This window comes from Geminocystis sp. NIES-3708, assembly GCF_001548095.1.
Lineage (GTDB): Bacteria > Cyanobacteriota > Cyanobacteriia > Cyanobacteriales > Cyanobacteriaceae > Geminocystis.
The window spans coordinates 1,095,757-1,326,442 of record NZ_AP014815.1 but is presented as its reverse complement, the minus strand read 5'-3'; the positions used below and the strand labels follow the sequence as shown (position 1 = coordinate 1,326,442).

Here is a 230,686-nt window from a genome sequence, read left to right as displayed (position 1 = left end):
CGCAGGGAACGTAAATAAGGCTGTACCACCTTTAAAATTCTGAATAGTTTCCCATGTATAAGGGGCAGTTTCTTTAGTATAGTTGGTTGTAACGCCATCTTTACCTAAATATTCTCTTAAACCTTTGATTTTATCCCAATCAATAGTAATTCCTGGACAAACAACGAGATATTGATAATCATAAATTTTACCTGCTTTGGTTGTTACTTGATTATGATCAGGATCAATATTTTCTGCATAATCTTTAATCCATGTTACGCCATGAGGAATTAAATTTTGTTCATGTTTTACTGTGTCTTCTAATAAATATTCTCCCCCCCCAACTAATGTCCATGCAGGTTGATAATAATGATTTTCAGAAGGTTCAATAATAGCCATTGTTAGGTTAGAATTTTGCTGTTTCAATTGAGCCGCAACAGTAATTCCCGCCGCACCACCACCAATAATTAATATTTGAAAAGATTGATTATTACCCATATTCACACTTGAATTAAACTTAATTGTTCTGATAATTTACTCTCAGTTTAATTTAATTATTATTAATACTATTACTTTTTTAATATTTCTTTAATTTAGAGCAATTTGTCTTATATATAAAAACTATAATTTTTCAATATTTTTCTTACTTATATTTTTAAACACTGGCATCACAAATAATTTTGTTCAAGAATACTTATTCTCTTCAAATCGGAGCGGCGGGATTTGAACCCACGACCCCCACTACCCCAAAGTGGTGCGCTACCAAGCTGCGCTACGCCCCGTTAGTCAACAGTTATCGATTATAACAATAATTAGTGTAATTGTCAAGTTAAAAAAGTTTTAAAGATTGAGTGGCTTGAATCAGATCTTGCGTTACATTTTCTGACCAAGTACCTTCACAACCTCGATGATGATGGAGGATAATACGCAGAGAATAATTATGAGGGTATCCTTCTGCACCTAACCACATTAAATCACTTTCTGCCTCACAGATGATTATTTCTTCCTCCATGAGGTGTTTAGTCATATCTGCCATACCTTGATGAATTTGTAAAAGAAGACGACAAAAATCTTGCATTTCTGCCGTGGTTAATTCCATTGCCCAATCTTCAGCTCCAATTAAGCCTTGATAAGTGCTTATTTTTTCTTGCCATCCGATACGCCAACCTTTACCTTTTTTGATCAAGATATTTTTCCTCCATCAACCCTAAATTTAGGCTTCTACACCTGCAACTTCTTCTGTTGCGGCTTCAGCTTCAATCACTGGGGCATCCTCAAGACTTACTTCTTCTGTTTCCACAACGGCAGTTGTTGTTTCTACTGGGGTGGCGACAGGTGTTGATTGTAATTCAGGAATATCTTTTTCCTCAAATTCAAACCCTTTATCTAATTTAATGGTGAGATAGCGAATTACTGTTTCACTTAAGCGCATATCTCTTTCAATCAAGGCTACTTGAGAACCATCTCCAGTATAATGAGTCAAAATATAAATTCCGTCTAAGAATTTCTGAATTGGATATGCTAAACGACGCTTACCCCAAACATCCACGGATACTTTTTCTGCTCCATTTTGTTTGAGTAAATCACGATATTTATGTAATTGTTTGTTTACTTGCTCATGGGTTAAATCTGGGCGCAAAATAAACATCATTTCGTAAGTATTAGACATTTGTGCTTTTCTCCTTTTGGACTAAAATGGCTTCCCACAACCTGAGAAGCAAGGTTTTTCATGCTTTATGGTATCTTTCCAAACAAATTGATTGACACTTTTAGGCAATAGTTCCTATATATTTATAACAGAAAAGGAAATTATTGCAAAATTTTTTACAATTAACCTCAAATTCAAAATTTGTTATTATGGCACAACGTTATGTGAGGGTAAAAACTACCACTGGTCACATTTACTATGGTAAATTACAACTTAATCGCACGGTTGAAGTGTTGGATGCTCCTCCGTGGTTGAATGGAAAAGTGACAGATCAAGTTTTATCAGAGTCTGACTATCATTTATTAGCTCCTTGTGCGCCCTCTAAGATTGTAGCAGTAGGAAAAAACTATGCAGATCATGCGGCGGAAATGGGTTCAGAAGTACCAAAAGAACCTTTAATTTTTCTCAAACCTTCTTCGGCGGTGATTGCTCATTTACAAAATATTGTCTATCCTCAACAATCTCAGCGAGTAGATTTTGAAGGAGAATTAGCTCTGGTTATTGGCGATCGCACTAAAAATTGTACGGTGGAAGAAGCAAAAAGTAAAATTTGGGGCTACACGATTGCTAATGATGTAACCGCAAGAGATTTGCAGAAAAAAGATGGACAATGGACTAGGGCGAAGGGATTTGACACATTTTGCCCTTTAGGTCCTTGGATAGTACGAGAATTAACTTCAGGAGCGAGATTAACGACAATTGTCAATGAGGAACAACCACCAAAACAATCTACATTATTATCAAATATGGTATTTTCTCCTGAAAAATTGGTAGCCTATATTTCTCAGATTATGACTCTGTTGCCAGGAGATGTAATTTTAACTGGCACTCCTGAAGGTATTGCACCTTTAACGGTGGGGGATACCGTCAGTATTGAAATTGAGAGTATTGGCACTTTAACCAATCAAATTGAAGCCAATCATGGAATATAGAAATTATTAATTGTTAAGATTACCATGGTACTTGACCTGAAGCAGCTTCGGAAATCAAAGGTATTTCGGGGTATTTTCCTGATGCAGATTGTATCATTCCGTAGCCACAAGCCGCTAGAGTACCAATAAAAATAGTGTTAAAGATTGTTTCAGTAATTAGTGTTCCTGCTAATGCTCCTAGTAATACATTAAAAATTAGACTAACTAAAATTAATAAAATTTCCATTAGAATGGCTTGCATAGTGTTAAAACGAATAAAATGACTAATATTCTGATTTCTGACGACGGCACTAAATAAAATAAAAAAGATAATTAAACCACCAAAAGGAATTTGATTAATAATTGCCAAGGGAATTAAGGGGATTTTGATGATGTTTAAGATGGGAAACTGTTGAAACAAAAAAACGCCGAAATTCAAGGCAGTGTAAAGAGGAAAAAAATAAACAAGGGCTGCGAATAATTTATCTTTCCAATCTGTCGTGTTACGCCAATTCATAGAATTAAATTTATTTAGTTAAACAACTTTACTTATTCGATATTAGCAAGACGAAACCCCATCTGACATTGATATAACTTTGTTTGTTTAAATTCACTGGTGTTTAAACAATATCCACAACCCAGTTTTCCTTGATGCCATCGAGGATTACCATTTTGATTTGCCCATACACAATTTTGACAAATACTTTGAGTTGATAATATTTGTTCTTTTTGGAGAATTACTAGCATGATCTCCTCCTTTAAATATCTAATAATGTTTTTTGTCCTATTATCCATTCTAATGTTTATTGAGCATTTTATGGTTATTTTTAATACAATTTATTAAAATCTTTTAATTTCTTTATTTCTATCCATAATTATTTTTTTTACTATATTTCCTATGTTTATACTCGCACCTGATGAGCCTCTCACGGTACTCAAATTATATTTGATATCTTCTATTTTTTTCTGATTTTCTAATAAATCTAAAACTAAATTTCCTACTTCTTCTACTGTTAAATAACCAATTAATTCTGGTACTATTTCTCGTTTAGCCCAAATATTAGGCCACGCATATAATTTTTTATTCTTAACAGTATATTGAACTATAATCCAGTTAATTAATTTGGCACAAATATTGCCTATTATAGGTAAATTAGCAAATAATCCTAATAAGCCATCCCATGATTTCATGGCTTCTAATTGATAAGTAGGTAATAAAACAATCATCGGTATTGCTAATGCACCTAATTGAGCTGTATTTGCACCTACTGTCGTTAAACAAAGATCACAATTTATTAATTCTTTATAACAAGGAAATTCTTGAATTAATTTAATATTTATTCCTCCTGATGTTTGTAAATAAAGTTGATTTTCTAATATTATTAATTCTCCAGTTACTCCTCCTAAATTATTAATTAAAGAGTTATTTTTTCTATTTCCATAACTAGCTAAATAATCAGGAGAAATTGTAGGGGCAACAGGTATTATAAATTCAACATTAGATTTTTTTTTGAGAATATATTCTGCGATCGCCATTAAAAAAGGTACACCCTGAGTTAATTTACTAGATTTTGATCCCGGTAATAAACCAATTGTTAAAGTAGTTTTATGATCATTATTTTTTTCTTGATTTAAAATGCTAACATCTGTCATTAAATCTCCCACAATAGTGCATTTATTTTTAAATTGAGTGGGTATTTTATCGATAACAGATTGATTCATGACAGCAAAATAATCAATGTAACGATACCAACGGGCTTCCCATTCAGCATAAATTAAACTTTGATAACCTAATCTTTTGGCAATAACTAAAGTAAAAAATTGATCTCCTCCTAAAAAAATGACTAATCCTTGAGAATACCAATCCCAATTATCTTTAGTTTTACCTAATAGTAAAAAAGCAGAAAAATCTTTCGCTGATTGAATACGATTAATTTCCTGCCATTGACTAGCAATTTTAACTTCATTACCTGTAGCGTGAGGACAAGGTGATAAAATTAAAGAAATCCGAACTTGCTCCTGTCGTATATTTAAGTTTGTCCGAATTTGCTTAATTACAGGTAAAACCCATGTAGTGATTTCTCCTGGACCATTAGATAATATTATGATGTCAAAATTATTCATTTTTGTTAAATTTATTAATCTAATTTTATATTTATTATCCTCAAAAAATATTAATAACTATATAACTAAAAAAAATATTATCTATTTTTATTACTTCAAAAATTGGTTTTTTCTATTAAATTTTAAACCTAAATTAATCTTAAATCATTAATGAAGAATAAAGAATAAAGTCGTAAATTTTACTATAGCTGAAAAATTGATAGCTAATACCCTTAAAAATATCACAACTTCTTTTCTTGGATTACTATAATCAGGGCATTTTTTTTTATCAACTTTTTATATAAAATTTTAGATCAATATCTAATTACATTTCTTAAATCACGTTATTATAGTTAAAGTTAAAAAATTAGGCTTATTTTAAGTTATGTTGGCTGAAGAATTATTAGAACTAACTCTCAAAAAAGGTATTTCTGATGTAGAAGTATATCAAGTTCAATCCCATTCTCGTCCAATTTCTTTTGAAGCTAATCGTTTAAAACAAATTGAAAGCTCACAGGCTACTGGTTTTGCACTTCGATTATGGCACAATGGTTGCCCCGGATTAGCTGTAGCTTATGGTGATTTTAATCCTGATGATTTGATTAATAAAGCCTTAGCAATTTCTGAACTTAATGATTTTGAACAGCCATTATTAAACGACAATAATAGATTAATATATCCTAATTCCATTACTGAACCTAATATTCATCAGTTAATTGCTCAAGGAAAAGATGCGATCGCAATTATTACAGACAAATATCCTGAAATAATCACTAATTTGGATATAGAATGGGAAACCGAAACAACGACACTTGTCAATTCCCATGGTTTATACTGCTTACAAACAGATAATAGTTATAGTGCTTCTTTAGGAATTGAATTAGTAAGAGAAGAAGACTTTTTAGGTATTTATGACGGTGAATATAGCCATGACAAAATTGATTTAAAGAGGATGATTAATTCCGTTTTAAAAAGAGTACAATGGGCTGACAAAAATACATCAATAAAAAACGGTAAAATACCCGTATTATTTACCGCTAATGGAGCAATAACTTTATGGGAAACTATTAGTGAGGCATTAAATGGTAAAAGAATTCTCGATAAATCTTCTCCTTGGAGTGAATCTCTAGGAAAAAAAGTTATTTCCTCTTCTTTAACCTTAAATCAACAACCAAATTTACAACCCTATAATTGTCCTTTTGATGATGAAGGTACAATAACTCAAAATCTCAATTTAATCAATGAAGGAGTTTTAAATAGTTTTTTCAGTGATAAAAAGACTGCCCAAGAATTAGGCATAATGAATACAGGAAATGGTTTTCGCCCCAGTTTAAGTAGTTATCCCACTCCTGATTTAGTTAATTTAGTGATTGAAAAAGGTAGCTTATCCCTAGAAGAAATAATTAAAAACATTGAAGATGGTATTATTATCGATCAAATTTTAGGAGAAGGTGCAGATATTTCTGGAGATTTTTCTTTCAATATTGATTTAGGTTATCGCATCAGAAAAGGAGAAATTATCGGTAGAATCAAAGACACAATGTTAGCTGGAAATGTTTATCAAGCCTTAAATAAAGTTGAATGTGTTGGAAATGATCTCACTTGGAGCGGTTCTTGTTATACTCCTTCTATCTTGATTAATGAGCTTTCTTTAGTTTCAGGTTAAATAATCGAGCATAATTTCATTAGTATTTTGGTAAGGGCAAAAGTCAGAAAATAAAAGAAATAGTTACTCATCAAAGTTTTTACTATAGTAATACAGTTGAAAAAATACTTTACTTAGGTATTCAATTAAAAATGTTTAGTTTTTGGATAAAAAATGTTAAAAATAAATAAATTTAACTAGCATTGACGATGAAATATTTTTTTCTTGCTGAGGGATGGACTTATAATCGTATATGGGAAAGAGGAGGTATTTGGGATGAAAATTCTTGGCGCCGAAAGCCTCATATTCAATCTTTACCTCTCGGTATGATTGAAAATAATCAAGTATTATGGCTTAATGAGGTAGAAGATAATATTATTATGGTGGAAGTTATCCCCGTAAATGAGAATGCTAAACTTTCCAATAATATCGGTCAGGTAGTTTTAAAAAGATTAATAGATTCAGATCAAGTAATTAAAACACTTACTAATGCACAACAGATTTTTAAGTCGTGATAGAAAAACAAAAATTTGATCAAAATTAGCCATAAAATAAAGATATTAGAAAATAATTTCTGATTCTTCATTGTTTATTTTGAATTGATAAACTTGTTCGATTACCTTTACCCACCCTTGGGCTAAAGATGTTAAAATAAGCTCACCTTTTTCTTTTGACGCAACAGTCGCATCACCCATAACACCAGTTTTACTAACTTCTCTAGTTAACCACGCAAAAGGTAAATCACCCTCCATCGATAATAAACTATTAGGAGCTAAATTGCGTGGATATTCTTTAACCGCTAAATCCATTTTTACTTGATTAGGCAACAAAGCTAACATTAAACTGGTTTCTGCATCTCCAGCGTGAATACCTAACTCTTTCTCTTGTGGGGTTAATAAATCATTTGTAATATTTGGTACTTTCCAAGTAAAAAGAGGAAAAATTGCTAAATCGGGAAATTTTTGGTGTAAATCCCGTGCGACAATTTCCATTATTTGAGGTTGCCCACCATGGGAATTCATAAGAATTAATTTACGAAAACCAGCTTTATATATACTTGTTGCCGTTTCTTCAATCAAAGTATATAAAGTAGTTGCAGATAAGCTGATTGTACCAGCAAAGCCTTCATGTTCATTAGATTTTCCATAATAAATAGTTGGTAAACCATAGGCAGAAATTTCCGACTTCAACAAACTGAAGGCTTTTCCTAATACTCCTTGACTAATCGCTGAATCTACAATTAAGGGTAAATGATAACCATGTTGTTCAACTGCTCCAATAGGTTGGATAATCACGGTATTCTCTTTCTGTGTCATCATTTTAATTTCTTGCCATGTTAAATAAGCAAAAAATCTTTCTGGGGGAATAAAGCCATGAATCATAATTATTTACTAGAATATAAAAGAAAAAAAATCTAATGATAACGTAAGTATTTTTATTTACATATTCTAAATGATTGACTGTTTTAATAAAAGGGGCACAAATTAGTGGCATTATCACATCAACTCATTGGCGATGGTAGTCAACTACAAAAACAAACAAGTAAAGTTGCACAAGATGTTTTAAGAATGGGTGCATTAGTGGAGGAATCCTTTCGATATTGTCATAAAGCTTTATTTGAGGGCGAATTAGAAGCAGTATCAATTATTAAAGCTCAAGAGCGAGAAATTGATCGCTATTATCGAGAAATAGAAATGCACTGTGCTAGTATTTTAACCTTACAAGCACCCGTAGCTCAAGATTTGAGAATATTAAGTGCTTTTATGCAACTTGTGCGAGATTTAGAAAGAATAGGAGATTATGCTGAAGATTTAGCAGAAATAGCACTGAAATTAGCAATTTATACTCCTCATTCTTGTATGCCAGAATTAGCCATCATGTCGAAACAAGCACAAGTAATGTTAGCAAAGACAATGGTAGCATTAAGTGAATTAGATAGTGAGGCGGGAGAAAAAATTAAGCTGTTAGATGATACAGTAGATTATGCTTATGAAAGTCTTTATAAAACTTTAGCTTATCAAAAGGATATAAAAGGAGTTGTTGAACCGATTATCTTACTTGCTTTAGCAATTCGTCATTTAGAAAGAATGGCAGATCATGCGACTAATATAGCTCAAAGAGTATCATATATTGTCACAGGACAACGCAACTAAATAATTAATAATGAGTCATAAAGATTTATTTGATAATCCTTATGTTGTGGAAAAAGTAACTAGCAATTCCGAAAAAGTTTATACTTCTTTGAAAAATTATTCTCAATTAAAACTGAATTATTTTTTATTTTAATTATTCGTCCAAAAAATCAGATAACTATATAATTGTTACTTGTTTAAGTAGATAGACAATCATAAAACACTAATTCTTGTCAGTATATATACTGATTATTTTTGCAATTTTATCAAATCTTTAAGTAAAAAATGGTAAATAAATATACTGCTATGGGTAAAATGAGAGCAGGATTTAAAGATTAAATTATTAAGTTTATGTACGAACAAACATCACAAAAATTAGAACTATTACCAATTGTTTTTCATGCTTTATCAGATCCTATTAGATTGAACATATTAGATATATTAAATAATCAAGAAATGTGTGTTGGGAATATTTGTGATTTACTGAGTATTAAACAATCAAAAGTATCTTTTCACCTCAAAATTTTAAAAGAATCTGGCTTTGTTGAAACTAGACAACAAGGACGTTGTATTTATTACCGATTAAATCAAAGTCAATTCAATATACTCAGAGAATATGTAGATAAATGCCAAAAACCATCTTTGATAAATAATTATCATCTTCAATATGTTAGTGCCTAAAATTTGATGAACTATCTGAGGAAATTGTCATATCATCAAAAAAACTATTTTTAAAATTAATACACAATGAAACATAAACTAGCTTTTCTCGGTTTAGGGGTTATGGGTAAAGCCATGTATGTTAATTTGCATAAAAGTGGTCAATCTATTAAAGCATGGAACCGAACTAAAAATAGTCCTCATGTTCAATCATTACCCTCTGAATTTCAGCTCAATGTCGTAGATAGCATCTCGGAAGCAGTAAAAGATGCTAATATAATTTTTACGTGTTTAGGAGATGTTGCAGATGTAGAAGACGTATTTTTTAACTCTGAAGGAGTGATGAAATTTGCTCAGTCCAATAGTATTATCGTTGATTTTAGCACTATTGGCTCACAATCAGCTCAAAAAATATCTCACAAATTACAACAAAAAAATATTCGTTTTTTAGATGCACCTGTTTCTGGCGGTGATATTGGTGCCAGACAAGGCACTTTAACTATTATGGTGGGAGGAAGTTTAACCGATTTTCAAGAATGTGAGCCTTATTTTAATATTCTAGGAAAAAATATTACTTATTGTGGTTCAGCAGGTAGTGGTCAAGCAGTCAAATTATGTAATCAAGTTTTAGCTTCTTTACACATGATTGGGGTTTGTGAAGCCTTAAAATTAGCAGAAAAACAAGGTATTGATCCTCATTTAGTAGTTGATGTTTGTAGTACAGGAGCGGCTAGTTCATGGGCATTAAGTAATTTAGCCCCAAAAATTATCGATTCTGACTATAATCCCGGTTTTATGATTAAACATATTTTAAAAGATTTGCGATTAGTAAAAGAAACCTTAGGAGAAAATAGTGATTTACCCGGTGTGGAATTAGCTCAAAAATTATTTGAGATAGCCGCACAATTAAATCAAGGTGAAGGTTATAATCTTGGTACTCAAGCCATGATGAAAAGTTATATTAATCAGTAATTAAGAATATTATTATTAACTATTTACTTAGCTTCCATCCAATTATTTCCAGTATGAATATCTACAATTAAAGGAATTCTTAAAGGAATAATATTTTCCATAATTTCTTTAATTTTAATAGTTAATTCTTCTATTTCTTCTAAAGGCAATTCAAACACTAATTCATCATGAACTTGTAATAATAATCTAGCTTGATAATTACTTAACATTTTATCTAAATTGATCATCGCTAATTTAATAATATCTGCACTTGAGCCTTGAATAGGCGCATTTGCCGCCGCTCTTAATTGTTGTGCTGTATAATTATTAAGTTTTAAATTTGATAAATCTATGGTATTAATATCTTTTCCTTTTAGATTATCTAATGCTCGATCATTAAAGTGAAAATATCTTCTTCTACCTAAAATTGTCGTGACATAACCATTCGCTAAGGCTTCTTTTTTCATGGTTTCTAAATAGTTAAAAACTTGATTGTATTTTTCTCGGTAAATACTAATAAATTTCTGAGCTTCAGCAACACTAACATTACTTTCTCTAGCAAATTTTTGAGCTCCCATACCATAAATAACACCAAAATTAATAGTTTTTCCTAAATTTCTTTCTTCCTTAGTAATGCTTTCTTTTTCTAATAATAATTGAGCTGTGACAGTATGAATATCTAAATTATTTTGATACGCTGATATTAATATAGGCTCATTACTTAAATGGGCTAAAATTCTTAACTCTATTTGTGAATAATCTGCACTTAAAAATTGCCAGTTTTTTTTAGGAATAAAACCTTTTCTAATTTGTCGAGAAAAAGCTGTGCGAATGGGTATATTTTGTAAATTAGGATTAGAGGAAGAAAGTCGTCCTGTTGCCGTTACAGTTTGATTATAATTAGTATGAACTCTGTTAGTTTTAGGATTAATTAATGTGGGTAAAGAATCGACATAAGTTGACTTTAATTTTGCTAAAATTCGATGTTGTAAAATATACTCAATGATGGGATGATCACCTTTCAATTTTTCTAAGATAGCTTGATTGGTAGAATAGCCTGTTTTTGTTTTCGTTGACTTACGTTTATCTAATCCTAATTCATCAAATAATAATTCACTTAATTGTTTTGGTGAGGCTAAATTAAATGAGCCAACTTCTTCGTAAGTTTTTGCTTCAATTTTAAGTAATTCTTGGTTAATTTCCTGAGATAATTCCTGTAAATATTCTTGATCAATTGTTACTCCTTCTTGTTCCATTTTTGCTAAAATTGGTTCTAACTTTAGCTCTAATTGAAATACAGATTGTAAATCAGCAAATTTAGATAATTCTTTAGTTAAAATCTCTGTTAATTTGAAAGTAGCTAAAGCATCTAATCCACAATAATCACCAGTTTTTTCAATACTTAAATCAGCAATAGTCTCGTTTTTACCTAAGTTTAAACTATCATAATCTTGAGCAATTACATCTAAAGAATATTGTTGGCATAAACTGCTTAATTTGTGGCTAGATTCAGGCTGTAAAACATAACTGGCTAACATAGTATCAAAGACAACTCCTTGAAGATTTATGCCATGATTAAGCAATATAAGGCGATCGAATTTAGCATTTTGCAGTGTTTTAGGATATTGAGAATCTTCTAAAAAACGTTGTAATTTTGCTTTAATTTCTTCTAAGATTAACTGTTTTCCTTGACTATGATTAATGGGAATATAAGCTACATTATCAAAAGAATTTCCCCAACAGCAACCAATACCAATTAAATTAGATTGCTGAGTATTTAAACCATCAGTTTCCGTATCCCAAGCAGTTAATTGTGCTTGTTTAAGAGTAATAATTAATTTTTCTAATTTATCAAGATCATCAACGATAATAGTATTAGTTTCATAGCTAACTTCTGCTGTCGAAATAGTACTAAATAAAGATAATTGATCTTCTTTTTTATCTTCAGTGATAGTTAATAGCTTTCCTCCTAATTTTTCTTGAATATTATTAATTTGTTTTATAAAACTATTCAATTCTAATTCTTGTAAAAGAGGAATAATTGTTTGATTATCAAAACCTGTTAATCTAAAATCTACCAAAGATAAATTAAGGTCAATATTCGTTACTATTTGGGCTAAATATTGAGAATGTAAAGCGTCTTTTTCCCCATTAATTAACTTAGTTTTAACTGCCCCTTTGATATTTTCTAAGTTATTATAAATGTTAGTTAAATTATCGTATTCAGCTAATAAATTACTAGCAATTTTTTCACCAATTCCCAACACTCCGGGGATACTATCAGATTTATCACCACATAAGGCTTTATAATCGACAATTTGACGAGGGGTTACTTTCATTTTTGCAAACACTGCTTCCTCGTCATAAATTTCATATTTACCTAAACTTCTCTCTAAATATAAAACGCTAATTTGTTTCTCATCATTGACAAGTTGAAATAAATCTCTATCTCCACTTAAAATCTTAATTTGACAATCTTCATCCATTGCTTGAGTTGCTAATGTACCAATAACGTCATCAGCTTCAAATCCTGCTGCGGTAACAATTTTAATATTTAAACTGATAAGTAACTGCTGTAAATTCTTAATATCTTCAGTAAAATCAGCAGGAGTTTCTTGGCGATCGGCTTTATAATTAACATCAGCAGTGTGGCGAAAAGTTGCTTCTCTCAAGTCAAAAGCAATGGCGATAAACTGAGGTTGATAATCACTGATAATTTGGAATAAAGAGTTAAGAAAACCGAAACAAACTCCCGTAGGAATACCAGTAGAAGTACGAAGAGGACCTTTTTTGGCTTTTGCTAAGGCATAATAGGCACGATAGGCTAAAGAATGCCCATCAACAATTAAAAATAAAGGATTAGTCATATTTTAATTTCTCATTCCCCATTAATCCAGTGGTAGGATCAAAAATGTATAATTTATCTAAGTCTAATTGTATCTTTAGATGATCGCCTTTTTTTCCAGCCCATTGAATAGGTAATTGTAAATTAATACTTATATTTGAGTCTAAAATAGTTGCAGTAATGAGAATTTCTTTGCCTAGGGGCTCAATAACTTCTACTTTTACTAATATTGAATTGTCAGATTTTTCTTGATTATCCTTAATTAAGGTGATACATTCTGGGCGAATCCCTAAATCCCAACCCTGCCCATTATTTAAAGGAAATTTATCTGAAAAAGAAGTGTCTAAAGAGATAGATTGTTGTTCATTGATCCAAAATGCACCATCATGATAGGTAACGGGAATAATATTCATGGCTGGTGTACCTAAAAAAGTGGCTACCATCTTATTAGCTGGATGATTATAGATTTCTGCTGGTGTGCCTATTTGTTGTATCTTTCCTTGATCTAAAACTACAATGCGATCACCTAAAGTCATGGCTTCTACTTGATCATGAGTTACATAAATAGTGGTAATGCCAACTTTATCATGTAGTTTTTTTAGTTCTGTGCGTGTTTGATCTCGTAATTGTGCATCTAAATTAGATAATGGCTCATCTAATAAGAATACTTTAGGTTGCCTAATAATCGCTCTACCCAATGCTACTCGTTGTTGCTGTCCACCTGACAACTGTTTTGGTTTACGAGTTAATAAGTGATTAATATCGAGAATTTGGGAAACAAACTCAACCTTTTCGGTGATGAATGCTTTTTTTTCTCCCCGCATTTTCAAACCAAAACTAAGATTTTCCGCTACCGTGAGATGAGGATATAAAGCATAATTTTGGAAAACCATTGCTACATCTCTTTCCCTTGCAGGAATAGCATTCATTAAAAGATCATCAAAAAATAAATTACCTTCAGTGATAGATTCAAGTCCAGCAATGGATCTTAGTATAGTCGATTTGCCACACCCTGAAGGTCCAACCAATACCCAAAATTCACCGTCAGGCACTTGAAAACTAATATCAGAAACAACTTTAACCTTATTAAAAGAACGAGATATATTTTCGAGGGTAACAGTTGCCATACAAGTAAAGATAATTAACAATAGATAGTCGCTATTTTAACCTTCTTACTCTATCCTTGAAAATTAGTTGTTAATTGTTAATTGTCAATTGCTAATTTAATTAAGGTTCGATGAGTGAACGTTTACCCCAACGAGGATCTGCGTTAGTTTGAATTAAGATATAACCAGCAACAGCTTTAATATCTTCTTCGGTATAGTTGCGGATTTCAGGCCAAAGATCAGGGCGTTCCGTGCTTAAATGAAATAAAGAAAGATCTTCTTCTCCGTCATAGGAAGTAGGATTTTTAATATAATCTACCATCCCAAGTAAATTATCTCTAGCGGGAATTGCATTAGCTAATGCTTCTTTACTTAAACCCACGTTAGGATTTGTTTTTGTTTTACCTTGAAGGTGACATTGAGCACAATTATCAATAAAGAGTCTCGAACCAATTTGAGCTTCTTGATTAGATAATGTAATTTGAGCACCATCTTCATTTAAAGGCACAGTACGAATATTTTCATTTAAACTAAGGGCATTTGCTGTACCAGTAAAAGACTGCCACGTTAAAATAATCCCTGCAAGTAACATTAAAAAAACTTTTTTGAACATAATTCTCAAACAAATATTTTCTATCGGTATTTTCTTTGAGTTTCAGATTATACCCTAATTATTTTCTCTTAAAATTGGTTAATGTTCGATGAATTATTGTAACGTTTTGTTAATTTTTCTCATTTGCACAATCATAAGCAATAAATATTTTCGCTCAACTATAATCAATATCGTCTTTACTTAATAGTTATTATGACTGAAACTATTGACAAAGTTATTTAGACGATCGCCGATTTAGAGATATTCCCTGATTCGGAAGAGAAATACTCTGAAATTATTGAAGAAAGTTTGTAAGTGACTCGTAGTCTTGATCTAAGACATCAACAAATTATCGGTGAAATCGCGTTTCAACTGAAAATTTGATCACAAAAAACTGGTTTAGGAGATACGATTATTGCACTAAGAGTCATTTTTTCGCAAACTGATAGTATTATTCCTGATTTAGTGTGGATTAGTGAAACAAGATTAGCACAATGAGAAGATTCCGCAGGACACTTAACAGATGCACCAGAATTGGTAGTAGAAGTAATTTTCCTTCTTATGAATTAAGAAAAACGAGATCGAGAAATTAAACTTAAATTATATTCACCACAAGAAGTCAGAGAAAATAGGATAGTTGATCATTTTTTTAAGCAAGTATATAGAAGATAAAAAGCAAAATTGGTATTATCAGAAACATTATTTGATAATGATAAGTTAAATTCTCTTTTATTACCAGATTTTGAGGCAAAAATCGCCTTTTTCTTCCCCTAAATTTAAAAAAAAGTTTGTAAAGTTTGTAGTGAGAGAAAAGCCTGAATTTATTTATTTTTAACCGCAGTAAATTTTAATAAAGGTGCCATTCTTGCTCGATTGAGACTTAAAACATTATCTTTGATGGTGTAATTATCAACCTGCTGTAATGTTTGCATAAAATTCGCTTCCATTTCCATATTTTCACAAGCCATCATCGTTGAAGCCATTTGCTCAAACTTAATTCTATTACCTTCTTTCATTTCAAAACCACCCATAAAATTATTACAACCACCGAAGCCATTGACTCTATTTTTTTCACCATCAAAAGTAATAAAAATTGCCTGTCTTTGAGTTTCAGTTTTCGTCACAGGTTTACCCATAATTTCTACTAATTCCCAACGAGTATTTTCCATGGTTGCTTCAGTATCATTAACTTTACTCAACATATATTTATCAGCTAAATTTCCAGTAATTCTATTACCTGTCATATCCAGTTGAATTAAAGTATTTTCTCCTACCAAAAACTGATTTGGAGCGTCTTTTATTCCATCTAAAGTGATTGTATTTCCCGCTTTATTCCATTGAAAAGTGCCTTTCACCTCAAATACTTCCTCACTTTTACCTAAATATTGAGTTGATAATACATAGGAAAGATCTTGATTAAGGGTTAAAGTAGTTTTAATTCCCTCACAACTAGCACAAGGGATAATTCCCTGATATTTGCCATTCCAATCTAAAGCATTAGCACTATTATCACCGACACTTTCTAGCATAAGAGGCTTATTCGTGATATTTTCAGATGAAGAAACAGGAGGAGTACATTCGCCATTCATTTCAGCTTTACTAGGTTGAGTGTACGTCATCACCGAGATTGTTAATAATGATAAAGAAATTATTAATAATGGATTTTTCATGGTGCTAATTTTATTCAAAGTATATTCACCCATGACGTTTTTCTGACTCAAAAAAGTTCCCTTTCATCTTTAACTGTAATTCTTAATTCTTCATTTTCAATTTTGATTTCGTCTTTTGTTACTATATAATCTTGACATAAATTTTACATCATTTAATCTTAGATCTGAGTAAACGCAATCTATGAAGGCTAATAATCTACTAAATTTGAATACTCTACCGTTAATATCTCCACAACAATGGTTAACTTTACCCTTATTAATAGGGATGTTATTTTTTCCCAATTTTTCAGTTTTAGCCGTAGATTTAAAAGTGGGTATTGTACAAAGATTTGGGGATGAATTAGAGGATGAAATTACCCTTAAAAGTACTCAGGGAGACTCTTTAACCGTTAAATTTACTAATTTATCTACTCAGGAAGAAAAAACTTTAACCACCGATGAATTAAAATTATCTATCACATCTAAATCTCTACCAAATAAAATTATTGAAGAAAGATTAATTTTAGGGGATCATGGTACATTTGAAACTGCGGAAGATGATGCTAAACGTTGGCAATCTTTAGGTATTGATGTCGAAATCACCCAGCCTGGGCGTTGGCAAGTGTGGGCTAAACGTAGCACTTATTCAACGCCTTTATTAAAAAGATTATTACTTAAAGGGATTGAAGAAAAAGGCTATAAAGATGTTTATATTGAAACAGCAATATTGTTAGAAAAACCAGTGGTTTCTTTTAAGGTAGGCGACAATATTTATCAAGCTAGTTATTTAGAGATAAATAGCAGTCGAGATGTGGTGCAAATTAAAGATGGCATTAAAGGCACTTGGCGTAATTATGGCGGCACTTTCACTTTGCAACCTAATTCCTATGGTGATTATACTCTCGTTAATAAAGTTAATATTGAGACTTATTTGCGAGGTGTCGTACCTCATGAAATTGGTAGTAATGTTCCCTTAGCCGCCGCCGAGGCACAAACTATCATTGCTCGGACTTATGCTCTTCGTAATACTCGCAGATTTCAAGCTGATAATTATGAGATGTGTGCGACAACTCATTGTCAGGTTTATTATGGTTTAACCGGCACTTCTCCCATTTCTGATAAAGCGATCGCCAAAACAAAAGGATTAGTGTTAACCTATAATAATGAGCTAGTAGATGCTTTATATTCTTCTACCACTGGGGGGGTAACATCTTATTTTGAAGATGTCTGGAATGGAGAAAATCGCCCTTATCTTAAATCCGTGATTGATTCACCCCAACAGGTGTGGAATTTAGGACAAAATAGCCTTGAATCGGAAGCAAATTTTCGCAACTTTATTGCTTTACAAAAAGGGTTTAATGAGACAGGAAGAAGTCTATTTCGTTGGAATCGTAAAAGTAGCTTGGAAAACTTAACCAAAGATTTACAAAAATATTTAAAAAGAACAAAACATCCTCTTCAGGATTTTAACACCATTAAGGAGATGAAGATTATAGAGCGATCTCCTTCAGGTAGAGTGATTAAACTAGATATAACCACAGACTTAGGGGTGGTATCCCTTGCTAAAAATGAAGTGAGAAGTGCTTTTACGCCTCCTAGAAGCACATTATTTTACTTAGAGCCTTTTTATGATCAAAATAAAAAACTCGCTGGATATGCCTTTATCGGTGGCGGATTTGGGCATGGAGTAGGATTGAGCCAATTTGGTAGTTATAACTTAGCTTATTTAGGTTGGTCAGCACAAAAGATATTAGAGTTCTATTATCCTGGTACTAAACTTGAGCCTTTAAATAAGTCTATTATATTTTGGCAACCGAGTAAATAACTGAATAGTTGATAAGTGAGAGGAAGACTGGGAGACTAGAAAGATTTTTGTTTTCTCATTCTCATTCTCATTTTTCATTTTTCATTTTTTATTGATAAATTCTAAATATTATGTTTAACAAATTAAGAGAAGAAGATGATTTATTAACAACAGTTAATTATACTTCTTTATTAAGATTAATTTTACGGCAATTTGACCAATATAATCCTTTTTAATTTTCACCTGATAACAAAAGATTAAAGATTAATGTTGATACTATAGCGAGAAATATTGCCTTATCTGACGAAATATTTTTACCAGCTAGTATTAATAAAAGAGATCGCTGTGTTAGTATTAATTCTAGTGATGAGAGTGAAGACAGTTTTCCTCAAGAAATTAGAAATATTAGAGATAAATTAAGAGATTTATTAGTTAAAATAACTCCTAATAATCAGTCTTTAGAAAAGAGTATTAGCAAATTATTAATCGATTTAAATAAATGGAAAAACTATTAAAATAAAGGTTTTGAATATGCTTTTAGTTATATAAATGGTATTAAAAAGCAAAGATTAACTACTCTATTTCAAATCCTGAAAAAATTATTCCTAGCAATTCTAGTTTAAAGTTATATAAGTTAATGATAAAAGTTAAAAATATAAAAGAATTTGAGCAAGAATTGAAAGATAGTTTAAGGCAGTATTTAGCGACAAATTTTAGTGATGTTGACTCAGAAATATACGAAGATTTAGAGTTAACTTTACATGAATTTATTAATTATAGTGATTATCGTAAAAATAAACAAAAATCAGAAATAGAAAATTTGGTTGACTTAGTTAAAAATGAGGCACTAGGAAGACTAAAAAAAGAAGCAAAAATTATTCATTTAGAATATATTTTTAATCAGATTGACGTGAATAAAAATTCAGATGTTATTTATTTATAAGACTTAATTAGGCACTTAAGGTTATTAGAAAATTATCTAAATGATAAAAATAAAGGAGAAGGGGATTATATAGTTAATTATGAGGGATTAGAAGTTAATTATCGAGATTTATTTTCTAGGGGAGAAGCCCACGATATGTTGCCAATAATTCTCTTAGTTGAAGGGTATTTAGGGGAAGACACTAACGAAAGTAAAGGGGAAAAAGGGTTTATTTTTGGGTTGAAATTGAAGTTGAATGGGGGAGTAAAAAATCAAGGAGAAAAAGGGGAATCTTCCTCAAGTTTAAATTATTATTTGAATTTACTTAATCCTGAAAGTAAACAACATCAAGAAGAATTAGGGAGGGGAGAAAGTGGTAAACGTAAAATTTTAAAAGTTGCCTTATTATTTACCTTTATTTTTTCTTCTCTACAGGATATTGATGGTGACGGATACGATATTAATTCAGAATTGTCATATAATCCGATAGAATCATGGGAAAAAAATGTTTTACCAATTTTGCAATCAGGTGATGACGAGAAGAAAAAGAATATTTTGCAGGGAATAAGACAAAGAATTGAAAAATATAAAATTCAGACAACAGTTGCGAGGTTGGAGAAGGTATTAAAAAGTTTTTTACAGCAAAAGTAAAAGTATATCCTTTACAAATAGGCATCAGAAAAAATATTTTGAAAACTTCAGCGGATAAAATTAATGAAGATGGTAATTTCTTTCAATCCACAATTAAGACGAAAGACTGTCGCTACTATTTCTATTCAATCCTTGAACAAGTTAAATGAAAAAAATGATACTCTTAAATATCTTGAGAAAATTTTTGATTCTGCCTACAACCGAAGAGAAAATCAAGTTATCCCTTCCAAAATGTCAGCAATTGCTAGTCGCTTTAAACACTTTTTTATCATGATTGATGAAATAACGGAAGATAGTAGTGGTGTCGAATTTTTATCTGGTGTCTAACTTTTTTCGTCAATATAATCTTTTTCATAATCCCTATGGCTTCAATGCTAAAATTATCATTGCTGATGCTTCCATTGTTGATAAAAAAGTTATTAGTCAACATTTGGAAAAAAGTTCGATCGAGCCTGATCAAATATACTATCGTGGAGTTAACTCAGAAATTTTACCTCTATCCGCTACTAATTTTGAATTTAATCAAAAACCAGCCAAAATTATTAACACTAACTCCTATCCTTCTAAAAATTTAACCGTTAAGTACCAAATTTTTCTTGAAACTAAAAAATTTACGGAATCTCTCTACAAGGAAAAAACTAATAATCTAACTTCCCGTTTACAACAAGCCATTATCAGTGATATAAATAGAATTCTTGCTTATCCTGAAAATAAACAAGTTATCGTTTATATCCAAGATAAAAGTCATCTTCAAGATTTAATCACTCAACCAGAAGAAACTAACACAGAATTTACTGAAAATAAAGACTATTTACAAATTCATAGTAACAATTCCGAAGCTGATAAACAGAAAATTAAAGAATATGAAAATCACGTCAAAATTATCTTTATGACTGCTTCGGGAAGTCGAGGTTTATCTTTCCCAAAAGCTAGGCATATTTTAGTAGATATACCTCGTTTTAATATTGAAGCAAACTTGATGGAAATTATCCGAGTTATTTATCGTGGCAGAAGTGAATTTTTTGAAAATGGCGAAAAAATAACTAATGATGATAAAGATAAATTTTTAACTTTTTATCTTTGGGAAGAAGTAATTTTTGATGATGAGAAAGAAGCCGAATTATCCCTACAAGAAAAAATTTTAAATGTAGTCAATCTTCTCCTCCTGCTGAAGGCCGCTATCATGACTACAATTAAAGGTTACGGTAACATTAACATTGGTAATCATCGTTATCTAATTATCCCTATCGGCGGTAAATCAGTATCTTCTGTCGGTGAAACCTTTAGCGGTAAAATGAAAAATTTAATTACTCTGTTAGATAAGGAGTATAAAATTAACTATAAATCGAAAATTTTACTAGAAGTTTCTGACAAATTAAAATCTCTTTTAGGTAAGACAGACTTTTTATTAAAGTGGATAGACAAAAATCCTAAAAATAACCCTGTTTCTTATCTTAATATTTGAGAATCTTTTAGCGATAAATTTCTTAAATCTGTCAATAAAAATCTTGCAGAATTATTAAATATCGGCATAATTAAGCCTAGTTTTGTTAGTGGAAATATGTTAATTATTCCTTTACTAAATCGTCAATTAAAAGAAACTTATGAGCTAAATTTACAACAAGAAATAAATCAAAATTTACTTTTAAAATTAAAATATATTAGCCAAAGTGATAGTTATAATCATCATTTAAAAATGTCTTGTTATAATGCGATCAAATTATTAGAAAAGATGAATAAAGATGATCTAATGACGAAATAGTTTCAACAAAATAGCCAACAATTTGATCAATATTATGCATTTCCTTTTCTACTATTAATTAATCCACAAATTATCAAAGAATATTTAGCTACAGAAGTTGAAGAAAAATTAGGAGAAGAAAGCAGTTTTAGGACAATTTTACAATCTTATTTAAGATACATATTTCCTTTACAAAATATTTTACCCATTGGCTCATATTATCATGAGTTTCCTTTTATATTATTTAATAGCTTCAGCTTCAAATTATTGCGATATAAACTATTTACGGATAAACAAATTCTTTCTTGTTGTAACTTGAATATTTTAAATCTTATCTTATCTCAAGAAAACTAATTCAAGACAGAGAAGAATAGATAAGGGAATAAGCTAAACCTATTTTACTTACAACTTACATTTTTTATTAATTCCTAACAAAGAGTTTAAACCATTTCAACAGACAATTTAGATGTCTTCCTAGCTTAGGGAGAAGAAAAGAAGACATTTTACATTCCCGACTAAATTCTAATAAACTTGATCCTAAAAAGGAAATTAATGATAATTTAAGTTAAGAAATGTTAATTTATCAAGATATATTCCAAAATAGCAATACATGAATAGTTTTCTCTCCCGTCGCACTCTTCTTAAACTATTTACCGTTACTGGTATTCTCGGTATTCTCGGTTATTCAAGAGTGGTTAAACCTCAACCAACAATTCATCAATGGGATACTTTAACCCTACCTCGAAAACTAAATAAACCGAAAAAAGTCGTTGTTATTGGTGGCGGATTGGCTGGTTTAGCTTCTGCTTATGAATTAAGTAATCGAGGATTTGAGGTGACGTTATTAGAAAAATCACCGCAATTAGGGGGAAAAATAGCTAGTTGGGATATTCAAGTAGGAGAAGATTCCTTTAAAATGGAACATGGTTTTCATGGTTTTTTCCCTCAATACTATAACCTCAAAAGCATTGTTAACGAAATTAAGATTAAGGATAATTTTCAATCTTTAGATTATTATTCGGTGGTGTTTAAAGATAATAAATATGCACCTGAAAATTTTCGCCCTAGTCATTCCTCTTTTCCGTGGAATATTGTCGATTTAGCTATATCCTCCCGAAATTCTCTTCATTGGGGCATAAATCTCGCTAATCCTGCCCATTGGCGAGTTTTTCATGCTATTACTAGCTTTAAAATTCCCAATAGTTATGATAATTTAGATGCAATTTCTGTCTCTGATTGGGCAAAAAAAGGTATTCCTCAAGGCTTATTCGACTTATATTTTCTTCCCTTCGCTAAGTCTTCTCTTAACGCTCCCGATGTATTGAGTACTGGTGAACTGATGCAGTTTTTTCATTTTTATTTTTTTGGTAATCCTGAAGGGTTGGCTTTTAATGGTACGGTGGATGATATGGGTACAAGTTTAGTTAATCCTATTGCCAATAATATCACTAAAAATGGTGGTAAAATCATTACGGAAGCCAATATTAGTAAAATTAATTATGGTGGCGATCGCATTATATCAATAGAATATTATGAAGGTGAAAATGTTAGTAACGTGCCTTTTTGGGTTGACGTTAATCCTTTATTAAAAGATAGCCATTATGACTATTATGGAGCAGGAGATCAATTATTTGCAGTAGTGAAAAATACGGATAAAGCCTTTTCTTTGAGTTGCACCCATCAAGGATGTATCGTAAATAAGCAAGAAGACGGTAAATTTTTATGTCCTTGTCATGGAGCAATGTATGATCAAGATGGTAAAGTTGTCAACCCTCCTGCAAAAAGAAATCTTAATACTTACAAAGTTATCGCTGTTGAAGACAATAGGGTGAAATTAGTGGCGGATAATGCCAACATAGTTAGTAAACCGAAAAAAATTGAAGGGGATTATTTTGTGATGGCAACGGATGTTAATGGCTTAAAACATCTATTTAATTTGATAGAAGGTGAAGGAGAAAATTTTGCCCACATTAAAACTCAGGTTGCTAGTTTAGCATTAGCTGATCCTTTTGCTGTCGGGCGTTTTTGGTTAGATAAAGATTTTGATTGGCAACATAGTAATTTCGCTTCTCTTTCAGGCTACAAATTAACGGATAGTATAACCCTTTATCATCGCATTCAAAGAGAATATAAAGCGTGGGCACAGAAAACAGGAGGAAGCGTTGTCGAGTTACACGCTTATTGTTATAAAGAAAAAGAATTTCCTACCCAAGAATCAATTTTAGCCACTTTTGTGCAAGAATTATACGAAATTGTACCAGAATTAGCTGATGCCAATATTTTACATCAACAATTAGTTAATCAGAAGAATTTTTCCGGTTATCCGCCCAATAGTTTTAAAATGCGCCCTGAAACGGAAACTCACATTAAAAACCTGATGTTTGCTGGAGATTGGGTAAAAATGCCTTTTCCTTGTGGTTTGATGGAAAGGGCAATTAGCACTGGATTAATGTCTGCCAATGCTATTCTTCATCAAGAAGGATTACAAAGAAGAGACTTACTTTCGGTAAATCCTTCGGGTTTATTAACTATTTAATAAGTAATAATTAATAATTAACAATTGATATAAAAGTGTTTATTTATAAGTATTTCTCCTAACTCATATCTTTACGAAAGAACTTTTTTAATAACCCTTGATTAACTATATATCTGTGCTTCTCCAACTAAGTTTTAAGTTTAACCAAAAATTCCAAATAGTCACAACAGCGATGGCTAAAAAATTGGCAAGATAACGATTTAAACTAAAGATATTAAAGAAAAAATTTAATAGTAAAACATTAATAATTAACCCTCCTAAACAAACAATATTAAACTTAATTAACCGTTTTAATTTTTGTCTTTTACTTGGTTGTTTCTGAGCAATATCTTTGAATGTCCATGTATCATTCCAGAAAAAATTATTTAGAATAGCTAATTCTGCCGCTATAATTTTACTACGAGTTAAAGGTAAAGCTAAAGTTGAAGGATCACTTAATAAATATAAAACAGTCATATCTACAAATACGCCACTAAATCCCACTATTCCAAAACGTATAAAGCGAGTAAATTGCCATAAAGATAAGCGCAAACGAATTAAATGACGGATATAGTCAATATACTGTGTTTTTGTGACTTTACTTTCACCTTCTTGACGCTCTTGAAATACATAGCCAACTTCCCCAATCCAACCTATTTTTCCTCTACCTAATACTTCTATTAAGATTTTGTATCCTAAAGGGCTAAGGGTGCAACCAATTAAACATCGACGACGCACCAAAAAATAACCACTCATGGGATCAGATACCTTTCCTATTACATTTGGTAATATAATTAATCCTAAAGTCTGTGCCCCACGAGATAAAAAACGACGAATAACACTCCAATCACTTACTCCTCCCCCTTCTACATGACGACTAGCTACGGCTAAATCTGCTCCTTTTTCAATTTCTGCCCAAAGATTAATTAATGTTTCTGGTGGATGTTGTAAATCGGCATCTATTACTCCTAAAATTTCCCCTCTTGCCACTTGCCAACCTCTAATCACAGCAGTGGATAATCCTTTTTCTTCTGTGCGCCGTATTACTTTTAATTGAGGGTAATCTGCGGTTAAGGCTAAAGCTATTTTCCATGTAAAATCAGGACTATCATCATCAACGACAATTAATTCATATTTATGAGGCATAATATCATCTAATAATGCCGTTAATTTGTTGAGCAAACTGCTAATATTGCCACTTTCCTTATAGGTAGGAATAATTAAAGATAATAATATACTGTCGTGATGAGGATAAATGCTTAAATTATCAGTAGGGGTGGAAGTTAAACCGTCTAAAGTCATGAAAATAAGAAGGGAATTAATAGCACATCAAATTATAAAACTTTTAGAGTCAATTATTATGAATAGTGGGTTTAATGACTAAGAATTAGCTGACAACGTCAGTAAAAAACTCAAGTTTGTATGGGCATGAAGGCTATGAGGTGCGTTACTTGGTATAACTGCGAATATTCCCTGTATTAGAGTAATTTTTTTTTCTTCAAGGATTAATAACCCCTCTCCTTCTAAAACATTAATAATAGCGTTACGATTAGCTGTATGCTCAGAAATTTTCGTTCCTTCGGCTAAACAAAAAAGTGTATATTGACAGTTACAATCTTTGAGTAAAACCTTACTTAAAATACCTAAAGACGGATATTCTATATAGTCTCTTATCTGAATAAAACTCGATTCAATGGATAAAATGGACATAAAGTATTGCCGTATTTAATTACGATATTGAGACAAATATATTTATAAGTATTTTCTTCCATCTCCTACCCTCACCAAAAAAACTTTTCATCACACTCGAATTAGGATTAAGACTATGCCGCTTGTAATTCTTTTGTTGGTAAAAAGCAAAACAAATTAGATAATATTCTTAATTCTTCTGGATAACAAGGCTTAGGATAATTTTTTAACCAAATAGGTGGTACTAACATGGGATCATATTCTTGTATAAAATAAATTTGCCCTTCTTGTTTCTTTAATACCACTGGCGTACCCTGTTTATATATCTGTGCTTCTTCTTCTTCCCATGTTAAATAATCCATAATCCTTCTCCTAGTTGCTACATATTCAGAATTATTCTGTATAAAATTATACTAATCATCTAAAAGAATATGAGGAAAACTTCATATATCGTAAAACTTAGTTAATTTTACGGCACAGGCTTTTAATTCTGGTTGCTTAGAAATAGGACAGGCTTGTGGATGTGTTAGACTATTAGCCTCGGCATTATCTGCCCATAAAAAACCCCAGTGCATGGGGACAAATACTGTTTTAGGTGCGATCGCCTTAGTAACTTTGACCTTAAATTTAGCTTCTCCTCGCAAGGATGTTACCGTAACAAAATCATCATCTTCTAAATTAAGTTGATGTGCGTCTTTAGGGTGAATTTCTAAAAACGGCTCAGGGTGCATTTTTACTATTTTGTCAATTCTACCAGTCCGTGTCATCGTGTGCCAATGGCCATATAATCGCCCGATAGTTAACACAAAAGGATAATCAGGGTTGGGTGGTTCGGCTAAACCTTGACTATGATATGCTGAAAAGTTAGCTTTATTGTTATCAGTATAAAATTTAAAATCAGTGTACAGTCTTCTACCATAACGATTTTCTGGATTACTTCCATGGGGAAAAGGCCATTGTATAGCTCCATATTCTAATAATAGTTCGTGGGTTATACCAGATACATCACAAGGGCGATTAGCCGTTAAACGAGAAAATTCTTGATAAACTTGTGAAGAATCAGTAAAATTAAAGTACTTTTCAAAGCCTAACCTTCTACCAACTTCAGCAAAAATTTCCCAATCGGCTTTTGCTTCTCCTGGTGGCTTACTAAATTGTGGACAATAAGTCACAACCCGTTCAGAATTAGTCATTGTACCAGCTTTTTCGCTCCATTGAGCCGCAGGTAAAACTAAATGGGCATAATAGGCGGTTTCGGTGGGATAATAGGCATCTTGATAAACCGTAAAAGGCGACTTCAATAATGCTTTTTTAGTACGTTCTAAATCAGGCATACTAACAACGGGATTTGTAGCCGCAACCCAAAATATTCCAACTTCTTCTGTTTCTAAACCAGTAATCATTTCCCATACAGTTTTACCTACTCTATCATCCACTGAGCCTTGAGGTAAACTCCAGAATCCCTCGATTTCTGCTCGATGGTAAGGGTTTAAAACACTACGATACCCCGGTAAAAGTTGAGCTAAACCTCCCGCTTCTCTGCCTCCCATGGCATTAGGTTGCCCTGTTAAAGAAAATGCACCACTGCCTTCAACACCCATTTTACCCGTCATCAGGTGCAAATTAATCAAGCCTCTAACTTTTGCAGTGCCTTCAGAAGACTGATTTAAACCCATAGAAAATAAGGATAATACTTTTTTTGACTCTGCCCAATAATTAGCACAAGTTTTCAAGTCTTCCACGGTAATACCGCATTTTTTGGCAACTAATTCGGGGGGATATTGTAAAATAACGTCTTTAAAGTCATTAAAATAATTAGTATGTTGCTCAATAAAATCATAATCAAGGGCATTGCGTTGTAAAAGTAAATAGGCGATACCGTTAAATAAATCAATATCTGTACCCAGATTAATAGCTAAATGGAGATCAGCAACATCAGCGGTAGCAGTACCACGAGGATCAACTACAATTATTTTAACATGGTCATTTTTCTTGTGATATGCTCTTAAACGGTTAAAAACGATGGGATGACATTCGGCAGTATTTGTACCAACTAAAAAAGCACAGTCTGTCAATTCTAAGTCTTCATAGATACAAGGTGGACCATCAGCACCAAAACTACCAATATAACCTGAAACGGCGGAAGACATACATAAACGAGAGTTAGCATCAAAATTATTTGTGCCTAAACACCCTTTTATCAATTTTTGAGCGATATAGTAGTCTTCTGTTTGAAATTGTCCTGAACCATAAATACAAATACCGTCAACGCCCATAGTTTCTCTTACGGTATTGATACGATTAACAATCAAATTATAGGCTTCTTCCCATGTTATTTGATGAAACTCTTGCTCTAATGTTTCTCTATATAAAGGATATTCAAGGCGATTTTTGTGCATTGCTTCGGTGACAGTCGCCCCTTTTACGCAGACTTTTCCTAAACTTGAAGGATGATTGCGATCGCCCATTACCTTCCAGATAGGATTACCGAGGGAGTCACCATTAGTAGTTTTACCCGATGAGGGTGGTTGAACTTCCAACCCACAACCAACGCCACAATAAGGGCAAACCGTAGTAATTTTTTTACTCATTATCGGGGAAATATTGTAATGAACAATGCAGAATCAGAATAATTTATGTTTAATTCAAAATTATATTGTCATCAGAGTTTCTAGGTAAAGGTATGTTTTTATACAGATTTATCGATTAAAATTATTATTCGCATTATTTTAATGCTTTTTTTACATCTAAATCTCTAAAGTAATAACTATAGAAATCATGATTTATAAGTATTTCTCTTAAATCCTCACTCTTACCCTCACCAAAAAACTTTTTCATCATACCCTAATTATCTTTTATTGACTCCGATAACGCTACCTCTAAAATTATAATTAGTACCATCGAGTTCTAATACTGTACCAATTTTAATTTTTTGATTAGCTAATATTGCACCATCTTTTGTCATTTGTCCTTTTCCTGTCATTAATAACATCATATCAATACTAAAAGTTTCAGGACGAGGATCTAGTAATGCTTTTACACTACCATCAGGTTGAGGAACAATGACATAGTTTGGTAATCTTTCAGCAGAATCAATAGTTAATTGACCAGCAGGTTCATTTCGTACAATAATATTTATATTCGCTTTTTGATTAAATTCATTGAGTAAACTGTCAGGATCTTTAACACTTAAACCTCTTACTAATAAGTTTAATTCAATAGTATCGGTGGCAGTATTTCCCACTTGGGCGATCGAACCTTGAGGACCAGGTATAATAAAAATACCAATTAAGACTAATAAAATAACCGTGATCGCACCTAAATCTAAAATGTTTACTTTACCGAATAAACGACCTTTAGAGTCAATAATTTTCATAAAAATTTAGTTATACAAATAGACTTTTCAAAATATAGCATCTAATAATTGATAATTAACAATGGATTATATTTTTAAAAATGTGCAATAAATAAGAATTGAAGATTTATACAGTGAATATCAACTATAGTTTTTCGAGGCTTTTTTGCTCTATAGCATTTAATTCTCGCCATTGTCCAGGAGCTAATCCTGTTAAAGTTAATTGATGGTGAGAATCAATACCTATTTTTACTCTAATTAATCTTAAGGTAGGATGTCCTACTGCTGCTGTCATTTTTCTTACTTGACGATTACGCCCCTCCGTTAAGGTTAATTCTATCCATGAAGTAGAAATTTCTCGCCGATAACGGATAGGGGGATTACGAGGGGGTAATTTTGGCTCTTCTATTATTATATTTACCATTGCTTTTTTTGTTTTTTTGCCTTGAATAATAACCCCTTGTTGTAAGTCATGTAAGGCTTTAGAGTTAGGAATATTCTCTACTTGACTCCAATAGGTGCGTGGATGAGCAAAACTAGGCTCACACAATCGATGTTTTACTCTTGGATTATCAGTTAATAATAATAACCCTTCACTATCAAGATCTAAACGTCCTACAGAATAAATATTAGGTATATTAATATAATTTTTTAAAGTTTCTCGACTAAGATTATGAGGACTATCATCAGTAAATTGACATAGTACGTTATAAGGTTTATTAAATAAAATATAAGTATATTTCATAATGACTAATTGATAATCAATAATTAATAATTAATATTTTAAAATTAGTACCATTAAATAACCATGCTAAATCTTAAATATAATTTGTCTCTTTATCACTAATTAATGTTATTTTAAAATTGTAAATCACAAATGATAAATTGAAAATTATCTAAATATCATAGTATAAGTATGAAAGAATTTATATTACGTTTTAATAACATCAAATTTTTTATTATTATTAGTTTTATTATTCTTTTAGTTACTAGTAGTATTCGTCATATTTTATTTAATTCTAGTGCCTTTGATTTAGGTATTTTCGATAATGGTATTTATTTAATTTCCCAAGGAAAAAATCCTTATGTTAGTTTTCGAGATTTACATATTTTAGGTGATCATGCGGCTTGGATTCTATATTTAATTGCACCTTTATACTTTATTTTTCCTTCAGTTTATTGGTTATTTATTTTACAAGCCTTCGCTTTATCCATATCAATTTTACCTATTTGGCATTTAGCAAAATTGATGGGTTTAAAAGATACAAAAGCAAAAACTGTTTGTTTAATGTATATCTTATATCCATTAATTTTTAATGTTAATTTATTTGATTTTCATCCAGAAGTAATCGCTATACCTTTATTTTTTACTGCTATTTTAGCTGTGAAATTAAATAAAATTTATTGGTTTATTCCTTCGATCATTTTAATTTTAGGATGTAAAGCAGTACTAGCTTTAAATATTATCATGATGGGTATATGGTTAATCATTTTCTACCAGAAAAAAAACTACGGAATAATAGCAATATTTAGCGGTATTTTTTGGTTTATTATTGCTACTCAATTAATTATTCCTGCATTCAGTGGACAAGAAGCAGCTGCAGTAAGTCGTTACGCTTTTCTAGGAGATTCTGTTACAGAAATTGCTCTTAATTTAGTCTTTAAACCTCAAATTATTTTATCTCATTTATTTACTGGTGCAAATGCTGAATATTTATTATTATTATTTATTCCTTTTATTCCTGCTTTAGCATGGCAAGAGTTAATAAATTTAATTCCCGCAATTCCCACATTATTTCTTAATTTATTAACAGATTATCAACCTCAAAAAGATTTAGTTCATCAATATTCATTGCCTATTATTCCCTTTTTAATTCTAACTATAATAAGTAGTTTAGCTAATTATAAAACATGGTTTAATCAAAGCTTACAATTAAAGATTTGGTCTATCATTACTTTTTTAATTTTCGCTAAATATGTTTATTTTTTACCTAATGCTTTATATTTCAAGAATTTACATACATGGCAATCAACCAATGAAGCAATAGCCTTAGTAAATAATCAAGAATCCGTTTTTACAGCTCCACAAATTGCTCCTCATTTAACCCATAGAGAAATAATTGGTTTAGCTATTGATCATCTTAATTATGAAAAAATTACTACTTTTAATCAAGTTTTATTAAACTTAGATAATCCCACAGGATATAGTTCTCCAGAAGATATACAAGGTTTAATAAATTTTTTAAAAACAAATAAAAATTTTAAATTAAGTTACGAAAAAAATAACATATTTTTATTTACTAAATTAAGTTAATCATATTTTTATTGATATTTTAATTATTCAATCACTTTCAAAACTTTGTACTTTTTCTGATCTAGAAGAGAATATCAAAAGGTTTATAATAGTTAATATAGCTTAACAAAAAGTAATAATATATTATGACTATCACCAGCAACTCTATTCATCATGTATCCGCCGTAGAAGGTAGCTATTGGCAATGGCGAGGACAAAAAATATACTATGTACAAGCTGGAAATTATAACCCTAATAAACCACCTTTATTATTAGTACATGGATTTGGAGCTTCAACGGATCACTGGCGTAAAAATATTTATCAATTACAAGAAAAATTTTCTGTATGGGCGATCGATATGTTAGGATTTGGCAGATCTAGCAAACCAGCGTGGGAATATACAGGTAATCTGTGGCGAGAACAATTAAATGATTTTATCACGGAAGTAATTAAGCAACCCACCGTCATCGCAGGTAACTCCTTAGGAGGTTATGCTTGTTTATGTACCGCCGCCGAGTATCATCATAATGTAGCAGGGGTGATTTTACTCAATAGTGCTGGTCCTTTTTCTGATAATGTAACAAAAAAGCCCACTATCATGCAAAAAATTAGTGGTTGGGTGTTAAAACAAAATTGGATTACTTATATTTTATTTCAAAGACTACGCAATAAAAAAAACATCCGCAAAACTCTCGAAAAAGTCTATTTAGATTCTAGTGCTATTACAGATCAATTAATTGAAGATATTTATCGCCCTTCTTGTGATGAGGGAGCGTTACAAGTGTTTGGTTCTGTATTTAAAAGTCCTCAAGGAGAAAAAATAGATCAATTATTACAGAAAATGACCTGTCCTTTACTTAATATTTGGGGTGAAGCTGATCCTTGGATGCGATCGCAAGAAAGAGGAGCAAAATTTCAGAAACATTATGAGAACTTAACTGAATTTTACCTCAAAGCTGGTCATTGTCCCCATGACGAAGTACCAGAAGAAGTTAACCAGTTAATTACTGCTTGGGTAACAGAAAAAGTATAAATTTTTCTCAAATAATGTAAGGGCGAATGGTATTCGCCCAAATAAGGAAATATATTTCTTTAATTATTAATTGCTAAAGATGGCTTTTTTGTGAAAAAAGATTCTAAAATCTGCTCAGAAATTTGTCGGCTAGTTAATCCTAAATCAGCTATTGATTCATCAGGTGTAGCATGATCTACTAAAATATCAGGAACACCCATACGTTTTAATTTTGCGGTGAGACCATTATCTAATAAGGCTTCGGCAACGGCTGAACCAAATCCACCAATTAAAGAGCCTTCTTCTAAAGTTACAACTTTACCGATTTTTTCCGCTAAAGGTAAAATTAATTCCGTATCAAGAGGTTTAACGAAACGAGCATTGATTACGGTAGCTTCAATACCATGTTCGCTGAGAATTTCTGCGGTTTGCATGGCAGTATTAACCATTGTGCCGTAACCTACCAATAATAAATCATCACCGTTGCGTAAAATTTCTCCTTTGCCAATTTCTAAGGCTTCCCAACCTTCTTCCGCTAAAGGTACACCTAAACCATTTCCACGAGGATAACGCATAGCGATCGCACCATCAGTATAATTAATACCTGTTACCATCATACGCTGTAATTCTGCTTCATCTTTAGGTGCCATCATCACAAGATTAGGGATACAACGAAGATAAGATATATCATACATCCCTTGATGAGTAGGACCATCAGCACCAACAATTCCAGCTCTATCTAAACAGAAAAATACAGGTAATTTTTGAATACAGACATCATGGATAATTTGATCATAAGCTCGTTGTAAAAATGTAGAATAAATAGCTACAACAGGACGCATACCTTCACAAGCTAAACCAGCGGCTAAAGTGACAGCGTGTTGTTCCGCAATACCGACATCAATATATTGCTTAGGTAATTTTTGTTGTAACTTATCTAATCCCGTACCTGTTGCCATAGCTGCAGTGATACCGATAATTTTGGGATTATTTTGGGCTAAAGTCGTAAGAGTATGAGCAAAAACCTTAGAATAGCTAGGGGGCTTAGGTTTACTCGAAGGAATTGGTTTACCTGTGGTTAAGTTAAATGGACTTTGGGCATGATAACCGACTTGATCTTTTTCAGCAAGACTATAACCTTTTCCTTTTACAGTCACAACATGAACTAAAACAGGTCCTTTTATCTTATGTGCTTTATTAAAAGTATCAATTAATTCTTTGAGATTATGACCATCAATAGGACCAAAATAAGTAAAACCTAATTCTTCAATTACCGCACCTACTTTGGGCATTCCTAAGCGTTTCATGGCTTCTTTGAGGTTGCTCATTTCCGGGGATAAATGTTCACCGTCACCAAAGAAGGGTAAATGTTTAAATTGTTCTTCTATATTATCAGTGATAAATTGAATAGGATCTGATAAACGAACTTTATTGAGATAACGAGAAATCGCTCCTACATTAGGAGAAATAGACATTTCATTATCATTTAGCACTACCATCATATTCGTATTTGGTAAATGCCCTGCGTGGTTAATAGCCTCTAAAGCCATACCACCAGTTAATGCACCATCACCGATGATAGATACTACTTTGAAATTTTCGCCCTTTGCATCCCGTGCTAAAGCCATACCTAAACCAGCTGAGATGCTTGTGGAAGCGTGTCCTGCACCAAAATGGTCAAATTTGTTCTCAGAGCGTTTTAAGTATCCAGCAACGCCGTCTTTTTGACGTAAAGTATGAAACTTGCTGTATCTACCTGTTAACAATTTATGAGGGTAAGCCTGATGTCCTACATCCCAGAGGACTTTATCATGGTCTAAATCGAGGGTATTGTATAAGCCAATGGTTAACTCTACCACACCTAAACCAGGACCTAAATGTCCTCCTGTAGCGGCAATGGTTTCTAAGTGTTTCTCTCGTATTTGTTTCGCTATATCTTCTAACTCTCGTATGGATAAACCATGCAATTGATTCGGGTGATTAATGTCACTTAATTTCATTATCTTCAATTCCCTATACTATTAGTTAACCTAATTTTAATACTTTCGATCCCAACTTCTTTATTTTCTCTTAGGGTTATTGAATCAAGCTATGAATTAAAATATCTGAACAGAAGAATTTTGAACCATTCTGTTCATTTTTAATAACCATTGCAAGAGTGCCTGACTTGTGCAAGAAGTCTAATCTGTGGAATTGTCAAATCGTTCAATTAAAATAACAGCAACAATATCATCCACAGGACGAGGAGGAATTCTTAAACCTTTAGGAATGAATTTAGTTAATCCTTGAGGAGGATACATTTCCCAATATTTTTCTCTAGCTTCAACAGTGCTATTTTTTTCATCAACTAAAACTATGTCAATAGATAAGTTTAACTTATCTTGTAGTTTTTGTTTCCATTGTTTAGACGTAGTTTGATTACCCATTACTAGCTTTGAAGGCTTATATTCCTGTATTAAATTAACTATAGTGGTGATGGCTTCCTCACTGCTGACCACTTGATTATATAAAATTTGATTATTATTAACAATAGCCAAACCACATTTATCTCTACCGGGATCAAATCCAAGAATCATAAATATACTAAAGAGATACTTTATCAATATAATAGAAATAGATTTATTAGGAGTATTGGTATAAGAGAATACATTGTTATGGAAAATAAAGCTAAAAACTATTGAAACAACAATTATAACTGATGAAAATTAATAACCTAAAACACATCAGATATACCCAATAAATTATTAAACCCATAGTAATATAAATTGAACAAGGTACAAAATCTGAATGCTTGACCAAATTTTACACCCTTCTATTGACTTTGGTATTGAGACAGTTTTTATTTTAATTATTCTCGTGGCTTTAGAAGCGGTTTTATCCGCTGATAATGCCATTGCTTTAGCCTCTATCGCTCAAGGATTAAAAGATGAAAAAGAACAAAATTATGCTTTGAACATTGGTTTATTAATGGCTTATGTTTTAAGAGTCTTATTAATTGTAACGGCTACTTGGGTAATTAAATATTGGCAATTTTCCTTATTGGGAGGTTTGTATTTATTATGGTTAACCTTTCAGTATTTTGCTAACAATGATGAAGATGGTGATAATCAGAATCCAAAACTAAATTTTAATAGTTTATGGCAGGCTATTCCCATGATTGCATTTACAGACTTAGCTTTTTCGTTGGATAGTGTCACCACTGCTATTGCTGTAGCGGATGAAATTTGGTTAATTATTGCTGGTGGTACTATAGGCGTAATTGCATTACGGTTTCTTGCTCAATTATTTATTCGCTGGATTGAAGAATTTACTCATTTACAAGATGCAGGATTTATCACTGTAGGTTTAGTGGGTTTAAGATTAATTGTTAAAGTCATTGAGCCGAATATTGTTCCCCCCGAATGGTTAATGATTAGTGTGATTATTGCCATGTTTGTTTGGGGATTTTCAAAGAAAAATGATCTAGAAGTGACTGATTCTTCTGAATCTTAATTGTTAGAAAATAACGATTAAAGTCTTAAAATTAGAATTGCTTAACTTTTTTTTTTGCATCAAATCTGATGAATAAATCCAGAGGATTAACCTCTATTTCTTTTAGTACTATTGCCTTAGTAACTGTTACAGTTTTATCAATGATTCTGTTATGGCAACTAAGAGGCTTATTGGTTATTTTTATGATTTCTGCGGTGTTAGCGGCAACTTTAGCTCCTATAGTCGATTCTGCAGAAAAAATACGCATTCCTCGTTGGTTAGCAGTTATTTTAGCCTACTTACTAATTATTTTGATTTTTACTGGGGCAGGATTAATTATCGGACCTACGGTAATCACTCAAATTCAAAGATTATTACAAAAACTTCCTACTTATTTAGACGTTATTACTAATCTTACTCAGTCTTTAATTATTCGTTTTGGTATTACTGAACCAAAAGCCTTAAACTTGATCGATCAATGGCTAGATTTACAAGGATTGACTGCATGGGCTGTAAGATGGAGTCAAAAGTTAATTGTTAGTTCTTTAGGTGTAACTAAAGGTATTGTGGGAGCAGTTTTTAATATTCTACTTTCTATTATTCTTTCTGGTTATATGTTGGCAGGTTCAACTAAATTAATTCAAGATTTTGTTAGTCTTTTTCCTTCCTCTTGGGAGCAAAAAATCGAAGCTCAATTTCCTTTTATCAGCGATCGCATGGGAAGATATATTCAAGGTAGGCTATTAGTTTCATTGATTTTAGGTATTGCTATTAGCATTGGCTTGAAAATTATTGGTATTAGCGAGTTTGCTTTAGGTTTAGGAGTAATAGCAGGTTTTACCAATTTAATTCCCTTTTTTGGTCCTGTTTTTGGTTCGATTCCTGCTTTAATTGTGGCGATCGCCCAAGGAGGTTGGACTTTTTGGTGGGTATTTTTATTATTTGTCATCATCCAAAATGTTGAGACATATGTATTAGATCCTTTATTAGTGGGATCTAGTGTGAAAATACAGCCACTATATCAATTATTAGCAGTATTAGGAGGAGTTCAAGTAATCGGTATTTTAGGAGCTTTAATAGTGCCTCCATGGGTTGCTGGAGCTGGAGTTGTATTAGAAAATCTATATTTACAACCAAAAAAAAAACTAACAATTAACAATTAAAAGCTTTTTATTCGGAAGGGGTAATGAGTTCACCAAAAGCTATATCTGGTAATTAATTTAACTTTTTATCTTATTATATAAATCAACATTCTCTTAAAATTTTATAAACAATAGAGTTTTAAAATTATTTTTTATTGTGTTGATAAATAACGTTTTTCATGAGGAATATTATCATCTAAAACAACTTCAGGTTCAATAACTAATTGTTGACTTTCCCAGTTTTTTTGTTCAATTTTTTTCAACTCTAATTCTGGATCAAAATTTAATCCCAAAGCTACAAGAATTTTTTCTTTATTAGCATATAAATCGACAAAAGCAGTGAGCCAATATTGAGCTAAAAGAGGTTCTAATGCGGTAATGACTCCTATAATTAATTCACTGGGAGGATGAACTTCAGAAAAGCGTTTATCATCTAAACTACGCTCCCCTGTTCCCCATGTTTCACCTTCTAAAGATCCTTGCACGGATACAAAACAATTCTCTTGACAATATTTATTAATCCACTTCCGATTATGTTTATAGTATTGCAACCATTTTTTCCTTAATCGAGTTTTAATTTCCTCAAAATTTTCCATAATTATTAATACTTTAATACTTTTAAAATTATTACTTATTAGTCAAGATTTTTTTATCTATTGATGGGGTTTAACATCTCGCTTAACCCTTCACCGAGTAAAGATAAACCAGTTACCATCGTTGTCATCGCTAAACCCGGAAATAATGCTGTCCACCAAATACCTGTGGGTAAAGCATCTAAAGCTAGTTTCAAGTCATATCCCCATTCTGGTACATCTTCAGGTAATCCTAACCCTAAAAATCCTAAACCCCCTAAAATGAGAATGGCATCAGCGGCATTTAGAGTAAATAAAACAGGTACACTTTGAATTACGTTAAAGAATAAGTATTTTGATAAAATTCTAGTTGGAGATGCCCCCATGGCTTTAGCCGCTTCAATATACAATTCTGTTTTGACACTAGTAGTATGATTTCTGACGACTCGATAATATTGGGGAATATAAGAAATTGACAATGCTAAAGCGGCATTAATAACTCCCCTACCCACAACAAATGCTAATGTAACAGATAATAATAAACCGGGTAAAGTATAAATAGTATCCATTAAAAATAGTAAACATTTGTCAATTTTTCCTCCAAAATACCCGCTAATTAAACCCAAAGGTACTCCTATAATTAAACTAAAAGATGTTGCTAATAAAACAACTTTTAATGCAGCCTGAGAACCAAAAATTGTGCGAGAAAAAACATCATAACCTTGACCACTTGTACCAAAAAAGTGTTGAATATTTGGTGCTTGATGAATAGGATTTTTTAAAGATTCTAAAGGATCTTTAATTAAACCAATATTTTGTAAAATAGGTGCAGTGAAAGCAAGAAAAATAAAAATAATTGTAATAGACAATCCTACTAACATTAAGATATTAGAAAGAGATTTAAAGTTATTCTTTTTTAGATAAAAATTATTAGCAATCATAAATTTATTATCAAAATTAAATTAAACGAGAAATAATCGAATTAGGAGGCATTTGGGCGATAATTTCATTCATAATTGTGTCAACACCAGAATTACCCCATGTACAACCATTCTCCAGATAAACTTGGGCTGTTTTTCCCACTAAATATGAACCATAACCAGCTATTGAACCTTGTGCTAAAGCTGTAGAGGCTAAAGTCGTAAAACCAGAAGGATTTTCCCATAAACTGCTGATAGCTGAGGTAGTTTTTGCCCATCCTAATATCATTGTTGTCGCAATTTCTGCTAATAATAATCCCCCTAAACTCTTAACAATAGTTTGCCATAAATTTCCTGCTTGATAGCTAGTTATGGGTAAGCCATATAATCTCGCTAAAGCTCTAATCATTGTCAAATCAGTAATTAATCCTCCTATTATATCAATAATTGCAATGGGATTTACTGCGACAATTAAGGCTTTATATTTAGCATATTTCCAAATAATTTCTTCTGCTTCTTTATTTCTAATTTCAATGGTTTTACGGGCAATATTTTTCTGAGCAATTTTTGCTTGATTTAGAGAATTTAATGCTAATAATGCTTTTCCTTCTTGATTAAGAATATTCAGTATTTTCTTTTGTAATAATTCAATATTCGGTGATGGATATTCCCACTCTTCTTTGATTGTACCATCAGCTAATTCTATTCTTAAATTAATAGGTTGAGGTTCAGCAGAAATTAGTACAATTTCATCAGGAGAAAATAAAGGTTTTTTCATCTCATTACTTAGTTGTTGTAATTGTTGATAAATAGAATTTAAGTCTGTTTCTGGATATAAATCTATTTTATTAAACACTAAAATTAAAGGTTTTTTAGACTTTCTTAATTCTAATAATGCTAAATATTCTGTGCGAGTAATATCTCCTGCAATCACAAATAAAATTAAGTCTGATTGTTGACTAATTTCTTTTGCCATATTTGCTCTTATTTCCCCATTAATTTCATCTAATCCAGGAGTATCAATTAATTCTATTTGTATTTTTCCTGTGGAGGGAATCCATGTAATCGATTTTGGCCATTTTGTCACTCCATTGATAGGGCCAGTAATTAAAATTTTTTGTCCTAATAAGGCATTAATAACAGAAGATTTACCCCTACTGACTAAGCCAAAAGCAGCTATTTTTATCACTTGTTGCTCTAATTTCTCTGCTGCGGCTTTTAATATTCTTAAATCATCTTTAACGGCTACTTGTAACTCTAAATTGGGAGGATAATTCCAGTGACGACGATTACTTGAATACCATGTGATGGACTGCTGTAAACTGTTACGAGCTAAAGAATATAAAGAAGAAGTTGGAGATTTAGATGTCATCTTAACAATTGATTGTTGATCATTAATATACACTATTCCTTATTATCTGATCTTTTATCTCCTATTTTCTCCCCTCACACGTATATTTTATGGTTGGTGTGAAATTTGATTTTGTGCAAATTGTGCGTGATGACTGAGAGTAGGGTATAATAAAACATCGAAACTTGATGATAAAATAAGAATGCTTAAAAAAAATAGCTTTGATTCCAGTCAAATAATGTTTCGCAGTGATGAATTAATGAATGCCGCATCAAATCGTTATAAAATAACTGTAGCTGTTGCTAAAAGAGCGAAACAAAGAAGAAAAGAAGACTTTGAGAATATAGAAGAGGTGATGAAACCTGTACTCAGAGCTATTATAGAAATGTCCGATGAACTTACGCAACCAGAAATTATTAGTGATGACTAGCATATATAAAGTATGGCGAGTTAAAAGTTTGAAAAACTTCATATTTTTCCTTGCCATACTCACTTTTAGCTATTTAAGTCAATATCTCAGTTTTTTGCCTGGGCAGTTATTCGAGAATAACTATTCCTATTTTTCTCCTGTTTTTGCACAAACTATTACTCCTGAAAAAGTAGCAGAGGAAGTTTATCAACAAATTCCTGATTTTCCCCTAGAAAATAACTATATCAGTCGAGAAACTAATCAAATTGCCATTGAAAATACTTTAATTAGTCGTCTTGTTCGTTATCATCAATATACCAAAAGTCGTCCTACTACTTTCCGCTTAGATTGGAAGTTAACTTTAGCTGATTATTTAGGTAAAAATGAAACTATCAATGATGAACGTTATCCCGGTTCTAGTACTTTAACACAAAATCCTTTCATCAGCGATCGTAAAATAATTCAAAGTTTAACCATGCAACAAAGGAATGATTTGGTAAATGTGTTAGTCAGTATCTATAATCCTAACGTTGAGAATAAACCACAAGAAACACCAACACAAAATCCTCAAAATAATAACTCTTCTCCCACTTTTGTCTTACCTCAACCCGGAGGCGCAGATTTACTGTTACCTTGATTCAATTTATTGTCGGTTAGTTTGAGCAAACAAAACCTAATTTTTAGATGATTTTGATTTGTTGCTTACACTTTGTTTAATTTACTTTAAATACAAATGTTAATTATTTATTATTAACTATTCATTATTAACTATTTATTATTCATTATTCATTGTTAATTATAAAACATGGGTAAGTTAATTCTTTTTAAACTAGAATCAGGTAGTTTCGCTAAAGGTTTTGATGTCAGTGTACAAATTTGTGAAGATAATCCCGATGGTATAACTCATCCTTTTACGACAATCACGGGAAAACTTCCCCCTTGTCAACCCATTATTCAACATTATCAGCAATGGCAAGAAAGTTATCGCAGTTTACATCAAAAAGTAAGATTAGGATCTCCTAAACAACAAGTTACTCACATCACAAATAATTGTCAAGTATCCGCCTCTCAACTTAAACAAACTTTAAAAAATTGGTATCATTGTCAAGTAGAATCTTTTGGTAAAATTAGGGAAAAATTATTAACAGAATTAGACACTCAAGAGTCTATCAGACTTTTGATTCAAACTAATATTCAAGAGTTACGTTTTTTACCATGGCATTTGTTTTTTGATTCTTTTCTTCATCAATATATTAAATCAGAATTAGCCATTGCACCTGTTGAATACACTACTTTAAATTCAACCATAAGAAAAAATTCTCAAATTAAAATATTAGCTATTTTTGGTAACAGTCAAGGTATTGATTTAAAACCAGATCAAGAAGTTTTAACTAATTTACAAAAAGCAGAAATAATTACATTAAAAAATCCTAGTCGTGAAGAATTATTTTATCATCTTTATGAACACGAATGGGATTTACTTTTTTTTGCTGGGCATAGTGGTAAAAATGAAGAAAATTGGCAAGGCAAATTATATCTAAATGAAGAAGATATTATCACCATTGAAGAATTTAATAATGCTTTAAAACAAGCCATTCAAAAAGGTTTAAAATTAGCTATTTTTAACTCCTGTGACGGTTTAGGATTAGCACAAGATTTAGTAGCGTTACATTTATCTCAAGTTATAGTCATGGGAGAAATGATACCTGATGTTGTTGCCCACATTTTTATTAAAGAATTTTTGCAAAGTTTTGCTAATAATCAACCTTTATATTTAGCAGTCAGACAAGCTAGAGAAAAATTGCAACCTCTTGAAAATAAATTTCCTTGTGCCACTTGGTTGCCCATTATTTGTCAAAACCCCGCCAGTCTACCATTAACTTGGCAAAATTTGCAAGGTTTAGACATTAATGCTGATTTTTTTCCTAGTAAACTTCTTAAAACCCCCGAAAATTTTACTAATCTCGTCTTTGAAACTGTTATCGCTAATACTCAACTCACCTTAGAATATAATTCTTTAATCAATTGCAATGTTGAAGTTTTAGTCAACTATACTGACATCGATTTATCGATGAGTGAAGATATTGCCAGAATTTTACTCACAAAAGGCGGTAAAACTATTAGTAAAGAGTTAGAAAAAAGGAAAATAAAACAATTAGGGCAAATTTTAACAACTAGGGGAGGAAGATTAAAAGTAGAAGCTATTTTTCACAGTATTATTTATGACTATCAACAACTAAATTTAACTGATTTAAACTTGATTAAAACCATCATTAATCGTTGTTTAACTTTAGCTGATAGTAGTGGTTTTAATTCTATTGCTTTTCCTGTTTTTCTTCCTCTTAACTTTTTATTATCCATTGAAAAAATTGCTGTTATTTTTGCTAACGAAATAACTAATTATTTACGTGGCTCAACTAATTTAAAACAAGTTAAAGTAATTTTAGAAAATACCTCAAATTCCTCAAAAAATATCTTACATCAAGGTTTAAGTAGATTTTATAGACAATTTAAGCAATTTTTAGAGTTAAGTACAGATCTTAATAATCGTCAAGATTTATTAGCAGAATTGAGACAAATATATCAACAAAGAAAAATGGAATCATCGGTTAATATCTTAAATCTTTATCAAGAATATTTAGATAAGTTGAAAGAAGATTGGATTCATAGCACTTTACAAGAAAATCAAGATTTATACACACGAGATTATCATGAATCCTTAGAAAAAATTGGTGAACAAATTAATCAGAATCATGAAGATAAAATTGATCCTATTATGTCTTCTTTACATCAAAATTATCATGAAAAAGGAGGCGAAATTTGGCAAGAATTAATTAATCTTGATGATGAGGAAGAAATTATTTCTGTGTTAGAAAAATTAGAAATCGATATAGATGGTTTTGCATGGATAAATGATCAATATGAATTAGCTATTATTAGTGCTATGGCGAGACAAAAAAAAGTAAACGAAATGTTGCAAAATCAGCTAGAAGAATTAAAAAAAGGACACAGTTTGTTACAGCAAAGATTATTAGAATTATATCGACAAAAAATATTAAATAAAAAAGAGGAAGGATATGAAAGAAATCTGATTTTTAGGGAATATCCAAGGATAAATATAAAAGTTAAACCCGAAGAATTACCTCCAGAATATCGTACAGAAAAAATTAGTTATGTTGCTGATAAAAAAGCGTTAAAAGAAGCAAATAATAAAGGAGTTGATATTAGCAAAATAGCCGAAGTTGATCCTAATTTTAAAATTAAATTCGGCTTTAAAATAATTGAAAATAAATGATTTCAGTTGTTTTTGCTAATAGTTAATCCGTAACTTATTGATTTACTTCTTTGACTCTTGCCCATTTAGTCATTTGCCATGTAATAATAAACAAAACTCCAGAAATTAATGCTCCTAAATTCCATTTTACTGAACGTTTTAACAAAGATTTTTTTGTTTGGTTAATAGCCATTTTTGTTTGATTATTAAGTTGCTTACGAGAAGTTTTAATAAATTCATTTAAGTTGGTTTTTACTTGAGTTAATTGTTGATCATTTTCAATAATAGGTGCATTTCCAATGTTAAGTTGAGTAATTAAAACCTGCATATCTTGTTTATTTTGTACCTTTTTTAATCTGGTTTCTACTTCTTGTAAAAGCTCTAATCTTTGATTTGTAGCATCCGTAATTTTTGTGGTACTTAGCTTATCAATACGAATAGTATTTATTATCCCTAAGGGCACAGATAATAAAAATAAAATTCCTACTAATAAACTTAACCACGATAAACTGGTTAAAGCAACAAATTCCCAACCTTTTCGTAAATAATTACCCCCCTGAAATATTAACAATAAAGCAATAAAAGGTATCGCTATTCTTTCCACAATGTTACCTAATGTTTGAAATTCCCATTCTGGATTAAGCAATTGAGGGGGAATAAATATCTCGGCTAAATCTAAAGCGAATAAAATTAAAAAACCATAGCCCACTAATCGCCATAAACCTAATGAGCGCAAGATATTTAAGCTGAAAATACCCAACTTGTCAACTTTTTGATTTAATTTTGTTTGAATATCAAGGGTTTCTGTATTAGGGTTTAAACTCTCTTGGTTCGATTGAATCATGATATTTATCATTATATTGTAGAAGAATTTAAAGTTTAAAAATTATAGAAAAGAAAATTAACTCTTAACTATTTATGTTCGTAATAATACTTAGAATAACATTGTTATAAAAAAATGACACCTAAGTAAGATTAAGATTTTTATAGTTTTACCTAAGTGTTAAAAAAAATCGCTATTAAAAAAATTTTGCTCCCTAGGTAAACACTCTAGTTTTTTTTCGGTTTGATTCATCAAATACCAGTAAAATAAACCGAAGGTCATTACTGCAATCATCCCAAAAACTAATGAGCCCTCTCCCTCATGCCAATAGACAAAAGCCTTTTTTTCACCTATTGCTACTAAAATTGACATCAAAACTACTCGCACTGCATTGACAAAAAATCCTGTCAGAATGGCGACAAAAGGGACAAAATATCGATATTTTTTAGAAATAGGAAACATAATTAAGCAGATGACAGATAAACCTAGTACATAAGTAATTGATTCAATACCCGAACAACCTTCATAAACTTTAACGCTACCTTTTTCTAAATGAATAAAAACACCATCTAAAATGACATTAAAACCTAAATAATGGAGGAAAAAAGAAGATACTTTTGCAGTTAGAGGAGAAATATTTAAAAAAGATTGTAAAATTACCCTAGGAATACCTAAGAAAAAAATAATTAATAATTCTGCTTTAAATTGTTTTAATCCATAAAAACCCGCCGCAATTAAACTTACACCTACAGAAAAAATAAAAGGTGCAATACTTAAAAGATTATTTTCTTTTTCTGTGGGAATAGATTTACTAACAAATAAAGTCCATCCAATCAATAAAATGCCTAAAATACTAGGTATAAGTTGTTTTTTGAAGATTAATTCTTGCCGTTTATCCCATAACATTGAATAAATTGCTAACCAAAATAAAGCACTCATTCCCGCATGGGCAACATTCCCCATTTTCCAGAAAATGGTCAAATTTATGATCACTAAGGTTGACAAAATTACCCACATCCAAAAACCGTAACTTCTTGTCAATGATAATTTATTCAATTTTTCTATATTCATCTTAAATCACAATTTTACGTAATTATTTATGCTTAAGTGTATTTTAGCTTTTAAAAATACTTACGTGTCATTTTCCTTGAAAATTAATCCCCTTTTATTGCCTAAAACTAAGATAAAATACTTAACAAAAGAGTAAACACAAGGAAATCACGGTTAATGAGAGAAAAAATTACCATCCTCAAAGAAAATTTAGCTCGTACAATTGTAGGAAAAGAAGATGCAATTAAATTAGTCTTAGTTGCTTTATTGAGTGGTGGTCATGCGTTGCTAGAAGATGTTCCGGGGGTAGGAAAAACTTTATTAGCTAAATCTCTCGCCCGTTCTATTCATGGAAAATTCCAACGTATTCAATGTACTCCTGATTTATTACCCAGTGATGTTACAGGGACAAATATATGGAATCCTAGTACCAGAGAATTTGAGTTTTTATCTGGTCCTGCTTTTGCGAATATACTACTGACAGATGAAATTAATCGAGCTACACCCAGGACTCAATCATCTTTATTAGAAGTGATGGAAGAAAAACAAATTACCGTTGATGGTGTCGCTCGTTTTGTGCCTTCCCCCTTCTTCGTCATTGCCACCCAAAACCCTATTGAATATCAAGGAACATTTCCTCTACCAGAAGCACAAATGGATCGTTTTGCTATCTCTTTGAGTTTGGGTTATCCTTCTTTTGAAGAAGAATTATATATGTTAGAAAAACAATTAAATCCTACTTCTGTTAATGAACTTTCTCCTTGTATCTCCTTAGATAATGTTTTAGAACTGCAAAAAGAAGTTACTAAAATTAGAGTAGCCCCAGAAATACAAAAATATATTATTAACCTGATTACCGCTTCCCGAAATGATGATGAAATTACCTTAGGAGTTAGTCCTCGTGGCACTGTTTCTCTACAAAAAGCCAGTCAAGCATTAGCATTTTTAGAAGGAAGAGATTATGTGATTCCCGATGACATTAAATTTTTAGCACCCAATGTATTGTCTCATCGCTTGATCCCCGCCGGTGGAAGAAATGCTAAGGTAATAGTAGCTCGTTTACTAAATACTGTGACAGTAGAAATGTAGAGTTAAAAATCATCAAAATTCTTGGGTCTGAAACCCCGTCTTTCTAGGACGGCTTTATATTTAGTGGTTTTAGGTTAAAATCAAGGTAGCCACTAAGATCTTAATTGTATGGTGCAACTCTCAGTGCTGGGACACCTGTTGAAAAGATGAGTTACCGAAATGGTACTCGGTGCAATGCACTACAGACTCAGCCCCCACAAGCAAAGATATTAAGGGAGTGAAAAGCATAAACCTAAAAGTAAACTGAAGGCATTAGCCAAGAGTGTACAGGCAATTGACACCGCCTTTTGAACTGCTTTTTGGATTAGTGTTTTGGCACTTTGAACAAATGTAGTTGTTCGAGCAATGACTAGCATTGTGTTAGTTATCTCCTCTAAAGAATCCTCGTGGCTTTAGCCCGATGGAGTGTCAATATCAGCTAATACCCAAGTTTGTTTAATAATTTGAGATAGTAAAGGTTAAAAATGTCAAAAAAACGCTTAATAACGGTAATTATAGGCTTTATTATTAGCTGTAGTGTTATTTTAGGATGGGGTGCATCCCATAATATTTATTCCATGGCACAAAATACAAAATCTGTAGATAAAGCCACAGGTAATTTTAAAATAGGAAAAGACTTATATTTAGAAAACTGTGCCGCTTGTCATATTCCCATTCCTCCAGCCGTGCTACCACAGGAAACATGGCAAACAATTTTAGAAAATCCCGGTAATCACTATGGCGTAAAAGTAGAAGGATTAACAGGTTTTACTCAACGATTAATGTGGTTATATTTACAGGGCTATTCAAGGCAGTTATTAAAAGATGAAGTTAAGCCAAAATTTATTGCCCAATCTCGTTATTTTTTCGCACTTCATCCTCAGGTAGATTTACCTTCTCCTATTACAATTAATACTTGCATTCAGTGTCATTCTCAAGCTACAAAGTTTGATTATCGTGAATAGTTGACAATGACCATAATTTATAGCTTGATGAACCAATGGTATTTATGTGTTTATAATCTTACAAGTTAATAGATGAGTGAGTAGAAATCGTTAAAATCCCTGAAAAACTTTTAGACTCCCCCAATTCATCAAAAATAGTCAAATCTCTAGGCTTACACCGTTTTACCACCACAACAATAGTTTTAGCACCTTCTTGGGTTAAATCTTCAATATAACCATCTTGTTCTAAAATAGCTTCTTTTGGAGTAAGAAAAGGACCAAAATAATAAGTACACCTAGGGTTGTCTGTGTTAATTTCTAACCAACAAGCAAGTCCAAATACATCTAAAATTCTGATTAATAATTCCTTCATCTGTTTTTCCTACGATTTGATTATTTTTTCGTTTTTTGAATGATAGCCTATGATTCGACTAACTGAAGTCCAATAGTGTAATATTTTTTCTATCCAGGCTTAATTTTCACTTTAGTGTTTTATCTAAGACATTGACAAGGGGTGATTCAACCCAATTATTTTTACTTGGAATTATTTAACAATTGCTGACGAGATACTTCATAAAGACAAATCGCCGTTGCCACTGAAGCATTCAGACTGGGGGTTTTTCCTTTCATGGGAATCGACATCAAGAAATCACAGGATTTTGCCGTTGATTGACTAATCCCTTTTTCTTCCGAGCCTATCACTAATCCTATTGCACCTTCCAATTTAGTTTTGTGTAAAACATTACCGCTATCGGCTATTGTGCCATAAATCCAAAAACCCGCTTCTTTTAATTCTGCGATCGCATTTTGTAAATTAACAACTCTTGCTACAGAGAAATATTCCAAAGCCCCCGCTGCAACTTTTTTTACCGTTGAAGTAATACCAACAGCTCTACGTTGAGGTATAATTAAACCTTGCATACCTAAAGCCTCGGCTGTACGAATAATGGCGCCTAAGTTATGGGGATCATTGATCCCATCAGCAATAATGATTACAGGATTATCACTATCCGCTTTTGCTTGAGTAATTAATGCAGGTAATTCTAAATATTCATAAGGGGCGACAGTAGCCGCAACTCCTTGATGATTAGCCGAATTAGTGATTTGATTTAGACGATTATTGTCAACTACATCAATAACTGTACCATTAGCTTTTACTTGAGGTAAAAATGTTTCAAAGCGTGGATCATAAAGAAGTTTACTGATAATATAAAGGCGATTTAATTGATGGTTATTTTCTAATGCGGCTAAAACAGGATAACAACCATAAATTAAATCTGGAGAATCATTTTCTATCTCATTTTCTGATGCGATAAATTCTTTTTTTGGAGAGATGTGACGATGGGGATTGTTTTCTTTCTTGTTGAAGGGTTTGGAAAAAGTTTTGGATTTCATAGAAAAATCAGGAATGAGGAATGAGGAATAAGGATTGAGTAAGATTATTTCCACACTCTAAACCAACATCCTACAGCTTACTTCTCTTATTATATTTTAAACTAGGTGCAAGATTTGAGTAATAATTAAGATATTGTAATTGTGAATCGATAAATGACTATTATTGCTGTAATTGATTATGATATGGGAAACTTACACTCAGCTTGTAAGGGTTTAGAAAAAGCAGGTGCAACCCCAAAAATTACCGATTCTCCGATGGAAATAGCCAAAGCAGATGGAGTAGTTTTACCCGGGGTAGGTTCATTTGATCCTGCAATGCAACATCTGAAAGAAAGAGATTTAGTTGAGTCTATCAAATTAGCGGTAAAAAGTGGCAAACCTTTTTTGGGAATTTGTTTAGGATTACAAATTTTATTTGAGGCTTCTGAGGAAGGAAAAGAAGAAGGTTTAGGCATTATTCAAGGCAAAGTCAAGCGTTTTCAATCTGAGCCTAATTTAACTATTCCTCACATGGGTTGGAATGCCCTGAATTTTATCCAAAATAATCACCCTCTGTGGAAAAATCTTCCTGCGTCTCCTTATCTTTATTTTGTTCATTCTTATTATGTCGCTCCCATAGATTCTAATATAATTTCTGCACAAGTTACCCATGGCTCACAAAAAGTAACTGCAGCCATTGCTCAAAATAATTTAATGGCAGTACAATTTCACCCGGAAAAATCATCAGATTATGGTTTACAAATCTTAACTAACTTTGTTGAATTAGTCTCAACCTGAAAACAATAAATAGACATCTCGAAAAAGTGAAACAATGGGGAATAGTGAGAATAATCGATAATTTCTAAACTAGAATTGACTTTAATTTTTTTCCCAGATGTTTAATGATAAACTTGACCATCAGGCATAATAGCACTGTCAAAATTAACCCCAGTAATATTAGCACTGGTTAAATCAGCACCAATTAAATTAGCATTGGTAAAATCAGCGGAGGTTAAATTAGTACGAGCAAAAAACACTTCCATCAAAGAAGCATTGCGCAAAATAGCACCATATAAATTAGCACGACTCAAATCTACACGATTAAGACGAGCAAAGCTCATATTAGCTTGAATCAGATTAGCTCGAATTAATTTTACATCGGGCATAGTCGCATTTTCTAAATTAGCATTACTTAAGTCGGCATCGGTTAAATTAGCCCTTTCTAACTTAGCATTAGAGAGATTTGCCCCAATTAATTTTGCTCCTGTTAAATCGACATCCGTCAAAGAAGCACCTTTTAAATTAGCTTGAGTTAAATCTGCACCAGCTAACATTCCATTACGTAAATTAGCATCTGAAAGATTTGCCCCCACTAAACTTGCACCTTTTAAATTAATACCCTGAAGATCTACATATTTTAAATCGGTTTTATCTAAATTTGCCCCTTGTAAATTAGTAGGTTTACCCCGTTTTTGTTGACGCATATTAGAGCCTCTTAAACAAGCTCCTTTTAAATTAGCATTGCTTAAGTCCGCAGAACGAAAATCTACTTCAATTAAATTAGCATCTAATAAATTAGCTAAACTTAATTGAGCCCCTCTCATATCTGCTTTTTGTAAAATAGCCCCATGAAATTCACAACGATGAAGATTTGCATCCACTAAACTAGCTTGATTCAGATTTGCACCACTAAAATTGCTTTCCACCAAGTTTGCACCACTAAAATCTGCACGACTCAAATAACAAAAAGTAAAATTAGCTTTCTGTAAATTTGCTTGACGAAGAACAATACCAATCAAGTCTCCTCCGACTACATCAATTCCTGCCAACATTGCACCAGTAAAGTCATTTTCTCCGGCGGTATAACGTTGAATAAATTCGTTAACTTCCATAGATTGATAAATAATAAATTATTGATAATTTTTTTAATAACTATAGCTTCTTATAAAATCGTTTAATGGATTCTACAATCGCACCAACCGTTTGAGCATTATCTTCGGGATCTAATCCTTCTATGTTAGAATGAGCTACTTGTAATAATTGAGCTTCAATGGTTTTGATATCTTTATCATTTTGTTGAAACATTTTAACTAAAAGATCATCCATGCTACAAGTTCTGACAATAAACCAATGTTGTTCACAAGGATCAATTTGATATACCGCATAAAACAAAATAATTTTAGCTCTTAAAGGATTGGTATATTGCATAATCTCTTGTTTCAGATCAAAAAGACTATCAATTTTTAGCCAAGGTACAATTTGCCCTTCAGGAACACTACTAGGAGAAACAAAAGAATCAGGCTCAGAAGTAGGATTTTCTTGTGATGTAGAAGATTGAATATTAGTAGAAACTTCTGAAGTATTCGCCTTTTGGGAGTTTTGTGACGATGTATTTTTAGCTTTAGCTTTTATTAATTTCGTTTCTTCTTCTTCTTGCCCTGTATTAGCTTCTGGTATTATCTCAGGGGTTTCATGTTTGTACAAATAAGTTAATTCTCCGACAATGGTATCGGCAATAAAAGAATAAAAATTTTGACGATTGATGGTAGAAACTATATTATCAAAGGCTTTTTTTAATCTCTTGGGATTAGGATAGAGTTCATGTAATTCTAATAACAACTCTCTGAGATCGTACATCTCAATCACTGTAATATCATTCTCCCAATATTGTTTACAGGCAGCAAAAATTAATTTTTTAATTCTGGGAGATTCTTCATGATATTCAATATTTTCAACAATGCGATCGATTAATTCGTTTTCATTAGTTTGACTGGCATTTTGGATGTCAGAATTTATTTCAGGGTTATTATACAACTCTGACATTCTTTGAAATATATATTTGCCAATTTTATTATAAACTTCTTTTCGATTTAAGGTATTAACAGCATGGTATAGCAAAGCTTTGAGGTCATCAATGGTAGGATTATTATCATAAAGACTTTGTAACAAAGATTCAAAAGAGTAACTATTAATAATGGAAAAATCAGATTCCCAATATCTTTGACTTACATAAAAAATTAATTTTTTAGCTCTTTTGGCTTCTTGTGAACGACTTAAATCATGGGCTATACTAGCGATTATATCTGACGATACGATCATAGAACTTCGTCGGGGATAATTTATTTAACATTTTGAAATCATAACCAATTTTATTATACCTCTGACTCTCCCATACTTGAGCTTATCGTTAAATTTTATTCGTTTTCAATTCCTAATTCGTCATTTTTAGTTAATCTTCTAATTCACTGATCATCATAGCAGGATCAATTAAAGTAATATCAAAAGGATCATCAGGAGGTAAAGAAGGAAAAATATCCCGTTGAGTATGTTGATAGATAATGAAAACCTGTGGACCAAAAACCACTTTATCACCATTCTTTAAGTGTTGATTATTGACTTTTCTACCGTTAACGAGAATGCCATTAGCACTACAGTTTTTATTACCATCACCATCTACAATTTCATAATAAGTATAGCCTTGATCATCAAATTGTCGAATCATAGTAGCATGATGACGAGAAACAAAAGGTGAATGAATTCTAATATCTGATTGTTGAGCTCTGCCAATAGAATATTTACTTTTTCTCAAAAGCATTTCTCGTCTGCCTTTATCATCTTCGACGATAAGAATGTGAGCTTTATGGGGTTGGGCTGGAAATTTTGGCATTACTGACGCTCAAGTAAATATAAATGTAAAATTCTTATAAACTTAAATAAATCTTCCTTCAGTTTAATAAAAACACTTAAGTATTGGATTTTTCTTTTATATATCATGAAGGTTTTTTCATCGATCTGCTAAACATTATTAAATTTCTTAACTTTATGTAAATTTTTGTTTTTGGTATTGTTGAAATTGAGATTTTAGTAAAAGAGAATTACTAACAACGAAAATAGAACTTAATGCCATTAAAGCCCCAGCGATGGCAGGGTTTAATAAAATATGATAGTTAACTAATAAACATCCCCCAGCAATAGGAATAGCAATAAAATTATAACTGAAAGCCCAAAATAGATTTTGTTTAATTTTCCTCAACGTCATTTGACTTAAATTAATGGCAGTGATGACATCCGTTAATTTATCTCTAGTAAGGATAATTCCAGCCGTTTTAATGGCGACTTGTGCTCCTTTAGGCATAGCTATAGAAAATTGGGCAGTTGTCATAGCCGGTGCATCGTTAATTCCATCACCGATCATAGCAACTATTTTATCAGGATTTTTTTCTTGAATTTGTTTAATTAAATCACTTTTTTTGGTGGGAGTCACTTCTCCATAATAAGTATCGATGCCTAGTTGAAGGGCAACATTTTTCGCAATTTCTGATTGATCTCCGCTTATCATAATTATTTGTAACCCCATTTTTTGTAATTTATCCACAGTTTCTTTGGCTTCTTTTCTTAAAGCATCCATTAAAGCAATTAAACCGATAATTTGTTGATTCTTGGCTAAATAAACGACAGTTTTACCTTCTTTTTGCAAATTTTCCACTTTGTTGGTCACTTTATCGTTTATTATCGTTTCATGCTCTAATAACCATGACTGATTACCTAAATAAAACCAATCTTCTGATTTTAAGATGGTGACGATTCCTTTAACACCTTTGCCAACACAATTAGTTAATTCTTTGGTTATAAGAGTATTTAATTCTAATTGTTGAGCTTTTTTAAGAATACTTTGGGCAAGAGGATGATTAGCTACTATTTCTAAACTTCCAGCAATTTCCAAAATTTGATTTTTAGTAAAATTATTTTCATCAAAACTTATTATATCAGTGATTTCAGGGTATCCTTGAGTCAAAGTTCCTGTTTTATCAAAAACAATCGTTTTCAGATTTTTAACTTGTTCTAAAATATCACCTCCTTTAATTAATAAACCATTTTCAGCCCCAATAGTTGTACCGACTAAAATTGCGGTGGGCGTTGCTAAACCTAAAGCACAAGGACAAGCTATAACTAAAACATTAATAGCTAATTTGATGCTAAGAATAGTCTTCGTTGTATCTAATTGTATTAAAATTTGTGACCAGATTTCTGTTCCCCAAAAGTACCAAAAATTAAAAGTAAATAAAGCGATTGCTATGATAGTATAAGTAAAATAACCTGAAACTGTGTCCGCTAATTTTTGCACAGGAGCTTTACGAGTTTGGGCTTCTTCTACCGTAGCAATAATCTGATTAAGAATCGTATTTCTACCGGCATTTACCGCCTCAATAATCACCATACCAGAATGGTTAATTGTACCAGCACAAACTTTTTCTCCTTGAGTTTTGAAAATAGGCAAAGATTCCCCCGTCAATAAAGATTCATCAACGGTAGTTTCTCCCTCGACAATCACACCATCAACAGGAAATTGCTCCCCAGCCAAGACTCTCACCCATTCTTGAAGTTTAATTTGCATAGCCGGAATTTGTAAACCTTGATCTTGAAAAGGATTATTTTTTGAGACTAAACGGGCAAATTGAGGGCGTAAATTCAGTAAACTTTCTAAAGAATCAAGTGCTCTATTTCTTACCCTAGACTCCAAAACTTTACCTAAAAAGATAAATCCTAGTAGCATAACAGGCTCATCAAAAAAACACTCCCAACCTAATTCCGGAAAAATCAAAGCCACACAACTGGTGAGATAAGCCGCCGTTACTCCCATACCTACTAAACTATTCATATTGGGTTTTCTTTGCCACAAACCCTGCCAACCGTTAAGTAAAATTTCCTTTCCCGGAATCAATAAACTAGCAGTAGCTAAACCCCAATGAAACCAGATATTAGTTAACCAATGCCAAGGATGTAAACCGAGATGATGTAAATGCCCAACAGTAGAAAAAATAAGTAGAAAAGCGGCAGTAATTAGTTGATATTGTTGAGTTTTTTCTTGAGATAATCTTTTTTGCTGAATAATTAGTTGTTGATTTTGTAACCTCTCATCAGTTAACCTAACTTGAGTAGGAAATCCTAAATTAGTAAGTTTTTCAGCTAAAGTTTCTGGTTTAACTATCCCTAACTCATATTCTATAGAAGCTACTGCTGTAATCAGATTAACATTAGCGGAAATAATTCCTTCGTGTTGAGTTAATTGTTTTTCTACTGATTTAACACACCCTGCACATTTCATCCCACTTATATCTAATGTGATATTATCTACATAAGTGTTCTCAGTTTTGGAAATAGAAGTGAAATTTAAAGAAACCATAAAAACAATTAACAAAACTAATACATATTTAAACTATATTCATTGAGAGTATATTTGATAAGCTAAAACGCATCTAACTCATATTTTTAAAATTAGTAAAAAATTTAAACAACTCTTACCCATTGAAAGAGTGTCCATTACCTACTCCTACCCAGATAAATTTGTTTCCGACAAGAGTATAGCTATTTAGACTCATAATTGGAAGCATGAGACTGCAATAATTGAGTTACTTGATGAAATACACTGTTAGCATCTGAACTTTTAGTAATTGCTTGTCTTTCGGGATAAAATTCAGGGCGATCTAGATATAATGAAATAGATCTTTCTACTTGTTCATTGATTAAATTTTTTAATTCTTCTTTTGCTTTTTCCCTTTGAAAATTAGCACCTTCTTCTGTCGTTGCATAAAGGGGAGGTAGGCGATTTAAAGCATAAGCAGAAATATCTCCAACATCTAGTAATCGATTACTGGTGCTTTCAATTTCGGCAACTCTGGAAATTACTTCACTAACCACCAATTCTTCCATCACATTAATAAATTGTTTTCGAGGCATCGCTATCACTTCACCAGTTAATAATGCACCCATAAGTTTATCTAACGCCATGTATTCCTCCATAGAAAGTTCGGAAGAAGTCTCACATAATTTCCCTACTTCAGCTTCCATTATCGGAGTCAGATAACCAGTTTCTAATGCTTGATCAACAATTTTATTTATTCCCATTATATTCCTTTTTAGATCAAAATATCCATATTATTTTAGTTTATTATCAACGCACAATCAAAATATCATTGGATGGTGTAGAGTTGGAATTATTTTGAGCAGAAAAATTAGTAATCAAGAATATTGGCAGGGCAAGAGTCGTTAATGCGATAGCTGTACCAAAAATTTCTATTGTTATTTGTCTAGTGGTTTTCTTGTTCCTAGACGGTTCACCGGCTTCCATAGTTTTACGAAATTGAATTAAATGTTTGAAAAAAAGTAATAAACATATATTTTATATTCAATCAATATCATAGCAATTATTTTTGATTTAATTGTTATCAATGTAACTGGAAAAACATTTATTTCTATTCAAGCTCTAAATAATTCTGACATTGGCGATCGCAACTAATGAACAAAATTTATGAGTAGTCAGTAATTTTTAAAAAATCAAACTTTAAATTATCACTAATACATATTAAGGATTGAAACATTCTCGTATAAAATATAACTAAGTTTAAAAGATTTTCAAACTTAAAATCAGAAAGTTTAGCATTGCCCACCCTATCATTATTTTAGCGCTTGGTTAGCCTCGTTAACACTTTGTTTGATTCAGCTACAAAATCCGTCAATTTTTCTAATGTTTAATTTCTTATCATTAAAGATAAATGCTGCCCTTGAGGTGTTAAGAAGATAATACTGGGATCATAACTGGTTTCACTAGATTTAAAACCACCCACATTAATTAATGTTTTATTGTCACTTATCACAATAATATTGATATCCCTATTTATTCTCGCATAGGATACAGAAATTTGTAATTTTCCACCATTAAACAAAATAATTTCCTGTGAATTTAAAGTTAATATTTCGTGTTCAACAATGGGAGTAAAATCTCGATTAATAAATAAATTAAGTTCAAATTCTCCTACTTTTTTCCATTGATTAGATGCTTGATTCCCATAAATAACGTATAGTTTCATTCAAAGAAGTATATTAAATTTTATGGAATGTTAATTCTTAAAATAAAAAAGGTAAGCATTGCCCACTCTACAGTTAAGTTTAGCACTTGGTTAATTTCGTTAATACTTTATTTATAAGTGTCATCCTTAGAGGCAATTGTTATAATTACATATACACTATTATTAGTATCTTCTAAAAATAAAAGACGATATTTTCCGACTCTCAAAGGAAATTCTAAACGCTCTTTCAATTTCTTAATATCAAGATTTGTGGGGTTATTAAGTAAATTATCTAAGGCTTTAATAATTCTTATTTGTTCATTTTTTGGTAATTTTAATAAAAATTTTTCTGCTTTTTTTATTTTAACAGAATATAATCAAATATCATCAGTATCTTGATTTAATAATAACTTCCTTTTTAATTCACTCGAGCTAATTCCCTTGTCTTTACCAGTTAAATAATTCTGCCATGCTTCTTGACTTTCGGCAATTTCTAACTCCGATATTATATCGTCCGTTTCCCCTAATTCTTTGTATTTTTTAAGGGATTGTTTTAAAGTATTTAATAGTTGAAATTGATCAGTAATGGGCATTTTTCAACTTATTTTAAGATTTCAAAATAAGTAGTCATAACTTTATGATAAAAACTAAAATTATTATTCTCTAAATTGTAGCTAAATTGAAGATATTTTTATATTGAATAAAAAAGGTGAGCATTGCCCACCCTGTCACTATTTTAGCGCTTAGTTAGCTTCGTTAACACTTTGTTCGATCGCTCTACGAAAGCCGTCATTCCTTCCGCATCGAATGCCCGTTGTGCCATCAAGGCTAAATCATAGACATATTGACACATGAGGTTAACCATTTCTTGAGTAGGCGATTCACCGCTACCTTGAATAATTGCACCCTTGTTAAGTTGATAGATATTTTCAATCAAAGGATGAGCAGTGTTAATTACTAACATATGCTCTTCAGGAAACTTCATCTCTCGTTGTTGCATCATTGCCGTCATCTCTTGGAAACGACGCATCGCTTCGGGTAACAATACCATAGCTGGAGGAGTTTCTTCCTGAGTTTCGCTTTTTAGGGATTGAGTCTTGATGTTAACTTTAGGCTTGTTAATGGCTTTCTCAAAAATTTCCTTGATAACTTCTGCACGGGTTTTATTACTATTGGCATCAACAATTTCATTCGCTTTGTCTTCTTCCACCAAACTAGAGTCTAATTCTGAGTCAACCCTTGAGAATTTCACATCAGTATATTCTCTTTCAAGGAAAGGGATAAAGTAGTTAGTGTCAATGAAAGAATCCATGAATAACACTTCGATGTCTTGATTTTTATACAAGTCAACGTAAGTGCTTTGAGTTTGAGCATTATTACAGTAGAATACTCGTTTTTCGTGTTTTTCTTTATTTCTATCTAAATATTCGTTTAAGGTGGTGTAAGGTTGGTTATTGTCAGGGGTGACATCCTTCCAAGCATCGTCTCCAGAGTCAACTTCAACTTTAGGAGTTTCGGCTACTTTATCAGCTTGATAAGTGGTGCGATAGATGATTAAATCTTCGACTTGTTTCTTAAATTTTTCATCTCTTAATGCACCATATTTAACGAATGTGCCGACATCTTCCCAACTGCTGATATATTTTGCTTTATCATCATTATATAAAGATTTGAGTCGATCGCCTATTTTTTTACTGATAAAGTCTGCAATGCGTCTGACTGTGCGATGGTTAGTTAAAGCACTACGAGAAACGTTCAAAGGAATGTCAGGACTATCAATAACACCTCTGAGGGGCATCAAAAATTCAGGGATAATCTCTTCACAATGATCACTTACAAATACTTGGTTACAGAATAACTTAATTTGTCCTTTAGAAACATCAACATCAGGACGTAATTTAGGAAAATATAAGATACCGTTGAGTAAAAAGGGATAATCTGTGCTTAAATGTACCCATAATAAAGGATCTTCTTGGAAAGGATACAAGTAACGGTAAAATTCTAAATAATCTTCATCGGTGAGATTTTGGGGAGATTCTTTCCATAAGGCTTTTTGACGGTTAACCGCTTCACCGCCCATTTTAATGGCAACGGGTACAAAGTCAGAATATTTCTTGACAAGATTTTTAATGCGAGATTCTTCTAAATATTCAGTTTCCTCATCCATGATAGTGAGGGTGATAGTTGTGCCAGGAGTGGTGCGAGTAGAGTCACTTATTTGAAACTCAGGTGAACCATCACAACTCCAGTGAATCGCCGTTGCCCCTTCACGATATGATAAAGTGTCGATTTCTACCTGCTTAGACACCATAAAAGCAGAATAGAAACCTAAACCGAAATGCCCGATTAAATCATTGGCGGTTTTACCATATCTAGTAATAAAATCTTCAGCGCTAGAAAAGGCAACTTGGTTGATATATTTTTTTATCTCATCAACTGTCATGCCGATACCGTTATCGCTGATAGAAAGAGTTTTCTTTTCTTTATCAATACTAACAGTAATTTCAGGCTCAGGTAACTCGTTAGTAATTTCTCCCGCTAAAGATGCCATTTTTGCTTTAGAAATAGCGTCAACGGAGTTAGATATTAATTCTCTTAAAAAGATTTCATGATCAGTATAGAGGGATTTTTTAATAATGGGAAAGATATTCTCGGTATGGATGGAGATATTACCTTTTTCTAGTACAGTCGTCATAGTTTCTATTTTATTTTAAATGTAATTAATAACAATAAATAAAGATTTATCCTTCTTTTCCCAGATAAATTAGACAACAGTAAAGATTATATTTTGCGAACTTTCTTTGCGTCTTTGCGCCTTTGCGAGAGACACAAAATCTAATTTATTCATAGACGAAGGCTTACTTACTTGTCATGATGTCATAGATAATCCCACTATATCAAGATGTGGTTTACCGAATTAAAGATACTAAAAGATTTTTATATCAATAATAATCAATCGGCAATTCAAAATTAGGCAATATATTTTCCCCTAATAACAAACAAGGCATTTTTATCAGTTTTTCCCATTGATAAATTTCTACTTCTTTATCTTGAGGATTGAGTAAGTAACCTTGTCTTAATCGACTGTTTAAATACTCTTCTATTTTTAGCTGTAATGGTTTTAATCTATCACTTTGAGATCTCAATTCTATGATAGAATCTTGACAAATTGGTAGAAATTTTCGCTTTTCTTCTTCTGTTAATTTATTCCATTTTTCTGATAACACCCAAGTAACATCTGGTGGTGATTACCTCTTCGTAGTAACTTAAATATAGTAGATGAACTAAAAACAAATCCTAACTTACTTTTTTCATTTCAGATACTATAGTCATTTTAAATAAGAATGAAACAGTTTAATAATATTAAAAATTCTCAAAAACCTTGATTTGTGGGCATTGTTCATCCTACATAATTTTCCCGACTGTCTCAGTGTTATTTTAATTAACTATAACTTTAAAAATTAAATTAACTTATCTTCTCGATTGCCACTTTCTCTATCTACTGGCGACACGATAATTAACTCTCCTTAAAGACTTCTTTTCATTGGTATGTAAAGATTAGCAATACATAGTTCAGAAAATGCTTCACTTGTTAAAGTTGTGAGAGATTTAACATTGATTATAGTTACGATAAAGAGTCAAGTAGATAAAACAATTGCTTTAATATAACATTCTTTTTTTTAATTTTTGGAGGGTTAATGGGATTAACCCACACTTCTTTGATTATTGATTGAGGTTTTCTGTATCGATAATTGAGCCAATACCCTGTAAAGTTGAAACAATAGCATTCGGACTCATAAAGAGAACTTTACTACTTTCACTGCTACCGATAGTTTTGCTAGTGTCTAAATATTGTTGAGTTAAAAGAAATTGTAATGCTTTTTCTGAACCTTTATCACTGTTAAGTTGATTCATGATAATTGCCAAAGATTCGGCGGTAGCTTGTGCTTGAAGAAGTTGCTGTTGTTTTTTGGCTTCAGCTTCCAAAATAGCTGCTTTTTTCAGAGATTCTGCTTCTAACAGTTTAGCTTCTGCTCTACCTTGAGCGGAATTAATAGCTGAATCTCTATCCCCTTCGGAGTTTAAAATTACTGCCCGTTTTTTTCTTTCTGCCGTCATTTGTTGCTCCATCGCTTGTTGTACAGCAGTTGACGGTGTAATATCTTTCAATTCTACTCTCAACACTTTCACTCCCCAAGGATCTGTAGCAATATCTAATTCTCTTAGTAATATGTTGTTGATTTCAGTCCGTGCGACAAAAGTTTCATCTAATTCTAACTTGCCGATTTCTGAGCGAATTTGGGTTAAAACTAGCTTCTCCATGCCTAATTCTAAATTCTCAATTTTATAATAGGCTTTTTCCATGTCCACAATGCGCCAATAAACCACAGCATCAACAGTAATAGATACATTGTCTTTAGTGATACATGACTGAGGAGTTACATCTAAAATTTTATCTCTGATGGTGTCTTTATAAACCACTTTATCGAGAAATGGGACAACAAAATTTAACCCTGGTTCTAATTTTTTATTATAACTACCAAGACGCTCTACCAAAAACTCATTTTTTTCATTAACAATTTTGACGCTACCAAATAATGCTGAACCACCTAATGCGATAATTAAAAACAAGAATGATTCCATAATTTTTCACCTAAAAACTTGAATTTTTCAAAAATCTTGTGGGTAAAACCGATAAAGTATTCCCATTTCTACTAACAATATAAACTTTTTCATCAGGAAAAATCTTGATATTTTCATCTTCACAAATAGCACTCCATGAATTACCTTCATACATAACTTGTCCTGTTTTTCCTGCTTCAATTGCCGTAATAGTTATGCCTTCTTGTGCTTCTTCTAAAATAGGATCTTTCTTTTTGGGCATAATAAACTTTTTAGCCATGATTACTAGCACCACTGAAATAATCATCCATAAAATAATTAAAACATTATTATAAGGAATTAATAAAGCTAAACCCGCTACAATAATTGCACTTAATCCCATGGCAAATTCTACAAAAGCTGTAGGAAAAATTAATTCCATTAAGCATAAAATAGAGCCAATTATAAGCCATAAAAATACAGGAGAAGACATAATTAAATAATAAGTAATAATTAAAAAACTCAATTAATAAAATTAATTATTAATTCATAATTGCTGATAACTGATAGCTAAAAAAGTCCTAATTGTTATTCAAAATTCATTTGGATTATTTGCTAAAAATTCCTTGAGGACGAACTAATAAAATTACTATCATTATAACTAAGGCTACTGCTAGTTTATATTCTGAGCCGAAGAATGGTACACTTAATTCCTGTGCGATACCAATAATTAAACCCCCAGCGATCGCACCATAGGGATTACCAATACCTCCTAAACTGATAGCCGCAAACATTGGTAAAATTAAAAACCATCCCATGTTCGGGCGTACGGCAGTAATTAAGCCATATAAACCCCCTCCCATCGCCGTTAACACTGCTGTAATGACCCACGTGAATAAGACTACCTGTTCAACATTAATACCCGAAACTCTTGCTAAATCAATGTTATCTGCTACCGCACGCATGGCTTTTCCGATTTTGGTATTTTTAAGAATAAAATGAAGTGCGACGATCGCAATTAAAGTTAAAACAATGACAATAACTCGATAATAAGCAATTTTTACCCCACCAATATCAATAGCTTCTAATAAAGGTAAATCATAGTTTTGGTTACTTCCTCCCCAAATAAATAAAATCCCATTCCGTAAGAATAATGCTAAACCAATAGAAAGAATAATCAAAGATGTACTATTAGAACGCTTATCTCGCATAGGCTTCCATAATAACTGTTCACTGATTAACATTAAAATTATTGTCCCTACTGCCGCTACGATCATTGATAGCCAAATGTTAACACCATTATTATTAACCAACCACGTTAAATAAGCACCTACCGTCAAAAAATCACCATGGGCAAAATTTGATAATCTCAAAATACCCAAGGTGAGAGTTAAACCCACCGCAGCCAAGGCGATAATACTACCTACTGCCACACCATTAAAAAGTGATTGTATTGTTTCCATGAAGATTTAAACTTGTTAATTTTTTTTAATATTATGATTGAATAAGCATTACTTAAGGTATTCAGCAAGAATCTTCGATAAAAAAATCATACAGATTCGCAATCAGCAATTATAATATTGACTATGAAGAAAAAATATTATTTACACAATCAACCGTTTTCATTAAACCATTTGATCGCATATTGGAGAAGTTAATCAAAACCTGTGACCTATAGCAACAACAAAAGAACCAATCAAAGAGATCTACCGAAAATCAACAACAATATTCGTTTTCCCCAAGTACGAGTAATTGGTACAGAAGGAGAACAACTAGGCATCCTTGACACCAGAGACGCAAATCGTATGGCTGAGGAGCAAGAATTAGATTTAGTATTAGTCAGTGAAACCTCAGATCCTCCTGTTTGTCGTATCATGGATTACGGTAAATTTAAGTTTGAGCAAGAGAAAAAAGCCCGTGCTATCCGTAAAAAGCAACATACTGCGGATATAAAAGAGGTGAAAATGCGTTACAAAATTGATGAGCATGATTATCAAGTGCGTGTGAGTCAGGCAAAACGTTTTCTCAATGCTGGAGATAAAGTTAAAGCTACCATTAACTTTAGAGGTAGAGAAGCTCAACACGTTCACTTAGGGCAGGAATTGCTCGAACGCATGGCTCAAGATTTGACTGAGTTAGCAGAAATTCAGCAAAAACCGAAAAAAGAAGGACGTAATATGATTATGTTTTTATCACCCAAAAAGTAAGAGAAGAGGACATTAGGAGACTAGAAGGCTAGAAGATTGGGAGACAGGTAGATTGTTTTTCTTAGGAATGAATAAAATTCTCTCAAAAATGTACAAATATTGATAATTTTCTCTCATTCTAACTGTCCACCTATCAATTTGTTTAATTCTCCTTCTGTCTAACGAAGGTTTTCTCTTTCCTAATTGTTCATTTTTAACTATTTACTATTCATTATTCTCTTTTAATTATTAATTAGCTGTTCATTTTTAATTGCTTATGTTTGACTGGAAAGTAATTGAGGGGGGTTTAACTGCTCCTAAAGGCTTTAAATCTTCAGGGATCACCGCCGGGTTAAAAGCTTCTAAAAGTCCTGATTTAGCCCTTATTTACTCAGAAACTGATGCCATCGCCGCTGGGGTTTTTACTACTTCTGAAGTTCGTGCTGCTTGTGTTGATTATTGTCGGCAAAAGTTACAAAAAAAATCTAGTGCTAGAGCAATTTTATGTAACTCAGGTCAGGCTAACGCAGCTACAGGAGAGCAGGGTTGGCAAGATGCTTTAGATAGTGCTTCGGCTCTGGCTAAGGAGTTGAATATTGATGCTGATGCCATTTTATTAGCTTCTACTGGGGTAATCGGGCAGCGTATCAAGATGGACATCATGATCAATGCTTTCCCTCAATTAGTAGCGGAATTATCGGATAATGGTGGAGAATCTACAGCAAAAGCCATTATTACCACTGATTTAGTTACCAAATCCATCGCCCTTGAAACTATGATTGATGGTCGCCCTGTGCGTATTGGTGGTATTTCTAAAGGTTCAGGCATGATTCACCCTAATATGGCTACTATGTTAGGTTTTATTACCTGTGATGCGGCGGTTTCTACCCAACTATGGCAACAAATGTTAAAACGGGCGGCAGATAAGAGTTTTAATCAAATTACCGTTGATGGCGACACTAGCACTAACGATAGTTTAATCGCCCTTGCTAATGGTCAATCTCGCACTCCTGCTATCACTACCTTAGACGAAAATGGACAAAAATTAGAAGCTATGCTGACAGAAGTTTGTCAATATTTAGCTAAGGCTATCGCCCGTGATGGTGAAGGTGCTACTTGTTTGATTGAAGTAGAAGTACAGGGAGCGACTGATGAAACTTCTGCTCGTCAAATAGCCAAAACCATTGTGGGATCATCTTTAGTCAAATCTGCTATTTTTGGGCGTGATCCTAATTGGGGAAGAATAGCCGCAGCAGCAGGTAGAGCAGGAGTACAATTTAATCAAGATGATTTAATGATTAAACTTGGGGACTTTTTATTGATGGAAAGAGGACAACCTCAAGTGTTCGATCGCCAAGCTGCCAGTAACTATCTGAAACAAGCGGCACTAGGGGAATATTTAAAAAATGATACTGTTGTAATTTCTGTATCTGTAGGAAATGGTTCAGGAGTGGGTAAGGCTTGGGGTTGTGATCTTAGCTATGATTATGTGAAGATTAACGCTGAATATACAACCTAACCATTTTTGATTAATCTCAGTTCAACAAAATAAAAATGATCAAAAAAAGATTACTTATTTTAGGTGGAACTACTGAAGCTCTACAATTACATTCTCTGGTTACAAACATTCCTAACCTAGAAGTAATCACTTCTTTAGCTGGTAGAACCAGTCAACCAATTAGCCGAAGTTCTCGTATAGGTGGTTTTGGCGGTGTTTCTGGCTTGATTGAATATTTGCAGCGAGAAAAAATTGATTTTCTCATTGATGCTACTCATCCCTTTGCTAGTCAAATGTCATGGAATGCTTTTAAAGCCACTAAAATTGTTAATATTCCTAGTTTACAATTGTTGCGATCGCCTTGGGAACAACAAGAGGGAGATAATTGGATTGAGGTAGATAGTAATGAGTCAGCAGCCCAAATTTTATCAGATTTAGCTGAAAGAATTTTTCTTACCATTGGTAGGCAGGAGTTAGCTACTTATGCTCATCTGCATACTCTCTGGTTTTTAATGCGCATGATTGAATCACCTTCTCCCCCCTTACCATCAGGTCATTTACTGTTGGCTAGAGGTCCTTTTTCTTTAGTTGGTGAAGAGTTTTTGTTACAAAAATATAATATTCAAGCAGTTGTAACTAAAAATAGTGGAGGAAGTGCGACATATCCCAAGATTATCGCCGCTAGGAAATTGGGTTTACCCGTGGTGATGATTCAACGTCCATGTGTACCGGAAGGTGATCGAGTTTTTGATATTCAAGGGGCTTTTGATTGGTTAATTAAATTAATCTCCTTTAATAGCAATATATTGAGTAACAGGAGACAGGGCTTTCCATCCTAAAAATTTACCGATAGGTTCGGCTCGTTGAATGGCAATGCGACTTAAGTTTCCTCCCCACTGTTTTTGCCATTGAAATAGTAATTGTTCCCCTTCAATGGTGACGGCATTGGCTACAAGTTTTCCCCCTTGTGGAAGGGCATTCCAACAAGTTTGGAGGAGATTTTTGCTGGTGACACCTCCACCGATAAAGATGGTATCTGGTTGAGGTAAATTGACAAGGGCTTGTGGTGCTTTTCCCTCAATAATTTGTAAGTGGGGAGTGCCGAGAGCGATCGCATTATCAGCAATATATTGAAGACGTTGAGGATGTTTTTCGATAGCAATAGCTTGACAACGATGATCACTGCGCATCCATTCAATGGAGATCGAACCACAACCGGCTCCCACATCCCATAATAGTTGTCCGGGTAAGGGGGAAAGAGTAGAAAGGGTAATGGCTCTAATTTCTTTTTTAGTTAATTGTCCGTCGTGGTGATAGGCTTCGTCGGGAAGTCCTGGAAGATGGGGATTTAAAATAGGGATCTTAGTTGAATCGGGAATACAGGTAAGGGCTATCGAGTTCAAGTCAGCTACATTATGAATATCCCATCTACTTGCTATCCCTTCCATTAGGCGTTCTTTTTTACCTCCTAAATGTTCTAAAACAGTAATTGCACTCTTACCAAAACCTTTTTCAGTGAGAATTTGGGCGACTTGGGAAGGAGTATTTTTATCAGCACTTAAAATCAATAACCGAGCATTAGGATATAGAAAACGATGTAATAAAGCAGGATTTCGACCGCACAGACTCAGGGTTTCCACCTCAGTTAACGACCATCCTAAACGGGAACAGATTAAACTGAAACTAGAAGGAGCAGGAATAATAGTCATTTCGGTGAGGGGAAAACGACGGCTTAAAGTCACCCCAATCCCGTAACACATAGGATCTCCACTGGCTAAAATACAAATCCTTTTACCTCGACGTTGAGATATGTCTGAGAGAGATTTTTCGAGGGGGGAAGACCAAAGGATTTGTTCTCGTGGATCATTAGCAGATAACATAGCTAAATGACGTTGACCACCGAATAGCACTTCAGCTTGATTAATCAGCGATCGTCCTACAGGGGAAACACCATTCAAACCGTCTTCACCGACACCCACAATAGATAACCATTTAGTATTTTGAGTCATTATCTATTAAATTATTACTTTTTAGACTTTTACCATACCATCTTAGATTAGGTGAAAAATTATGTTATACTTTTGTGACTTAAGATAGGGAAAGTCCAGTCAAATTCTGGTACTGTGCCGCAGCTGTAAAATCAATTTTTGTCAAATTGAATGAGTCAGAATGCCAACCTTAAGTGGTTTAATCATCTAATCTCTGCGTTGCACAGAGGAGGAAAATAATTTGAATTGGTTATCTAAAGCTAATACTTGTCCGGGTTTATATTATGGTACCTTGGCACAAGATGGTTTTTTAATTCGTTTGCGCATACCAGGAGGGTTAATAAATTTACCACAGGGAAAAGCAGTTGTCCAGATCCTAGAAAAATGTGGTAAAAATAGTATTCAAGTCACAAATCGAGGTAATTTACAAATTAGAGCTGTAGAAACTGCTCCATCTATAGAGATTTATCAACAATTGCAAGAAGTAGGTTTAGCAAGTCAAAATATTCAACTAGATCACTTTCGCAATGTAATGATCAGTCCTACGGCTGGAATTGATACACAGGAATTATTTGATACTCGTTCCCTCATGAAAGCAATTTTAAACTATATTGAGGAACATCCCGAATTAGGGCAACTTTCCCCCAAATTCAGTATCGGTATTGACGGAGGAGGGCAAATCGCTATTGGTATTCGTTCCTCGGCAGTCTGGGAACATCGCTATAATGAGATACAATTCTCGGCTATGACTCACAATAGTGAAACTTACCTGCATTTAGCTTTAGGTGGAGATAAACAATTATGGGATACAGAAATTATTATTAAGCCGGAAAAATGTCTTTTTCTTATTGACGCTTTAACCAGTGTTTATGTGGATTATGTGAAGAAAAATCGGCAGGAAAAACCCCTCCGTCTCAAACATCTTCTACAGGATTGGGGATTGTCCACTTATCTTCAGAAAGTAATCCGTAAATTGAATTTTGCCTATAACTTGACAAAAATTAAGTTAATTCCATCTTTACCCTATCGTCATCTAGGAATTTATCCACAGAAACAAGGTGGATTATCTTATATTGGTTTAAGTTTACCTTTAGGTCATGTCACTCTGAAACAATGGCAAGGTTTACTCAAACTAGCTACGGAATTTGGTAGGGATGAAATTCGTCTTACACCTTGGCAATCAATAATCTTACCGAATATGCCCACTGAAAAATTAGGAGAAGTTTTATCCCAATTACAAAAGTTAAATTTATGCCACGATAAAAATCAACCCCAAGGAGCGATTATTGCCTGTGCAGGAAAACCGAGTTGTAAATCAGCCATAACCGAAACTCAAAATCATGGAATGCTTTTAATTAAGCACCTTCAAGAGAGATTAAACCTCAAACATCCCGTTAATATTCATCTAACAGGTTGTTCAAAGTCCTGTGCACAACCAAGTCCTGCGGAAATTACCCTAGTTGGTACTATGATAGAACAGGAAGGAAAAATGGTTGAGGGATATAATATTTATCTTGGTGATGAAAAACATTCCTATAGAGAGAAAATTACCGAATTACCCTTTGTAGAAGTTCTTCCTATGATGGAAAAATTAATTAAAAACCGTAAATTAAACATTAAAGATGATTGACTATATTCGTAATGGAGATGAGATTTACCGACAGTCATTTGCCATTATTCGTCAAGAAGCTAAATTCAATAATTTAGCACCTGATTTAGCCCATGTAGCCGTACGACTAATTCATTCTTGTGGGATGACAGATATTGTACAAGATTTAGAAGCTTCTCCTGATGCAATAGAAAAAGGACGTTCTGCCTTAAATAATGGTGCTAAAATTCTTTGTGACTCGCAAATGGTGGCTAATGGTATTACTCGTCGGCGACTACCTGCTAATAATGAGATTATTTGTACTCTTCATGATGCTCAAGTACCAGAAATTGCTCGTTCTATTGATAATACAAGGTCTGCAGCCGCCCTTGATCTGTGGAAACCTCATTTAGCCAATTCCGTGGTAGTAATTGGCAATGCACCAACGGCTTTGTTCCGTTTATTGGAATTATTAGATGAAAATGTAGCTAAACCTGCCTTAATTTTAGGCTTTCCTGTTGGGTTTGTGGGGGCGATGGAATCTAAGCGGGAATTAGCTCATAATTCTCGTTGTGTCGCTTTTATTACTCTCCATGGAAGAAGAGGAGGAAGTGCGATCGCTGCTGCCGCTGTCAATGCCTTAGCTAAGGAGAGTGAATTATGAAGCAAGGACGTTTATATGGCTTAGGAATAGGACCAGGTGATCCAGAATTATTAACCCTGAAAGCGTACAGGATTTTAACTTCATCTCCTGTAATTGCTTATCCTACTATGGAGAGTGGTAAAGTCCTAGCCAGAGGTTTTGTTGCTGATTTTATCACCCCTAAGCAAATTGAAATTCCCATCCCTTTACCTTTTAGTGTCGAACGTTCATCCCAACCTTATTATGATGTGGCGGCGGAAAAAATTGCTCTTCATTTACAAGATGGTCGAGATGTAGCAGTATTGTGTTTGGGGGATCCCATGTTATATGGTACATTTATGTATATTTTTAATCGCCTTTCTCCACAGTTTCAGGTGGAAGTTGTGCCGGGTATTTCTTCGATGATGGCTGGTGCGGCGATGTTGGGTACACCTTTAACCTATCGTAATGATATATTTACGATTATACCTGCTACTTTGGAAGCTGATATTATTGGCGATCACCTGAAAAAATGCGATGCGGCAGCTATTATTAAATTGGGAAGACATTTTCCGAAAGTAAGGGAAATTCTTGATCAATTAGATCTATTAGAGCGTGCTCTGTATATTGAACGAGCGACCTGTCCAAATCAACGCATTGTGCCAATTAGGGAAGTTGAACTATCTGATATTACCTATTGGTCATTAATTATTATTCCTAGCCAAACTAAACCCCTATAACTTTATCTGAGGTTTTCTTTAACCTGAAAATAATTTAATGTTTCATGAAAAGTAATTCATTTGATTGTTGTATTTCTTCTCATTCTCCCATTTTATCTTTAGTAACTTATGAAAGCTCCTGCCATTGTCATTTTAGGTGAAAACAGTATTCATGTTGCTCGTAAGGTTCAAAATGCTTTACCTGAAGCGGTTATTTATGGATTGGCTAATCGCACTCAATCTGCTGATGTCAGTTATGACAATTTTGGTGAATTGATAACAAAGCTGTTTCAACATGGTACTCCTATTATTGGAGTTTGTGCTACTGGTATTTTAATTAGAACTATAGCCCCTTTGTTGCAAAATAAATGGCAAGAAGCTCCACTTTTAGCGATCGCGGAAGATGGCAGTGCTGTAGTACCATTATTGGGAGGAATAACAGGAGTAAATGAACTTGCACGCCAAATTGGTTCTATTTTAGAGGTATCTCCAGCTATCACAACCACAGGAGAAATTCGCTTTCGTACTACGTTATTATCTCCGCCTCAAGGTTATCGTTTAATAAATCCTGATGATGGGAAGGTTTTTATTGCCGATTTGTTGGCTGGAAAATCTGTTAAGTTGTTAGGTGAAGCTCCTTGGTTGATGGATAGTCAATTACCTTTCTCCCCCGAAGGTGATTTAACTATTGCTATTAATCAACAAAATGTTATCCCCTCTCCCACTTGTTTAGTTTATGAAGGGCAAAAAAACGAGCTTAATCAAGGTAAATTGACTATTGTGGGAACAGGACCTGGTAGTCAAGAATGGCTCTCTCCTCAAGTACGTCAAGTGTTGCTGTGTGCAACGGATTGGGTTGGTTATAAAACTTATTTGGATTTGGTGGAATATCTTAGGAAACCTTATATTAACCGCCATGAATCTGATAATAGGGTGGAATTGGATCGAGCAGAAATGGCTTTAAATCTCGCTAGTGAAGGAAAATCCGTGGTTTTGGTTTCTTCAGGAGATCCTGGTATTTATGCTATGGCGGCGGCAGTTTTTGAAGTTTTAGAACGAAAACCTCAAGACAAGTGGAATAAGGTGAAAATCAAAGTTTGTCCGGGGATTTCGGCAATGCAGGCGGCGGCTTCTATGGTTGGAGCACCTTTAGGTCATGATTTTTGCGTTATTTCTCTTTCTAATATCCTTAAACCTTGGGAGGTGATTGCCCATCGTATTAGTTTGGCGGCTCAAGCTGATTTGGCGATGGCTTTTTATAATCCTATTTCCAAGGAGCGCACTTGGCAACTAACCAAGGCAAAAGAAATTCTTTTACAGTGGCGTAAACCTGAAACTCCTATTGTTTTAGCTAGAAACTTAGGTCGTCTTGGGCAACAGGTTATAATTAAATCACTCACTGATTTAGCCGCAGAAGATGCGGATATGCGTACTATAATTTTAATTGGTTCAAGTCAAACCCGTATTATTAAACAAGGAAATAATATTCAATGGCTTTATACTCCACGTTATTATGATACTTAAAGTTTCGTTCCCTGCCTGAAAGAGTTTTTAATTTCAGAAATTCCTCTTTAAGATTAATCAATATTTATTCATGAGAAAAAAATGTGAAATTCTTTTATAATTCTGTTATCTAAATTTAAAATCGGTAAAAGATTAAGTGATGGTGAATACATTTAATATTAGTAAAGCAGACGGTTCAACCAAAGATGTAAGAGGTTATCGTTACGCACCTCCGAAAGCAGGGGTTAAATATTTTTCTGCCACACAAATAAGTAATCTTCCGCCGAGAGTAGATTTGAGAAAGTATATGACAACAGTAGAAAATCAAGGAGGCATTGGGAGTTGTACCGCTAATGCTGTAGCTGGAGCTTATGAATATTTAGTAAAACGTCACAAAGGTATTGAAGATTATGATGTGAGCCGACTGTTTATTTATTACAACGGTCGATACATTGATGGTACTCAAGATGAAGATGCTGGTTGTGTTATTTCCTCTGCTATTGAAAGTTTAAAAGAATATGGTGCTTGTTCTGAAACAACTTGGCCTTATCAACCAAAAAGATTTAATCATGAACCTTCAGAGGAAGCCTACGAAGAAGCATCATATTTTATTGTTGAAGATATGCAAATGGTATCATTAGATCTTAATCTATGGAAAAAAGTACTATCTAATGGTTATCCGATTATTTTTGGATTACGACTTTATAACTCCTTTGATGCTCATCGAAAACCCGGATTAGTTCCCATCCCCACTCAAAGTGAAGTATCAAGGCAAAAACATGGAGGACACGCTATGTTATGCGTAGGTTACTCAGATCCTGATCGTATTTTTATTGTTAGAAATTCTTGGGGAAATGATTGGGGAGACAATGGTTATTGTTATATTCCCTATGATTATTTAATGAATTCTACATACAATTTTAATGATTCTTGGATTGTTAAACAACTTACTAATTTTGAGGTTGATGAATCTACATGGGGAGATGATTCTTCGATTACAGGGGATTTTGAGACAGAATTGGCAGAAATGACAGATGAAGATTATCAGCAGATGTTAGAAGCTATGGGAGATTATCCTTTAGAATTTCGCATTGCCTTAATTATTTTAAATGCCGCATCTGCTGATGGAGAGGTTAGTGATGATGAAATAGAAGAAATTTCAACCTATATGGAAGAAACTTTAGACAAATTAGGTATAAATCTTTCTGCGGTTAAAATCATAAAAAATTGTCAAAAAGAATTAAAAAATAAAAGACTTTTAGAAGAATCTATTGAATTATTAGGAGAATATCTTTCTTTTGGTTTACTGGCAAAAATTTTAAATGATATTCAAGATATTATTGGAGTAGATAATCTTAGTGAAGAAGAAGAAAATTTCATAGGAATATTAACGGAAAAATGGCAAATCCAAGATGATGAAGACTATCAAGATGATGAAGATAATGAAGATAATGAAGACTATCAAGATGATGAAGACGACGAAGATGATGAAGACGACGAAGATGATGAAGATGATGAAGATGATGAAGACGACGAAGATGATGAAGATGATGAAGACGACGAAGATGATGAAGACTATGAAGATGACGAAGATGAGTAAGCCCAAACTTATTAGACATTTCTAAAAAGGAAATTTTAAAATTAATTCTTGTTTAGAAATCATCAATTATTTTCTATTTGCTATTTATTGCTTGACTTTTTTAGAAGTCTATTTTATTGGCATTTTTTTATTTTCAAATCGGTTATTGATTTTTGCTACCAAAATTATTAATCAATTAATAATTTATAAAACAAAATTTAGCTAAACTGAATTACGAAGAAAATCAATTTTGATAGAATTAATATCAATTGTTACACTTATTAGTTAATTTACTATTTCCTATTCATGAGTAATCAATCAGAATCTTTCAGTCGTATTCAAATTCTAATATTCATGGGTGTTACTGCCCTAATTCTATTGATTATTGCCCAATTTTGGCGTGAATTAGGAGCAATCAATTTAATACCGATTAGGTTTAATTTAGAAGACTTTTTTCTAGGAGTTATGATTGCTATTGGTATAGTTGGTGCTAGTTCAATTTTGAGTCAAATTTGGGAAGATTATCGCCGTAGTGCAGAAGCCTATTTAGAGTTAATTGTAACTCCCTTAGTATTTTCTGATTTAATTTGGCTAGGTTTATTACCCGGATTAAGTGAAGAATTATTATTTAGAGGAGTAATGATTCCTGCTTTAGGTTATGATTTATTTGCTGTGATTGTTTCTAGTATTCTTTTTGGTGTCTTACATTTAAGTAATGTTCAGAATTGGCATTATGTAGTGTGGGCAATTATTGTTGGTTTTGTTTTGGGTTATAGTGTTTATATAACCAATAATTTATTTGTTCCAATTATTGCTCATAGTTTGACTAATTTTTTCTCTAGTTTAATGTGGAAAATAAAAAAAAGAACGACAGAAGCAAAATAATTGTTATGTTAACTTATAATCTTTTTTACTTATCAAAAAAAATTTATTAATTATGTTTAAAGATTGGGATTTTGATGACTGGATGAATCATATTCTATTTGTTGGAACTATTCTATTATTGTTATACTCATTTTTTTTTATTTAGCTTAAATAGTCTTTAGTATTCAGGAGAAAATAACAATGAATATAAAAATGATGATCTTTTCAGGAATAGTCAATGCGGCAATTCTAGCAATGATTGCCTTAGCTGTAAATCATATTTCAGGCAGAGAACATAGAAGAGTAATTGTTGTAACTGGAGGTGCTATTTTGGGTTTTGTCATCGGTTGTGCTTATCAAGGAATTGCACAGCAAAAAAGAGATAGTGATGATGATTTTCCTGAAGAGAATTTAAAACAATAAACTCAAATTGATGATAAAATTTATCAGTAAATAAGTCAAATAATTTCTATATTTTATTAACTACAAGAAATTTATTTGCTTTAAAAAATGTGTAAATTAATGATGTTAAAAAGAGAATATTTTTCATTTTAATCCAAATTATTTATTGTTAATTGTTAATTCTTAATCCTTAAATAAGCCAACCTTTTAAGCGTCTAGCTACTTGTGGTCTTCTGAGCTTACGCATTGCTTTAGTTTGAATCTGGCGAACTCTTTCTCTAGATAATTCAAAAATTTTGCCAACTTCTTCTAAAGTATGAGCTTTAGAACTAGCTAAACCATAGCGCAAAACAATAACTTCTTTTTCTCTTTCACTCAAAACATCACTTAGTACTGATACAATTTCTTGGTGCATCATTACTTCACTCATTTTTTCTTCAGGTAAAAGTAAGTTAGTATCTTCTAGTAATTCCATCAATTCTGTATCTTCTCCTTTACCCACTCGGTGATTAAGAGAAAGAGATTGTCTTCTTAACTGTAACAATTGATGTAAACCTTGGCTATTGATGCCCATTTCGTCAGCTAATTCTGTTTCTGTGGGATGACGTTGAAGATTCTGTTTTAATACTCTTTGAGCTTTTTTGAGTTTATTAAGTTTTTCAACAATGTGAATCGGAAGGCGAATAGTACGAGAGTCATTAGCAATAGTACGAGTGATGGCTTGTCGAATCCACCAATAAGCATAAGTAGAGAATTTATAACCTTTATTGGGATCAAATTTTTCTGCGGCACGATTTAATCCAATCGCACCTTCTTGAATTAAATCTAAAAATGGTACACCACGATTAAGATAACGTTTGGCAATAGATACTACTAAACGTAAATTGGAGCGAATCATTTTTCGTTTAGCTACTCTACCTTTATATAAACGATTATCTAATTGACGCTCATTTTCTAGCCCCATAGCTTGAGCTAATTCTATTTTACCCGGAGTTCTTTCTAATTGACGATGTAATTCTTGTTGTTTTTCCTCACAGTCACTTAAAAATTTTACGGCATAAGCTAAATCAATTTCTTCTTCTGCACTTAATAGCGGATAACGTGCCATTTCTTTAAAAAAAGCACCTACAGAATCATCTAATTTTGGCTTATTTCCTCTAGTTTTTTTGAGGTTACTCTCCTCGCTGATAGAAAATTGAGCAACTACTTGATTTAATTCTTCGTCAATTTCAGCTTTGATTAAGTCATTATGATAATCGATTTGATCGCTTAATTGATTCATTTTATAACTCCTCTTTTTTGGCACATTTTTAATTTGTTATTCTCATGGTGTTAAATAAATCACTTTTAATTACTAAATTTTGTGATGATTAATACCAAAAATATTTCCTCAGAAACCGTAACAAATCTACAGATTCTAATGTAGCTAATAAAAGTGGTTTTTGACTATAAATTCTACCTGTTTATATATTTTCTTAAGATTTTCTTTTAAAAGTCACCAGGAAAATCTTGAGGGCTCACTTCTAAAGTTAGAGCTTTTCCTTGGCGATCAATTTCTATTAATAAAGTTTCATCAATCATACTTAAGTCCACTTGCTCTTGAACATCTAAAGCACTTACTACAATTTGATTATCTACTTTTAAAATGACATCACCAGCCAAAAAACCTGCTTTTTCTGCTGGGGAATTACTGATAACTTTTACGACTAATATTCCTTTTTCTGTATCGATGTTAAAGCCTAAATTTTGAGGTATATGACCATTTTTAATGGTATCTTGATTAAGAGTAATCATTTGAATTCCTATATAGGGATGAGATGCTTTTCCCTTTGTCAAAAGTTCATTGGCAATACGAGAAGCTGTTTCAACAGGAATTGCAAAACCTAATCCTTGGGCATCGGCACGAATAGCCGTATTTATTCCTATTACCTCTCCTTTGGCATTTAAAAGAGGGCCTCCAGAATTACCTGGATTGATAGCGGCATCAGTTTGAATAAATTTTACTCGTTTATCTGGTACTCCTACCTCCGTACTTGATCGTCCTAAGGCACTTATAATACCTACCGTAACAGTATTATCTAACCCTAACGGATTACCAATGGCGATCGCCCATTCTCCCGGAATTAATTTTTTGGAATTACCTAAAGTAACAGTTGGTAAATTTTGAGCTGTAATTTTAACAATAGCAACATCAGTCATTGGATCAACTCCTAAGACTTTTCCTTCATAGCTTTGACCATTTTTAAGCACCACGGAAACAACTTTTGCACCTTCAACGACATGGGCATTAGTGACAATTAATCCATCTTCTTTGAGTATAAAACCTGAACCAGTACCTTTTTCTGTGTGCTCTTCAGGAATTTGTTCTGAAAAAAAGTGACGAAAGAGAGGATGATCAAAATTAGTAGGAATATCTAAACTTACCTGACGAGTGGCATCAATTCTCACCACTGAAACTCCCACTGTTTCAGCCGCTTGAGTAATAAAATTATGGTTATTTTGTGTAGGTTTTATCTTACTTTCTTTGACAGAAGCAATAGGATTAGCAATCGGAAGTAAAGGGGTTTCAGAGTTAATAGAAGACTTTAAAGGAGCTTGAGAAGAAATAAACATCCGACTACCCCACATTCCAAAAACGATACCTATAATTAAAAAGCTAGTGGAAACAACAATTTTAGTCACTAATTTAGTCATTATATTTAATTCAATGCCAAAATCTGACAAATGATAGTGAAGATAAGAGCTTTTTTAAATCTAACATAACTAAACAATTAACAATTATTTTTTTCGACATTTATGCTGTAGATTCGAGATCTTAGTATAATTTGAGTATTGATATAATATTTAAGAGGCTATACTTTAATGGATTTATCTACTCATGATGTTATTGGTTATGGACTATTTTTTGCTCAAATAATTAAAGATCCCGATATTATCGGTCAAATTACTGATGCTTGGAAAAATTTTATAGAATCAGGACAGGTTTGGGCTTTGTTAATTGGTGTCTTTTTTGGTTATACTTTTGCTAATTTTACTAGATTTTAAGTTAGATTTGTTACAAAACTACGATTAATAAAATGATCTTAACAAAGTGGAGAAACTATCAATTTTTCTCTGTTTTTCATTTGTTTTAGTTGAAAAAACTAATTTAAAACTAAATAGAACATCTGAGTTAAATGTAATTAATAATACTATCTGCTAATCACTTTCGAGAAAATATATAGATAATTAATACAGATTATTCACCGTGACTAAAAAACAAACTTGGAGCGATCGCTTTGAAACTTCTTTACATCCTGTCATTGCCGTTTTTAATGCTAGTATTGGTTTTGACATTGAATTAATAGAATATGATCTAACAGGCTCAATCGCACACGCTAAAATGCTTGGTTATACAGGTATTATCACTCCTGAAGAAGCCCAAACTCTGATTAAAGGTTTAGAGGAAATTCGCCAAGAATATCGAGATGGAAATTTTAACCCCGGAGTTGATCAAGAAGATGTACATTTTGCGGTAGAAAGACGTTTGACAGAAATAGTAGGAGATGTAGGGAAAAAGTTACATACTGGTCGTTCTCGTAATGATCAAGTTGGTACTGATATAAGGTTATATTTACGGGATCAAATTCAACAAATCCAAGGATTATTAAGAAATTGGCAACAAGCATTATTAAATCATGCTGAAAATCACATCGAAACTTTAATTCCGGGCTATACTCATCTACAACGAGCTCAGCCTATTAGTTTGGCTCATCATCTCATGGCATACTGTCAAATGGCACAACGAGACTGGGAAAGATTATCACAAATTTATGATCGCACGAATATTTCTCCCCTAGGTTGTGGTGCATTAGCTGGAACTACATTTCCTATTGATCGTCATTTTAGTGCTAAAGAATTAGGATTTGCTTCAGTTTATGAGAATAGTTTAGACGGTGTTAGTGACCGAGATTTTGCCATTGAATTTTTGTGTGCATCTAGTTTAATCATGGTACACCTGAGTCGTATTAGTGAAGAACTTATTTTATGGGCATCCCAAGAATTTAGCTTTATTACCCTTAAAGACAATTGTTCTACAGGTTCAAGTATCATGCCTCAAAAGAAAAATCCTGATATTCCCGAATTAGTTAGAGGAAAAACAGGACGAGTTTTCGGTCATTTACAAGGGTTATTAACTATAATGAAAGGTTTACCCCTTGCCTATAATAAAGATTTACAGGAAGATAAAGAAGGTATTTTCGATACTGTTGATACCGTTAAAGGTTGTCTGACGGCTATGACAATTTTATTATCAGAAGGATTAGAATTTCGTATTTCTCGCTTAGAAGAAGCCGTTAACGAAGATTTTTCTAATGCCACTGATGTCGCTGATTATCTGGCTTCTAAAGGTGTTCCTTTTCGTGAAGCCTATAACTTAGTCGGAAAGGTTGTTAAAACAAGTTTAGGGGCGGGAAAACTACTTAAAGATTTAACCATTGAAGAATGGCAACAATTACACCCTGCTTTTGAAACTGACATTTATCAGGCTATTGCACCTAAACAAGTTGTATCAGCTAGAAATAGTTATGGTGGTACTGGTTTTGAACAAATTAAACAGGCGATCACTAATCTTAAAAATAAAATGTAATCTGTGGAGGGAAATAGTAAGAGAAAATGCTTTTAAATTATATCTTTTAAAATTAGTTAAAAATTATCGCCTATTGCGCTAAAAAATCTTATTCCCAATAAAATTAATTATGAAGTTATAATGACAACGAAATTAATTAAAATCCAAGATAGTGTGGCGTAACTGGCAGTTTATATCGGGAGTATTAAAAATTATTTTCCGCCATCCTGTGTTAGGTATAACCCTTATACCTATATTACCTGATGGAAGGATAGTCTTAGTTTATCGTCGAGATTGCCATCAATGGAGTTTACCCGGTGGCATGATTGACTGGGGAGAAAATATTCCGAATACTATCCATCGAGAATTAAAAGAAGAAACAGGATTAAATTTAATCAAAATAGGTCGTTTAGTCGGAGTTTATTCCTCTCCTGACCGAGATCCTCGTCTTCACTCTATCTCAATACTCATAGAAATAAAAGTTGCAGGAGAAATGATAGTTAAAGATACATGGGAAATTTTAGAAGTAAAAGCCTTTGCCATTGATGATCTTCCCCTTGGTAATTTAGCCCATGATCATGATCGCCAAATACAAGATTATTTAGACGAAAAAACAACTATCGCTTAAATTATTTCCAGTATTATTATAACTTTTTGTAAAAACACATCAAATTCTCCTCAAAATAAGTTAATATATCAATACTTATGTACCAAAAAAATCTTGTTACATCAAAGTTCATTAAATTATTATTGTTTATAAAGTTAATCTAAAAATCAGCTTATGGCTACTAATACAATGGCTCAAAATCCAGACAAAGAAAAAGCCCTAAATCTGGTACTAACACAAATTGAACGTAATTTTGGTAAAGGTTCAATTATGCGTCTGGGAGATGCCACAAAAATGAAGGTGGAAACCATCTCTAGTGGTGCTTTAACCCTCGATCTCGCCCTAGGTGGTGGACTTCCCAAAGGACGTATTATTGAAATTTATGGACCTGAAAGCTCTGGAAAAACAACTTTAGCACTTCATGCCATAGCCGAAGTACAAAAATCGGGAGGTGTTGCCGCTTTTGTAGATGCTGAACACGCTTTAGATCCTAATTATTCTGCGGCTTTGGGAGTTGATATTGATAACTTATTGGTAGCTCAACCTGACAACGGAGAATCAGCCCTTGAAATAGTGGATCAATTAGTACGTAGCTCTGCTGTTGATATAGTTGTAGTCGATTCTGTTGCCGCTTTAGTACCTCGTGCGGAAATTGAAGGAGAAATGGGAGATTTACAAGTAGGCTTACAAGCCCGTTTAATGAGTAAAGCACTGCGAAAAATTGCTGGTAACATTGGTAAATCAGGCTCAACAGTCATTTTTCTTAACCAATTACGTCAAAAAATAGGTATTAGCTATGGTAGCCCAGAAGTAACTACTGGTGGTACTGCATTAAAATTCTATGCTTCTGTGCGTCTGGATATTCGTCGTATTCAAACCCTGAAAAAAGGCACTGAAGGAGAATATGGTATTAGAGCAAAAGTAAAAGTAGCTAAAAATAAAGTAGCTCCACCATTTCGTATTGCTGAATTTGATATTATTTTCGGCTCAGGTATTTCTAGTGTTGGTTGTTTGTTAGATTTAGCGGAAAAAACGAATACGGTTAGTCGTAAGGGTGCATGGTATAGTTACGATGGTGAAAATATTGCTCAAGGTAGAGATAACGCCGTCAAATATCTTGAAGAAAAACCTGAAATTGCCGCTATCATTGAACAAAAAGTAAAAGCAGAATTAGAAATTAATAATGTTAGTTTTGCTACTTCCACTGAAGATTCTGAAGATGCTGATTTTAGTGCAGAAGAATAAATAATAAGTTTTTGATGAATTATCTTTCTTTTTCGTCTTTATACCATTTTTTATCGAACTTAAATTTTGTTAATTAAAGTTTGCTGAAAAAGTATTTTTTTTTGATGGAGGTAGCTATCAGCTTTTGTCTCCATCATTTTTTTCTGTCGAACTGAGGTTAACTAGGGTTTGTTGTTATCTTAATTTTTCAACAAAAAAAGAGCCTTAATAAGACTCTTTATTTCTTTTTTTTAATACCCCCAAGGGAATTCGAATCCCTGTCGCCTCCGTGAAAGGGAGGTGTCCTAGGCCTCTAGACGATGGGGGCTTAGGCTCAATTAAGATTGAGTTTTTGTTTTCTCTCACTTAACGCACATTTATTAATATAACCAATATTTTTATTCGTGTCAACTATTTTCTCATTTTTTTTCCAACAACTCAAAAATTTTCAACTAAACCATCAAAGCAGACTTTTGTTCTACTAATGCTCGAATTGATTGTAAGAATTTTTGTTCAATATAAGGTTTAGTGAAATAAGCATTTGCACCTAAATGAGTCGCCAATTTTCGATGCTTATCATTACTACGGGAAGTAAGCATCGCCACAGGAATTTTATTCAAATCAGGATAGCGTCTTCTTTGTCCTAAAAATTCAAAACCGTTCATATTAGGCATTTCAATATCACAAATTATTAAACTAACATTAGAACTTTGTTGTAATTGTTCGATTGCATCTTTTCCATCTTTAGCTTGAAGCACTCTATATCCTGATTTTTCTAAGGAAAGAGCTAAAGTTCTTCTCATAGCTGCACTATCATCAACCACTAATACCGAAGCAGCCTGAAAAGCATTAATTGGTTTACTCTCATTTTTATCAATGTTTATACTGCTAAATCCTCCACGTCGTAAAGATGCCTTGGGTTGAGTCGCATCCAAAAAGTTGGCTAATAAAGTAGCTGTATTGATAACTGGAATTAATGTTCCATCACCTAAAATAGTACAACCATAAGTATAACTAGGGGCAGTTAAAGCACTACCAAAAGGTTTAATAACTAATTCTTGTTCACTAAGAAGATGATCTACTTCAATAGCAAATAATTCTTGCCCTAAACGCATTAATAGTAAAGGATTACCCCATTCTTCCGGGCTTGGTAAAACTTCTAAGGCAAGACTCGTATTAGGGTTATCAGCAACATAACAGCGATATTCCAATAAATCGATCATTGGATAAATGGGTATAACTTTATTCTCGTAGTGCAAGAATCGCTTATTTCCTGATGTTTTTAATTGATATTCTTCAGGGACGATAATTTCTTCAATATTGTCCGAAGGAAGAGCATAGAAGTGATTCTCGGCGGATAAAACTAATAATTTATCAATGGTTAGAGTCAAAGGCAATCGTAATATAAATGTCGTACCTAATCCCGCTTCAGAATCGACAGATATTGTACCTTTGAGCGATCGCAATTGAGAACGAACAATATCCAAACCAACACCACGCCCAGAAATTTCAGTAACGGAGGCGGCGGTAGAAAATCCGGGTTCAAAAATGAGATCTAATAGGTTATCTTTAGTTGTAACAGCTAATTGTTCAGGAGTCAACATTTGACGTTCGATAGCTTTTTGTCCAATTTTATTGAGGTTTAAACCACCCCCATCGTCTTTGATTTCGATAATGGTTTGATTTCCTTGATGATAAGCTTTAACTTCAATAATGCCTGTTTCTGATTTACCCCTTTGTTTGCGGATTTCTGGGGTTTCAATACCATGATCGAAACCATTACGAATCAAATGTACTAAAGGATCATATAATTTTTCTAAAGCCGCTTTATCTACCAGCACACTTGTACCGCTTAATTTGAGATTAACCTTTTTATTATATTTCACTGATAAATCTCGAAGAACACGGGGGAAACGGTTTAAAACTTCTCCTAAAGGTAACATTCTCGCCCACATCAGCTCATCTCGGAGACGATTTAACATTTGACGCTGATTTTCGACAGTTTGCCCTGATTGCCCCGCAAATAAAGCAATATCATCCACTGCTTCTTCTAATTGAATCATTTGCTCAATTAGCCCTTGAATAACATAGTACATATTGTCATAACTATCCATTTCAAGAGAGTCAAAGGCAGAGGTTAAGTTAAACTCTCCATCTTCACTGACAGAAAAAGGTAAATTAGAAGACTTATTCATCTTCCCGTTACGAGCGCGGAATTTATCGGGAGAGGCTACCATTTTATCGGATAAATCTCGCAAATTATTCGCCATTTGTTGAAAACGAATAAATCTTTCTAATAACTCTTTTACAGAAGTTTGTAATTTATTGTTTTGTAGAGATAAACCATTACGGTTAATAGACAACTCCCCAATTAAATTATTCATTCTTTCGAGACGTTCTAAATCAACTCTAACTGTTAAATTAGTTTTAGCCGTCGATGTGCTGGTAATTTTTGTTTCTGAGGCTTGTTTTTCGGGGACTTTTTTAAATTTTTTATTATAGTTACCTTGGATTTCTTCTGGAGTTTTCAATCCGGGCAATTTTTGATAAACATCGCCAATGGATTTGATGACTTCGTCAAGATTTTCAGAAGGGGTTACTGAATTGATAATTATTTCTTCCGCTTCTTTCTCTAATGCTAAAGATTCTGATGGAAAAACAGATTCTAAAGAAGGAGTATTTTCTTGATTTTTTTCCTCTTCTATCCCATTAATTACTGACATATCAACATTAGAAAAAACTTGACTTAAGGAAGGTAAAACAATATCTTCTTCTTCTTGATTTTCTTCCTCTTCCATCTCGTTAATTACCGACATATCAACATTAGAAAAAACTTGACTTAAGGAAGGTAAAACAATATCTTCTTCTTCTTGATTTTCTTCCTCTTCCATCTCGTTAATTACCGACATATCAACATTAGAGAAAACTTGACTTAAGGAAGGCAAAATAATATCTTCTTCTTCTTGATTTTCTTCCTCTTCCATCCCATTAATTACCGACATATCAACATTGGAGAAAACTTGACTTAAGGAAGGTAAAACAATATCTTCTTCTTCTATGTCGTCAACTACTGACATATCAAGACTCGAAAAAACTTCACTGACAGAAGGAATTGTATTATTTTTGTCGTCCTCTAAAGCTAACTCGGAAGCTTTGGCTAAAAGCTCGATTTCTTCTTCCGTGAATTCAGACTCAAAAATGTCTTCTAGGTTAGGAATATTATCATCATCTTCTTCTAACATCGCTTGATGAATTGCTTCTATTTGATCATCGTTAATGTTAAAGTCAAACACATCCTCTAAGGAAGGATTATTAGTTTGTGTCTCCTTATCATCATTGGTGATGGTGAAAACTTCCTCTGTAGTTGATTCTAATTCTCCGAAAACATCGAATAGATAGGGTTGTTGCTCAATATTATCATCTTCTGTGTCTAATAAATAGTTTTCTTCTTCCTCATTATCACTAATATAATTTTCTGCAAATCTTTTTAATTCTTCACTGGGTTTTCCGCCTGTAGTGCGATCGCCACTTAAAACTAAATCTCTAGCATTATCAGCATCTCGAATAATAATTTGAATAATTTTTAAAGGATGAGAAGGATTTTTTTCGATGGCGATTAAACCTAACTTGGCGATTTCTGCAAATCCGGGTAAAGCTAACATTTCACCGAATCCTGAAAATACCTCTAAAGTTGCTCTTAATTCTCCTGCAAGAGGTTGAGAAGAAGGATTTTTTACCACTTCTTTTAAACGACGCAACTCTTCTTCTACGTCAACTTCAAACATTGATTGGACAATATCGACACCTAAATCACTAGAAGAAGGAATATAATCATTGACTCTACTCAATGCTGAACCCAATTTACTATTGATTTTTTCCCAAATTTCATTAGCAATTGTTAATGCTTCTTGAGGGTTATAGCTTCCCGTTTCGATTTGTTGAGTTAAAGCATTTCTTAAGCAGTCAAAACCCTCTAATAACCAGCCTTCAAGTTCTGTATCTAGTTCGATGTTAGGATCATAAAGTACTTTAAAAACATCTTCTAATTGGTGAGAAATCGTCTTAATTGCTTCTAAACCTACACTAGCCGAGCCACCTTTGAGGGAATGAGCTGCTCTCATAATCTCATGAATTTTGGCAGTATTACGTTCTTCCCTTAAGGTTAATAAACCATGCTCAATAATTTCTAATAACTCTGGTGCTTCTTCCACAAAGAAACTATAGGATTGATCAGTAGTGTCTATGGGAGCTTCTATATATTCTCTGATAGAAATTTCAGGGGGATTTTCTGTTATGACTTCTCCTGCAAGTCTTAATAATTCTATACTAGGTTCGCCACCAGAATCTCGATCACCTTCCATAACTAAGTTTTGGGCAATTTCTAAGTTATAAATAAAGGCTTGAGTAACATTAGTAATTTGAGAACAATTATTCTCAAGGGCTTTTTTTGCTGTTTCACAAATAGCGACAAATCCGGGTAAAGCCAACATTTCACCAAAGCCAGAAAAGATGTCAATTTGCATGGACACCAAATCTTGCATTTCAGTTTCATTTCCCTGATTTAAGGCTTCTTTTAAAGCATTGATTCCCTCTACTACATCCACCTCAAAAATAGATGTGGCAATATCAATACCTAAATCACTAGAAGATGGTAAAAATTCTTCAGATTTAGCAATTTCTTCTTCATATTTGTCTTCAAACTCTGCCCAAAGTTCGTTTGCTGATTCTAAGGCAAATTTTTCATCAAAATCTTGTTCTTCTAGTCTTGCTACAAGAGGTTGACGTAATAATTGATAAACTTGACGAATATAGACTTTTGTTTCATCATCAAGGGGAATATTTTCGTTAAATAAGGCTTTTAAACTCTTTTCTACCCGTAAAGCAATGTTACCCAAATCTTCTAAACCTGCACTTCTTGCACCACCTTTTAGAGAATGAGCCGCTCTTGCTACTTCGTTGACTTCATTTATATCTCTTGTTTCTAAAGCATTTTCTAAACCATTATCAATAAGTGCAATTAAATCCACTGCTTCTTCAAGATAAAAGATATAGGCTTGAGCTTGTAATTCTTGTTGCTGTGTTAGAGTGTTATCCCCTTCTGAATTAATACCCTCATTTTCTATAGGGAAATTATCTATAAATGGTTCTAAATTATCAAATTCTGAAGCCATTTCACCATTTTGCACAATTTCTTCTGAATCCTCTATAAAAGAAACAAAATCTGTTAAATCATCAAAATTATTTGTATTTGAAGTTTTTTCTTGATAATCTTCAGCTAAAGAGGAAAAATCTAGTTGATTATCTTCTTCGATAGGTGCATCATTTAAGGCTGTGAAATCATCATTTAGGTCAAAATTCTCATTTTCATCAATTAAATCGCCAAATTCAATGTTTTCAGCCCATATCTGAGAATTTTCGGGGTTATTAATTTCTGAATTATCAAAATTTGTTGACTCATTTCCTTGATTATTGTTGTTTAAGGCTATGAAATCATCATTGAGGTCAAAATTCTCATTTTCATTAATTAAATCACTAAATTCAATATTTTCAGCCCATATCTGAGCGTTTTCTGAAGGTGTTTCTATTCCTTCATTTAAAGTATTGGACCTATTGAATTTTTCTTCTTCTGGTAAAATTCTGTTATTCAGAGTTTCATCATGGTTATACTCTTGAGCTAAATCACCAAAATCAAGAGTTGATTCTTTCGATTCATTTATGTCTAATATCCCCGCTAATTCTTGGAGTATAGTACAGGGTTTACCTCCTTGTTCTCTATCACCTGATAAGACTTGTTGTCTAGCTTCTGTTAAATCATTGATTAGATAAGAAGTAATTTGTTGAATACGATGGGGATAATTTTGGATAGCTAAAGAAACTGTATCCGCAATATTTTTTAAACCAAATAAATTGGTCATTTCGCTGAAACCAACTAACATTTCTAACTGTAAAATCACATCTTCTTGTAACTCGATAATGGGTAATTGATTGAGATTTTCTTTGAGATGTTCAATAGTTTGTAGAATATCAACTTCAAATAAAGATTGTACTAAATCGATGCCTAAATCTGCTGATGAGGGTAAATAATCATTAACTTGAATGTGTCCTAATTTTTGTCCTAGTTTATCCCAAATCATAGAAGCATTTTCTTCCCATTCTCTTTGATAATTTCCTGTTTCTATTTGTTCATTCAAGGCATTTTTTAAACAATCAAATCCTTCTAATAAATAGGTTTCTAGTTCATCATCCACTATCACACTTTCATCAAATAAGGCTTTTAAATAATCTTCTAATTTATGGGAAATATTTTTTATGCTTTCTAAACCCACACTAGCCGCACCACCTTTAATGGAGTGTGCCGATCGCATCATATCATTAACTTTAGAAATACTTTTATCTTCCTTGACGGTGAGTAATCCACTTTCAAGGTTATGTAATAAATCAGGTACTTCAGCAATAAAAAATTGATAACTTGGATCTTCTATGCTAAATGTAACTTGATAGTTATGAGTTAATTCTTCGATGAGATTAAGTTCAACTTCTGCACTGGTGTCTTGTGCTAAAGTAAGTAATGCTGAACAAGGATTGCCTCCCTCTGTGCGATCGCCTAATAATACTACATCCCTACTTTTCTCTAAATCTTGAACAAATAATTTAGCAATGGTAATAGCTTTTTCAGGATGTTTTTGTAAGGCTTGTTGAGTAATATTCGTAAGTAAAGAAAAACCCGAAAGATTGACTAATTCACTAAAACCAATGAGAATATCAAGGGATTCTTGTAATTCTTGGGGGGGATTAAAACTTTCAGGAGAAGCAACTAAACCTTTTAAACGGCGAATTTCTTGGGCAACATCCACTTCAAAAATAGAAGCAATAATATCAATACCTAAATCTTCGGAAGAAGGAAGATAGTTTTCGACTTGTTTAAGGGTATTCCCTAATTTTAATTCTAATTTTTGCCATACCTCATTGGCTCTACTTTGTGCCTCTTGACGATCAAAATTACCTGTTTCTAATTGTTGTCGTAAAGGTAATGCTAAACAATCATAACCCTCTAAAAATAAATCTTCTAACTCTGTATCAATGACAAGCTCATCATTATAAAGGGCTTTAATATAATCTTCTAACCTATGAGCAATATCTTTAATGCCTTTTAAACCAACACTAGCTGAACCGCTCTTAATGGAGTGTGCCGACCTCATCATAGCATGAACACTAGAAGTAGTCTTATTTTCTCGTAAATTAAGTAAACCGTTTTCAATGGCTTGTAAATGTTCAGGTACTTCGTCAATAAATAATTGATATGCTTGATTTAGTGGATTCATGATCGTAAATTACAAGAGAGGTTGACAAGGTTATTAGAAGATTAGGAAGAGAGAAAATTGTTAATTATTAATTAATTGTTTGTTTTAGCTGACTTTAAACTGAGAAACGTTAGATTCTAACGTACGGGCTACTTGTTGTAATTCTACAAAAGAATCCGATAGTTGAGTTACTGAAAGAGTCGTTTTTTGTGCAACCCTCGCTACATCCCCCATTTTCAATTTTACATTTTCTGAATTTTCTGATTGTTCAAACGCCGCTGCGGCAATGGCTTCAACTAATTCGTTAATTTGGATAGTAGCTGCTGCAATTTGGTTTAAACTTTGGCGAGTTTCTTCCACCAGTTTACTACCTTCAATTACTTGGTCACTACCTTCTTCCATAGCAGTAACAACGATTTTAGTTTCAGAGAGAATCTCATTAACCAGTTTATCAATATCAGCAGTTGCTTGAGCTGATTGAGTGGCTAAAGATCTTACTTCTTCAGCAATTACCGCAAAACCAGTTCCTTGTTCCCCTGCACGAGCGGCTTCAATGGATGCTTTTAAAGCTAGAAGGTGAGTTTGAGCGGCAAATCGTCCGATTAATCCGACTACAGTAGAAATATTTTGGGTAGTGTCTCCTAATTTTTTGACTTGTTCCGATGCTTGTTGTACAGTTGATCTAATTTCGATGATAGATCTTACCGTACGATTCATCGCCGAGTCTCCTATTTCGAGACTTTCTTGAGCTTTTTGGAGAGCTTCTTCTGCTTGTTCTGCATTTTCAGCGACTAAGTTACTTGAGCGACTCATTTGATTGATAGTTTGTAAGGCTTCAGAAATATTTGTTACCTGTTCTTCAATTTCATCCCGCAACATCCGTACATCATTTTCATTATTAATAGTCGTTTGTGCTACTTCTACCGCCGCCATTTGTACCTGAGATACAATTTTTCTTAAACTCTCGATAGTGGCATTATAAGAATCTGCAATAGTTCCAATTTCATCTTCCGTTACACTAGCACGAATGGTTAAGTCTCCTTGAGAAACAGGATCAACTTGCATTAATAATTCTAATGCTCGTTTTTGTAATAATTCTTTTCCTTCCCGTTGAATTTTTTCGGAGTTTAATTGTAATTCAAGAAGTTTTACTCGTTCTAAACTTAAACCAACTTGAGTGGCTAGTTGACTGAATAATTCAATGTCGTTAGTATCCCAGTTACGCACATCAGAACATTGATGACAGATTAATAAACCAATTAATTTACGATTGACTAAAATGGGAGCAACTAAATTTGCTCTGACGGCAAAAGGCTCTAATTGCTGGAGGTGACATTGAGTTAAACCAGCTCTATAAATATCAGAAGTTGCTTTAACTCTACCTTGTTGATATTTTTCTACATATTTGTCTGCAAAACAAGGATCTGCAATAGTTGCACCTAAAGCAGAAGGGAAATTTAACCCGACAGCTTCAGCTGTAATTGTACCTTTCCAACTCTCATCGAATTCATAAACGATAGTACGGTCAGTTTTTAAAGCATTACGAACTTGTCTCACTGCAGTGTCTAATACTTGGTTACGATTTAAACTAGCGGCTAAAGCAAGAGTAATTTCTTTTAATTGTTCTGCCCTTGTGGCTGCTGCCATTTGATCTTTCAAAATATTGATCCGATCTAAAATTACTCCAAATCGTAAAGCAATCTGACCTAAAAAGGCGATCTCTCTTTCTTCCCATTCGTGATGTTGTCGGCAATGATGGGCGATTAATAAACCAAATAATTGTCCTTGAGTTACAATGGGAACTACTAGGTTGGACTTAATTTGTAAACGATACATTAAATCTTCGTGTTCAGGAGCAAATCCTGCGGTATAAACATTCTGTGTGGCTACAACTCGACCGTTAATATAAGCCTGTCTTAGTTCTGGTGGAATACAAGGATCATTAATTTTTTCATCTAGTGCACTAGGTAAATCCAAATCTCCAGCTTCGTTGCTAATATAACCACTCCAATCAGGTTTAAAACGGTAAATAACAAGGCGATCAATTTCTAAAATTTCTTTTGCTTTAGGTAATGCACGATCGAAAACTTTATTAACATCATCTTCATCAAGGGTTGTCGTTCCTGTAATTTCTTGGAATAAACTAACTTTAGTAGAATCTAACATAAGGATAGATTCGCTTTGTTCAATGTTATCAGCTAAATCATTAAAGGTACTTGCCAATTTGCCAATTTCATCTTTTCCTAAAACATTCGCACGAAGACGATAATTTCCTTCTGCAAATTTTTCGGCGGTTAATTGTAATGACTCAATGGGTTTTGCAATTACTCGTCCTAAAATTAAAATTAATAATACGTTAATAATTAATACTGTTGCAGCAGTTTGTCCTTGGGCACTTAAACTATTGGATATAATTTGGTTCAATGCAGTTTCAGGAGTTCCTCTTACTAAGACTCCGACGGGCTGATTCTCAAAATTTCTCAAGATTTGAGCAGTAAAAGTATAAGTAGTATTTCCTATCTGATCTCGAAGGGAAACAATATCCTCAAGATTTTCTAACGAAAGATTAAGTATTTTTTCTGAGGCGATGGTTTGTCCTTTATTCGTATCATTTTCTGTTAAAGCACTAGATAAATCAAATTTTTGGTTTTCGATGATTTTATAAATACCACTATAACCGCCATTAAATTCTTTAATAGTGTCTTCTACGATGGAAAATTTACCATCTACTACATCTCCTGAAACTAATACCCCAATCACTTGAGATGTATTTGGACGAAAGACGGGAGTAAAGGTATAACGGATTAATACATCTTGATTTTGTGGCAGAATAGGTAATATTGGTGGTGATTCTTTTACGAGATCTTTCCAAGAGGCAATTTCTGTGGTTTTAATTTGTTCAGGATTATTAATAACTTCAGAGACTAAACCATTAGGATTAAAAATTTGGTCTGTGCGATCGCTATTAGCATTGACAATAATTTTTTGATCTATCCCCACCAGAGTCGCATATTCAATATTTCGGGCTTTGATTTCGTTTTGAAGAATTTGTTTAATAACAGATTTTTGTTGTGGAGTTAAATTACCACCATTAACATCAGTTAAAGCGGCATTAATAATTGCTACGTTATCAGATTGTCCACGAAAACCAAAACCCATTTGATTAATTTTGATACCGTAATTAATTTTAGTGGCTTCTAATTCAGAGGTTGATTGATTGACAAGTTGTTCTCTTCCCCCTTCAATAATCTGAGTTACTCCAACCCCCAATAACGCCAAAATGGATATAGTTTGAGCGGTGAATAATACTAATAATTGTTTTTTTCGAATAGAGAGGTCATAAAACCAATTTACTATGGGATTTGATTTTTTTTTCTTCGGGGTGACGTTAACAGAAGAAGGTATTTCTACGGCTGGATTGGTTTTCGTTGTGGAGGATAGGCTTAATTTTGGTCTTTCTGGTGCTTGAGTCATGATGGTGAATAGTTGATAGTGAATAGTGAATAAGTTGTTAATTATTCGTATCAATTAAATATTTCTAAAATAGTTAAGTTTAGTTCGGGAAAGATTGAAGAAATGATGCGATCGCCACTTGATCGAGTAATTGATTGATAAATTTACAAAAAGATAATTTTGGTTTTGGAATAATAGATGTCATAACTCTTTCCTTAATAGTGTTAAAAAAGATTTTGCTACTTCTAAATCCCTTGTTAATTTACTCCCCAAAATGGGGAAGGGAGATTTATTTGACTTTAAATTTACTAACACTTTGCTCTAAGTTTTGAGATACTTTTAACAGTTTTTTGAAACTTCGAGATACTTTTTTAACCGTATTAGAAGTATCGTTAGAAATTCCCGCTACATCTGCCATGGTTTCTGTAATGTCATCGGAAGTTTGAGACTGTTCTGCCGCTGCCGTGGCGATCGCCGTGACTAATTGGTTAATTTGAGCCGAAGCGGCGGTAATATTAGTCAATGAAGCACGGGTTTCTTCCACCAATCTTGTACCTTCTACTACTTGCTCAGTACCAGACTCCATCGCTTTTACCACCTCGTTGGTTTCTTCTTGAATTTCAGCCACCACTTTTTCAATTTCCGCCGTTGCAGAGGCTGATTGACGAGCGAGAGACCGAACTTCTTCCGCAACCACCGCAAAACCTCTTCCTTCTTCTCCGGCGTGGGCTGCCTCAATAGAAGCATTTAACGCTAAAAGGTTCGTTTGATCTGCAAAGCTACTGATGAGGTTAACTACCTTAGAAATTTTCTGAGTTGATTCCCCTAATCTTTTAACTTTTTTGGCAGTTTCCGCTACGGTTTCACGAATGGCAAGAATACCATCTACGGTACGATTCATCGCAACTTCCCCTTCTTCTACACTGTGGTTAGCTTGTTTAACAGCTTCTTCTGCTTGTTCAGCATTATCAAGTACCATACGGGCACTAAAGGATAAAGTCTGGATTTTTTCAAGGGCGATATTGATGTCATCAGCTTGACGAACAACTTCTGTAGCTAAATTATCAACAAAACTTTCTTGCTCGATAATAACTTCACTAACGGCTTTTGTACCGCCTTGTACTTGAGTTACAATTTTTCTCAAACTCTCGATAGTAGCATTATAAGAGTCAGCAATAGTTCCAATTTCATCTTCGGTTACACTAGCACGAATAGTCAAATCTCCTTGAGACACAGGATCAACCTGCATCAATAGTTCTAACGCTCGTTGTTGGATGGTTTCTTTTGCTTTTCTTTGTTCCAACTCTGATTGTTGTTGTTTAGCTAATAGCTGTATTCTTTCTAATGCAGGACCGATTTGGGTAGCCAATTGAGAGAGAAAGGTTGATTCAGAGTCTGTCCATTGACGAGGTGCATCACATTGGTGAGCAATAAGTAATCCTAATAATTTTCCATCTACAAGAATGGGAGTAACAAGGTTTGCTTTAACGGCAAAGGGTTCTAATTGTTGAATATGACAGCTAGTTAATCCTGCGGTATAAATATTGTTGGTCGCTTGTACTCTACCTTGTCTATATTTATCTACATATTTTTCGGCAAAACAAGGATCTTTTATATTTGCACCCAAGGCTTGAGGATAATTTGGATCAACAGATTCGACGATAACCGTACCTTTCCAATCATCATCAAAAGTATAAATAATAACCCGATCTGTTCTTAAGGCTTCTCTACCCATATTGGTAGCGACTTCAAAAATTTTCTCTTTGGTTAAAGATTCAGTAATTTTGAAACCAATATCTTTTAATTTGCCCGATAAGAAACTATCTAATTGCTGGTTTTGTAACAACATTACCCTTTCTAAGGCAGGGCCCATTTGGGTGGCAGTTTGCATGAAAAAGTCGATTTCCCCACTTTCCCAGTTACGGGCTGAAGAACATTGATGGGCGATTAATAAACCTAATAATTTTCCTTCAACGATAATAGGTGCAACGAGATTGGCTTTTACAGCAAACGGTTCTAATTGTTGGAGGTGACACTGGGTTAAACCTGCTTTATAAATATCTGGGGTTACTTGTACTCTTCCTTGTTTATATTTATCTACATAATTATCTGCAAAACAGGGATCATGAATTTGTGCACCTAAGGCTTTGGGATAGTTTCGATCAACGGATTCGGCGATAACTGTACCTTTCCAACTCTCATCAAAACTATAGACTATTACTCGATCAGATTGTAAGGCTTGACGAATTTCCGTTACAGCAATTTGGAAAACCTCATTAACGTTAAACGCTTTTGTCATTTCTAGGGTAATATTTTTAAGTAAACTAGACTGACTGGCAAATAATTGTTGTTCTACCAAGAGTTGCTTTAACTGTGTAGTCATTTCATTTATGCTTTTACCTAGATCAGCAATTTCATCTTTCCCTTCTACTTCGATTTGTATATCAAAATCTCCAGCAGTAATTTTTTTAATGGTAGAGGATGTTTTTGTAATGGGAGCAATCAACTTTTCTGCTAAAACAAAGGCAATATAACCAACAAGAGCCGAAGATAAAACTACTCCTAAGAAAATTGAGTTTAAAATACGATTAGCAGGGGCTAAAATAACGTTTGTATCTCCTGCAATTACCGCAGACCAATTTAATTTGAGGACATCTTGTTCGGGATTAAATTTTTGATAAGCAAGAATTTGTTTAGTTTTTGTTAGGGTGTTATTATCCGTCATGGTTAAAGGTTCTTTTTGATCTTCAGCCCATTTGAGTTTCGGAAAAACATCATTTATTTTTACAGGTTTTATATTTTTGTCTGTTGTCATCGTACCGACACTGGTCATACCTGTCAAAAATTCACCAGTAGAGGAAAGAAATAATTGATTATCTTTATCTGCTAAATAAACCACTTCTCCTTTTGTTTCTTCACCATTGGAGATGATTTTTTGAAGCTCAGAAACAGGTAAGCGAGTGCGAATAAAACCTTCATTTTGTCCTGTCACAGGATTTTTTAAAACAGAAGCAAAATAAATGCTAAAAATTCCGTCTGTGCTAGAAATTTCAGGTTGACTTACCACAGCTCCATTTATGGCTTTAGCGTTTTTTATATAAGTTCGATTGAGATGGTTTCCTAAAGGTTTTCCGTTACTTTGAGCTATAACATTACCTTGATTATCAAAAATGGCGATACTATCATAATATCCGTAAATTTTTTGATATTTATTTAATTCGTTAGCTAATTCTGCTTTATTTCTAGTTTGAAAAGCAGGAAAATGAGGAAATTTTTCGGCTAAAGTTTTTATATCGATATAGCGATCATTTAAAAGTAAGCTAACTTCCCTAGAAATACTTTCCACTTCATGAATTTCGTTTTCTTCAATGGTATTACGAAATGCTGTATGAACCGAACCAGAAATGATTGTTCCCACAACCACGATAGGTAAGATTCCTAAAGCGATAGCGACGAAAGTACTTTTAAACCTAAGATTTTTATTTTGCCACCAAGTAACAATACTTTGAGATTCTTGTTGTTGTTTTGTATTGTTCGTGTTTCCTTTATTTTTAATACTATCAGCAGAAGATGTCGTTTTATCGTTGTTGGATAATTGATTAGTAGGGGAAGAAACGTTATTTTCAGTTTCAATATTTTTTTCTTGATTAGGTTGCTGTGGAGAAGTTTGGGTCATTGAATCTTTCCTCTAATGATTTAGGCTTAAATTTAATATACGTATTTTTACTTAGTCTTAAGACTTATTAGTTAGCTAAATATATGCTCTTAATTCTAACTCAATTCAAGGAAATTCAATCTTTTAATTTTGTTTAATAGTTCGATAATTATCTATAGCAATCCTAAATCATTTGTGAATAATAAAAAATTAAAAAATAAATTTATAAACTTTAGTATAATTGAATGCTAATTGAAATCTGAACAATGATAACTGATAGATAACACCGATAAAAAATATCATAACTCCATACTTAAGGTTGTTATAGATGTCTAAATTGTTCCATGAATGTGTGGTCTAGGTATTTTTTCCATTGCCAAACTAGGGGTGATTCCCAAACTAAATTACCCCAAATCGCTACGGCGCTTTGATTACCTATACCAATTATATTTAGATAATATTTTTGAGGATGATAAGATTTTAAAGGTTTTTTATTTAACCAATTACAAATATTTTCATATAATGGTTTGCCTTGTTTGACTGCAAAAACTCCTGCTTTTGGATAAGAATAATTAATCATAGTTGCAATATCTCCTGTGGCAAAAATATAATCATAATTGATGGATTGTAAAGTATTTTTGATGAGAATAAAACCTTCTTTATCCGTAGCAATGGTGCCATTTTTTAACCATAAAGGTGCGGAGGCTTGAGTAACTAAAAAATGATAATTACCTTTAATTATTAATCCTGATTTAGTGATAAGATGATCTTGATAAACTTTTTTAACAATACTATTCAAATAAATATTAATATTCTTACTTTTGAGTATATTTGTTATTCTTTTACTAGCTAATTTATGATAATTTGATAATAATTTTTCTTGTTTATGAATCAAATTAATTTTAAAGTTCTCATTTGTCAAAATAGTACTTAATTTTTGATGAATATTCATTGCTAATTCAACACCACCAGCACCACCACCGATGATATTCAATATTAACATTTTATTTTTTTCACTTTTATTAATAATGTCTTCCCACTTTTTTATTAATAAATTGACTGGTTTTACTGGAATTGTATATAATTTTGCTCCTTCAATATCATTATTTTTTGGAGTGCTACCTATATCAACACTAAGTAAATCAAAATCAATAATATTTTTAGAATCACAAATAATTTTTTTATTTTCAGTATCTATATCAATGACTGAATCGATAATTAATTTTATCTTAGCAAATTTAGCTAATATTTCTAAGTCGATATGACTTTGATCATAGTTATAATAACCAGCTAAATAACCGGGTAACATTCCTGAATAGGGAGTTTTTTTGACATTACTAATCATGGTAAAATTTACTCCTGATACTGGCTGTTCTCCCCATAATTTTAGAGCAATAACATGACTATGTCCACCGCCAATAAATACTAAATTTAACATAAAAAACAATTAGTAAAAAATGGTAAAATTAAACAAAAAATATTTCTATATTATTTCTTTTTTTAACTTGTTTTGTCCGAAATTGTTTTTGGTATTTTCCAATTAAGCTACAAAACATTTAACTTGCTTTTGTTAAATTAATAAAAATCTAAAAAACTATTGTCTATTGTTTCACTTATCATTTCACTTAGATGTATTTGAGCTAATCGAACAGACACGTCTTCAATTATGTTAACATTAGTTGCTCAAAGATAATTGTATCTTTATTGTCTTTTTTTGTCAATATTATAAAATAAGTGTTAATAGATAATGTAAAATTAAATAAAAAAAATTTTTTTAAATATTAATAAAGATAAAGTTTAAATAATTTTCATGTTTAATGAGTTTATTTGAAAGAAATTTATTAAAAAAAAATATATAATAATTTAAACCAAAGTTCTTTAAAAAAAATTTAGCCATTAATATAATATGGTTAATTATTAATAAGTTGAGAGTTGTTGTGGAGAAAAGTTGATGATTATTAATGAAATACTTAAAAGATATAAAGACGGAGATAGAGATTTTCGTAATGTTAATCTAAGTAAAATTAATTTAAGTGGCATGAAACTGAGTCACTCAAATTTATCCAATTCTAAACTTATTGAAGCACATTTAGCATGGTCTAATTTAGAGCGTTGTTTTCTTTTGGAAGCTGATTTGAGAGGTGCTTTTTTATATGGTGCAAATTTAAGTTTTGTTAAGCTAAAAGAAGCTTTATTAATTGAGGCGGATTTGACTAAAGCTGATTTACATGGTGCCCAATTAAATAAAGTTAATCTTGAAGGAGCAACTTTAAGTGGTGCAGTGTTAACATGGGTGAATCTTTACATGGCAAATCTACCCGGTGTTAATCTTTGCGGTGCTAATTTAGACGGTATTAACTTAAGAGGGGCAAATTTACAAGGTGCAAATTTAAACTGGAGTAATTTAAACCATGCAAGGTTGAGTGGTGCAAATTTAAGAGGTGCAAGTTTGTACGGAATTAAGCTCAAAGGCTCATTTCTTAATGGTTTAGACTTACATGGGGTTAATTTTAGTGCTATGGATTTAACGGAAACAAAAATGAGTGGGGCGAAGTTATACGGAAGTAATTTATCTGGTAGTAACTTAACCAATTCTGTATTGCGTCGTAGTGTGTTAAATAAGGCAAACTTGAAAGATGTTAATCTACAAAATGGACAATTAAGAGGTGCAGAGATTATTCAAGCTAATTTAATGAAAAGTAATCTGAGTGAAACTGATTTGCGATCATCTGATTTAAGTTTTGCTAATTTGAATATGGCTAATCTGATGGGTGCAGACTTAACGGATGCTAACCTACAGGGTGCTTATCTTTGGGGTGCTTGTCTTAATGGTGCAATCTTAAAAAATACGAACTTAAGCGGTGCAAATCTTCGAGATGCAGATTTATCAGGAGTAGATTTATCGGAGACAATTTTGGAAGGAGTAACTATGCCAGACGGTAAAATTCATTTTTAGAAAAACCTTGAGGGGAATGACTTGGGAGAGGAAAGACGAGGAAAAATTTATATCGTTAATTGTTAATTGTTAATTGTTAATTATAAACTTATCCTCCAAAGGCAACAGGGAAAGCCAATTTTAAGGCGGCAGTTAGTAATAAGTTAACTAAAGATACTGGCAACAAAAATTTCCAGCCTAAGTCTAATAATTGATCAATTCTGACACGAGGTACAGTCCAACGTAATAAAATCGCAATAAAGATCAAAAAATAGGATTTTAATAACATCATACTAATACCTAAAGATGCAGTAATGACTTGTAACCAAGGGGTATTTTCACTTACTCCTATCCAATTCGCAAGGTTATTTAAGGGAATCGGAAAATCCCAACCACCAAGAAATAACACGGCGAAAACTAGAGCAGATAATACTAGGTTAACATAAGAACCTACATAAAATAAACCGAATTTCATCCCTGTATATTCTGTTTGATAACCAGCGACTAATTCTTCTTCTGCTTCGGGTAAGTCGAAGGGTAAACGCTCACATTCTGCTAAGGCTGCTATCCAAAATACTAGAAAACCAACGGGTTGCCTCCAAATATTCCATCCTAAAATACCATAACCTGATTGTTGCTCTACAATATCAATTGTACTTAAACTATTGGACATCATGGCGATCGCCAATACCGATAGAGCAAGAGGTATTTCATAACTAATAGATTGTGCAGCGGCTCTTAACCCTCCTAACAAAGCATACTTATTGTTAGAAGCATAACCAGACATTAATAAGCCGATAGGTGCAATACTAGAAAGAGAAATCCAAAGAAAAATGCCCACATTTAAGTCGGTGATGACTAAATTTTGTCCAAAAGGCACGATAAGATAAGAAAGAAAAACTGGTATTACTACAATAGCAGGACCGAAAGTAAATAAGATACTATCAGCTTTTGCCGGTATAATGTCTTCTTTGAAAACTAATTTGATACCGTCAGCCACAGGTTGAAGTACACCCAAAGGACCTGCATATTCAGGACCAATTCTTTGTTGTGCTGCCGCAGAAATTTTTCTTTCTAGCCAAACGCTAACTAAGACTCCTACGGTTGCACCGATAATCATTAACCCTAAGGGTAAAGGTATCCAAAGGGTTTTTGCCAATTCTGGAGATAAACCAAAATCTGTGAGGGAGGTGATAAAACTACCTTGTAAATCAATTCCTGAATTCATTGTCAGTTACTTTATAGATCTCAATGTTATTTTACTTAGATCTTGCACCAAATTTAAAATATACTTATAAAAGTCAATAATTCTTTCTTTAATAAGATTATTCTGAATTAGTAATTAATTCTTAAACTATAATCACCAAACAATATTGTCAATTATCCGTTATCAATTGTCAATCTTAAAAAAATGTCTATTTATCGACCTAATTTTTTTCCTCAAAATATGATTTTCCGTCGTCAATATTGGAGATGTGTCAATAATCGTCAATTTTATTTATTTTTCTTAGGATTAACTTTGAGTGTTGGCGATATAAAACTTATTTTAGCCACCTCAATTTTTGTTGGCACAATGTTATTTTCTTATCAAATAAAAAACATTCCTTGGAAAAATTATCATCGATATTTAACTAAACTTTTAACTTATCAAAATAAGCAATTAATTTTATCTGTTACTACGGCTGGAACTTTGGCAATAGCTAGTTATATAATTTTGAATATTTGGACAGAAATAGATAATAAGTGGTTAGCATGGGGAATTATTTGGCAAACAATGTTCTCCACCGCAAGTATTGCATTTATGAGTGATAAGTTATGGAAAAAAAAGTCTATTCAAAATCACGAAAATATTTCCTCTTTTGATGAATTAATAAAATTACTTAATAGCCATGAACCTTTACAGCGTTTATGGGCTATTAATCAAATTATGGAATTATGCCATCATAATCAATTGACTTCTTCTGAAATTAATCAGATTAAAGAATATTTTATCTTATTAAAAGATCTTGAAATTGAACCAGTTATAATCAATAGACTTCAAAAAAGCCTTGAAAAAATATCTTTGACATCTATTCAATCATTAAAAACTAATACTAAAATTTATCAGCATCTGAAAGAAAAAACTCCAGTTATTATTGATAGTTAATCGTAAAAAAAATATATAGTTAAAAAAAAGGTAAATTTTTTTTTATTTAATTGTGCATAAACAATTATGAACAAGTTAATTTATTTTTGAAATATTGAGTTAAGATAGTAACATGAAATCTAATCTTAACACTTTCTTATGACAAAAATTCCTCCTCAGTGCGAAAATCTAGCATCTCAAGTTAATCAAATTCTTGAATTAATCAAGAAAAATTCTGAATTACGAGTTCATCAAGAAACCTCTAAGTTAGAAATATCACTACAAAAAGCCATTGCCCCAAAATTTGAAATAGTATTTGCTGGTGCATTTAGTGCTGGTAAATCAATGTTAATCAACGGTTTATTAGGTCGTGAATTACTTTATAGTGCAGAAGGTCACGCAACAGGTATTGAATGTTACATAGAATATTCAGAACCAGATCAAGAAAGAGTCGTATTAACCTTTTTAAGTGAAGAGGAAATTTTAGAACAGATTTTAACCCTCGCTAGACATCTCAATATAAATTTGACGGATATTTTCGTGAATCAGTCTCATGTTATTATTCAAATTAAAGAGCAATGTGAGCAAATTATCAATCAAGAAGGTGGGGTTAATAAATCGGAAAAGGCAAAACAAGCTAACGCTTTAAAATTATTATTAGAGGGTTTTGAAGAGAATAAAGAGAAAATTCACCCTAAAAATAACGCTACTTATTCAATGGCACAATTTAACTTTAATAATCTTACTGAAGCGGCTACTTATGCGCGTAGAGGGAAAAATTCTGCGGTGTTGAAACGTCTTGATTATTATTGTAATCATCCTTTACTCGAAGATGGTAACGTTTTAGTTGACTTGCCCGGTATTGATGCACCTATCAAAAAAGATGCAGATTTAGCTTTCAATAAAATCGAAGATCCTGATACTTCAGTTGTAGTTTCTGTTTTGAAACCTGCTGCGGCAGGAGATTTAACTCAAGCTGAAACGGATTTGTTGGAGAAAATTAAGTCTAATTCTGCTATCAGAGATCGAGTTTTTTATGTATTTAATCGCATTGATCAAACATGGTATAATAGCCAATTAAGAGAGAGATTAGATAGTTTAATTAACACTGATTTTCATCACACTAATCGATTATATAAAACAAGTGGTTTACTGGGATTTTATGGTACTCAAATTAAACAGACTTCTTTCAGTGATCGTTTTGGTTTAGATAGCATTTTTGCTGATAGTATAAAAGGTTTAGGTGGGGAAGAAGAAACTCCTCAATTTGTTAGTGAATTTAATAATTATTGTGCTAATTCAGGTAAATTAATTACTACTAATTTTAAAGTTTCAGTCAATGGTTATGAAACGCCCAATCAAAACTATTTAAGGATTTTAAGCGAATGGGGAATGCCTTTAATTGATCAGTTAATTAAAGATAGTGGCATAGATAATTTTAAACAAGAAATTACCCGTTACTTAACTGAGGAAAAACGTCCACAACTTTTTACAAATTTAGCTGACGATTTACATCCTATTTGTATAGAATTAAAGAAATTTTATCAAAAATCACAGCAAGATTTGAACAGTCAACCTCAAGAAATTGAGGCAATGAAACAACAACAATTAAATTTTGTCAATATTGAGTTACAAGAAATTGGCAAAAGTTTTTATGACTATGTAAACGAAGCAGTTAACCAAATTATTAACAGCGAAAATCCAGCATTTGATCAAGGTTTTCAAAAGTTACAAAGTCGTTTTGTCAATCACCTTGATGAATTGTTGCAAACTTTTTCTGTCAGTGACACCTATAGTCGTGCAGTAAAAGCTCATCCTCGTAACCAAACAGCTCCTTTAATTGCCGTTTTAGTAGAAGCTTTGTACTATCTTTCTAACTCCCTTGAAGATGTATTGATTGAGGAGTTAGAAATTTTAGTATCTAATTTTGTCACAAACTTAATTTTTGATGTTAGACAACAAGAATTCTACCGTCAACTTGATCGTTTATTAGGTAATGATGGTGGTATTGAAAACGATTTATCAGAGTTAGGAAATAAACTCTTTTATGCGTTAAAAACGTCAGCCCAAATTGAATGTGATCGGTATGTAAGAGAAACCTCTCAGTTTTATAGTGAAGGTACATTTTCTATTTATCAATTCAGAGAAACCTTAAAACAGACATCACAAGCCTTTGATGTTACTGCCATGATAGAAGCTGAACCAGCTATTCGTCAACTATTAAAACTCGATTTTGAGCCAAAAGTTTATAAAACAATTCGCCAAGTTTTTCGACAAACAATTAATAACACCATCAAAACCAATTTGCTACCTTTAGCAGAAAAAATGAAAGAAAATATCTTAGAAAAACACGACTTAGCCAGAGAAAATTTAGAACAAACTCTTGAAGAAGAAGCTGTAGAAAAAATCGCTTATAATCAACAATTATTAAAGGAAATTATACAAGATGCTCAAAGTTATAATGAAGCAATTTATAATATTAATAACTGTTTAGAAGCAATGCAAGTTTATGAACGTAAATTACCTTTAATTACTGTTTATGAATAAGTCTAAAAATCACCTTATTTTAATCGAAAATTATTGGTGAGAATAAGCAGTTATGCAAGAGACAAGAGGCAAAAGTAAAAATTATAGAGTTAAAAAGTATTACCATTCATTCTAATTAATTATTTACTAATCTTGTCTTCGTCATTTTTCTTCTGTTTAACTGACTTAAATTTAATATAAAAGACCTTTATAAATAAGAGTTTAATACTAATTAAATGCTGAATTTTACTAACTGAAAATAATTATATTTAAGAAAGAATTGTCGAAAATTAATTTTAATAATTTTAAGTTAATTCCCTCCTAATCTCCTAATTTCCAACAAATTTATTTATATCGAACTCATTTTAACTGAGATTTTACTTAGGAGTAATCAGAGAATTTAATGCACTAGCACCCACAGCTAATAAAGCCAAAATAATTAAAACTACCCTTAAACCAAAATAAGTTTCAGCAACACCAGCTAAAGCTAAAGGTAAAGATAAGGCTATATTGACAGCATTATTTTGTAATCCGAAAACTTTGCCTCGCATTTCTGGAGGAGTTTCAGCTTGAATGGTTGTTTGCATCGGCACACCAACTAAGGCGGCAAAAAATCCCAAAATAACTGTCATCATTAACGCAAAAACTAAGCTATGAGTCGATACTGATAAGCCACTTAATGCACTAGCCATACCAATCGAGCCCCAGAAACCAAGTTTGGCATGGGATGTCATTTTTCCTTGATGGGTGACAAATGTTCCACCAATACCGATACCTAAACCTGCGGAAGCTAAAAGATAGCCAAATTGTGAAGCCTCCATTCCGGGAATTGTTTCGGCTAAACGTACGGCTAATACTGCTAAAGCGGCAAAAATTGAAAATAAAATTACTAATTGAAATAAGGCGTTACGTACTCGATGATTTTTCTTTAAGTAACGTAATCCTTCTTTTATATCTTCAAAAGGATGTTTTTCTTGTGTTTGTTTATGATGATTTTTTTCTTGAGTATTAAGAATAATTAAAATTAATCCTGCCACTCCATAGGAAACACCGACTAATAATTCTTGTCCATAATTAAAGGCAAATTTTTCTCCCCATTTTTCTACTAATACTAACAAAGGATCTCCGATAGCAAAGCCAACTATTAGCATTGCCATCATCGTAGTGGTATAAAGGGAATTAGCCGCTAATAAATCTTGTTTTTTGACAATTAAAGGGATTGTTGATTGTTCGGCAGGAGCAAAAAATTGGGTTAATGTTGAAACTGAAAATGTAATTAATAATAGTAACCAAAATGCAAAAGGAAAAGAAAAAATTTGTTTGTTTATACTATCTATTGATAAGCAAAAAGGAATCATTAAAACCAGTATTCCCCTGAGTAAATTTGAAATTACTAAAACTGCTTTTTTTGACCAACGATCAACATATACTCCAGCTAATGAACCAAATAATACAGCAGGGATAGTAAAAGCAATCATTACCATGGAAACCCAACCACTAATACTTTGACCTTCTGATTGAAAATTGGCGCTAATAATAGCAATAATTAAAACTAGATAAACCTTATCCGCTAATTGAGAAAAAATCTGTCCTAGCCAGAGTATTAAAAAACTTGTATTTCTCAATACATTCATAAATCCTGTGCTAGAGTGTTCTTGATTAAAGGTTGATTCTAGGTTGTCAAAATTAAAAGATTCTATAGAAGATTTTTCTTCTTTTTCAGTGTCTGATACTTGCATTTTTAGTAACTTTTATTCAGTTTTAATTATTCATAATAAATTAAATTAATTTCATGAATCAAATATTATTATTGATTTTATCTTAATATAAAATTGTTACAGGAATGTAAGTTTTTTTATAAATATGTATCACTTTATTATAACTTAGAGAATTTTGAAAATTGTAAACTATACCAGATAATTATAGAAAATGTTTAATCATAAAAAAATTTAATTTGTCTGATCAATTAAAGATTATTAATCGTCAACTATGTTTTTCATTTAATTATTGATAGTTAATGATTTAGTATTAATAACCTGTGCTGATTTTAGCGCATGACCTAAGTAAAATTCTATGTAACCCTTAAGTATTTTTTCTACTCGAATCCATCCATTTTCGATCACAGAATCTGGGTAAACACAGGGGAGAATTTCGTTGATTGGTAATAAAATTTTATGGGCTAAACTCTGCAATAATGCTAATTCAAGAGCATTTAGTTGACTATTGATTGGTATCTGACTTGATTGAGGGTTAATTTTACAAGTATTAAGAGTTTTCAGTAAACCACCAGCTTGAAAACTAAATCCTATTTTCCAGTGTTTTTGTTCAAAGTTAGGAATAATTGCCTCCTGAGTCTGAACACAACTATAAACATTGGGAGCTATTCCTGTTATGGCTAAAAAATGAAAAACACTTTGGGAGATATAAGGAAAAAGATTTTCACTGGGAGATAATTGCTCAATACGCTGTAAATGTTCATTCAAGATCACATATAATTCTGATTGTGGTTCTTGTGTTATGGCTAAATTTAAAACTAATTCGGCTAAATATTGACTGGCAGTTAATTTACCTAAACTTTGGCTCAATTTACGATAGGTTTTTTCTGTTTCTACCTGTGAAATACGATCAAGATTTTTTCCCTTAATCATGAGAAATTTATTTACTACAAATAATTCTGTTCTTCCTCTTAAGGTTGATTGATGTTTTCTGGCGTTAGGAGCGATCGCCTTTACTAATCCATTTTCAGGAGAAAGAAGAGTAATCAATAAATCATTTTCCCCAAAACCCTGTTTTCTGACGATAATTCCAGTAGTCTGATATGTAAGGCTCATGGAGGATAAGTAATAAGTAATTATAGTTTGCTGAAAAAGTTTTTTGGTGAGGTTAGAAGACTAGGAGATTAAGAGAAATATTATCAATAAAGATGTTTATTTCAATATTGTGACTCAATATGAGAATACTTTATTTATAGAATCAGATTTTAAATGTTGGGTTGTTGAATAAAAGTAACCAAAATCTTGCATTTTTTTGTTAATGTAACGATTATTATTAATTACTCATTGTTTTCTGTTGCTTAACTAATTCTACTCCTTGAGATGTACCAAGTCGAGTTGCCCCAGCATTGATTAAGTCTATCGCTTGTTGTAAATCTTTGATACCCCCAGAGGCTTTAATTTGCACTTTGCCTTTGGTAATATTATGTAAAAACTTTACATCATCAACGGTAGCACCACCAAACCATCCTGTAGAGGTTTTTAAAAAACTTGCACCGGCATCCATACAAATTTCAGCCGCAAAGCGTTTTTCTGTATCTGTTAAACGATTAGTTTCTAAAATAGCTTTAACGATTTGTCCTGTTTCTTCACAAATAGAAGCTATTTCTTGATAAATTAATTCTGATTTTCCTTCTTTTAACCAACCCAAGTTTATTACCACATCAAGCTCTGATGCACCATTCTCGACTGCTTCGGCGGCTTCGTAAACTTTACAACGAGTTGTGGTTGCACCCGTAGGAAATCCGATTACCGTTGCCACTTTTATTTTCTGATTGTGTAGTAATTTTGATGCTTTTCTGACAGCACTAGGATAAACGCACACTGCGGGAAAATTATATTGAATAGCTTGATGACAACATTGCTCAATATCTTTTGTTGTTGCCATAGGATTAAGTATTGCTTGATCAATATAATGAGCTATATCAATATCCGTAACTGAAATTACCATTTTTTAAAACCTGTTACTATACTCATATAAATCATAATCTGATGCCAAGAAGTAACTCGACAATCTTAAAATTTTCTTGTCTTTCCTTTATCAATATTTAATATCAAATTATTTTTTATAAATTATATTTAAACTTCGTCTTCAGTTTGTCTGGTTTGACTAGGAGAAGATTCATAAATTGAATCTAATTTTTGACGGGCATCTTCTACTGATACAGAACGAATTACTAACAAAGGTTCATTGATAGGGTTGCCTTGATTATCAAATAATTCAGGGTGAGTAGGTCTATAATTATTTTTATAAGGGGATTTTATCGGTCTAGGAGTATCTGTCCATGAACCACGTTGAGATTCACCACTAATAGTAATCAGACTACGAATTAAATTACTAATAGCAAAAAAAGCAATAACGGTAAAAGCTAGGATATAAATTAAATGTAACATTCGAGCCTCCAAAAAAAGGTAATAAACAGGGTAAAAAATTAAAAAGAAAATAAATCAAGGTAAAGAACAAACAAAGACCGCTACGATTGTCGTACTCATAAATTTTTTAATAGAGCAAATATTAAGTTGATTGTCCATTTTCTAATCGGAATCTTTGAGCAATTCCCCAACATTCAGATACTAATTGATGCCATGGAATTAATACTTTTGTATCAATTCCTGCTTGACCATTGGTGACTTGAAAAAGCATCATAGCAGTTTTAACTTCACCTTGAGCTTGTTCGATTCTTTGTAATAATTTTGTTTGATCTTCTAAAGATAAAAAAGAAATCTTCTCTGATTGTAACAAAGAATGGGATCGAGAAAACCAATACTCAAAGTCTTGTAATAAAGGTTCTAATATTTGTTTTAAAAGTTCTTTTTCTGTAGGTTGAGATGGATTCATTTTTGATATTTTTATTTATTCTTTTATTCTATTCGTTATCTTAACTAACTTTACAATAATTTACATTTCTCTCAGTAAAGTTTTTCCCTCAAAGATAGTTACTCATTAACAATTCTTAACTGTTATGATCTAAAAATCTTAGAAAATTGAGTTTAAAAATCCTCTGATGACTAATTGGTTAGAACATAGCGTACAAGTAGAAGTAGATGCACCTATTGATTTGGTGTGGAATTTGTGGTCAGATTTAGAACAAATGCCTCGTTGGATGAAATGGATTGACTCGGTGAAAGTTTTAGTTGATGATCCAGATTTGTCTCGTTGGAAATTAGCTAGTGGTGGTTTTCAATTTACATGGTTATCTCGTATTGTCAAGTTAGAAAAACATCAAATTATTCAATGGGAATCTGTGGATGGTTTACCTAATCGTGGTGCTGTACGTTTTTATGATCGCCATCAGGGTAGTATCGTTAAATTAACAATCGCCTATGCAATTCCGGGGGTTTTAGGTCAACTAATGGATAATTTATTTTTAGGACAAATTGTCGAATCAACTATTCAAGCAGATTTGAATCGTTTTAAAATTTATGTAGATCAAATACAGTTGAAATCTTAATTTTTTGTTACATTAAAACTAATCAGTAAAAAAATAATTGCAATATTAAAGAGGAAAATAATGAATTTTAATATTAGATTTTTAAATGGTTTTTGGGGTTTATTAGGACGTTTCAGTTCAATATTCGGTAAATTTATCCCTGTCTATATCATCGTATTTATTGCTTATGGCGATCGCTTTTTACCTTCCCCTTTAAGTGATTTTAGTTTTCAAATCCGAACCAGTATTAATCAGACTCTAGTAGGCTCTCTTAACAAAGATACTTTCAAAAATGACAAATATAATAATAAAAAAAGTGATGAAGTTATTAAACAAATTGAGAAGTAAAATAGTTCAAAATAATTTTAAAAATATTAATTAATCTTCAGGATTGATATGTACGGCTAACCAAATACAATAAGGGTTAGTAGAAGTTTTTGTTACCTGATGACAAGTATTAGCGGGAATAAAAAGATAATCTCCTGAAGTCAAATTTATGATGTTATTTTCTAGTTGTAAAGTGGCTTTTCCTTGCAACAAAATGACCCATTCATCTTGAGGTTGATTATATATAATATGATCAGGTTTATCACTACTAACTATTTTTTGAATCACGACATTTCGACACTTCAATAACTCCGAGAAAATTTCCCCTGTAATCAAAGAAGGTGTGTTACTAAAAATGTTATCTTTCATAAATTAGGGTTGAATCGGCTGTAATCTCGTAAACTTAAGGGTAAAATTACCACTTCCTGTTACTCCAAAAGCCTTAATTCTGATGAAGTATCTTCCAGCTTCAGCAATGCGAGTGAATAATAGAGAATTGCTGTCACTATCTGGGCTATCATCATTTTCGGCGATAGTTGCACCATCTTCACTAATCAGCATGAGAATAGTGTCAAAATTTTCAGAGGTTAAATCGATAGCAATTTGATCACCTTTTTCGAGATTGATGACGTAATCCCTAGCAAAACCTCCTTCTCCTGTGGGTATATCTTCATTGGTAAGGTTATCACTAATAAGTTGATTTTCTTGTATCGGTATAGGATTATATACTTTTGATTGTGCTAAAGCGGAAAAAGTTAACCAATGAAAGGGGATAATCAAAAAACAAAAATAACAAAAACTGACCGTATATTTATTCATTATTAGCTAAGTATTGCCACCTATTATAATCTTAATAATTTACAGGAAAAAAATCAAATATAATTAATAATTATTTAATGGAATGAATATTACTTTGATTATTAATTGGATGAATAGTAATATTGTGATTAATTGGATAAATATTATCTATCTCTACATTGGTTATTATTTGATTAAAAATCCCAATCTTCATCTTCATCATCAAAATTGCTATTAATTTTTTCTTCTTTTTCATCATTATAAGCAGGAGTAATAACTCGATAGGGTGCATCATATATTCCACCTTGATAATTATTTACCCGTTTATTAGGTAATGATGGTTTTTGTCGATTGGGTTGTGAAGTTGATAATGGAGGTTTAATGTCTGTTTTTTCTCTGGATTGATAAGAATAAATTGAGGCTTCACGAGGTTTTAAAATTCTATCTAAAGCTATATCTTCTGAGGGAGAAGAAGTTAATTCTTTTTCTGATTCTTTGTCATCATTGGCTATGGATTCTTTTTCTAAAGGAGGATTAATATCAATATTATTTATAGTTATATTTTCTTCTAAATTTTGGTTATATTCATCAATATTTTCTGGAATTTCTTCAAAATCAGAATCAATATCATCAGATATATTATTGGAAACTATACTTTTTTGATAAATAGGGGGAGAAGAAAAGACTTTTTTTTCAGGTTGACTTTTATTTTTAAAAGATGATTGTACAGAAGGTGAATTGTATGATGGTGGAGTATTATTACTAGAAAAAGATTGATTAGATTTTATTGTTTCCGTAGAATTATTACTCAAAACTTGAATTATTAAACTTGATAAAATTCCCGCAAATAATGCTAAAATAATCCAAAAAGATAATGGCAAACTAAGAGAATTAAATCCTAAAAATACTAATGATATAGATTCTAAATTTTGAACAAAAAATAAGCCCATTATTATAATACTTATCAAAAACACTAAGGTTTTAAATCCCATTATTATTTACTCCTTTTTTCCTATATTAATAACGTTTTTAATAAATTTAAGTTTAGATTTTTATATATTGTAGATAATTTTGATTTTTAATATTCCAATAGTGACTCAGAGTAATTTGATTATTTTCTTAATAAATATTTCCTTATCCATTATCTAAATAATTTTAAAATTATAAAGTTTTTATAAAAAATCTCTGATTTTGAAAAGAGGTGATAAAATTGGACAATAATATATTCTAATTTTATAACATCAATGTCTTTTTTACCTAAATACCGACCTGAAAAATTATCATTAGGGTTTTTAGAACAAGAAGTAGTCGAGATTATTTGGGATTTAGGTTGTGCTAGTGCTAAAGATATTCATGAAAAAATTTTAGCAGATCCCGAACGAGAATTAGCCTATGCTTCGGTGATGACCGTTTTACAACGATTGACTAAAAAAGGTTGGTTAAAATATGTAAAAAAAAGTCGTGCCTTTTACTGGTATCCTCTCATTTCTCGTGAACAAGCACAAGCGATTCAATCTTATGAGCAATTAAACAGTTTTCTAGCAGTTAGTAATCCTGATGTTGTCGCTTCTTTTGCTGATAGTTTAGATACTGCTAGTGTAGAACAAATACAAGCTATTGCTGATCGTTTAACTAGAATTCGTCAACAAAGAGAGGAAAATAACTAAAATGCACTTTATCTTAATTTTTTCGGCTTTATTAATTGCTTATGGAATTCGATTAATTAGTCAATTAAAAGGGATAAAATATCAGAAAAAGTGGGGTTTATCTTTATTTTTATTTGGTTTTCCTCCCTTACTTTTATTTATGACTTGTTTTACGGTTTTTTTAATGGGTTATCATGGGGAAATGTGGGGGATAAAAGCGAGTAAATTTAGTTATTATTTATCAGTTTCTTTTTTAATTTTTTCTGTTTTTACTTTCATTAAAATAACATGGGATCTTCATCAATTATCGAAATTAGTCCATGAATACCCCTCAAAAAATCTGCATGGAAAAAATATTAAAATTTTAGAAACTTCTTTTCCTTATGCGGCTCAAGTTGGCTTTTGGCGATCGCAATTGGTTATCAGTAAAGGATTAATAAAACTTTTATCTGAAGAACATTTAAATGCTGTCATTGCCCATGAATCAGCCCATGAAATTCACAAAGATCCATTCTTTTTCTTTTGGTTGTCTTATTTAGAAAGATTAACATTCTGGCTACCAAATAATGAAAAATTATGGAATAATTTACTTCTACTAAGAGAATTAAGAGCCGATAATACGGCATCAAAAACTGTAGATTATTTATTAATTGCCGAAGCATTATTAATGGTAACAAAGGCAGCGATAAATGTACCAAAACCATTAATATTTAAATTAGAATGTCCTTTTACTAACTGTCGTTTAGAGGAAAGAATTGAAAATTTATTAAATGATTCTACTAATTTTTCTACATTTAATTGGCAACAAATAATCTGGTTAATTTTAATTTTTATTCCTTGGATATTTTTCCCTTTCCATAACCCCTGTACATAAAAAATCTCTAATCATAGTATCAAAACCTAAAGCATGATAGGGAAAAGATAAAAAGTGACTATTTCCCATGGGCTATTCATTTAAATGAGTGAGTAAAATTAATTTTGTATTTTATTTTTCTTAAAGCTTTAGTAAAAATGGTTAACAAGAGGTTTAAACCCCTTGCCTTTTATTGCCCATATATTTAGATCTTGTATAAGTATATTTGTGCTTGAAAACGAAAAAAGAATATCAATTTTTTCCACTATTGCTTATTAGCTACCTTAGCCGACAATTTCTGTCTCAGGTGCAAGATCTCACTGTACAATTAATTAATTTTGTATAAGTACTGACAAAAAAAATCCCCCCTATCAAAAAACTGAGATAGAGAGGATTTTTAGTTAATTATTTAATCAGGTATAAACTTCATTCACCTTTAGACGAAAAAGTTTGAATTGCCAAATCCAGTTAAATCTGATAATGCACCAAATTTGATGACGGCATCAGTGGAAGAAGAGAAACCAGCCACGTTATTATTGATGGCTAAATAAGTTTCACCATTAAATGTGAAAGTTGCGGCACTGTCTGCAGTAAAGACACCAGATGTTAATACCGCTCCAATAGCAGTTTGAGTTAGACTGGTAACAGGGCCTAAAGCATTAAATGCACTTATAGCCGTAGAAACACGAATATCATCATCCACAGCACTAAAATCAGTAATGATATCAAGGTTAGTTAAACGGGAATCTGTAAGCGTTGTGTAGTCAAGAATATCCGTACCAGTACCACCAGTAAGAATATCTATACCTGCACCACCGATTAAGGTATCATTTCCTGCACTACCCACTAGATTATCGTTACCAGTACCCCCAACTAAGCTATCATCATTATCGCCACCATCAAGGTTATCGTTACCAGTACCACCAATTAAGGTATCAGCACCTATATCACCCGACAGAGTGTCGTTACCAGTACCACCATCGATAGAATCAGCACCACCATCACCAGAAAGAATATTATTACTGGAACTACCTATAATTGTATCATCAACCGTGCTACCAGTTACATTAACAAAATTACGAACGGTAAAAGTACCTACTGTGTCAACACTTAAGTTATTAGTAGTCGTAGCCAAATTAACATTAATACTTGCAGTAGAACCAGTAGCATCAATGACATTAATTTTACCTGTAGGACCGATAATTGTTTCTACACTGACGGTATCTGTACCTAAAGCACCTTTATTAATTGCTCCTTGAGATTCAACGGTAATAGCATTGCTTAAAGTAGAGTAATCAACGGTATCATTACCAGTGCCACCAGTAATCGTATCGTCACCTTGACCACCAATAAATAAGTTATTACCGCTTACGGCACTTAAACTATCATTACCAGCTCCACCAATAATAGTATCATTACCACCAGTACCACCGTCAATAGTATCATTTCCTGCACCACCTTGTAAGTTATTATTAGCGGCACTACCAATAATAGTATCATCAGCACTTGTGCCGAAGACATTGACAAAGTTGCGAACGGTGAATGTATCCGAAAAAGGACCGGCAACGACTAAGTTATCTGGATTTGTTGTACCTAAGTCAACATTAATGCTAATACCTGAACCTGCGGAAGCAACATCGAGTACGTTAACTCGGTTATTGGCACCAATAATGGTTTCGATGTCAATAAGGGTATCTGTACCTAAAGTTCCTTTTAGGAGTACTCCTTGAGGTCTTAAGGTTACTGCTTGAGTAAGACTAGAATAATTAGCGGTATCACTATCATCACCACCATCAATTATATCATTACCAGCACTACCAGTAATCGTATCATCGCCAACACCACCTAATAAGCTATCAGTACCCGCACCACCGTTGATAGCGTCATTTTCTGCACCGCCGTTGATAGTGTCATCTCCTGCACCGCCTTGTAAATCGTTAGCCGCTGTGCTACCTGTAATAGAATCATTACCACTTGTGCCAATAACATCAACGAAGTTAGTTACGGTGAAAGTACTAGAGAAAGGACCAGATACGATTAAATTATCAGAAGACGAACTCAGATTCACATCAATTGTAATACCAGTACCAGCACTAGAAACATCGATGAGGTTATCTTGTCCTGTTGCACCCACAATAGTTTCGATACTATCAAGGACATCTGTCCCGAAACCACCGTCTTTGGCAAGAACTCCTTGGGGTCTTAATGTAACACGCTGCAAGAGACTAGAATAATCGGCGATATCATTATCATCACCACCAATCAATGTATCATTCCCACGACTACCAATAAAGGCATCAGGTGCCGCATTACCGATAAGGGAATCATTACCATCAGCACCGTCTAAAATATCAGGACTACTACCACCGATAAGGGTATCGCTTCCTGCACCACCATTAAGATTTCCGGGAGCATTACTACCAACAAGGCTATCGCTTCCTGCACCGCCGATCAAAGTACTAGGACCAGATCCTGAAGTCACCACTAATATATCATTGCCAATACCACCGTCAAGGATATTCGTTCCACCTGAAGAAGTTAAAGTATCATTACCACTGCCACCATTAAGAGTATTCGTTCCACCAGATGTGACCGTTAAACTATCATTACCGTCTTCACCATTAAGGGTATTCGTTCCACCTGAAGAAGTTAACGTGTCATTGCCAGTACCACCATTAAGGGTATTCGTTCCACCAGAAGAAGTTAAAATATCGTTATTGTCTTCACCATTAAGAGTATTCGTTCCACCAGATGTGACCGTTAAAGTGTCATTGCCAGTACCACCACTAAGAGTATTCGTTGTACCAGAAGAAGTTAAAGTATCATCTCCAGTACCACCAGCAAGAGTATTTGTATTGCCATTTGCGTTCAAAGTATCATTGCCAGTACCACCATCAAGACTATTTATATCACCACTAGCAAATAAGCTATCATTACCAATGCCACCGACTAAAATACTTGCATTACCACTGGTAGAAGAATTAATGGTATCATCACCACTACCACCGTCAAGATAATTCCCGATGGTGATTGTACCTGTACCGAATAAGCTATCATTTCCTGCACCTCCAAGAAGAGTATCATTGTTATTACCAGAGAGAGTATCATTACCGTCGCCACCGTCAATGGCATCAGTTCCGATCGAACCTTGTATAGAATCGTCTCCCAGTAAACCGAAGATGAGTAAGTCATCACTGAAAGATCCCGGATTTATGGTATCTGGACCGTTAGTACCGTTGATTGTTATTGCCATTTTAATTCCCTATTATGAGTATAAGTGTGATTTGTAATAAGTTAAATTTTTAAGAATTGATAAAGTTAAGAAAAAATACGAAGAAAACAAAGAGATAATCTCAATTTTTTCCCTTATCTTTGTCAATCTGAACAAGAAAATTTTTCCATATATTTACTGAATTTTATTATATTTTTAACATTTGTCAATAAAACATATATCAATTATTAATATTATTAATTATTGACTAAGTTTATAATTTTCAGTCCTGATTAGGGGAAAATACATCAATTTTTTTTGATATATTCTCAATTTATGGTTTCAACTTTTGTAAATTTCAGATTAATAAAAATTCTCTTTTAAAATTATATTTGATCTTATTAGTATTAATTAAATAAAAGTTGTTTTTTTGTAACATAATTTAACATTCTCAAAAAAACTTTTATGTTATTAAAGCAATACTACATGGTTAATGATATTTATGAACTTTTAAAATTAGTGTGCGTCTAATTATTGACGTTAGAATTAATTTTATTTTTCATAACTATGTTTTGTTTAACTCGTTATTGTTTGATTATTTCTACTTCTATTACTTTAATTTTGAATCCTTTAACGAAGGCGATGGCGGCGGATACTGTTGTCCTTAAATATGGAATATTACGACAGTCTATTCCTGTGGCAGATTTCAGTATTTTTTGTGAAACAGGAGAAACTTCTTCGGCATTAAGTTATTTTTTGAGGTTAGCTAATCAAAAACCTGATAATGTCAAAAATACTCTTTGCCGTAAAATTCCCGTCAATGGAGTTATGCTCTCACAAATTCTTAATAGTCCTTTTGGAGGGGTTATTTTAGATGGTTTTTCTGAGGTGATTACTACTCCGAGTCAAAGAGCTAGTCGTGAATCTTTGCGTGGTGCGGTGGTTACATCGGCATTGAAAAATAATGATCTTAGTATTATGGAAATAACTGAAAATTATCCCACGAGCGAAGTTCATCTTGATGGCGATCGCTTAATGGAAATTTATCAAAAACTGGAGGGAGTTTTGGGTAGCCTGAAAAATATTCCGTTTCCTCAATCCATAAAATAATTGTTTCTGTAATTAGTTACATTCATAATTCTATTGCCTTGAGCTATAATTGTGCCTAAATAAGATTAATCAAAAATAAATAATACCATGAGCAAAAGAGGAAAATCAGGGAATTTGATTGGTAGTTTATTGTTCGTATCTCTATTATTCAATCCATTGTTGGCTTTCGCTAAACCAAAGCCGAAACCGACTCCCCCCCCCGTGTCAGAAACACCGTTACAAAAAGCACAAAAAGAATTACCAAAAGACTATTTTGTCGTTTATGCCATCGTTGATAAAATTGCCAGAGCGAATGGTTTAGATAATAAACCTTGGCGTATCGTTGTTACTCCAAACTATACTGTCAATGCCTTCGCTTCTGATACCAACTTACTAACTTTTGAAGCAGGTTTGATGGATCAATTAGAAGGTAATGCTTCGGCTTTAGCTTGTGCCATTGCCCATGAAATGGGACATCATGTAAAACAACATTTAGGCTACGGTCCGGCAAAACAAGAACAAGCAAGAAAAGAAGAAATTGAAAAAGCGGAAAGAAATAAAATTATAGCGGAACAAGATGCTCAAACTCAGGCTTTAATCGGTGCTGGTGTAGGTACTGGTATCGCTACCGTTGGTCAACAAGTTGGCGGTATTGGGGGAGGATTACTTCAATTGGGGGGTGCATTATTTGGTGGTGCAAGTCAACAAAAAGCCAAAAATATTGAAGCCATTAAAGCCAAAATTGAACAAGAAGCGGAGATTAATTATAATAAGCGTTTAATGGAAATCAGTCAATCTCAAGAATTGGAGGCTGACGAAACGGGTTATATTTACAGTGTAACGGCTGGATTTGATCCTAATGGTTGTATTGCAGTAATGGATGTTTTAGGAAGAATGCCCGGAGCACAATCAGAAGGTAGTAGCCATCCTGCTCCTGAAAAACGCACTCAACAGATAAATGCTTTAATGGCAAAAAATCCCCCAGAAACTTTAAAAGCAAAAGGTAAAACTTCTCTGACGGCAAAACCAACTCCTTTAAGATATGAGATTTTTAATTATCAACGAGAAGGGGGGGGAACTTTATCTGGCTTAAAAGTATTCCCTATAACTGGGACAACTCAAGATGACTTAAATCGTTATCTCAATTAATCATTAACATTACTATCTAAATTTTCCAAATTAAAATTATGTCAACGAACAAAATCTATCTATCAATCATTTCAGGAGTTCTAATTAGTACTTCTTTGGGATTTGCTTCTCCCAGTCAAGCACAATCTATTCAATTTGAATGTTCTGTAGATAATAACAATTATCCTACTACCTACGTTGAAACTCAAGGGGGTATCGTCGAAATTTTTAAATGGAAAAGTAATTATTTTCAAGGACCTTACACTCCTATGCAAAGATGTTTAGAAGTTACCCAGAGAATGAATAATTTTCAACCCCGTTATTTAGTGGCTGGACGAGTTAATAACTATAATGTTATTTGTGCTGGAACTGATTGCGATCGCTCTGGTAATAATGTTCTCTTAACTTTGCGTCCTGATCAAAATCCCGCCCAAGTATTAGCAGAAATTGATAATACTAGAGATGGTGCGGGTGGTCCTTCTATGCAGTTGAGTGGTTCTTCTGGAGGTCAAAATAACCTTAAAAAACAAAGTAATTTAGTCAAAACTGAAAAAGGATCAGTTGCACTGAATTTAGTCAGTTATATTGAATCTGCCCCCAGAATTTCAAAAAATCTTTCCGAGAATTCACCTATTGATAATACAGGGTTAAATCAACAACCTATCGTTGCTCCTTCAAATACTGGAAAACAACCTAATTCTGCACCGGGCATAAAATGGTAAATGACAATAAGTAATAAGTAATATTTAATAAATCAGTTTTGTTGCTAAAAAATGCTCTCGTCTCAAAAAAAGCGATGTTATGAATAAAATTTTAGCTATGAGCTTATTTGGTATAACTTGCTTTTTTGGAGGTATTTTTACTCAATATATTCTCCCCGTTAAAAGCGTTGAAACCAGAATTGAATGCAAAGAAGTACCGATCTATCCATCTAGCTTACAGCAAAGGGAAAATTTTAATATAACATCAAAAGAAGAAGAAATAGAAATCTACGCCAAAAAAGTTACTGTTAAAGTATTGTCAGGTGAAAATTCAGGCTCAGGTATTTTAATTAATAAAAATAATAATAGTTATCAAGTATTAACCAATGATCATGTTTTATTGTTTGGTAATCAAAATCAATCTTATAAAATAATCACCTTTGATGGTGAAACTTATCAAGCAAAAATTGTTAAAGAATTTAATTTTCAAAATTATGATTTAGGAGTACTAGAATTTCAAAGTCAAAATAATTATGAAATAGCTTCATTCTCAGAATTATCGATTCCAGTCATCGATGAAGTTGTTTATGCGGCGGGTTTTCCTTATAAACCTGATAATTTGACTAATAATAATTTTACTTTTACTCGTGGGCGAATTAATTCTATTAGTGATTTATCTTTTAGAGGAGGATATCAAATTGGTTATAGTAATGATATTCAAAAAGGCATGAGTGGAGGTCCTTTATTTAATAGTAAAAAAGAAATTATTGGTATTAATGGAAGACATAAATATCCAGCGTGGGGAAACCCTTATATATTTGAGAATGGTAGTATTGCATCTCCACAACAAAAAGAAGAAATGAGTCAATCTAGTTGGGCAATTCCCATTAAAACTTTTTTACGCCTTGCCCCAAAGTTTAATAAACAAAGTAATCATGATTTAACTAATTTTAAGTAATATTTAATACCATGAATAAAATAAATAAAAGTTCATATTTTAAACTTATCATTTCTTTCCTCTTTACTATTTTATTTTCCTCAAATTTTATCTTTTTTAAAAATAATAAAAATGTTTTTGCTAAACCAATACAAAGTTATACTAAGCAAAACTTTCCTAAAAATAATCAAGGAATTGGTAAATTTATCTTAAAATATGAACCTACTAATTCTTATGAAGAAATAAGACAAATTTTGGTTGAAAGTAAAATTTTTAATCAAATCACTGATTACTTAAATAATTCAGGATTAATTATGAGAGATAATATAGCTATTGTTTTTCAAGATTGTGGAGATCCTAATGCTTATTGGAATGCTGAAAAAAAAGAAATTATTATTTGTTATGAAAATACAGCTTATGATTTAGTTCTTTTTCATGAAAATGCTCAATATCCTATAGAAAAAGCAATGGAAAAATCCCTTAACGAAACAATTTTTGCCTTTTATCATGAATTAGGACACGCTTTAATTGATATTCTACCACTAAATGCTGTAGGGCAAGAAGAAGATACTGTCGATGAATTTGCCTCTGTTATGTTATATCGAAATCATGATCAAAATTTTGCGGGAGAAGTAATTTTAGATTCTTCAGAATACTATGAACTATTATACAAAATAAGCGAAAAAAGTCCCAGTTGGGATGAACATACTCCTCATGATAAAAGACTATTTAATTTAGTATGTTTTGTTTATGGTAGTGATCCTGAAAAATATGAAAAAATATTTATAGAAAAGTTTAATTTATTGGATGAAGAAGATATTGCATCAGAAGATCACTTAAAAATTAGAGCGGCAAAATGTCAACAGGAATTTGTCAAAAAAAATGAAAGTTGGAATCGATTATTATTACCTCATTATGCTATTAAAAATAATTATCCCATGTCACCTGCTCCTGCTAATAATCCTAGAGGTTTATCTGAACGAGGAATTTATTGGTAAATAAGTATAATTAAATAAAAAGTTATTAATGATCTATATGAATCTTTCTTTATCTAACGGCACAATTTTAATAAATAAATATCGAATTATTAAAGAATTAGGGAAAGGCGGTTTTAGTAGAACCTATTTAATAGAAAATATTCAAGAAAATTTTCAACAATACTTATTAAAAGAATTTTTACCGAATGATAATATTAAGACAGAATTTAATCAGAAATCTTTAAATTTATTTAATCAAGAAGCATCTATTTTATCAAAATTAAAGCATCCTCAAATACCTAGATTTTTAGATTGGTTTCAAGAAAATAATAATTTTTTTATTGTACAAGAATACATTAAAGGAGATAACTATTGGCAATTACTTTATACAAAAAAAATAGAACAAAAATTATTTTCAGAATCAGAAATTGTCTTATTTTTAAAAGATCTACTTATAGTATTAGATTATATACATCACAATAGAATTATTCATCGAGATATATCTCCTGATAATATTATTTATTCTACTGAAATTAATAAACCTGTTTTGATAGATTTTGGCGGTGTTAAAGAAAAAATGACAGAGATTATTAATCATGGTTATAAAGAAAAAAAAGGTACAATAATTGGTAAAAGAGGCTATTCTGCTCCAGAACAATTAACCACAGGAGAATGTTATCAAAATAGTGATATTTATGCTTTAGGTGCAACAGCTTTAGTCTTATTAACAGGAAAAGAGCCAGAAATATTATTTAATAGTTTTAGTCGAAAAAAATCTTGGATAGAGTATGTTAATTTTAGTGAAGAATTGAGATTAATTTTAGAAAAAATGCTAGAAGAATATCCTCAAGATAGATATAATTCAGCGATGGATGTTTTAGCAGATTTGGAAAAGATGAATAAGACAAGTATTGATAATTATTCTACACTAGATAATGAGAAAACTCATCTTATTATACCATTACAAAATATAACTAAGACTGAAAATGACAATACAGTTATTCATGAAAATCTTGAGCAAAAAATAGAGAAAAATACTTTTAAAAATACAGAAGAAAAATCTTTTAAAAATTTTATACTTTTATCTGGAATAATAGTCTTTAGTTTAACTATCATCACTTTAGTTTTACAAGCACCCCATATCAATGCTATTTGTAAAAGATTAGATAACTGTGCTAGAGATAAACAATATCAAGAAATTTTTAATGATATTTTAGTCGATGGAAAAGAAGTTATGACTCGTGAAAAAAATATTAAAAAGATAGAAGATTTAACATTACAGCAACAAGATATGCAAGAAATAATTAAAGATTTTAAAAATATTCCTAATGATGTTAAAGTTTATGATCAAGCACAGCAAGAATTAAAAATATATCAAGATAAATTAACTGTAATTGATAAAAAAATTCAAACAGAAAATCAAACTAATTTAGAGTTTCAAGAATTAGTCAAAAACATGGATAACTTAAAAGAAAAAACTTCAACAGCTAATACTATTAAAAAAAATCGAAATTTAAAATTAGAATGGGAACAAATAAACGTAAAATTAAATGAATTTAACTCTAATCTCTTAATAAGTTCTCAAGTAAGTAATAAAATTACTGAAACAGAAGAAAATATTGCTAAAATAAATCAAAATATTCAAAATTTACAGGCTCAAGCTAAAGCTAAAGCTGATAGAATTGCAAAAGAAAAAGTGCAATTAAGAACATATACATCACCTTCTTCCCCTGTTGTAAAATATACTGCACCTCAAAAGACTCAAAATAGATCTAAAAAAACGTCAAAAGCTACAAATAATAACAATAAAAATCTGAATAAAAATCCATCTAATTATACACCTAAAAAAAATCCCCCCACAACTCAAAAAATACCCATATCTGCCCCCGGCTCGGTATGGTAATAGATATTAACTTACCTTAGTTTTCTATAAATTTGTTGGCGAAGATGAGACTAGGAGACTGGCGGAGGAGATGACTAGGAGAGAATTAATTCAAACATTATTAAAATTGATTTTGACACTTATTTATCAAATTTAATTTTTTTCAGGGGCTAAAATTTGGTATTTCATTAGTTTTAAATCTTTATTTTTCAAAGTTTCTGACATCGAACTTAGGTTAACTTAAGCTAAAACGCATTTTACTTGCATTTTTTAAAATCAGTAAAAATTTTTAAAACTCTTTAACTATTGCCCATTTCCTACCCTCACCTGTAAACTCAAATGCGTCCTGCCTTAAAACAAGAAATAACGTTGTGCCATTGGTAATACATCAACAGGTTCGCAAGTTAAAAGTTCTCCATCTGCTCGTACTTCATAGGTTTCAGGATCAACTTCCATATTCGGTGCATAATCATTTAACTTCATATCTGCTTTACTTAAATTACGAGTATTTTTTACTGCAATCGTTGGCTTATGTAATCCTAATTTTCCTCGAATATCTAAATCTAAAGATGCTTGAGAAACAAAAGTTAAAGATGTAGATGCGATCGCACCTCCAAAACTACCGAACATCGGTTGAGAGTGTCTCGGTTGCGGTGTCGGAATACTAGCATTAGCATCTCCCATTTGTGCATAGGCAATCATGCCACCTTTGATGACTAACTCAGGTTTTGCCCCAAAAAAAGCAGGTTTCCACAACACCAAATCGGCTAATTTACCTTCCTCGATCGAACCCACATGATCAGCGATACCATGAGTAATAGCAGGGTTAATAGTATATTTAGCAACATAACGCTTCGCCCGAAAATTATCATTCATATCTCCTCCATTGATAAGGGAGGATTGAGGGGGGTTCAAATGTCCTCTTTGTACCTTCATTTTATGGGCGGTTTGCCAAGTGCGAATAATAGTTTCTCCTACTCTACCCATAGCTTGAGAATCTGAGGCAATCATGCTAAAAGCCCCTAAATCATGTAAAATATCTTCAGCAGCAATGGTTTCACGGCGAATGCGAGACTCAGCAAAAGCGACATCTTCAGGAATACCTCTATCCAAATGATGACATACCATCAACATATCGAGATGTTCTTCGAGGGTATTCATGGTATAAGGGCGAGTAGGATTAGTTGAAGAAGGTAAAACATTCATTTGCCCACATACCTTAATAATATCTGGTGCGTGACCACCTCCTGCCCCTTCCGTATGATAAGTATGAATCACCCTGTTTTTAAAAGCGTTAATGGTATCTTCCACAAATCCCGCCTCATTTAGAGTGTCGGTATGAATAGCAACTTGTACATCATATTCATCAGCTATACTTAAACAAGTATCTATACTCCAAGGAGTTGTACCCCAATCCTCATGTAATTTTAACCCCATTACACCCGCTTTAACTTGTTCAATTAATCCCTCTGGTTGGCTACTATTACCTTTGCCTAAAAAACCGATATTCATAGCAAAAGCATCAGCAGATTCTAGCATTCTGTATATATGCCATTCTCCGGGGGTGCAAGTGGTTGCATTTGTGCCTGTAGCTGGTCCTGTACCACCACCAATCATAGTTGTAATTCCAGATGCAAGAGCGGTTTCAATTTGTTGAGGGCAAATAAAATGGATATGGGTATCAATACCACCGGCAGTTAAAATCATTCCTTCTCCAGCGATAACTTCTGTTACCGCACCGATGATAATATCCACTTGGGGCTGAATTTCAGGGTTTCCTGCTTTACCAATTTTGAAAATTTTACCGTCTTTAATACCCACATCTGCTTTAATTATTCCCCACCAATCTAGGATTAAAGCGTTAGTGATAACCGTATCTACTGAACCATCTGCCCTTGAAATGCCCGATTGCCCCATCCCATCCCGAATTACCTTTCCGCCACCGAATTTCACTTCATCGCCGTAAACTGTGTAATCTCTCTCAACTTCGATCATTAATTCTGTATCCGCCAATCGAAGGCGATCGCCTACCGTAATGCCATAAGTTTCAGCATAGGCACGTCTATCCATAAAATAACTCATAAAAATTAGTAATTAATATAATTAGCAACGAGTAATTATAACAATCGAATTTCTCATAAAGTGTAAAAATTTTATCAAGACTTACATCAAAAAATTCAACTCAGCCCAAACTTTCAGAATTAAAGGGACAAGATTTATTTTACTCAACGCCTTCTGTTACCATAAAACATTAAAAAAATCAATATCTTGTTAATAATCTTAATAAAACGTTATAATTTTTAACATAAGCAATCATAAAAAATATATTCATCATGCAAACAAGAAACAGTTTCGTAATAGAAGAACAAGGACGTTTAAATAATTACGCCATCGAACCAAAAATGTATGTTGATTCGACTCAACAATTCGGTTTCAATAGATATGCAGAAAAATTAAATGGTCGTTTAGCGATGATTGGTTTTATCTCTCTTTTAAGTTTTGAAGCTTTGACGGGGCAAGGTTTAATCAGTTGGTTAACAAATCTATAACTCTAATTTTCAATACCCTCCTCAAATTTAGGAAGGACATCAGCCACCTTCCTACCATCAATGGTTTTTATGTGGTCAATTTTTTGTACTGGTTTTAAGAGTATTTCTCTTCACGACTCTTGTATCTTTTTTTCTGAAACAATTCATTAGTAGACTTTTCAGAGAATATAAAGAAATATAAACAACTATTCCAGAAAAATTAACAAGACGTAATAAACAAATGCGCAGATAAAAGTTATAAACTTATATGAAAGGTTAAACGACTTTTCCAAGACAAATTTTTTGAAAAAAGAAGTTGTCAAAAGATTAAGTTTCTTTACAAATGCTTAACAATAACTTGTACTTAAGCACATAATAAGAGAAACTAATTTTCGGGAATTAAATCCCACTCGGTTTAACTTTCTGTTGAACTAAAATTTAATAAAAAAACAAACAAAACAAACTAATTCTATTAGGAGATTAACTTAAAATGTACGACGCATTCACAAGGGTTGTTTCTCAAGCTGACGCTCGTGGTGAGTTCTTAAGCTCTAGCCAAATCGACGCTTTAAGCCAAATGGTAAGTGACAGCAACAAACGTATTGATACCGTTAACCGTATCACCAGTAACGCTTCTGCTATTGTTACCAACGCTGCTCGTTCTTTATTTGCTGAGCAACCTCAATTAATCGCTCCTGGCGGAAATGCTTATACTAGCCGTCGTATGGCAGCTTGTCTTCGTGACATGGAAATCATCTTACGTTACGTTACCTATGCAATCTTCGCAGGTGATGCTTCCGTATTAGAAGATCGTTGTTTAAATGGACTTCGTGAAACCTATTTAGCTTTAGGTACTCCTGGTTCTTCTGTAGCTGTTGGCGTACAAAAAATGAAAGATGCAGCTATTGCGATCGCTAATGATACCAACAATATTACCCTTGGTGATTGTAGTGCTTTAATGGCTGAAGTTGCTACTTACTTTGATCGTGCTGCTGCTGCAGTTGCGTAGGTATAAATATATACCAACCAAGTTAAATTTCATTTTTGTAACGAAAAACATAATTTAGGAGAAATAAATCAAATGTCGAAAACCCCTTTAACTGAAGCAGTATCCGCAGCAGATTCTCAAGGACGCTTTTTAAGCAGCACCGAACTTCAAATTGCTTTCGGTCGTTTCCGTCAAGCAACTGCTGGTTTACAAGCCGCTAAATCTTTAACCGATAATGCACAACGTTTAGTTGATGGTGCAGCTAATGCTGTTTACAGCAAATTCCCTTACACCACCACCACCCCCGGTGCTAACTTCGCTTCTACTGCTGAAGGTAAAGCAAAATGTTCTCGTGACATTGGTTACTACCTCCGTATGGTAACATACTGTTTAGTAGCTGGTGGTACAGGTCCTATGGATGAGTACTTAATTGCTGGTATTGATGAAATCAACCGTACTTTTGACTTGTCTCCTAGCTGGTATGTTGAAGCTTTAAAATACATCAAAGCTAACCATGGTTTAAGTGGTGACTCTGCTGTTGAAGCTAATTCTTACATTGACTACGCTATCAACGCTCTTAGCTAGTCTCCTTTTTCTACTTCAGAATGATTCTCAAAGGCTTAATTAGGCTTTTGTCATCAAAAAAATCCTTGTAAAACAAGGTTGAAATAATGCTCGTTGCCTGAGAAAATTAGCGAATACAAATTAATAAATGTATTTGTTTGTTTTTTCGGGCAATGTTGTTTTTGGAATTAGGGATTAAAAATTGACAATTAATATTAGTCAAAAAAATATAAAAATTATTCAACAACACGGAGTTGAATGTTATCCACATGAGTGTTGTGGTTTACTCCTAGGAAATATCAAAAATAAAGAAAAAACTGTTATTAAAGTTTTACCAACTATTAATGATTGGGATAATCAAAAGCATTTATTTACATCATTAAATGCTAGGTTAAATAGTAGTTTAAAAGATAGTTTTGCTATTAATCCTATTACTTTTATTCAGATACAAAAACAAGCCCGTCAAGATAATCTCAATATTATTGGAATTTATCATTCTCATCCTGATTCTAATGCAACTCCCTCAATTTTTGATGAAGCGATTGCGTGGGATATATACTCTTATGTCATTGTGTCAGTAATACAAGGTAAGAGTAAAGATTTATTTAGTTGGATTTTAGATCGTAATCAGAAATTCATCAAAGAACTAATAAATTTTCAAGACTATTTATATTAAGACGGGTGCGACAGGACTCGAACCTGTGGCCGACTGCTTAGAAGGCAGTTGCTCTATCCATCTGAGCTACGCACCCAATAATTAAAACACGATTAAACATTGTAACTGATTTTTGATAATTAAGCAAGTATTTTGCTTCAATTTTTTGCAATGACTTGATTCAGATATTGATTATTGGTTTACTGATGACGGAAGTTAGTTGATAATAGGAGATCAGCTTATTTACAATAATTTGATATTTTAAAATGCGTATCTCTTTCAATTGGTTAAAAGAATTAGTTAACATTAGCATTACTCCTGAAGAATTAGCGAAAACTCTCACTATCGCTGGTTTTGAAGTAGAAGATATAGAAGACAGGAGAAGTTGGGCGGATGGTGTCGTTGTTGGTAAAGTTGTAGAATGTGATCGCCACCCCAATGCTGATAAACTAAGTGTCTGTCAAGTGGATATTGGTGGAGAAAGTCTCTCTCAAATCGTTTGTGGCGCACCTAATGTTAAAAAAGATATTTTTGTGCCTGTGGCAACTTTAGGCAGTTATTTACCAAAAGTTGACTTAAAACTAAAGCCTACTAAGTTAAGAGGGGTTGATAGTAAAGGGATGATATGCTCTTTAGCAGAGTTAGGTTTGGCGAAAGAAAGCGAAGGAATTAAAATCTTAGAAGGAGAATTGCGAGTAGGGCAAGATATTCGCCCAATTTTAGGCTTAGATGACGTTATTTTAGACGTCACCGCTACTGCCAACCGTGCTGATGCTTTGAGTATGGTAGGAGTTGCCAGAGAAGTTGCTGCCTTGACTGGTGGCACATTAAAACTCCCTCAAATTGAAAGCAGTCTTAACCTGAAAGATACTTCCACTTTAAAAATTGATATTCAAGAAACTTCTGCTTGTTCCGCTTATATTGGTACAATTATTGAAAATGTGAATATCACACCTTCTCCTCAATGGTTGCAATGGCGTTTAGAATCGGCAGGAGTACGCCCCATTAATAATGTTGTTGATATAACTAATTATATTTTATTAGAATGGGGACAACCTTTACACGCTTTTGATAGAGAAAAACTTCAAAAGATTGCAAATAGTCAAGATTTAAATATCGGAGTGCGTTTTGCTACCGAAAATGAAACGATTACTACTTTAGATGGGCAAAAACGAAACTTAAAAGAGCAAAATTTACTTATCACTGGTAACAATCAACCCGTTGCTTTAGCTGGTGTCATGGGAGGTGAAGATAGCGAAGTTGATAACAATACCCATAATATTTTACTTGAAGCGGCGTTATTTGAGCCTGTGCCTATTCGTAGAAGTGCTAAAAGTCAAGGTATTCGCACGGAAGCCTCTACTCGTTATGAAAGAGGAGTTAATCAGGTAGAGTTGGAAAAAGCTTTGAATCGTGCTGTTATTTTAATCCAAGAGTTAGCTGGTGGTGATATTAGCAGTCAAAGCATCGCCGATAATCGCCTTGAAAAATTAACAAATACTATTGAGTTGAGATTAGAGCGAATTCATCAAGTCTTAGGTAAAGTTAAAGAAGGCAATAATATAGATAATGTTTCCCCAGAGGATGTAGTCAGAATTTTAGAGGATTTAGGTTGCCAATTAGAAGTTAAAACCCAATCCCCGTTAGTTTGGTTTGTCACTGTGCCTTCTTACCGTTACCGTGATTTGGAAAGAGAAATAGACTTAATTGAGGAAGTGGCAAGACTTTACGGTTATGATCGTTTTATAGACACTTTACCTACTCAATCTCAAGTAGGTTATTTATCCCCTGAGGTACAAATTCAACGACGAATTAGAGCAAGTTTACAGAGTTTAGGGTTAACAGAATTAGTGCAGTATTCCCTTGTCTCCCCCGAAAAAGCTCAAATTAAAATAGCTAATCCCCTCTTCTCGGAATATTCCGCTCTTCGTAGTAACCTAATTGATGGTTTAATCAATGCTTTTGAATATAATAAAGCCCAAGGAAACGGGTATTTAAAAGGCTATGAAATTGGACGAGTTTTTTGGCTAGAAGGTGAAGAAATGAGAGAAGGTGACGCTTTAGCAGGTATTGTAGGAGGTGATTTATATGCCGATGGTATCTGGACAAAAAGCGGAAAACCTCAACCAATGACATGGTATCAAGCTAAAGGTATTTTAGAGAGTTTATTTAATAGCTTAAAAGCTCCGATTAGTTATCAACCCTATTCAGAAGATAATCGTTTACATCCGGGTCGTACAGCTAGTTTATGGTTAAATAAGATTAGAATAGGCATTTTCGGACAACTTCATCCTCAATTATGTCAACAGAAAGATTTTTCTGATAGTGTCTATGTGTTTGAATTAAAATTAGAGCCATTAATTGCTTATTTAGACCAAAAATATCTAAAAACTCCGACTTTTAAGGCTTATTCTACTTATCCTAGTGTTGAGCGTGATTTAGCTTTCTTTGCTGATACCAATTTAACAGTAGCGGAAATTACCAATGCTATACGTAAAGCAGGTGGTAAAACCTTAGTGGATGTTAAATTATTTGATGAGTATAAAGGGGATAATGTGGAAATAGGTAAGCGCAGTTTAGCTTTTAGTTTAGTTTATAGATCACCTGAGGGTACATTAAAAGACAGTGACGTTGATCCTATTCATAACAAAGTTCGGGAAACCTTAACTAAGCAGTTTGCGGTGGAATTACGTAGTTAATTAATGTTGGTGGGATAAACAACCCACCCTAAGATATTCCCTAAGCTAAAATCTTTTTTAACATGGCTTTACGTCCTTTATTAGCTAAAGTATCATCTAAAGGTATTAATGTAATTTTTTGATGATATTTTTGTTCAATGGCTTTGATAATTAACCAATCAGCTAGAAATGGATTTTTGGGTAAAAGAGGACCATGGGCATAAGTTGCGACCGCATTTTGATAAAAAGCACCTTCAAAACCGTCTTCACCATTGTTACCATAACCTTTAACTACTTTGCCTAAAGGAGATACATCTCCTAAATAAGTTCTACCACCGTGATTTTCAAAACCAACAACCGTAGGTGATTCTCCGAACATTTCTTCTAAATCATTGGCAAGGATAGAAGGAACTATATCAAAAGCAACATTTCCTATACAACGAGGTACATTTTGCCCTGGATGCTTCGTTACTAAATCCAAAATACCTAAACCCTCAATTTTTTGTCCCATGGCTGGTTCATAATATTTCCCTAGTAGTTGTGGAGAACCACAGGTAAAAACTCCCGGAATACCTTGATTGATTTTTTCTTTCATAATCTCGGCTTTTTTCCCTTGTAAATCTCGCATGACAATTTCTTGTTGTCTATCTTGTGCTCCACCACCGACAATCAAATCAAATTCTTGAAAAGTTTTTACATCAGTATTTTGATCTAATGGTAAAACTGATACATCTAAGTTACGCCATTGACATCTTCTTTCTAAACAGATAACATTACCCCGATCACCATAGGTACTCATTAATTTAGGATAAAGCCAACCAATCGTTAGGTGCATAATTAATAATTAATCATTAAGATCTGCGTGGGAAAATTTTTCGCCTTTTATAATCAAGGACTTAGAAATAGTAACAAAAAAAGGTATCAAAAATCGAGTTTTTTTTATTCAGTTTTATAATACTAAAATCTAGGAAATATATCTTATCTGAAAAGCAAAAAATACGAAGGCAAAATTAATTAAATCTCATCGGCAAGGGCTTTAAACTAATTGTTACTATAGACTTGAGAAAAGTAAAATACACAATTAATCTAGCTTACTTACTTAAAACCATTGCCCTTCACCTTTGTTATTGTTAATTGTTAATTGTTAAGATATACTCATAGGCGAACGAAAATAAGATGATCTCATGTTAGCAGTCGCAATTCTTGCCGCCGGAAAAGGAACTCGAATGAAATCGAAACTTCCTAAAGTTTTACACCCATTAGGAAGTAAAAGTCTTGTAGAAAGAGCTATAGATAGTTGTAACCTTGTAAGTCCTGATCGCCAATTAGTTATTATTGGTTATGAAGGTGACAAAATTGAAAACGCCCTTAATCATCTTCAAAGGGTAGAATTTGTCCAACAAAAGGAACAATTAGGTACAGGTCACGCTATTATGCAGTTAGTTCCCCATTTAGAAGACTTTATCGGGGATTTAATTGTTTTAAACGGTGATGTACCTTTATTACGCCCTGAAACAGTCGAAAAGTTAGTCAAAACTCATCAAGAAAATGGTAATGCCGCCACTCTTTTAACTGCTAATTTACCTAATCCAACAGGTTATGGTAGGGTTTTTTGTGATCAGAATAATCTAGTTACTCAAATTGTTGAAGATCGAGATTGTAATACGGCACAGAAACAAAATAAGCGTATTAATGCTGGAGTTTATTGTTTTAATTGGCAAAAATTAAGGGAAGTTTTACCGAAATTAAGCACCAACAATGATCAACAAGAATACTATCTAACGGAAGTTGTAGATTATCTTAATCCCGTTATGGCTTTAGATGTAGATGATCATTTAGAAATTAGTGGTATTAACGATCGCCGTCAATTAGCTGTAGCTTACGATATTTTACAAGCTAGAATAAAAGAAGCATGGATGATGGCTGGTGTCACGATGATTGATCCAGATAGCATTACTATTGATGAAACAGTCGAATTAGGAACAGATGTGACTATCGAACCTCAAACTCATCTTCGAGGAAATACGATTATTGGTGATGGTTGTAAAATAGGTCCAGGTTGCCTAATCGAAAATAGTGAACTAGAAGAGAATATCTGCGTTTTATATTCCGTTATTTCTGATAGTAGAGTCTCATCTAATACTAGAATTGGTCCTTATGCACATCTACGGGGAAGTGTTCAATTAGGGGAAAATTGCCGAGTAGGTAACTTTGTTGAAATTAAAAAGACTATCATCGGAAATAATACTAACGTTGCTCATTTATCCTATTTAGGAGATGCGACTTTAGGCAATAAAGTTAATGTAGGTGCAGGTACAATTACTGCTAACTACGATGGTGTTAAAAAACATCCCACCATTATTGGCGATGGCACAAAAACAGGTTCAAATAGTGTATTTGTTGCCCCTGTAACTATTGGCGAGGGTGTTACTGTTGCGGCTGGTTCCGTTATTACCCATGATGTTCCTGATCATAGTTTAGCGATCGCAAGAGAGAAACAAAAAGTTATAGAAGGTTGGAAAATGAAATCAAAGTAAAAATTAATCGAGGGGTTGATACCACTAACCCCTAAATATTAAGCGATAAAACTTATTGTAACAAACTTGTAGAATTAGAAGAAGTTTCAGTGGAAATATTGGTTCTTGTTTTTAATACTGTTATCGCTTTTGAGTATTGAGGATCAGCTTTGGTGGCTAATAAAGAAGGATCTTGACTGAGAAGATACTCTTGTTCTCTCGTAAGATTTTGAACTATGTCTGGTGAAATACCTTTTTTATTGATATTCATGCCACTAGGAGGATAATAACGAGAGATTGTCACCGCTAATCCTGAACCATCAGACAAAGAATGAACAGATTGTACGAGTCCTTTTCCAAAAGTTGTTGTACCTACAATAGTAGCTCTTTTGTTTTCTTTTAAAGCACCTGTTAAAATTTCACTAGCACTAGCAGAATTACCATCAACTAATACGACTAAAGGTAAATCGGTAATAGCAGAGTTATTCGCTTGATAAGTACGATGTCCGCCACGACGATCAACAATGTCAACAATTTCCCCTTGAGACATCCACATTCTTGCAATATCAACACTAGCAAATAACAACCCACCCGGATTGCCTCTTAAATCTAAAACGAAGGCTGAGGCTTTCTGTTTTTGTAGTTCATCAATGGCTTGTTTCATTTGTTGTGCCGCCAAAGAACTAAATTCATCTAATTTGATATAACCAACATTTAACTCTCCTTCTTTTTTCAAGCTAAAGTCAACGGAAGGAACTTCAATTTCACTACGAGTGATTTTAACTTCAAAAGCTGGTTTTTTTTCTCTCGAAATTTCAATACTTACCTGTGAACCTAATTCTCCTTTTAAGGCTTCTGAGGCTTGTTCTAAATTCATTAATGCTGTTGGTTTACCATCAATTCTGACAATGCGATCGCCTCTTTGTAAACCAGCTTCGGCGGCAGGAGATTTTTTGATGGCATCCACAACATATAAATCTTGGGTACGAGGATCGATCGCAATACGAATACCCACCCCTGATACTTCTCCTGATGTTTGACTGGTAAGCACTTCAAATTGTTCGGGGGGAAGAAAACGAGTATAAGGATCACCTAATTCTTTTAAGGCTTGATTTATGGCACGATAAGCCTGTTTTTTACTATTATAATTTTGCTTTAAAAGTTCTTCTCTTTTGTTTTGCCAATTCACTTGATTGAAATCACGATCAACAAATTCACTATTAACTATTTGCCAAACTTCATCTACAACCATTTTTGGGCTATCAGTCATTTCTGCTCGAATCATGGAAGGGGAAAAAAAAGTAATTAAACTTCCTGTGGCTAAAGTAGTTAAAACTGATTTGAATACAGGTATTAGTTTTTTGGAGGGTTTTTTTGACTGATTCATAGATCTGGAGATTAATCAAGTGATTATCTGTATTGTAGTAAATTAAAGAAGAAATTAACAATATAAGATAAAGAAATTAATGTTGTTCTAATCTTTTTGTCGGTTGTTCCTTTTTTTGGGTTTAGGAGATTTATGAGTTTGAGGATAACCTAAAGGACGTACATCTAAAAATTTTCGTTCTGCTTCTTTTTGTTTAATCTCAGTATAGTCTAACCAGTGAATGCAATCTACGGGGCAAGTATCAATAGCTTCTTGAACAATTTCTTCCATGTCACCATCTTGATTATAAACCCTTGATCTTCCGAAATCATTTTCCAAATAAAAAGTATTAGGTGCAACATGAACACAATGTTTACAACCAATACAGGTGGCTTCATCCACGTAAATGCCTTTTTGTCGATCTTCACCTCCTAATTCTGGCTCAAATCCGCTTCTGTCGGGATTATCTCGCCAAATTCCACCTAACTCTGGTTCAAATCCTGTAATTGATAATTCTTCTGGTTGATCTAACATTTTTTCTAGTGATCAATATAATTATTTTGTAACTGATAAACAAGGAGAATTTAATCCCCTTGTTTAGTGGTAATGACGATATTAAAAATGAGGGATAATTAACTCCAGCGTTGAACCACTAGACGAATTGAACCATCTTCATTTTTTTGTTTCTCAGTAACAGCAAAACCCTGTTTTGAGGATTCATTTAAAACTGTTTGTAAAGCATAACCTTGAGTCACACGCTGTAAAAAACCATCAACAGTCCAAGGCTGTTGCCAGTATTGTAAATCAGCGACTAACTCATATTCTTGACCATTCCAGCTAAAACCAATATCATAGTTATTTTCTTGTTGAATAACAATTTCAGCTTGGCTAGTTTGTCCTTGATACCCTCTTACTAAAGAAGGACCATCTTTCCAATCTATTCCTAAATCACCTAAAGCGACTTTTAATGAGGCAAGATTGCGGATCTGGGTTTTTATACTGCTAAAATGTGACATAAGATTCTGTTACTAAAGTTAATTAAATCTTACAAAAAATCAGATTTATATATAAAAGTTTACCAACTCTGATTGTGAATTTGATTATTTGTCGTTAATTTTTCATGGAAATAATCTGCTGTTTTTTCCTGTGAGATAACTCTTCCTAATTGTGCTTCAATGGCTGCTGTTACTTCTTCACAAGACTTTCCGATAATTCCTGTCACTTTTTCTTGTACTCTCCCATCAGGATAAATAATAAATTCTAATGTTTCCATCGTCATCGTCTGATCATTTACTCCCTCGAATATTAAGTTTTTGCCTTAAATTTTAACTTAAATTAAAGCAAAGAATTAGTATTAAGTTTAGTAAATATTTTGTAAAAATTAATTATCATTTTCAGTGAATTCTTATAACTATCTTCTCAACGCAGAAATATTTTAGGATGGGAATTACCATATTTACATTTAATGGCGGTGCGTAAGTCCTATAATTTATAACATTTTTTTAATAAAGAATACCCCTGATTATTAATATTATATTTTTTAACTGTATCTCCAATTTTAATATTTTTAAAAGGAATAATTTCTACAACACAATTACTATAGGCGATGGCTTCTAAATCCACAATAAAATCTGGAGTCCAATGATTTATTTCAAGGGGAAATTGAGCATTTTCTATAATCATTTTTCTAGCAATACCGGGCAAAATTCCCGTTTCTAATGTTGGAGTAAACCAAATTCCTTGTTTATATCCCCATAAGTTTCCAGTGTTAGTTTCTAACCAATTATTATTTACATCTGTCAAAATTGCTTCATCATACCCTTGTTTTTTTGCTTGTTGTAAAGCTAAATAAGGAGCTAAATAATTTCCAGTTTTATCTAAAGCTAAAGAGCGTTTTATTTCCGGATTTAAACAAACTAATCCTTCTATACCTTTGGTTTGTTTATTTTCTAAGTTACTGGGCAATTGTCGTCCTATAATCAATTCTTTACCATCGGGAAAAATAGTAATTCTTAATACCGTAAAATATTTTAATAAATAACTTATTTCTATTTCTATTTGTTGCCAATCTGGACTTATCCAATCAAATTTTTTGATACTGGCGTTAATGCGATTATAGTGATTATGCCAATTTGTTAAAGGATGATTTAAAGATTTTTGATAAACTCTTAAAGTAGTAAAAACTGTTGCACCGTAAAGCCAAGTAGAATCATTAATATCTAAATTGATATGATTATTTTCGTGTAATTTTCCATGATAATAAAACATTAAATATTAGAACTCTAAATAATAATTTATTTATATAAACTTTCTTTAGCTTGATAAGCAACAGCTAGGGATATTATACGAGAAAGTTGATTACTATTACCAGATTGAGAACTCATTTGAAAACTTTTATGAGAATCAGCAATTAAAGCAGATAAAAAACCAACTAAAATATAAATAATTAAGCAGTTGCGAATAAAACTAAATTGTACATTAATTTGTTTAAGCATAATGGTAAATACTCAAAACATTGAGGTAGAAAAATCTTATATCATTTTAGACTTAAAGTTATGAATAAAGTTCCAAGAAAAGCTGAAAATATTTTTATTTACATAAGATAATTTTTAGTTACCAATGAACTTGACTTAAAATATATTTTAAGCAATCATAATCATTTTTTAATAAAACGCTTAAAGTACGTCCTGCATTGACTAACCATTGCCTATCTCCACCTCTTAAACGATAACTTTCTCTTAAAGTAGCTGCAATAAGAGATTCAACAGGAGTATTTTGTACCTGCAATAAAACTCGTAAAAAATCTGGATTAGATGTAAAATTAATTATTTCGTCTATGTTGCAGTTAAAAACTGCTTGATGAATTTGGGGCGGACGAGGAGGTAAATATTGATATATATTTCCATTAGAAGGACTATAGCCATTATTATCGTTAGTTGAGGGGGTTTCAAAACCGATTATTACCGCTCGAAATTCTGTCTTTAACATAGCGAAAATTTGCGGTTGTTGATCTTTTAATTCTGCTAATGTTAAACCTAATGCTCTAGCTCGATGTACTGAGTCGATAGGTGCAGTAGTAACATTGGTAACTAAAGAAAATATTTTATTCCCTGATTCTTCATCAAAAGATTTAACCCAACTGCCAAAAGGTGGCATAGCTGGGAAATTAAGTTCTTCAGGCTCTAAACATTGAGCTAAAAATTCGATGGTGGAAGTTTCGATTACTTCCCCGATATGATCCGAGGAACGATCTTCGTTGTTTAATTTTGATAGTGGTAATCTCATGTTTTAATGAGGAATTAGGAATGATTATTTTTTGCAGTTTTATTTACAGAAACTAAGATCTTTATTTATCTGTTGAAGATTCAGAATATATGAAATTAAATCTTTGTTCTTCTAAATAATTTGACTGGTGTAATAATTCTAACCAATATAAAGATTCATTGGCTTTTTTAAGCAACATATATATTGTCAGTTAAATGGGTTTTAGCTTAATATTTTCTTTCATTCCTCATTACTAATTCTTAATTACACAGAATGTCCTAATGCTAATCCCATCACTAACATTCCTAAAACTAAAAATGGTTGTGCACTTGCTTGATATTTTACGTCATTTTTTAAGGGATCACGCAAAAAGTACATATCTTGAAAAGTAATTTGTGGAATTACTAACAACAGCAAGATGGTAGCATAAAGATTTTGATTCAAGTAAATTAAATACGCACCCATACCAATTTGAAATACATCGATCATAATTACACAAATCCATGCGGCGGTAGTGACTCCAAACATCACTGGTAAAGATTTTAAACCTAATTGGCGATCGCCTTCGACACTTTTAAAATCATTAACCACCGCTATACCTAAACCTGCCATACTATAGATAAGAGTAAGAATAACAATAGTCCAATTTAACTCACCAAATAAAGCATGACCAGCCCACCAAGGTAGTGCAATGTAGCTTGAACCTAAAGCATAATTACCCAACCAGCCATTTTGTTTGAGTTTTAATGGCGGTGCAGAATAAATATAAGAAATAAATGATCCACCAATGGCTAAACAGGTTAGAATCGGGAATTCGTGATTAGCCCATACATCTAAACCATAAGCCACGCCAATACCTGCAAAAAGCAAAAATAAAATTTGAGTGACAACTTGAGGAATAGAAATAATACCTGAAGGAATAGGGCGATAAGGTTCGTTTATAGCGTCTATATCTCGATCATAAAAATCGTTCATAGTTTGAGTATAACCTGCTAAAAGAGGTCCTGACATTAACATACAAGTTAAAGCCATCAGAAAATGCTCAAAGTTCCAAACATAACCGCCGGAGGAAGCCGCACCGCATACCACACCCCAAATTAGAGGAATCCAAGTAATGGGTTTCATCAACTGAAGTCTAATTTGCCAGATATTTTTAGCCGTCGTTGCACCCTTCATGCCCAATAATTGTCTAGCTTTTGAGCCTTTATCTTCTCTATCTAAGTCAACCGTTGTGTAATCTTTATTTTCAGTTTCAGTCATTATTCTTTAAGATAATAGTTCATTGATCAATCTCAAATAGTATAGCAATGAGTAATGGACAATTTTAAGAATGAGTCGTAAGATAAAATATTTTTTGTGAAGAAAATAAATTTATTTATTATTATTAACAAAAGAAAGCAGTGACTCTAAATCTAAGATGAGTAATCCAAAAAGAAGGAAAAACCACCATAGCCTAATAATTAGATTATAAAAAAGATTAATCAAAACCTTTACTTCTATTGCCTTTTTGATGTCAGAATATATCTCAAATATAGTTATCAAACAAAGGGATAATTTATTAACAGTGTAGAATCCATCGGCAAAAATTACACAGCTTCAGTAGTAAGATGTAAATAAATTATGTTAACTAATATTTTTGTTCAGTTTATGGCAACGAAAATTATGGGGACTTATTCCTGTCCAACGTTTGAAAGCACGGGTAAAATGAGCAGGATCTTCGTAACCTAATTCATAGGCAATTTCAATCATTTTTAAAGAAGAATTTTGCAGTAAATCAACAGCTTTTTCATAACGAATACCAGTTACTAATTGAGAATAAGTCAAACCATCTTTCGCTAATCTTCTTTGTAAACTACGAACGGGCATTTTTGCCATTTCTGAAGCTAAATTAATAGACGGATAACCTTCTCTTAAATGAGATTTGATGGCTTGTGTCAAAGAGTCAGTAAATTGAGAAGAAGGGACAGATTGATGTAGTTTTTCATATTCTTGATGTTTTTGATCTTGACATAAATTAAACTCAGAAGGAAAAGGTAAGGCTAAAAAAGAGCGAGGGAAAGTGATGGAAGTAATAGTAATATCTTTATTGATAAAAACTTCTTGCAAATAATGATCTCTAAAATTACTGCATGGAGTTTGTAGAGTAATTTGTTGTGGATACCATGTTTTTCCTGCTACTTTACGAATTAAATCCATCATTAACATTAGAGAAAAATGACTGGGATGATGAGAATCAAAACTTTCTAAATTAGTATATTCTTGACAAAAATAAGCTGTTTCTTTATCTTCTAATAACCAGAAACGTTCTCCCGAATTAAACAAATTTCCCAAATAAATAGCTTTAAATATAGCATCATATAAAGTGAGAGATTGACAAGTTAATTTACCTAAGATGCCCAAAGATTCCACAGGAGTTTTTTCTCCTACTAAAAACCCTAGGTTTTCTATTCCTTCTTGATATGCTGTTTTCTTCAAAAAATCAAAGACTTGATGACGAGATAGTAGGAAATTTGGTTCATCGAGGGCAAAAATAGGCAATTTATATTGTCTTAATAGTTTTTCTGTGGGAGTGCCTAATTCTTGCAAAAAATCGATAAAAGGAATTAGAGTCGAAACTCGTAAAAGGGGTACATATTTCGTCATAAATAATTAACAAAAATTAACAATAATTGGCAAGTTAACGCAGAAAACAATTTCAGGGTATTTACGGATTTTTTAATTATAGATTGGCACGAAATGGCAAGAAAAAGTTTTACACAAATATTTATGCTTTGCTTATACTTAAGTAAATTTTAATAAAAGTTAATTTCCTTTAATCAAGATCAATGATCAAGTTTATCTTCCGATCATGAAAAATGTTCTTTTTATATTAGCAATAGTCTCTGTTCTTTTTTTGATCTTCAATTAACAAATTTAAGAGTAATTTCATGATAAAAATACGTCAATTTCTCGCTATTTCTGCTTTAACAGTATCTCTAATTTCTGTTTCCACTACATTTTACCCCGTCAAAGCTCAAGAACAAAAAACAGAAGAACAAAAAGTACAGTTAATGTTTGTTCAAACTGCCGATGACATCAAAACCGATAACAAAACTATTCGTCTAGTTAACGTCAATCCTCAAACTCTCTATTTTGCCGATCGCCCTGTACGTTTAGCAGGTCATGTTACTACTCCTGAATATATGAAAGAATGGACTGCTAGTGGAGGTTCGGACAATTTCACGAATGATCCTCCGAACGCTACCCTTTCAGTTTATGAAAAAGGACAACCTCAAAATAGTCTTGTGGTGATCGAAATTAGTAATCCTGTTATTGATGGTAAAGATTTAGTTTATAACTATAAAGTAATTGAAGGTAAAATGCCTAAATCTGGTGGTCAAAGTGCTTTATTTATTGACTGGATTGGTGCAGGAGGAGGAGTAGGCCCAGGTTATTACGGGGTGGGAGTTGGTACTCGTGGAGTTGGTGTTTACGGAGGTTATGGTGGACCTGGTTATGGTGTTGGTGGGGTTGGTCGTTAAAGTGAGTCATGGCATTAGAACAAAAATACTTAACAAACAAAGTTTCTTAATTCATCTTTAATTTTAGGTAAATTTTTGTATATTCCTACTAACTAAAAAAAAGGATAACAATAAAATAAGATTCCTGTTTGAATAAAAATAAATATAGATAATGAAGTATTTTTAATAATGGAAAAACTTAAAGAAGAAATCAAAAAAATTGGCTCTCTCTCCTTATTTTTTTTAATAGGATTTGGCTTTATTTTGCTAATGATGAAACTTTTGCTAGATGAATATGATATTAATACTTATGTTTTTTCTAAGGCAATTATTAGTGCATTAGTGGCGGCTAAAGCAGTGGCAATTATGGACATGACTCCGTTCTTAAATCGTTATGCTCAATCACCCCGTTATATCAATGTTTTATATAAGACTTTTCTTTACACTTTCGCGGTTTTTGTGATTTCTGTTATTGAAAATCTTTTCCATGCCTATAAGGAAACTAAAGCTATTGGAGGGGCGATCAAGCTATTTTTAGAAACCCGTCATTTCTCTCATTTTTTAGCGGTAACTTTATGTGTCTCGATGATTTTTTTAATTCACAATATTTTTCAAGAAATTGATAATTATTTAGGTAAAGGAAACTTGAGTAAATTATTTTTTGCTCCCAAAAATTTTGAACAGAAGGTTATTGATGATGACAAAAATAAAATCTATGAAAATAGTTAAACTGATTTCACCTTTTTTATTAAGTACAAGTGGCCTTTTTTTTAGTCCATCTACTTATGCTCAACAGACTGATAATCCTAATTTTTTCACTGGGCAACCCCCCGTTTTTGTAGGTGCGCAAACCCCTGATCCCACCATAAACTGGCCTAATGCTCATTATTATTTCACCTTTCATCTACCTAATAATTCGATCGAATCTTTAGGAAAAGTAACGATACAACAACAACAAAACGTTAATGTCATTCCCGTCAATATATCGAGTACGTATGCTTTTATTGGTACTCAAGGAAATGTCGGTAAACCCCTTACTATCCAAACTACTCAAGAGCCGCAAACTCAAGCAGTAACGGTGGTTTTTGATCCCCCAGTACCACCCGGAACGACTTTCAGTGTTCGTCTTGAAGCCTTCCGAAATCCACCGGATGATGACACTTATCTGTATAGCGTAACCGCTTTTCCTGCTGGAGATAATGCCACTGGTTTACCCATGGGAGTTGGAAGATTGAGCTTTTATCGATTGTTTTAGTTAAAAGATATTTACATGATGAATTTAAAAGTATTTACGAGTACCCAACGTCATTTAGGAATTGCTATGTTATTAAGCGTTGTATGGGGTAATTTAATCTTAAATCCCCTTAAAGCTCAAACACCCTCGAAAATTTCCGCAGATGTGGATGATTTACCGAATAATACAGAACAAATGAAAACTTGGTCTTGTAGTCAAGGAAATCAAGAGATTTTAGTGGAAGTGAAAATGGTAACAAATTGGCAACAAATCATGGAGATGGAGACTAATCAATGGCAATGTCAAGAACAATTAATAAATATTTCTGATAATGCCGTCCAGTTTTCCTGTGAATCCAATGAAAATACCATTAACCTGATTACTGTTACTTGGATAAAAGGTAATGAGGGTAAATCATCAATGAAAAATTGGATTAACACCTTTGAAAATCAAAGTATGGCTTGTACGATCGATCAAACCAACCCATTTTGGAATTAAACAACTTAGCAAAATCATGTTTACACGTTTCAAATCTTTTCTTAACAGGGTATTTCCGAGCAATTTTAAGCTTATATCCGCAGGAATATTGGTTTTCATTATGGTAATGGGTTCAGGAGTATTATTTGCCCCTGCGATCGCTCAACAAATTCGAGGTACGGCTGGATCTCCTAGTGCCGTTATCAATATTAAAGGGGATCAACTTCCATCTCCTGAGCAACCTTTTGGGGGAGTTATTAACCGTAATGTCTCAGATTCTAAACCTTATTGGCAACCCCGTATTCAACCTCCGAAAGATGCCCCAAACGTCTTGTTAATTATTACCGATGATGTGGGTTTTGGTGCACCCTCTACCTTTGGCGGTGTTATTCCTACTCCTACGCTTGATCGAGTGGCAAATAATGGCTTAAGATACACTAACTTTCATTCTACCGCCCTTTGTTCTCCCACCAGAGCGGCTTTAATTACAGGAAGAAATCATCATTCAGCAGGATTTGGTGTTATTTCCGAAATGGCGACAGGTTATCCGGGTTATGACAGCATTATTACTAAGGATAAGGCAACGGTGGGTAAAATCCTCAAAGATAACGGTTATGTTACCTCATGGTTTGGAAAAGATCATAACACTCCTGCCTTTCAAGCTAGTCAGAATGGTCCTTTTGATCAGTGGCCTATCGGTATGGGCTTTGATTACTTTTATGGTTTTGTCGGTGGTGATACCAGTCAATGGCAACCTAATTTATTCCTTAATACTACTCCTATTCAGCCTTATGTTGGTAAAAAAGATTGGAATTTAACTACAGCTATGGCAGACGATGCGATCGAATATGTTAATCGTGTTAACAGTTTAGATCCTAATCAACCCTTTTTCATTAAATATGCTCCCGGCGGTACTCATGCTCCTCACCATCCCACCAAAGAATGGGTAGAGAAGATCCATAATATGCACCTCTTTGATCAAGGTTGGAACGCTTTAAGAGAAGAAATTTTTGCCAATCAAAAGAAATTAGGTGTTATTCCTGCGGACGCAAAATTAACCCCTTGGCCCGATGATTTACTCAAAAAATGGGAAGATCTCACCCCCGATGAACAAAAAATGTTTATTCGCCAAGTGGAAGTTTATGCCGCCTATTTAGCTTACACTGATCACGAAATTGGGCGGGTTATTCAAGCAGTGGACGACATCGGTAAACTAGATAACACCGTCGTTATTTATATTAGTGGGGATAATGGAAGCAGTGCAGAAGGTACGATGATGGGTACTCCCAACGAAGTGGCAATGTTTAACGGGGTAGAAGTTCCTGTAGAAGTACAACTCAAAAATTTCTATGACGTGTGGGGAACGGATCAAACCTATGGTCACATGGCTGTACCTTGGACGTGGGCATTTGATACTCCTTTTTCTTGGACAAAACAGGTTGCCTCTCATTTGGGCGGAGTGCGTCAAGGTATGGCGATTTCTTATCCCAAAGTCATTAAAGACAAAGGCGGTATTCGTAATCAATTCCATCATGTCATCGATATAGTTCCCACAATCTTAGAAGTAACAGGTATTCCTCAACCAAAAATCGTTGATGGTATTGAACAAAAACCCATAGAAGGAGTAAGTTTAGCCTATACCTTTGACGCTAAGAATGCTTCTTCACCATCTACCCATAAAACTCAGTATTTTGAGATGTTTGGAGATCATGCCCTTTATGATGAAGGTTGGATCGCCAGTACTAAGGTTGTGCGTCCTCCTTGGGTAACAGGAGGTTTGGGAAATCTTGATCCAGCATCATCACCATGGGAATTGTACGATTTAACTAAAGATTGGACACAATCTAACAATATTGCGGATCAAAATCCCCAAAAATTGAAAGAATTACAGGATTTATTTTGGACGGAAGCCAATAAATATCAGGTTTTACCCCTTGATGGTTCTGTAACCCCTCGTTTAATTACCCCTCGCCCTAGTCTTACCGCTGGACGTAATGTGTTTACCTATCGAGGAGAATTAACAGGCATACCCAACGGTGATGCACCAAATCTTTTAAACACCTCCTATAACTTTAAAGCCGAAGTTGAAGTATCTCAAGACGGAGGAAACGGTATGATTGCTACTCAAGGGGGACGTTTTGGCGGTTATGGTTTTTATCTGCTCAAAGGAAAACCTGTTTTTGTCTGGAATTTGGTGGACTTAGAAAGAATCCGTTGGGAAGGGCTACAAACCATATCTTCAGGTAAACATACCGTAGAATTTGACTTTAAATATGATGGTTTAGGTATGGGTACTCTTGCCTTCAATGATTTAAGCGGTATTGGACGCAGTGGTACTGGGGTTCTCAAAGTTGATGGTAATGTAGTGGCTACCCAAAAAATGGCGAAAACCTTACCTCTTATTTTGCAATGGGATGAAAACTTCGATGTTGGTGCTGATACGGGTACACCTGTTGATGATGCCGATTATCAAGTGCCTTTTCAATTTAACGGTAATCTCGATAAGTTGACTTTGACGATCGATCGTCCTCAATTAAGCCCTCAAGATATAGAGAAACTAAAACAAGCCCAGAGAAATAATAAAGTTTCTGAATAGTTTAGTTTTTTTACTCCAAACGGGGAGGAATCAAGAGGTTTCTGTCAGTCTTAACCTATAAATTTAAAATTGACTCTAAAAGATCTAAATTATTAAAAAATCAAAACGGGAGAATCTCTGCTATGGGTTTTAAATATATCAATCAAATGAGTAATTCTGATAATCTTAATCAATTTTTGGAACTGGTTGATCTTGCCGCTGGTTCGGGGAAAGATGTTAATAATGCTTTTGATTTAAGCGAAAGATTGCACAATAGTCGTCCCATGAAAGTGTGTTTACAAGCGATTGAGAAAGAACCATCTTGCCTTCAAATGCTTAAGGAAAAATATGTTGGTCCTCTTTACGATCTCAATGAGATGTTAAAAATGCCCAAAGGTTCTTTAGGTTGGACTTATGCTACGGTTATGAGTACTCTTGGTTATGACCCTCAATTTTATCGTATTCCCGAAACATTTGAAACCGATGCTGATTATGTTACCTTTCGAGTCTATAAAACCCATGACATTCATCATATTTTGACAGGTTATAGTCTTGATGATATGGGGGAATTAGGGGTTATTTCCGTAACAGTTGCTCAAATTGGTTATCCGGGGTTTATTTTTCTGGATTTAAGCTCTTTTCTTTTCAAATTTTTGATGAATGACAAAATGTATAACGAACAGATGCCTCCAGAAGAAAAACACAAAACCCTCTCTTATGCTTTTGATCTCGTTTCTTCTGGCTTGAAAATGGGAGAAATCGCTAAACCCCTTTTCCCTGTTAAGTGGGAAGAACATTTAGAGCATCCTTTAGAAGAATTGCGGGAAATGTTTAACATTAAACCCGTTAAAACAGGGGACTATAGTTGGTATAGCCGACCTGAACTTCAAAAGGCGATCGCCTAATTAAGAAAAAACCGTACCCAAATTTAATGTGGGCATTGGCCACCCTACTCAATTATTAAAATCATGAACAAAAAATCTCTTTGTGCTTTATTTACCGTTAGTATGCTTACCTTAACTTTATCCGCAGGTAATCTGATTACTAATAAATCTGTTGAGGCAAAACCAGCCCCTGAAACCAAAGAAGTTTCTGATCCAGTACAACTACTCTTTGTGCAAAATTCTGTCAAAGGTAGTTATGATGGTAAAAGATTAAATCTCAATGGAGTCGGTTCGACTATCTTTTTCAGCGATCGCCCTGAACGTATTTCTGGCCATGTACAAAACGCTGAATTTATTAGTCATTGGGATCAAGGTTCGGATAATTTTGCATCTAATCCACCTAACGCCACACTATCGATTTTTGGAGAAAAAGGGGTTAATAGCGTAGTAATTGAATTAACTAATCCCAAGTTAGAAAATAACAATCTTTCCTATCAAGTGAAGGTTTTACAGGGAGAATTACCCGCTAATTTTGAAGAATCATCTTTATTTATCGACATTTTAGGACGTTGGCGAATGTATGGAGCTGGTGTGGCGGCTGGGGCGGCTATGGCAGGTGCTGGTAGTTATTATTATAATCCCCCCGTTGTTGTTGATCCTGTTGCTCCAGTTTATGCACCTGTCACTCCAGTTTATACACCTCCAGTGTATATTGCACCCCGTCCCATAGTAGTGTACTAAATACTTTTGTATAAACCATCAGAAAAACCTTTTGCGTTATTCTCTTTGCACCTTTGCGAGAAACAAAAAATAGGTTATTTGTCTCAAGATTTTAACCTTTATCCACCATAAAAATTAAATTATCTATGAACAACATCACCGAACAAGAAGCTTACGAAATTGGTATTGAGGCTTATCATTACTTTTATCCGTTGATTACAATGGACTTCACAAGACGGGTATGTACTAACTATAAATCGGGAGAAAAACCCGGATTTGGTCCAGTCAACACATTTCATCATCTGCGACAATTTCCTCCAGCTAATTTTCGAGCAGTAGTGCGCCCTAACTTTGATACTCTCTATACCGTTGCGTGGGTTGACATCACCAAAGAATCGATGATTGTCTTAACTCCTGATACTAATGGACGTTACTATCTATTACCGATGTTGGATATGTGGTCAAATGTTTTTGCTGTACCGGGTAAACGTACCACTGGCACTCAAGCACAACAATATGCGATCGTACCTCAAGGATGGACAGGAGAGTTACCAGAAGCGATCGAAAAGATCGAATCTCCTACTCCTCATATTTGGATTATAGGGCGTATTCAAACTAACGGAGTTGAGGATTATTCGGCGGTAAATGAAATTCAAGATGGTTTTAAAATCGTTCCTCTTTCTCAGTGGGGTAAAACCATTGAACCTGTGGAAACAGTTATTGATCCTACGGTTGACATGGAAACAGATCCCCTCAAACAGGTAAATAGTATGTCCGCAAGTCAATACTTTAGCTATGGTGCAGAATTGATCAAAATTAATCCCCCTCAAGTTACAGATTGGTCAATTATTGCCCGTCTGCAACGTATAGGTATTGAGCGAGGTAAGAGTTTTGACTTTAATAATGTATCTGTTGCGGTACAAGCAGGTTTACAAAAGGCGGTGGTAGGTGGACTGAAAATCATGATGGAGAAGTTACCAACTTTAGCTCGAATTGAAAATGGTTGGCAAATGAACACTGATACCATGGGAGTTTACGGCAATTATTACCTGAAACGGGCGATCGTGGCTATGGTGGGATTAGGAGCAAATCAACCTGAAGATGCTATTTATCCTATGAATGTCTTTGATGATCATGGAAAACCCATGAAAGGTGAAAATAATTATATATTGCACTTTGAAAAAGATGAAATACCCCCTGTGGAGGCTTTTTGGTCAATTACCATGTATGATGCTGAGGGTTTTCAAGTAGCGAATAAACTCGATCGTTTTGCTATCGGCGATCGAGATGCTCTAAAATATAATTCAGATGGTTCACTTGATATATACATTCAACATGAATCTCCTGAAGATAATAAAGTGTCTAACTGGTTGCCTTCTCCTGCGGAGGGTGTGTTAGGGGTAACAATGCGTTTATATGCACCTAAGTCATCAGTGCTTAATGGTGTTTGGAATCCTCCAGCCGTAAAACAAGTAGATTAGGTGATTTCTGACAATAATTATACCAAGTACAACCCCCCTAACCCCCCTTAAAAAAGGGGGAATTATTGAGAATATGGGTATATTCTTTCTTGGAAACCACCTTAGATCTTAATCAATCTTGTAATAAGTACTTAAAATAATGATGGAAAATTTAGAAAGTGGATTAGGACTCCTTGTTACATTCCTCAAATTTTTATTAGAAGCCATCGCTGTTTTTTGTATCCTTTTAGGTGTATTAAAAACTGGACTATTAGCTTATCGGTCAAAATACGATCGTAATAAAAACTTATTTACAGAAATACGCCTAGAATTTGGAATGTGGCTTGTACTAGCGTTAGAGTTTCAGTTAGGTGCTGATATTGTTTCCACAAGTATAAGTTCAACCTTTGATTCTTTAGGGAAATTAGGAATGGTTGCACTAATCCGAACGTTTCTTAATTATTTTCTGACTAAAGAATTAGAATCTCAACGCAATACAAAGGAAAAGTAAATCAAATTGTTGCCCTAAACTAATGATTATGAATCAACCTTTTCAAGACTCAGAGACACCGAAAAAACTTTCTAATGATGATTTGGCGATCGATCGTACTGAATTAGCGAAATATCGCAGTCGTGCCGCAGCAGATCGTACTTTAATGGCTTGGATACGGACTTCTTTATCTTTAATCGGTTTTGGTTTCGGTATTCCTACCATTACGACTGCCATTGAAAAAATTGATACTGCTAGTCATCTAAACCCCATCAGATTTTCCGTAATTGTGGGACTTTGTTTTATCAGTGTAGGAATGTTTGGTTTGGCTTTAGGATTGAAAGAACATCGTAAAGTACTTAAACAAATTGAAAGCGATCGTTATACTTATGAAAACTCTCAAAGTGCAGAAATTGTAGCGGTGGCTTTACTGGTGATTGGCTTACTTAGCTTTATTGGCGTGTTAATTAAATCCTTAAATTTTTAAATAGTATGTTATTTTTCACAAAATCTTTCATGTTTATATTGGCATTCGGTAGTATTTGTTCTCCTTTAAAGGCGATTGCTGAACCTATATCTCTTCAAGAAAAAGACGATCTATTTCCCTCTAATAGCTGTGATTGTGCAGAAGATTTGAGAGGGAATTATTTTCAAGAATCACAGCTTAAAAAACCAAATTTAGATACTTTTCAAAACAATCAATTTAATCAAAATAATAATAATTTATTTCCTCAAATTCAAGCCCAAAATTCAGAAATTACCACAGTCGTAGATCCGAATAAATGGCGTTTTCAATTTCAACCCTATGTAACAGTACCCTTAAACACTTACGGCACAGCTACAGCTAGAGGTAGAACTGTTGATTATGATATGAATTTAGGGCAAATATTAGACTCTTTAAACTTTACTGCCAGTGCTAGGGTGGAAGCATGGAAAGGTAGATTTGGACTTATTTTTGATGGTTATTACGTTAATTTAGGTGATACTATTAACTTAAGTAAACAAGCTAATCGAACTCCCTCAGCTTTAAATTCTCTCAATTATTTAATGAGTAAAGGCACTAATACAAGAGTAACAGAATTAGTTAATAATCTAGATCAAAAAATCAAAATAGCAAAAGAAAATGAACAGTTAAAAAAGGATGAAATTACAAAAAAAATAGATACAAAAATTGAGGATTTAAAACTAACTACTAACCAAGATTTAGAAAAATTAAAAACTGTCGATATAAAAGTAGAAGAAATTAGAAATAATTTGGCTAATTTTGTTGATTCTCGCATTGGTGATTTGAATTTTCAAGATTTAGAAAACCTCAAATTAACTCCTGAAGGTTTTAAGGAATTATTGGCTTTAAATATCAAAGATTTTCCCCAAATTCAAGATTTAGAAAAGTTAAATCAGAGAATTGAAGAGACGAGAGTTAGAAAAGTTTTATCTTCTATTCCTGAAGTTAGGCACAAATTGACAGAAACTCGTGATACTATACAGCAGGGTATTAAAACTGTTATCGAAGAACGGAAAATTGAAGATACAGAACAGTTACAAGCATTGCAAAAAGAATTAGAAGAAGCTAAAATTTTAATTGATCAAGAGTTGACTAAAATTGAACAAACTAAGGATTTCATCGAAAATCGATCACCTCAAAATTTAGATATAAGTAGTAATAGCAATTTGAGTTTTCAACAGGGAATTTATGATTTTGCCGTGAGTTATCATTTTGGAGAAATTCCCAATTATCGATTACCTGAAAAACCATCAGGGCGTAATTATCCCATTTTGTGGTTTCAACCCATCGCTGGAATGAGACTTAATAACATCAGTATCAATATAGAAGAAACTATTAATGTTATCGCCACTAGTACTTTAGTGAATTTTAACGGTAGTTTTCAAAATAACTACGGACAGACTAGAACTTGGCTTGAACCGATGATAGGTGCTAAATTGGGAATGCAATTAAATGATCGAATTGGACTGTGGTTAAGAGGAGATGCGTCAGGATTCGGATTAGCTGGAGAAACTGACATGAGTTGGAATGTCTTAGGAGGTATGGATTGGTGGGTAGGTTATAACACAGCTTTACAATTAGGCTATCGTTTCTATGAAATCGATTATTCTTGGGGTAGTGGCAATAATGCTTTCGGATTTAAAGAAAGTTTTAACGGACCATTTTTGTCAGCAACTTTTCATTTTTAATCATAATCAACAATTGGTTAAATTAGTTAAATGGGTATAATTTTTTTTGCAAATGTCAAAGTTGTTTAAACATAAAAAAATAGTTAGTTTATTTTATTACTTTATTATTAGTATTACCCTAATTTTGTTGATTAAATTTGCTTTAATTAATCAAGTAAATCTATCATCAACACAACTGCAAGGAAATTTACTAATTTGGCATTCTACAGAGGGAAAAGTTGCGAATATGCTAACCACTGCTGTGGAAAAATTTAAAGAGTTAAAACCAGAAGTTAATATTCTCATTCAATCAATTCCTCAGCAAAAAAATCCTTCTTTTTTTATTGAAAAATCAGAAGCAGGTTTTGGTTCAAGTGCTTTAATTCTTTATGCAAGAAACCTCACAGAATTACTCAAAAAAAGATTAATTAATCCTATTAATTCCCAATTTATTGACACTTCTACTTATTCTCCTTCTGCTTTAAGTCAAGTACGTTATCAAGGAAAAATTTATGGTATTCCATTAGGTTCAAATACCAGAGTTCTTTGTTATAATAAAGCAAAATTAGATGCTACAAAAGACCCCATTTTAAGCACTCCACCAACAAATTTAGACGGATTAATTCAAAGGGCAATAAAAGGTTATACAGTGGGTTTAGTTTCCTCTTTTGAAGATACTTTTTGGGGCATGGGTACTTTTGGTGGTAAATTATTCAATGAATTTGATTTACTTGAACCTAATCTTGATGGATGGGTAAAATGGCTTGATTGGCTCAAAAATGCTTCTTTACAACCTAATTTTATTTTTAGCCGAAATCGCAATATTCTCCACAATGCTTTTAATAAAGGTAAATTGGCTTATTATGTTTGTGAATCAACGGAAATTCCCGATTTTAGTGAGAGTTTAGGGGATGATTTCCGAGTTGCTTTATTACCTGAAGGGGAAGGAGGAAAAGCGACTCCTTTGATTTATACCAAGGTTATCGTATTTAATCATAGTAACACAGATAATGAAAACCGTTTAGGATTAGCTTTCGGAAAATATATCACTAATCCTGAACAACAATTAGCTGGAATTATTAAAACTCAGAGTTTTATTCCCACCAATCGTAATGTAAATCCAAATGTTACTTTACTGCCTATTGAATCTGTTTTATTAAAACAAGCTCAATCGGCGGTGGCTATTCCTCTTAATAATTTAGAACAAATTTTACTAATTTTTGAACAAGGAGAAACTTTATATCAACAAGCCTTTGTTGGAGAAATTTCCACTCTCAAAGCGGCGGAAGAATTAATGTTATTATTGAATAATTTTAGTAGTTAAAAAAAATATATTTCTATGGAAAGTAAAGTTATAACTTTTTCTGATATTCTTCTTAAACAATCGATTTTTTTCAGTCGTTCAGATATTTTAATTCAGTCATTAGTTATAGTTTTTACTTTAATTTTATCTTGGTTATTATCTAAGGTATTTTGGCGTTGGTTACATCAAAAAATTCCTCAATTTACTACTTTTATTTGGCGAGATGAAAAACTCGAACCTAATGAGTATATTGCTTTATTTTTACAATCTATCGACTTTCCTTTAATTACTTTAATTTTACTTAATTTAATCGAGGCTTTTTTTGATAGTCAAAGTTGGACAATCGGATTAATAAATTTAGGAGAAACAATAGTAGTAGTTTATTTAATTTTAAGATGCTTATTAGCATTTTTATATAGTACTTTTCCCTTAAATATTATTCGAGAATATCAATGGAAAATATTTTATCCTTTATTTATCCTGTTTGTCTTCAGAAAAATCCTTGAGCTTTCGGGAAATTTTGCAGAATTTTCTGATATAGTTGTAATTAAATTATTTAATAATCCTGTTACCTTTCAATCTATATTTACTCTGTTTATCGGACTATATTTTTGGCTCGTAATTGTCACCCTTTTAGAAAATTTGTTAATAACATTTATTAAACCTAAAACTGCTTCAGAGAAGGGAGAAATTCAAGCAACTATATTATTAATACGTTATTTTTTAATCACTTTAGGAATCGTGTTAATTTTAGGTTATGTTGGAGTGGACGGTAGGGCGATAACTGCTATTAGCGGCGGTTTATCTGTGGGTATAGGCTTTGCTTTAAAAGAAGTTATTAGTAATTTTGTTAGTGGTATTATTCTCTTATTTGAAAAAGTATTAAAACCCGGAGATATTATTAGTATTGAAGGGCAAACTTGTGAAGTAAAAGAACTAGGAATTCGAGCTACTACCGTAAGAATGACAATAGATAATTCAGAAAAAATTATTCCTAATCAAATTTTCTTTACCGAAGATTTAACTACTTATACAGGCACTAATAATTTAGTTTATTGTTCTATTTTAATCGGTGTGGGCTATAATTCTAAACCTGAACAAGTTATGAATTTATTATTAGAAATTGCTTACGATAATAAAAGAGTATTAAAAAGTCCTTCTCCCATAGCTTTTTTTCTTAATTTTGGTGATTCTAGCTTAAATTTTGAACTCAAATTTTGGTTAGATGATATTAATATTAGAAAAGGTGTTATTAGCGAACTAAATTGTAAAATATTAAAAGAATTTTCTGATAAAAATATAGAAATTCCTTATCCCCAAAGAGATATTTATATTAAGAATAATTAATAATTAACCATTAATTTGTAAAAATATAATATCATCTTTAAAATAAAAAACTAATACTCAAACTATAAAATCAATGTCTTATTTTAAAATCAAGAAAACATCAGAGAAAATACCTTTATTTTTATTAGGATTAGCCTCAACTTTTTTAACTTCATTACCAGTAAAAGCAGCAGAAAAATTATTATTTACTTATGGACCACTCAAGTTATCTGTAAAAGTAGAATCCTTAGAATTATTTGCAAAAGATGGTACGATTAACGAAGATTTAAGACAATATTTAAACAGAATTAGTCCCGAAGATCAAGCTAAATTTAGAGAATCTTTAACGAAAAAAATTAATATAGATGGTGTCAAAGTTTCTCGCTTTTTTAACACCGAAATGGGAGAAAGTATTTTGTTGCGTTTAGGAAAAGGTATCACCCTTCAAGGAGGTACAAATGGTGGTATTGCTTTACGAGGTGCGATCATACAATCAGCATTAGATCCCTCTGGCTTAACATTACTTAATGTATTAAAAAAATATCCCACAGACTTACAAATCCAAGGGGAATTAGTTATGGGAGCGGCAGACTATGGAAAAAAAGTGATTAAAGCTACCAATACTTTAGTCGAAGAAATGCGTAATTGGACAGCAGAAGAAGCAGTAACGAATCCAGCGACTGATTACAACAAATTAGCTGATATTCGCAAAACAGGTCAATATCAGGTAAAAAAAGAAAGATGGCAATTAACCGATAAAAGCCGTAACCGCAGTTTTTATGTCGATGTTTTTGTGCCTCAAGCAGTAACGAATAATATACCAGTGATTGTATTTTCTCATGGTTTAGGTTCTAGTCCTGATGATTACGCAGAAAATTTGAAACATACTGCTTCCTATGGATTTTTAGTGGCAGCACCTCAACATATTGGTAGCGATGCAACTTACTTTAAAGAAATGTTTGAAGGTTTAAATAAAAATATATTTGATCGAGATGAATTTATTAACCGCCCGAAAGATATTAGTTTCGTTATTGATGAGTTAGAAAGACGTAATCAAGGAGAATTTCAAGGTAAACTCAATCTTAAGAATATAGGGCTTTCAGGACATTCTTTTGGAGGTTATACTGTGTTAGCCGTTGCAGGTGCAACCATTGATTTTGATTATTTACAACAGTCTTGCGATCGCCTTTACAGTGGCTTCAACCCTGCAATATTATTACAATGTCGAGCTTTAGAATTACCTAGAGAAAATTATAACTTTCGTGATCCTCGTGTAAGTGCGGTATTTGCGGGAAATCCAGTTAATCGTTTTATTTTCGGCGAAAAAGGTATCAGTAAAATTAACATTCCTGTTATGCTAGGTTCGGGAAGTGACGATCCAGCAACCCCTCCAGCCTTTGAACAAGCCGTACCTTTTATTTGGTTAAACACTCCGAATAAATATTGGGCATTAATTGAAGGACAAGCCCATGTTAATTTTAACGAAATCGATGGAGGAATTAAAGAAGCGCTTGATTCTACCCTTAATTTTACTTTTCCTCCCCAAGATTTAATTAGTTCTTATGTCAAAGGTATCACATTAGCTTTTTTTGAAGTTCATCTTAATAATAATCAAAATTATCGCCCTTATTTACAATCTTCTTACGCAGAATATCTCAGCGAAAATAAAGAATTTAAGCTCAGTTTTATTACCTCTAATTCTAGTGATAAATTAAAAACTGAAATTGATAAATTTAGAAGAGAAAATAACATTAAATAAATTGAAGAATTAATTTATAGATGATTTAATTTAGTCTGACTATTAAGGAAATTAATATTAATTTACAGACATGAATTGCCCTCTATTAAAAGAAAATTTAGCCATAGTGATAGATCAAGTTTATGATTGATTATAGTAAAATTATTGTCATTAAAAGATATAATGGCAATGATTTAGCTTTAATTGCTGAAAATAAGCTCTTACGGCTAAAACAGAAAAGTTTTCGAGAAAAACGTAGCGATCGCACACTAAAACTCTTTGATTATATTTAAAATTTTGATGCAAATAAAATAATACTGAAATTAAATAAGTTCCAGAAAAAAATTTTAGTAAAGAGTGCTTAGATTTTAAAACTATTTCTAATTGTGAACTCAGAAAATTTTGTATTTGATTTTTCTTTTTTAAAGGTTAATTACCAAAAGTGGTAGCTATTTCTAATTTAACAGGAATAGTAATATTTTTATTCATAATTAACAGTTTGAATTTTTGAAATAATTCGATAATTATACTAAAGTTTTTTATGATATTGGTGCTGTATTATTTTAATTGTTCAGCTTTAGCAAAATCTGCTTGAGCTTTTTGGGAGTCTCCGAATCTTTCGTAGGCAACGCCCCGATTATTATATGCAGAAGCATCATTGGGTTTAAGCTCAATTACTTTATTGTAATCAGCTATGGCTTTTTTATATTCTTTCATTTCAATATAAGTTAAACCACGACCAAAATAAGAATAAGAGTTTTTGGGATTTAACCTTATAGATGTATCATAGTAAAAAATTGCTTTAGAATATTGTTTCAATCCTTTGTATGCGTCCGCTCCAATGTCATAAGAATTCTCGTTATTGATATCAAGTTTAAGGGCTTCTTCTACATCAACGATTGCTTGTTCATATTTTTCTAAAATATTATAAAGTATCGCCCTACTATTGTAGGTTGTAGATTCATCCCATAATGGATCATTATCTTTTTTTTCCAATTCAATAGCTTTATTATATTCAGTGATTGCTTTATCATATTGTTTGAACTCAACATAAACATCCCCACGAACATTATAAGCCGATGCAATATTGGGATCTAATTCAATGGCTTTATTGGCATCAGCAAGAGCTTTTTTATATTCTTTTAATGTAATATAACTACTTCCCCTATTACTATAGGCAGTAGGATTATTACCATTTAATTTAATTGAAGTATCATAATTTTCTATCGCTTTTTGAGAATTATCTAATCGACTATATACATTTCCAATATTATTGTAAGCTGGATCATTAGAAGGATCTAGTTCAATCGCTTTAGAAAAATCAGAAAACGCATTTTCCCAATCTTTTAAATCGTAATATGCCAATCCACGACTAACATAAAAAGCAGTTTCTCTAGGATTTATTCTTATTCTTTGAGTGTTAATTTCAATTCTTTCTTGAGGAATTTTTGATTGTTCTAAAGAAGTATTAAGGTTATTTAAAGAATGATCTTTATAGCCAGATATTATCATCGGTACAATTATGAGAATGGCGATAGTTACATAAATATAAGCATCATAATCGTGAAATAAGTCAAATATACTTTTTTTCTTTTTTATTTTACTTATTTTTGTTGAATTCACATTTTTGTTAGCTTGTTCAGGATAATTCTTATTTTTTCTTCCTGCTGGAGCAACTAATACAGTTTTTTCTAATGTGGAAGAAGGTATAATACGTTCTGTTTTTGGGATATTTTTGCTGAATGATTTTTTTTGATATAAAGATGATTTTGATAAAATATCAACAACTTCTTGAGCAGAAGATAATCTATTTTTATGATCTTTTTGCAATAACAAATTTAAGATATTTTTAAAATTATGAGAAATAGGTTGTTTCAAATATAAATCCCAATTTTTTACCCATTGATAACCTTGATTAATATATAAATTATTTGGATCTTCTCCAGTTAGTAAATAAAAGCAAATAACTCCTAATGAATATAAATCACTGGATGGATAAGCATTTCCTTCTGTTAGTTGTTCAAAAGGTGCGTAACCAAATGTTCCAATTTGAGTGGCTTTTGTGGCAATAGTCTTTCTTAATTCCTTCGAAGCTCCAAAATCAATTAGGATATATTGTCCATCTTCTTCTCTTTGAATAATATTAGTTGGTTTGATATCCCGATGAATAATATTTTTGCCATGTATTAACTTTAACACTGGTAAAATATTGGTTAAAAAATTTTTAACTTTTTGTTCATTCCAGACTTTCTGAGTAATTAATTTATCTAAAGTTTTGCCTCTAATATACTGTTGAATTAAATATAAATAGCCTTCTTCTTCAAAATAGGCTAATAATTGTGGAATTTGGGGATTTTCACCCAATTCTTGTAACTGTCGAGCTTCTTGAGCAAATAACTCTGTCGCTTTTTTTAATGCTTCAGTACCTTGAACTTGAGGAGCAAGTTGTTTAATAATACATTCAGTATTGAGTTTATCTAAATCTTCTGCTAAATAGGTACGTCCAAATCCTCCTTCATCGGAAATTAATCTAATTGGTTGATAACGATTTCTGAGAGTAACTAATTTATTTCCACAATACTTACAAAGTTCTTGCTTCGGTAAATTATTAGGATGTTCGCAATAAGGATTGAGACAACAAATAGTATTAGCCATAAAATTTAGAGAAACTTTAGATGTGCTTATTATACTTTTAAAAATTAGTGATTCTAACTCTTTTTTGAGGCTAATCGAGCCTATAACCAATGTACGGTAAAATATAGCTTACATCGCATTTATAATAAAATCTATATCAATGTCCACATTAACCACTAAAAATATCAATTTTCCCTTAACTGCGGTTATCGGACAACAAGCCATTAAAACTGCCCTTCTTCTCGCCGCCGTTGATCCAGCCTTGGGAGGTGTGGCGATCGCAGGTAAGCGTGGTACAGCTAAATCGGTCATGGCAAGGGGTATTCATGCCCTATTACCTCCCATTGAAGTAATTAAAGATAATCGCTTTAACTGTGAGCCTGAAAATTCCGAAGATTGGGATAGTGATACATGGCAACAATACGCTGATACAGCACCTGATCAAATCCCTACGGAAGTAATCAAAGCACCCTTTATACAAATACCTTTAGGCGTTACCGAAGACAGGCTTTTAGGTTCGGTGGATGTGGAGCAATCCGTGCAAAGAGGTGAACCTGTATTTCAGCCCGGATTGTTGGCACAAGCCCATCGAGGAGTATTATATATCGATGAAATTAACTTGTTGGATGACCAAATCGCTAATCAACTGTTAACGGTTTTAACTGATGGTAAAAACCAAATTGAACGGGAGGGGATCAGTTTTGCGCATCCATGCAAACCTTTACTTATTGCTACCTATAACCCCGAAGAAGGTGCATTACGAGAACATTTATTAGACAGAATTGCTATCGCCCTTAGTGCAGATGGAGTCTTAGCTTTAGATGAAAGAGTCCAAGCGGTGGATCAAGTAATCGATTATGCGTCATCTCCCGTGAAATTCCTTGAGCAGTATGACGAAGACATGGATGCACTCAAAACCGAAATCATTTTGGCTAGGGAATGGCTCAAAGAGGTGAAAATAACTCCTGAACAGATTAAATATTTGGTAGAAGAAGCCATTAGAGGTGGTGTAGAAGGACATCGAGCGGAAATTTTTGCCGTCAGAGTCGCTATGGCAGCCGCCGCCTTAGAAGGAAGAAATAACGTCACTGCTGATGATTTACGCAAGGCTGTTGAGTTAGTAATTGTTCCTCGTACAACCATTATTCAGCAACAACCGCCCGAAGATCAAATGCAACCCCCACCGCCGCCACCTCCACAACCTCAAGATCAAGGTGAGGATGAAGGGGAAGAAGAAAAAGAGGAGGAAACGGAAGAAGATAAAAAAGAGGATGAAAATCAGGAACAAAATGAAACGCCCCAAGTTCCAGAAGAGTTCATTTTTGATATTGAAGGGGTAATTTTAGATCCCAGTGTGTTGTATTTTGCTCAACAAGCCCAAAGACAAGGAAAATCTGGCGCTCGTAACCTGATTTTTTCCGATGACAGAGGGCGGTATATCAAGCCGATGATACCCAAAGGCAAGGTAAGACGCATCGCCGTTGATGCTACTTTGAGGGCGGCGGCACCCTACCAAAAAAGTCGCAGGGAACGCAATCCTAATCGCCGTGTGATCGTGGAACAGAGTGATTTGAGGTCAAAACGCCTCGCAAGGAAAGCAGGGGCTTTAATCGTCTTTGTTGTGGATGCTTCGGGATCGATGGCGCTTAATCGGATGCAGTCAGCAAAGGGGGCGGTAATGCGCTTATTAACGGAAGCCTACGAAAATCGAGATCAGGTGGCGTTAATTCCCTTCCGAGGTGAACAAGCGGACGTATTATTACCTCCTACTCGTTCCATTACTTTAGCCCGTACCCGTTTGGAAACCCTGCCTTGCGGTGGGGGTTCGCCTTTATCCCATGCTTTAACTCAGGCGGTTCATGTAGGAATAAATGCACAAATGTCGGGGGATATTGGACAGGTGGTGATTGTAGCAATCACTGACGGAAGGGGGAATATTCCTCTGGCTCGATCGTTGGGTGAAACCCTTGAGGAAGGGGAAAAACCCGACATTAAGGCGGAATTGTTGGATATTGCCACAAAAATCCGTGCTATGGGCATGAAATTACTGGTTATCGACACAGAGAAGAAGTTTGTTTCTACGGGCTTCGGTAAGGAGTTGGCAAATACCGCAGGAGGCACTTATTATCAGTTACCAAAGGCTACAGATCAGGCTATTGCGAATATGGCAAAGGGTGCGATTAGTGAAATGAGGTAGTTTTTTATAAGATAAAATTAAAGCGTTGTCGGTTTCGAGTACGATTTATATTTGCACCTGCTAAACAATTGAATAATAAGCATTCCAGATTGCTGAGTTTTTATTTTCATACTTTAACTCAGCAACGCCCAAAAATTTCTCTTTAAAAACTCAAAGATAATTATGGCAAATGAAGAACACTTAAGAATACTAAACAAAGGTGTGGAAGTATGGAATAAATGGAGACAGGAAAATCCAGACATCAAACCTGATTTAGTTGGTGCAGATTTAATTGGAGTGAATCTTATTGAGTGGAAAATTAAACCTAATACTTCAATTATGGATTTACAAAATGCGACTTTGAAAGAGCAACAAATTAGGGAAATTTATTTTAAACCTCCTGTCGCTGGAATCAGATGGGTTAATCTTTCCGGAGCTAACTTGAGTAAAGCGAATTTGAGAGAGGCAAATTGTTTTGGAGTCAATCTTTTTGGTGCGAATCTTGAAGGAGCTAACTTATCCTTTGCCGATTTTAGATGTGCGGATCTCAGAGAAGTTAATTTTTTGGGGGCTAAACTAATAAGTACAAGTCTTTGTAATGCTAAATTGTTCGCCTCTACTTTAGAACAAGCTGATTTAACATCGGCAGACTTAACGAAAGCTGATTTAAGATCAACTAATTTGTGTGCAGTTCAAGCAATATTCACGAATTTTCAAAAAGCAAAATTGACAGGTGCTTGTATTGAAGATTGGAATATTAATAGTTATACAAATCTCGATGAGGTTATTTGTGATTATATTTATTTACGATTGCCTGAACAAGAACGTCGTCCTTCTGATCCAAATAAAATATTTGATCAAGGTGATTTTCAACGCTTAATCAAAAAAGTAATGAATACAATTGATCTAATATTTAGTAATGGTATTGATTGGAGTGCTTTTTTAACTTCTTTTAATAATTTACGGGTAGAAGACGGCCGTCAAGACTTATCAGTTCGAGGCATTGAACACAAAGATGATGGTATATTTGTTGTAAGAATAAATACTGCTCAACTTAATCAAATAGATAAAGGAGAAGTAGAAAAATCTTTTTGGCAATATTATCAACCTATTCTTGATTCAAAAGAAAATCAAATTAAATTACTAAGTTCCCATAACAAATCCTTACAGAAAGAGATAGAATCTAAAAGAAAAAATAATACGAAATTATTAAATATAATTAAAACAATGGCAGAAAAAGATAACCAAACTTATAATGACTTTCGAGGTGCTAAAATCAGTGGGGGAGTTGCGGGGAGAGATTATACTGGTAATGTGATAAACAATTATACTGATTCGAGCTTGAATCAAACCGTTACCAGAATTGAAACTTTAATCAATGATTTATGCAAAGATTCTTCTATTGATAGTACTGTTCAACAAATGATAGTTGCGACCAAAGTTATTAATAAGATTGAAGATGATCCTAATTGGAAACAAAAAACGATTCAAGCCTTTCAACAAGGATTATTAGAAGCAATAAAAACTAATCCCATCGGTGCATTCGTAGCAGGTGCAATTGAAGGTTGGTCATAACAATTTTATTATGTATGTGTTGTACAACATAATCTTAATTTAGGATATTATTGTTAAGGGGTGCGATAGTGCTTTTGAAATAATGTTGATATGGTTAAGGGTTCGATCTTTCTTCTGAAGTAATGTTGATATGCTTTAAGGTGTGATTGAGCTCATGAGATATAATGAAATAATAAAAATAATTGGGAGTGAAGTGTAATGCAAATTCCTAATTTCGATCTCGCCATCATTGAAAAATCGAAAATAATAGATTATTTATTGAATATTAATCACAAAAGGGGAGGTTCAAAAGCAAAAATGTTGCTTAATTATGGCTATTCTCCTGAAAATTGGCAACAATTAGAGTCAGATATTCGCAAGTTTCATCTCAATGCAGAAGTTTCTATTATCAAAGAAACATCCTATGGCATAAGATACGAAATAATATCAGAAATACTTACTCCTATTCACAAGCCCTTATTGATGAAAAGTATATGGCAAATTGACAAAGGTACAGAAATTCCTCGATTAATTACGATGATTCCTGAATAAAAATTGGAGGTTTTAAACAGTATGAATTTTGCTCTTTATTCTGATGTAATTTTATTAAAAGATATAGTCGAAGATGGTTTATTTGCTGGTGATATTGGCACAGTTGTAGATATACATAATGTTAGTGGTTTAGAAACTGGTTACAGTGTCGAGTTTTTTGATTTATTAGGAAATACAAGATCGGTTGTCACGCTACCTATGAGTTATTTTCGTCAACCGACTAAATCAGATATACCTACTGTAAGACTTTTATCTGAAGTTGCTTAGTAATTTTGATTGGTTGAAGATTCGATCGTGAAAATAAGTTAATATATAGACAAAATCAATATTATTTTAATCAAAATAAATCACAATGATTGTTAAAGCAATATTAGAATGGGATGAAGATGCACAATCTTATTCTGCTACTTGTCCTGAATCAAACTATATTTCTTCCTGCGGAGATACAAAAGAAGAAGCCATCGAAAACCTAAAAGATGCCATTCAATTACTTTTAGAACCAATACCTGAAATTTCATCGAATAATGATATTAATAATCGCATCGAAATCTTAGTTTAAAAAACAATTAAAAATGTCTTCTAAATCTCCTCGTTTAACATCCAAAGAAATCATTAAGCAACCAAAAAATAAAGGTTTTATAGAAATTTCGCAAACAGGTTCTCATCTAAAATTATTTAATTATAGTACTCAAAGAACAGCTATTGTACCTATTCATCAAGGAAAAATAATTCCTATTGGCACATTAAAAGCCATTGAAGAACAGTCTGGTATTAAATTTGATTGACATAGTTTAAGATTAAATGATTAATTTGCAGTGTTGATATGCTTCAAGGTGCGATGCCGAAGGCACAGCGTGGCTGACCGAGCTTATGAGGTAATGTTGATGTGGTTAAGGGTTCGATCGTTCTTAGGTCATAATGTTGATGTGGTTAAGGGTGCGATCGTGCTTATGAAGTGATGTTGATGTGGTTAAAGGTTCAATCTTTTTTGAGGGGACAGTGCGATCGCTTTTGATAAGGTATAATCCATTAAAACAGATTAGAGTCTGAAAAATCTAAAAATATACTTAGAGGAAGCGTGTTAGAGACTTGGAATTTGAATGGCATAAAAATAAATACGAAATCAACATCAAAAAACATGGAATTTCTTTTGAGGAAGCAAGTACAGTATGGATGGATAGTCTAGCATTAATCGCTCCCGATCCTGAACATTCTTGGCAAGAAGAAAGAGAGTGGATTATCGGGGAATCTTACAAAGGTCGTCTTTTAATTGTGGTTTATACTATCAGAAATGATAGAATAAGAATTATTAGTGCCAGATCAGCAACGAAAAATGAAAGAAGACAATATGAGCAATAATACTGAGTTTCCTTTTGCTAAAGCTCGAAGAATTACACCAGAAGAAGTTAATCAGGCAAAAATTGCCATTCAGAAACAATTTGGCGATGAATATCTTGTACGCTCGAAGGATGATGATTATGAATGAGTATCTTTAAAAATAAACCCAAAAATTATTGCTTGGGCAAAAAATGAAGCGGAAAAACAGGGAATAAATTATCAGGTTTTTATTAATAATGAATTATTAAAATTATGTTCTTAATTCTCAATATAATTCAGACTGTTGAGATCGAGCCTATGAGCTAATATTAATATGGTTAAGGGTTCGATCGTCTTTATAGAGTACTGTTAATGTGGTTGAGGGTTGCGGTCGTTGGGAGATAGGTGTAGGGTTCGATCAAACCTGATAAGAGATAAAAAAGATAAACGAGAATATCTTTAGGGGAAGCCTGTGAGAGACGAGACTTGGAATTTGATATTTGTGGTTTTGAGGATTTAGCCTAGTGGGTAGAAAACGATCATAAAAAGCTCTAAAAATTATTAAGCTAATTAAAGAAATACAAAAAGAGCCTTTTCAACAAGTTGTAAAATTACATCCCCTCTAACTCCTGTTAATAGATGGGAAATCAATTCTTATTTGTTGATAAATTCTTTAAGATTACTAATAGTTGTCCTGAGTTTGATGTAACAATAAAGCTTGAAAATTAAGATATATCAAGTATTTTGAATTTTATAATAATTTAAAATAACAAATATACATCAGAAATCATCGCTAAAATAAGCCTTTTTAGCCTATTTTTATTTATCTTTAATATGGAAAAAAATTAAATTACTAATCCAAATAATGAATTTATCTCATCTTTTCCTAACTGCTATTTTGGTTTTTATTTTGCCATGTATAAGCCATTAATCCTGCTAGTTATTTTTATATCTTTATTTTTAATTACAATTTATATTTGAATAGTAGTAATTCCTGATTTTTTCCTTATAGCTGAGAAATAGTAAATTGGTATTGAAAACTGTCCGAGTTGACTTTCTCCCTAGTAAGCTACAGATATGAATAAATGTAACGAAAAACTACGGATTACCGTAAAGATTAAGGTAATACTAAGTAAAAAAGCCTAGTTTCGTGGTAAAAACAATAAAGAGTGTATTTTGAGCACTGTCATCATTTTTTTCATATTTCTTTTACAATCTAACTTAACAGGAGTTTACTACTTAATGTTTACTAACGTAAAATCCGCCGTTCGTCATATCGCACCCGAAGATTTACAAGGACGTGCTTTAATGAAGGTGGTTTATGTGTTGTTAGAAGCACAATATCAAAGCTCAATCACCGCCGCCGTCAAAGCCATTAACGCCCATAATCCTAACCTTGCGATCGAAGTAAGCGGTTATCTTATCGAGGAGTTACGAAGCCCCGAAAACTATGAAGAATTTAAAAAAGACGTATCAGAAGCAAATATCTTCATTGCCTCCCTTATCTTTATCGAAGACTTAGCCCAAAAAGTTGTCGATGCCGTCACCCCTTACCGTGACAAACTCGATGCGGCGGTGGTTTTCCCTTCCATGCCTGAAGTAATGCGTCTTAACAAAATGGGTAGCTTCAGTATGGCACAACTCGGACAAAGTAAGAGTGTCATCGGTGAATTTATGAAGAAGCGTAAGCAGAAAAATGGTGCAGGTTTTGAAGATGCCATGCTCAAATTATTACGCACCCTGCCCACCGTCTTAAAATATCTTCCCGTCGAGAAAGCCCAAGACGCACGTAACTTTATGTTGAGTTTTCAGTACTGGTTGGGGGGTAATGCCGATAACCTCGAAAACTTCTTCTTGATGTTAGCGGATAAATACGTCTTCACGGGAGAAAAATCCTTACTAAGCAACCGAGAATATAACGAGCCTGTGGTGTATCCTGATATGGGTATTTGGCATCCCCTCGCACCCAAAATGTTTGAGGACATTAAGGAATACCTCAACTGGTACAATAACCGTGATGATATCAATGGAGATTTAAGAGATCCTCTTGCTCCTACTATTGGTTTAGTATTACAACGTACTCACCTTGTCACTGGTGACGATGCTCACTATGTAGCAATGTTGCAAGAGTTAGAATATCGTGGCGCTCGTGTTATTCCTATTTTTGCAGGTGGTTTAGACTTTTCCAAGCCTGTTGATGAGTATTTCTTAGATAAAGCCGTCGCTGGTGTTGAGCCATTACCAATTGTTGATGCTGTAGTATCTTTAACGGGCTTTGCCCTTGTAGGTGGCCCTGCACGACAAGATCATCCCAAGGCGATCGAATCTTTAAAACGTCTGAATCGCCCTTATATGGTGGCTTTACCGTTGGTATTCCAAACTACGGAAGAATGGGAAGAAAGCGATCTCGGTTTGCATCCTATCCAAGTTGCACTACAAATCGCTATCCCCGAATTAGACGGTGCGATCGAACCTATCATCTTATCTGGACGGGATGGTAATACAGGACGCTCTATCACTTTACAAGACAGGGTAGAGGCGATCGCCTCTCGTGCTTTAAAATGGACAAATTTACGTAAAAAGCCCAAAATTGACAAAAAATTAGCGATTACCGTCTTTAGCTTCCCTCCTGATAAGGGTAACGTAGGTACAGCCGCTTATTTAGACGTTTTCGGCTCAATTCACGAAGTATTAAAGGGCATGAAAAACAACGGCTATGACGTGCAAGACGTGCCAGAAACTGCCAAGGAGTTAATGGAGATGGTAATTCACGATGCCCAAGCCCAATATTCCAGCCCCGAATTAAACGTTGCCTATCGCATGAGTGTGGAAGAATACGAGCGTTTAACCCCCTACTCCAAAAAATTAGAAGAAAACTGGGGTGCGCCTCCGGGGCATCTCAACAGCGATGGACAAAACCTGTTAATTTACGGTAAAGAATTTGGTAACGTTTTCATTGGTGTGCAACCTACCTTCGGTTACGAAGGCGATCCTATGAGACTACTTTTTTCTCGCTCTGCCTCTCCTCACCACGGTTTTGCGGCATACTATACCTACCTCGAAAAAGTTTGGGGTGTAGATGCAGTGTTGCATTTTGGAACACACGGATCTCTTGAATTTATGCCGGGTAAACAAATGGGGATGTCTGGTGACTGTTATCCTGATAGCCTTATCGGTAATATTCCTAATATCTACTATTACGCCGCTAACAACCCCAGTGAGGCAACTATCGCTAAACGTCGTAGTTATGCCGCTACCATTTCTTACTTAACCCCCCCTGCGGAAAATGCTGGACTGTACAAGGGTTTAGAAGAATTAAGCGAGTTAATCGGTTCATATCAAAGCCTTAAAGATAGTGGGCGCGCCATCCAAATTGTTAACACCATCATCGACAAAGCCAGAATTTGCAACTTAGATAAAGACATCCCTGAAATTGCGACTCCTGAAGGGCAAGAAGCCGAAATGATCGACTCTAGCACCATGTCTCAAAATGAACGTGATCACATTGTCGGTTCAGTTTATCGCAAGTTGATGGAAATTGAATCCCGTTTACTTCCTTGTGGATTGCACGTTGTCGGTAAACCTCCCACTGCTGAGGAAGCGATCGCAACTCTTGTCAATATTGCTAGTTTAGACAGAGAAGATGAGGGCATTTTGGCTTTAACCACCATCATTGCTAATAGTATCGGGCGTAAAATTGAGGATATTTACCGTAACGCTGATAAAGGAGTTTTAGCGGATGTGGAGTTATTACAAAACATCACCGAAGCCACAAGAGCGGCAGTAAGAGCCTTAGTAGAGGAACAAATCAACGCAGAAGGGCGAGTTTCTTTTGTTTCTAAGCTAAATTTCTTCAATATGGGCAAAAAAGAGCCTTGGGTTGCTAAATTACACGAATTAGGTTACACCAAAGTTGACGAAAAAGCCATAAAACCACTCTTTGAATATCTCGAATTTTGCTTAGAGCAAGTTTGTGCGGATAATGAATTAGGTGCGTTATTAAAAGCCCTTGAGGGTGAATATGTATTACCTGGACCCGGTGGCGATCCCATCCGTAACCCCAATGTGTTGCCGACTGGTAAAAACATTCATGCTCTCGATCCCCAAAAAATACCGACTTTAGCGGCGGTACAATCAGCTAAAATCGTTGTGGACAGACTCTTAGAGCGTCAAAAGCTAGACAACGGCGGAAAATATCCAGAGACGATCGCTTGTGTATTATGGGGAACGGATAACATCAAAACCTATGGGGAATCCTTAGCACAAATTATGTGGATGATTGGGGTTAAACCCGTTCCTGATGCTTTAGGGCGCGTCAACAAACTCGAATTAATCCCCTTAGAAGAATTAGGCAGACCTCGTATTGATGTAGTTGTTAACTGTTCTGGTGTATTTCGTGATCTATTCATCAATCAAATGAATTTACTTGATCAAGCCGTCAAAAAAGCCGCCGAAGCAGACGAACCTTTAGAGATGAATTTCGTCCGTAAACATGCACTGCAACAAGCGGAAGAAATGGGTATCAACCTACGTCAAGCGGCAACCCGTGTCTTTTCCAACGCATCTGGTTCATATTCTAGTAACGTTAACCTAGCGGTAGAAAACAGTAGTTGGGAAGAAGAGCAAGAATTGCGGGATATGTACTTAAACCGTAAATCCTTTGCGTTTAACTCCGATAATCCGGGAGTCATGGATGAAAGTCGAGGCATTTTTGAGAAATCCTTAAAAACGGCTGATGCAACCTTCCAAAACCTCGATTCTTCTGAGATTAGCTTAACGGATGTCTCCCACTATTTCGACTCTGATCCTACAAAAGTAGTTGCATCCTTGCGCGATGACGGGAAAAAACCCTCTGCATATATCGCAGACACTACCACCGCTAACGCTCAAGTCCGTACTTTATCGGAAACCGTGCGTTTAGATGCCCGTACCAAATTATTAAATCCCAAATGGTACGAAGGGATGTTATCTCACGGCTACGAAGGGGTAAGGGAATTATCGAAACGCCTTGTAAATACCATGGGATGGAGTGCCACCGCCGACGCTGTGGATAACTGGGTTTATGAAGACACCAACACCACCTTTATCCAAGATGAAGAGATGTGTAAACGGTTAATGGATTTAAACCCCAACTCATTCCGCCGTATGGTAAGCACCCTCTTAGAAGTTAACGGGCGTGGTTACTGGGAAACCTCAGAAGAGAATATCGGTCGATTACAACAACTGTACCAAGAAGCGGAAGATCGCATCGAAGGCATTGAGTAATCATTAAATCGTAGGGTGGGCATTGCCCACCTTTTTAATAGGAATAATTATTTTTCTTCTTTAGTTTCGATTGGATGATCTAACTTTAACAATTGTCTAGTTTCTGGATTAAATAAACCTCCAAAAAGAGATGCAAAAACTGGTATTAAGAATATTAATACACTGATTATGATCATTTTTCTCTTGTTTTTTTCGGTTATTTCATGATTATCATTCATTATGGATGTACCTTCAATTTTTAAATCTCCACCTACATTCCCTGTTGTAAAATTACGGCTTTGATCAACACTTTCGTTATAATTTCCGTTATTAATATTAGTACTTCTCTTATCCGTCATATGATTGTTTCCTGAATTGTTAAATATTGTACAGTTATTATAATTATTAGTTTGTGAGCCTTGCTGATTTAATTGTTTTGGACAATTTTCTTTGACATTTGAAGACAATACTTCTATTTTAAATCCATGAGACTCAAGAATTTCTGTTGCTAAATTTAAGTTTTCTAAAAAATCATCGATATTTTTACTTTTTTTAAATAGCCTAACAGTGTATAAATTTCCACTTAATTGACTCTTTATTTTTTCTATCTTTGCAGTGTTAGAGATTTTGATTGTATCAATTACGATTGAGTTTACTGCTTCATTAATACAAAGACGAATAGTATTAATAAATTTTTTATATATCGGTTCTTCTCTGATAGATATAATTTCAATATCTGAACATTTACGAATAAAATCAATACATCCTAATCTGTCGTAAATATACTGCCATAGTGATATATCATAGAAGGGAAATTCAGTAGCAAGATAGTTAAAATGATTAATTCCAGATAGTAAATTAGTGGCAATGACACCGTTAAAATCTAATAAATAGCTGATTATATATTGCTCAACAATTATTAAATCAAAATATTTTCTCTCTTTTTCTTGTAAATCATGTTTGTTAAAATCATTCTCAAATAATAATCCTGTCACAGCAAAATTACCTCTTTTTTCTATCGCTTCAATAGCATAGGGCTTAAATCCGTCTATTCTTGGTTGAGATGAAGTCAATTTAAGATTGAGTAATAATTGATCACTATTGTTTTTATCGTGCAGTTTATTTTTTATGTTGTCAGTTAAAATCAGGCTAGTATCTGTATCTTTTCTCTGATAGATTAAACCAACATCTTCAATTTTTTTGTATGTATCATTAAAGTAAAATGGGTAATATTTCTGAGCATGAGAATATTGTTCTTTTTTTTCGTCAATAAACTCGCATATATTATAGTAATTTGACGATAAACGAATATGTCCTTCTTGGAACAAATTTGGAAATTGATTAATAACTAAACGTGCAAAACGATCTTCAAATATTAATGAAGGTGATAAATAACAGTGCCTATCGCCCATTAATAATGTTAAACGTACATCCATTAAAATATTATTTCTAATCGAATCAGAATTGTAATTAATTATGGGAGATAAAAGTTCTCGATTCAGAAAATGAAGATATATGGGCTTGTCAATTTGAGCTATCAAATGTTGTGGATTCATGCTCATTGTTTAAGTGCAATATATTGAACAAATATACTATCTATTTTAGCTTTTATTATCTCTAATCTTGTAATTGTAAAACATCGATAAGATTAGTAAACGGTTGATGATTTTAAATTCTAACCCTCTCTAACTTATTGTAGGATGTGATTTATATAAATGACTTTAATGCTTCTACCAAGAAGGGTTTGATCACGAAGTGGTGCTGTTCGATCAAATCTTTCATTCCCTATCCCTGAAACTATGCAATTCTTCTTTTCAAGAGAGTATAAAAATCGCCTCTTTTACCAATCATAAGAATAAACACTGTTTTCACATTTTCATCAACAATATAGGCAATGCGATATTGTTGCTTGAAGATCGTAATATGATAAGAAAGAATACCACTTAAATCACCTTCGAGATTATGACCTATATTAGGGGATAATAAAATATTGGGTATATATTTATTCTTGATCTCTTCACGAATTCGTGGATCAAGTTTTTTCAAGTCTTTTTTTATTCTTGGATGATATTGATCTTTATACATCAAAGGCTTCGTCTCTGTCTAAAAATTTTAATTTCTTTAGTAAAACATCATTTTTCCTCTCCAAAAGTTCTGCCCCTTCTTCTGTTAAAAGAAGATATAGGGTTTCAATTTCTTGTTTGTTCATAGAGGTTATTAATTCTGCAATATTTCTAATAGGTATATCAATGGAGAGTTTAGTCATAATCCTTTTCTATAAACCCGCTCTAAAAAACTATTGATCATTATCATAATCGATTTCTACTTGTAATTTTTCTAATGTGGGGAAATAGTGGCACAAGGACGCTCAAAATGCAATTCAAGGGCTTCTTGAAGATTTGCTAATGCTTCAGTTTCTGTTTCTCCTTGACTAGCAATCTCAACTTCTAAACATTGGGCAACAAACCAATTTCCCTCTGGAAAGACTCTGGCAGTAAAAGTTTTTATCATACTTCTAATAAGCAATGATCTTATCTTGACCATTGATATTACTTTCAAATCATAGTTTAGCACTCAAATACAAAATTAATTATGCCTTAAATTAATGATTGAAAATTAGGTTCGATCGAACTCATCATATCCTATCAGTGCGATCGAATCAAAGGTATTTAATGATTATTAATTATCTCATAAAATTATGTATTTTAAACATTTAGCTCACCTTTTTACATTTGACTCCAAATACTCTTCATTAGCTAAATAATGATCAATATTTTCTAAAATTTGTTTTAAATATTCGATAACTCTTTCACTAATTTGGCAAATTTCATTTGAACTTACGTCTTTACCAATATCACTAAAAGATTTTAAACCATGAGCCAGATCATTTCTATTATCTTTAATTGATCTTAAATCCTTTCCATCCCAAGTTTTTTGTGATTTAGTTTCTGTTGAGAAGCCTAAGAATTTTTCAGAAATTGTTTTAATAGCTTTACTATCTAAATTACCTGAAAACATCTTATCAGTATCCAAAGTTTGCTGATTCACAAGATCTTTTATTATATGGTTGGTATTCTCAATAAAGCGATCAAAGTTTTTGTCTCTATCTCTAACATTTTTCCAGATAAATTTTTTTATTTCCCTGCGAAGATCATCAAAATTTATTTCTCTAGTAATTATTTCATCAAAAATAAGTTGAGTCGCATTTCTAATTGTAGATTCAACTAGATTGTATAATAATAAATATGCAGTAGCTTTAAGTGTAGTTAACAAATTAACCTTTACTATTGATAAATAGTGATCATTAGTTGCTTTTTTTTCCTGTTCTTCTAAGTTTTTAACAAAATCTATATAATCAGTAACTTCTTTTGCTCTTTGGTTAAAATCATCCAATACTGTTTGCACTTGTTATTCTCCTAACAGCATACTTTTAACATAGTTAATTCTGCGAAGAACTTTAACTTTCGAGCTACTAGCATCCCCTTTAGTATAATCATTAAATTCTTTTGAATATAATAAAGAAAGAGCATTAGAGGTGGGTTTTAAATTAAGATTTTCTCTCAACGCTAAAGCTATTCCCACCGATAAAGACTCAAACTTAATTCTGGTGACAGGTTTTTTTCCTGTTTTATTTTCTTGGTAAAATCCATTCGGAAAATATCTCTCTACAAAATTTAACATCTGATTAAATTCTTTTTCCATCTCTAATATTTTGTCAGAAGTAATTTGATTTGTTTCTTCTAAATATTCATCGAGAAAATCAGTTATATTTTTTTTTATAAAACTTTCGTAACCGTTATCATAATTATTTAAAAATGCAAAAAAACGTAATATATATTCTTGGGGATCTTTATACTTTATTTGTGCTTCTGAAAAAGAGCAAAGCTCAAGAAATTTAGTATTTTTAGCCAATTTATCGAGCAAATCAAGAAATTTTCCTCTCCTAATTCCTCGACGTTTTTCCATGGCGTTCAATTCAACACTGCCACTATTTATTCTTTCAAACAAATTTCTACGAGTTTCTTCGTCAGTATCTTCCGTTAATTCGATAATTCTGATTGATGCTCTTTTAAATCTTCTTTGTCGTGCCAATGGTAAATCAGAAAATAAAAACCCTTCTAATTTAGTTAATTTTTCTAAACCTTGTAATCTTAATTCTTGATTAATAAATCTTGCTAAAGTACGAATTCTTTGAGTGCCATCTATAATTTCCCAACGGCCTAAATCTTCTGTTTCTAAATTATTTTCCTCTAGTAACTCTTCCGAATTGTCAGCAACATAAATGGCAGGAATAGGTAATCCTAATAAAATAGATTCGATAAATTTTGACTGACGTATTTCATCCCATGCAAATTCTCTTTGATAATCGGGAATAAATAATTCTGTTTTTCCGTTTTCTTCTTCTATAAATTTATTGACAATAACTTCAATGGGATATTCTATTGTATTGTAGTCAACTGTTTTATGTAATTCTCTGATTTGTTCTTCCGCTTCATTTTGTCTTTCTTGACTTATTTCAATAGTTGATGTGGTTATCATATTTGACGGAAATGAAATATACTTAATCAGACTAATTCTAACAAATTCCAAAATTTATATAAATAACTTTTTTGACATTTTAACCGTTGTATTGAAAAGGCTCTATGGCATCTCTATTTTAACAAGAAGGCTCAATAAAAGTATATTTTATGGGGAAATCTCAGAGAAGAATATCGATCAAATCTCAATTATCATAACAAGAAGTTTTCGATCATCGAAGGTGCGGCTACGCCGAAGACAAAGTGGCACTGTGCGATCGCATCGAAAATATTGAGTAATAATTAACTCTTTTATAAAATCATTGTAGAGTGATGCACACTTCACCTTTTGAATTTAAAATAATGAGTAAATTAGAAAAACTAATTAAAAAGTTATTATAAAGCTCGATCAAACAAATGTACGACAAAGCAGAAAACGAACTCGAAAGCATTGAATAACCGTTAGTGGGGTGGATATGTTTTGATGAGATTATAGTTAGGTTTTAATTTTATTATTTTAAAGTTACATTATTTCCTTCTACAATAAATAATCCTGTTGATTTTAATAATTCTCCTAGTTTTTTACAGTGATAAGCCCTAGGATCAAAAGAAGAATCTAGTTTTAACAATTGTTGATTTAGAGTCCCTAAATTCACTGTTTTATCGTCATCTCCTACAACTGAATCAGAGGCATTTTTTAACAATTTATTTAACTTTTTATCTTTTTTTTGAGTATTATTTATTTCAACAGGTATATTTTCTTGGACAATTTCATTACCTAAATTTTCTGTATCAACATCTAATAAATCAGTACAAATAAATCGATCACAAGCAGAAACAAAAGCTTTCGGAGTCGTTTTTTTCCCAAAACCATAAACAACTAAACCATTTTGCCTAATACGATGGGCTAACCTAGTAAAATCACTATCACTAGAGACAATACAAAAACCGTCAAATTTATCCGTATAAAGCAAATCCATTGCATCAATAATTAAAGCTGTATCCGTTGAATTTTTGCCAGTTGTGTAAGAAAATTGTTGTATTGGTAACACAGCAAAGTCGTTAAGGAGTTTTTTCCATGTATTCATTTGAGGATTTGTCCAATCACCATATATTCTTTTTACATAAGCAGTGCCAAATTTAGCAATTTCTCTTAATAAAGATTCCATCACTTTTGTACTGGTATTATTCAGCATCGATTAAAACAGCTAATTTATCTGATCTAAATTCAACTTCTCCTCTCATTTGGTATTTTTGCTATATTTTTAATTTTTATATTATCAAATAATCTTCACATTTTAAAAATACGATGAAACTATAATTTTTTTGAAGTTTAAAAAACTGTTTTTCATTCAAAATCATTTAATCTGATCACTTAAAAAAGAAAAAAGTGTGATTTTATATTTTAAGGATGCAATTAATTTCATGCTTAAACTAATTCCAAATACTTGATTAAGCTTATGATTATAATAATTAATAGACGTGGGAAAAGACTTTATCAATAAATAATGAGAAATAATTTAATTAATAGCCAAAGTTTATATCTCCGAAAACACGCACATAACCCTATTCATTGGAACTTTTGGGGTGAAAAAGCCTTAAGTAGTGCTAAAAATCAAAATAAGCCTATTTTTATGTCTATAGGGTACTCTAGTTGTCATTGGTGTACTGTTATGGAATCAGAGGCATTTTCTGATCAGACGATCGCAGATTACTTAAATGAACATTTTGTAGCTATCAAAGTTGATCGAGAAGAACGTCCAGATATTGATAGTATATATATGACGGCATTGCAGATGATGACAGGGCAAGGAGGATGGCCTTTAAACATATTTCTCACCCCTGATGATTTAGTCCCTTTTTACGGTGGTACATATTTCCCCATTGAACCTCGTTATGGAAGACCGGGATTTTTACAAATATTACAATCTCTTAATAATTTTTATCATCATGAAAAAGATAAACTCATAGCATTAAAAGCTGAAATTGTCAAGGGTATAACCAGTAGTTCTCAGATAAAATTTTCTCCTGATAGTGAGTTAAATGACGAGTTGTTAATCCAAGGCATCGAAAATAATAGTAAAGTCATTGCACGTAATGATTATGGCTCACCACGTTTTCCGATGATGCCCTATAGTAATCTTACTTTACAAGGAGCGATCTATAATAATAATCATCATGGTTTAGCTATAAAAAGAGCCATAGATTTAGTTAATGGTGGTATTTATGATCATGTTGGCGGTGGTTTTCATCGTTATACAGTTGATGCTACATGGACTGTTCCTCATTTTGAAAAAATGCTCTACGATAATGGTTTAATCATGGAATTTTTAGCTAATTTATGGACTAGTGGTGTAACAAATCCAGAAATTAAAGTTAGTTGTGAAGGAATTTTTGGTTGGTTAAAACGAGAGATAACAGCCGAAGAAGGTTATTTTTATGCTTCTCAAGATGCTGATAATTTTAGTAATATTGATAATGTTGAGCCGGAGGAAGGAGATTTTTACGTATGGAGTTATCAGCAGTTAAAAAAGATTCTATCTGAAGAAGAATTTAATGGGTTTGAAGATACTTTTATTATTAGTGAAAAAGGAAATTTTGAAGGAAAAAATGTTTTACAAAAACAAGAAGAAAAATCTATTACTAATATTGTTAAAAATGCTTTAGAAAAATTGTTTACTATTCGTTATGGTAAAAATTCTACTAATCTAAGTAATTTTACTCCAGCGAAAGATAGTAAAGAAGTTAAAAGTATTAATTGGCAAGGAAGAATTCCTCCCGTTACTGATACAAAAATGATTGTTTCTTGGAATAGTTTGATGATTTCAGGATTAGTGAGAGCTTATAGCATTTTTGAGGATAGAAAATATTTAGAATTAGCACGAAAAGCTACTAATTTTATCTTAACTAATCAATGGCAAAATAATCGTTTATATCGTCTCAATTATGATGGAAAAATAACCACTTTAGCACAATCAGAGGATTATAGTTTTTTGATTAAGGCTTTATTAGATTTGTCTCAATATTCTGAGGATAATTCTAATTATTATTTAAGTCAAGCTATAAAAGTACAACAAGAATTTGATCATTATTTTTATGATACCCAAGAAGGTGGTTATTATAATAATGCTAATGATAATTTTGCCGATTTATTGCTCAGGGAAAAAAGTTATATTGATAATGCGACTCCTTCTGCTAATGGTATTGCCATCGCAAATTTAGTAAGATTAGCCTTAATAACCGATAATTTAGACTATTTTGATAAAGCTGAAAAAACCTTAAAACTTTTTAATGACATTATGGCGAAATCCTCTGTCAGTTGTCCGAGTTTATTTGTTGCCCTAAACTGGTATTTAAAAGGTGTAAGTGTGAAAACTAGCCATGAAATCAAATCAAAATTAAATAAACAATATTTACCGATGGTAATGTATCGAATCTCAGATGATTTACCTTCTCAAATTATTGCTGTTGTCTGTCGTATTTTATCTTGTGCTGAACCTGCTACAACAATAGATCAATTGTTAGAACAAATTATTAATAATTAGGATTAACTAATTTCTAAAATAAAAAATAATAGAAAATATTTTTAGTTATTTTAATACTTTATAATTTTCATCAACGCCTAATTAAGTTAACTTGAATAAAAGAAATTGATTTTTTTGTTTGCCTTCTTTGGCAAAATTATTATCGCTAATTATAATTAAACTTTGACTACCATCTGTTAAACGAGGACCAAAAGTGATACCTTCTAAATTATCTAATTTAATGCCTAACTTTTGTAAATCTAAAACTAATTTTTTGCGAATTGGAGTAATATTATTTATATCTCCTCCTAAAGTTTTTTGATTAGAAATATCACTAGCATTACCCATAACTAATTGAAAAATTTTAGCTCCATATCCCCTTAAACCAAAAGTACGTTCTAAACTTAATAAATATCCTTCTTTAGGTAAAGCTAATAATTCTGAGACACCGTTATATAGCACTCCTAACTCTGGATTATTGACAATGTATAGATGTTCGCCTATTAATACTGGCTCTCCTATAGGATTAATTACATAGTGCATTAATCTTGATCTTAATATAGTTTCAGGGTTATTAAGATTTACATCTTGTACTAGGGCTGATTCTGTTACCGTAAATAATCGAAAAGGATCTTGAGGCATTGTACCATTAGCTTTGATGGTCAAAGATTCAAAGCCTAAATTATTTTCAACTCCTTTTTTTTCATCTTCTCTTGGTATATATCTATCTGGTATTTTCACTGAATTTATTAATTTACCATCAAGGCTATATTCATTTATGAAAGGTGATTTTTTAGTTTTATAAACCCCTTCACTTGTGATAAATAAACTATTTTTAGGACTAAATGTAATAGCTTCTGTATCGCTAGTATTTTTAGAGTAATTTACTCCATTTGTATCTTTTAAAAAAGTAACATTTTTTATATTAACTTTATCAATTTTATTATTTTCTATTTCGATTTTTAAGGTATAAAAACGAGCTGGAGATAAGTTGGCTCTATCATCAGAAATCACATAGTAAATATCTTTTTCAGAGTTATATGTAATACCAGAAAAACCACCTATTACTGTGTCTTGATAATTATTATCTGTTAACTCATATTCATCTAAAAATTCTAATTTTAAGTTTAAAAAATCTCTATTTTCAGCTAAGGCATTTAGATTAGAAAAACCGAAAATTAAGAATAAACATGAAAAAAAAATACAGAAAAACTTAAACTTTTTTCCCATCACTATATAATTATGTCAATTGATTTAATAAAAAAACAAAAAAATTTCATACCTTTATTAATTGGGTAAATATTATTTGGATTAATTGGGTGAATACAATTCACTGCTACTCTTCGGAGGAAGGAAAAGATTTCATAAATATGTCTCTTGTCATAGGTTGCTCTACCATTAACCCTTCTTCCCCTAAAATTTCTAAAGGTTTACCTTCAATGCTAATCCACACATTAGCGGCAGGATTAACGCTACTAGCAGTATAAATCACTTGTCCTAAACGACTAATCATTGAAGCACTACCACCACCAGTGGTAAAATCTGATGATAAGTTGATGTGAATGCCGTCATTTTTTACCGTTAAATTCATTAATTTTGTATTTTCAGGAATGGCAGTGGTAATATTATTACTATTGAAACCTGTTAATAATTTATTAAATGCAATAGTTAAAGATTGTTGATCATTTTGTCCTTTTTCAATTTCAATGATGGTAGGAGTGACTTTTAACTGATTGTCAATACCATAAATTTCAATCTGTTGTTTATTAATATTGGGTTCTATTACTATATCAGTAGGTGGATTATTTTCGGAAGTTTTTACTGATAATTTACTATAAGAATACCAGGCGGTAATTGTGCCAATTGCTAATACTGTTGTGGCTAAAGCGGCAATAGCTTTGGTCGATAAAAAAGGATTTTGTTTTTTATTTTCTGCCATAGTTTTTTATTTTTATTATTTATATTTTTACTTATATTTAATTTTAATTAATAATATTCAATTTTTAAATGATAATGACGGTTGAAGATGGAGAAAACCAGCTATTTCCAATTTATCTTCATTCATATTTAATTGCAAAAGTCTCATGGTAATACCTGATTTTTCTAAATTTCGCAGATTTAACTGAGTATTTATATTATCAGCAAATCCTTGTAGTAGTTTAGATGATAGTTGTCTATTATTTAATGTTCCTTGAATATTATTAATTTTCAATGTATGACCTTTAATTAACTCTAAACTCAATTCTAGGTTAACATTTAATAATTCTTCCCCCCGAATCGGTAATTTTAATTTTGTTTCAATGGCAAGACGATTATTTGGTAGTAAATTTAAAGTTAAATCAATGATTTCAAGGGGTAAATCTTGAGAATTTCCTCCCAATTTTGTCATCATTGCTTGTGCCTGTGGAGATTTTAGCAATTTATTCAAATCATTTTCTGTTAAGATAATTCTATAACCCATATTTAAAGGTTTTTTTAGGGATTTTTGCCAGTTATTCCCCCTTATTTGTCTAATTTCAGATAAATTTAACCCCACAGAATCTGTCTCTAATTCCAGTAATTCTACACTAATATTTGCCTTTAGTTGCCATTGTTTAAGACTAATTTTGATAGAGTCGGCTTCGCCTTTTGCTAGTTGATGAGTAGGAAGACTATTAATTCTGACTTTTACATCCTCAACCTCTTCAGACATATTACGAATTGTATAGGTTAAAGAATTATTAAGAATAAATCCAATAGAGGAGAATAGAGACATTATAATAGTAGTAAATATAACAAAAATTTCCATATTCGGTCAATCAGTAAATTATTTTGTATTTTAAAAATCACCATTTCATTTTAAAGTAAATTGTTTTTATTTTATATCTAATAAATATTTATTTTTTTTCGCTGTCAAAATATATTTAATAATTTAACTATCAATCCTAATTTATCTTGTTAAAAATCTTCATTAAACAAAATTTAACTTTTAATTAAATGATCGATATCAAAAAAAATTTTCTAACTAAACTAAAAATCACATGAGTGTTAATATCAGTATTAACAAAATGACCCGTAAAGGAGTTAAAATCTTGAATGAAAAAGAAACATCATTCTTAATTTATATTGTTGATGATCAACATATTAATTTGGACTTGATTAGTATTTTTTTAAAACATAAGGGTTTTAATATCTTAACTCAAACAGATATTATGAAGGCAATACCAGAAATACAAAAAACTTGTCCTGATTTAATTCTGTTAGACGTTTTGATGCCTAATTTAAGCGGTTTTGATGCTTGTTGTTTATTAAAATCTTCTCCTCAAACAAAAGATATTCCCATTATTTTTATTACAGCTTTAGATGACATTGAAAATAAAATCAAAGGATTAGAATTAGGTGCAGTAGATTACATAATCAAACCGATTCATTTACCAGAATTATTATCAAGAATTAATAGTTCTTTAAAAATCAGAAATTTAACAAAAAGTTTACAACAACAAAATCAACTTTTATCTGATGAAATTTTAGCAAGAAAAAAAGCACAATTAGAATTAAAAAATAGTGAAAAAAAATTAAAAACTATTATTAATAATAATCTGAATGGTATGGTTATTGTTGATCAAAATGGTAAGATTTTATTTCTTAATTCTGAAGCTGAAAAATTATTTAATCGCAAAAGAGAAAAAATGCTAGGGGAAATTTTAGGAATTCCTCTTGAGTTTGACAAAATTATTGAATTAGACATTCCTCATTCTTCATGGCAATTGATTACTGTTGAAATTAGAGCTGTGCCTATTATTTGGAATGATAATAATGTTTTTTTAATTTCTTTGACTAATATTACTGAGCAAAAAAAAATAGAAGAAAAACTAAATATTTTGTTTCAAGCATCCGAACAAAGTCCAGCCTCAATTATAATAACAGATACTGATGGTAATATAGAATATGTTAATCCAAAATTTGAAGCTATTTCTGGTTATAAAGAAGAAGAAATAATTGGTAAAAATCCTCGTATTCTCAAATCAGGACATACTACTAGTAAAGATTATGAAAATTTATGGGCAACTTTAACTAAAGGAAAAGAATGGCACGGTGAATTTCATAATATCAAAAAAAATGGTGAATTATATTGGGAAAAAGCTTTAATTTCTCCTATTTTTAATTCTGCTGGTGTCATTACTCATTATATGGCAGTTAAAGAGGATATTACTGAAAAAAAACAACAAGAGACTTTACTACAATATCAAGCAAAATATGACCATTTAACAAATATTCCTAACCGTAATTATGCCTTAGAAAAAGTTAATTATTTATTAGCACAAGCAAAAGAAACTCAAACAAATTTAGGATTAATGTTTATTGATTTAGATCATTTTAAAGAAGTTAATGATAATTTAGGTCATGATTTTGGAGATGAATTATTAATTCAAGCAACAGAAAGAATGAAAAAAGCATTGCGCAATACAGATTTATTGGCGAGGTTAGGAGGAGATGAATTTTTTATTGCTATACCTTTTGTGGAAAAATTCAGTCATTTAGAAACTGTTGCAGAAAAAATTATCAAATTGTTAAGACAAAACTTTAATATTTTTGATCATTCAGTATCAATTTCTGCCAGTATTGGTGTTACCTTTTTTCCCTATGATGGCGATAATTTAAAACAACTGATTCGTAATGCTGATTTAGCTATGTATCAAGCCAAAAAACAAGGTAAAAATCAGTTTAAATTTTATCAGTCAGAGATGAATAAAATAGAAATTAATAAATCTAATTTAGAAAAAAATTTCCACCAAGCTATTGAAAGAAAAGAGTTTCAATTAGTATATCAACCAGTGGTAGAACTTACCACACAATTAATCAATAGTGCTGAGGCTTTAATCAGGTGGGAAAATAAAGAATTAGGTTTAATTTGGCCTGAAAAATTTATTCCTATTCTCGAAAAAAATGGTATGATTATTCCTTTGGAAAATTGGATTTTACAATCTGTTGTTGAAGATATAAAAACTTGGGAAGAAATCAAAGATATTCCCATTAGTGTTAATTTATCAGAATATGAGTTTGAAGATGAAAATATTATCAATCGATTAACTAAATTTATTCCTGAAAATCACCGTCAACATAATAATATTCAAATAGAAGTAACAGAGCAAATGTTATTAGAAAAAAAATCAATAACAACTATTTTTAATGATATTCTAAAGTTAAATATTGACTTATGTTTAGATAATTTTGGTATAGGTTTTTCTTCTTTAACTAACTTAAGTAAGTTTACTTTTTCATCAATAAAAATAGATTCTTCTTTAATCCATAGAATAGTAGAAGACGATAAAATAAAACTTTTGGTTAAATCCATTATTTCAGTAGCAAAAGTATTGAATATTAAAACTATTGCTAAGAATATAGAAACAAAAGAACAATTAGATATACTAATAAATTTAGGTTGTGATTATGGACAAGGTTATTTTTTTTCTGAGCCTTTATCTACTATAAATTTTATACAATATCTTTTAAAACAACAGAAACAAATTAAAAATTCCCTCAATATTTATGACGGTTAAATTTTACTAAATATAGAATCAAATCATTATAAAAATTAAACTGGAAAAAAAAATCCATGATAAAAAACAATATCGAGTTAATAACAATGTTTTTTGGATAATGTTTTCATCGATTTTATTAATTGGTTTTCCCAATAAAGGTTTAAATTTTTTCTCTCCTTTATAAGTATTTTCGCCCCCTAATTGTATTCCTAAAATCACAGCGTAAATTCCTTCACTCCATCCTGAATTAGGACTAGGATCTTGAATTGCATATTGCTTACATTCAGTAATTATATTTTTAACATCTCCAGAAATAATAGCAAGAGTTAAAACTGTTAAGCGGCAAGGCAACCAAGTTATATAATCTTCTAATCTAGCACTAAACCAACCGATGTCAATAAATGGTTCTTTTTTATAGCCAATCATAGAATCTAATGTACTCAATGCTTTATATGCGATCGCTAAAGGAACACAACCAATCACAGGAATAAATACTCCTAACAAAGCATAAAATAAAGGTGCAGTAACGCCATCGGTAGTATTTTCAGCAACGGTTTCTAAAATAGCCCGAAAAACCTCATCAGTGGATAGATTATCAGTGTCTCTACCGACATAAAAACTAAGACGATAACGCGCTTGAGGTAAATCATCTTTTCTGAGGTATTGTAAAACATCTTCTGCGGCACATCTTAAACTTTTTCCAGCAAAACAACTAGCTAATAAAATAACTTGAATAACGATACCGAAATAATTATTAATTTTCGTGGCAATATCAATTAACAACCAAGTCATTACACCACTACCGATAACTAAAACTACGCAGAGAATAAATCCTGCAATTTTTCGCAGTAATTTATGTTCAGTATTTTTGAGAATAAAATTAGTATAAGTATTAATCACCCATCCCATTAATTGTACAGGATGAATCCACCCCCAAGGATCACCAAGAAGATAATCTAAAACTGACGCAAAGTAAATAATTAACAACTAATAACGAAAAACTAACAATTGACAATTACATTGTATTTTATTCTGTTGCCCATTACATTTTGTTTATTTCTATTTATTTGGCTAATTCTAAATAACTTTAAATAATAAAATTATTTTCTTCTCCATAAGATGCTTGACGACTACGAGCATCATAATATAAATCAGCTAAAGTTATATTATAAATTGCCTCTTTTAACTTGTTATTTAACCGTCGCCATAAACAAATTGTCACCCAATCTTCTGGGGAATCACCATCGATATTATAATTAGGTAAAGGCTCAATTTTATCTCCCACTGCTACAAGAATATCTCCCAAAGAAATATCTTCTGGCAAAGAAGCTAATTGATAACCGCCATTTGCACCTCTAATAGATTTTATTAACCCAGCTTTACGAATTTTGATTAAAATTTTTTCCAGATAAGCAGCCGGTAAATTTTGACGATTAGCAATAGCATTAACAGAAGTGGGCTGAGAATTAGATTGAAGACTCAAATCTAATAATGCCTTTACCGCATAATAGCCTTTAGTGGTTAACTTCATGCTTAAATTTTAGGATTTCACGATAAGTTTAAGTTTCAAACAGATTTTATTATCTCAGAGATTATAAATCAGTTTATCAAAGATTAAGTTTAGTAAAAAAAGTTAAATTTTGCTATATTAGTATATTATAGTTTATGAACAAAAATTTAAGAACTATTTTGTAGATTGACTCAAAATAGCTAGTTTAAAATTTAGCAAAATTAAAGTAAATGGCAACAAAAAAACAACAACCTCTAGTGGGAAAAGATTTACTAAAAACAGTAAAAAAATTAGGTAACGTTTCTCGTGAAGAAAAAGCCATTGAGTGTGGTTATTATACTTTGACAGATAATGGTCAAAAAAGAGTTAGTATGGTTAAATTTCTTAATGCTTTAATCGAAGCAGAAGGCATTAGTCTTGATAATGAAACCACCATTGATAGTAAAAAAAGAGGCAGAAGTGCTAATTATCGCATTAATGTACAATCTAATGGTAATCTTTCCATTGGCAAAGCCTACACTGATAAAATGGGTTTAAAACCTGGTGATGAGTTTGAAGTTGTATTAGGGAGAAAAAATATTCATCTTAAACAAGTTGATTTAGACGAAATTTAAACCATTGATCATTAACAATTAACAATTAACTTTCTTCGTTATAATCATGGTTAATCAATGCTCTTGTTTTTGAAAAATGGCAAAAGATAAAGACACTCAATCAAAATCTTGGTGGAATCGCCCTCTTTTCGGTGATATTAGTGTTGTAGAAAGAATTTCAGGAGCATTAAATCCCCTAGAAATACCAGAGTTAGCATTATCTTTACATGATACTGAATTAGAAGAATTGGTTAAAATTGAGCCAACTTTACGAATGCTCGATAATGATCAATATACCTCTGAATTTCTTTGTTTTATGAAAATTAAATATAAGCTAGAAAATAATCTTGATGAATATAAGGGCTTACAAACATTCATTAAAATTTTTAGCTTTGCTATTAAACATATTAATGATTTTCGTACCATTAGAAGAATGGAATTAGATTTTCAAGATCAAAATCAAGTTGACTTATATGAATTTATTGAAGATCAATTAAATCACAATTCAGATCCAATACTTTTTAAAACACTTGTTACAGAAGAAATTGAGCAATTATTAGCAATCATTACTAATGAAGCTACTCAAAAAGCTCTTTTATCATATCAAACAGCTTTAAATAAAATTATGGTAACTCAAATTGGCTTAAATTTGTTATTACTATTTAAAAAATATCAAGTATCTGATTATGCAATATTTAGCATTATTAATAGTATTCTAAAACAGTTTAAACAACAAGATTTGACTAATTTAAAAGCCTTAGTGATGATCGTAAAAGTTAATTATGATGAATTAGATAAATTGGGAAAACTAATTGGTATTAATCATAATGAAGAAGACGTTATTACCTATGCCAAAATTATTCAATATATCGCCTTATCTAATCGTTATGAAATTCTTATTTACCGTTTTCAACAACTATTAGATATTATTAATAAATGGTATAAACATTATCAAACTGTGTCAGAAATTAGACAAAAATATCCTAGTCATAAATATAAAATTTCTCCTACATTTACAGAAACTATACCGGGAGAATCTATTTATTTTAAATATCAAGATTATTTAACCACCAATTTGTGACATCGTGCGATAATAGGTATTATTTTTTGTTCCTGAATCTCTTTCTTTATAATTAATTTCAGGTTTTAATAATAATAATTTAGCCACTTTTTTTCTAATTTTTTGTGTATTAATTCCCCCTCTTAACAAGGTTTTTAAGTCAATCTGTTCTGTCTCATTTAATAAACAAGGACGTAACCAACCATCGGCGGATAATCTGACTCGATTACAGCGATCGCAAAAACACTCAGACATTTGAGAAATAAAGCCTAAAGTGCCTTTACTATCAGGAATTTTAAATATATCAGCAGGACCATTTCCAGTAATATGAGCCTCTTCTAAACCCCATTTAGCCTTAATTTGTTGCCTAATTTCCACCGAGGGAATCCACGCTTTTTCAGAAAATAATTCATGATTTCCAATAGGCATAAATTCGATAAATCTAACGTGCCAATTACGATTAATTGTTAATGCGGCTAAATCTAAAATTTCACCATCATTAACTTCTGGGATAATTACCACATTTAACTTTAAAGGGTTAAATCCTATTTCATAAGCTGTTTGAATTCCAGCCCACGTTTTGTGCCAACGGCTTTTATTTTTATTACCAATAATTTGATCAAAAGTTTGAGGATTCAGAGAGTCTAAACTAATATTTATTCGGCGTAATCCACTATCAAATAATAATTGTGCTTTTTCTAATAATAAATAACCATTAGTAGTTAAAGCTAAATCTTTTGTTTGAGGTAAATTAATAATTTCTGTGATAATTTCAGGTAAATCTGAACGTAATAAAGGCTCACCTCCCGTCAACCGAAATTTAGTAAAACCTAAAGGAATAAAAACCTCTTTTAGTAAAGTTAATAGCTCAGATTTTGTTAATATTTCTGAAGATAAAAGATAGTTTAATTTTTCCTCTTCTGGCATACAATATTGACAACGAAAATTGCACTTATCGATTAAACTAATCCGCAAATAATCTATTTTATTCACAATACAAAAGGCAAAATAATTAACTATAAACTATCTATAAAGGCAATTCATAAACCACCTCTAGCAACTAACTGTGTTTTTGTACAACTTCTAATGGAATAAAATCTAAAATTTTTTCGTGGGTAGAAGCAAGAATAACTTGTTTTTTTGATATATTCATTTTATATAACTATGATTTAATCAACTTTATTGACGTGTATATTAAAGTTATTAATTGCTTGGGCAACTTCAACAACTTTATCTAAAGATAATTCAGGAAAAATCGGTAAACTTAATACTTCTTCTGCTAATTTCATAGTGATAGAATTGGGTTGATATTGTTTTTTATAAACAGGTAATTGATCTTGCGGAATTGGATAATAAATCATACTACCTATTCCTAAATCAGCTAAATAATCTTTTAATTGATCTCGTTTACCGTTAGTAATTCTAATAGTATATTGATGAAAAACATGACCTTTACTCATTTTTGGAGTAATAATATTAGGATTATTTGCCAATAATTCATTATACGTTTGGGCTATCTTTCTTCTTAATTGATTCCACTGATTTATATATTTTAATTTCACTCTTAAAACACAAGCCTGTAAACTATCAAGGCGAGAATTATAACCCAATAATTCATTATTATAATTAGTTTTTGCCCCATGCACTCGCAACATTCGACTTAATTCGGCAATATCATCACTATTAGTTACAATCATGCCACCATCTCCATAAGCGCCTAAGTTTTTTGTAGGGTAAAATGAAAATGCTCCAACATCGCCAATACCACCGACATATTTCCCTGTTATGTTTTGCCGTTGATTATCATCACAATTTTGATAGCATCCTACACAATTTCCATCATAACTTGCTCCAAAGGCTTGGGCACAATCCTCAATCACTTTTAAGCCATATTCCTTGGCAATGCTTAATATCTGAGTCATAGCGGCAGGTTGCCCATATAAATGTACGGGGATAATAGCTTTCGTTTTACTGGTAATTTTGTCTTTGATGGTGTTAGGATCTATATTGAAACTGTCCTTTTGAATATCCACAAAGATAGGTTTTGCACCTACTAAACTTATTGACTCCGCCGTAGCATAAAAAGAAAAAGAAGTAGTAATAACCTCATCTCCTGCACCGATATTTAAAGCACGTAGGGCAATAATCAACGCATCTGTGCCAGAATTAACCCCGATTGCGTGTTTAATCCCTAAATAATTAGCAATTTCACTTTCTAGTAGTTTAACTTCAGGTCCTAAGACAAACTGTGTTGATTCTAACACATTAGCGATCGCCTGATCAATTTCTGCTTTAAGTTGTTGATATTGAGGCTTTAAATCAAGAACAGGAATTTTCATGTAAATGTTATGATAAGATCAAGAAGAAATAAAGATTAACCTTAGAGTTTACACTATTTTTCTTTATTTTCCTCATTATTGTTAGGAGAATTAATGGGGGGTTGGGTTTGAGATTTTTCTTGTGCTAAGCCTTGCTTAATAATCTTCAAAACCTGTTGATATCTAGTATTTTGAGGATCAAGTTTAACTAATTTTTCCGTTAAAGGTAAAGCAGCCTGTAAATTTCGTAATTGTAACTGAATTTCGACTAATTTCTCTAAAGCAAAACGGTTATCAGGCTCTTTTTCCAATACTAACTCATAACCTTTCACTTCTTTCTTTAGTAGAGCCTCAGCAGAAGAATCTTCTCCCTGACTTTGATTTACAGATGGAGTCGCTGGTTTAGTAATCATTTCAATGACGCTAGACGCTGAAAACCAGAAAAAAGCCAAGCCAGAAATTATAATAAAACTTTTTTTTACAATCTCTTTAGAAGTTACTTTTGCCATGAATAATAGTTAAGGATGAGGAATAAACAATTTTATAGAAGTGAATGAAATTGATCTCAATAATCAATAATTTACCTATATTTTCAACTCTCCATTGTCAACTGTCAACTGCTGAAAATATTTACTTTCTAATAAAAAACAACCTTGAGTAAAACGAATCGCCCAATAACCTCCAGGGCGTGGACTTAAAACAATACCTTCTTCTCCTAATGATATTACACTTGATGGGCGTAACATCGGCATTGGATCAGCAGTTTTGATGTATGGTGGTATCTCAATGACTTTCACTCGATTACCTGATTTAATATTTAAGTTTGTCATTATTTTTCATATGATTACACAAAGCAATTATGCTTAATGTCTGATTAAGGTGTTTCCCAAATACTTTATAGGGGATCAGTTGTGCCAAAGGATCAATATCATAGTTATGATAAGAGTTATCATGACTATCATTATCAATGATCATCATTTTTTAAAGCATTGAGACGGAATTTACAGATTTTACAATTCATTTTTACTTCCCCATTTGAAGTTTCATTTGCATTAAATTTTTGTGATGAATAGGAATAATATTTAATTATACTAATCCTTAAAAACTAACGTAAATACCACACAGGGGGATAAGTAATTTGTAATGGATATATCATTATAACGCAGAAGGAGGACGAATATACTCTTTGACACCCACTGAATTTAAGTAAAGTTTTATTGCCTCTTGAGTATTTCCATGATAAGCAATTTCGCCATGATCTAACCAAATAGATCGATCACATAAGTCTTTTACATATTCTAAACTATGGGAAACAAATAATATTGTACTACTTTGTTCCCACAAACTTTGAATACGTCCTCGTGATTTATGAGTAAATTTAGCATCCCCAACAGATAAAACTTCATCGAGAATGAGAATATCTGGTTTTACATCCGTTGCAACAGCAAAACCTAAACGTGCTTTCATCCCTGAAGATAATGCTTTAACAGGCACTTCTGCATATTCCTGTAACTCTGCAAATTCAAGAATTTCATAAGTCCGACTTCTCATTTCTTCTTTAGAATAACCTAATAAAACACCATATAAAATGATGTTATCCTTAACAGACATTTCCATATTAAAACCAGCACCCAATTCAATTAAAGGTGCAATATTTCCTCTGACTCTAACCGTGCCAAAAGTGGGAGATAAAATACCGCAGATAACTTTTAGTAAAGTAGATTTACCTGCACCATTTGAACCAATTATTCCAATTTTTTCACCGCTATTAACTACAAAATCAACATCTTTTAATACTTGTTTTTTTGCGGGTTTAACATATTTTCCTTGTAAAAAAGAGAGAACTGTTTTTTTTAAATCGTAAGAAAATTCTTCTTGAGTTCTACGCCATAAAGAAACATTATTTAGTCTAATAACTTCTTGATCCATTGCAATTTTTAATAGTGATAATAAAAGTAATAAATAGTAATTAAAAAGAAAACTTGTTTAAAGTAAATCCATAAAAGATGATTGTACTCGACGAAAAAATAACCACCCTAAAGTTAAAATAATTATGCCACTTAAAAAGCCTTTCATCAAGTGACTAATTTCAGGAAAAGTTCCCTCTAAACTTATTTGTCGTAAACTTTCAATAATTGGTACTAAAGGATTAAGATATAGAAATGGTTGTACTCTTTGAGGAACAATTTCTGCAGGATAAAATACGGGACTGGTAATCCAAACAATAAAAGTCATAATTTCATAAAAGTACCCTAAATCTCTAAAAAAGACAAATAAAGCACTTAAAAATAAACCGACTCCAGTACAAACTAAAACTAGGGCAATAAAAGGTAATAATAATAAAAATACAGATAAGAGATTGTGAGTTTTTATTAATGTAACAATGATTAATAATGGTAATGAACCAACCACAAATTGGAAAATATTAGCGGCTATCATTGATAAGGGAAAAACAGGCAATGGTAACTTAATTTTATTTAATAAATCTCCATTAATAACAATACTACTTAAGGCTTGAGTGGTAGAAGAATTAAAAAAATTAATTATTAATAAACCAGTAAAAGCCGCAAACATATAATTAATAATAGAATCTCCGAAATAAGAAGCAAATGTTGTACCAAAAATAACAGTATATAAAGTAGTCATAATAATGGGATTTAATAATGACCAATATACTCCTAAAAAAGAACCACGATAACGAGTATTTAAGTTTTGTGGCACTAAAACAGAAAGTAATTGCCAATAACGTTCCAGCTCATGCCAAAAAGACAATTTTTCTACAAAGATTAAAGTTTTTTTTCTGGTTAAAATCATAAATATTAAAAATAATAATTAACTATTGCTATTTAATAAAATTATTGTATCTTAGAGTTACCTTCTTTTCCTGTTAGCTATTCTCCCCATTTAAAAGGATAATTGAAATAAGTTACTATAAAATCGGTTCATTTTAAAGTTAAATATGAGTCTCAACTATTTTATAGTCTGTTGAAAATGATATTCTATAGAATAAACTTAACCAAAACATAAACTATAATTAGTTACTACTTGGGCTTTAATAATGTCCTAATCAACTCGTTTTCTGCTATATAACCTTCCATAAAGACATATCAAAATTGATTTAATCAAAAATGACCAATCATAAAACAGCTTTAATTACAGGCGTTACAGGACAAGATGGCTCTTATTTAAGTGAACTATTATTGAGCAAAGGTTATCACGTTCATGGTATTATCCGACGGACTTCCACTTTTAATACTGATCGAATAGATCATATATACCAAGATCCTCATCAAGAAGATGCTAGATTTTTTCTTCACTATGGTGATTTAACTGATGGTACTACTTTACGTCGTATTTTAGAAGAGACACAACCTGATGAAGTGTATAATTTAGGTGCGCAGTCTCATGTTAGGGTAAGTTTTGATGCCCCAGAATTTACTGTTGATAGTGTCGCTATGGGTACACTAAGATTACTAGAAGCCATTAGAGATTATCAGCAGAGAACTTCTACTGATATACGTTATTATCAGGCAGGATCATCAGAAATGTTCGGAAAAGTCTTAGAAATTCCTCAAAAAGAAACCACCCCCTTCTATCCTCGTAGTCCTTATGCTTGTGGAAAGGTATATGCCCATTGGCAGACAATTAATCATCGTGAATCTTATAATTTATTTGCTTGTAACGGTATCTTATTCAATCATGAAAGTCCCCGTCGTGGTGAAACTTTTGTAACCAGAAAAATTACCAGAGCGATCGCCAGTATCGTAGCAGAAAAACAAAAAAAACTCTATTTAGGTAATATCGACTCAAAAAGAGATTGGGGTTATGCGAAAGATTATGTCGTTGCCATGTGGTTAATGTTGCAACAACAAGAACCAGATGATTATGTTGTTGCCACAGGAGAAACCCATTCAGTCAAAGAATTTTTAGAGTTGGCTTTTTCTCACGTTAACTTAAACTGGGAAGATTATGTTGCCTTTGATGAACGTTATTTGCGCCCTGCGGAGGTAGATTTATTAATAGGTGATCCTACAAAAGCAAAAGAAAAATTAGGTTGGCAACCTAGCGTTACATTCACTGATTTAGTTCATCTAATGGTAGATGCTGATTTAGAAGCTATTGGAATTACTAATGGTAATAAAATAAAAGATCAAGCTTATATTCGTCAAAATATGCTACATAACGTTAATTAAGAATTAAATAAATAACTCTCGTTAAAATTTAAAAAAATTCTTATCACCATTCACCATTGCCTAACTTTTGAAAGAAGTATATCAACTATTAACTACTATGTTAGATTTAAGTACAAAAAAAATCCTTGTTACAGGAGGTGCTGGTTTTTTAGGTAAGCAAGTTGTCGCCGAATTAATTAAAGCTGGTGCAAATGCAGATAAAATAACCATTCCACGCTCAAAAGATTATGATTTGACTAAATGGGAAAACTGTCAAAAAGTGGTAACAAATCAAGATGTAATTATACATTTAGCTGCCCACGTAGGAGGTATTGGTTTAAATAGGGAAAAACCTGCGGAATTATTTTATGACAACCTAATGATGGGGGCTCAATTAATTCATGCGGCCTATCAAGCTGAGGTAGAAAAATTCACTTGTGTTGGTACTATTTGTGCCTATCCTAAGTTTACCCCAGTACCTTTCAAAGAAGAAGACTTATGGAACGGTTATCCTGAAGAAACAAATGCACCTTATGGCATCGCCAAAAAAGCCTTACTTGTACAATTAGAATCTTATCGTCTTCAATACGGTTTTAACGGTATCTATCTTTTACCAGTAAATTTGTATGGACCTGAAGATAATTTTGATACTCGTAGTTCTCATGTGATACCTGCATTAATTCGTAAAGTTCACGAAGCACAACAAAGAGGAGATAGAGTGATTCCTGTATGGGGTGATGGAAGTCCTACCCGTGAGTTTTTATACTCTAATGATGCGGCAAGGGGTATTGTTATGGGGACTCAATTTTATGATAATTCTGATCCTGTGAATTTGGGAACTAATTTTGAAATTACCATCAAAGACTTAACAGAATTAATCTGTGAATTGATGGGATTTGACGGTGAGTTACGTTGGGAAACTGATAAACCGAATGGGCAACCTCGTCGTTGTTTAGATACTTCTAAAGCTAAAGATGCTTTTGGTTTTACCGCCAAAATAGACTTAAAAGAGGGTTTAAAAAATACTATTCAATGGTATCGGGAAAATAGTGAAACTTTCACTTAATATCAAAAGAAATCCCACGCCTAGTTTTCAAAAAACAAAAAAATATCAAACAGGTGTTGGGATGCCAATCTGGTAAAAAATAAACTAAAGGTAAAACCCATTTATTTAAGTTGCATCTTTTCAAATTAGTAAAAAATTAAAAAACTCTTACTTATTAGACATCAACTACATTTAAAAATAAAATCAATTTAAAATAAAAGATTATTAATTTTAACGACTATTACCCATTGCCTATTTAACAATAACGTACAGATTGTTCTAATGCTCGAGGCTCTCCCGTTTCTGCATCGGTGTTATGACAAGCAAACATCATATTCGACGATAACTTTTCAAATTCTATCTGATCGCCCTCCCTTTTAAGCAAATATCCTCTTAATTCTTTGATCGGTAAATTAGTATATTGATCAATTTCATCAGTAAAAGATCGCAAAATAATTGAACCATGAGTAGTAATGCCCTTGAGTAAACGAATCATAAATAGTTCCTTTATCCCCTTTTGATAACCATAATTAACTTGATTACGTTTTCTGGTTAAATCTACCACAAATACTTCTCCTTCACTATCAAGAAAAGTAAGGATAGCAGTAGAGCTACAATGAGATTCTAGTTCTAAAAAAAGAGGAGATAAGCTATTTTGGATCATAATAAAAATAATTAAGCAATCAATAACAAATTCATGGGATTCGCAAACTTAGTCAAAAAGCCTAAAGATAATTATATTAGGGGCAAAAAAAATACAGTCAATCGTCTTAGAAGTGAACAGAAAAAAGTTTGGTTAACCGTAGGACAAAATGACCAACCAGTATTTATTATGCTCTTAATCAGTCTTTTTCTTGTGGGCACTATTGGCTTTCGTCTAGGATACCTACAAATAGTCGAAGGTGACAAGTATTCCCTTAAAGCTGACAATAACCGCACTAAAATTATCCCAAAACCTCCCGTTAGAGGTAATTTATTTGATCGCAAAGGTCGAATTTTAGGAGCAACTCGGCTGTCTCATTCTGCTTACTTGTGGCCTATTGCCCAAAAAAAGGAAAATTGGCAAGAAGCAAAGACGATGTTAGCAAAAATTTTGGGTATATCAGAAGATAACTTACAAAATATTTTAGAAAAAGAAGGTTATGATTCTCCTACTCTTGTGCGTATCGCCCGTAATTTAACCCCTCAACAAATCACTGCCATTGAAGAAAATAGGAATTTACTTTCAGAAGTAGAAGTCGATGCTGACACTGTAAGATATTATCCTAATCATAAAATTGGATCTCATGTTCTAGGTTATACAAGAGAAATTAATGCTGATGAATTAAGAGAACGTCAAAAAGAAGGTTATCGTATGGGAGATGTGATTGGTAAAATGGGGGCTGAAGCTGGTTTTGAGTCAGAATTGCGAGGAGAATGGGGCGGAATCCTCATGGAAAGAGATGGCACGGGAAAAGTTATTCGTAAACTAGGCATCAAAGAAGCAAAAGCAGGAAATGACGTTACCCTTACCCTAGATTTAGAATTACAAAAAGTAGCCGAAAAAGCTCTAGGTGATCGCAAAGGTGCTGTAGTAGCCCTTGATCCTCGTGATGGTGCAGTCCTAGCGATGGTGAGCTATCCAGCCTTTGATCCTAATATTTTTTCTGGCAAAATTACAGAACAAGTATGGCAAGAAGTACAAGCAAAAGGCTACCCTTTAATTAATCGTGCCTTAATGGGATTTCCTCCCGCATCCACCTTTAAAATCGTCACGGCTACGGCTGGAATGGAATCAGGGAAGTTTTCGTCTAAAACAGTTTTACCTACTTATGCTTACCTTCATGTGGGGGGGACAGCCTTTGGAGAATGGAATCGAGCGGGATTTGGACCGATGGGTTTTGTAAGAGCAATGGCATGGAGTAGTAATACTTTCTTTGGGCAAATAGGCAATGGTGTCGGTGGTGAAACCTTGATAGATTGGTCAAGAAAATACGGTTTTGGTAGTAAGACAGGTATCGAAATTCCTGAAGAAACCCCGGGCTTAATTGCTGACAATGAATGGAAAAAAAAGCGATTTGATTGGGAATGGACTGTTGGTGATACTGTTAATATGTCCATAGGACAAGGTTTTACCCAAGCCACTCCCCTACAAGTAGCTGTCATGTTTGCTGTACCTGCTAATGGCGGTTATAAAGTAATACCCCATCTTTATGAAGATAAAACTGCTTTCCTCAAAAAACGTCAATCTCTCAATTTAAAACCTGAAACCGTCAGTACCATTCGAGAAGGTTTACGAGCAGTGGTTAGTAGCGGTACAGGTGGTAAAGCCGCCCTTAGTGGTATCGCTGTAGCAGGAAAAAGTGGTACTGCTGAAGCACCTCCAGGGAAATCTCATACTTGGTTTGGTGGTTTTGCTCCCTATGATAAGCCTGAAATCGTTGTAGTTGCCTTTGTCGAACACTCTGGTGGGGGAGGGGGTTCAACGGCTGGACCTATTGTTAAACAGGTTTTAGAAGCGTATTTTAAAGCGAAATCATAGTTAATAAGTCAATGAAAAGATATTTTCTCTGACGAAAATTTATGTCAAGATAATCATTAAGCAGTTATAACAGGAAGTATGACAGAAACTACAATCGCAAATTACGGATCATGGCGATCGCCTATAAGTTCAGATTTAATCGTATCTAGCACCATCGGTTTAGGAGCGGTAAAATTTGATGGAAATAATATCTATTGGTTAGAAAGTCGTCCATCAGAAGGCGGAAGATCTGTTATTGTCTGTTTACAAGAAGATGGTACAACGGTTGATATTACCCCAAAACCCTTTAATGTTCGTAGTCGTGTTCATGAGTATGGGGGAGGTGCTTTTTTTATTCATGACGATACTATCTATTTTACCAACTTTAGTGATCAACGGTTATATTTACAAAAAAAAGGAGAAATTCCTCAACCCCTAACGGCGGAATCTTCTTTACGTTATGCTGATTTTTCCTTTGATAAGATTCGTAATTGTTTAATTTGTGTCGCCGAAGATCATAGTAATCCTAACACTGAACCTGAAAATAAAATCGTTACCATTGATTTAAACACAGGAGAAGTGAAAACGATAATTAGTGGAGCAGATTTTTACTCTTCTCCTCGTATTTCCCCTAATAACTCTCAATTAGCATGGTTATCATGGCATCATCCAAATATGCCTTGGGATAGTACAGAATTATATTTAGCTGATATTAACCCTGATGGTACTTTAACTAATATCGAATTAGTGGCAGGTGGTAAAAATGAATCCGTTTGCCAACCAGAATTTAGTCCTAATGGTACATTATACTTTAGTTGCGATCGCCGTAATTGGTGGAATATTTATCGACGAGAAAAAAAAGGAAAAATTATTTCACTATACGCTTTAGATGCAGAGTTTGGTTATCCTCATTGGGTTTTCGGAGAATCAGTTTATGGTTTTGCGGATGATGATACTGTTATTTGTACTTACACCCAAGATGGTATTTCTCATTTAGCAAGTTTACACACTAAAAATAAAAGCTTAACAGATCTTAATATTTCCTTTACCAATATCGCTTATTTACAAGTAAAAGATCATAATATTTTATTTACTGGAGGTTCACCCACTCAACCAACAGGGATAATTAAAATCAATATTGCCACAGGTGAAACAAAAATACTTAAACAATCCAGTAATTTAAGTATTAATACTGGTTACTTAAGCGAACCTCAACAGATAGAATTTCCTACTAGTAATGGTAAAACAGCCTTTGCATGGTACTATCCTCCGAAAAATAAAGATTTTTGTGCCCCAAAAGACTCATTGCCCCCCTTATTAGTCAAAAGTCATGGAGGCCCAACTGCTGCCACCACAGCCAGTTATAATTTAAGAATACAATACTGGACAAGTAGGGGTTTTGCTTTTGTTGATGTTAACTATGGTGGTAGTACTGGTTATGGTCGAGATTATCGCCAAAGGTTAAATAAAAATTGGGGAATTGTTGATGTAGAAGATTGTATAAATGTTGCAAAATATTTAGTTAAACAAGGAAAAGTTGACGAAAATAAATTAGCAATTTCTGGAGGTAGTGCAGGAGGTTATACTACCCTAGCGGCATTAACTTTTTATGATACTTTCAAAGCTGGTGCTAGTTATTATGGTGTTAGTGATTTAGAAGCCTTAGCTCAAGATACCCATAAATTTGAATCTCGTTATTTAGATAATTTAATCGGTAAATATCCTGAAGAAAAAGCTATTTATCAAGCTCGATCACCTATTAATCATATAGAAAAATTATCTTGTCCTGTGGCATTTTTTCAAGGATTAGAAGATAAAATTGTGCCACCAAATCAAGCACAGATGATGGTTAAAGCTCTAAAAAACAAAGGAATTAAAACAATATATGTAACTTTTCCTGATGAACAACATGGCTTTAGAAAAGCTGAAAATATTAAAAGAGCTTTAGAAGAAGAATTTGAATTTTATGCTCTTATTTTTAATTAAGATATAACCTAAATAAAAATATAAAAATTTTTAAGGAAACTAAAACAATTAAATATTACTAATAATTTTTAATTACTTATCAATTTTAAATTATTCTTTCTCAAAAAAACTTTTTAAAATCATCTATTTGAAAATTTAATTTCTATTTATAATAAGCTAATTTTTATCATTCATTTATCATCCTAAAATATCATTGTTAAAATCCATTATTTTATGAAATTTTTAATTATTTTTCCTCATTAATAAAAGTTTTATAAAGTTAAATATCTTGCAATATTTCTTTATTGAAAGTTTATATAAAAATCAGTATTAACACGGATAAAGATAAGCTATTAAACTATATATAATGGAAAGTAGAGTTATCGAAAAAATAAGATGTTTTTCATAGGGAGAGAGGGAATATATGAAAAAAAAATCCGCAATTATAATTAATTTATTCAAGTCTTTAAATATCAATAAAAATGATGGCTATAACCTCATTGAAATCCTCACAGCCCTTGCAATATTTGGTATTTTAAGTGCTATTGCCGCCCCTACTATTTTACAACAAAGAGGGGAGTCCACCGCAGAAATAGACGGTCGGAATCAATTTAAAAATATTTTACTACAAGTTCGTAATACAGCCGTTGCTAGTACCTCTGCCATTAGGATTAAACCCGATCCTGATCAACCAGAGAATAAATTTCTGGTGGAAATAGCACAAACTAGAGGATGTGGTTCAGTCACTAAGTTGTCAGAAGATGCGTCTTCCACAACAGATATAAAAGTCCTCTCTTCCGCCGGATTTAATGTCGGAGACAAAATTGCCGTAGGTGGCACGGAGGCAGATATTATAGGAATTCCTGACTCTTTGACAATTCAATTAGGCACTGCCGTTACTAAACCAAAAGATGCTGTAGTAGAATTAGCTGATAACTGGTCAGAGAATAAACGTCTTCAGGGAGATGATGTAACTTTACCTCAAGATAAAAGAAAAGATCCACCCAAAGCTTTAGTTACTTTTACACCAAAGGAAAATTGGACTATGTGTGTTAATAGTCGGGGTATTATTTCTATTTTAGATGGAAATAACGCCCCGATAAGTTCATTAACCTTAACTTTTAAAAATCTTACAACCCAACAGCAAGAACTAATAACCATAAATCAGGGAGGTGCAATTAGTGATTAATTATCAATTACTTATTTAGCTCGACCATTTTTAAAAAATAACCCCTATGACTAAACACAATTTTTTCTCACAACTTAAATATTATTTTTTCACTCACAAAAAGAAATCACCCGAAGGATTTTCTTTTATCGAGACGATAGTAGCCATGACGATTTTAAGTATTGCCTTTGCCATTAATTTACAGTTTCTGTTAATGCTAAAGGTACAAAATTTAGAACAAAAAATAACCACTGGTGCTGTGTCTTTATCTAAAGAAATTTTAGAAGGTATTCGATATGATTTCCGAGAAACCTTCGACACCATTCCTAAATTCAGGACTAAAACCATTAACAAACTAGGATCAACAATATTTCAACTAACTGATAATGAAAAAAAAGATTTTGGAGGATACAAATATAAGGTAGTAGTCACTATTTGTTCCAATGAATACCCTGCCATCAACAATAACAATGTAATTAGTAACTGTGGCTCTAATGCTGCATCTAATATCAGATCTATTATTATTCAAGTTACACATCCAAAAATTATAAAATATACCTATGATAAAAATACAGGACAATCCACAAGTACCACAAGCGAACAAGTTTACTATACTGCCCAAGCTGCTTTTACTAGGCTTAAGTAATAAAAAAGATGATAATAACAGTTTTAGTGGGTTTAGCCTCATTGAAGTTATCGCCAGTACGGTGATGGGGATGATTCTTTTAGGCTTTGCTTTAGGTGGCTTTAATAGTATGAGACAAAGTTTTGTCCAAGATGAAGGAGTCGCCGATGTTAACCAAAGATTAAAAACCGTTTTGGCTACTATTGGTCCTGATATGCAACAGATAGGACAAGGATTAACTGATACTTCTATTCCTTTGGTTAAATTAGAAGTCTTTAATGTTGGCACCGCCAATGAGACTTCGATAATTACTACTCGCAAAGTAAGTATCCCCACACCCTTAAATCTTAGTGAGGCATTAATAAAAAATCAATCTAATACTACTTTAAAAATTAGTACCGATACCAGTATTCTTGAACAATGGAAAAATAAAAGAATTGCTGATGGCGGTACTGTTCAAGGCTATATCCATAACTCAGCAACAAATACAGGACAATTTTTTGACTATAAAGGAGAAAATCTTACTGCTGATCCTCGTACTATTACTATCTCTAGTACCACTTGGACAGAAAATTATCCGAGCGGTAGTTCAATTTATTTGATGGATAAGAGAAAGTATGAGGTGAAAGATAATATATTAACCTTAACTGTCAATGATAAAGATACCTTTAAGTTAGTTGAATATGTAGAAAAGCTAAATATCGAAGCCACCATTAAAAGTATAGCTAATAATGGTACGATTTCCGACTCTAAATGTAAAGGAATCCCCGAAAGTGGTACACCAACAAATTGTGACACTACTCCCAATAATTACAAATTTGAGAATATAAAATATTTAGATATAAAGGCAACAGTTAAACAAAAAAATAAGGATAATCCTTCTGCAAAAAAATTAAGATCAGAAGATTTAACAATGTCTCAAAAATTCTTTATCCGTAACACTCTTAATTAACAATGCCATGAAAAAATACTATTTGCTCCCCGAAGGATTAACAAGGCTTTTTATTCCCAGAGCTTTAAAGGAAAGTTTCGGATAAATATTCCAGAAAATGGAAATGTTGTTTCAAAATTATATACTTTTAAAATTTTTATTTTTTATTACTAAATCACAAAAAAAAATCACAAAAAAATATTATGAAAATTAATCGTAATTCTTCTCCCAAAAATTTCTTCCTTTTGCACCTTCTAAAAACTCAAGGTAGTCATAAATCTAATCAAGAACAAGGTTACATTTTAGTTATTGCTTTAGGTGTTGTTTTAGCCTTAAGTGGACTTATGGCATTATATGCTAAAACTAATAATCAATCGGAAAAAGAAACCAGCACCGCAGCCGTCAGTAGCAATAGTGGATTTTATGGTGCAGAGGCACAATTAAATATTCGGGCAAATAGACTCAGAGAAAAGTTTTTAGATTATGGAACACCTCAAGGTACTTCTCCCAGTAAAGCTGATGCCTGTTTTGATAATAATGCTAATCAAGGTTCAGGAGACTTTGCTTGTGAGGATAAAACCATAGAATCTCCAGATCAAAAGATGAGTGATACTCTAGTTACTACTTATGTAACAGAAAAAAATGGAGGAGTAGGAGTTAAAGGAAAAGTACCTCAAGGAGATGCTTATCAAGGTTTATCCATGCTAGAAGTTGGTCATTCTATTTATGCCCTTAGTTTTAAAGAGACTGATATTAATAATCAAAAAGATGGTAAACAGGCAACGGCTATCTTACAAATGGATGTGAAAAGTCGCTTAATCCCCATGTTTCAATTCGCTGCTTTTTATACGGAAGATTTAGAAATTTTTCCTTCTCCTCCCATGACTTTAAGCGGTCCGGTTCACACTAATGGTAATTTATATATGGGTAGTAGTAACGGGCTTGATCTTAAAGCTCAAGTGACAACTGTTAAGGATATTTTTCATAGCAGAAAAAATACTACTGAAACCTTTCCTGATGGAAGAGTCAGAGTCGCTAATGCAGGAGGAAGTTTATTAAACTTACTTTTCAATGGTACTGGTAGTACTACTCAAACAACAAACTTTATGGATCCTGTACGCCTTAATAACATATGGGGTAGTCAAATAAAAGTAAGAACCGATGCCCCTGTATCTATTCCTAAGCCTAGTATTTTAAATAATGAAGGAGATTATTACAAAAAAGCTGATATTCGCATTGAATATAAACCTGTAGCAACTTCTACGACAAATCTCAGTTCATCAAGTACATTATTAACAACTATCCCCTTTGCTATTACAGCCATTGATCGTAGTGGTACAAGTCCTGTAGAAATAAATCTTTCACAAGCTCAACTAAACAGTTTAAGAAAGCCAGTTCTGGTGAGTGCAGATTTAGCAAAAATTCCAGCATCCACCCCTCTTGTTTCACCTATTACTAGCACTTATGGTACTTTTAATATTTGTACCCCTATTCTTGATAATGCTCTACCTACCATAAGCCTTTCAGGTATTACTGTACAAGTTTGGTGGAATACTCTAACTACAGCTCAAAAAAATGCTTTTAGATTGGTAGCCCAAGACTATCTTCAAACACAAATACAATCTCAAAATGCTCCTGTGCGTTTTTCTTTAATGGGTACAGCTCTAAAATCTATAAACACCACAGATACTTTCCTCACTAATTTTGGTCCAACAACTGCTCCCACTTCTTTTTCCAATGACTCTCGCTTGACGGCACAATTCACCACGACAGCCTCAAGAACTATCGCTTGGAATAATCTCAGGGAAATGAATCCCCAACAAATAGCTGGTTTAAGAGAGTACACAGGTTTACTTACAGGAACTGCTGTAGCAGATACTTCTCGTTGTTATATAAGTGCGCCTGTTACCGATATAGGAAGAAATGCGGCTACTCATAAAGCTTTGACTCGTTTCTATAATGAAAGAGAAGGACGAGATATGCGAATCTTACAGTTAAATATCCAAAGTTTGGCAATTTGGAATCACCAAGGGGTTTATTTGAATGGTACTAATCTTGTTTCCGCCAACGAATTATTGTACAAAAAAGCCAATGCTGATACTTCTGCACCAGTAAATTCTTTTCAGCGTCTTGGTTTAGCGGCTCAAGATACTTCCGACGGAGGATTAGTTATTCACGCTACTATCGATAATACTACTTACTCTACTGCAAAAACAAAACAAAGTCCTTATGGTTTTGCTCTTACTGGGGGGAGACAATTACTAGGTTTAGGTAAAACTACAACCTATAAAGATCCTACGGGGATGACTATAGCAACTGATCAAGGTCTTTATGTTCAAGGGGATTACAATGTAGGGGAAAAAGATTATCATACAGGTCAAAGTGCTGATTTGACTAATCCAACAACAGAAGCTAATGCTAAAGTTCGAGTTCATAATAAACAACCAGCGGCATTTCTAGCAGATACTTTTTACCCTCTTACGAATGCTTGTCTTAATCAAGATCGTTCTATTAATCACTTTACGAATGTTAATTGTGATAATGGTATTGGGGATGCGGCTAGTAAAATTACTTCTTCCCATACGGAACAAAATGCCGCTATTCTTTCTGGAACGGATATTAGTGGAAAACCAGGCGCATATAATGGTGGTTTAGAAAATTATCCTCGCTTTTTGGAAAATTGGAGCAATAAAGAATGGCGTTACAGGGGTTCTTTCGTGAGTATTTCAATTCCTCTTTATGCCCAAGGTGCATGGGGAGGTGGTAATGTTTATAGTCCTCCTTTACGTCCTTGGGATTATGATATCGCTTTTAACGACATTGAAAATTTACCTCCTTTAACTCCCCAATTCGTTGTTCTTAAACAAGAGTCTTTCATTCGTAGTTTCGATCAATAAAAGGCTAAGTTAGCCAAGTAATAAGTAATAAGTTTATTTTGATTTAAGTTTTGTAAATCAATCTAAGCAATTATCTTCCTGTCCAACTTCTGCTAATAATTTTCCCTAATTATCTACCTGAGTTCGATATAAAACTATCGGTGATGACTGACTCTCGTTGTTGAAGGAGCGACAGGTGGATGATATTTCTTGTGAATGAATAAAATTATCGCAAAAATGTGCAAATATTGAGAATTTTTCTCCTTGTCCACTTGTCCACCTGTTTTGTCTTCACCATTTTTCTTCTATCGAACTGAAGTGAACTCAAGTATTATCTATTCGTGCGATCGCTTTATTTAATTGTGTGAAATGCTCTAGTTTATGGGTTGCCATCACAGAAAAACGAATACGGCTAGTCGGTACGGTGGGCGGTCTGATAGCAGGAGCAAAAAATCCATTTTCTTGTAGTTTTAGGCTTAAAATGAGGGCTTGTTCAGCAGTTTTTGACTTTAAACATAAAATCGCTGATTCTGAAGGAAAAAAGCTCAAATTCAAAGAAGTAAGATTTTGTTTAAGTAATGTTATATTTTGCCATAATTGTTGTCGTTTTTCAGATTCCCTTTGAATTATTTCCACTGCTTTTAAGGCGGCTGCCGTATCCGCAGGAGATAACGCTGTGGTATAAATCCATGTAGGGCAACGATTCCGCAAAAAATCAATTAAAACCTCACTTCCTGTGACATAACCCCCTAAACTGCCCATAGCTTTACTTAATGTGCCAATTTGAATGATATTTTCTCCTTTAACATCAAAATGCTCTAAACATCCTGCTCCTGTTTTTCCTATAACTCCTGTGGCGTGGGCTTCGTCTAATAATAACCAACAATCATATTTTTTTGCGATCGCCACCAGTTCGGGTAAAGGGCATAAATCACCATCCATACTAAACACACTATCGCTAATAATAAGACAATGACGATAATGACTTCTATTTTTGTGTAATTTTGCCTCTAAATCTTGACAATTATTATGACTATATTCAATTACCTGACTTTGACTTAGTTTTGCTCCATTTTTTAAGCTCGAATGATTATATTCATCCCCTAAAATTAAATCTTTTTGATTCATTAAAGCGGCAATTGTTCCCATATTGGCACTATAACCTGAACTAAATATTAAGGCTTTTTCCGTACCTTTCCAAGATGCGATCGCTGTTTCTAAATCTTCATGTAATTTTCGGTGTCCACTTAATAATCTTGAGCCTGTGCTACCTGTTCCATATTTTTGTAAGGCTTCTATGGCGGCATTGATTAAACGTTCATCAGAAGCTAATCCTAAATAATCATTACTAGCAAAATTAACTAATTTTTTTCCGTCTAATTCAATCACTGCACCTGATAAACCAGTAATTGTTTTTTCTTGACGATACCAATTAGCCCGTTTTATGGTATTCAAAGATTTTGATAGATATTCAGTAAGAGACATAAATAATTAATAATTAATAATTAACAATAAATCATGAACAATTTTCTAACTATCATTTAAAAATATGTATTTATTAATTCCAGCGGCGGGAATGGGCAAAAGAATGGGAAGTAATCAAAATAAACTATTATTAAAATTACAGGAAAAACCTTTATTAGCATGGACATTAAAATCGGCTAATGAATCTAAAAGTATAAAATGGATTGGTATTATGGGACAACCCTATGATTTTCCTGTCTTTGAAAAAATTATTGCCGAAGTTAATCCCTCAAAACCTGTGCAACTAATTAAAGGAGGAGATACAAGACAAGAATCAGTATATAACGGTTTACAAGCCTTACCTGAAGAAGCTGAAAAAGTCTTAATACATGACGGTGCAAGGTGTTTAGCTACTCCTCAATTATTTGATCGTTGTGCTGAAAGTTTATTACATTGCCAAGGATTAATTGCGGCTATACCCGTTAAAGATACCATAAAAGTTGTCAACTCAGATCTGATGATTACAGATACTCCTCCAAGGGAAAATTTATGGGCAGCACAAACTCCTCAAGGTTTTGACGTAAAATTATTAAAAGAATGTCATGCAAAAGGACTTAATTTAGGTTGGGAAGTTACTGATGATGCGGCATTATTAGAAAAATGTGGCTTTTCTGTAAAAATCGTCACGGGAGAAGAAACCAATCTTAAGGTAACAACTCCTCTTGATTTAACGATCGCCGAATTTATTTTACAACAAAAATAATATGTAATATATTTTAGAATTGATTAATCAAGAGATGATAAATTGTTATTGCTATTGCCTACCTGAGTTCGATATAAAATTGTCGGTAAAAGTGAGACTCTTAAGACTAGCGGACTAGAAGACTAGGAGAGAATCGACTTAAACATTATTAAAATTGATTTTCGATCATTATTTATCTCATTTAATTCAGATGTTGACTCATTTTGAAAATAATCACCCCCTTCCTCTCCGTTTTGCCTCCATCAGTTTTCTTCTGTCGAACTCAGGTATTACCCCATTACTCATTGCCTACCCTCTGAGATTTTGCACCTTTAACAAAAATACTTAATGGACAGCAAAATCTAAGTTATACTTGAGAAAATTAGTGATACTTTACTAAATCAAAGTCACAATTTAATCAAAAATTTTAGCCCGAACAATATTTAATTTCTGTTTAACATTTAATCCCATCCTTTAGAGTCGAAACTTCTTGAGAGAATGTCTATGATTACCAGCGAACAAGCCAACAAAAACCAAAAACTATATAAGCAGACTCTAATACGTCTGGGAGAAATGTTAAAGATTTTGAAAGAAGAGGATAGTAACCGTAATCGGGAAAATATTAAATCCCATTGTGATTATTTATCTAACCAAGGTAAAAAACAAAATCTCTTTGGTTGGGTAGAAGTCATGGAAACGGCAAAAGCGGCTATCATCAAATCTGAGAATGATTATGTATCTACTACCAAATTAATTATCAAAGAAATAAAAAATGCGGGAGAGTATTTAGTCAAAAATGAAATTAATGCCATCTGTGTTAGTGATGAATTAAGAAGTTTAGCTCCACAATCTAGGGCGAGATTAATGGATGTAGAAACCATTTTCGCTGATATGAGAGATCAAATACCTCAAGATGATACTTATCAACAAAAGAATACGATTGAAAGAGATTTATGGCGAGAAACCCAAATCGATTTTAATCCCCCCACTCCCGAACAATTTGAGCAAGATAATAACACGAATGAAACTTCTGAGGATGATAGTGATATTTTCGGCGAAATAAATATTTCTGATGATGATGGTTTATTGGATGAATGGTTAGAAGACGATTCTTTTGCCAATCAAAGTCAAGAAGTTAGTGCCGTATTTTTAACAGAACAAGATCTCATTACCCATAGCGGTAAACCTGAAACAGCAGAAGAAGTTAGGGATTTATTTAATAATCAAGAAAATGATGATGCTTGGAAAATTGATGAAAAAAATAAGACTTTTGAAAGTCATAATCAAAATCAGGATTCATCAGAAGATTGGGAATTTCTTTTAGACGAAGATGAGCATATTGCCACGGATAATGAAAATGATTCTGATGATTTAGATAGTTTATTTAATGATAATGAATCACTAGAGTCTTCTGAAGATGATTATAAAGTCACGGTAATTCAAGAAAACTTTGATGTGGATGATTTAGATAATTTATTTGATGATGTAGCTAGAAGTACTGTTATCATAGATGATCCTCAAGAAGAATTAAAAAATATTTTACGAAATCTCGATGATTTAGAAATAGAAGATGATTTTCCTAGTACAGGAACTTTTAACACTTTTCAAATTTTACAGCCTGTGAAATCAAAATTAATATCTTTGGTTTTCTATGATGAGTTTGAAGATTTAAGCAGCTTATTACAACATCGTTTAGCTACATGGACAGAAGATTCTTTTGAAGATTTAGAATCTATTATCAATAATTCTGTGATTAATTATTATGAAGATCAGAGCGATTTAGAAAGATTGGTAAATTCTTCTTATAAACATTCAGAAGAAGTTGACTGGCAAAATTTATCTAACACCATTGAAGATATACAAGATTCACAATTCCTGAATCATAAAATTAAAACTTTTGTTCCTGAAAATCAAGCTTCTGTGGATACAGAGTTAAGTGATTTAGATCAACTATTAGCTGAAGCAGGAAAAGTTGAAAGAAAACCTCAAAAATGGACTCCTCCCGTCAATAAAGGATTAAATAATAATCAAGCTAAAACTTTTGAACAAAGTATGAGAGTGCCAGTAAAACAACTGGATAACCTCAATAACCTTGTGGGAGAAATGGTAGTTCGTCGTAATCGCTTAGAAGAAGATCAAGAGAAATTAAGACAATTTTTAGATAATCTTCTTTCCCATGTTCAGAATTTGAGTGATGTGGGAGCAAGAATGCAAGATACTTATGAAAAAAGCCTTATGGAAGGTGCTTTAATTGATAGTCGCAAAAGAAATGAAGCGACAGTAAAAGCACAATTGGCAAGAGCAGAAAATAGATCTGAATCGACTTTTCATGGTGAAAGTCCTAAAAATGTCAGTAATAATGAGAATAAACAATTTCAATTACCAGAATTAGATGAATTAGAACTTGATCGCTTTACGGGATTTCATTTACTTGCTCAAGACATTCTCGAATTAATCGTCAGGGTAAGAGAATCAACTTCTGATATTCAATTCCTTGTGGATGAGACTGATCAATTAGGTAGAAATTTACGACAAGTAACCACACAGTTACAGGAAGAAATTAATAAGTCTCGCATGGTGTCTTTTGCCCAAAATGCAGATCGTCTTCCTCTGCCTATTCGTAAAATTGCTCAAGGATATGATAAACAAGTACAACTAAAAATAGAAGGGCGAGAAGTTTTAATTGATAAAATGATCCTTGAACATTTATGGGATCCTCTTTTACAAATTACCAAAAACTGTATCACCCATGGAATTGAATTACCTCAAGAAAGAGAAGAAATTGGTAAGTCTCCCATCGGTACAATTACCGTTAGAGCTTTTTTGCAAGGACCACAAACTGTAATTTCTATTTCTGATGATGGTGCAGGAATCGATCCTCAAAAAATTAAGCGCAAAGCTATTCAAAATAAATTAATTACCCCCGAACAAGCTAAAAATTTAAAAGATCAAGAAACTTACGATTTTTTATTCAATGCTGGTTTTACCACGAAAGAAAAAGCTGATAGTCATGCGGGAAGAGGGGTTGGTTTAGATATTGTTAGAACGAAACTAAACGAGATTAGAGGCAGTGTTAATGTTGATTCAACCCCCGGACAAGGAACAACTTTCACTATTCGTTTACCTTTAACTTTGAGTATTGGTAAAGCTTTATGTTGTATGAATGATAATGCTCGTATCGCTTTTCCTATTGATGGAATTGAAGACACTAAAGATTATTCTGCTAGTGAAATTAAAATTAATGCCCAAGGTCAAAAATGTATTCTTTGGAAAAATACTTTATTACCATTTCGTCCTTTAAGTACTTTGATGAATTATAACCGTCAAATTACTCGTAGTATTATCTATACCAATAATCAGGATGAGGAAACTATCCCTATTATCATTTTACGGGGGGGAAATAATTTATTAGCTATTCAAGTAGATCAGGTGTTAGGACAAGAAGAAATCGTTATTAAACAAATTTCTGGTCCTTTACCTAAGCCCAAAGGTATAGCTGGAGCAACCGTGCGTAGTGACGGAATCGTTATGGCTATCGGTGATGTGATTGAGTTGATTGAGATTGCTCAAGGTAATTTAAGTACGAAAGTTCATGTGGATATGCCCGGACGATTTGAGGGCGATCGCACAGTTTCTGAACCAGTTAAAACTCAACCATTAGTGTTGATTGTTGATGACTCGATTACGGTAAGAGAAATGTTGTCTATAAGTTTCAAAAAATCTAATTATCGGGTTGAACAAGCTAGAGATGGACAAGAAGCATGGCAAAAATTACAATCAGGATTACCTTGTGATATTGTATTCTGTGATATTGAAATGCCGAGAATGAACGGATTAGAGTTATTACAACATATGCAAGAAGAAGCCAGTTTAGCTCATATACCCGTAGCTATTCTTTCTTCTCGTGGTGCAGAAAAACATCAACGAATTGCCGCAGAATTAGGTGCTTCTGCTTATCTCATTAAACCTTATGTAGAAAAAGATCTAATTGATTCGGCAAAAAGAATGGTAGAAGGGGAAGTATTATTACCCGGTAGTACGAAAAAACCGACCATAAAAGTAAATAAATCTACCACACCTCCTCAACAACAAAATAACTCTAACCTTAAGAAAAAATCAAAGTCAGCACCGATGGTTTTAATTATCGATGATTCTGTTGTAGTACGAGAAATGTTATCTATGACTTTTAAAAAAGCTGGGTATCAAGTAGAACAAGCTAGAGACGGGCAAGACGCATGGGATAAAGTCGTAGATGGTTTACCCTGTGATCTTTTATTGTGTGATATTGAAATGCCCAGAATGAATGGCTTAGAGTTACTAGCAAAAATGCAACAGGACGAAAAGTTATCTAAATTACCTGTGGCGATGGTAACATCTCGTGGTGCAGAAAAACATCGTAAAATTGCCGCCGATTTGGGTGCAAAAGCCTATTTTACTAAACCTTATTTAGAGGAAGAATTGCTCAATGCCGCCCAAAAATTAATTAAAGGAGAGGCGATTATTTAGGGGCAATGGTAAAAACACTCGATTTTACCTCAGTTCGTGAGTTCTCCTGAGTTCGACAGAAGAAAAATGGTGAAGACGAGACAGGTAGACAAGTAGAATGGAAAAAAACTTGTCAATATTCGATGCACTTTTGAGAGAATTTTATTGATTCACAAGAAATACAATCCCTCTTTGTACCTCTCTGGCTGTCCACCTGTTCTATCTTCGCAAACAAATTTATATCTAACTAAGATGAAGTTTATGTACTATTTATTTTATCGGTCCTTCAATACTAGCACTAAAAAATTGTCTGACTAGAGGATTATCTGTCGTATCAATTTCTTGAATATGACCATCCCACTGAAATTGCCCGTCATAAAGAAAAACTAAGCGATCGCCAGTACGACGAATAGTACTATTTTGATGTGTTACCATAAGGTAAGCATTACAAGTAATTTGCAAATGGCGAACCAAATCCTCTACCATAGTTGAAGCGATCGGATCAAGACCCGCAGTTGGTTCATCATACAGAATTACTTCAGGTCTTTCTTCTGGTTTATTAGGATTAAAAATCATTGCCCTTGCAAAGCTGACTCTTTTACGCATTCCTCCCGATAATTCTGCGGGAAAAAGATTTGCGGTTTCTAGGGGTAAACCAACCATGTCTAACGCATTATTGACAATATCTTTGATTTTATCGTGAGACAATCCAGAATGTTGATATAAGGAAAAGCCGATATTTTCCCTAACGCTCAAAGAATCAAATAAGGCAGCTTGTTGAAATACCATACTAATTATCATTGAGTCTTGATGATCTTCAATAAATCCGACTCTTTTTTTTCCTTTAATATATATTTCTCCTTCGTCTGGCTCTGTTAAACCTGCTATTATTCTTAATATTGTTGATTTACCCGTGCCACTAGGTCCAATAATTACTAAAGCATCACCTTCATAAATTTTTAAATTGGCTTTATCTAAAATGATTTTATTGCCAAAAGATTTAGAGACTTCCTTTAACTCTATTATGGGTTCAGATAGATTCATAAGAAAGCCTTAATTATTACAATTTTTTTCTACTTCATTATAGATTTTTTTCCATGCTTTAACTTGTTTTTCATTTTTAGAATCAATGGATTTTACTTGAGGATTATCGGCATAAAAAATTTCGTTGGTTTTAGAGGTAATTCCTGCCTTTGAACATTCATTAATTTCTTTAAATGCCATGGGTTGATCAGGGTCATTTTCTGTTATTTTTTCTTCTTCTTTTTCTTGTTTATTATTAACAATTTCTGTAGTTAATTCTTTGTCAGATTCTGATGTTGATGTTTTTTCTTCTGAAGATATTTCTTCTTTTTCTGTTACTTGTGTTTGATTCTCTTCTTCCGAAAGATTTTTATCTTTATCATATTCAGAATTTACTTCCGCATTGATTTTTAAGTTTAAACCATCCAAGGTTTGTCGATCGCATCCTACTATTAAGGTACTAATAATTAATAACATTGAAACAATAATCTTCATCGATTTTATGCTCACAACCAATTTATTTATTAACTTAATATTATATAACAAATTTCTTTAACTACGGAATAAACGACTATATAGCTGTTCATGTTTGATACTTGCTAAAGATAAACCCCAACTACAACTAGATAATTCTTCATCTTTCAAAGATAAAATAGCATCAACATTTTTTAAGATTTCATATTTAATATTTAATAATAAATTTTGTCCTTCTGTTTGTCCTAAAGGGATTAATTTTACTCCTACATTTATTAAATTATTTATCCAATTATGAATATATCCTAATAATAAATCTTCTATTTTTATTTCCCAATGGGCAGTGAGAATACCAAAAGCTATAGCATAATTACAATGACTATCAAAACTATTAATAATATCAAATAAGTCTTGATTTTCAGACTCAAAAGAGAGCATTAATCTTAGAAAACTTTTTCCCATTTGCCAACTTTGTTGTCTTAATTCTGAGGTTTCTCGACTAGCACTAAACCAATCATTCCAATATAATAAACCTTCTAAATCTTTTTTTAAATAACAATTATAACTACGAATAACGATAGCTAATTCTATTCTAATTGAGCCATATTTTAACTCATTAATTAACCATTGATTTAAATTTTGATTATCAATTATTCGCTTTTCTTCTATTAAAGTTTCTAAACCTTCAGAGTAACTATAAGCTCCTAAAGGAAAGCTGGAATTACACAGTTGTAACAGTAGTAATAATTTTTCTGACATGAAATACTAAAAATTGTTAATTATCAATAATCTTTGATTAATAACTTGTACTTGTAAATATGTTTTAAATTAAATCCGCTTGATGAATAATTACGGCTAAAAGTGCAGAAAAAACTGTAATTCCTGTTGCAACTAAAGGATGTTGTCCTTGACTAACGGCAAAAGAAGTAATAATTCCAGCACCGATAGCAGCGGTTAAACCTGCACTCACTAAATCTTTTTGTTGGTTATTATTCATTATTTTGATTTTGATAATGTATATAATTTTTTCTCATCAAAATCAACGTAACATTTTCTTTTAATCTAAATAACTTTTTTTTAAAAAGATTCATATATTGCTATATTTCTTAACATTAATTTTTATTAAGAATATTATTTATATTGATTTTATTGATTAAAATTTTTAGAACAAAAAGATGATTATAACAAGCCTCGATAACGAATAAAGAGCAAAAGAATTAACCATGATCCCAATGCGACTTTTAAGGCTACTAAAATATTTAATAAGGGAATAATACCACCACTAAGTAATGATCCTAAATTCCCATAAGGTAATTCAAAACCAGCTAAAGTAATTCCGGCTAAAAGGATGAATATAATAATGATGATTTTTTCCCATTTACCTGCCTGATAATGGTTATACAGATCATACATCCAATCAATAGAAGATGTAATCACTATTAATCCAATAGCAGTACCTGCGGCTACTCCTGCGGCAAAACCGCCTCCGGGGGTTAAATGTCCTCGGATAGCTAATTCTATACTGACAAGAGCAGTAATAGTGGAAGCTAAACGTGCTAAAACGATAGAAGGTTCATCGGTAAATTGATAAACTATTGTAGAAACTTTTTCATTTGCGAGTAGATATTGTACTCCTAAAATAGCGATGGTAAAGACTACTACTTCAAAAATTGTGTCATAAAGACGATTACGAAAAATAATCCCTGATACGGCATTAGGCACTCCCGTATCATTGACTACGATTTCAACGATAGAGGTTTGCGATAAATCTAACTCTGGATTGACAATAATTAATATTTTTATAAACAGTGCAATTCCAGCTATTAAATAAATTATCTTCATTAATTTTAGTCTTTATTATCTGCTAAATAAATATAGGTTAAATTATCCATAGAATTATTTTCTTCTTGTTGGAAAATTTCGTATAATCGCTCAATTCTAATGATACTTTGATAAATTTGTTTTGAAGATTTTATTTCATGTTCTTTTGCGAAAAAGATACCATGGACTTCTTTCTCATTTAAAGCTTTTTCCAAACTATTTTGATCCTCATAATCTACTAATTCTAATCGTAGATAATACTTGGCAATTACTGATTTAAAATGCTCTATTATTAGAGAAAATAAGTTATCTTTATCTAAAGTATTTTGTTGATTATTCGCAGTGGATAAATCTTTTTTTAAGACTCCCAAACGCATTACTAAGGAAGAACGTACCGCAATTACATACAAAGAGATAGCTAACAATGTTCCCATTAAAGCCTCTGTTAAAGCGACATCCGCTGCACCTAATAAAGCATAGACTAAAGCGGCGATCGCACCTAACATACCTCGAATAATTAAAGCATAAAAAGGATTAACTTGAATTACCAAAAAAAAAGCTGATAATGGCAATAAAGCAACAATGATATATATAGTAAAATCAGGATTATTCATTAGTATTTTGACGATCACTAGAACAATAAGCTAAAACATAACCTAACATAGTATTCCAAAGAGCAAGAGAGATAATTGCTAAAACTAATAAAGGCCATTCTCTGGGTATTTTCCATAATAACCCGACAACAATAGCTATTGATCCTAGAGTATCTGATACTGAAAGATTATGAAGTTTATAAAGAGGTGAACGTTTACTTAATAAATAAGATGTACCCCATAACCAAAGAATTAAGCCGAAAATAATAAAAAAATAACTCATTGAAAAATTAGAATTTAGGAAAAGAAAATGTTTCTGTCTTTTTGTTCATTACCCATTGCTCATTACGAATTATGATAACATGAGTCTCATTCATTATCGATCATCATCTTTCTATGTTACTACCATCACAATTACAAAAAGGCGATTCTTTATTGGCGATCGCACCTAGTGGTACACTTAGAGATAAAGAAAGAGCTAAATTTGAGGAAGGAGTGGAAATTTGGCGAAAAAACGGGTATAAAGTTATTTTAGAGGAAAATTATGGAGCTCAAGAAGGTTATTTAGCAGGAAAAGACGAAATTCGCCGTCAAGCTCTAAAAAAAGCATGGACAAATCCCGAATATAAAGGCATTATTTGCGTTAGAGGTGGTTATGGTGGTGTAAGGTTACTGGAAAATTGGCAATGGGAAACAATTTCTCAACCGAAATGGTTAATCGGTTTTTCTGATGTAACTAGCCTTCTGTGGAGTTTATATAACCAAAAAATTATTAGTATTCACGGTGCAGTTTTAACTACTATATCCCAAGAGCCAGATTGGTCATTAAAACGCTTATTTAACTATATTGAAGGGAAACCTCTACTCCCCTTAAAAGGACATGGCTGGGGTGGTGGCAAAGCTCAAGGAAGGCTCTTACCAGCCAATTTAACCGTAGCAACTCACTTATTAGCAACCCCAATTTGTCCTAATTTTGATAATATAATTTTAGCTTTGGAAGATGTCCAAGAAGCACCTTATCGTCTTGATAGGATGTTAACTCAATGGCGATTAATGGGAATTTTTGATCAGGTAAAAGGCATTATTTTAGGAAGATTTAGCGGTTGTAATCCTCCTGATAGTATCCCCAGTTGGAATGTTGAGGAAGTATTACATGATCGTCTCTCAGATTTTAACATACCAATTATAAGTGAATTACCCTTTGGTCATGACGGCGTTAATGCTTGTTTACCCGTTGGTGGCTTAGTGGAAATTGATGGCGATGAAGGGGTAATTAAATTTATTGATACGGCTAAAATATAAGATAAATAGTTAGAAATACTTATAATTTTTATCGTTATGGTAACTCTTAATCTATCTCGTCAGGTTGAAAATCGTTTATCAATTTTAGCTCATGAATTAGGAGAAAAAGAAGAAGAATTATTACAAGATGCTATCATTAATTACCTAGAGGATTTAGAAGACATTAAGGATACTAAATATCGGTTAGATAATCCTGAAGTCTTACTTAACTCTTAAAGAATTAGAGAAAAACCTTGATTTAGCAGATTATCATTGATTCACGAGTTAGAAAGAAAAAAAAGCTCAATAAAGTTGCCTAAAAACGCATTATCCCTTATTTAAAAGAAGAGATAGCGATTCAATAAAAACTGATTAATAATAAAAGTGACGATATTTTATTTACGCAGACTTATTCATCATGATTAATATTAATTGGCAAAAACTGCAAAATGGCTCTGATATTCGAGGTGTTGCTTTAAAAGGAGTTGAAGGAGAAGAAGTTAATCTTACCCCTGATGTTGTTGCTTTTATAGGTAAGGCTTTTTCTCTATGGTTAAGTCAACAAAAACAGAAACCGACTTCTGAATTAATCATCTCCATCGGTAGGGATAGTCGTTTATCTGGTGAAACTTTGATGACTTCTTGTATAAATGCGATCGGCAATTTAGGGGTAACGGTGTATGATTTTGCTATGGCTTCCACTCCTGCGATGTTTATGAGTACTATTACTGATGACTATATATGTGACGGTGCAATCATGTTAACCGCTAGTCATCTTCCTTTTAATCGTAACGGCTTGAAGTTTTTTACTGATAAAGGAGGCTTGCAAAAACAAGACATTACTGAAATTCTTACCATTGCGGAAAAAGGAGAGTTTCCGACGGTAGAAGAAAAAGGTAACATTGAAAAACGTGATTTTATGTCGGTTTATGCTAACCAGTTTGTCACTAAAATTAGAGAATCTGTCAACCATCCTGATAATTATGAAACTCCCTTACAAGGCTTAAAAATTATTGTTGATGCGGGAAATGGTGCAGGTGGCTTTTATGCAACAAAAGTCTTACTACCTTTAGGCGCGGATATAGAAGGTAGTCAGTTTTTAAATCCTGATGGCAATTTTCCTAATCATATTCCTAATCCTGAAAATAAGGAAGCGATGGAATCTATTTCTCAGGCAGTGATTAATCATCAAGCCGATTTTGGTATTATATTTGATACTGATGTTGATCGTAGTGCGGCTGTTGATAGTCAAGGAAAAGAGTTAAATCGTAATAAATTAATCGCCTTAATTAGTGCCATAATTTTAAAAGAACATCCTCAAAGTACAATAGTTACTGATTCCATAACTTCTGAAGGTTTAACTCAATTTATCGAAGAAGAATTAAAGGGAAAACATCACCGTTTTAAGCGAGGTTATAAGAATGTCATTAATGAGGCTTTACGGTTAAATCAAGAGGGTGTAGAATCGTGGTTAGCCATTGAAACATCAGGACACGCCGCATTAAAAGAAAACTATTTTCTCGATGATGGTGCATATTTGGTGACTAAATTATTAATAGAATTAGCTAAATTAAAGCTAGATAATCAGAATTTAATTGACTTAATTAGTAAACTTAAAGAGCCTGTAGAAAGTGAGGAATTTAGATTAATAATTACAGCAGAAAAATTTAAAGATTATGGTAGTAAAATTATCGAAAAATTAACAGAATTTAGTGCTAGTCAATCAGATTGGAATATAATTCCTAATAATTACGAAGGTATTAGAGTTTCTTGCCAAAATGAATCAGAAAAAGGCTGGTTTTTATTGCGTTTATCTCTTCATGATCCTGTTTTGCCTTTAAACATAGAAACAAATATTGAGGGTGGAGTAGATAAAATAGCTAATCGTTTATGGACATTTTTTGATCAATTTAAACAATTAAATTATAATCACTAATCTTCATTAAAAAAATAATTACTAGAGACGTAGCGTGCTACGTCCATACATTTTACACATTCGAGATATTTATTAATTCTCAATTTTTAATTATTTGTTTAAAAAAACTAAAAAATCTTCTTCTTTTAAAGGTTTACTAACTAACCAACCTTGAATTAAATCACATTGAAGTTGCTTTAAAAAAAGTTTTTGCTTTTCCGTTTCTACTCCTTCTGCTACCACCATCATATTATATCCTTTGGCTAAGGTAATTATAGCTGAAATTAATGCTTGATCTTGTTTATTAATCACTAAATCAGTGACAAAAGATTGATCTATTTTAATAATATGAAAAGGGAAATTTTTTAAATAACTAAAAGAAGAATAACCCGTGCCAAAATCATCTAAGGAAAATTTAACACCAAGACTAGATAATTCATTAATAATAAATTCAGTTCTACTTACTTCTTGCATTAAAATACTTTCAGTAATTTCTAATTCTAAATATTGAGGATTAAATTGTGTTTTCTTTAAAATATGTTTTACTTGTTCGGTAAAATCTTCCTGTTGAAATTGTTTAGCAGAAACATTAACAGCAATAATTAGGTTTTTATACCCTAAATCATGCCATTTTTTACCTTGAATACAAGCAGTTTCTAATACCCATTTACCGATAGATAAAATTAATCCAGTTTCTTCTGCTAAAGGAATAAATTTACTGGGAGAAACAATACCTAAATTTGGATGTTGCCAACGTAACAATACTTCTACAGATGAGATACTATTAGTTTTTAAATCTAATTGAGGTTGAAAATTTAAAAATAATTCTTGATTTTCTAAGGCATTATATAAAGTCGTTTCTAGCTCAAATAATAAGGTTTGTTCTCGATTTAATTTACTGGTATAAAATTGACAATTATTTTTACCCATTTGTTTTGCTCTAAATAATGCAATGTCAGCATTTTTTATTAGTTGTTGTTCGTCTAAACCATCTTCAGGATAAAGAGAAATTCCAATACTGCAAGTAACATAAACCGTATATTTTTCAATTAAAAAAGGTTTTTTCAGACTATTAATAATAATATCTGCAATATTTCTAGCACTAGGTAAATTATGATCTAATGGGGTAATAAGTGTAAATTCATCTCCTCCCCAACGAGCTAAAAAACAGTCGAAAGGAAGGCAAGAAATTAGACGTTGAGCAAAACTTTCTAATAATTTATCTCCCACCGTATGATTTAAAGTTTCATTGATATTTTTAAAACGATCTATATCAATAAAGAAGATGGCTAATTCTTTTTTTTGTTCTTTTATTTCTTTAAGATATATCGCTAATTTCCAGTAAAAAAAATCCCGATTAGGAATACCAGTTAAAGAATCATGAAAGGCTTGATATTTTAATTTTTCTTCATAATTTTTACGACGAGTAATATCAAAAATATAACTTCTAATGACATTTTCTTTAGATAAATAATGAATATATTGCTCAAAATATTTATCTTCAATCTTAATTTCTCTGATAGTTAATTCTTTATTTTTATTATCATTATTATTTAAACCATCCGTCAAAGGAGTAATTAAATTATCTTGAATTAATAGCTCTCCAAAACATAAATTAGCCGCAGGATTTGTGTAAGTTACTTTTCCATTAAAATCAAATTCGATAATAGGATTAGGTGATAATTCAGGGAAAGAGGCTAATCTTTTAATATCTTTATCACTTAAATTTTCACTAAGATTTTCTTCTGAAATAATTAAAGTTTCCTGCAACTTTTCTCTACTTAAATCAAAAGAAGATAGGGTATTTTTTTTTAAAGTTTTAGATGATAAATTACCATCAGATAAATTTGCTGATAAAACATTCTCTTTCTTATAAATAGCTTTAATTTCACTAGTACCAAAAACAATTACATCTCCATCTTCTAAATGATGATGAATAGTTTTTTTGCCATTAACTAAAATACCATTTTGACTTCTTTTACCGTTTAAATCTCCATCAATTAAAATATATGAACTTTCTCCTGTTGTTACATCTTTTTTCATCAAAGTTGCATGATGTCTGGATACTGCTCCTGAATTTAATTTAATATTATTATCAGAATGACGACCAATAGAATAGATATTCTCAGTTAAAGAAATTACTATTTGTTCTGCAAAATTTTCAGGAAGTAACAGTAAAAAATGATTTTTATTATTATTTTGAATAGGCATAAATATAATTATTCTAAATCATTAGAATAGGCTAAAAATTTGCTTATATCTTCGGTATTAACAGGCTCACTTAACCAATTACCTTGCACTTGATTACATCCTAATTCTAATAATTTCTCAACTTGTTCTTTTGTTTCTACCCCTTCAGCAATTACTCGTAAATCAAAACTTTCTGCTATGGCAATCATTGCCTTAATCATGGCTTTATCTTGATTATTTTTAATAAAATTTTTGACGATAGGAAGGTCAATTTTTAAAGTTGAAAAGTTAAATTGTTTTAAATAACCTAATGCGGAAGCACCACTACCAAAATCATCTAAAGCAATTCTTACCCCTAATTCAGTTAATTCTTTTAAAGTTTTCTTTGCCGATTCAAGATCTTCTCCGATGGTTTTTTCTGTAATTTCTAATTCTAATAGGTTAGGATCTATTTGAGTTTTATATAGGATATTTTTAACCGTGGTAGTAAAGTTTGGTTGCTGAAATTGTTGATTAGAAATATTAATACAAATAGGTTGTTTTGTTAAGTGTAAATGATTTCTTTGCCAGATTTGACGTTGAGTACAAGCGGTTTCAATTACCCATTCTCCCATGGAGACAATTAACCCTGTTTCCTCAGCTAAGGGAATAAATTGATCTGGGGTAACTCTTCCTAAGTCGGGATGATCCCATCTGATTAGTGCTTCTAATCCTGTTAAACTATTTTTTTCTGTATCTATTTGTGGCTGATAGTACAATAAAAATTCATTTCTGTGTAAAGCATGGGCTAATAACTTTTCAATTCTGAGTAAACGTTCGACTTCTAATTGTATATTTTGGTCAAAGAATTTATAATTATTACTACCAGATTCTTGGCTTTTAGATAATGCACTTTGCCCTTGATTAAGTAGAATTTCCGCCGTGATATGGTTAGCATCTGGGGCTTTGATAGCAATACCCATACTGGTTTTGATGTGAATTTTCCGATTATCTAAGAAAAATGGCGGTTTCAAAGAATCTAACATTCGATGACTCACCCTTCCTACATCTTTTATGCTTCTAACTTGGGGCAGTAAGGCAACAAAATGATACATATCCCAATGTGCTACAGTATCTCCCGAACGTAGAGAAGCCCTTAAACGTTTCGCAAAACCATCTAAAATACTGGTTCTAAGATTATAATTTAATTTTTCTTTATTTTCGTCCAAAATCTCTAATTCAAGGAAAATAATGCACAATAAATTAGGATTCCTGCGACTATTGGCGATGGCAGTGTTAAACTGTTCCATGAATAACTGCCGATTTGGTAAACCCGTTTCGAGATCATATAATCCTTGCTCTTGAATAAAAGTTTCTTGATGAATGTTTTTATTAGCTGGACGTACTGCAAAAGAAAGAATTATTTGATCACCGTAGCTAACCCATGTGATATTTGATTCTAATTCGACTATTAACTTATTTTGAGATTTATACTGGAATTGTTTAACTAAATTATTATTTTTTTTAGTTTTTAAAATAGCTTTAATTTGCTCATCTAAAGCCGCCGTATTAAGATCAATTAAATCATATAATTTTAAAGAATAAATATCTTCTAAACTATAACCTAATAAATCGGCTAATGCATTGTTAGCTTCTAAAATCTTCTTATTATGAGCATCGACTAAGAAAATACCTTCTTTTGTTTGACTGATAAAAGCCTTATATCTTTCTTCACTTTCTTGTAATTGAGTTTCTAAAACCTTTCTTTTAGTAAAATCAAAAACATAACTTCTAATTAATTGTTTGTCTGATAGATAATGAATATATTGCTCAAAAACTTGATCTTTTATCGTAACTTCCCTAACAAATAATTTACTATTTTTACCATGATTTTCTATATTCTTAATTAAACCTAATAAAAGAGGATGATTTTCTGTAGAAGGATTATTTTGAAGTTCAGGAAATTTACTAATCGCAGAAGGATTAAGATAAGTAATTTTTCCATCCCAATTCATTTCTATAATAGGATTAGGGCTTAATTCAGGGAAAGAAGCTAATTTTGTAATTTCGGAATTTTGAAAATTAGTGGTCTCTTCAGCCTCAACATTCGGCTCAGAAATAACTAAAGTTTGCTTCATATCTCGACTAGGATTAGAGATTTTATCCTCCTTAATCATACTTTCAGAAGATTGCTGAAAATCACCTGATTGTAATAAAGCTAAATCAGATACATTATTTAAAATATAATAACTAGCTTGAATTTCAAAACCTAAGCGAATTATATCTTCATGTTTTAACTCCTGAACTAAACATCTTTTATCATTAATAAAAATACCATTTGTACTTCGATTTCCCTGTAAATCACCATCCAAAAGCCAGTAAGAAAATGACCTATTTTTAGTATCAGTTCTTCTTAATAAAGTGGCATGAAAACGAGAAACTTTTTTAGATGATAATGCAATTTTATTTCGTGGATCTCTCCCAATGGAATAATTTGCTTCCTCTAAAATAATAGTTTGTCGAGAATTTTCATCTTCTAAAACTAAAACATGAGTAATAGGTTGTAAATCTCGATTTAAAGTTGTTTTAATAAAGTCATTATTCATAAAATTTTAATAATATGTAAGCTATTTTATGTCAAGGATAATAAATTAACATAACAGTTAAACAAATAGTTAATAATTAATAATACTTATTTTGAAATAATAGATCAAAAATAATTATTGATTATTAGTTGATAATACTATGTTCTGCTTTATGAAGAAAAATAGTTGCATCTTTAGCAGGAAGAGGCCTACTAAATAAATTACCTTGAATTTCTGTACAACCTAAATCTCTAATTAATTCCATCTGTTCTAGTTTTTCTACACCTACAGCTACCAATCTAGTGCCATATCCTTGACATAACACCGCCATGCTCTGAATAAATGCTTTATTTTTCACATTTTCTTCTAATAAATTAATTAAACTAGGGCTTATTTTTACTGTATCAAAAGCAACTTTTTGCAAATAAATTAAAGAAGAATTCCCAGAGCCAAAATTATCAAAACAGAGCCTGACTTTTAAAGAGGATAATTGAGCTAAAGTTTTATAGGCTAATTCAGGATTTTGTAAAAAAGAATTTTCCGTAATTTCTAATTCTAATAATTGAGGTGGTAATGTGGTTTGTTCTAAAATTTTTTCAATGGTTTCGACAAAATTGGGTTGAGAAAATTGTCTGGCAGAAATATTAACACCAATAGGTAAAGGAGATATATTTTGTTTTTCCCATGCTTCCATTTGCAACATTACTGTTTGTAAAATCCATACTCCTAATGGTAACATGAAATCTGTTTCTTCTGTTAACCGTAAAAAATGACGAGGAGTTACTTTGCCTAATTCAGGATGATCCCAGCGTAATAATGCTTCTAAACCAGTTAATTTTGTAGTATGAGTATCAATTTGAGGCTGATAGCACAAGAAAAATTGTTGTTCTTTAATGGCACTACCAATTAAATTCTCTAATTTTAACAAACTAGCTGTTTTCGGACTGATGGTAAATCCTGTAACACCGTAGCTAGAATTATTAGCTGTTTTATTTTGTTCAAGGGAAAGTAAACTATTTTTAATGAGTAATGAAAGTTCATCGCCATCAATGGGATAAATACCCAAATTTATATTAAGAGTTAGAGAAACATTACTAGAATATTCTTGTAAAAATTGCTCTAAAGTACTAGACATTTTTTTTGCAATTTTAGCTGGATCTCTTGGTCCTTTTATGCGGGGAAATAATACCATAAATTTATTCTCATCCCATCTTGCAATTAAATCTCCTATGCGCAGACAAGATTGAATTGTTTGAGCAAAACTTTTGATTAGTTTTTCATTATTTTCTTGATTATTCTTTTCTTTAAATTCTTTAAAATTACCAATTTCTGCGACTATTAAACCCATTAAATATTGATAACGTTCTGCATTAGCGATGGCGACAGTTAACTGTTCATTAAACAACCTTTGGTTAGGAAGATGAGTTGTATAATCATGAAAAAGTTGATCACTAGAAAAAGCGATATTTTCTGAGGTAGTAGCATTTTTAACCACAAAGCAAAAAATATCTTTATTTTGATAGCTAATTAAACTAACACTAGAATCTAAATTAATTAAAGAACCATCTTGACAACGATGTAAATATTGTTTAGTAAAATCCTCTTTATTTTCTAAAACATTAATTAAATCCTGATTAAAAATAGTTAAATCACTGGCAATGACATTATAAAGTGTTAAATTAGTAATTTCTTCACTGGAATAACCTAACAAATTCAAATAAGAATCATTAGCTTCAATAATTCGCTTATTACTTGCATAAGCTAATAAAATACCTTCAGAAGTTTGTCGGGCAATGGCACGATAACGAGCTTCACTTTCTTTTAATTGAGATTCTGCTTGTTTTCTTTTGGTAAAATCAAAAATGTAGCAACGTATTAATTTTTTTTCAGATAGATAATGAACATATTGCTCAAAAACTTCAGTTCCAATTTTAACTTCTCTTAAAAATAAATTACCTTGTCGATTATTATATTCTGTTAATAAACCTGAGAGAATAGGATGATCTAATTTTTCATCGTAAATAGTATCAAATTTAATACTAGCCGCAGGATTAAGATAAGTAATATTACCATCCCAATCTAATTCGATAATGGGATTAGGACTTAATTCAGGAAAGGAAGCTAGACGAATTAACTCTTGTTGATCTTCGGGGTTACTAGATTCTGTTTGTTTCCCAATCATGGTTTCACTAGATTGATTAGTGAGAGTAGTACGAGAAGCATTAATTCGATCTAAACCATCAGGATTAAATAAATCAATACCAGAATCTGTGGGGATAATATAATAATTAGCTTTAGCCTCATTAGCAAAACGAATAGTATCACCATGTTTTAATTCATGGGAAATACTAGCGTGTCCATTGATTAAAATGCCATTCGTACTTCTTTTTCCTTGTAAATCACCGTCAATAATGCGATAAGAAAAACCATCACCTTCATCATCCATTCTGCGAATTAACGTTGCGTGAGTACGAGAAACCTGATAATCATAAAGAATAATAGGATTATGAGAATCTCGACCTAATGTATAGTTACTTTCTTCTAGGGAAACAATTCTTCTACCTTTACGATCTTCGATAACGAAAATATGACGAAATTCTTGTACTTCACTCATGTAATTTTACCCAGAATAACTAATATAACCCAATAAATCTTAATATTACTTAATTGTTTATTTTCATGGCTTATTCTTTATAACTATTATAGATTAGTTAGGAGATGACAGTTAATAATTGAAAATGAATAACTAATGATTAATCATTAATGATAGCGATATATTTTCGTGCAAAATCTCAGTATAATGAAACAGAAAAATCATTGAAAGTAGAAGCCATAATGACAGGTTTAGCCTTATTAAGTGTATCCGATAAAACAGGCATTGTAGAATTAGCGAAAACATTAGTAGAAGAATTTAATTTCCAGATTATCAGTAGTGGTGGCACAGCAAAAACTTTACAATCGGCTGGTATTCCCGTTACTAAAGTTAGTGACTATACTCAATCTCCTGAAATTTTAGGCGGCAGAGTCAAAACCTTACATCCTCGCATTCATGGCGGTATTTTAGCAAGATTAGAATTAGAATCCCATCAAGAAGACTTACAAGCTAATCAAATTCGCCCTTTTGATTTAGTTGTCGTTAATTTATATCCCTTTGAAAAAACCATTACCCAAGAAAATTGTACGATAGAAGATGCTATAGAACAAATAGACATTGGCGGTCCAGCTATGGTAAGAGCCAGTGCAAAAAACTATGCCCATGTAACTATTTTAAGTAATCCTGCTCGTTATGAGGATTATTTGGCACAATTAAGAGCTAATCAAGGAAAAACTACCCTTGAGTTTCGTCAAGCCAGAGCCGTTGAAGCCTTCGCCATGACTGCCAATTATGATCAAGCCATCTGTCGTTATTTTGCCCAAATTAACCCGGAATCTGCTGATTATTATGGTATTGGAGGGAAAAAAATCGCTACTCTTCGTTATGGTGAAAATCCCCATCAAAAAGCTAGTTGGTATCAAAACGGAAGCGAGGCTAAAGGTTGGGCGGGGGCAAATCAATTACAAGGTAAAGAATTAAGCTATAACAATTTAGTTGATTTAGAAGCCGCTAGAAGAATTGTCTGTGAATTTCCTAGTAGTGAACTTGCAGCAGTGATTATAAAACACACAAATCCTTGCGGTGTGGCAGTAGGGGAAACTCTTTTTGAGGCGTATCAAAAGGCTTATAATGCTGATTCTGTGTCTGCTTTTGGGGGGATTGTGGCTTTAAATCAACCTCTCGATGCACCTACGGCTAAAGCCATGAGTAAAATCTTTTTAGAATGTATTGTTGCCCCGAATATTACGGAAGAAGCCAAAGCCATTTTAGCTAAAAAATCTAATCTCAGAGTACTGTTATTGTCAGATTTAAACGCTGGTAGTCAAGATAACATCAAAGCGATCGCAGGAGGATTTTTAATTCAAGAAAATGATGTAGCGATAGAATTACCAGAAACATGGCAAATTGTCACGGAAAAACAACCCACAGAAACTGAATTACAAGAATTATTATTTGCTTGGAAAATTGTTAAACACGTTAAATCTAATGCCATCGTTATCAGCAAAAATCTTACTACCCTTGGAGTTGGTGCAGGGCAAATGAACCGAGTCGGCTCAGTAAAAATTGCCTTAGAACAAGCAGGAGAAGACTCTTCTGGGGCATTTTTAGCTAGTGATGCGTTTTTTCCTTTTGATGATTCTGTCCGAACAGCCGCCGAAGCTGGTATCACTGCCATTATTCAACCCGGAGGCTCAATCCGTGATGAAGACTCCATTAAAGCCGCTAATGAATTGGGTTTGGTCATGGTATTTACTGGAGTACGTCATTTCTTACATTAATTAATTCCGAAATCTTCAATTATCAAAACTATTCATATATTTTCTCCTTTTCAAAATAATAGAGCAGTATAAAATTCAGAAAAATTGATCATTAATCAAGATAATATTCTATTAGATCACATAATATTGACATTGTTTAATTATGAAAAAAATAAATATTCAAAGACTGTTTTCTACCAATGTATTAGGTTTATCAATGGCTTTGTCTTTTCTTTATCCTGCTTTAGCAGAAACCGAATCCGCAACATTTACCTTAGAGAATAATACAGATCGTCCTCTTCTGGAATTTTATGCTTCTCCACCATCTAGTGATGATTGGGAAGATGATATCTTGGGTACTGATGTATTATTACCCGGTCAGTCTGTAGAGATAACCATTGATGATGGAAGAGAAGATTGTCTTTATGATTTCAAGGGTGTTCTTGGTCCATCGGATGATGGTTCTGTTGGCGTAGGTGAATTAATACAGTCAAAAGTACAAGTTTGTGATGGAGAAACTTACGAATATTCAAACTAATATTCTTAATTTCTAGCTTATAGCCCTTAATAAATCAAGGGATTTTCAAAGTTGAGCCAAAAATTTCTGTTTTGGATTTAGAGGATAAGTGGACAGGAAGATTTTTTCTAAAAATTATATTATTGTTAGTCAAAAATCTTTGTATTTTTCACTCTACTTGGGTTTCATTATTTTAAAAATCAGAGAATCAAAACCCCTTACTAATCAATTAGGCTAACTGATGATATTTATTGTATTACGTCATTTTTATACTAATTAGTTTTGCCCCTAAATCCCCAACTATGGGGACTTTTGTATTTATTTGTAGAAGAAGTGCGAGTAATCTGTTTGATAGTATTAGGAATAAATGTAATTTAGTGACTAATTTTCCAAATTTAGATAAAAATTATTATAAAATTAAACCTAGTTTAAACGGTTTTTTCGTTGATGATTATATTATTTTTTATTATCCTCAAACTAATGGAATTATAATTACAAAAGTTATTAATAGTTGCAGAGATTTAGAAAAATTCTTCAGCGAATAAATCTTAAATATTTTTGACAATTTACTCTAAAATATTAAAATTTATATCCATTTTCAAAATAAATTTATAAGTCTTTATTAAAATATAACGATGAATCAAGATCAAATTATTGTACCTCTCGATGTCTCTGATTTAGATTCGGCGATCGCATTAATCAAATTATTACCAGAAGTAACTTTTTGGAAAGTTGGTTTAGAGTTATTTGTCGCTACCGGTGCAGATATACTTAAGTTTTTAAAAGATGAAAACAAACGTATTTTTCTGGATCTTAAATTTCACGACATCCCCAATACTGTTAAAAGTGCCACCCAATCAGCTTTAAAGCATCAAGTTGATTTATTAACCATTCATGCCACCGCAGGTAGAGAAGCCTTAACTGCCGCCAAAGAAGTAGTAAAGAATAGCGGGGATACCCGTCTTAAATTGTTAGCTATTAGCGTTTTAACGAGTATTAACACCAGACAATTAGCTTTTGATCTCAAAATTCCCCTAGAGTTGCCTGAATATGCTTTAAATAATGCTTTGATGGCTAAAGAGTGTGGCATTGATGGTGCTGTCTGTTCTCCTCATGAAGTACTAAAATTAAAAGAAGTATGTGGAAAAGATTTCTTATTGGTATGTCCTGGAGTTCGTCCTATATGGGCTTCGGCAGGAGATCAAAAAAGGATTATGACTCCAAAACAAGCACTACAACAAGGGGCAGATTATCTTGTTATCGGGCGCCCTATTACTCAAACTGAAAATCCTGCGATCGCATGGTCTAAAATTATAGAAGAAATTAAAACTTAAGAATGTACAAAATTAACTAAAAATTATGGTAATTAGTCATTTGCTAAATAGATATTTATTATCAATACTCACTATTTTTAATTGCTTATTTTTATCCGATATTTTGCCAAAAATTGCTTTAGCCGACACCTCAATTAATCATAAAAAGTGTGGAGATAATTTAGAAGATTTAGCAAATTTATTAGTTAATGATATTCCTGATTACGCCAATAGAGTTATTCAAAGAAATCGCATTTATTCTCATCCTTTAGAGTTTTTTCCTCTATTTATTATTACGGCTGGAAAACCAGATTTAGATCCTTTATTATTGAATCAAAGTCAATATAAAAGTTTACTAAAATCTAATAATTATAGTAACACTTATCAGATTTTTTTTACTACTTTAGAAAAACAATATTCAACTAATAATCGTATCATCGAGACCCAAAATTTTCATTGGTTAATATTAACAAAAACTCCACAAGATTGGAAATTAGTTATGGCATTAACGAAATTCGGTTATCCTGATAATTCTCCCGATCAAAACTTTATTTCTTCTCCTCCTATTGACACCACAGAAGGTACAATAGGACAAGCCATCAAACTTTGGTTAAGAGATTGTTCTCAAAATTTTTAGTTTTATTCAACAATGGCAACGGAAGAAGAATCAGAAGGATTAGGTAATATACAGCAGTTAATTTCATCGATGCAAATTTTGCCCCATTGTAAAGCCCAACGCACCAACTCCACTCGATTATCAGTTTTAGTTTTCGTGAGAATATTACTGATATGATTATCTACAGTTCTTTTACTGATTTCTAATTTTTCAGCAATATCATGATTGGTTAAGCCAGTGGCCACTAACTCTAATATTTCTAATTCCCGTTGGGATAGAGAAGTCGATTCTGTTGTTTTGCCACTACTCATAAGTCTTATGTACCCAGTAAATTTGCCTATTGTTCCTGATTTCATTCTAACGAAAAGTGTGAGAGAAAAACATTTAATTTTTATGAGCAAAAAGTGCATAAAATGGATCTCTACCGCCAATACCAAACATTTGTAAAATAGCAGGTATTTCTGGTTGTGTAGCAACTATTTGAGGTGGACTAAAATCTGGTACTGATTGGAAATAGGATTTAACTAAGTGTATTCTTTGCCTATCAGTAGCATCACGCCATGCAGAAATAGCTTTTTGATAAAACATTCTATTAGAAAAGCTAATAATTGCTACTCCATTGGGTTTTAAAATTCTCGCCATTTCACTAAAAATTGCTTCGGGATATTGTAAATATTGTACGGAAACTGCACATAAAACTGCATCAAAATCTTGATCTTTTAAGGGTAATTCAATATTTTGGTTTAAATTTTGGATAAAATAATGATTTAAGGATTTATTTTTCTTTAATTCTTCTTCATTCATACCGTGCCCTTCAATATGGGTAAATTCTATTTCTGATGGTAAGTGTGATACCCAACTACTCATTAAATCTAAAATTCGACTATTAGGCTTTAATTGTTGTCGATAAAGTTCGGTTAATTGATTAATAAAATTATCATCTACGTGATTGACAAAACGAGGGAAAGAATAGAAAAAACTATCTTCGCTATCATCAAGTTTCGTGCGCTGATGGGGATGTAATAACATTTTTTTAGATTTTGAAGGTTAAATCAAGTTCAAATTAATTATAGATAGAGAATTTTGGGATAGGGTACTAATTTTTTTTTGAGAAATTGCATAAAGTTGAAAAAGTCACTGGATAAACAAATAGAAACTATCAATGGTGATGTATGATGACAATGAATATGATTCAATCTAACTTCAATAATCTTTTTAGCTATATTTTTCCTGATGAATCTCAATCTGCTAGTTTAGTGATCAAATTTTTGTTAGTTTTAGAAAGTGAAAACTTAATTCCCTTATTTTTAATGGATGATGGTAAAAATATTAATGATGGAATTTCTGGGTTAGTTACAAATCATGAAAATAAAATTTTATCAGTAAGTAATATTATTCAAAAATCTTTAGGTAAAAATCAATCATCTTTATTTTTTGGCTCAAATTTTCAAGTAGAGAGTTTTTCTAATACATTCCTAGAAACAAAAATATTTGATACTTTTTTAATTTTCACTTTAGAAGGTTTAATTTTAGATTACCCTCTTTTTCTATCAAATCAATCTCAATATAAATGTGATGAAAAATATGATTTAATTCCTTGGGATTATTGGGATCATATTTTTATTTCTTTTGTTGATGATGAGCCAAAATGTAGTTTAATTTTTAGTAAAAATAATGGTGAATATATAACCATTAATAATATTTGTAATTCAGATAGTGAAGCAAATATAATTGAACAACAATTACCTTTAATTTTTTGTTATTTTATCATGAAAAGATTTTGGCAATATGTACAAAAATCTCGTCATAAATCTTTTTATACTTTTAATTCTCAAGATTTTCTCTATTTAGATCAAAACAACTTATCTTATTTTACTCAAAATATTTTAGCAAATATCAATATTACCCCCGATGATTTAGATAATTTAGTCCGAAAAATAGAGTTATAACAACTAATAATTAATAATTATTTTTAAAAGTTACTTAACTCTTACTTATCTACATCATTAAGAATAAGTTTTCATTAATCATAGACTTATTTTGAGCAGATTTATTTTGATGCCATAATAAAATGCCTAAAAGTATTAAAATTAAGCTGACGATTAATAAGATTATTTTTGGCTGATTAAGTAGAAAATTAATTGAATTATTATTAGTAATATTTTGAGTTTTATTCAATTTAATTTCTCCTTTTGGCTGAGGTAAATTAGAGACTATTTCTTGTAAATATTGCCATGATAATTTTCCGTCATGATCATCAGGTTTTTTTTCTTCTAATTGACAGTGAAGTAGAGCAATTGTGATGTTATCATGACCATTTTTATTAATACCTATATCCATAATTTTTTTTGCCGCTTCTTCTATATTAATTTCTTGTTTAATGATCGGTAATATTTCTGATTTCCAATATTGTTCGACTCGATCATAATCAGATAATCCATCAGAACATAATAAAAATATACTATCTTCATCTAAAATAAATCGTCGAATATGGACTTTTAAACGACGGGAAGATTCCATCCCTAAAGCCTGTAATAATGCCCCTGTTTGAGGATTTCGGATTACTTCTCGATAAAAACCATGACCTAGTCGTACTTCTCTTGTAGCTAAATCATCATCTACTGTCACTTGATGACAACTGTCTTTTGTAATCCAATAAATACGAGAATCTCCTACATGAGCTAAATATATTTCGTGGGCGATCGCCATTGTAATGACAGTTGTCGTACCCATTCTTTCTTTATCTTTCCGTTTTTTCGTATTATTAATATTTGTGATTTTATCATTGGCTTTATAAATAGCATTATAAATTTTTTCTGCGTCAATTAAAGGTGTCCAATATTTATTTTGTAAAGTTTCTTTTAAGGTTTTTTTATAAGAATCTTCTAGTTCTTTTTGGATAATTTCGATAGCCATATTAGAAGCAATTTCTCCATCATCTTGCCCTCCTAAACCATCACAAACGATAGCTAAAGTTTCTAAACTTGATCTCGTACTTTTAAGTTTATTAACTTTAGGATAACAGCAATCTTCATTGTTATTTCTTTTTTTACCAGGATCACTAGCGGTAATTATTTGATATTTTCTTTGATAATAACTATTACCTAAAATATATAAAATTTGATCTAAAATAACTAAAATTTGATCAGTATTATCAAAAAGACTTTGCTGTAAAGATAAAATAATTTTTTCAAAAATATCTTGAATTAAAGGATTTAATTTTGGTAGCCAATCAAACCATAAATTTCCTAAATCGACTAAACTAGGACTACTATCTTCATCAATTTTTAACTCAATTAATTTAATAATTCCCCCTCCAACTCTAATATTATTGGGTAAAAATAAACTAGATAATACTTTTCGTTTTGCCAATGGTTTCCAAAGTTGTACCATTTGCCATAACCAATTTACCTGCCGTAAAGGTGAAGCATTTGAAAAACTCAATTCAATATCAGGAAATAAACTCGGATATAATAAATCGCCTTTCTCATCAAGAGGAATGCTTTCATATTCTAATAACCAAGCTGAGAATTCTTGGTCTATATAGCCGTAAACTTGAGGTATATGCAAACGATGGGAAAATAATTTTAGATAAGGTATAACTTCATCAGCAATATGTTCAGGTAAGATAGGAGCTATACTAGGTTTAGTATCTATGACAATATTTCGTTGACAAACAAAAAAGCGATTTTCGACTAATTCTCCGATAGGATAGTCTTTAGTTAACAATCCTCCAATACGTAAGTAACGTTTAACCAGAGGAGTCCGACAACGATGACAGAATGTATTTTCTAAAAGATTTGATGCTTTACATCTTTTATTGATACATCTAATTTCCGTGATCTTTGTT

General features: G+C 32.5%; 205 protein-coding genes and 3 tRNA genes (2 of these 208 running past the window's edge). 104 read left to right on the top strand and 104 right to left on the bottom strand.

The genetic code is table 11. The features are described 5' to 3' along the window. The 4 genes from GM3708_RS05770 to rpsF form a co-directional block, all read right to left on the bottom strand. On the bottom strand, positions 1 to 477 hold the start of the coding sequence (locus GM3708_RS05770; protein ID WP_066344814.1) for an FAD/NAD(P)-binding oxidoreductase. The gene continues 753 nt to the left of window position 1, outside the view; only the first 477 of its 1,230 coding nucleotides appear in the window; it begins with the start codon at positions 475 to 477; the stop codon falls past the left edge of the window. Between the two features lie 210 nt (positions 478 to 687). Then, positions 688 to 761: transfer RNA gene (locus tag GM3708_RS05765), tRNA-Pro, on the bottom strand. Between the two features lie 47 nt (positions 762 to 808). Continuing rightward, entirely contained in the window at positions 809 to 1,165 is a 357-nt protein-coding gene (locus tag GM3708_RS05760; RefSeq protein ID WP_066344813.1) for a DUF1818 family protein, read from the bottom strand. Positions 1,166 to 1,192: 27 nt separating this feature from the next. After that, positions 1,193 to 1,648, bottom strand: coding sequence for a 30S ribosomal protein S6 (rpsF, locus tag GM3708_RS05755; protein WP_066344812.1), 456 nt, complete (start codon positions 1,646 to 1,648; stop codon positions 1,193 to 1,195). Positions 1,649 to 1,836: 188 nt separating this feature from the next. Here rpsF and GM3708_RS05750 point away from each other — a divergent pair, with 188 nt between their 5' ends. Then, positions 1,837 to 2,619, top strand: coding sequence for a fumarylacetoacetate hydrolase family protein (locus GM3708_RS05750; protein ID WP_066349341.1), 783 nt, complete (start codon positions 1,837 to 1,839; stop codon positions 2,617 to 2,619). A 19-nt stretch (positions 2,620 to 2,638) separates the two neighbouring features. Here the strand turns inward: GM3708_RS05750 and GM3708_RS05745 are convergent, their stop codons facing one another. The 3 genes from GM3708_RS05745 to GM3708_RS05735 all read right to left on the bottom strand — a co-directional run bounded on the left by GM3708_RS05745 (position 2,639) and on the right by GM3708_RS05735 (position 4,722). Further along, on the bottom strand, positions 2,639 to 3,115 hold the full coding sequence (locus tag GM3708_RS05745; RefSeq protein WP_066344811.1) for a Tic20 family protein: 477 nt from the start codon (positions 3,113 to 3,115) through the stop codon (positions 2,639 to 2,641). Between the two features lie 32 nt (positions 3,116 to 3,147). Then, positions 3,148 to 3,345 (bottom strand): hypothetical protein, encoded by a 198-nt coding sequence (locus GM3708_RS05740; RefSeq protein ID WP_066344810.1) that lies wholly within the window; start codon positions 3,343 to 3,345, stop codon positions 3,148 to 3,150. A 93-nt stretch (positions 3,346 to 3,438) separates the two neighbouring features. After that, positions 3,439 to 4,722, bottom strand: coding sequence for a hypothetical protein (locus GM3708_RS05735; protein ID WP_066344808.1), 1,284 nt, complete (start codon positions 4,720 to 4,722; stop codon positions 3,439 to 3,441). 364 nt (positions 4,723 to 5,086) lie between these two features. On the opposite strand from GM3708_RS05735, the gene GM3708_RS05730 reads away from it, so the two are divergent. After that, positions 5,087 to 6,367, top strand: a complete 1,281-nt coding sequence (locus tag GM3708_RS05730; protein ID WP_066344807.1) for a TldD/PmbA family protein — start codon at positions 5,087 to 5,089, stop codon at positions 6,365 to 6,367. Between the two features lie 188 nt (positions 6,368 to 6,555). Further along, the gene (locus GM3708_RS05725) at positions 6,556 to 6,861 is read left to right on the top strand and encodes a hypothetical protein (RefSeq protein WP_066344806.1); all 306 of its coding nucleotides are present in this window, start codon (positions 6,556 to 6,558) and stop codon (positions 6,859 to 6,861) included. Between the two features lie 45 nt (positions 6,862 to 6,906). Here the strand turns inward: GM3708_RS05725 and GM3708_RS05720 are convergent, their stop codons facing one another. Beyond that, the gene (locus tag GM3708_RS05720; protein WP_066344805.1) at positions 6,907 to 7,728 is read right to left on the bottom strand and encodes a creatininase family protein; all 822 of its coding nucleotides are present in this window, start codon (positions 7,726 to 7,728) and stop codon (positions 6,907 to 6,909) included. A 105-nt stretch (positions 7,729 to 7,833) separates the two neighbouring features. On the opposite strand from GM3708_RS05720, the gene phoU reads away from it, so the two are divergent. The 4 genes from phoU (at position 7,834) to GM3708_RS05705 (ending at position 10,110) form a co-directional block, all read left to right on the top strand. Continuing rightward, positions 7,834 to 8,499, top strand: a complete 666-nt coding sequence (gene phoU / locus GM3708_RS05715; protein WP_066344804.1) for a phosphate signaling complex protein PhoU — start codon at positions 7,834 to 7,836, stop codon at positions 8,497 to 8,499. Between the two features lie 10 nt (positions 8,500 to 8,509). Beyond that, entirely contained in the window at positions 8,510 to 8,632 is a 123-nt protein-coding gene (locus GM3708_RS19600) for a hypothetical protein (RefSeq protein ID WP_255358424.1), read from the top strand. A gap of 197 nt (positions 8,633 to 8,829) precedes the next feature. Then, the gene (locus tag GM3708_RS05710) at positions 8,830 to 9,159 is read left to right on the top strand and encodes a helix-turn-helix transcriptional regulator (protein WP_066344803.1); all 330 of its coding nucleotides are present in this window, start codon (positions 8,830 to 8,832) and stop codon (positions 9,157 to 9,159) included. Positions 9,160 to 9,225: 66 nt separating this feature from the next. Beyond that, on the top strand, positions 9,226 to 10,110 hold the full coding sequence (locus GM3708_RS05705) for an NAD(P)-dependent oxidoreductase (RefSeq protein ID WP_066344801.1): 885 nt from the start codon (positions 9,226 to 9,228) through the stop codon (positions 10,108 to 10,110). Between the two features lie 23 nt (positions 10,111 to 10,133). Here GM3708_RS05705 and polA read toward each other — a convergent pair whose 3' ends face one another. From polA to GM3708_RS05685, 4 genes are all read right to left on the bottom strand, one after another. After that, positions 10,134 to 12,956 (bottom strand): DNA polymerase I, encoded by a 2,823-nt coding sequence (gene polA, locus GM3708_RS05700; RefSeq protein WP_066344800.1) that lies wholly within the window; start codon positions 12,954 to 12,956, stop codon positions 10,134 to 10,136. Beyond that, positions 12,949 to 14,061, bottom strand: coding sequence for an ABC transporter ATP-binding protein (locus GM3708_RS05695; RefSeq protein ID WP_066344799.1), 1,113 nt, complete (start codon positions 14,059 to 14,061; stop codon positions 12,949 to 12,951). The genes polA and GM3708_RS05695 overlap by 8 nt, the downstream gene beginning before the upstream one ends. A 100-nt stretch (positions 14,062 to 14,161) precedes the next feature. Beyond that, the gene (gene psbV, locus GM3708_RS05690; protein ID WP_066344798.1) at positions 14,162 to 14,653 is read right to left on the bottom strand and encodes a photosystem II cytochrome c-550; all 492 of its coding nucleotides are present in this window, start codon (positions 14,651 to 14,653) and stop codon (positions 14,162 to 14,164) included. 800 nt (positions 14,654 to 15,453) lie between these two features. Continuing rightward, positions 15,454 to 16,353, bottom strand: a complete 900-nt coding sequence (locus tag GM3708_RS05685) for a copper resistance protein NlpE N-terminal domain-containing protein (protein WP_231933090.1) — start codon at positions 16,351 to 16,353, stop codon at positions 15,454 to 15,456. 130 nt (positions 16,354 to 16,483) lie between these two features. Between GM3708_RS05685 and GM3708_RS05680 the strand changes: the two genes are divergently transcribed. The 7 genes from GM3708_RS05680 (at position 16,484) to GM3708_RS05650 (ending at position 23,935) form a co-directional block, all read left to right on the top strand. Continuing rightward, complete coding sequence (locus GM3708_RS05680; protein ID WP_066344796.1) at positions 16,484 to 18,106, top strand: SpoIID/LytB domain-containing protein; 1,623 nt, start codon at positions 16,484 to 16,486, stop codon at positions 18,104 to 18,106. A gap of 616 nt (positions 18,107 to 18,722) precedes the next feature. Then, a complete protein-coding gene (locus tag GM3708_RS05675) occupies positions 18,723 to 19,028 on the top strand; it encodes a hypothetical protein (RefSeq protein ID WP_066344795.1) in 306 nt (101 codons plus the stop codon). Between the two features lie 135 nt (positions 19,029 to 19,163). Continuing rightward, on the top strand, positions 19,164 to 19,658 hold the full coding sequence (locus tag GM3708_RS05670; protein ID WP_066344794.1) for a hypothetical protein: 495 nt from the start codon (positions 19,164 to 19,166) through the stop codon (positions 19,656 to 19,658). A 69-nt stretch (positions 19,659 to 19,727) separates the two neighbouring features. Beyond that, positions 19,728 to 19,985 (top strand): hypothetical protein, encoded by a 258-nt coding sequence (locus GM3708_RS05665; RefSeq protein ID WP_066344793.1) that lies wholly within the window; start codon positions 19,728 to 19,730, stop codon positions 19,983 to 19,985. Then, on the top strand, positions 19,978 to 21,123 hold the full coding sequence (locus GM3708_RS05660) for a helicase-related protein (protein ID WP_066344791.1): 1,146 nt from the start codon (positions 19,978 to 19,980) through the stop codon (positions 21,121 to 21,123). Before GM3708_RS05665 ends, GM3708_RS05660 begins: the two co-directional genes overlap by 8 nt. A 96-nt stretch (positions 21,124 to 21,219) precedes the next feature. Beyond that, complete coding sequence (locus GM3708_RS05655) at positions 21,220 to 21,420, top strand: hypothetical protein (RefSeq protein WP_066344790.1); 201 nt, start codon at positions 21,220 to 21,222, stop codon at positions 21,418 to 21,420. 589 nt (positions 21,421 to 22,009) lie between these two features. Next, positions 22,010 to 23,935: an FAD-dependent oxidoreductase gene (locus GM3708_RS05650; protein WP_066344789.1), complete on the top strand. Its 1,926-nt coding sequence runs from the start codon at positions 22,010 to 22,012 to the stop codon at positions 23,933 to 23,935. A 105-nt stretch (positions 23,936 to 24,040) separates the two neighbouring features. On the opposite strand, the gene GM3708_RS05645 is transcribed toward GM3708_RS05650, so the two are convergent. From GM3708_RS05645 to GM3708_RS05620, 6 genes are all read right to left on the bottom strand, one after another. Next, entirely contained in the window at positions 24,041 to 25,216 is a 1,176-nt protein-coding gene (locus GM3708_RS05645; RefSeq protein ID WP_066344787.1) for a glycosyltransferase, read from the bottom strand. Between the two features lie 78 nt (positions 25,217 to 25,294). After that, positions 25,295 to 25,624 (bottom strand): cupin domain-containing protein, encoded by a 330-nt coding sequence (locus tag GM3708_RS05640; RefSeq protein WP_066344786.1) that lies wholly within the window; start codon positions 25,622 to 25,624, stop codon positions 25,295 to 25,297. Between the two features lie 113 nt (positions 25,625 to 25,737). Next, on the bottom strand, positions 25,738 to 25,965 hold the full coding sequence (locus GM3708_RS05635) for a hypothetical protein (protein ID WP_066344785.1): 228 nt from the start codon (positions 25,963 to 25,965) through the stop codon (positions 25,738 to 25,740). Positions 25,966 to 26,046: 81 nt separating this feature from the next. Then, entirely contained in the window at positions 26,047 to 28,194 is a 2,148-nt protein-coding gene (locus tag GM3708_RS05630) for a molybdopterin oxidoreductase family protein (protein ID WP_066344784.1), read from the bottom strand. A 257-nt stretch (positions 28,195 to 28,451) separates the two neighbouring features. Continuing rightward, complete coding sequence (locus GM3708_RS05625; RefSeq protein WP_066344783.1) at positions 28,452 to 28,979, bottom strand: DUF4330 domain-containing protein; 528 nt, start codon at positions 28,977 to 28,979, stop codon at positions 28,452 to 28,454. A 124-nt stretch (positions 28,980 to 29,103) separates the two neighbouring features. Continuing rightward, complete coding sequence (locus GM3708_RS05620) at positions 29,104 to 29,703, bottom strand: pseudouridine synthase (protein ID WP_066344782.1); 600 nt, start codon at positions 29,701 to 29,703, stop codon at positions 29,104 to 29,106. A gap of 171 nt (positions 29,704 to 29,874) precedes the next feature. Between GM3708_RS05620 and GM3708_RS05615 the strand changes: the two genes are divergently transcribed. After that, the gene (locus tag GM3708_RS05615) at positions 29,875 to 31,272 is read left to right on the top strand and encodes a DUF2079 domain-containing protein (protein WP_066344780.1); all 1,398 of its coding nucleotides are present in this window, start codon (positions 29,875 to 29,877) and stop codon (positions 31,270 to 31,272) included. A 125-nt stretch (positions 31,273 to 31,397) separates the two neighbouring features. Beyond that, a complete protein-coding gene (locus tag GM3708_RS05610) occupies positions 31,398 to 32,285 on the top strand; it encodes an alpha/beta fold hydrolase (RefSeq protein WP_066344779.1) in 888 nt (295 codons plus the stop codon). A gap of 59 nt (positions 32,286 to 32,344) precedes the next feature. Here the strand turns inward: GM3708_RS05610 and dxs are convergent, their stop codons facing one another. Both dxs and GM3708_RS05600 read right to left on the bottom strand, forming a co-directional pair. Next, entirely contained in the window at positions 32,345 to 34,264 is a 1,920-nt protein-coding gene (dxs, locus tag GM3708_RS05605; RefSeq protein ID WP_066344778.1) for a 1-deoxy-D-xylulose-5-phosphate synthase, read from the bottom strand. A 180-nt stretch (positions 34,265 to 34,444) separates the two neighbouring features. Next, complete coding sequence (locus tag GM3708_RS05600; RefSeq protein ID WP_066344777.1) at positions 34,445 to 34,840, bottom strand: pre-16S rRNA-processing nuclease YqgF; 396 nt, start codon at positions 34,838 to 34,840, stop codon at positions 34,445 to 34,447. A 211-nt stretch (positions 34,841 to 35,051) separates the two neighbouring features. Here GM3708_RS05600 and GM3708_RS05595 point away from each other — a divergent pair, with 211 nt between their 5' ends. Together GM3708_RS05595 and GM3708_RS05590 are read left to right on the top strand one after the other, a co-directional pair. Beyond that, positions 35,052 to 35,756 carry a TerC family protein gene (locus GM3708_RS05595; protein WP_066344776.1) on the top strand — a complete coding sequence of 235 codons (705 nt, stop codon included), beginning with the start codon at positions 35,052 to 35,054 and terminating at the stop codon, positions 35,754 to 35,756. 68 nt (positions 35,757 to 35,824) lie between these two features. Next, positions 35,825 to 36,898, top strand: coding sequence for an AI-2E family transporter (locus GM3708_RS05590; protein WP_066344774.1), 1,074 nt, complete (start codon positions 35,825 to 35,827; stop codon positions 36,896 to 36,898). A 131-nt stretch (positions 36,899 to 37,029) separates the two neighbouring features. On the opposite strand, the gene GM3708_RS05585 is transcribed toward GM3708_RS05590, so the two are convergent. From GM3708_RS05585 to GM3708_RS05575, 3 genes are read right to left on the bottom strand one after another with little or no spacing between them, the layout of a single operon-like run. Beyond that, positions 37,030 to 37,473, bottom strand: a complete 444-nt coding sequence (locus GM3708_RS05585) for a DUF5331 domain-containing protein (protein ID WP_066344773.1) — start codon at positions 37,471 to 37,473, stop codon at positions 37,030 to 37,032. A 53-nt stretch (positions 37,474 to 37,526) separates the two neighbouring features. Continuing rightward, the gene (locus GM3708_RS05580; protein ID WP_066344772.1) at positions 37,527 to 38,390 is read right to left on the bottom strand and encodes an ABC transporter permease; all 864 of its coding nucleotides are present in this window, start codon (positions 38,388 to 38,390) and stop codon (positions 37,527 to 37,529) included. Between the two features lie 16 nt (positions 38,391 to 38,406). After that, complete coding sequence (locus tag GM3708_RS05575) at positions 38,407 to 39,741, bottom strand: GTP-binding protein (RefSeq protein WP_066344771.1); 1,335 nt, start codon at positions 39,739 to 39,741, stop codon at positions 38,407 to 38,409. A 181-nt stretch (positions 39,742 to 39,922) separates the two neighbouring features. Between GM3708_RS05575 and GM3708_RS05570 the strand changes: the two genes are divergently transcribed. The 3 genes from GM3708_RS05570 (at position 39,923) to GM3708_RS05560 (ending at position 43,424) form a co-directional block, all read left to right on the top strand. After that, complete coding sequence (locus tag GM3708_RS05570; RefSeq protein WP_066344769.1) at positions 39,923 to 40,150, top strand: DNA-directed RNA polymerase subunit omega; 228 nt, start codon at positions 39,923 to 39,925, stop codon at positions 40,148 to 40,150. Continuing rightward, positions 40,143 to 40,766, top strand: coding sequence for a hypothetical protein (locus GM3708_RS05565; RefSeq protein ID WP_066344768.1), 624 nt, complete (start codon positions 40,143 to 40,145; stop codon positions 40,764 to 40,766). The genes GM3708_RS05570 and GM3708_RS05565 overlap by 8 nt, the downstream gene beginning before the upstream one ends. Before the next feature lie 168 nt (positions 40,767 to 40,934). Further along, the gene (locus tag GM3708_RS05560; RefSeq protein WP_066344767.1) at positions 40,935 to 43,424 is read left to right on the top strand and encodes a CHAT domain-containing protein; all 2,490 of its coding nucleotides are present in this window, start codon (positions 40,935 to 40,937) and stop codon (positions 43,422 to 43,424) included. Positions 43,425 to 43,458: 34 nt separating this feature from the next. Here GM3708_RS05560 and GM3708_RS05555 read toward each other — a convergent pair whose 3' ends face one another. Next, positions 43,459 to 44,247, bottom strand: coding sequence for an HpsJ family protein (locus GM3708_RS05555; protein WP_066344765.1), 789 nt, complete (start codon positions 44,245 to 44,247; stop codon positions 43,459 to 43,461). Between the two features lie 159 nt (positions 44,248 to 44,406). After that, a complete protein-coding gene (crtA, locus tag GM3708_RS05550) occupies positions 44,407 to 45,297 on the bottom strand; it encodes a cyanoexosortase A (RefSeq protein WP_066344764.1) in 891 nt (296 codons plus the stop codon). Positions 45,298 to 45,453: 156 nt separating this feature from the next. On the opposite strand from crtA, the gene GM3708_RS05545 reads away from it, so the two are divergent. Next, positions 45,454 to 46,365 (top strand): MoxR family ATPase, encoded by a 912-nt coding sequence (locus GM3708_RS05545; RefSeq protein ID WP_066344763.1) that lies wholly within the window; start codon positions 45,454 to 45,456, stop codon positions 46,363 to 46,365. Between the two features lie 464 nt (positions 46,366 to 46,829). Further along, positions 46,830 to 47,309 carry a dihem cytochrome c family protein gene (locus GM3708_RS05540; protein ID WP_066344762.1) on the top strand — a complete coding sequence of 160 codons (480 nt, stop codon included), beginning with the start codon at positions 46,830 to 46,832 and terminating at the stop codon, positions 47,307 to 47,309. A 58-nt stretch (positions 47,310 to 47,367) separates the two neighbouring features. On the opposite strand, the gene GM3708_RS05535 is transcribed toward GM3708_RS05540, so the two are convergent. Together GM3708_RS05535 and rlmB are read right to left on the bottom strand one after the other, a co-directional pair. Then, positions 47,368 to 47,661: a DUF1816 domain-containing protein gene (locus GM3708_RS05535; protein WP_066344761.1), complete on the bottom strand. Its 294-nt coding sequence runs from the start codon at positions 47,659 to 47,661 to the stop codon at positions 47,368 to 47,370. 161 nt (positions 47,662 to 47,822) lie between these two features. Then, positions 47,823 to 48,683 carry a 23S rRNA (guanosine(2251)-2'-O)-methyltransferase RlmB gene (rlmB, locus tag GM3708_RS05530; protein WP_066344760.1) on the bottom strand — a complete coding sequence of 287 codons (861 nt, stop codon included), beginning with the start codon at positions 48,681 to 48,683 and terminating at the stop codon, positions 47,823 to 47,825. A 153-nt stretch (positions 48,684 to 48,836) separates the two neighbouring features. Here rlmB and hisH point away from each other — a divergent pair, with 153 nt between their 5' ends. Next, on the top strand, positions 48,837 to 49,460 hold the full coding sequence (gene hisH, locus GM3708_RS05525) for an imidazole glycerol phosphate synthase subunit HisH (RefSeq protein WP_066344758.1): 624 nt from the start codon (positions 48,837 to 48,839) through the stop codon (positions 49,458 to 49,460). 101 nt (positions 49,461 to 49,561) lie between these two features. On the opposite strand, the gene GM3708_RS05520 is transcribed toward hisH, so the two are convergent. From GM3708_RS05520 to GM3708_RS05465, 13 genes are all read right to left on the bottom strand, one after another. Continuing rightward, entirely contained in the window at positions 49,562 to 50,554 is a 993-nt protein-coding gene (locus GM3708_RS05520; protein WP_066344757.1) for a pentapeptide repeat-containing protein, read from the bottom strand. A gap of 40 nt (positions 50,555 to 50,594) precedes the next feature. Then, positions 50,595 to 51,761: a hypothetical protein gene (locus tag GM3708_RS05515; RefSeq protein WP_066344756.1), complete on the bottom strand. Its 1,167-nt coding sequence runs from the start codon at positions 51,759 to 51,761 to the stop codon at positions 50,595 to 50,597. Between the two features lie 130 nt (positions 51,762 to 51,891). Beyond that, on the bottom strand, positions 51,892 to 52,329 hold the full coding sequence (locus GM3708_RS05510) for an FHA domain-containing protein (protein WP_066344755.1): 438 nt from the start codon (positions 52,327 to 52,329) through the stop codon (positions 51,892 to 51,894). Between the two features lie 153 nt (positions 52,330 to 52,482). Continuing rightward, on the bottom strand, positions 52,483 to 54,846 hold the full coding sequence (locus GM3708_RS05505) for a cation-translocating P-type ATPase (protein WP_066344754.1): 2,364 nt from the start codon (positions 54,844 to 54,846) through the stop codon (positions 52,483 to 52,485). Between the two features lie 182 nt (positions 54,847 to 55,028). Then, positions 55,029 to 55,568, bottom strand: a complete 540-nt coding sequence (locus GM3708_RS05500) for a late competence development ComFB family protein (RefSeq protein ID WP_066344752.1) — start codon at positions 55,566 to 55,568, stop codon at positions 55,029 to 55,031. 46 nt (positions 55,569 to 55,614) lie between these two features. Beyond that, the gene (locus tag GM3708_RS18825) at positions 55,615 to 55,791 is read right to left on the bottom strand and encodes a hypothetical protein (protein ID WP_173644996.1); all 177 of its coding nucleotides are present in this window, start codon (positions 55,789 to 55,791) and stop codon (positions 55,615 to 55,617) included. Between the two features lie 400 nt (positions 55,792 to 56,191). Beyond that, positions 56,192 to 56,530: a hypothetical protein gene (locus tag GM3708_RS05495; protein WP_066344751.1), complete on the bottom strand. Its 339-nt coding sequence runs from the start codon at positions 56,528 to 56,530 to the stop codon at positions 56,192 to 56,194. Between the two features lie 356 nt (positions 56,531 to 56,886). Next, positions 56,887 to 57,102: a hypothetical protein gene (locus GM3708_RS05490; RefSeq protein WP_071827590.1), complete on the bottom strand. Its 216-nt coding sequence runs from the start codon at positions 57,100 to 57,102 to the stop codon at positions 56,887 to 56,889. A 143-nt stretch (positions 57,103 to 57,245) separates the two neighbouring features. After that, positions 57,246 to 59,204 (bottom strand): molecular chaperone HtpG, encoded by a 1,959-nt coding sequence (gene htpG, locus GM3708_RS05485; protein ID WP_066344750.1) that lies wholly within the window; start codon positions 59,202 to 59,204, stop codon positions 57,246 to 57,248. Between the two features lie 247 nt (positions 59,205 to 59,451). Then, a complete protein-coding gene (locus GM3708_RS05480; RefSeq protein WP_066344749.1) occupies positions 59,452 to 59,736 on the bottom strand; it encodes a Uma2 family endonuclease in 285 nt (94 codons plus the stop codon). A 496-nt stretch (positions 59,737 to 60,232) separates the two neighbouring features. Then, complete coding sequence (locus GM3708_RS05475) at positions 60,233 to 61,153, bottom strand: SPFH domain-containing protein (protein ID WP_066344748.1); 921 nt, start codon at positions 61,151 to 61,153, stop codon at positions 60,233 to 60,235. Between the two features lie 10 nt (positions 61,154 to 61,163). After that, positions 61,164 to 61,604, bottom strand: a complete 441-nt coding sequence (locus tag GM3708_RS05470) for an NfeD family protein (RefSeq protein ID WP_066344746.1) — start codon at positions 61,602 to 61,604, stop codon at positions 61,164 to 61,166. Between the two features lie 115 nt (positions 61,605 to 61,719). Beyond that, positions 61,720 to 62,574, bottom strand: coding sequence for a branched-chain amino acid ABC transporter permease (locus tag GM3708_RS05465; protein ID WP_066344744.1), 855 nt, complete (start codon positions 62,572 to 62,574; stop codon positions 61,720 to 61,722). A 204-nt stretch (positions 62,575 to 62,778) separates the two neighbouring features. On the opposite strand from GM3708_RS05465, the gene infC reads away from it, so the two are divergent. From infC to GM3708_RS05450, 3 genes are all read left to right on the top strand, one after another. After that, positions 62,779 to 63,318 carry a translation initiation factor IF-3 gene (infC, locus tag GM3708_RS05460; protein ID WP_066344743.1) on the top strand — a complete coding sequence of 180 codons (540 nt, stop codon included), beginning with the start codon at positions 62,779 to 62,781 and terminating at the stop codon, positions 63,316 to 63,318. A gap of 256 nt (positions 63,319 to 63,574) precedes the next feature. Continuing rightward, positions 63,575 to 64,816: a bifunctional ornithine acetyltransferase/N-acetylglutamate synthase gene (gene argJ, locus GM3708_RS05455; protein WP_066344741.1), complete on the top strand. Its 1,242-nt coding sequence runs from the start codon at positions 63,575 to 63,577 to the stop codon at positions 64,814 to 64,816. A 35-nt stretch (positions 64,817 to 64,851) separates the two neighbouring features. Beyond that, on the top strand, positions 64,852 to 65,634 hold the full coding sequence (locus GM3708_RS05450; RefSeq protein WP_066344740.1) for a cobalt-precorrin-6A reductase: 783 nt from the start codon (positions 64,852 to 64,854) through the stop codon (positions 65,632 to 65,634). Here GM3708_RS05450 and GM3708_RS05445 read toward each other — a convergent pair. After that, positions 65,578 to 66,804, bottom strand: coding sequence for a bifunctional cobalt-precorrin-7 (C(5))-methyltransferase/cobalt-precorrin-6B (C(15))-methyltransferase (locus tag GM3708_RS05445; RefSeq protein WP_066344739.1), 1,227 nt, complete (start codon positions 66,802 to 66,804; stop codon positions 65,578 to 65,580). The two genes, GM3708_RS05450 and GM3708_RS05445, sit on opposite strands and share 57 nt — an antisense overlap. 220 nt (positions 66,805 to 67,024) lie before the next feature. Here GM3708_RS05445 and cobG point away from each other — a divergent pair, with 220 nt between their 5' ends. The 7 genes from cobG to GM3708_RS05410 all read left to right on the top strand — a co-directional run bounded on the left by cobG (position 67,025) and on the right by GM3708_RS05410 (position 74,081). Beyond that, a complete protein-coding gene (gene cobG, locus GM3708_RS05440; protein ID WP_066344738.1) occupies positions 67,025 to 68,413 on the top strand; it encodes a precorrin-3B synthase in 1,389 nt (462 codons plus the stop codon). After that, the gene (locus GM3708_RS05435) at positions 68,406 to 69,035 is read left to right on the top strand and encodes a precorrin-8X methylmutase (protein WP_066344737.1); all 630 of its coding nucleotides are present in this window, start codon (positions 68,406 to 68,408) and stop codon (positions 69,033 to 69,035) included. Before cobG ends, GM3708_RS05435 begins: the two co-directional genes overlap by 8 nt. Beyond that, positions 69,029 to 69,733, top strand: coding sequence for a precorrin-2 C(20)-methyltransferase (gene cobI, locus GM3708_RS05430; protein ID WP_173645036.1), 705 nt, complete (start codon positions 69,029 to 69,031; stop codon positions 69,731 to 69,733). Before GM3708_RS05435 ends, cobI begins: the two co-directional genes overlap by 7 nt. 108 nt (positions 69,734 to 69,841) lie before the next feature. After that, positions 69,842 to 71,236: a precorrin-3B C(17)-methyltransferase gene (gene cobJ / locus GM3708_RS05425; protein WP_066344734.1), complete on the top strand. Its 1,395-nt coding sequence runs from the start codon at positions 69,842 to 69,844 to the stop codon at positions 71,234 to 71,236. A gap of 139 nt (positions 71,237 to 71,375) precedes the next feature. Continuing rightward, complete coding sequence (locus GM3708_RS18935; protein WP_066344733.1) at positions 71,376 to 72,815, top strand: C1 family peptidase; 1,440 nt, start codon at positions 71,376 to 71,378, stop codon at positions 72,813 to 72,815. A gap of 285 nt (positions 72,816 to 73,100) precedes the next feature. Then, positions 73,101 to 73,679 carry a CPBP family intramembrane glutamic endopeptidase gene (locus GM3708_RS05415; RefSeq protein WP_066344732.1) on the top strand — a complete coding sequence of 193 codons (579 nt, stop codon included), beginning with the start codon at positions 73,101 to 73,103 and terminating at the stop codon, positions 73,677 to 73,679. 180 nt (positions 73,680 to 73,859) lie between these two features. Continuing rightward, positions 73,860 to 74,081 carry a hypothetical protein gene (locus GM3708_RS05410; RefSeq protein WP_066344731.1) on the top strand — a complete coding sequence of 74 codons (222 nt, stop codon included), beginning with the start codon at positions 73,860 to 73,862 and terminating at the stop codon, positions 74,079 to 74,081. A gap of 169 nt (positions 74,082 to 74,250) precedes the next feature. On the opposite strand, the gene GM3708_RS05405 is transcribed toward GM3708_RS05410, so the two are convergent. Both GM3708_RS05405 and GM3708_RS05400 read right to left on the bottom strand, forming a co-directional pair. After that, positions 74,251 to 75,342 (bottom strand): RNA polymerase sigma factor, RpoD/SigA family, encoded by a 1,092-nt coding sequence (locus GM3708_RS05405; protein WP_066344730.1) that lies wholly within the window; start codon positions 75,340 to 75,342, stop codon positions 74,251 to 74,253. Positions 75,343 to 75,548: 206 nt separating this feature from the next. Then, a complete protein-coding gene (locus tag GM3708_RS05400) occupies positions 75,549 to 76,754 on the bottom strand; it encodes an HhoA/HhoB/HtrA family serine endopeptidase (RefSeq protein ID WP_066344729.1) in 1,206 nt (401 codons plus the stop codon). Between the two features lie 168 nt (positions 76,755 to 76,922). Between GM3708_RS05400 and GM3708_RS05395 the strand changes: the two genes are divergently transcribed. From GM3708_RS05395 to recA, 4 genes are all read left to right on the top strand, one after another. Further along, positions 76,923 to 77,105 carry a hypothetical protein gene (locus GM3708_RS05395; RefSeq protein ID WP_066344727.1) on the top strand — a complete coding sequence of 61 codons (183 nt, stop codon included), beginning with the start codon at positions 76,923 to 76,925 and terminating at the stop codon, positions 77,103 to 77,105. A 202-nt stretch (positions 77,106 to 77,307) separates the two neighbouring features. Beyond that, a complete protein-coding gene (gene argH / locus GM3708_RS05390; protein ID WP_066344726.1) occupies positions 77,308 to 78,687 on the top strand; it encodes an argininosuccinate lyase in 1,380 nt (459 codons plus the stop codon). Positions 78,688 to 78,838: 151 nt separating this feature from the next. After that, complete coding sequence (locus GM3708_RS05385) at positions 78,839 to 79,294, top strand: NUDIX hydrolase (RefSeq protein WP_066344725.1); 456 nt, start codon at positions 78,839 to 78,841, stop codon at positions 79,292 to 79,294. 153 nt (positions 79,295 to 79,447) lie between these two features. Next, complete coding sequence (gene recA / locus GM3708_RS05380) at positions 79,448 to 80,518, top strand: recombinase RecA (RefSeq protein ID WP_066344724.1); 1,071 nt, start codon at positions 79,448 to 79,450, stop codon at positions 80,516 to 80,518. A 234-nt stretch (positions 80,519 to 80,752) separates the two neighbouring features. Here the strand turns inward: recA and GM3708_RS05375 are convergent. The 5 genes from GM3708_RS05375 to GM3708_RS05355 all read right to left on the bottom strand — a co-directional run bounded on the left by GM3708_RS05375 (position 80,753) and on the right by GM3708_RS05355 (position 96,344). Further along, positions 80,753 to 80,825 (bottom strand) — tRNA-Glu (locus tag GM3708_RS05375). Between the two features lie 124 nt (positions 80,826 to 80,949). Beyond that, complete coding sequence (locus tag GM3708_RS05370; RefSeq protein ID WP_066344723.1) at positions 80,950 to 87,819, bottom strand: Hpt domain-containing protein; 6,870 nt, start codon at positions 87,817 to 87,819, stop codon at positions 80,950 to 80,952. 84 nt (positions 87,820 to 87,903) lie between these two features. Further along, positions 87,904 to 91,272: a GAF domain-containing protein gene (locus GM3708_RS05365; protein WP_066344722.1), complete on the bottom strand. Its 3,369-nt coding sequence runs from the start codon at positions 91,270 to 91,272 to the stop codon at positions 87,904 to 87,906. A gap of 268 nt (positions 91,273 to 91,540) precedes the next feature. Next, positions 91,541 to 94,927 (bottom strand): methyl-accepting chemotaxis protein, encoded by a 3,387-nt coding sequence (locus tag GM3708_RS05360; protein WP_066344721.1) that lies wholly within the window; start codon positions 94,925 to 94,927, stop codon positions 91,541 to 91,543. Between the two features lie 301 nt (positions 94,928 to 95,228). Then, positions 95,229 to 96,344 carry an FAD-dependent oxidoreductase gene (locus GM3708_RS05355; RefSeq protein ID WP_066344719.1) on the bottom strand — a complete coding sequence of 372 codons (1,116 nt, stop codon included), beginning with the start codon at positions 96,342 to 96,344 and terminating at the stop codon, positions 95,229 to 95,231. Between the two features lie 513 nt (positions 96,345 to 96,857). On the opposite strand from GM3708_RS05355, the gene GM3708_RS05350 reads away from it, so the two are divergent. Then, the gene (locus tag GM3708_RS05350; RefSeq protein WP_066344718.1) at positions 96,858 to 97,862 is read left to right on the top strand and encodes a pentapeptide repeat-containing protein; all 1,005 of its coding nucleotides are present in this window, start codon (positions 96,858 to 96,860) and stop codon (positions 97,860 to 97,862) included. Between the two features lie 88 nt (positions 97,863 to 97,950). Here GM3708_RS05350 and nuoH read toward each other — a convergent pair whose 3' ends face one another. Beyond that, positions 97,951 to 99,069, bottom strand: a complete 1,119-nt coding sequence (gene nuoH, locus GM3708_RS05345; protein WP_066344716.1) for an NADH-quinone oxidoreductase subunit NuoH — start codon at positions 99,067 to 99,069, stop codon at positions 97,951 to 97,953. Positions 99,070 to 99,252: 183 nt separating this feature from the next. Here nuoH and GM3708_RS05340 point away from each other — a divergent pair, with 183 nt between their 5' ends. After that, positions 99,253 to 99,987, top strand: coding sequence for a hypothetical protein (locus tag GM3708_RS05340; RefSeq protein WP_066344715.1), 735 nt, complete (start codon positions 99,253 to 99,255; stop codon positions 99,985 to 99,987). A 138-nt stretch (positions 99,988 to 100,125) separates the two neighbouring features. Then, complete coding sequence (locus GM3708_RS05335; protein ID WP_066344714.1) at positions 100,126 to 102,513, top strand: dynamin family protein; 2,388 nt, start codon at positions 100,126 to 100,128, stop codon at positions 102,511 to 102,513. A 356-nt stretch (positions 102,514 to 102,869) separates the two neighbouring features. On the opposite strand, the gene GM3708_RS05330 is transcribed toward GM3708_RS05335, so the two are convergent. The 5 genes from GM3708_RS05330 to GM3708_RS05310 form a co-directional block, all read right to left on the bottom strand. Further along, entirely contained in the window at positions 102,870 to 104,231 is a 1,362-nt protein-coding gene (locus tag GM3708_RS05330; RefSeq protein WP_066344713.1) for an MFS transporter, read from the bottom strand. Between the two features lie 261 nt (positions 104,232 to 104,492). Beyond that, the gene (gene recO, locus GM3708_RS05325) at positions 104,493 to 105,323 is read right to left on the bottom strand and encodes a DNA repair protein RecO (protein WP_066344712.1); all 831 of its coding nucleotides are present in this window, start codon (positions 105,321 to 105,323) and stop codon (positions 104,493 to 104,495) included. 217 nt (positions 105,324 to 105,540) lie between these two features. Further along, a complete protein-coding gene (deoC, locus tag GM3708_RS05320; protein ID WP_066344711.1) occupies positions 105,541 to 106,215 on the bottom strand; it encodes a deoxyribose-phosphate aldolase in 675 nt (224 codons plus the stop codon). 128 nt (positions 106,216 to 106,343) lie between these two features. After that, positions 106,344 to 106,658, bottom strand: coding sequence for a DUF2973 domain-containing protein (locus GM3708_RS05315; RefSeq protein WP_066344708.1), 315 nt, complete (start codon positions 106,656 to 106,658; stop codon positions 106,344 to 106,346). A gap of 121 nt (positions 106,659 to 106,779) precedes the next feature. After that, positions 106,780 to 107,103 (bottom strand): DUF2605 domain-containing protein, encoded by a 324-nt coding sequence (locus tag GM3708_RS05310; RefSeq protein ID WP_066344707.1) that lies wholly within the window; start codon positions 107,101 to 107,103, stop codon positions 106,780 to 106,782. A 166-nt stretch (positions 107,104 to 107,269) separates the two neighbouring features. Here GM3708_RS05310 and GM3708_RS05305 point away from each other — a divergent pair, with 166 nt between their 5' ends. Together GM3708_RS05305 and GM3708_RS05300 are read left to right on the top strand one after the other, a co-directional pair. Then, entirely contained in the window at positions 107,270 to 107,716 is a 447-nt protein-coding gene (locus GM3708_RS05305; protein ID WP_066344706.1) for an SRPBCC family protein, read from the top strand. Between the two features lie 60 nt (positions 107,717 to 107,776). Continuing rightward, positions 107,777 to 108,043, top strand: a complete 267-nt coding sequence (locus GM3708_RS05300) for a hypothetical protein (RefSeq protein ID WP_066344705.1) — start codon at positions 107,777 to 107,779, stop codon at positions 108,041 to 108,043. A 30-nt stretch (positions 108,044 to 108,073) separates the two neighbouring features. On the opposite strand, the gene GM3708_RS05295 is transcribed toward GM3708_RS05300, so the two are convergent. From GM3708_RS05295 to GM3708_RS05285, 3 genes are all read right to left on the bottom strand, one after another. Beyond that, entirely contained in the window at positions 108,074 to 108,391 is a 318-nt protein-coding gene (locus GM3708_RS05295) for a cupin domain-containing protein (protein ID WP_066344703.1), read from the bottom strand. A gap of 3 nt (positions 108,392 to 108,394) precedes the next feature. Then, complete coding sequence (locus GM3708_RS05290) at positions 108,395 to 108,841, bottom strand: PPC domain-containing protein (protein ID WP_066344702.1); 447 nt, start codon at positions 108,839 to 108,841, stop codon at positions 108,395 to 108,397. Positions 108,842 to 109,014: 173 nt separating this feature from the next. Further along, positions 109,015 to 109,812, bottom strand: coding sequence for a hypothetical protein (locus tag GM3708_RS05285; RefSeq protein ID WP_066344701.1), 798 nt, complete (start codon positions 109,810 to 109,812; stop codon positions 109,015 to 109,017). A gap of 252 nt (positions 109,813 to 110,064) precedes the next feature. On the opposite strand from GM3708_RS05285, the gene GM3708_RS05280 reads away from it, so the two are divergent. Together GM3708_RS05280 and GM3708_RS05275 are read left to right on the top strand one after the other, a co-directional pair. After that, positions 110,065 to 110,487: a BlaI/MecI/CopY family transcriptional regulator gene (locus tag GM3708_RS05280; protein ID WP_066344700.1), complete on the top strand. Its 423-nt coding sequence runs from the start codon at positions 110,065 to 110,067 to the stop codon at positions 110,485 to 110,487. Position 110,488: 1 nt separating this feature from the next. Next, positions 110,489 to 111,340, top strand: a complete 852-nt coding sequence (locus GM3708_RS05275) for a M56 family metallopeptidase (RefSeq protein WP_066344699.1) — start codon at positions 110,489 to 110,491, stop codon at positions 111,338 to 111,340. 415 nt (positions 111,341 to 111,755) lie between these two features. Here GM3708_RS05275 and GM3708_RS18475 read toward each other — a convergent pair whose 3' ends face one another. Further along, positions 111,756 to 114,572 carry a calcium-binding protein gene (locus tag GM3708_RS18475; protein WP_066344697.1) on the bottom strand — a complete coding sequence of 939 codons (2,817 nt, stop codon included), beginning with the start codon at positions 114,570 to 114,572 and terminating at the stop codon, positions 111,756 to 111,758. A gap of 525 nt (positions 114,573 to 115,097) precedes the next feature. On the opposite strand from GM3708_RS18475, the gene GM3708_RS05265 reads away from it, so the two are divergent. The 6 genes from GM3708_RS05265 (at position 115,098) to GM3708_RS05240 (ending at position 121,265) form a co-directional block, all read left to right on the top strand. Continuing rightward, the gene (locus GM3708_RS05265) at positions 115,098 to 115,640 is read left to right on the top strand and encodes an alpha/beta hydrolase (protein ID WP_066344695.1); all 543 of its coding nucleotides are present in this window, start codon (positions 115,098 to 115,100) and stop codon (positions 115,638 to 115,640) included. A gap of 87 nt (positions 115,641 to 115,727) precedes the next feature. Beyond that, a complete protein-coding gene (locus GM3708_RS05260; protein WP_066344694.1) occupies positions 115,728 to 116,768 on the top strand; it encodes a M48 family metallopeptidase in 1,041 nt (346 codons plus the stop codon). Positions 116,769 to 116,806: 38 nt separating this feature from the next. Further along, positions 116,807 to 117,469: a COP23 domain-containing protein gene (locus tag GM3708_RS05255; protein WP_066344693.1), complete on the top strand. Its 663-nt coding sequence runs from the start codon at positions 116,807 to 116,809 to the stop codon at positions 117,467 to 117,469. Between the two features lie 79 nt (positions 117,470 to 117,548). Next, entirely contained in the window at positions 117,549 to 118,406 is an 858-nt protein-coding gene (locus GM3708_RS05250) for a serine protease (protein ID WP_066344692.1), read from the top strand. Positions 118,407 to 118,417: 11 nt separating this feature from the next. Beyond that, on the top strand, positions 118,418 to 119,383 hold the full coding sequence (locus GM3708_RS05245; RefSeq protein WP_066344690.1) for a DUF4344 domain-containing metallopeptidase: 966 nt from the start codon (positions 118,418 to 118,420) through the stop codon (positions 119,381 to 119,383). 37 nt (positions 119,384 to 119,420) lie between these two features. Beyond that, positions 119,421 to 121,265 carry a serine/threonine-protein kinase gene (locus GM3708_RS05240; RefSeq protein WP_066344689.1) on the top strand — a complete coding sequence of 615 codons (1,845 nt, stop codon included), beginning with the start codon at positions 119,421 to 119,423 and terminating at the stop codon, positions 121,263 to 121,265. A 330-nt stretch (positions 121,266 to 121,595) separates the two neighbouring features. On the opposite strand, the gene ureC is transcribed toward GM3708_RS05240, so the two are convergent. Continuing rightward, positions 121,596 to 123,326 (bottom strand): urease subunit alpha, encoded by a 1,731-nt coding sequence (gene ureC / locus GM3708_RS05235; RefSeq protein WP_066344688.1) that lies wholly within the window; start codon positions 123,324 to 123,326, stop codon positions 121,596 to 121,598. A gap of 251 nt (positions 123,327 to 123,577) precedes the next feature. Here ureC and GM3708_RS05230 point away from each other — a divergent pair, with 251 nt between their 5' ends. The 4 genes from GM3708_RS05230 to GM3708_RS05215 all read left to right on the top strand — a co-directional run bounded on the left by GM3708_RS05230 (position 123,578) and on the right by GM3708_RS05215 (position 126,000). Beyond that, positions 123,578 to 123,793 (top strand): chlorophyll a/b-binding protein, encoded by a 216-nt coding sequence (locus tag GM3708_RS05230; RefSeq protein WP_066344687.1) that lies wholly within the window; start codon positions 123,578 to 123,580, stop codon positions 123,791 to 123,793. A gap of 469 nt (positions 123,794 to 124,262) precedes the next feature. Further along, positions 124,263 to 124,781: a phycocyanin subunit beta gene (locus GM3708_RS05225; RefSeq protein WP_066344686.1), complete on the top strand. Its 519-nt coding sequence runs from the start codon at positions 124,263 to 124,265 to the stop codon at positions 124,779 to 124,781. A 72-nt stretch (positions 124,782 to 124,853) separates the two neighbouring features. Then, a complete protein-coding gene (gene cpcA / locus GM3708_RS05220; RefSeq protein WP_066344684.1) occupies positions 124,854 to 125,345 on the top strand; it encodes a phycocyanin subunit alpha in 492 nt (163 codons plus the stop codon). A gap of 181 nt (positions 125,346 to 125,526) precedes the next feature. Beyond that, a complete protein-coding gene (locus tag GM3708_RS05215; protein WP_066344682.1) occupies positions 125,527 to 126,000 on the top strand; it encodes a Mov34/MPN/PAD-1 family protein in 474 nt (157 codons plus the stop codon). Positions 126,001 to 126,002: 2 nt separating this feature from the next. On the opposite strand, the gene GM3708_RS05210 is transcribed toward GM3708_RS05215, so the two are convergent. After that, positions 126,003 to 126,076, bottom strand: a tRNA-Arg gene (locus GM3708_RS05210). Positions 126,077 to 126,245: 169 nt separating this feature from the next. Between GM3708_RS05210 and pheT the strand changes: the two genes are divergently transcribed. Then, a complete protein-coding gene (gene pheT, locus GM3708_RS05205; RefSeq protein WP_066344680.1) occupies positions 126,246 to 128,678 on the top strand; it encodes a phenylalanine--tRNA ligase subunit beta in 2,433 nt (810 codons plus the stop codon). Positions 128,679 to 128,718: 40 nt separating this feature from the next. On the opposite strand, the gene GM3708_RS05200 is transcribed toward pheT, so the two are convergent. Continuing rightward, the gene (locus tag GM3708_RS05200) at positions 128,719 to 129,492 is read right to left on the bottom strand and encodes a type 1 glutamine amidotransferase (RefSeq protein ID WP_066344679.1); all 774 of its coding nucleotides are present in this window, start codon (positions 129,490 to 129,492) and stop codon (positions 128,719 to 128,721) included. A gap of 349 nt (positions 129,493 to 129,841) precedes the next feature. Between GM3708_RS05200 and glmU the strand changes: the two genes are divergently transcribed. Then, a complete protein-coding gene (gene glmU, locus GM3708_RS05195; protein WP_066344677.1) occupies positions 129,842 to 131,194 on the top strand; it encodes a bifunctional UDP-N-acetylglucosamine diphosphorylase/glucosamine-1-phosphate N-acetyltransferase GlmU in 1,353 nt (450 codons plus the stop codon). Positions 131,195 to 131,246: 52 nt separating this feature from the next. Here glmU and ctpB read toward each other — a convergent pair whose 3' ends face one another. The 9 genes from ctpB to GM3708_RS05150 all read right to left on the bottom strand — a co-directional run bounded on the left by ctpB (position 131,247) and on the right by GM3708_RS05150 (position 138,446). Further along, positions 131,247 to 132,560 carry a carboxyl-terminal processing protease CtpB gene (gene ctpB, locus GM3708_RS05190; RefSeq protein WP_066344676.1) on the bottom strand — a complete coding sequence of 438 codons (1,314 nt, stop codon included), beginning with the start codon at positions 132,558 to 132,560 and terminating at the stop codon, positions 131,247 to 131,249. Between the two features lie 87 nt (positions 132,561 to 132,647). Beyond that, complete coding sequence (locus GM3708_RS05185) at positions 132,648 to 133,073, bottom strand: ferredoxin (protein WP_066344675.1); 426 nt, start codon at positions 133,071 to 133,073, stop codon at positions 132,648 to 132,650. Positions 133,074 to 133,171: 98 nt separating this feature from the next. Then, on the bottom strand, positions 133,172 to 133,555 hold the full coding sequence (locus GM3708_RS05180; protein ID WP_066344673.1) for a DUF1257 domain-containing protein: 384 nt from the start codon (positions 133,553 to 133,555) through the stop codon (positions 133,172 to 133,174). 59 nt (positions 133,556 to 133,614) lie between these two features. Next, positions 133,615 to 133,818, bottom strand: coding sequence for a DUF2997 domain-containing protein (locus tag GM3708_RS05175; RefSeq protein WP_066344672.1), 204 nt, complete (start codon positions 133,816 to 133,818; stop codon positions 133,615 to 133,617). Positions 133,819 to 134,021: 203 nt separating this feature from the next. Further along, positions 134,022 to 134,807, bottom strand: a complete 786-nt coding sequence (locus tag GM3708_RS05170) for an aminotransferase class IV (protein ID WP_066344671.1) — start codon at positions 134,805 to 134,807, stop codon at positions 134,022 to 134,024. A 26-nt stretch (positions 134,808 to 134,833) separates the two neighbouring features. After that, positions 134,834 to 135,034: a hypothetical protein gene (locus tag GM3708_RS05165; RefSeq protein ID WP_066344670.1), complete on the bottom strand. Its 201-nt coding sequence runs from the start codon at positions 135,032 to 135,034 to the stop codon at positions 134,834 to 134,836. Positions 135,035 to 135,152: 118 nt separating this feature from the next. After that, positions 135,153 to 135,824, bottom strand: coding sequence for an HAS-barrel domain-containing protein (locus GM3708_RS05160; protein WP_066344668.1), 672 nt, complete (start codon positions 135,822 to 135,824; stop codon positions 135,153 to 135,155). A gap of 243 nt (positions 135,825 to 136,067) precedes the next feature. After that, positions 136,068 to 137,063: a chlorophyll synthase ChlG gene (gene chlG, locus GM3708_RS05155; RefSeq protein WP_066344664.1), complete on the bottom strand. Its 996-nt coding sequence runs from the start codon at positions 137,061 to 137,063 to the stop codon at positions 136,068 to 136,070. A 363-nt stretch (positions 137,064 to 137,426) separates the two neighbouring features. Further along, positions 137,427 to 138,446, bottom strand: a complete 1,020-nt coding sequence (locus GM3708_RS05150; protein WP_066344662.1) for an AraC family transcriptional regulator — start codon at positions 138,444 to 138,446, stop codon at positions 137,427 to 137,429. A gap of 284 nt (positions 138,447 to 138,730) precedes the next feature. Between GM3708_RS05150 and GM3708_RS05145 the strand changes: the two genes are divergently transcribed. The 15 genes from GM3708_RS05145 (at position 138,731) to GM3708_RS18665 (ending at position 153,975) form a co-directional block, all read left to right on the top strand. Next, entirely contained in the window at positions 138,731 to 139,324 is a 594-nt protein-coding gene (locus GM3708_RS05145; RefSeq protein WP_066344660.1) for a hypothetical protein, read from the top strand. A 168-nt stretch (positions 139,325 to 139,492) separates the two neighbouring features. Further along, positions 139,493 to 140,032 (top strand): hypothetical protein, encoded by a 540-nt coding sequence (locus tag GM3708_RS05140; protein ID WP_066344658.1) that lies wholly within the window; start codon positions 139,493 to 139,495, stop codon positions 140,030 to 140,032. After that, positions 140,019 to 140,558 carry a DUF2808 domain-containing protein gene (locus GM3708_RS05135; RefSeq protein WP_082714196.1) on the top strand — a complete coding sequence of 180 codons (540 nt, stop codon included), beginning with the start codon at positions 140,019 to 140,021 and terminating at the stop codon, positions 140,556 to 140,558. The genes GM3708_RS05140 and GM3708_RS05135 overlap by 14 nt, the downstream gene beginning before the upstream one ends. 15 nt (positions 140,559 to 140,573) lie before the next feature. Continuing rightward, entirely contained in the window at positions 140,574 to 141,035 is a 462-nt protein-coding gene (locus GM3708_RS05130) for a hypothetical protein (RefSeq protein ID WP_144439284.1), read from the top strand. Between the two features lie 100 nt (positions 141,036 to 141,135). Beyond that, the gene (locus tag GM3708_RS05125; protein ID WP_231933089.1) at positions 141,136 to 143,610 is read left to right on the top strand and encodes an arylsulfatase; all 2,475 of its coding nucleotides are present in this window, start codon (positions 141,136 to 141,138) and stop codon (positions 143,608 to 143,610) included. A 122-nt stretch (positions 143,611 to 143,732) separates the two neighbouring features. Continuing rightward, positions 143,733 to 144,494: a Coq4 family protein gene (locus GM3708_RS05120; RefSeq protein ID WP_066344651.1), complete on the top strand. Its 762-nt coding sequence runs from the start codon at positions 143,733 to 143,735 to the stop codon at positions 144,492 to 144,494. A 63-nt stretch (positions 144,495 to 144,557) separates the two neighbouring features. After that, complete coding sequence (locus GM3708_RS05115; RefSeq protein WP_066344645.1) at positions 144,558 to 145,214, top strand: hypothetical protein; 657 nt, start codon at positions 144,558 to 144,560, stop codon at positions 145,212 to 145,214. 125 nt (positions 145,215 to 145,339) lie between these two features. Continuing rightward, positions 145,340 to 146,674, top strand: a complete 1,335-nt coding sequence (locus GM3708_RS05110) for a DUF1254 domain-containing protein (RefSeq protein WP_066344643.1) — start codon at positions 145,340 to 145,342, stop codon at positions 146,672 to 146,674. Between the two features lie 139 nt (positions 146,675 to 146,813). After that, positions 146,814 to 147,164 carry a DUF1622 domain-containing protein gene (locus GM3708_RS05105; RefSeq protein WP_231933088.1) on the top strand — a complete coding sequence of 117 codons (351 nt, stop codon included), beginning with the start codon at positions 146,814 to 146,816 and terminating at the stop codon, positions 147,162 to 147,164. Between the two features lie 28 nt (positions 147,165 to 147,192). Continuing rightward, positions 147,193 to 147,630, top strand: a complete 438-nt coding sequence (locus GM3708_RS05100) for a YidH family protein (protein ID WP_066344641.1) — start codon at positions 147,193 to 147,195, stop codon at positions 147,628 to 147,630. A gap of 29 nt (positions 147,631 to 147,659) precedes the next feature. Beyond that, positions 147,660 to 149,336: a hypothetical protein gene (locus GM3708_RS05095; protein ID WP_144439283.1), complete on the top strand. Its 1,677-nt coding sequence runs from the start codon at positions 147,660 to 147,662 to the stop codon at positions 149,334 to 149,336. A 124-nt stretch (positions 149,337 to 149,460) separates the two neighbouring features. Further along, complete coding sequence (locus tag GM3708_RS05090) at positions 149,461 to 150,639, top strand: extracellular solute-binding protein (RefSeq protein ID WP_231933087.1); 1,179 nt, start codon at positions 149,461 to 149,463, stop codon at positions 150,637 to 150,639. A gap of 15 nt (positions 150,640 to 150,654) precedes the next feature. Next, positions 150,655 to 151,965, top strand: a complete 1,311-nt coding sequence (locus GM3708_RS05085) for a mechanosensitive ion channel family protein (RefSeq protein ID WP_066344634.1) — start codon at positions 150,655 to 150,657, stop codon at positions 151,963 to 151,965. A gap of 73 nt (positions 151,966 to 152,038) precedes the next feature. Then, the gene (locus tag GM3708_RS05080; RefSeq protein WP_066344633.1) at positions 152,039 to 153,703 is read left to right on the top strand and encodes an alpha/beta hydrolase; all 1,665 of its coding nucleotides are present in this window, start codon (positions 152,039 to 152,041) and stop codon (positions 153,701 to 153,703) included. A 122-nt stretch (positions 153,704 to 153,825) separates the two neighbouring features. Then, positions 153,826 to 153,975 (top strand): hypothetical protein, encoded by a 150-nt coding sequence (locus tag GM3708_RS18665; RefSeq protein ID WP_158505852.1) that lies wholly within the window; start codon positions 153,826 to 153,828, stop codon positions 153,973 to 153,975. Between the two features lie 265 nt (positions 153,976 to 154,240). On the opposite strand, the gene GM3708_RS17830 is transcribed toward GM3708_RS18665, so the two are convergent. Continuing rightward, a complete protein-coding gene (locus GM3708_RS17830) occupies positions 154,241 to 156,337 on the bottom strand; it encodes a serine/threonine-protein kinase (RefSeq protein ID WP_071827589.1) in 2,097 nt (698 codons plus the stop codon). Positions 156,338 to 156,476: 139 nt separating this feature from the next. Between GM3708_RS17830 and bchD the strand changes: the two genes are divergently transcribed. From bchD to GM3708_RS05035, 9 genes are all read left to right on the top strand, one after another. Then, positions 156,477 to 158,513: a magnesium chelatase ATPase subunit D gene (bchD, locus tag GM3708_RS05070; protein ID WP_173644995.1), complete on the top strand. Its 2,037-nt coding sequence runs from the start codon at positions 156,477 to 156,479 to the stop codon at positions 158,511 to 158,513. A 162-nt stretch (positions 158,514 to 158,675) separates the two neighbouring features. Next, the gene (locus GM3708_RS05065; protein ID WP_066344628.1) at positions 158,676 to 160,067 is read left to right on the top strand and encodes a pentapeptide repeat-containing protein; all 1,392 of its coding nucleotides are present in this window, start codon (positions 158,676 to 158,678) and stop codon (positions 160,065 to 160,067) included. Positions 160,068 to 160,265: 198 nt separating this feature from the next. Then, positions 160,266 to 160,598 carry a DUF6883 domain-containing protein gene (locus GM3708_RS05060; protein WP_066344626.1) on the top strand — a complete coding sequence of 111 codons (333 nt, stop codon included), beginning with the start codon at positions 160,266 to 160,268 and terminating at the stop codon, positions 160,596 to 160,598. 21 nt (positions 160,599 to 160,619) lie between these two features. Continuing rightward, the gene (locus GM3708_RS05055; protein WP_066344625.1) at positions 160,620 to 160,865 is read left to right on the top strand and encodes a DUF4926 domain-containing protein; all 246 of its coding nucleotides are present in this window, start codon (positions 160,620 to 160,622) and stop codon (positions 160,863 to 160,865) included. An 85-nt stretch (positions 160,866 to 160,950) separates the two neighbouring features. After that, positions 160,951 to 161,157, top strand: a complete 207-nt coding sequence (locus GM3708_RS05050) for a type II toxin-antitoxin system HicB family antitoxin (RefSeq protein WP_066344624.1) — start codon at positions 160,951 to 160,953, stop codon at positions 161,155 to 161,157. Between the two features lie 13 nt (positions 161,158 to 161,170). Next, a complete protein-coding gene (locus GM3708_RS05045) occupies positions 161,171 to 161,383 on the top strand; it encodes a type II toxin-antitoxin system HicA family toxin (RefSeq protein ID WP_066344623.1) in 213 nt (70 codons plus the stop codon). A gap of 304 nt (positions 161,384 to 161,687) precedes the next feature. Next, positions 161,688 to 161,957, top strand: a complete 270-nt coding sequence (locus tag GM3708_RS05040; protein ID WP_066344621.1) for a BrnT family toxin — start codon at positions 161,688 to 161,690, stop codon at positions 161,955 to 161,957. Beyond that, positions 161,947 to 162,084, top strand: a complete 138-nt coding sequence (locus GM3708_RS18925) for a hypothetical protein (protein ID WP_197671684.1) — start codon at positions 161,947 to 161,949, stop codon at positions 162,082 to 162,084. Before GM3708_RS05040 ends, GM3708_RS18925 begins: the two co-directional genes overlap by 11 nt. Before the next feature lie 1,073 nt (positions 162,085 to 163,157). Then, entirely contained in the window at positions 163,158 to 167,180 is a 4,023-nt protein-coding gene (locus GM3708_RS05035) for a magnesium chelatase subunit H (RefSeq protein WP_066344620.1), read from the top strand. Positions 167,181 to 167,227: 47 nt separating this feature from the next. Here the strand turns inward: GM3708_RS05035 and GM3708_RS05030 are convergent, their stop codons facing one another. From GM3708_RS05030 to GM3708_RS05005, 7 genes are all read right to left on the bottom strand, one after another. Then, positions 167,228 to 168,595 (bottom strand): hypothetical protein, encoded by a 1,368-nt coding sequence (locus GM3708_RS05030; RefSeq protein ID WP_144439282.1) that lies wholly within the window; start codon positions 168,593 to 168,595, stop codon positions 167,228 to 167,230. A gap of 361 nt (positions 168,596 to 168,956) precedes the next feature. Further along, a complete protein-coding gene (locus tag GM3708_RS05025) occupies positions 168,957 to 169,244 on the bottom strand; it encodes a type II toxin-antitoxin system RelE/ParE family toxin (RefSeq protein WP_066344618.1) in 288 nt (95 codons plus the stop codon). Further along, the gene (locus tag GM3708_RS05020; RefSeq protein WP_066344616.1) at positions 169,237 to 169,425 is read right to left on the bottom strand and encodes a hypothetical protein; all 189 of its coding nucleotides are present in this window, start codon (positions 169,423 to 169,425) and stop codon (positions 169,237 to 169,239) included. The genes GM3708_RS05025 and GM3708_RS05020 overlap by 8 nt, the downstream gene beginning before the upstream one ends. 71 nt (positions 169,426 to 169,496) lie before the next feature. Then, positions 169,497 to 169,670 (bottom strand): type II toxin-antitoxin system HicB family antitoxin, encoded by a 174-nt coding sequence (locus GM3708_RS17820; protein WP_071827586.1) that lies wholly within the window; start codon positions 169,668 to 169,670, stop codon positions 169,497 to 169,499. Between the two features lie 207 nt (positions 169,671 to 169,877). Continuing rightward, positions 169,878 to 170,564 (bottom strand): MAE_28990/MAE_18760 family HEPN-like nuclease, encoded by a 687-nt coding sequence (locus GM3708_RS05015; RefSeq protein WP_066344615.1) that lies wholly within the window; start codon positions 170,562 to 170,564, stop codon positions 169,878 to 169,880. Between the two features lie 3 nt (positions 170,565 to 170,567). Further along, a complete protein-coding gene (locus GM3708_RS05010) occupies positions 170,568 to 171,698 on the bottom strand; it encodes a DUF262 domain-containing protein (protein ID WP_066344613.1) in 1,131 nt (376 codons plus the stop codon). A gap of 490 nt (positions 171,699 to 172,188) precedes the next feature. Continuing rightward, positions 172,189 to 172,872 (bottom strand): NYN domain-containing protein, encoded by a 684-nt coding sequence (locus tag GM3708_RS05005; protein WP_231933085.1) that lies wholly within the window; start codon positions 172,870 to 172,872, stop codon positions 172,189 to 172,191. A 312-nt stretch (positions 172,873 to 173,184) separates the two neighbouring features. On the opposite strand from GM3708_RS05005, the gene GM3708_RS05000 reads away from it, so the two are divergent. Continuing rightward, the gene (locus tag GM3708_RS05000; protein WP_066344612.1) at positions 173,185 to 175,221 is read left to right on the top strand and encodes a thioredoxin domain-containing protein; all 2,037 of its coding nucleotides are present in this window, start codon (positions 173,185 to 173,187) and stop codon (positions 175,219 to 175,221) included. 81 nt (positions 175,222 to 175,302) lie between these two features. Here GM3708_RS05000 and GM3708_RS04995 read toward each other — a convergent pair whose 3' ends face one another. The 3 genes from GM3708_RS04995 to GM3708_RS04985 form a co-directional block, all read right to left on the bottom strand. Continuing rightward, a complete protein-coding gene (locus GM3708_RS04995) occupies positions 175,303 to 176,430 on the bottom strand; it encodes an esterase-like activity of phytase family protein (protein ID WP_066344611.1) in 1,128 nt (375 codons plus the stop codon). Between the two features lie 106 nt (positions 176,431 to 176,536). Beyond that, positions 176,537 to 177,139, bottom strand: a complete 603-nt coding sequence (locus GM3708_RS04990; RefSeq protein ID WP_066344610.1) for a GerMN domain-containing protein — start codon at positions 177,137 to 177,139, stop codon at positions 176,537 to 176,539. Between the two features lie 57 nt (positions 177,140 to 177,196). Beyond that, entirely contained in the window at positions 177,197 to 177,955 is a 759-nt protein-coding gene (locus GM3708_RS04985; RefSeq protein ID WP_231933076.1) for a DUF2993 domain-containing protein, read from the bottom strand. Positions 177,956 to 178,271: 316 nt separating this feature from the next. Here GM3708_RS04985 and GM3708_RS04980 point away from each other — a divergent pair, with 316 nt between their 5' ends. Then, entirely contained in the window at positions 178,272 to 180,740 is a 2,469-nt protein-coding gene (locus GM3708_RS04980) for an EAL domain-containing protein (RefSeq protein ID WP_231933074.1), read from the top strand. 18 nt (positions 180,741 to 180,758) lie between these two features. Here GM3708_RS04980 and cbiB read toward each other — a convergent pair whose 3' ends face one another. Beyond that, on the bottom strand, positions 180,759 to 181,709 hold the full coding sequence (cbiB, locus tag GM3708_RS04975) for an adenosylcobinamide-phosphate synthase CbiB (RefSeq protein WP_066344606.1): 951 nt from the start codon (positions 181,707 to 181,709) through the stop codon (positions 180,759 to 180,761). A gap of 100 nt (positions 181,710 to 181,809) precedes the next feature. Next, positions 181,810 to 182,253 carry an Rrf2 family transcriptional regulator gene (locus GM3708_RS04970; protein WP_066344605.1) on the bottom strand — a complete coding sequence of 148 codons (444 nt, stop codon included), beginning with the start codon at positions 182,251 to 182,253 and terminating at the stop codon, positions 181,810 to 181,812. 209 nt (positions 182,254 to 182,462) lie between these two features. On the opposite strand from GM3708_RS04970, the gene GM3708_RS04965 reads away from it, so the two are divergent. Next, positions 182,463 to 182,846, top strand: coding sequence for an AbrB family transcriptional regulator (locus GM3708_RS04965; protein ID WP_066344604.1), 384 nt, complete (start codon positions 182,463 to 182,465; stop codon positions 182,844 to 182,846). Positions 182,847 to 182,922: 76 nt separating this feature from the next. Then, positions 182,923 to 183,906 (top strand): hypothetical protein, encoded by a 984-nt coding sequence (locus tag GM3708_RS04960; RefSeq protein ID WP_066344602.1) that lies wholly within the window; start codon positions 182,923 to 182,925, stop codon positions 183,904 to 183,906. Here the strand turns inward: GM3708_RS04960 and moaA are convergent. From moaA to GM3708_RS04930, 6 genes are all read right to left on the bottom strand, one after another. After that, positions 183,889 to 184,878 carry a GTP 3',8-cyclase MoaA gene (gene moaA / locus GM3708_RS04955; protein ID WP_066344601.1) on the bottom strand — a complete coding sequence of 330 codons (990 nt, stop codon included), beginning with the start codon at positions 184,876 to 184,878 and terminating at the stop codon, positions 183,889 to 183,891. The genes GM3708_RS04960 and moaA overlap by 18 nt on opposite strands. A gap of 176 nt (positions 184,879 to 185,054) precedes the next feature. Further along, a complete protein-coding gene (locus GM3708_RS04950; RefSeq protein ID WP_066344600.1) occupies positions 185,055 to 186,224 on the bottom strand; it encodes a DegT/DnrJ/EryC1/StrS aminotransferase family protein in 1,170 nt (389 codons plus the stop codon). Positions 186,225 to 186,277: 53 nt separating this feature from the next. After that, positions 186,278 to 186,712, bottom strand: coding sequence for a lipopolysaccharide assembly protein LapB (locus tag GM3708_RS04945; RefSeq protein ID WP_066344599.1), 435 nt, complete (start codon positions 186,710 to 186,712; stop codon positions 186,278 to 186,280). A 75-nt stretch (positions 186,713 to 186,787) separates the two neighbouring features. After that, on the bottom strand, positions 186,788 to 187,033 hold the full coding sequence (sipA, locus tag GM3708_RS04940) for a regulatory protein SipA (protein ID WP_066344598.1): 246 nt from the start codon (positions 187,031 to 187,033) through the stop codon (positions 186,788 to 186,790). Positions 187,034 to 187,358: 325 nt separating this feature from the next. Then, positions 187,359 to 188,132, bottom strand: coding sequence for an ABC transporter ATP-binding protein (locus GM3708_RS04935; RefSeq protein ID WP_066344597.1), 774 nt, complete (start codon positions 188,130 to 188,132; stop codon positions 187,359 to 187,361). Positions 188,133 to 188,189: 57 nt separating this feature from the next. Next, the gene (locus tag GM3708_RS04930; protein WP_066344596.1) at positions 188,190 to 189,017 is read right to left on the bottom strand and encodes an ABC transporter permease; all 828 of its coding nucleotides are present in this window, start codon (positions 189,015 to 189,017) and stop codon (positions 188,190 to 188,192) included. A 314-nt stretch (positions 189,018 to 189,331) separates the two neighbouring features. Between GM3708_RS04930 and gmd the strand changes: the two genes are divergently transcribed. Both gmd and GM3708_RS04920 read left to right on the top strand, forming a co-directional pair. Next, positions 189,332 to 190,396 carry a GDP-mannose 4,6-dehydratase gene (gmd, locus tag GM3708_RS04925; RefSeq protein WP_066344595.1) on the top strand — a complete coding sequence of 355 codons (1,065 nt, stop codon included), beginning with the start codon at positions 189,332 to 189,334 and terminating at the stop codon, positions 190,394 to 190,396. 97 nt (positions 190,397 to 190,493) lie between these two features. Further along, on the top strand, positions 190,494 to 191,441 hold the full coding sequence (locus tag GM3708_RS04920) for a GDP-L-fucose synthase (RefSeq protein WP_066344594.1): 948 nt from the start codon (positions 190,494 to 190,496) through the stop codon (positions 191,439 to 191,441). A gap of 235 nt (positions 191,442 to 191,676) precedes the next feature. Here the strand turns inward: GM3708_RS04920 and GM3708_RS04915 are convergent, their stop codons facing one another. Next, positions 191,677 to 192,084, bottom strand: coding sequence for a hypothetical protein (locus GM3708_RS04915; RefSeq protein WP_066344593.1), 408 nt, complete (start codon positions 192,082 to 192,084; stop codon positions 191,677 to 191,679). Positions 192,085 to 192,117: 33 nt separating this feature from the next. On the opposite strand from GM3708_RS04915, the gene mrdA reads away from it, so the two are divergent. The 6 genes from mrdA to GM3708_RS04885 all read left to right on the top strand — a co-directional run bounded on the left by mrdA (position 192,118) and on the right by GM3708_RS04885 (position 201,506). Beyond that, on the top strand, positions 192,118 to 193,941 hold the full coding sequence (mrdA, locus tag GM3708_RS04910; protein ID WP_066344592.1) for a penicillin-binding protein 2: 1,824 nt from the start codon (positions 192,118 to 192,120) through the stop codon (positions 193,939 to 193,941). A gap of 78 nt (positions 193,942 to 194,019) precedes the next feature. After that, complete coding sequence (locus tag GM3708_RS04905) at positions 194,020 to 195,906, top strand: S9 family peptidase (RefSeq protein ID WP_066344587.1); 1,887 nt, start codon at positions 194,020 to 194,022, stop codon at positions 195,904 to 195,906. 403 nt (positions 195,907 to 196,309) lie between these two features. Then, entirely contained in the window at positions 196,310 to 197,074 is a 765-nt protein-coding gene (locus GM3708_RS04900; protein ID WP_066344585.1) for a Tfp pilus assembly protein FimT/FimU, read from the top strand. Between the two features lie 46 nt (positions 197,075 to 197,120). After that, positions 197,121 to 197,699, top strand: a complete 579-nt coding sequence (locus GM3708_RS04895) for a prepilin-type N-terminal cleavage/methylation domain-containing protein (RefSeq protein ID WP_144439280.1) — start codon at positions 197,121 to 197,123, stop codon at positions 197,697 to 197,699. Further along, the gene (locus GM3708_RS04890) at positions 197,614 to 198,630 is read left to right on the top strand and encodes a PilW family protein (RefSeq protein WP_144439279.1); all 1,017 of its coding nucleotides are present in this window, start codon (positions 197,614 to 197,616) and stop codon (positions 198,628 to 198,630) included. The genes GM3708_RS04895 and GM3708_RS04890 overlap by 86 nt, the downstream gene beginning before the upstream one ends. 182 nt (positions 198,631 to 198,812) lie before the next feature. Beyond that, positions 198,813 to 201,506, top strand: a complete 2,694-nt coding sequence (locus GM3708_RS04885) for a hypothetical protein (protein WP_066344581.1) — start codon at positions 198,813 to 198,815, stop codon at positions 201,504 to 201,506. A gap of 303 nt (positions 201,507 to 201,809) precedes the next feature. On the opposite strand, the gene bioF is transcribed toward GM3708_RS04885, so the two are convergent. Further along, entirely contained in the window at positions 201,810 to 202,970 is a 1,161-nt protein-coding gene (bioF, locus tag GM3708_RS04880) for an 8-amino-7-oxononanoate synthase (protein ID WP_066344580.1), read from the bottom strand. A gap of 64 nt (positions 202,971 to 203,034) precedes the next feature. Here bioF and ispD point away from each other — a divergent pair, with 64 nt between their 5' ends. Then, positions 203,035 to 203,712 (top strand): 2-C-methyl-D-erythritol 4-phosphate cytidylyltransferase, encoded by a 678-nt coding sequence (ispD, locus tag GM3708_RS04875; RefSeq protein WP_066344579.1) that lies wholly within the window; start codon positions 203,035 to 203,037, stop codon positions 203,710 to 203,712. A 483-nt stretch (positions 203,713 to 204,195) separates the two neighbouring features. After that, positions 204,196 to 208,197: a response regulator gene (locus GM3708_RS04870; protein ID WP_066344577.1), complete on the top strand. Its 4,002-nt coding sequence runs from the start codon at positions 204,196 to 204,198 to the stop codon at positions 208,195 to 208,197. Positions 208,198 to 208,446: 249 nt separating this feature from the next. Here GM3708_RS04870 and GM3708_RS04865 read toward each other — a convergent pair whose 3' ends face one another. The 7 genes from GM3708_RS04865 to GM3708_RS04840 all read right to left on the bottom strand — a co-directional run bounded on the left by GM3708_RS04865 (position 208,447) and on the right by GM3708_RS04840 (position 212,370). Further along, positions 208,447 to 209,220: an ABC transporter ATP-binding protein gene (locus GM3708_RS04865; RefSeq protein ID WP_066344576.1), complete on the bottom strand. Its 774-nt coding sequence runs from the start codon at positions 209,218 to 209,220 to the stop codon at positions 208,447 to 208,449. Positions 209,221 to 209,229: 9 nt separating this feature from the next. Further along, a complete protein-coding gene (locus GM3708_RS04860; RefSeq protein ID WP_144439278.1) occupies positions 209,230 to 209,694 on the bottom strand; it encodes a hypothetical protein in 465 nt (154 codons plus the stop codon). A gap of 57 nt (positions 209,695 to 209,751) precedes the next feature. Beyond that, positions 209,752 to 210,432 (bottom strand): urease accessory protein UreF, encoded by a 681-nt coding sequence (locus GM3708_RS04855; protein ID WP_066344574.1) that lies wholly within the window; start codon positions 210,430 to 210,432, stop codon positions 209,752 to 209,754. Between the two features lie 64 nt (positions 210,433 to 210,496). Then, complete coding sequence (locus GM3708_RS18820; protein ID WP_173644994.1) at positions 210,497 to 210,670, bottom strand: hypothetical protein; 174 nt, start codon at positions 210,668 to 210,670, stop codon at positions 210,497 to 210,499. A gap of 182 nt (positions 210,671 to 210,852) precedes the next feature. Continuing rightward, a complete protein-coding gene (locus GM3708_RS04850) occupies positions 210,853 to 211,515 on the bottom strand; it encodes a Na(+)/H(+) antiporter subunit B (RefSeq protein WP_066344573.1) in 663 nt (220 codons plus the stop codon). Positions 211,516 to 211,520: 5 nt separating this feature from the next. Beyond that, positions 211,521 to 212,108 (bottom strand): DUF4040 domain-containing protein, encoded by a 588-nt coding sequence (locus tag GM3708_RS04845; protein ID WP_066344571.1) that lies wholly within the window; start codon positions 212,106 to 212,108, stop codon positions 211,521 to 211,523. Then, positions 212,101 to 212,370, bottom strand: a complete 270-nt coding sequence (locus GM3708_RS04840) for a monovalent cation/H(+) antiporter subunit G (RefSeq protein ID WP_066344568.1) — start codon at positions 212,368 to 212,370, stop codon at positions 212,101 to 212,103. The genes GM3708_RS04845 and GM3708_RS04840 overlap by 8 nt, the downstream gene beginning before the upstream one ends. 113 nt (positions 212,371 to 212,483) lie before the next feature. Between GM3708_RS04840 and GM3708_RS04835 the strand changes: the two genes are divergently transcribed. From GM3708_RS04835 to GM3708_RS04825, 3 genes are all read left to right on the top strand, one after another. Beyond that, positions 212,484 to 213,389 (top strand): LD-carboxypeptidase, encoded by a 906-nt coding sequence (locus GM3708_RS04835; RefSeq protein ID WP_066344567.1) that lies wholly within the window; start codon positions 212,484 to 212,486, stop codon positions 213,387 to 213,389. Positions 213,390 to 213,425: 36 nt separating this feature from the next. Next, the gene (locus tag GM3708_RS04830) at positions 213,426 to 213,605 is read left to right on the top strand and encodes a CopG family transcriptional regulator (RefSeq protein ID WP_066344566.1); all 180 of its coding nucleotides are present in this window, start codon (positions 213,426 to 213,428) and stop codon (positions 213,603 to 213,605) included. Positions 213,606 to 213,786: 181 nt separating this feature from the next. After that, positions 213,787 to 215,304 carry a phosphomannomutase/phosphoglucomutase gene (locus GM3708_RS04825; RefSeq protein ID WP_066344565.1) on the top strand — a complete coding sequence of 506 codons (1,518 nt, stop codon included), beginning with the start codon at positions 213,787 to 213,789 and terminating at the stop codon, positions 215,302 to 215,304. Between the two features lie 90 nt (positions 215,305 to 215,394). Here the strand turns inward: GM3708_RS04825 and GM3708_RS04820 are convergent, their stop codons facing one another. The 3 genes from GM3708_RS04820 to GM3708_RS04810 all read right to left on the bottom strand — a co-directional run bounded on the left by GM3708_RS04820 (position 215,395) and on the right by GM3708_RS04810 (position 222,651). Further along, positions 215,395 to 217,494 (bottom strand): EAL domain-containing protein, encoded by a 2,100-nt coding sequence (locus tag GM3708_RS04820; RefSeq protein WP_066344562.1) that lies wholly within the window; start codon positions 217,492 to 217,494, stop codon positions 215,395 to 215,397. Between the two features lie 8 nt (positions 217,495 to 217,502). Next, the gene (locus GM3708_RS04815; protein WP_066344560.1) at positions 217,503 to 220,058 is read right to left on the bottom strand and encodes an EAL domain-containing protein; all 2,556 of its coding nucleotides are present in this window, start codon (positions 220,056 to 220,058) and stop codon (positions 217,503 to 217,505) included. A gap of 124 nt (positions 220,059 to 220,182) precedes the next feature. Further along, entirely contained in the window at positions 220,183 to 222,651 is a 2,469-nt protein-coding gene (locus GM3708_RS04810; protein ID WP_066344558.1) for an EAL domain-containing protein, read from the bottom strand. 221 nt (positions 222,652 to 222,872) lie between these two features. Between GM3708_RS04810 and purH the strand changes: the two genes are divergently transcribed. From purH to GM3708_RS04785, 5 genes are all read left to right on the top strand, one after another. Then, positions 222,873 to 224,411 carry a bifunctional phosphoribosylaminoimidazolecarboxamide formyltransferase/IMP cyclohydrolase gene (gene purH / locus GM3708_RS04805; RefSeq protein WP_066349338.1) on the top strand — a complete coding sequence of 513 codons (1,539 nt, stop codon included), beginning with the start codon at positions 222,873 to 222,875 and terminating at the stop codon, positions 224,409 to 224,411. A gap of 142 nt (positions 224,412 to 224,553) precedes the next feature. Continuing rightward, positions 224,554 to 224,928 (top strand): hypothetical protein, encoded by a 375-nt coding sequence (locus GM3708_RS18465; protein ID WP_071827584.1) that lies wholly within the window; start codon positions 224,554 to 224,556, stop codon positions 224,926 to 224,928. 356 nt (positions 224,929 to 225,284) lie between these two features. Next, positions 225,285 to 225,452, top strand: coding sequence for a hypothetical protein (locus GM3708_RS18660; RefSeq protein ID WP_158505851.1), 168 nt, complete (start codon positions 225,285 to 225,287; stop codon positions 225,450 to 225,452). Positions 225,453 to 225,542: 90 nt separating this feature from the next. Further along, a complete protein-coding gene (gene pyrF / locus GM3708_RS04790) occupies positions 225,543 to 226,241 on the top strand; it encodes an orotidine-5'-phosphate decarboxylase (protein ID WP_066344556.1) in 699 nt (232 codons plus the stop codon). Between the two features lie 25 nt (positions 226,242 to 226,266). Beyond that, positions 226,267 to 226,857: a hypothetical protein gene (locus tag GM3708_RS04785; RefSeq protein ID WP_066344555.1), complete on the top strand. Its 591-nt coding sequence runs from the start codon at positions 226,267 to 226,269 to the stop codon at positions 226,855 to 226,857. Between the two features lie 2 nt (positions 226,858 to 226,859). On the opposite strand, the gene GM3708_RS04780 is transcribed toward GM3708_RS04785, so the two are convergent. After that, on the bottom strand, positions 226,860 to 227,147 hold the full coding sequence (locus tag GM3708_RS04780) for a response regulator transcription factor (RefSeq protein WP_066344549.1): 288 nt from the start codon (positions 227,145 to 227,147) through the stop codon (positions 226,860 to 226,862). A 73-nt stretch (positions 227,148 to 227,220) separates the two neighbouring features. Next, a complete protein-coding gene (locus GM3708_RS04775) occupies positions 227,221 to 227,865 on the bottom strand; it encodes a class I SAM-dependent methyltransferase (RefSeq protein WP_066344547.1) in 645 nt (214 codons plus the stop codon). 143 nt (positions 227,866 to 228,008) lie between these two features. On the opposite strand from GM3708_RS04775, the gene GM3708_RS04770 reads away from it, so the two are divergent. Continuing rightward, on the top strand, positions 228,009 to 228,785 hold the full coding sequence (locus tag GM3708_RS04770) for a hypothetical protein (RefSeq protein ID WP_158505850.1): 777 nt from the start codon (positions 228,009 to 228,011) through the stop codon (positions 228,783 to 228,785). A gap of 49 nt (positions 228,786 to 228,834) precedes the next feature. Here GM3708_RS04770 and GM3708_RS04765 read toward each other — a convergent pair whose 3' ends face one another. Further along, positions 228,835 to 230,686: the 3' portion of a PP2C family serine/threonine-protein phosphatase gene (locus GM3708_RS04765; RefSeq protein WP_066344544.1), read on the bottom strand. The gene runs 5 nt beyond the window's last position; 1,852 of the gene's 1,857 nt are visible here — the last part of the coding sequence; its start codon lies beyond the right edge, outside the window — the gene reads right to left on this strand; it ends in the stop codon at positions 228,835 to 228,837.

Excerpts from the sequence above, each read along its gene's own strand:
- GM3708_RS05650 (WP_066344789.1), top strand. The coding sequence starts at position 22,010 with ATGAATAGTTTTCTCTCCCGTCGCACTCTTCTTAAACTATTTACCGTT.
- GM3708_RS04780 (WP_066344549.1), bottom strand. The coding sequence starts at position 227,147 with ATGAGTAGTGGCAAAACAACAGAATCGACTTCTCTATCCCAACGGGAA.
- GM3708_RS05280 (WP_066344700.1), top strand. The coding sequence starts at position 110,065 with ATGTCTTTTTTACCTAAATACCGACCTGAAAAATTATCATTAGGGTTT.
- GM3708_RS04960 (WP_066344602.1), top strand. The coding sequence starts at position 182,923 with ATGGCAAAAGATAAAGACACTCAATCAAAATCTTGGTGGAATCGCCCT.
- GM3708_RS05600 (WP_066344777.1), bottom strand. The coding sequence starts at position 34,840 with ATGATTCTTGGATTTGATCCCGGTAGAGATAAATGTGGTTTGGCTATT.
- GM3708_RS05250 (WP_066344692.1), top strand. The coding sequence starts at position 117,549 with ATGAATAAAATTTTAGCTATGAGCTTATTTGGTATAACTTGCTTTTTT.
- GM3708_RS04905 (WP_066344587.1), top strand. The coding sequence starts at position 194,020 with ATGACAGAAACTACAATCGCAAATTACGGATCATGGCGATCGCCTATA.
- GM3708_RS05055 (WP_066344625.1), top strand. The coding sequence starts at position 160,620 with ATGAATTTTGCTCTTTATTCTGATGTAATTTTATTAAAAGATATAGTC.
- GM3708_RS04775 (WP_066344547.1), bottom strand. The coding sequence starts at position 227,865 with ATGTTATTACATCCCCATCAGCGCACGAAACTTGATGATAGCGAAGAT.
- GM3708_RS04845 (WP_066344571.1), bottom strand. The coding sequence starts at position 212,108 with ATGAATAATCCTGATTTTACTATATATATCATTGTTGCTTTATTGCCA.
- GM3708_RS05145 (WP_066344660.1), top strand. The coding sequence starts at position 138,731 with ATGATAAAAATACGTCAATTTCTCGCTATTTCTGCTTTAACAGTATCT.
- GM3708_RS05340 (WP_066344715.1), top strand. The coding sequence starts at position 99,253 with ATGTCTATTTATCGACCTAATTTTTTTCCTCAAAATATGATTTTCCGT.
- GM3708_RS04985 (WP_231933076.1), bottom strand. The coding sequence starts at position 177,955 with ATGTCTCTATTCTCCTCTATTGGATTTATTCTTAATAATTCTTTAACC.
- GM3708_RS05555 (WP_066344765.1), bottom strand. The coding sequence starts at position 44,247 with ATGATTCAATCGAACCAAGAGAGTTTAAACCCTAATACAGAAACCCTT.
- GM3708_RS05545 (WP_066344763.1), top strand. The coding sequence starts at position 45,454 with ATGAGAGAAAAAATTACCATCCTCAAAGAAAATTTAGCTCGTACAATT.
- GM3708_RS05020 (WP_066344616.1), bottom strand. The coding sequence starts at position 169,425 with ATGACTAAACTCTCCATTGATATACCTATTAGAAATATTGCAGAATTA.
- GM3708_RS05540 (WP_066344762.1), top strand. The coding sequence starts at position 46,830 with ATGTCAAAAAAACGCTTAATAACGGTAATTATAGGCTTTATTATTAGC.
- ispD (WP_066344579.1), top strand. The coding sequence starts at position 203,035 with ATGTATTTATTAATTCCAGCGGCGGGAATGGGCAAAAGAATGGGAAGT.
- GM3708_RS17820 (WP_071827586.1), bottom strand. The coding sequence starts at position 169,670 with ATGATAAAAACTTTTACTGCCAGAGTCTTTCCAGAGGGAAATTGGTTT.
- nuoH (WP_066344716.1), bottom strand. The coding sequence starts at position 99,069 with ATGAATTCAGGAATTGATTTACAAGGTAGTTTTATCACCTCCCTCACA.
- dxs (WP_066344778.1), bottom strand. The coding sequence starts at position 34,264 with ATGAAATTAAGTGACATTAATCACCCGAATCAATTGCATGGTTTATCC.
- GM3708_RS04900 (WP_066344585.1), top strand. The coding sequence starts at position 196,310 with ATGAAAAAAAAATCCGCAATTATAATTAATTTATTCAAGTCTTTAAAT.
- GM3708_RS05110 (WP_066344643.1), top strand. The coding sequence starts at position 145,340 with ATGAACAACATCACCGAACAAGAAGCTTACGAAATTGGTATTGAGGCT.
- GM3708_RS05590 (WP_066344774.1), top strand. The coding sequence starts at position 35,825 with ATGAATAAATCCAGAGGATTAACCTCTATTTCTTTTAGTACTATTGCC.
- GM3708_RS05500 (WP_066344752.1), bottom strand. The coding sequence starts at position 55,568 with ATGGGAATAAATAAAATTGTTGATCAAGCATTAGAAACTGGTTATCTG.
- GM3708_RS05695 (WP_066344799.1), bottom strand. The coding sequence starts at position 14,061 with ATGGCAACTGTTACCCTCGAAAATATATCTCGTTCTTTTAATAAGGTT.
- GM3708_RS04815 (WP_066344560.1), bottom strand. The coding sequence starts at position 220,058 with ATGAATAATGACTTTATTAAAACAACTTTAAATCGAGATTTACAACCT.
- GM3708_RS05105 (WP_231933088.1), top strand. The coding sequence starts at position 146,814 with ATGATGGAAAATTTAGAAAGTGGATTAGGACTCCTTGTTACATTCCTC.
- GM3708_RS05265 (WP_066344695.1), top strand. The coding sequence starts at position 115,098 with ATGTTTTGTTTAACTCGTTATTGTTTGATTATTTCTACTTCTATTACT.
- GM3708_RS05610 (WP_066344779.1), top strand. The coding sequence starts at position 31,398 with ATGACTATCACCAGCAACTCTATTCATCATGTATCCGCCGTAGAAGGT.
- GM3708_RS05290 (WP_066344702.1), bottom strand. The coding sequence starts at position 108,841 with ATGAATAAATATACGGTCAGTTTTTGTTATTTTTGTTTTTTGATTATC.
- GM3708_RS05100 (WP_066344641.1), top strand. The coding sequence starts at position 147,193 with ATGAATCAACCTTTTCAAGACTCAGAGACACCGAAAAAACTTTCTAAT.
- GM3708_RS05165 (WP_066344670.1), bottom strand. The coding sequence starts at position 135,034 with ATGCTTAAACAAATTAATGTACAATTTAGTTTTATTCGCAACTGCTTA.
- cpcA (WP_066344684.1), top strand. The coding sequence starts at position 124,854 with ATGTCGAAAACCCCTTTAACTGAAGCAGTATCCGCAGCAGATTCTCAA.
- GM3708_RS04895 (WP_144439280.1), top strand. The coding sequence starts at position 197,121 with ATGACTAAACACAATTTTTTCTCACAACTTAAATATTATTTTTTCACT.
- GM3708_RS05045 (WP_066344623.1), top strand. The coding sequence starts at position 161,171 with ATGTCTTCTAAATCTCCTCGTTTAACATCCAAAGAAATCATTAAGCAA.
- purH (WP_066349338.1), top strand. The coding sequence starts at position 222,873 with ATGACAGGTTTAGCCTTATTAAGTGTATCCGATAAAACAGGCATTGTA.
- GM3708_RS05470 (WP_066344746.1), bottom strand. The coding sequence starts at position 61,604 with ATGTCTTCTCCTGTATTTTTATGGCTTATAATTGGCTCTATTTTATGC.
- GM3708_RS05445 (WP_066344739.1), bottom strand. The coding sequence starts at position 66,804 with ATGACTCAAAATACTAAATGGTTATCTATTGTGGGTGTCGGTGAAGAC.
- GM3708_RS05680 (WP_066344796.1), top strand. The coding sequence starts at position 16,484 with ATGAAGGCTAATAATCTACTAAATTTGAATACTCTACCGTTAATATCT.
- GM3708_RS18465 (WP_071827584.1), top strand. The coding sequence starts at position 224,554 with ATGAAAAAAATAAATATTCAAAGACTGTTTTCTACCAATGTATTAGGT.
- GM3708_RS05260 (WP_066344694.1), top strand. The coding sequence starts at position 115,728 with ATGAGCAAAAGAGGAAAATCAGGGAATTTGATTGGTAGTTTATTGTTC.
- GM3708_RS05520 (WP_066344757.1), bottom strand. The coding sequence starts at position 50,554 with ATGGAAGTTAACGAATTTATTCAACGTTATACCGCCGGAGAAAATGAC.
- glmU (WP_066344677.1), top strand. The coding sequence starts at position 129,842 with ATGTTAGCAGTCGCAATTCTTGCCGCCGGAAAAGGAACTCGAATGAAA.
- GM3708_RS05670 (WP_066344794.1), top strand. The coding sequence starts at position 19,164 with ATGTTGCCAATAATTCTCTTAGTTGAAGGGTATTTAGGGGAAGACACT.
- GM3708_RS05565 (WP_066344768.1), top strand. The coding sequence starts at position 40,143 with ATGACTAGCATATATAAAGTATGGCGAGTTAAAAGTTTGAAAAACTTC.
- GM3708_RS04860 (WP_144439278.1), bottom strand. The coding sequence starts at position 209,694 with ATGAAGATTATTGTTTCAATGTTATTAATTATTAGTACCTTAATAGTA.
- GM3708_RS05300 (WP_066344705.1), top strand. The coding sequence starts at position 107,777 with ATGAATTTTAATATTAGATTTTTAAATGGTTTTTGGGGTTTATTAGGA.
- GM3708_RS05125 (WP_231933089.1), top strand. The coding sequence starts at position 141,136 with ATGGTAATGGGTTCAGGAGTATTATTTGCCCCTGCGATCGCTCAACAA.
- GM3708_RS04920 (WP_066344594.1), top strand. The coding sequence starts at position 190,494 with ATGTTAGATTTAAGTACAAAAAAAATCCTTGTTACAGGAGGTGCTGGT.
- GM3708_RS17830 (WP_071827589.1), bottom strand. The coding sequence starts at position 156,337 with ATGGCTAATACTATTTGTTGTCTCAATCCTTATTGCGAACATCCTAAT.
- polA (WP_066344800.1), bottom strand. The coding sequence starts at position 12,956 with ATGACTAATCCTTTATTTTTAATTGTTGATGGGCATTCTTTAGCCTAT.
- GM3708_RS04950 (WP_066344600.1), bottom strand. The coding sequence starts at position 186,224 with ATGAAAATTCCTGTTCTTGATTTAAAGCCTCAATATCAACAACTTAAA.
- GM3708_RS05365 (WP_066344722.1), bottom strand. The coding sequence starts at position 91,272 with ATGACTCAAGCACCAGAAAGACCAAAATTAAGCCTATCCTCCACAACG.
- GM3708_RS04970 (WP_066344605.1), bottom strand. The coding sequence starts at position 182,253 with ATGAAGTTAACCACTAAAGGCTATTATGCGGTAAAGGCATTATTAGAT.
- GM3708_RS05620 (WP_066344782.1), bottom strand. The coding sequence starts at position 29,703 with ATGAAATATACTTATATTTTATTTAATAAACCTTATAACGTACTATGT.
- GM3708_RS04890 (WP_144439279.1), top strand. The coding sequence starts at position 197,614 with ATGATAAAAATACAGGACAATCCACAAGTACCACAAGCGAACAAGTTT.
- GM3708_RS05130 (WP_144439284.1), top strand. The coding sequence starts at position 140,574 with ATGATGAATTTAAAAGTATTTACGAGTACCCAACGTCATTTAGGAATT.
- GM3708_RS05255 (WP_066344693.1), top strand. The coding sequence starts at position 116,807 with ATGTCAACGAACAAAATCTATCTATCAATCATTTCAGGAGTTCTAATT.
- rlmB (WP_066344760.1), bottom strand. The coding sequence starts at position 48,683 with ATGAAATCCAAAACTTTTTCCAAACCCTTCAACAAGAAAGAAAACAAT.
- recA (WP_066344724.1), top strand. The coding sequence starts at position 79,448 with ATGGCTACTAATACAATGGCTCAAAATCCAGACAAAGAAAAAGCCCTA.
- GM3708_RS05510 (WP_066344755.1), bottom strand. The coding sequence starts at position 52,329 with ATGCCAAAATTTCCAGCCCAACCCCATAAAGCTCACATTCTTATCGTC.
- GM3708_RS04995 (WP_066344611.1), bottom strand. The coding sequence starts at position 176,430 with ATGGGAAAAAAGTTTAAGTTTTTCTGTATTTTTTTTTCATGTTTATTC.
- GM3708_RS04785 (WP_066344555.1), top strand. The coding sequence starts at position 226,267 with ATGGTAATTAGTCATTTGCTAAATAGATATTTATTATCAATACTCACT.
- GM3708_RS04830 (WP_066344566.1), top strand. The coding sequence starts at position 213,426 with ATGGTAACTCTTAATCTATCTCGTCAGGTTGAAAATCGTTTATCAATT.
- GM3708_RS05575 (WP_066344771.1), bottom strand. The coding sequence starts at position 39,741 with ATGACATCTAAATCTCCAACTTCTTCTTTATATTCTTTAGCTCGTAAC.
- GM3708_RS05640 (WP_066344786.1), bottom strand. The coding sequence starts at position 25,624 with ATGTCCATTTTATCCATTGAATCGAGTTTTATTCAGATAAGAGACTAT.
- GM3708_RS05230 (WP_066344687.1), top strand. The coding sequence starts at position 123,578 with ATGCAAACAAGAAACAGTTTCGTAATAGAAGAACAAGGACGTTTAAAT.
- GM3708_RS05010 (WP_066344613.1), bottom strand. The coding sequence starts at position 171,698 with ATGATAACCACATCAACTATTGAAATAAGTCAAGAAAGACAAAATGAA.
- cobJ (WP_066344734.1), top strand. The coding sequence starts at position 69,842 with ATGAAAGCTCCTGCCATTGTCATTTTAGGTGAAAACAGTATTCATGTT.
- GM3708_RS05315 (WP_066344708.1), bottom strand. The coding sequence starts at position 106,658 with ATGTTACATTTAATTTATATCCTAGCTTTTACCGTTATTGCTTTTTTT.
- GM3708_RS05135 (WP_082714196.1), top strand. The coding sequence starts at position 140,019 with ATGAAAATAGTTAAACTGATTTCACCTTTTTTATTAAGTACAAGTGGC.
- GM3708_RS05450 (WP_066344740.1), top strand. The coding sequence starts at position 64,852 with ATGATCAAAAAAAGATTACTTATTTTAGGTGGAACTACTGAAGCTCTA.
- GM3708_RS05245 (WP_066344690.1), top strand. The coding sequence starts at position 118,418 with ATGAATAAAATAAATAAAAGTTCATATTTTAAACTTATCATTTCTTTC.
- GM3708_RS05295 (WP_066344703.1), bottom strand. The coding sequence starts at position 108,391 with ATGAAAGATAACATTTTTAGTAACACACCTTCTTTGATTACAGGGGAA.
- sipA (WP_066344598.1), bottom strand. The coding sequence starts at position 187,033 with ATGACAAACTTAAATATTAAATCAGGTAATCGAGTGAAAGTCATTGAG.
- GM3708_RS04855 (WP_066344574.1), bottom strand. The coding sequence starts at position 210,432 with ATGTCAGAAAAATTATTACTACTGTTACAACTGTGTAATTCCAGCTTT.
- GM3708_RS04865 (WP_066344576.1), bottom strand. The coding sequence starts at position 209,220 with ATGAATCTATCTGAACCCATAATAGAGTTAAAGGAAGTCTCTAAATCT.
- deoC (WP_066344711.1), bottom strand. The coding sequence starts at position 106,215 with ATGGTAATTTCAGTTACGGATATTGATATAGCTCATTATATTGATCAA.
- GM3708_RS05350 (WP_066344718.1), top strand. The coding sequence starts at position 96,858 with ATGATTATTAATGAAATACTTAAAAGATATAAAGACGGAGATAGAGAT.
- GM3708_RS05005 (WP_231933085.1), bottom strand. The coding sequence starts at position 172,872 with ATGCTGAATAATACCAGTACAAAAGTGATGGAATCTTTATTAAGAGAA.
- GM3708_RS04930 (WP_066344596.1), bottom strand. The coding sequence starts at position 189,017 with ATGATTTTAACCAGAAAAAAAACTTTAATCTTTGTAGAAAAATTGTCT.
- GM3708_RS04810 (WP_066344558.1), bottom strand. The coding sequence starts at position 222,651 with ATGAGTGAAGTACAAGAATTTCGTCATATTTTCGTTATCGAAGATCGT.
- GM3708_RS05465 (WP_066344744.1), bottom strand. The coding sequence starts at position 62,574 with ATGGAAACAATACAATCACTTTTTAATGGTGTGGCAGTAGGTAGTATT.
- GM3708_RS05400 (WP_066344729.1), bottom strand. The coding sequence starts at position 76,754 with ATGACTAAATTAGTGACTAAAATTGTTGTTTCCACTAGCTTTTTAATT.
- GM3708_RS18820 (WP_173644994.1), bottom strand. The coding sequence starts at position 210,670 with ATGAATAATAACCAACAAAAAGATTTAGTGAGTGCAGGTTTAACCGCT.
- GM3708_RS05735 (WP_066344808.1), bottom strand. The coding sequence starts at position 4,722 with ATGAATAATTTTGACATCATAATATTATCTAATGGTCCAGGAGAAATC.
- GM3708_RS05335 (WP_066344714.1), top strand. The coding sequence starts at position 100,126 with ATGACAAAAATTCCTCCTCAGTGCGAAAATCTAGCATCTCAAGTTAAT.
- GM3708_RS05740 (WP_066344810.1), bottom strand. The coding sequence starts at position 3,345 with ATGCTAGTAATTCTCCAAAAAGAACAAATATTATCAACTCAAAGTATT.
- crtA (WP_066344764.1), bottom strand. The coding sequence starts at position 45,297 with ATGAATATAGAAAAATTGAATAAATTATCATTGACAAGAAGTTACGGT.
- GM3708_RS05535 (WP_066344761.1), bottom strand. The coding sequence starts at position 47,661 with ATGAAGGAATTATTAATCAGAATTTTAGATGTATTTGGACTTGCTTGT.
- GM3708_RS05475 (WP_066344748.1), bottom strand. The coding sequence starts at position 61,153 with ATGGAATCATTCTTGTTTTTAATTATCGCATTAGGTGGTTCAGCATTA.
- GM3708_RS04870 (WP_066344577.1), top strand. The coding sequence starts at position 204,196 with ATGATTACCAGCGAACAAGCCAACAAAAACCAAAAACTATATAAGCAG.
- GM3708_RS05515 (WP_066344756.1), bottom strand. The coding sequence starts at position 51,761 with ATGATCGTATCGTCAGATATAATCGCTAGTATAGCCCATGATTTAAGT.
- GM3708_RS05720 (WP_066344805.1), bottom strand. The coding sequence starts at position 7,728 with ATGATTCATGGCTTTATTCCCCCAGAAAGATTTTTTGCTTATTTAACA.
- GM3708_RS04915 (WP_066344593.1), bottom strand. The coding sequence starts at position 192,084 with ATGATCCAAAATAGCTTATCTCCTCTTTTTTTAGAACTAGAATCTCAT.
- GM3708_RS05240 (WP_066344689.1), top strand. The coding sequence starts at position 119,421 with ATGAATCTTTCTTTATCTAACGGCACAATTTTAATAAATAAATATCGA.
- GM3708_RS05585 (WP_066344773.1), bottom strand. The coding sequence starts at position 37,473 with ATGGAAAATTTTGAGGAAATTAAAACTCGATTAAGGAAAAAATGGTTG.
- GM3708_RS04770 (WP_158505850.1), top strand. The coding sequence starts at position 228,009 with ATGATGACAATGAATATGATTCAATCTAACTTCAATAATCTTTTTAGC.
- GM3708_RS05730 (WP_066344807.1), top strand. The coding sequence starts at position 5,087 with ATGTTGGCTGAAGAATTATTAGAACTAACTCTCAAAAAAGGTATTTCT.
- GM3708_RS05675 (WP_066344795.1), top strand. The coding sequence starts at position 18,723 with ATGATAAAAGTTAAAAATATAAAAGAATTTGAGCAAGAATTGAAAGAT.
- GM3708_RS05140 (WP_066344658.1), top strand. The coding sequence starts at position 139,493 with ATGGAAAAACTTAAAGAAGAAATCAAAAAAATTGGCTCTCTCTCCTTA.
- GM3708_RS04885 (WP_066344581.1), top strand. The coding sequence starts at position 198,813 with ATGAAAATTAATCGTAATTCTTCTCCCAAAAATTTCTTCCTTTTGCAC.
- GM3708_RS04835 (WP_066344567.1), top strand. The coding sequence starts at position 212,484 with ATGTTACTACCATCACAATTACAAAAAGGCGATTCTTTATTGGCGATC.
- bchD (WP_173644995.1), top strand. The coding sequence starts at position 156,477 with ATGTCCACATTAACCACTAAAAATATCAATTTTCCCTTAACTGCGGTT.
- GM3708_RS05635 (WP_066344785.1), bottom strand. The coding sequence starts at position 25,965 with ATGGATTATTTAACATGGGAAGAAGAAGAAGCACAGATATATAAACAG.
- GM3708_RS05120 (WP_066344651.1), top strand. The coding sequence starts at position 143,733 with ATGGGTTTTAAATATATCAATCAAATGAGTAATTCTGATAATCTTAAT.
- GM3708_RS04850 (WP_066344573.1), bottom strand. The coding sequence starts at position 211,515 with ATGAAGATAATTTATTTAATAGCTGGAATTGCACTGTTTATAAAAATA.
- GM3708_RS18665 (WP_158505852.1), top strand. The coding sequence starts at position 153,826 with ATGATTGATTATAGTAAAATTATTGTCATTAAAAGATATAATGGCAAT.
- GM3708_RS05065 (WP_066344628.1), top strand. The coding sequence starts at position 158,676 with ATGGCAAATGAAGAACACTTAAGAATACTAAACAAAGGTGTGGAAGTA.
- GM3708_RS05175 (WP_066344672.1), bottom strand. The coding sequence starts at position 133,818 with ATGACGATGGAAACATTAGAATTTATTATTTATCCTGATGGGAGAGTA.
- GM3708_RS05000 (WP_066344612.1), top strand. The coding sequence starts at position 173,185 with ATGAGAAATAATTTAATTAATAGCCAAAGTTTATATCTCCGAAAACAC.
- GM3708_RS05595 (WP_066344776.1), top strand. The coding sequence starts at position 35,052 with ATGCTTGACCAAATTTTACACCCTTCTATTGACTTTGGTATTGAGACA.
- htpG (WP_066344750.1), bottom strand. The coding sequence starts at position 59,204 with ATGACGACTGTACTAGAAAAAGGTAATATCTCCATCCATACCGAGAAT.
- GM3708_RS05495 (WP_066344751.1), bottom strand. The coding sequence starts at position 56,530 with ATGAAACTATACGTTATTTATGGGAATCAAGCATCTAATCAATGGAAA.
- GM3708_RS05615 (WP_066344780.1), top strand. The coding sequence starts at position 29,875 with ATGAAAGAATTTATATTACGTTTTAATAACATCAAATTTTTTATTATT.
- GM3708_RS05750 (WP_066349341.1), top strand. The coding sequence starts at position 1,837 with ATGGCACAACGTTATGTGAGGGTAAAAACTACCACTGGTCACATTTAC.
- GM3708_RS05035 (WP_066344620.1), top strand. The coding sequence starts at position 163,158 with ATGTTTACTAACGTAAAATCCGCCGTTCGTCATATCGCACCCGAAGAT.
- GM3708_RS05570 (WP_066344769.1), top strand. The coding sequence starts at position 39,923 with ATGCTTAAAAAAAATAGCTTTGATTCCAGTCAAATAATGTTTCGCAGT.
- GM3708_RS05060 (WP_066344626.1), top strand. The coding sequence starts at position 160,266 with ATGCAAATTCCTAATTTCGATCTCGCCATCATTGAAAAATCGAAAATA.
- GM3708_RS05625 (WP_066344783.1), bottom strand. The coding sequence starts at position 28,979 with ATGAAAATTATTGACTCTAAAGGTCGTTTATTCGGTAAAGTAAACATT.
- GM3708_RS18825 (WP_173644996.1), bottom strand. The coding sequence starts at position 55,791 with ATGGAAGCCGGTGAACCGTCTAGGAACAAGAAAACCACTAGACAAATA.
- GM3708_RS05095 (WP_144439283.1), top strand. The coding sequence starts at position 147,660 with ATGTTTATATTGGCATTCGGTAGTATTTGTTCTCCTTTAAAGGCGATT.
- recO (WP_066344712.1), bottom strand. The coding sequence starts at position 105,323 with ATGAGCCTTACATATCAGACTACTGGAATTATCGTCAGAAAACAGGGT.
- GM3708_RS04935 (WP_066344597.1), bottom strand. The coding sequence starts at position 188,132 with ATGGATCAAGAAGTTATTAGACTAAATAATGTTTCTTTATGGCGTAGA.
- GM3708_RS05225 (WP_066344686.1), top strand. The coding sequence starts at position 124,263 with ATGTACGACGCATTCACAAGGGTTGTTTCTCAAGCTGACGCTCGTGGT.
- GM3708_RS05370 (WP_066344723.1), bottom strand. The coding sequence starts at position 87,819 with ATGAATCCACTAAATCAAGCATATCAATTATTTATTGACGAAGTACCT.
- GM3708_RS05415 (WP_066344732.1), top strand. The coding sequence starts at position 73,101 with ATGAGTAATCAATCAGAATCTTTCAGTCGTATTCAAATTCTAATATTC.
- GM3708_RS05310 (WP_066344707.1), bottom strand. The coding sequence starts at position 107,103 with ATGAATCCATCTCAACCTACAGAAAAAGAACTTTTAAAACAAATATTA.
- GM3708_RS05150 (WP_066344662.1), bottom strand. The coding sequence starts at position 138,446 with ATGACGAAATATGTACCCCTTTTACGAGTTTCGACTCTAATTCCTTTT.
- GM3708_RS04820 (WP_066344562.1), bottom strand. The coding sequence starts at position 217,494 with ATGCCTATTCAAAATAATAATAAAAATCATTTTTTACTGTTACTTCCT.
- GM3708_RS05355 (WP_066344719.1), bottom strand. The coding sequence starts at position 96,344 with ATGTTAAATTTAGTATTTATTGGCGGTGGACATAGTCATGTTATTGCT.
- GM3708_RS18475 (WP_066344697.1), bottom strand. The coding sequence starts at position 114,572 with ATGGCAATAACAATCAACGGTACTAACGGTCCAGATACCATAAATCCG.
- GM3708_RS04965 (WP_066344604.1), top strand. The coding sequence starts at position 182,463 with ATGGCAACAAAAAAACAACAACCTCTAGTGGGAAAAGATTTACTAAAA.
- GM3708_RS05180 (WP_066344673.1), bottom strand. The coding sequence starts at position 133,555 with ATGTCACATTTTAGCAGTATAAAAACCCAGATCCGCAATCTTGCCTCA.
- GM3708_RS05170 (WP_066344671.1), bottom strand. The coding sequence starts at position 134,807 with ATGTTTTATTATCATGGAAAATTACACGAAAATAATCATATCAATTTA.
- GM3708_RS05725 (WP_066344806.1), top strand. The coding sequence starts at position 6,556 with ATGAAATATTTTTTTCTTGCTGAGGGATGGACTTATAATCGTATATGG.
- GM3708_RS19600 (WP_255358424.1), top strand. The coding sequence starts at position 8,510 with ATGAGTCATAAAGATTTATTTGATAATCCTTATGTTGTGGAAAAAGTA.
- GM3708_RS05285 (WP_066344701.1), bottom strand. The coding sequence starts at position 109,812 with ATGGGATTTAAAACCTTAGTGTTTTTGATAAGTATTATAATAATGGGC.
- GM3708_RS05025 (WP_066344618.1), bottom strand. The coding sequence starts at position 169,244 with ATGTATAAAGATCAATATCATCCAAGAATAAAAAAAGACTTGAAAAAA.
- GM3708_RS05200 (WP_066344679.1), bottom strand. The coding sequence starts at position 129,492 with ATGCACCTAACGATTGGTTGGCTTTATCCTAAATTAATGAGTACCTAT.
- GM3708_RS05115 (WP_066344645.1), top strand. The coding sequence starts at position 144,558 with ATGAACAAAAAATCTCTTTGTGCTTTATTTACCGTTAGTATGCTTACC.
- GM3708_RS05580 (WP_066344772.1), bottom strand. The coding sequence starts at position 38,390 with ATGATTGCTAATAATTTTTATCTAAAAAAGAATAACTTTAAATCTCTT.
- GM3708_RS04990 (WP_066344610.1), bottom strand. The coding sequence starts at position 177,139 with ATGGCAGAAAATAAAAAACAAAATCCTTTTTTATCGACCAAAGCTATT.
- GM3708_RS05330 (WP_066344713.1), bottom strand. The coding sequence starts at position 104,231 with ATGCAAGTATCAGACACTGAAAAAGAAGAAAAATCTTCTATAGAATCT.
- GM3708_RS05560 (WP_066344767.1), top strand. The coding sequence starts at position 40,935 with ATGGGTAAGTTAATTCTTTTTAAACTAGAATCAGGTAGTTTCGCTAAA.
- GM3708_RS05655 (WP_066344790.1), top strand. The coding sequence starts at position 21,220 with ATGTTAATTATTCCTTTACTAAATCGTCAATTAAAAGAAACTTATGAG.
- GM3708_RS05665 (WP_066344793.1), top strand. The coding sequence starts at position 19,728 with ATGGTAATTTCTTTCAATCCACAATTAAGACGAAAGACTGTCGCTACT.
- chlG (WP_066344664.1), bottom strand. The coding sequence starts at position 137,063 with ATGACTGAAACTGAAAATAAAGATTACACAACGGTTGACTTAGATAGA.
- GM3708_RS05030 (WP_144439282.1), bottom strand. The coding sequence starts at position 168,595 with ATGGATGTACGTTTAACATTATTAATGGGCGATAGGCACTGTTATTTA.
- pheT (WP_066344680.1), top strand. The coding sequence starts at position 126,246 with ATGCGTATCTCTTTCAATTGGTTAAAAGAATTAGTTAACATTAGCATT.
- pyrF (WP_066344556.1), top strand. The coding sequence starts at position 225,543 with ATGAATCAAGATCAAATTATTGTACCTCTCGATGTCTCTGATTTAGAT.
- ctpB (WP_066344676.1), bottom strand. The coding sequence starts at position 132,560 with ATGAATCAGTCAAAAAAACCCTCCAAAAAACTAATACCTGTATTCAAA.
- GM3708_RS05050 (WP_066344624.1), top strand. The coding sequence starts at position 160,951 with ATGATTGTTAAAGCAATATTAGAATGGGATGAAGATGCACAATCTTAT.
- GM3708_RS05405 (WP_066344730.1), bottom strand. The coding sequence starts at position 75,342 with ATGAATCAATTAAGCGATCAAATCGATTATCATAATGACTTAATCAAA.
- argJ (WP_066344741.1), top strand. The coding sequence starts at position 63,575 with ATGTTTGACTGGAAAGTAATTGAGGGGGGTTTAACTGCTCCTAAAGGC.
- bioF (WP_066344580.1), bottom strand. The coding sequence starts at position 202,970 with ATGTCTCTTACTGAATATCTATCAAAATCTTTGAATACCATAAAACGG.
- GM3708_RS04945 (WP_066344599.1), bottom strand. The coding sequence starts at position 186,712 with ATGGCAAAAGTAACTTCTAAAGAGATTGTAAAAAAAAGTTTTATTATA.
- rpsF (WP_066344812.1), bottom strand. The coding sequence starts at position 1,648 with ATGTCTAATACTTACGAAATGATGTTTATTTTGCGCCCAGATTTAACC.
- GM3708_RS05275 (WP_066344699.1), top strand. The coding sequence starts at position 110,489 with ATGCACTTTATCTTAATTTTTTCGGCTTTATTAATTGCTTATGGAATT.
- GM3708_RS04840 (WP_066344568.1), bottom strand. The coding sequence starts at position 212,370 with ATGAGTTATTTTTTTATTATTTTCGGCTTAATTCTTTGGTTATGGGGT.
- GM3708_RS18925 (WP_197671684.1), top strand. The coding sequence starts at position 161,947 with ATGAGCAATAATACTGAGTTTCCTTTTGCTAAAGCTCGAAGAATTACA.
- GM3708_RS05085 (WP_066344634.1), top strand. The coding sequence starts at position 150,655 with ATGGAAAGTAAAGTTATAACTTTTTCTGATATTCTTCTTAAACAATCG.
- GM3708_RS05710 (WP_066344803.1), top strand. The coding sequence starts at position 8,830 with ATGTACGAACAAACATCACAAAAATTAGAACTATTACCAATTGTTTTT.
- GM3708_RS05435 (WP_066344737.1), top strand. The coding sequence starts at position 68,406 with ATGATTGACTATATTCGTAATGGAGATGAGATTTACCGACAGTCATTT.
- gmd (WP_066344595.1), top strand. The coding sequence starts at position 189,332 with ATGACCAATCATAAAACAGCTTTAATTACAGGCGTTACAGGACAAGAT.
- GM3708_RS05160 (WP_066344668.1), bottom strand. The coding sequence starts at position 135,824 with ATGAGATTACCACTATCAAAATTAAACAACGAAGATCGTTCCTCGGAT.
- psbV (WP_066344798.1), bottom strand. The coding sequence starts at position 14,653 with ATGTTCAAAAAAGTTTTTTTAATGTTACTTGCAGGGATTATTTTAACG.
- GM3708_RS05185 (WP_066344675.1), bottom strand. The coding sequence starts at position 133,073 with ATGTTAGATCAACCAGAAGAATTATCAATTACAGGATTTGAACCAGAG.
- GM3708_RS05630 (WP_066344784.1), bottom strand. The coding sequence starts at position 28,194 with ATGAGTAAAAAAATTACTACGGTTTGCCCTTATTGTGGCGTTGGTTGT.
- GM3708_RS05360 (WP_066344721.1), bottom strand. The coding sequence starts at position 94,927 with ATGACCCAAACTTCTCCACAGCAACCTAATCAAGAAAAAAATATTGAA.
- GM3708_RS05410 (WP_066344731.1), top strand. The coding sequence starts at position 73,860 with ATGAATATAAAAATGATGATCTTTTCAGGAATAGTCAATGCGGCAATT.
- GM3708_RS18935 (WP_066344733.1), top strand. The coding sequence starts at position 71,376 with ATGGTGAATACATTTAATATTAGTAAAGCAGACGGTTCAACCAAAGAT.
- GM3708_RS05305 (WP_066344706.1), top strand. The coding sequence starts at position 107,270 with ATGACTAATTGGTTAGAACATAGCGTACAAGTAGAAGTAGATGCACCT.
- GM3708_RS05645 (WP_066344787.1), bottom strand. The coding sequence starts at position 25,216 with ATGACTTTAGACGGTTTAACTTCCACCCCTACTGATAATTTAAGCATT.
- GM3708_RS05080 (WP_066344633.1), top strand. The coding sequence starts at position 152,039 with ATGTCTTATTTTAAAATCAAGAAAACATCAGAGAAAATACCTTTATTT.
- GM3708_RS04825 (WP_066344565.1), top strand. The coding sequence starts at position 213,787 with ATGATTAATATTAATTGGCAAAAACTGCAAAATGGCTCTGATATTCGA.
- hisH (WP_066344758.1), top strand. The coding sequence starts at position 48,837 with ATGACTATTATTGCTGTAATTGATTATGATATGGGAAACTTACACTCA.
- ureC (WP_066344688.1), bottom strand. The coding sequence starts at position 123,326 with ATGAGTTATTTTATGGATAGACGTGCCTATGCTGAAACTTATGGCATT.
- mrdA (WP_066344592.1), top strand. The coding sequence starts at position 192,118 with ATGGGATTCGCAAACTTAGTCAAAAAGCCTAAAGATAATTATATTAGG.
- GM3708_RS05490 (WP_071827590.1), bottom strand. The coding sequence starts at position 57,102 with ATGCCCATTACTGATCAATTTCAACTATTAAATACTTTAAAACAATCC.
- GM3708_RS05505 (WP_066344754.1), bottom strand. The coding sequence starts at position 54,846 with ATGGTTTCTTTAAATTTCACTTCTATTTCCAAAACTGAGAACACTTAT.
- GM3708_RS05705 (WP_066344801.1), top strand. The coding sequence starts at position 9,226 with ATGAAACATAAACTAGCTTTTCTCGGTTTAGGGGTTATGGGTAAAGCC.
- GM3708_RS05395 (WP_066344727.1), top strand. The coding sequence starts at position 76,923 with ATGGATTTATCTACTCATGATGTTATTGGTTATGGACTATTTTTTGCT.
- GM3708_RS05745 (WP_066344811.1), bottom strand. The coding sequence starts at position 3,115 with ATGAATTGGCGTAACACGACAGATTGGAAAGATAAATTATTCGCAGCC.